The sequence below is a fragment of the Tunturiibacter lichenicola genome, assembly GCF_051013355.1.
Lineage (GTDB): Bacteria > Acidobacteriota > Terriglobia > Terriglobales > Acidobacteriaceae > Edaphobacter > Edaphobacter lichenicola_F.
On sequence record NZ_CP132944.1, the window covers coordinates 3,110,064 to 3,340,749 of the forward strand.

At 55.8% G+C, this 230,686-nt stretch carries 166 protein-coding genes, 2 tRNA genes, 1 other RNA gene and 4 pseudogenes (1 of these 173 running past the window's edge); 86 read left to right on the forward strand and 87 right to left on the reverse strand.

Annotation, left to right across the window (positions count from 1 at the left end):
- Positions 1 to 563 precede the first annotated feature (563 nt).
- From RBB82_RS13195 to RBB82_RS13215, 5 genes are all read left to right on the forward strand, one after another.
- The gene (locus tag RBB82_RS13195; protein WP_433971014.1) at positions 564 to 1,991 is read left to right on the forward strand and encodes an NTP/NDP exchange transporter; all 1,428 of its coding nucleotides are present in this window, start codon (positions 564 to 566) and stop codon (positions 1,989 to 1,991) included.
- A gap of 152 nt (positions 1,992 to 2,143) precedes the next feature.
- On the forward strand, positions 2,144 to 3,301 hold the full coding sequence (locus tag RBB82_RS13200) for a hypothetical protein (RefSeq protein ID WP_433971015.1): 1,158 nt from the start codon (positions 2,144 to 2,146) through the stop codon (positions 3,299 to 3,301).
- 127 nt (positions 3,302 to 3,428) lie between these two features.
- Positions 3,429 to 4,607 carry a BamA/TamA family outer membrane protein gene (locus tag RBB82_RS13205; RefSeq protein WP_433971017.1) on the forward strand — a complete coding sequence of 393 codons (1,179 nt, stop codon included), beginning with the start codon at positions 3,429 to 3,431 and terminating at the stop codon, positions 4,605 to 4,607.
- Positions 4,559 to 6,175 carry a hypothetical protein gene (locus RBB82_RS13210; protein ID WP_433971019.1) on the forward strand — a complete coding sequence of 539 codons (1,617 nt, stop codon included), beginning with the start codon at positions 4,559 to 4,561 and terminating at the stop codon, positions 6,173 to 6,175. The genes RBB82_RS13205 and RBB82_RS13210 overlap by 49 nt, the downstream gene beginning before the upstream one ends.
- A 37-nt stretch (positions 6,176 to 6,212) precedes the next feature.
- On the forward strand, positions 6,213 to 6,392 hold the full coding sequence (locus tag RBB82_RS13215) for a hypothetical protein (protein WP_433971020.1): 180 nt from the start codon (positions 6,213 to 6,215) through the stop codon (positions 6,390 to 6,392).
- 59 nt (positions 6,393 to 6,451) lie between these two features.
- Here the strand turns inward: RBB82_RS13215 and RBB82_RS13220 are convergent, their stop codons facing one another.
- Positions 6,452 to 7,264, reverse strand: coding sequence for a hypothetical protein (locus RBB82_RS13220; RefSeq protein ID WP_433971021.1), 813 nt, complete (start codon positions 7,262 to 7,264; stop codon positions 6,452 to 6,454).
- A gap of 512 nt (positions 7,265 to 7,776) precedes the next feature.
- Here RBB82_RS13220 and RBB82_RS13225 point away from each other — a divergent pair.
- Entirely contained in the window at positions 7,777 to 8,460 is a 684-nt protein-coding gene (locus RBB82_RS13225) for a recombinase family protein (protein WP_433971023.1), read from the forward strand.
- 8 nt (positions 8,461 to 8,468) lie between these two features.
- Here the strand turns inward: RBB82_RS13225 and RBB82_RS13230 are convergent, their stop codons facing one another.
- Positions 8,469 to 9,017, reverse strand: coding sequence for a hypothetical protein (locus RBB82_RS13230; protein ID WP_433971024.1), 549 nt, complete (start codon positions 9,015 to 9,017; stop codon positions 8,469 to 8,471).
- A 169-nt stretch (positions 9,018 to 9,186) separates the two neighbouring features.
- Here RBB82_RS13230 and RBB82_RS13235 point away from each other — a divergent pair.
- From RBB82_RS13235 to RBB82_RS13245, 3 genes and pseudogenes are all read left to right on the forward strand, one after another.
- Positions 9,187 to 9,801: pseudogene (locus tag RBB82_RS13235) on the forward strand (hypothetical protein); the annotation flags it as partial.
- Positions 9,802 to 9,940: 139 nt separating this feature from the next.
- Positions 9,941 to 10,309, forward strand: coding sequence for a hypothetical protein (locus tag RBB82_RS13240; protein ID WP_433971001.1), 369 nt, complete (start codon positions 9,941 to 9,943; stop codon positions 10,307 to 10,309).
- A gap of 197 nt (positions 10,310 to 10,506) precedes the next feature.
- Positions 10,507 to 10,624 (forward strand) — tRNA-OTHER (locus tag RBB82_RS13245).
- Between the two features lie 492 nt (positions 10,625 to 11,116).
- On the opposite strand, the gene RBB82_RS13250 is transcribed toward RBB82_RS13245, so the two are convergent.
- The 7 genes from RBB82_RS13250 to RBB82_RS13280 form a co-directional block, all read right to left on the reverse strand.
- On the reverse strand, positions 11,117 to 11,665 hold the full coding sequence (locus tag RBB82_RS13250) for a bifunctional DNA primase/polymerase (protein WP_433971026.1): 549 nt from the start codon (positions 11,663 to 11,665) through the stop codon (positions 11,117 to 11,119).
- A gap of 231 nt (positions 11,666 to 11,896) precedes the next feature.
- A complete protein-coding gene (locus RBB82_RS13255) occupies positions 11,897 to 12,313 on the reverse strand; it encodes an HNH endonuclease (RefSeq protein ID WP_433971028.1) in 417 nt (138 codons plus the stop codon).
- A gap of 908 nt (positions 12,314 to 13,221) precedes the next feature.
- Positions 13,222 to 14,640, reverse strand: coding sequence for a tyrosine-type recombinase/integrase (locus RBB82_RS13260; RefSeq protein WP_433971030.1), 1,419 nt, complete (start codon positions 14,638 to 14,640; stop codon positions 13,222 to 13,224).
- Positions 14,641 to 14,974: 334 nt separating this feature from the next.
- On the reverse strand, positions 14,975 to 15,208 hold the full coding sequence (locus RBB82_RS13265; protein ID WP_433971032.1) for a hypothetical protein: 234 nt from the start codon (positions 15,206 to 15,208) through the stop codon (positions 14,975 to 14,977).
- 580 nt (positions 15,209 to 15,788) lie between these two features.
- Entirely contained in the window at positions 15,789 to 17,060 is a 1,272-nt protein-coding gene (locus RBB82_RS13270; protein WP_433971033.1) for a hypothetical protein, read from the reverse strand.
- Between the two features lie 496 nt (positions 17,061 to 17,556).
- Positions 17,557 to 21,714, reverse strand: coding sequence for a DUF3857 domain-containing protein (locus RBB82_RS13275; protein WP_433971035.1), 4,158 nt, complete (start codon positions 21,712 to 21,714; stop codon positions 17,557 to 17,559).
- A gap of 257 nt (positions 21,715 to 21,971) precedes the next feature.
- Positions 21,972 to 23,888 (reverse strand): DUF262 domain-containing protein, encoded by a 1,917-nt coding sequence (locus RBB82_RS13280; protein WP_433971036.1) that lies wholly within the window; start codon positions 23,886 to 23,888, stop codon positions 21,972 to 21,974.
- On the opposite strand from RBB82_RS13280, the pseudogene RBB82_RS13285 reads away from it, so the two are divergent.
- Positions 23,794 to 24,138: pseudogene (locus RBB82_RS13285) on the forward strand (integrase core domain-containing protein); the annotation flags it as partial. The gene RBB82_RS13280 and the pseudogene RBB82_RS13285 sit on opposite strands and share 95 nt — an antisense overlap.
- Before the next feature lie 41 nt (positions 24,139 to 24,179).
- Here RBB82_RS13285 and RBB82_RS13290 read toward each other — a convergent pair.
- A complete protein-coding gene (locus RBB82_RS13290; RefSeq protein ID WP_433971037.1) occupies positions 24,180 to 25,616 on the reverse strand; it encodes a coniferyl aldehyde dehydrogenase in 1,437 nt (478 codons plus the stop codon).
- A gap of 460 nt (positions 25,617 to 26,076) precedes the next feature.
- Between RBB82_RS13290 and RBB82_RS13295 the strand changes: the two genes are divergently transcribed.
- The 4 genes from RBB82_RS13295 (at position 26,077) to RBB82_RS13310 (ending at position 33,508) form a co-directional block, all read left to right on the forward strand.
- Positions 26,077 to 28,044 carry a hypothetical protein gene (locus RBB82_RS13295; protein WP_433971038.1) on the forward strand — a complete coding sequence of 656 codons (1,968 nt, stop codon included), beginning with the start codon at positions 26,077 to 26,079 and terminating at the stop codon, positions 28,042 to 28,044.
- On the forward strand, positions 28,045 to 28,728 hold the full coding sequence (locus tag RBB82_RS13300; RefSeq protein WP_433971039.1) for an OmpA/MotB family protein: 684 nt from the start codon (positions 28,045 to 28,047) through the stop codon (positions 28,726 to 28,728).
- A complete protein-coding gene (locus RBB82_RS13305) occupies positions 28,725 to 30,062 on the forward strand; it encodes an EH signature domain-containing protein (protein WP_433971040.1) in 1,338 nt (445 codons plus the stop codon). The genes RBB82_RS13300 and RBB82_RS13305 overlap by 4 nt, the downstream gene beginning before the upstream one ends.
- 512 nt (positions 30,063 to 30,574) lie before the next feature.
- Entirely contained in the window at positions 30,575 to 33,508 is a 2,934-nt protein-coding gene (locus RBB82_RS13310) for an SNF2-related protein (protein WP_433971041.1), read from the forward strand.
- On the opposite strand, the gene RBB82_RS13315 is transcribed toward RBB82_RS13310, so the two are convergent.
- Positions 33,411 to 34,031 carry a tyrosine-type recombinase/integrase gene (locus RBB82_RS13315; RefSeq protein ID WP_433971042.1) on the reverse strand — a complete coding sequence of 207 codons (621 nt, stop codon included), beginning with the start codon at positions 34,029 to 34,031 and terminating at the stop codon, positions 33,411 to 33,413. The genes RBB82_RS13310 and RBB82_RS13315 overlap by 98 nt on opposite strands.
- Here RBB82_RS13315 and RBB82_RS13320 point away from each other — a divergent pair.
- Positions 34,018 to 34,251: a hypothetical protein gene (locus RBB82_RS13320; protein WP_433971043.1), complete on the forward strand. Its 234-nt coding sequence runs from the start codon at positions 34,018 to 34,020 to the stop codon at positions 34,249 to 34,251. The genes RBB82_RS13315 and RBB82_RS13320 overlap by 14 nt on opposite strands.
- 89 nt (positions 34,252 to 34,340) lie before the next feature.
- Here RBB82_RS13320 and RBB82_RS13325 read toward each other — a convergent pair whose 3' ends face one another.
- The 6 genes from RBB82_RS13325 to RBB82_RS13350 form a co-directional block, all read right to left on the reverse strand.
- Positions 34,341 to 34,637 carry a hypothetical protein gene (locus RBB82_RS13325; RefSeq protein WP_433971045.1) on the reverse strand — a complete coding sequence of 99 codons (297 nt, stop codon included), beginning with the start codon at positions 34,635 to 34,637 and terminating at the stop codon, positions 34,341 to 34,343.
- 873 nt (positions 34,638 to 35,510) lie between these two features.
- Positions 35,511 to 36,281, reverse strand: coding sequence for a hypothetical protein (locus RBB82_RS13330; protein ID WP_433971046.1), 771 nt, complete (start codon positions 36,279 to 36,281; stop codon positions 35,511 to 35,513).
- A gap of 431 nt (positions 36,282 to 36,712) precedes the next feature.
- A complete protein-coding gene (locus tag RBB82_RS13335) occupies positions 36,713 to 37,756 on the reverse strand; it encodes a hypothetical protein (protein ID WP_433971047.1) in 1,044 nt (347 codons plus the stop codon).
- 619 nt (positions 37,757 to 38,375) lie between these two features.
- The gene (locus tag RBB82_RS13340; RefSeq protein WP_433971049.1) at positions 38,376 to 39,266 is read right to left on the reverse strand and encodes a hypothetical protein; all 891 of its coding nucleotides are present in this window, start codon (positions 39,264 to 39,266) and stop codon (positions 38,376 to 38,378) included.
- A gap of 288 nt (positions 39,267 to 39,554) precedes the next feature.
- Positions 39,555 to 40,559, reverse strand: a complete 1,005-nt coding sequence (locus RBB82_RS13345) for a tyrosine-type recombinase/integrase (RefSeq protein ID WP_433971051.1) — start codon at positions 40,557 to 40,559, stop codon at positions 39,555 to 39,557.
- A gap of 328 nt (positions 40,560 to 40,887) precedes the next feature.
- Positions 40,888 to 40,962 (reverse strand) — tRNA-Phe (locus RBB82_RS13350).
- Positions 40,963 to 41,165: 203 nt separating this feature from the next.
- Here RBB82_RS13350 and RBB82_RS13355 point away from each other — a divergent pair.
- The 4 genes from RBB82_RS13355 to glgP all read left to right on the forward strand — a co-directional run bounded on the left by RBB82_RS13355 (position 41,166) and on the right by glgP (position 46,674).
- Positions 41,166 to 42,836, forward strand: coding sequence for an adenosine deaminase family protein (locus RBB82_RS13355; RefSeq protein WP_433971052.1), 1,671 nt, complete (start codon positions 41,166 to 41,168; stop codon positions 42,834 to 42,836).
- Positions 42,837 to 43,005: 169 nt separating this feature from the next.
- The gene (locus RBB82_RS13360; protein WP_433971054.1) at positions 43,006 to 43,305 is read left to right on the forward strand and encodes a hypothetical protein; all 300 of its coding nucleotides are present in this window, start codon (positions 43,006 to 43,008) and stop codon (positions 43,303 to 43,305) included.
- Positions 43,306 to 43,310: 5 nt separating this feature from the next.
- Positions 43,311 to 44,693, forward strand: coding sequence for a pyridoxal phosphate-dependent decarboxylase family protein (locus tag RBB82_RS13365; protein ID WP_433971056.1), 1,383 nt, complete (start codon positions 43,311 to 43,313; stop codon positions 44,691 to 44,693).
- A gap of 187 nt (positions 44,694 to 44,880) precedes the next feature.
- Entirely contained in the window at positions 44,881 to 46,674 is a 1,794-nt protein-coding gene (gene glgP / locus RBB82_RS13370; protein WP_433971058.1) for an alpha-glucan family phosphorylase, read from the forward strand.
- Positions 46,675 to 46,735: 61 nt separating this feature from the next.
- Here the strand turns inward: glgP and RBB82_RS13375 are convergent, their stop codons facing one another.
- From RBB82_RS13375 to RBB82_RS13390, 4 genes are all read right to left on the reverse strand, one after another.
- The gene (locus RBB82_RS13375; RefSeq protein WP_433971060.1) at positions 46,736 to 46,864 is read right to left on the reverse strand and encodes a hypothetical protein; all 129 of its coding nucleotides are present in this window, start codon (positions 46,862 to 46,864) and stop codon (positions 46,736 to 46,738) included.
- 49 nt (positions 46,865 to 46,913) lie between these two features.
- The gene (locus tag RBB82_RS13380) at positions 46,914 to 50,225 is read right to left on the reverse strand and encodes an efflux RND transporter permease subunit (protein WP_433971062.1); all 3,312 of its coding nucleotides are present in this window, start codon (positions 50,223 to 50,225) and stop codon (positions 46,914 to 46,916) included.
- Between the two features lie 278 nt (positions 50,226 to 50,503).
- Positions 50,504 to 53,662, reverse strand: a complete 3,159-nt coding sequence (locus tag RBB82_RS13385) for a multidrug efflux RND transporter permease subunit (RefSeq protein ID WP_433971064.1) — start codon at positions 53,660 to 53,662, stop codon at positions 50,504 to 50,506.
- Positions 53,659 to 55,047, reverse strand: a complete 1,389-nt coding sequence (locus RBB82_RS13390; RefSeq protein WP_433971065.1) for an efflux RND transporter periplasmic adaptor subunit — start codon at positions 55,045 to 55,047, stop codon at positions 53,659 to 53,661. The genes RBB82_RS13385 and RBB82_RS13390 overlap by 4 nt, the downstream gene beginning before the upstream one ends.
- A gap of 175 nt (positions 55,048 to 55,222) precedes the next feature.
- Between RBB82_RS13390 and RBB82_RS13395 the strand changes: the two genes are divergently transcribed.
- The 3 genes from RBB82_RS13395 to pheS all read left to right on the forward strand — a co-directional run bounded on the left by RBB82_RS13395 (position 55,223) and on the right by pheS (position 59,786).
- Positions 55,223 to 56,713 (forward strand): UbiA family prenyltransferase, encoded by a 1,491-nt coding sequence (locus RBB82_RS13395; RefSeq protein WP_433971067.1) that lies wholly within the window; start codon positions 55,223 to 55,225, stop codon positions 56,711 to 56,713.
- 168 nt (positions 56,714 to 56,881) lie between these two features.
- Entirely contained in the window at positions 56,882 to 58,135 is a 1,254-nt protein-coding gene (locus tag RBB82_RS13400; RefSeq protein WP_433971069.1) for an NAD(P)-binding domain-containing protein, read from the forward strand.
- Positions 58,136 to 58,670: 535 nt separating this feature from the next.
- The gene (pheS, locus tag RBB82_RS13405; RefSeq protein ID WP_433971071.1) at positions 58,671 to 59,786 is read left to right on the forward strand and encodes a phenylalanine--tRNA ligase subunit alpha; all 1,116 of its coding nucleotides are present in this window, start codon (positions 58,671 to 58,673) and stop codon (positions 59,784 to 59,786) included.
- Between the two features lie 133 nt (positions 59,787 to 59,919).
- Here pheS and RBB82_RS13410 read toward each other — a convergent pair whose 3' ends face one another.
- Positions 59,920 to 61,005, reverse strand: coding sequence for an MlaD family protein (locus RBB82_RS13410; RefSeq protein WP_433971072.1), 1,086 nt, complete (start codon positions 61,003 to 61,005; stop codon positions 59,920 to 59,922).
- 218 nt (positions 61,006 to 61,223) lie between these two features.
- Positions 61,224 to 61,601, reverse strand: coding sequence for a holo-ACP synthase (acpS, locus tag RBB82_RS13415; RefSeq protein ID WP_433971074.1), 378 nt, complete (start codon positions 61,599 to 61,601; stop codon positions 61,224 to 61,226).
- Positions 61,602 to 61,835: 234 nt separating this feature from the next.
- On the opposite strand from acpS, the gene RBB82_RS13420 reads away from it, so the two are divergent.
- Positions 61,836 to 62,201 carry a hypothetical protein gene (locus RBB82_RS13420; protein WP_433971075.1) on the forward strand — a complete coding sequence of 122 codons (366 nt, stop codon included), beginning with the start codon at positions 61,836 to 61,838 and terminating at the stop codon, positions 62,199 to 62,201.
- Positions 62,202 to 62,227: 26 nt separating this feature from the next.
- Here RBB82_RS13420 and RBB82_RS13425 read toward each other — a convergent pair whose 3' ends face one another.
- The 4 genes from RBB82_RS13425 to RBB82_RS13440 all read right to left on the reverse strand — a co-directional run bounded on the left by RBB82_RS13425 (position 62,228) and on the right by RBB82_RS13440 (position 64,905).
- On the reverse strand, positions 62,228 to 63,493 hold the full coding sequence (locus RBB82_RS13425; protein ID WP_433971076.1) for a transporter: 1,266 nt from the start codon (positions 63,491 to 63,493) through the stop codon (positions 62,228 to 62,230).
- Between the two features lie 17 nt (positions 63,494 to 63,510).
- Entirely contained in the window at positions 63,511 to 64,194 is a 684-nt protein-coding gene (locus tag RBB82_RS13430) for a C39 family peptidase (protein WP_433971077.1), read from the reverse strand.
- Positions 64,194 to 64,601: a hypothetical protein gene (locus tag RBB82_RS13435; protein WP_433971078.1), complete on the reverse strand. Its 408-nt coding sequence runs from the start codon at positions 64,599 to 64,601 to the stop codon at positions 64,194 to 64,196. Before RBB82_RS13435 ends, RBB82_RS13430 begins: the two co-directional genes overlap by 1 nt.
- Positions 64,602 to 64,677: 76 nt before the next feature.
- Positions 64,678 to 64,905, reverse strand: coding sequence for a hypothetical protein (locus RBB82_RS13440; RefSeq protein WP_433971079.1), 228 nt, complete (start codon positions 64,903 to 64,905; stop codon positions 64,678 to 64,680).
- Between RBB82_RS13440 and RBB82_RS13445 the strand changes: the two genes are divergently transcribed.
- Positions 64,880 to 65,326 (forward strand): hypothetical protein, encoded by a 447-nt coding sequence (locus tag RBB82_RS13445; RefSeq protein ID WP_433971080.1) that lies wholly within the window; start codon positions 64,880 to 64,882, stop codon positions 65,324 to 65,326. The two genes, RBB82_RS13440 and RBB82_RS13445, sit on opposite strands and share 26 nt — an antisense overlap.
- Before the next feature lie 3 nt (positions 65,327 to 65,329).
- The gene (locus tag RBB82_RS13450) at positions 65,330 to 65,743 is read left to right on the forward strand and encodes a hypothetical protein (RefSeq protein WP_433971082.1); all 414 of its coding nucleotides are present in this window, start codon (positions 65,330 to 65,332) and stop codon (positions 65,741 to 65,743) included.
- 1,048 nt (positions 65,744 to 66,791) lie between these two features.
- On the opposite strand, the gene RBB82_RS13455 is transcribed toward RBB82_RS13450, so the two are convergent.
- The gene (locus RBB82_RS13455; protein WP_433971083.1) at positions 66,792 to 67,385 is read right to left on the reverse strand and encodes a hypothetical protein; all 594 of its coding nucleotides are present in this window, start codon (positions 67,383 to 67,385) and stop codon (positions 66,792 to 66,794) included.
- Positions 67,386 to 67,420: 35 nt separating this feature from the next.
- On the opposite strand from RBB82_RS13455, the gene RBB82_RS13460 reads away from it, so the two are divergent.
- Entirely contained in the window at positions 67,421 to 68,218 is a 798-nt protein-coding gene (locus RBB82_RS13460) for an ABC transporter ATP-binding protein (protein ID WP_433971085.1), read from the forward strand.
- Between the two features lie 252 nt (positions 68,219 to 68,470).
- Positions 68,471 to 69,085: a DUF2007 domain-containing protein gene (locus tag RBB82_RS13465; protein WP_433971087.1), complete on the forward strand. Its 615-nt coding sequence runs from the start codon at positions 68,471 to 68,473 to the stop codon at positions 69,083 to 69,085.
- Positions 69,086 to 69,092: 7 nt separating this feature from the next.
- Here RBB82_RS13465 and RBB82_RS13470 read toward each other — a convergent pair whose 3' ends face one another.
- Positions 69,093 to 69,503, reverse strand: a complete 411-nt coding sequence (locus RBB82_RS13470) for an energy transducer TonB (protein WP_433971088.1) — start codon at positions 69,501 to 69,503, stop codon at positions 69,093 to 69,095.
- 204 nt (positions 69,504 to 69,707) lie between these two features.
- On the opposite strand from RBB82_RS13470, the gene RBB82_RS13475 reads away from it, so the two are divergent.
- Complete coding sequence (locus RBB82_RS13475; RefSeq protein ID WP_433971090.1) at positions 69,708 to 70,592, forward strand: magnesium transporter CorA family protein; 885 nt, start codon at positions 69,708 to 69,710, stop codon at positions 70,590 to 70,592.
- Positions 70,593 to 70,732: 140 nt separating this feature from the next.
- Positions 70,733 to 70,993, forward strand: coding sequence for a hypothetical protein (locus RBB82_RS13480; protein WP_433971091.1), 261 nt, complete (start codon positions 70,733 to 70,735; stop codon positions 70,991 to 70,993).
- Positions 70,994 to 71,051: 58 nt separating this feature from the next.
- Here the strand turns inward: RBB82_RS13480 and RBB82_RS13485 are convergent, their stop codons facing one another.
- The 3 genes from RBB82_RS13485 to RBB82_RS13495 form a co-directional block, all read right to left on the reverse strand.
- Positions 71,052 to 71,966: a bestrophin family protein gene (locus tag RBB82_RS13485; RefSeq protein ID WP_433971092.1), complete on the reverse strand. Its 915-nt coding sequence runs from the start codon at positions 71,964 to 71,966 to the stop codon at positions 71,052 to 71,054.
- On the reverse strand, positions 71,963 to 72,613 hold the full coding sequence (locus tag RBB82_RS13490) for a carbonic anhydrase (protein ID WP_433971094.1): 651 nt from the start codon (positions 72,611 to 72,613) through the stop codon (positions 71,963 to 71,965). The genes RBB82_RS13485 and RBB82_RS13490 overlap by 4 nt, the downstream gene beginning before the upstream one ends.
- A gap of 79 nt (positions 72,614 to 72,692) precedes the next feature.
- Positions 72,693 to 73,331 carry a thioredoxin family protein gene (locus RBB82_RS13495; protein WP_433971095.1) on the reverse strand — a complete coding sequence of 213 codons (639 nt, stop codon included), beginning with the start codon at positions 73,329 to 73,331 and terminating at the stop codon, positions 72,693 to 72,695.
- A gap of 128 nt (positions 73,332 to 73,459) precedes the next feature.
- On the opposite strand from RBB82_RS13495, the gene RBB82_RS13500 reads away from it, so the two are divergent.
- Positions 73,460 to 73,747, forward strand: coding sequence for a Dabb family protein (locus RBB82_RS13500; protein WP_433971097.1), 288 nt, complete (start codon positions 73,460 to 73,462; stop codon positions 73,745 to 73,747).
- Between the two features lie 116 nt (positions 73,748 to 73,863).
- Positions 73,864 to 74,349 carry an HNH endonuclease gene (locus RBB82_RS13505; protein WP_433971099.1) on the forward strand — a complete coding sequence of 162 codons (486 nt, stop codon included), beginning with the start codon at positions 73,864 to 73,866 and terminating at the stop codon, positions 74,347 to 74,349.
- 105 nt (positions 74,350 to 74,454) lie between these two features.
- On the opposite strand, the gene RBB82_RS13510 is transcribed toward RBB82_RS13505, so the two are convergent.
- Together RBB82_RS13510 and RBB82_RS13515 are read right to left on the reverse strand one after the other, a co-directional pair.
- Positions 74,455 to 75,984: a glycosyltransferase family 39 protein gene (locus RBB82_RS13510; RefSeq protein ID WP_433971100.1), complete on the reverse strand. Its 1,530-nt coding sequence runs from the start codon at positions 75,982 to 75,984 to the stop codon at positions 74,455 to 74,457.
- A gap of 101 nt (positions 75,985 to 76,085) precedes the next feature.
- Positions 76,086 to 79,361 carry a DUF3857 domain-containing protein gene (locus RBB82_RS13515; protein ID WP_433971102.1) on the reverse strand — a complete coding sequence of 1,092 codons (3,276 nt, stop codon included), beginning with the start codon at positions 79,359 to 79,361 and terminating at the stop codon, positions 76,086 to 76,088.
- 582 nt (positions 79,362 to 79,943) lie between these two features.
- Between RBB82_RS13515 and RBB82_RS13520 the strand changes: the two genes are divergently transcribed.
- On the forward strand, positions 79,944 to 83,252 hold the full coding sequence (locus RBB82_RS13520) for a vitamin B12-dependent ribonucleotide reductase (RefSeq protein WP_433971104.1): 3,309 nt from the start codon (positions 79,944 to 79,946) through the stop codon (positions 83,250 to 83,252).
- Positions 83,253 to 83,438: 186 nt separating this feature from the next.
- On the opposite strand, the gene RBB82_RS13525 is transcribed toward RBB82_RS13520, so the two are convergent.
- Positions 83,439 to 83,690, reverse strand: a complete 252-nt coding sequence (locus RBB82_RS13525; RefSeq protein WP_433971106.1) for a hypothetical protein — start codon at positions 83,688 to 83,690, stop codon at positions 83,439 to 83,441.
- A gap of 1,096 nt (positions 83,691 to 84,786) precedes the next feature.
- On the opposite strand from RBB82_RS13525, the gene RBB82_RS13530 reads away from it, so the two are divergent.
- From RBB82_RS13530 to RBB82_RS13560, 7 genes are all read left to right on the forward strand, one after another.
- The gene (locus tag RBB82_RS13530) at positions 84,787 to 88,014 is read left to right on the forward strand and encodes a carboxypeptidase regulatory-like domain-containing protein (RefSeq protein WP_433971108.1); all 3,228 of its coding nucleotides are present in this window, start codon (positions 84,787 to 84,789) and stop codon (positions 88,012 to 88,014) included.
- A gap of 100 nt (positions 88,015 to 88,114) precedes the next feature.
- Positions 88,115 to 89,176: a hypothetical protein gene (locus tag RBB82_RS13535; RefSeq protein ID WP_433971109.1), complete on the forward strand. Its 1,062-nt coding sequence runs from the start codon at positions 88,115 to 88,117 to the stop codon at positions 89,174 to 89,176.
- A gap of 89 nt (positions 89,177 to 89,265) precedes the next feature.
- Positions 89,266 to 90,621, forward strand: coding sequence for a histidine-type phosphatase (locus RBB82_RS13540; RefSeq protein WP_433971110.1), 1,356 nt, complete (start codon positions 89,266 to 89,268; stop codon positions 90,619 to 90,621).
- The gene (locus RBB82_RS13545) at positions 90,618 to 92,819 is read left to right on the forward strand and encodes a GH92 family glycosyl hydrolase (protein ID WP_433971112.1); all 2,202 of its coding nucleotides are present in this window, start codon (positions 90,618 to 90,620) and stop codon (positions 92,817 to 92,819) included. The genes RBB82_RS13540 and RBB82_RS13545 overlap by 4 nt, the downstream gene beginning before the upstream one ends.
- A gap of 57 nt (positions 92,820 to 92,876) precedes the next feature.
- Positions 92,877 to 93,398, forward strand: coding sequence for a hypothetical protein (locus tag RBB82_RS13550; protein ID WP_433971114.1), 522 nt, complete (start codon positions 92,877 to 92,879; stop codon positions 93,396 to 93,398).
- Between the two features lie 380 nt (positions 93,399 to 93,778).
- On the forward strand, positions 93,779 to 95,725 hold the full coding sequence (locus RBB82_RS13555) for a hypothetical protein (protein WP_433971116.1): 1,947 nt from the start codon (positions 93,779 to 93,781) through the stop codon (positions 95,723 to 95,725).
- 238 nt (positions 95,726 to 95,963) lie between these two features.
- Complete coding sequence (locus tag RBB82_RS13560; RefSeq protein ID WP_433971118.1) at positions 95,964 to 96,170, forward strand: hypothetical protein; 207 nt, start codon at positions 95,964 to 95,966, stop codon at positions 96,168 to 96,170.
- A gap of 312 nt (positions 96,171 to 96,482) precedes the next feature.
- Here the strand turns inward: RBB82_RS13560 and RBB82_RS13565 are convergent, their stop codons facing one another.
- The 8 genes from RBB82_RS13565 to RBB82_RS13600 form a co-directional block, all read right to left on the reverse strand.
- The gene (locus tag RBB82_RS13565; protein WP_433971120.1) at positions 96,483 to 96,881 is read right to left on the reverse strand and encodes an alpha/beta fold hydrolase; all 399 of its coding nucleotides are present in this window, start codon (positions 96,879 to 96,881) and stop codon (positions 96,483 to 96,485) included.
- A 207-nt stretch (positions 96,882 to 97,088) separates the two neighbouring features.
- Positions 97,089 to 98,372, reverse strand: a complete 1,284-nt coding sequence (locus RBB82_RS13570; RefSeq protein WP_433971122.1) for an MFS transporter — start codon at positions 98,370 to 98,372, stop codon at positions 97,089 to 97,091.
- Positions 98,373 to 98,430: 58 nt separating this feature from the next.
- A complete protein-coding gene (locus tag RBB82_RS13575) occupies positions 98,431 to 99,420 on the reverse strand; it encodes a 4Fe-4S dicluster domain-containing protein (protein ID WP_433971124.1) in 990 nt (329 codons plus the stop codon).
- A gap of 371 nt (positions 99,421 to 99,791) precedes the next feature.
- Positions 99,792 to 100,514: an SDR family NAD(P)-dependent oxidoreductase gene (locus RBB82_RS13580; RefSeq protein WP_433971126.1), complete on the reverse strand. Its 723-nt coding sequence runs from the start codon at positions 100,512 to 100,514 to the stop codon at positions 99,792 to 99,794.
- Positions 100,515 to 100,697: 183 nt separating this feature from the next.
- Positions 100,698 to 101,549 (reverse strand): LysR family transcriptional regulator, encoded by an 852-nt coding sequence (locus RBB82_RS13585; RefSeq protein ID WP_433971127.1) that lies wholly within the window; start codon positions 101,547 to 101,549, stop codon positions 100,698 to 100,700.
- A 374-nt stretch (positions 101,550 to 101,923) separates the two neighbouring features.
- Positions 101,924 to 103,489, reverse strand: a complete 1,566-nt coding sequence (locus RBB82_RS13590; RefSeq protein WP_433971129.1) for a histidine kinase N-terminal 7TM domain-containing diguanylate cyclase — start codon at positions 103,487 to 103,489, stop codon at positions 101,924 to 101,926.
- A gap of 638 nt (positions 103,490 to 104,127) precedes the next feature.
- Complete coding sequence (locus RBB82_RS13595; protein WP_433975379.1) at positions 104,128 to 104,658, reverse strand: substrate binding domain-containing protein; 531 nt, start codon at positions 104,656 to 104,658, stop codon at positions 104,128 to 104,130.
- Position 104,659: 1 nt separating this feature from the next.
- Positions 104,660 to 105,025, reverse strand: a complete 366-nt coding sequence (locus RBB82_RS13600) for a LysR family transcriptional regulator (RefSeq protein WP_433971131.1) — start codon at positions 105,023 to 105,025, stop codon at positions 104,660 to 104,662.
- 174 nt (positions 105,026 to 105,199) lie between these two features.
- Here RBB82_RS13600 and RBB82_RS13605 point away from each other — a divergent pair, with 174 nt between their 5' ends.
- The 4 genes from RBB82_RS13605 to RBB82_RS13620 all read left to right on the forward strand — a co-directional run bounded on the left by RBB82_RS13605 (position 105,200) and on the right by RBB82_RS13620 (position 115,143).
- Positions 105,200 to 105,796: an NmrA family NAD(P)-binding protein gene (locus RBB82_RS13605; protein ID WP_433971132.1), complete on the forward strand. Its 597-nt coding sequence runs from the start codon at positions 105,200 to 105,202 to the stop codon at positions 105,794 to 105,796.
- Positions 105,759 to 106,082: a hypothetical protein gene (locus tag RBB82_RS13610; RefSeq protein ID WP_433971133.1), complete on the forward strand. Its 324-nt coding sequence runs from the start codon at positions 105,759 to 105,761 to the stop codon at positions 106,080 to 106,082. The genes RBB82_RS13605 and RBB82_RS13610 overlap by 38 nt, the downstream gene beginning before the upstream one ends.
- A gap of 898 nt (positions 106,083 to 106,980) precedes the next feature.
- Complete coding sequence (locus RBB82_RS13615; RefSeq protein ID WP_433971134.1) at positions 106,981 to 113,340, forward strand: malectin domain-containing carbohydrate-binding protein; 6,360 nt, start codon at positions 106,981 to 106,983, stop codon at positions 113,338 to 113,340.
- A gap of 171 nt (positions 113,341 to 113,511) precedes the next feature.
- Entirely contained in the window at positions 113,512 to 115,143 is a 1,632-nt protein-coding gene (locus RBB82_RS13620) for a WD40 repeat domain-containing protein (protein ID WP_433975380.1), read from the forward strand.
- Positions 115,144 to 115,311: 168 nt separating this feature from the next.
- Here the strand turns inward: RBB82_RS13620 and RBB82_RS13625 are convergent, their stop codons facing one another.
- The 6 genes from RBB82_RS13625 to RBB82_RS13650 form a co-directional block, all read right to left on the reverse strand.
- On the reverse strand, positions 115,312 to 118,407 hold the full coding sequence (locus tag RBB82_RS13625; RefSeq protein WP_433971135.1) for a family 78 glycoside hydrolase catalytic domain: 3,096 nt from the start codon (positions 118,405 to 118,407) through the stop codon (positions 115,312 to 115,314).
- 439 nt (positions 118,408 to 118,846) lie between these two features.
- Positions 118,847 to 120,646, reverse strand: coding sequence for a hypothetical protein (locus RBB82_RS13630; RefSeq protein ID WP_433971136.1), 1,800 nt, complete (start codon positions 120,644 to 120,646; stop codon positions 118,847 to 118,849).
- Positions 120,624 to 125,078: a hypothetical protein gene (locus RBB82_RS13635; protein WP_433971138.1), complete on the reverse strand. Its 4,455-nt coding sequence runs from the start codon at positions 125,076 to 125,078 to the stop codon at positions 120,624 to 120,626. Before RBB82_RS13635 ends, RBB82_RS13630 begins: the two co-directional genes overlap by 23 nt.
- On the reverse strand, positions 125,075 to 128,263 hold the full coding sequence (locus RBB82_RS13640; RefSeq protein ID WP_433971139.1) for a hypothetical protein: 3,189 nt from the start codon (positions 128,261 to 128,263) through the stop codon (positions 125,075 to 125,077). Before RBB82_RS13640 ends, RBB82_RS13635 begins: the two co-directional genes overlap by 4 nt.
- Positions 128,260 to 131,706, reverse strand: coding sequence for a DUF6603 domain-containing protein (locus tag RBB82_RS13645; protein ID WP_433971140.1), 3,447 nt, complete (start codon positions 131,704 to 131,706; stop codon positions 128,260 to 128,262). The genes RBB82_RS13640 and RBB82_RS13645 overlap by 4 nt, the downstream gene beginning before the upstream one ends.
- Positions 131,707 to 131,708: 2 nt before the next feature.
- On the reverse strand, positions 131,709 to 134,069 hold the full coding sequence (locus RBB82_RS13650) for a hypothetical protein (protein ID WP_433971142.1): 2,361 nt from the start codon (positions 134,067 to 134,069) through the stop codon (positions 131,709 to 131,711).
- 506 nt (positions 134,070 to 134,575) lie between these two features.
- Here RBB82_RS13650 and RBB82_RS13655 point away from each other — a divergent pair.
- Positions 134,576 to 134,869 carry a DUF1330 domain-containing protein gene (locus RBB82_RS13655; protein ID WP_433971144.1) on the forward strand — a complete coding sequence of 98 codons (294 nt, stop codon included), beginning with the start codon at positions 134,576 to 134,578 and terminating at the stop codon, positions 134,867 to 134,869.
- 109 nt (positions 134,870 to 134,978) lie between these two features.
- Here RBB82_RS13655 and RBB82_RS13660 read toward each other — a convergent pair whose 3' ends face one another.
- Both RBB82_RS13660 and RBB82_RS13665 read right to left on the reverse strand, forming a co-directional pair.
- Complete coding sequence (locus RBB82_RS13660; RefSeq protein WP_433971146.1) at positions 134,979 to 135,827, reverse strand: hypothetical protein; 849 nt, start codon at positions 135,825 to 135,827, stop codon at positions 134,979 to 134,981.
- 168 nt (positions 135,828 to 135,995) lie between these two features.
- A complete protein-coding gene (locus RBB82_RS13665) occupies positions 135,996 to 136,436 on the reverse strand; it encodes a hypothetical protein (RefSeq protein WP_433971148.1) in 441 nt (146 codons plus the stop codon).
- A gap of 125 nt (positions 136,437 to 136,561) precedes the next feature.
- Here RBB82_RS13665 and RBB82_RS13670 point away from each other — a divergent pair, with 125 nt between their 5' ends.
- The 3 genes from RBB82_RS13670 (at position 136,562) to rbsK (ending at position 140,012) form a co-directional block, all read left to right on the forward strand.
- Positions 136,562 to 137,761, forward strand: a complete 1,200-nt coding sequence (locus RBB82_RS13670; RefSeq protein ID WP_433971150.1) for a serine hydrolase domain-containing protein — start codon at positions 136,562 to 136,564, stop codon at positions 137,759 to 137,761.
- 165 nt (positions 137,762 to 137,926) lie between these two features.
- A complete protein-coding gene (locus tag RBB82_RS13675; protein WP_433971152.1) occupies positions 137,927 to 139,000 on the forward strand; it encodes a nucleoside hydrolase in 1,074 nt (357 codons plus the stop codon).
- 61 nt (positions 139,001 to 139,061) lie between these two features.
- Positions 139,062 to 140,012, forward strand: coding sequence for a ribokinase (rbsK, locus tag RBB82_RS13680; protein WP_433971154.1), 951 nt, complete (start codon positions 139,062 to 139,064; stop codon positions 140,010 to 140,012).
- Positions 140,013 to 140,028: 16 nt separating this feature from the next.
- Here the strand turns inward: rbsK and RBB82_RS13685 are convergent, their stop codons facing one another.
- Positions 140,029 to 141,024 carry a GRP family sugar transporter gene (locus tag RBB82_RS13685; RefSeq protein ID WP_433971155.1) on the reverse strand — a complete coding sequence of 332 codons (996 nt, stop codon included), beginning with the start codon at positions 141,022 to 141,024 and terminating at the stop codon, positions 140,029 to 140,031.
- A 418-nt stretch (positions 141,025 to 141,442) separates the two neighbouring features.
- On the opposite strand from RBB82_RS13685, the gene RBB82_RS13690 reads away from it, so the two are divergent.
- A complete protein-coding gene (locus tag RBB82_RS13690) occupies positions 141,443 to 142,024 on the forward strand; it encodes a beta-class carbonic anhydrase (protein ID WP_433971156.1) in 582 nt (193 codons plus the stop codon).
- 50 nt (positions 142,025 to 142,074) lie between these two features.
- Here RBB82_RS13690 and RBB82_RS13695 read toward each other — a convergent pair whose 3' ends face one another.
- The 5 genes from RBB82_RS13695 to RBB82_RS13715 all read right to left on the reverse strand — a co-directional run bounded on the left by RBB82_RS13695 (position 142,075) and on the right by RBB82_RS13715 (position 149,222).
- Entirely contained in the window at positions 142,075 to 143,019 is a 945-nt protein-coding gene (locus RBB82_RS13695) for a hypothetical protein (protein ID WP_433971158.1), read from the reverse strand.
- A gap of 236 nt (positions 143,020 to 143,255) precedes the next feature.
- Positions 143,256 to 145,883, reverse strand: coding sequence for an ADOP family duplicated permease (locus RBB82_RS13700; RefSeq protein WP_433971159.1), 2,628 nt, complete (start codon positions 145,881 to 145,883; stop codon positions 143,256 to 143,258).
- 11 nt (positions 145,884 to 145,894) lie between these two features.
- The gene (locus RBB82_RS13705) at positions 145,895 to 146,245 is read right to left on the reverse strand and encodes a PadR family transcriptional regulator (protein WP_260735065.1); all 351 of its coding nucleotides are present in this window, start codon (positions 146,243 to 146,245) and stop codon (positions 145,895 to 145,897) included.
- A gap of 246 nt (positions 146,246 to 146,491) precedes the next feature.
- Positions 146,492 to 147,994 (reverse strand): DUF1254 domain-containing protein, encoded by a 1,503-nt coding sequence (locus tag RBB82_RS13710; protein ID WP_433971161.1) that lies wholly within the window; start codon positions 147,992 to 147,994, stop codon positions 146,492 to 146,494.
- A 766-nt stretch (positions 147,995 to 148,760) separates the two neighbouring features.
- Complete coding sequence (locus RBB82_RS13715) at positions 148,761 to 149,222, reverse strand: hypothetical protein (RefSeq protein WP_433971163.1); 462 nt, start codon at positions 149,220 to 149,222, stop codon at positions 148,761 to 148,763.
- A 189-nt stretch (positions 149,223 to 149,411) separates the two neighbouring features.
- Here RBB82_RS13715 and pyrH point away from each other — a divergent pair, with 189 nt between their 5' ends.
- Both pyrH and RBB82_RS13725 read left to right on the forward strand, forming a co-directional pair.
- Positions 149,412 to 150,116 carry a UMP kinase gene (gene pyrH / locus RBB82_RS13720; RefSeq protein ID WP_433971164.1) on the forward strand — a complete coding sequence of 235 codons (705 nt, stop codon included), beginning with the start codon at positions 149,412 to 149,414 and terminating at the stop codon, positions 150,114 to 150,116.
- A gap of 235 nt (positions 150,117 to 150,351) precedes the next feature.
- The gene (locus RBB82_RS13725) at positions 150,352 to 151,530 is read left to right on the forward strand and encodes an acyltransferase family protein (protein WP_433971165.1); all 1,179 of its coding nucleotides are present in this window, start codon (positions 150,352 to 150,354) and stop codon (positions 151,528 to 151,530) included.
- 293 nt (positions 151,531 to 151,823) lie between these two features.
- On the opposite strand, the gene RBB82_RS13730 is transcribed toward RBB82_RS13725, so the two are convergent.
- The 7 genes from RBB82_RS13730 to RBB82_RS13760 all read right to left on the reverse strand — a co-directional run bounded on the left by RBB82_RS13730 (position 151,824) and on the right by RBB82_RS13760 (position 158,209).
- The gene (locus RBB82_RS13730; RefSeq protein ID WP_433971166.1) at positions 151,824 to 153,125 is read right to left on the reverse strand and encodes a lactonase family protein; all 1,302 of its coding nucleotides are present in this window, start codon (positions 153,123 to 153,125) and stop codon (positions 151,824 to 151,826) included.
- Between the two features lie 106 nt (positions 153,126 to 153,231).
- Complete coding sequence (locus tag RBB82_RS13735; protein ID WP_433971167.1) at positions 153,232 to 154,464, reverse strand: beta-propeller fold lactonase family protein; 1,233 nt, start codon at positions 154,462 to 154,464, stop codon at positions 153,232 to 153,234.
- A 314-nt stretch (positions 154,465 to 154,778) separates the two neighbouring features.
- Complete coding sequence (locus RBB82_RS13740) at positions 154,779 to 155,594, reverse strand: hypothetical protein (protein WP_433971168.1); 816 nt, start codon at positions 155,592 to 155,594, stop codon at positions 154,779 to 154,781.
- 20 nt (positions 155,595 to 155,614) lie between these two features.
- Positions 155,615 to 155,971 carry a phage holin family protein gene (locus RBB82_RS13745; RefSeq protein ID WP_433971169.1) on the reverse strand — a complete coding sequence of 119 codons (357 nt, stop codon included), beginning with the start codon at positions 155,969 to 155,971 and terminating at the stop codon, positions 155,615 to 155,617.
- A gap of 112 nt (positions 155,972 to 156,083) precedes the next feature.
- On the reverse strand, positions 156,084 to 156,575 hold the full coding sequence (locus RBB82_RS13750; protein ID WP_433971170.1) for a nuclear transport factor 2 family protein: 492 nt from the start codon (positions 156,573 to 156,575) through the stop codon (positions 156,084 to 156,086).
- Between the two features lie 163 nt (positions 156,576 to 156,738).
- Complete coding sequence (locus RBB82_RS13755; protein WP_433971171.1) at positions 156,739 to 157,713, reverse strand: alpha/beta hydrolase; 975 nt, start codon at positions 157,711 to 157,713, stop codon at positions 156,739 to 156,741.
- Positions 157,714 to 157,990: 277 nt separating this feature from the next.
- Positions 157,991 to 158,209 carry a hypothetical protein gene (locus tag RBB82_RS13760; protein WP_433971173.1) on the reverse strand — a complete coding sequence of 73 codons (219 nt, stop codon included), beginning with the start codon at positions 158,207 to 158,209 and terminating at the stop codon, positions 157,991 to 157,993.
- A gap of 61 nt (positions 158,210 to 158,270) precedes the next feature.
- Here RBB82_RS13760 and RBB82_RS13765 point away from each other — a divergent pair, with 61 nt between their 5' ends.
- From RBB82_RS13765 to RBB82_RS13815, 11 genes are all read left to right on the forward strand, one after another.
- Entirely contained in the window at positions 158,271 to 160,706 is a 2,436-nt protein-coding gene (locus RBB82_RS13765) for a phenylalanine--tRNA ligase subunit beta (protein WP_433971174.1), read from the forward strand.
- Between the two features lie 416 nt (positions 160,707 to 161,122).
- Positions 161,123 to 161,392 (forward strand): hypothetical protein, encoded by a 270-nt coding sequence (locus tag RBB82_RS13770; protein ID WP_433971175.1) that lies wholly within the window; start codon positions 161,123 to 161,125, stop codon positions 161,390 to 161,392.
- Between the two features lie 22 nt (positions 161,393 to 161,414).
- Positions 161,415 to 161,774 carry a cell division protein ZapA gene (locus tag RBB82_RS13775; protein ID WP_433971177.1) on the forward strand — a complete coding sequence of 120 codons (360 nt, stop codon included), beginning with the start codon at positions 161,415 to 161,417 and terminating at the stop codon, positions 161,772 to 161,774.
- 97 nt (positions 161,775 to 161,871) lie between these two features.
- Entirely contained in the window at positions 161,872 to 162,915 is a 1,044-nt protein-coding gene (locus RBB82_RS13780; protein ID WP_433971178.1) for a redoxin family protein, read from the forward strand.
- A gap of 87 nt (positions 162,916 to 163,002) precedes the next feature.
- Positions 163,003 to 163,187, forward strand: a non-coding RNA gene (gene ssrS, locus RBB82_RS13785) — 6S RNA.
- A gap of 131 nt (positions 163,188 to 163,318) precedes the next feature.
- Positions 163,319 to 164,068 (forward strand): prolipoprotein diacylglyceryl transferase, encoded by a 750-nt coding sequence (locus tag RBB82_RS13790; RefSeq protein WP_433971179.1) that lies wholly within the window; start codon positions 163,319 to 163,321, stop codon positions 164,066 to 164,068.
- Entirely contained in the window at positions 164,058 to 165,179 is a 1,122-nt protein-coding gene (locus RBB82_RS13795) for an RluA family pseudouridine synthase (protein ID WP_433971180.1), read from the forward strand. Before RBB82_RS13790 ends, RBB82_RS13795 begins: the two co-directional genes overlap by 11 nt.
- 28 nt (positions 165,180 to 165,207) lie before the next feature.
- Positions 165,208 to 166,407: a VWA domain-containing protein gene (locus tag RBB82_RS13800; protein WP_433971181.1), complete on the forward strand. Its 1,200-nt coding sequence runs from the start codon at positions 165,208 to 165,210 to the stop codon at positions 166,405 to 166,407.
- 236 nt (positions 166,408 to 166,643) lie between these two features.
- Complete coding sequence (locus tag RBB82_RS13805; RefSeq protein WP_433971182.1) at positions 166,644 to 167,231, forward strand: hypothetical protein; 588 nt, start codon at positions 166,644 to 166,646, stop codon at positions 167,229 to 167,231.
- Between the two features lie 501 nt (positions 167,232 to 167,732).
- Positions 167,733 to 169,307, forward strand: a complete 1,575-nt coding sequence (locus RBB82_RS13810; RefSeq protein WP_433971183.1) for a DUF4082 domain-containing protein — start codon at positions 167,733 to 167,735, stop codon at positions 169,305 to 169,307.
- A 348-nt stretch (positions 169,308 to 169,655) separates the two neighbouring features.
- On the forward strand, positions 169,656 to 171,059 hold the full coding sequence (locus RBB82_RS13815) for a DUF4082 domain-containing protein (protein WP_433971185.1): 1,404 nt from the start codon (positions 169,656 to 169,658) through the stop codon (positions 171,057 to 171,059).
- A gap of 567 nt (positions 171,060 to 171,626) precedes the next feature.
- On the opposite strand, the gene add is transcribed toward RBB82_RS13815, so the two are convergent.
- The 4 genes from add to RBB82_RS13835 form a co-directional block, all read right to left on the reverse strand.
- Positions 171,627 to 172,667: an adenosine deaminase gene (gene add, locus RBB82_RS13820; RefSeq protein ID WP_433971187.1), complete on the reverse strand. Its 1,041-nt coding sequence runs from the start codon at positions 172,665 to 172,667 to the stop codon at positions 171,627 to 171,629.
- A gap of 9 nt (positions 172,668 to 172,676) precedes the next feature.
- Positions 172,677 to 174,158: an amino acid permease gene (locus RBB82_RS13825; protein ID WP_433971188.1), complete on the reverse strand. Its 1,482-nt coding sequence runs from the start codon at positions 174,156 to 174,158 to the stop codon at positions 172,677 to 172,679.
- 203 nt (positions 174,159 to 174,361) lie between these two features.
- Complete coding sequence (locus RBB82_RS13830; protein ID WP_433971189.1) at positions 174,362 to 174,517, reverse strand: hypothetical protein; 156 nt, start codon at positions 174,515 to 174,517, stop codon at positions 174,362 to 174,364.
- Positions 174,518 to 174,558: 41 nt separating this feature from the next.
- On the reverse strand, positions 174,559 to 177,354 hold the full coding sequence (locus RBB82_RS13835; RefSeq protein ID WP_433975381.1) for an ATP-dependent helicase: 2,796 nt from the start codon (positions 177,352 to 177,354) through the stop codon (positions 174,559 to 174,561).
- Positions 177,355 to 177,650: 296 nt separating this feature from the next.
- Between RBB82_RS13835 and RBB82_RS13840 the strand changes: the two genes are divergently transcribed.
- Together RBB82_RS13840 and RBB82_RS13845 are read left to right on the forward strand one after the other, a co-directional pair.
- Positions 177,651 to 177,995, forward strand: coding sequence for a hypothetical protein (locus RBB82_RS13840; RefSeq protein WP_433971190.1), 345 nt, complete (start codon positions 177,651 to 177,653; stop codon positions 177,993 to 177,995).
- Between the two features lie 149 nt (positions 177,996 to 178,144).
- Positions 178,145 to 178,723 carry a TIGR00730 family Rossman fold protein gene (locus RBB82_RS13845; protein WP_433971192.1) on the forward strand — a complete coding sequence of 193 codons (579 nt, stop codon included), beginning with the start codon at positions 178,145 to 178,147 and terminating at the stop codon, positions 178,721 to 178,723.
- A gap of 11 nt (positions 178,724 to 178,734) precedes the next feature.
- Here RBB82_RS13845 and RBB82_RS13850 read toward each other — a convergent pair whose 3' ends face one another.
- The 5 genes from RBB82_RS13850 to RBB82_RS13870 all read right to left on the reverse strand — a co-directional run bounded on the left by RBB82_RS13850 (position 178,735) and on the right by RBB82_RS13870 (position 183,300).
- A complete protein-coding gene (locus RBB82_RS13850; protein ID WP_433971194.1) occupies positions 178,735 to 179,541 on the reverse strand; it encodes a DUF3050 domain-containing protein in 807 nt (268 codons plus the stop codon).
- A 7-nt stretch (positions 179,542 to 179,548) separates the two neighbouring features.
- Positions 179,549 to 179,986: a gamma-butyrobetaine hydroxylase-like domain-containing protein gene (locus tag RBB82_RS13855; RefSeq protein WP_433971195.1), complete on the reverse strand. Its 438-nt coding sequence runs from the start codon at positions 179,984 to 179,986 to the stop codon at positions 179,549 to 179,551.
- Between the two features lie 81 nt (positions 179,987 to 180,067).
- Positions 180,068 to 180,847: a sulfite exporter TauE/SafE family protein gene (locus tag RBB82_RS13860; protein WP_433971197.1), complete on the reverse strand. Its 780-nt coding sequence runs from the start codon at positions 180,845 to 180,847 to the stop codon at positions 180,068 to 180,070.
- A 66-nt stretch (positions 180,848 to 180,913) separates the two neighbouring features.
- A complete protein-coding gene (locus tag RBB82_RS13865) occupies positions 180,914 to 181,693 on the reverse strand; it encodes an ATP-binding cassette domain-containing protein (protein WP_433971199.1) in 780 nt (259 codons plus the stop codon).
- A 164-nt stretch (positions 181,694 to 181,857) separates the two neighbouring features.
- On the reverse strand, positions 181,858 to 183,300 hold the full coding sequence (locus RBB82_RS13870; RefSeq protein WP_433971201.1) for a hypothetical protein: 1,443 nt from the start codon (positions 183,298 to 183,300) through the stop codon (positions 181,858 to 181,860).
- Positions 183,301 to 183,558: 258 nt separating this feature from the next.
- Between RBB82_RS13870 and RBB82_RS13875 the strand changes: the two genes are divergently transcribed.
- The 9 genes and pseudogenes from RBB82_RS13875 to RBB82_RS13915 all read left to right on the forward strand — a co-directional run.
- A complete protein-coding gene (locus RBB82_RS13875) occupies positions 183,559 to 187,062 on the forward strand; it encodes a carboxypeptidase regulatory-like domain-containing protein (protein WP_433971202.1) in 3,504 nt (1,167 codons plus the stop codon).
- A gap of 22 nt (positions 187,063 to 187,084) precedes the next feature.
- The gene (locus tag RBB82_RS13880) at positions 187,085 to 188,029 is read left to right on the forward strand and encodes a metallophosphoesterase family protein (RefSeq protein ID WP_433971204.1); all 945 of its coding nucleotides are present in this window, start codon (positions 187,085 to 187,087) and stop codon (positions 188,027 to 188,029) included.
- A gap of 236 nt (positions 188,030 to 188,265) precedes the next feature.
- On the forward strand, positions 188,266 to 188,757 hold the full coding sequence (locus RBB82_RS13885) for a c-type cytochrome (RefSeq protein ID WP_433971205.1): 492 nt from the start codon (positions 188,266 to 188,268) through the stop codon (positions 188,755 to 188,757).
- Positions 188,758 to 189,358: 601 nt separating this feature from the next.
- Complete coding sequence (locus RBB82_RS13890) at positions 189,359 to 189,667, forward strand: transposase (RefSeq protein ID WP_433971206.1); 309 nt, start codon at positions 189,359 to 189,361, stop codon at positions 189,665 to 189,667.
- A 337-nt stretch (positions 189,668 to 190,004) separates the two neighbouring features.
- On the forward strand, positions 190,005 to 191,144 hold the full coding sequence (locus RBB82_RS13895) for a pepsin-like aspartic protease (protein ID WP_433971208.1): 1,140 nt from the start codon (positions 190,005 to 190,007) through the stop codon (positions 191,142 to 191,144).
- 190 nt (positions 191,145 to 191,334) lie between these two features.
- Positions 191,335 to 191,979: a hypothetical protein gene (locus RBB82_RS13900; protein WP_433971210.1), complete on the forward strand. Its 645-nt coding sequence runs from the start codon at positions 191,335 to 191,337 to the stop codon at positions 191,977 to 191,979.
- A 142-nt stretch (positions 191,980 to 192,121) separates the two neighbouring features.
- Entirely contained in the window at positions 192,122 to 192,595 is a 474-nt protein-coding gene (locus RBB82_RS13905) for a hypothetical protein (protein WP_433971212.1), read from the forward strand.
- Between the two features lie 1,279 nt (positions 192,596 to 193,874).
- On the forward strand, positions 193,875 to 197,192 hold the full coding sequence (locus tag RBB82_RS13910) for a carboxypeptidase regulatory-like domain-containing protein (RefSeq protein WP_433971213.1): 3,318 nt from the start codon (positions 193,875 to 193,877) through the stop codon (positions 197,190 to 197,192).
- Between the two features lie 220 nt (positions 197,193 to 197,412).
- A pseudogene (locus RBB82_RS13915) lies at positions 197,413 to 197,694 on the forward strand (transposase); the annotation flags it as partial.
- 325 nt (positions 197,695 to 198,019) lie between these two features.
- On the opposite strand, the gene RBB82_RS13920 reads toward RBB82_RS13915, so the two are convergent.
- From RBB82_RS13920 to RBB82_RS13935, 4 genes are all read right to left on the reverse strand, one after another.
- A complete protein-coding gene (locus RBB82_RS13920) occupies positions 198,020 to 198,469 on the reverse strand; it encodes a transposase (protein ID WP_433975382.1) in 450 nt (149 codons plus the stop codon).
- A 30-nt stretch (positions 198,470 to 198,499) separates the two neighbouring features.
- Positions 198,500 to 199,027: an IS110 family transposase gene (locus RBB82_RS13925; RefSeq protein WP_433971214.1), complete on the reverse strand. Its 528-nt coding sequence runs from the start codon at positions 199,025 to 199,027 to the stop codon at positions 198,500 to 198,502.
- Positions 199,028 to 199,286: 259 nt separating this feature from the next.
- Positions 199,287 to 200,201, reverse strand: a complete 915-nt coding sequence (locus RBB82_RS13930) for an IS110 family transposase (RefSeq protein WP_433975383.1) — start codon at positions 200,199 to 200,201, stop codon at positions 199,287 to 199,289.
- The gene (locus RBB82_RS13935; protein ID WP_433971216.1) at positions 200,096 to 200,323 is read right to left on the reverse strand and encodes a hypothetical protein; all 228 of its coding nucleotides are present in this window, start codon (positions 200,321 to 200,323) and stop codon (positions 200,096 to 200,098) included. The genes RBB82_RS13930 and RBB82_RS13935 overlap by 106 nt, the downstream gene beginning before the upstream one ends.
- A gap of 69 nt (positions 200,324 to 200,392) precedes the next feature.
- On the opposite strand from RBB82_RS13935, the pseudogene RBB82_RS13940 reads away from it, so the two are divergent.
- From RBB82_RS13940 to RBB82_RS13950, 3 genes and pseudogenes are all read left to right on the forward strand, one after another.
- Positions 200,393 to 201,052: pseudogene (locus RBB82_RS13940) on the forward strand (DDE-type integrase/transposase/recombinase); the annotation flags it as partial.
- Positions 201,053 to 201,568: 516 nt separating this feature from the next.
- The gene (locus RBB82_RS13945; RefSeq protein WP_433971217.1) at positions 201,569 to 202,147 is read left to right on the forward strand and encodes a hypothetical protein; all 579 of its coding nucleotides are present in this window, start codon (positions 201,569 to 201,571) and stop codon (positions 202,145 to 202,147) included.
- A gap of 326 nt (positions 202,148 to 202,473) precedes the next feature.
- Entirely contained in the window at positions 202,474 to 203,064 is a 591-nt protein-coding gene (locus tag RBB82_RS13950) for a hypothetical protein (protein ID WP_433971219.1), read from the forward strand.
- A gap of 776 nt (positions 203,065 to 203,840) precedes the next feature.
- Here the strand turns inward: RBB82_RS13950 and gyrB are convergent.
- The 9 genes from gyrB to RBB82_RS13995 all read right to left on the reverse strand — a co-directional run bounded on the left by gyrB (position 203,841) and on the right by RBB82_RS13995 (position 215,561).
- On the reverse strand, positions 203,841 to 206,489 hold the full coding sequence (gene gyrB / locus RBB82_RS13955) for a DNA topoisomerase (ATP-hydrolyzing) subunit B (protein WP_433971221.1): 2,649 nt from the start codon (positions 206,487 to 206,489) through the stop codon (positions 203,841 to 203,843).
- A gap of 1,066 nt (positions 206,490 to 207,555) precedes the next feature.
- Positions 207,556 to 208,326, reverse strand: a complete 771-nt coding sequence (locus tag RBB82_RS13960; RefSeq protein WP_433971222.1) for an SDR family oxidoreductase — start codon at positions 208,324 to 208,326, stop codon at positions 207,556 to 207,558.
- 19 nt (positions 208,327 to 208,345) lie between these two features.
- A complete protein-coding gene (locus RBB82_RS13965) occupies positions 208,346 to 209,695 on the reverse strand; it encodes an FAD-binding oxidoreductase (protein ID WP_433971223.1) in 1,350 nt (449 codons plus the stop codon).
- Positions 209,696 to 209,795: 100 nt separating this feature from the next.
- Positions 209,796 to 210,197 (reverse strand): 50S ribosomal protein L20, encoded by a 402-nt coding sequence (gene rplT / locus RBB82_RS13970; RefSeq protein WP_433971225.1) that lies wholly within the window; start codon positions 210,195 to 210,197, stop codon positions 209,796 to 209,798.
- 239 nt (positions 210,198 to 210,436) lie between these two features.
- Complete coding sequence (gene rpmI, locus RBB82_RS13975) at positions 210,437 to 210,634, reverse strand: 50S ribosomal protein L35 (protein ID WP_260735028.1); 198 nt, start codon at positions 210,632 to 210,634, stop codon at positions 210,437 to 210,439.
- A gap of 494 nt (positions 210,635 to 211,128) precedes the next feature.
- Positions 211,129 to 212,124, reverse strand: coding sequence for a transglutaminase family protein (locus RBB82_RS13980; protein WP_433975384.1), 996 nt, complete (start codon positions 212,122 to 212,124; stop codon positions 211,129 to 211,131).
- Between the two features lie 96 nt (positions 212,125 to 212,220).
- A complete protein-coding gene (locus RBB82_RS13985; protein ID WP_433971227.1) occupies positions 212,221 to 213,207 on the reverse strand; it encodes an alpha-E domain-containing protein in 987 nt (328 codons plus the stop codon).
- 12 nt (positions 213,208 to 213,219) lie between these two features.
- Positions 213,220 to 214,686, reverse strand: coding sequence for a circularly permuted type 2 ATP-grasp protein (locus tag RBB82_RS13990; RefSeq protein WP_433971229.1), 1,467 nt, complete (start codon positions 214,684 to 214,686; stop codon positions 213,220 to 213,222).
- Between the two features lie 122 nt (positions 214,687 to 214,808).
- Positions 214,809 to 215,561: an SDR family NAD(P)-dependent oxidoreductase gene (locus RBB82_RS13995; RefSeq protein ID WP_433971231.1), complete on the reverse strand. Its 753-nt coding sequence runs from the start codon at positions 215,559 to 215,561 to the stop codon at positions 214,809 to 214,811.
- A 318-nt stretch (positions 215,562 to 215,879) separates the two neighbouring features.
- Here RBB82_RS13995 and typA point away from each other — a divergent pair, with 318 nt between their 5' ends.
- The 3 genes from typA to RBB82_RS14010 all read left to right on the forward strand — a co-directional run bounded on the left by typA (position 215,880) and on the right by RBB82_RS14010 (position 220,110).
- On the forward strand, positions 215,880 to 217,715 hold the full coding sequence (gene typA, locus RBB82_RS14000) for a translational GTPase TypA (RefSeq protein ID WP_433971233.1): 1,836 nt from the start codon (positions 215,880 to 215,882) through the stop codon (positions 217,713 to 217,715).
- A 471-nt stretch (positions 217,716 to 218,186) separates the two neighbouring features.
- On the forward strand, positions 218,187 to 218,432 hold the full coding sequence (locus RBB82_RS14005) for a hypothetical protein (protein ID WP_433971235.1): 246 nt from the start codon (positions 218,187 to 218,189) through the stop codon (positions 218,430 to 218,432).
- Entirely contained in the window at positions 218,365 to 220,110 is a 1,746-nt protein-coding gene (locus RBB82_RS14010) for a right-handed parallel beta-helix repeat-containing protein (RefSeq protein WP_433971236.1), read from the forward strand. Before RBB82_RS14005 ends, RBB82_RS14010 begins: the two co-directional genes overlap by 68 nt.
- 176 nt (positions 220,111 to 220,286) lie before the next feature.
- On the opposite strand, the gene RBB82_RS14015 is transcribed toward RBB82_RS14010, so the two are convergent.
- Positions 220,287 to 220,898: a superoxide dismutase gene (locus RBB82_RS14015; protein ID WP_433971238.1), complete on the reverse strand. Its 612-nt coding sequence runs from the start codon at positions 220,896 to 220,898 to the stop codon at positions 220,287 to 220,289.
- 320 nt (positions 220,899 to 221,218) lie between these two features.
- Here RBB82_RS14015 and RBB82_RS14020 point away from each other — a divergent pair, with 320 nt between their 5' ends.
- The 8 genes from RBB82_RS14020 to glk form a co-directional block, all read left to right on the forward strand.
- Positions 221,219 to 223,675 carry a glycoside hydrolase family 15 protein gene (locus tag RBB82_RS14020; protein ID WP_433971240.1) on the forward strand — a complete coding sequence of 819 codons (2,457 nt, stop codon included), beginning with the start codon at positions 221,219 to 221,221 and terminating at the stop codon, positions 223,673 to 223,675.
- Between the two features lie 107 nt (positions 223,676 to 223,782).
- On the forward strand, positions 223,783 to 225,780 hold the full coding sequence (gene tkt / locus RBB82_RS14025; RefSeq protein ID WP_433971242.1) for a transketolase: 1,998 nt from the start codon (positions 223,783 to 223,785) through the stop codon (positions 225,778 to 225,780).
- A gap of 122 nt (positions 225,781 to 225,902) precedes the next feature.
- Entirely contained in the window at positions 225,903 to 226,385 is a 483-nt protein-coding gene (gene rpiB, locus RBB82_RS14030; RefSeq protein ID WP_433971244.1) for a ribose 5-phosphate isomerase B, read from the forward strand.
- Between the two features lie 42 nt (positions 226,386 to 226,427).
- Positions 226,428 to 227,279, forward strand: a complete 852-nt coding sequence (locus RBB82_RS14035; RefSeq protein WP_433971246.1) for an oxidoreductase — start codon at positions 226,428 to 226,430, stop codon at positions 227,277 to 227,279.
- A 78-nt stretch (positions 227,280 to 227,357) separates the two neighbouring features.
- Entirely contained in the window at positions 227,358 to 228,263 is a 906-nt protein-coding gene (gene gnd / locus RBB82_RS14040) for a phosphogluconate dehydrogenase (NAD(+)-dependent, decarboxylating) (protein ID WP_433971248.1), read from the forward strand.
- A 51-nt stretch (positions 228,264 to 228,314) separates the two neighbouring features.
- On the forward strand, positions 228,315 to 229,856 hold the full coding sequence (zwf, locus tag RBB82_RS14045) for a glucose-6-phosphate dehydrogenase (RefSeq protein ID WP_433971250.1): 1,542 nt from the start codon (positions 228,315 to 228,317) through the stop codon (positions 229,854 to 229,856).
- 23 nt (positions 229,857 to 229,879) lie between these two features.
- The gene (gene pgl / locus RBB82_RS14050) at positions 229,880 to 230,677 is read left to right on the forward strand and encodes a 6-phosphogluconolactonase (protein ID WP_433971252.1); all 798 of its coding nucleotides are present in this window, start codon (positions 229,880 to 229,882) and stop codon (positions 230,675 to 230,677) included.
- On the forward strand, positions 230,678 to 230,686 hold the start of the coding sequence (glk, locus tag RBB82_RS14055) for a glucokinase (protein ID WP_433971254.1). It continues 1,029 nt past the right edge of the window; 9 of the gene's 1,038 nt are visible here — the first part of the coding sequence; its start codon is at positions 230,678 to 230,680; its stop codon lies off the right edge, out of view.

Consider the following 230,686-nt stretch of genomic DNA (forward strand, 5'->3'; position numbering starts at 1 on the left):
TCAAGAGATAGGTTCGAGAACCTCGGTCCCCTTCGGGGAGAAAGAGAACTTTCGAGGCGCCTTGCCTCGCGTTTCTGCTCGCGGGCCTCGTAGAGCGTCGTTATCTCTTGCTCGAAGGCCTCCGCCATCGGGTATGGGCCGTGAGCTTGATTTGATAGCAGGGTCCCGAGAGGCACTGGTCGCCATCGGTACGTCCGAAAAGAGGGAAGTGTTGTATCCGGCGCGTCGGGGGCAAGTGATGCAAGCTCCGGCTTCGGGGTTGAGGGCGGGGTCTTCGCGGTCGAATGGAGCATCCGCAAGTGAGAGATATGTGCGACAAGACTTCGAGGGAACAGCCTAGGCAATCAGGATGTGAGCCTAACGCTCATCGGCGACGGCTCTCTTTTTGTGCAAATGCTTCCAGTGTTCCTCTGAAAACCGATGCAGAATTGTCCGCGTTCTTGGCGCTATGTTGGTGGTGCTCTCCCGATTCGAGCCTCTTTCCATCGAAGGAAAGATGTGGAACTCGGCGGATTACTAGGAAGATGTAATGGAATCAACCCCATGGACCTCGTTAGGATGCATTGAGACGTGAAGTCGCGATGCTGCGGCGAGAGTTCATGGGAGTGTTTGATATAAAGCCGGACAGGGTTGAATTCGCCACGTCGCTAGGGAATGCGGCTTCAATTGGATCTAATCAGCAACCCCGGAAGAATCCTTTGGAGAAGCTTCTTTCGGTCATATGCGATGTTTGTCCGGGAGAAGGTCTGGGCGCGTTGATCCTTGCGATCAATCTCTTCATGCTGCTCGGGGCGTATTACCTTCTGAAGACGGTCAGAGAGTCGCTCATACTCGCCGAAGGGGGAGCAGAGGTCAAAGCGTACTCGTCCGCAGCGCAAGCGATTATCTTGCTCGGCGTCGTGCCTCTGTACGGCTGGATCGCAACTCGTCTGAATCGTAATCGGCTGCTGCGATGGACAACGCTGTTCTTCGCCTCGAACCTGTTCCTCTTCTACTTCGCTGGCCAGGCCGGTGTTCGAATCGGTGTCGTGTACTACATTTGGGTCGGGATCTTCAATGTCTTCACCGTGGCTCAACTTTGGGCTTTTGCGACAGACCTCTTTTCTCTGGAGCAAGGCAAAAGACTGTTCCCGTTACTCGGTTCCGGGGCGTCGGCTGGAGCGGTCGCAGGGGCCTGGATTGCAGGACGATTGATCAACCCACTTGGCCCTTACAAGATCATGCTCATCGCTGTCGGTGCATTGTGTATTTGCGCTGCTCTAACGCGGTGGGCGGGCTACATCATCACGAAGCGTGGCGGAGAACTCGAGAAGAAGAAAGACCAGGAGACCCTGAGTAGTGAAGGCGGTTTTCAGCTTCTCATGCAAGATCGCTACCTGATGTTGATCGCGATTCTCACGGTTCTGCTCAATATCGTGAGCCTTTCGGGTGACTTCATCTTCGGCAAACTGCTCGTGGAGCAGACAAACCATGTGGTCGGCACCGCGGCCTCGCTCATGAAGGCGCGCAAGACTTACATCGGAACCTACTATGCCTCGTACTACGAGTGGACGAATGCTGTCAGCTTAATCATCCAGTCATTCCTTGTGTCCCGCATCTACAAGAGGCTTGGCGTGAGAGGGTCTATGTTCGTCCTTCCAGTACTTTCACTTGCCACCTTCACGACGATTCTCGCGAACCCCATACTTCAGGTCGTGCGTGTTCTGAAGATCGCTGAAAACTCCACGAACTATTCGCTTCAGAACACTGTGCGGGCGGCCCTGTTGCTTCCTACATCAAGAGAAGCGAAATACAAAGCAAAGGCGGCGATTGAAACTTTCTGTGTCCGTTTAGGTGATGTGCTGCAGGCCGGGGTCATCTTTATCGGCACGTCACTCCATTTCGGGGTGCAGGCATTTGCGGGAACGACATTGGCGATCACACTGCTGTGGCTCTTCGTGGCATTCAAGCTTTACCAGGAACACAAGCGAAAGGTGCCGGAGTTCCACTAGCTCAGCGTTGTTGTCTATACATGATCAAAAGTTTCACAACTCGTCTTAGCGACAGCTCATTTCCTATTCTCGTCCTGTCGTACTCGATTCTCATGATGCACTACGTCTTCAGCAGGGCGTTCAGAGATTCGTTGCTCGGGTCTGGACTATCGGTGTCCGAACTTCCAGGCCTTACCTTCCTTGGCACATTGCTCGCAATCACCCTGAGCCTGATCTGCTCCTTGTTCCTGCGATCGGATGCCAGAATTCACGTGATTCGGTTTTTCTATGTGCTAAACGCCGTTGCAGAAATCATCATTGCTTTCCAGTACCAGACCCATAGCTGGATGCTGAGAGCGTATTACATCGAGGTGTCGGCTTCGACTGCGATCGGGCTGTCTTTGATATGGGTATTGATTGGAGATTGGACGAGTAACTGCAACCACGGCAATACGAACAAGGTCCCCTCTGTTCTGATCTCCGGTACAGCTGCGGGAATGTTCGCCGGCTTCGGGTTGGTGCACCTGCCTTCGTCAAGCAACCTTCGATCGTCGCTGGTGATGCTCGCCGTGATGGATGTTTGTGTCTCTTCGCTGCTTCTCTTTCACAAGGACGGAAGTTGCACCCCCGCCGGCAAGAAAAAGTTTGAAGAGTTGAACCAGGTACGGCGGAACTGGACGAGCGCAGTAGTTCGAATGCTCGTGATCGTCACGATTCTTGGAGCTTCCGGATCTACACTCCTTGATCTTGTGTTCCGGGTGAGAGTCGCGGAGCACTACACCTCCCAGGCCGAGCGGATCCACTTCATGGGATCACTGCAAGGTTTCCTATGCCTCGGAGCATTGCTCTCACAGTTTGCGGTCCGGAGGATTACGAGGGGTCCATGGGCGAAGCGTTGTCTAACCCTCTATCCCGGCATCCTGACTGCAGCCGCACTGGCAAGCGTGGCTATGCCTGTCTTCCAGGTGTTCGGGTTCCTCCGGATTGGGGAGTACTCACTGCGGAATTCGGCATCGCGTTGCGGTATCGAAATGGTTTATGCAGCGTTGCCGGACAGGTTGCGAGTCGAGGTGCGCCCGCTCGTCGATGTAGTCGGCGAGCGTCTGGGAGATGTGTCTGCAGCCGGCATGTTGCATCTGCTTCTCTCGGAGCACGCTGGCATAAATTTCAGATACACATTGCTCGTTGTTGCATCGCTCGGAACCGCTCTCTGGATCTCTAGTGAGTGGCTCTTGCGACGCGTGGATCACATGAAAGCTGCTGCCGAAAGGAATAACGAAATCCAACTGCCTCTTCAGAAGCTTGCTCGAGAGGGAGCTGTTCTTGCTTGAGGAAAGGCAGATTTGCTGCAGGAAGAAACCGACTATGACCAGAGATATTTTTCGAACGATTGCGGTATACACGACTCTCACACTAAGTTGCCTCAGCTGTGCGTCCAGCTTGGCACAGGAAACCCAGGTGCCGTCCCCAAGGGATACGGCTTCCGGAATCATCGACGCCGAGAAGGCCAAAGAGAAAGCCCTAAGCCCTGTTGCGCCATCGCACGGGGAACAGGAGTTCGATGGACTCGAAGAGAAGGTCGTTGACCCACTTGTCAAACCCAACAGGCTGACTTTTAAATCTGGTGGTTTGCCCTCAGGTGGAGGATTCTCCCTTGGTCCCCGGTACATCCGACGTGACTGGCTACACGAACATTTGATCAGCGACAGCTACCTCGTGGGCTCTACAAGGAAGTGGTACAAGGGGCAGTCAAATCTCGATTTCGTCGGCTTGATGAATAACCATCTGCAACTTACAGCAGCCGGTGCATACCAAAATGCGGCCTCGATGCCCTATTACGGTGAAGGCTCAAATTCGAGCAAGGACAACCAGAGCGACTACCGCAGCGAATTTACCAGTGCGCACTTCGGCGGCCAGTTCCATCTTCTCGATCAGAAGTTGTCAGCTGGTTACTCTGTCGGTGGTCTGCTCGTAAACGTCGGGCCTGGAGATCGCAACGACTGGCCGTCGACAGAGCAGATCTTCAACGAGGCCAACACACCGGGTCTGGAGAAGCAGTCGAATTTCATCACCGGAACGGCATCGATCACTGCCAATCTGACGACTCCGAGCTTCAGCAATCCGAAAGGTCTGATTCTTGAGGCTCAGGATACGCAGTTCTGGGATCAAAGCGGCAACAACTCGTCCTTTCATCTACTGCAAACCCAGGCTACGTACTACGTACCATTCATCAACGGAATGAGAACCCTTGCATTTCGTGCGCGCAACGAAACAACGTTTCACGCTGACGGGCAGCAGGTGCCGTTCTATCTCCAGCCGACACTTGGCGGTCCTAACGACCTCCGTGGTTACGAGCGTTACCGCTATTACGACAATGGCGCCTCTGTACTAAGCGGTGAATACAAGTGGTCGGTCGCAGGAAGCGTCGAGATGGCTTTGTTCGGTGACGGCGGGAATGTCTACAGCCGTCCGGGCCTGATCGGGCTTCGCGAGTTGCGTGGTGACGGCGGTTTCGGAGTCAGGTTCAAAAACAAGCAGCAAGAGATTATGCGGTTCGACGTCGGCTTTTCGCCAGAAGGAGTCAAAGTATGGTTCGTCTTCAACAATGCGTTCGGAAAACTCTATCGTTCGTTCTAGTGGGTGTGGCTTGCCAGGTCCCAGCAGTCATTGCTCAGCAGTATCGTCCGGACGACCCTATCCAGAAAGTACCCGAGGTCGGGTCTGCACAAAAGGCCGGCGTTCAGAGCATTAATGCGATGTACGACTTCATGTACCACTCCGCGAAATACAAGACGCCTCCAGCGACACCGAGCTTGGGCGTCAATACTCTTGGAGAGGTTCCTGACTCCAGCTGGTTCACGAACCGTCCGCCGTTGACGACAGAGGAACTCCGGAAAGGGGCAAGGGTTCATGGTGGCCCGCAGCCGCCGTTTACTGTCATTGCTGCGAAGACCGAAGGGGTCACCCCTGGTTTTCGCATCAAGGACGGTCGTGGACTCACATACTTTATAAAAGTTGATCCCCCGACAAATCCCGAGATGGCGACCTCGGCTGATGTTATGGGCGCGCTCTTCCTCTATGCCGCTGGTTATAACGTCCCCGAAAATTACATCCTGCTCGCGCACCGTGAAGACTTCCGCCTGTCGGAGAAGGCGACGATCACTGCGCTTTCTGGTAAGAAACATCCGATGAATCGTTCTCAACTCGAGAAGATTCTGGATGTGGTGCCGGGCGAGTCCGATGGCCGCATACGGCTGATGGCCAGTCTTTCGATGTCGGGCCGCATCATCGGACCTTTCCGATACGAGTTCGTGCGCGGCGATGATCCAAATGACTTGATTCCGCACGACCGCCGCCGCGATCTTCGCGGACTGGAAGTTCTGTTTGCATGGCTCAATCACACGGATGCAAAAGGAGACAACAGCCTCGATTCCGTTGACGGAAAGGGATCCGATGCCAGAATCGTTCACCATCTTCTCGACTTTGGAGACTCATTCGGAAGCGATAGCGATATCGCCAAGGATCCTCGGCATGGGCAGGAGTTCTGGCTTCCCACGAGCCGAGAACAAGCTAACCGCGCTATTACGCTTGGATTCGTCCCGGCTTCCTGGGAGAAAGCGAAGTATCCGCAACACCTAACGGCAGCGGGAAACTTCACAACGACAGGCTTCGACCCGCTGACCTGGAAGCCTAACTATCCGAACCCTGCGTTCCTAGAGATGACGCCGCAAGACGCATATTGGGGAGCTAAACGGGTGATGTCGTTCAGTAATGAAGACATTCGAGCCATCGCGGAACAGGGGCAGTTCTCCAATCCCGCGGTAACGGATTACCTTACGAAGGTTCTCATCGCTCGTCGTGATCTCGTTGGGAAGGCATGGTTTTCACAGGTGGCGCCACTTGAGGACTTCGTCGTCGCGGATGGTAAGCTGCGCTTCACCGACCTGGGACAGAAGTATGGAGTTCTTTCAGCCTCCATCTACAACTACTCCTGGTTTTCATTCGACAATCAGTCGGGCCGCAAGTCGCCGGTGGCAGGTGTTTCGTCCGATGCGGTGCCGGCAGCTTTGGCATCCTCAAACGAGGGCAGCTTTATAGGGTGCACGTTGACCGATACGAAACAAACGCATCGGACAGTAACCGTTGTTTTCAGAAGAAATGGTGATCAGTGGAAGCCTGTAGGGATCGAGAGAACTTCCTTATAACAAAGACCGAGAGGTAAGGTGCTGCGAAGGAGCCAGAATGGATGACTGGATGAAAGCGGGTGGAGGGGTTGAGTGGAGTCGAAGGCGATTTCTCCTCCAGACAGCGAAGTTTTCCGAGCTCGAACTACTCGGTTCTCCTCCGGCTCTGGCAGACCTGCCAGTCCCTGTAACAGTTCCAGATCCAAAGTCGAACCACATTCTGATGCACGGTGGCTGAGGAACAGACACCGTGCATCGGCAACAGATCCGGACGGATGCTGCTGTCTGTATCAGGAATTAGCTGTGGTGCGCCGGTATCGACACATCTTGCTGCAGCGTGAAGTCGATCAGGGTCTCACTCGGCACCCTTACCTGGTCACCTCCAGTGATGATTTCTGAGCCTGCGCCAGCAGTTGCGCCGACGCCCGCGCCGACCGCTGCTCCCTGGCCGCCGTCGGCAGCGGCACCGATGATCGCTCCAAGAACCGCTCCGCCGGCCGTTCTCTTCGCAGTGCTCGCGCCGCGCGACTTGCCGGTGACTTCATATTCTCCTGTCACCACGGGCACCATCTTTCCATTCACTACAATCCCGGTCAGCTCCAGACGCAGCTGCGATCTGCCGGTGAACGTTCCTGACTCCTTCGCTTGTGTCAGCCGGCCATAGACGGGGGTATCTCTCGCGACTACCACGTTGTCCTCCAACGTCAGGGGCTCTTCGAGTGCGGCCAGGAAGCGATCTCCCACGAGGCTAGAGGTGGAATCGATGGCATCAACGGTGCGCACAGAAATTAGCGTCCCGGCTGGAATAATTACATAGGCGGGCTTCATTTCGACATGCGCTAGCGTCCCCGGATCGTCGGGTAGCGAACTCTGTGGCTGCGGCGCCGGGGCACTTGCTCCGCCATCCGAATTGAACTTGAGCGAAACGATGTCAGCGACGTTATATTTCTGTACCGTCGAGCCGACCTGGAAGCTGATTTCAGTCTCCGTGCCACTCAGGAACTTGCCCTTAATCAGACTCCCGTTCTTCAACTCCAATGTATCGGCCCACGCGATCGACGCCGCCAAAGTCAGCGCGGTGAGAAATCCGTATTTCAGCTTGAGCGTCATGATCTCTTTCCCTTTGATGCCCCCGCTTACTCCCCTGAAACACACATCGAGTTTCCGTTACACGGGCGGACTTGCCCAACCGCTGTAATGGCGGGCGATTTCGTGACACCAAGTGCCTTCTAATTCAATCTTACCCCTAGGGGCGAAACGCGTTTTGTGGACAAAGAACAGCTAATCATTTTTCAATTCGCCCCTTGGGGGCTAATCGAAAAATGGTAAGCCATCGGCACCATAGCACTCCAGAAGGCCGCAATCGGGCATTCGACACTGTTGCTCCGTTGCCCATGCCAACGACGCACTGGCCTCTCTGACTCATGAGAAGGAAAAATACGAGTTTTGCCATACGATTTGCGATCCATCGGACACCGCTCGGTGTCCGGCTAGGGTATACCCATACCTGACAACCAGATCGTCACTGCTTTACGTCAGGATAGGGTCTATTATAGATTTTATTGACATTTTGCTAATAGCATCTTAAACTCTACCCTGACACTACAGAGGGAGTTGCCGGTATGGCGCCAGCGAAGCGAGGCGGGAAACGGGTCGGATACGTCAGGATATCCAGCGTTGGGCAAAATGCCGAGAGGCAATTGGACGGCGTAAACCTGGACAAGCGGTTCATAGACAAGGCAAGCGGCAAGGATACCAAGCGTCCTCAGCTCCAGGCCGCGCTCGACTACCTCCGTGATGGTGACGTGCTGGTCGTTCACTCGATGGATCGGCTTGCCCGAAACCTCGATGATCTGCGAAAGATCGTGATGGACCTCACCGGACGCGGCGTCACGGTCGAATTCGAGAAGGAGCGGCTTACATTCACAGGCGAAGACAACGCGATGAGCAAACTCCTTCTCAGCATGATGGGGGCGTTCGCCGAGTTCGAGCGGTCACTTATCAGAGAGCGCCAGCGTGAGGGCATCGCGCTGGCGAAGAAAGCGGGGGTATACAAAGGTCGTAGACCGTCGCTTACTCCGGACCGTTCGCAGGAACTCCGGGCACGTGTTGCATCCGGCGAGAAGAAGGCGGCGCTCGCCCGCGAGTTCGAGATCAGCCGCGAGACTTTGTACCAGTATGTACGAGTGAATGATGACAAAGAGTCCTGTCCTAGGTCTGTGGTGGGTAAATCGACAGACAGGGTAAATTCGCCTGGGCGAATGAGTCGGAAGGGTATGCTAGGTAGCGGGCGATCTCATATGTAGCTGCTCCTCTATATATCGAGACCTCGTCGGAGGGCGTCAACTTTTCGGAGCCGCTCGCCTAAGCCCATCCAGTCTGCATCTGTGCGACCATGCGTATTTGGGTGCGTCGTCATGACGAAGATCGTTGAACCTACTGTGTAAGGCTGTTCCGGTTCTAGCCCGGCTGCGGCGATCTGCTGCCAGCACTGCTTCTCGCCCTTGCCGTACATGACTACAAGCCTGGGCTGGTGTTCTCGAAGCTTGTCGCAAATAACTCCAATCCTCTCATTTCGGAACTGCTTTCGATCGATTGGCATTTGAAGCGTCTTAGCGGCCAGCCCCGACAGGTCGATGACACAAGTCTCACCTCCGTTTTGGCGTCCCCATGAGTCACGTTGGTAGGCCCGAAGGTCGTCTCGTCCAGCGGGTTCATTGAGCAAAGTCTTTAAGAGCAGCATCAAAGGTCGCCACGTTCGCTGAAGGCGCGGCTTACCTAGCAATCCTCTATGCCACTTCTCTTCGCCGATCTCGTCGTGGAACGCTTTGCAGTCGCAGAGTTCGCGCTTCTCAAGCTTCACCCATGCGTTCACGCGGGGGCATTGTCAGCAGCTTCCCCCGGTCCCTTCCCTTGCTCTGGACCAATAAACCAATATGGGGCACCCCAGCGGCCATATCCAAAGAATCTACGAGCCATCTCTACTTCATCGTTCACTCTTCTCGCCTCCGTAAGCTGCCGTCGCGGCAGGCTCCGGCAAGACCAACTCGATCGCCTGGTCCGCACACTTCCTAGCCGACCTGCACGACGCACAGCACAAGAAGATTTTCGATTCAGTGTTGGTGGTGTCCGACCGCAACGTGATCGACCAGCAGCTACAGGAGGCCATCTTCGACTTTGAACGCACCGCCGGAGTCGTCGCCACGATCAAGGGCGAAAGCTCGAGCAAAAGTGGCGAACTAGCGCAGGCACTCTCCGGCACGAAGAAGATCGTCGTCTGCACCATCCAGAACCTCCCCGCCGGTCCCGACAACCTGCCAGCCCCATTCCACGTGTACTCCATGCGCCAGGCCATCGAAGAGGGCTTCATCCTTGATGTGTTGCAGAACTACACGTCCTACAAGTTGGCGTTCAAGTTGGCGCACAACGGTAAGGAGTGGGACGACCGCGAGGTCGAGCGCAATGAGGCCATGAAGGGCATCATGCGATGGGTCCGGCTCCACCCATACAACATCTCGCAAAAGGTGCAGGTGGTCGTGGAGCACTTTCGCGAGAATGTACAGCCCCTACTGAGCGGCCACGCGAAGGCGATGGTGGTGGTCGGGAGTCGGTTGGAGGCCGTCCGCTGGCAGCCCGCTCGCGCGTAAAATCCTGCGAAGCCATTGGGATGTAAAACTCTTCCCCAATCAAGACATGGGATGCAAAAAATAACATCACTGTGGCATCGGGAACATCAGGCACGTCTGTAACCTAGCAGCACAGCCGCTTGCTGTCTTGGAGAGAAACATGCTTCGCCACTTCCCGAAACTCCTCGCCAGCTTCTTGCTCATCGCGGGTCTCACCGCCCCGGCCCAGATCATCCGGCTCGGCACGCCGAAGAAGAGCTCCGCCGGCGTCGGAGTTAACACCGTCGAGGCTCCCGTTCCAACCCCGCTGATCAACGGGAAGAAGGCCTTCATCTCCTACGAACTCGGCAACGGCGAAGGATCGGGAGATCGAACGGGGGCTGTTGACCATCTGCGCGACCTTCTCTTGGAGTTTGCCCGCGGCTTCTCCTTCGTCGGGAGTCAGGTAATGTGCCCGGTCACCAGCCAGTCGAAGAGCATCCGGATCGCGGCGAGATGTTGTTTGACGGTCGGCCTCGAGTGCGTATGACCGAGTTGCTCGACATACGCCGCGACGTGCATTGGAGTTAGCCCGGACAGCGGCTCCAGTCCCTTAGACGCGGCCTTGCTCGTGGACCCGGCGGTGTTTGGTTCGGGGTTCTTGCTCCCTTCGCTCCCACTGTTGTTGATCCCGTCGCACCTCACATAGAACCTCTTCACGAACGCTACTGGAGAGCGGCACAAAATCACCGGGTAGCTCAGACGGATAGAGCCCCACAAGCAGCAGCAGCCAGGTCTCCCCGCGAAGGAATAACCTGGCCACTGTCGAGTTGGGGGTCGGAGGTTCGAATCCTCCCCCCGGTGTCCTCCTTAATCATACCCTTTGCACCACTGCGCTACAGGTATCGCGAATGCGAGCCTGCGCTTGCCGGTTTGCAATACTTCTGTAGCTGGGTATGTTGGTCTGTGGTCAGAGCGAGAAAGACGCCGCCCCGTCCGGTTGCGATCGCCAGATCGAGCGCATGTCGGCCCGCCAGGTTCGACAATCCGCCACCCCGGTCCGCTAACGCTATCACCTCCTCAGCTGTCGCCAGGTTCAACGTTCGAGGTAATCGTGTTTGGAGATCCTTTTCTAAAAAATTGCACCGCCATCGGTCGCGGTGAAATTGAAAGGACATGTAAATAACAACACGATGCCGAGGGTCTGACGGACAAGCCTGGGCGACGAAGGGGAGAAGTTTGGCATAGGACAATCCCGGCGGGCGAGCCGTGGTTGAAGCCTCCTGCGAGAGGGAGTTCGGAAAAGCCAGTACCTTGCCTGATGATTGTTCCTCCAATCCTGTAAATGCGGAATCGATCAGCCACTGCGGTGCGGCTGCGATCGACCATCTGGATCCAGATAAGCGTGGGAGACCGAGGGCGGAACCAGCACACAATCCCTTTCCCCGCGTATTCTTAGCCCTGGCGCTGGGTCGGAGCGGCGCATGGCTCGGCCTGCCGGCCAGCGAAAGAATGCGTACCCTGCGTCTCCGGCACTCATCAGAAGCGTCTGGCGCCAATCCCAATCGTCCTCGCAAAGATTGCGGAGCGCGTTGCCGGCACTTCTGATATCCATTTCCAGGACGAAGACTCCAGATGTTGCGCCGGTGGCGAGACCCCAGTTGCAGCCTGGGAGTTCGCGCGCCCATTGCTCCAATTGGGCCGGGTCGGCGGTCGCGTCTTCGATTCTTACCTTTGCAGGCGTGAGCCTATTTCCTGGCTCAATCGGAAACAGGCGCCACAGATGGTCCACCTGGAGCACCTCAATGGGGAGATCCGTCGAACATGGAGGTGCGTTGAATGAGCGTGTGGGCAGCGCGACAACCTGCTGTCCGTATTTTGGCAAAAAAGCTGTTGGAATTTTCATTCTTCTCCTTGAGTTAAATGGTCAGCCGCAGCGCTACCCGTCGAAGACAACGAGTGCACTGATCGGTGCGATGTCTGTTGAGGAATTTAGAGCGTCCCCGCGTGGGCGGCGGCCCGGGAGAGATGGGTATCTCAACAGATCGGCCACGTTTGAAATCAGCAGGACATCGATTCGAGGTAACGCCCATCCCGCAATGAAACCGGCGTCATACGCTGCCTTGGGGCGGAGCGGTTAGCGACTGGCCGCCGACCGCTGGTTAAGGAATATCCGGAGGTCCGCAAGGTACCGCTGATTCCAAGCTCGTTGCTTTCTGAGCTGCAAGACGGCCGCGTCGCGCTGGATAGAAGTCTCATTCAGCGCAGCAACTAGGTCTTCGGCGGTGCTGACCTTTGGTGCCGGTCCCTTATGCCCAGGTGAAAGGATGTCCCAGCGATTACGATCGTCGTTACACTGCCGGCAAGCGCTGACGCAGTTTTCGATACTGTTGGGACCTCCGCGGCCGCGCGGGATACTGTGGTCGACGGTGGCCTGGTCGGGTGCAACATTGTCACAGAGAAGTGTGGCGCGTCCGCACCAGTGACACCTCTTGTCTGCCTGGAGCCACAGGATCTTACGTCGGGGAAGTTGGTTTCCAGTTGGGGTTTTCATATATGGGTTTCACTTTCAGTTAGGTGTTGCGTAGGTTTACGTAGAAATGCCCAGTCTTGGCGACTGGGCTGCGGGGGGTCTGGAGCCTTTCTCCTAAAGTGCCGATATTTTGAGTAAGCTAAGGCGGACGGATGCGAGTGCAGTGGAGAGGGGGTGCGGAATTAACTGGCTCCATTGAGATTCTGGACTTTCCTGGGCTGATCGCTGTCGGCGAGCCCCTTGATAACGGCGAAGGAACGCGCATCTTTATTGCCATACCCACAGAGGTTCAGAAGGCCTGCGATATTAGTGGAGCCGTGGGTAACCTGTACAAGGACGGCATCCGGGGGCGACACTACCGTGATAAGGACAGCATTGAGTCTTTCGATGTAAGACCTCCACTACACATGGGGCTCGAAGCGGCAGACCGTGCAGTCGGAGCTGGAGATTACGGGATACCCGGTCACCTCCTTTGGATCAGAGGGGGCTGCGAGTTTGTTAATAGTTTCGGAATACATGAACATCCTTTCTGGAATTCGTAACCGCGCCAGCGGCGATTACGAGGTTGTTGCAGACAAAAAAGGGCCGCTCGTTTGAGCGTCCCTTTTTGTCTGCAACATTGATGAGGGGTTGAATTCGTAAGAGTGAGGAGTCTTAAACCTCCCGTGAACGCGTGTTAGAGGCATAGCTTTTGCCGTCCGAAACCAAACCTGAAAGTCTATTGGGGCATTGGAAGAGTAGGGGCGGATCGGTACAAATTCGGTACAACTCAGGGGGAGTGATCCAAAGATCATATCCCACCTAAGTCGTTCATAACAAACAGCTAGTATCCGACAGGCGATGATACTAGCGAGGTATAAATACATACGGGAGGATGGCTTCGTCCATCCTCCCGCATATCGTTGATATGTAATGGTCTATAAGGTGAGTTACTCCATCTCGCCTAGATCCGTTTTCGGGACAATCGGGACACCTGAGGGCAGTTCGAAACCGAATCCGCATTTCTCCGCCCATTCCCTCCGAAGCGCCTCATCCCTCCTAACCAGATCGTAGAAGTCGTCCATAGTCTGTGGTGCGTGACCCATCCAGTACTGGACAAGTCCAGGAGGACATGGCTGGCGATTTCGCAGGTGGGTCGTTCGAAATCTGCGAAAGGCATGAAAACCTGCTCGAGTCGTTCCTGTTTGTTCATTGACGAATCCTAATTGTCGTAGAGCGGGCTGCAGGTGCATCGAGTATAGCGAGCTTGCCAAGAGGGGGCGGCCGTCCTTGGTTTGAAACAAAAAGCCATTCGTTCGGCAACCCACAAACCTGCTGAGCTCCTGGGCAATAGATGGATGCAGGTCGACTTGTCTCTCCGCATGGGCGGTTTTAACTCGCTCCTCGACCTTGCCTCTGCGGACTTTCTGCTCGATGGTTATCGTGCGAAAGTTCGCGGAAATATGTTTGTCGATCTCGAGCCCGAGAGCTTCACCTATTCTGACTCCTGATCCCGCGAGGAAAACAAACAGCATACGTTCCCGCTCGTGCGGCCATCTTGCCATGAACGTTATCTGCTCCGGGGTGTATGTGGGACGGTTCTGGTCTTTCGGAATGACCCGGGGAAGATCCATGAAATGATGGTTCCATTTTCTCGGATAGAGCGGCTGTCCCTCCTCATCGACCGCAGATGCCATAACCATTTTGGGTATTTGCGAATAATTGTGTATTGATCCGGGTTTCAATCCTTTGTCGACAAGTGCTCCGACTACTTGCTTCAGCACAGAGTTATTTACGTCGCAGAGTGGGATATCCCCAATCAGCGGGATCAGATGCTTGCGCAGAGTTGCTTCCCAAGTCTCGATGGTAGCGGGGGCTACTGGATCCCGCCTTCTCACGATTAAGTTTGCGAACCAAATTTTGGACTGCTCGCTAAAAGTCACGCATCCAGCTGGCTGCATTTTGACGACGCGGTCAAAATGTTCCTGTGTATCGGAGCCACTCGCCGCGATGATCTCACGCGCACGGCGTCTGCGGGCAGATTCTGAAAGCTTGCCAAGTCCCGTAACGGGGCAAATTTTTGCGCGCCGATGCACTCGCTTTGCCTGTCCTGGTACGTCCTCCCACCACCGAACGACCCACCAATTGCCGCTCTTCTCTACGTGTCCGTTCTGTCCTGTCCTACGAGACATACTCTTTCCTCTTCTTGGCACTTCTTTTTTGTCGATTTCGTTTTCTAAGCAGCGGGCCTCAAGCGTGGTGATGTAGTTAGCAACGATAGGGGGAATCACCCCACTGGCAATCAAGCTCCGCACAGACTCACATGAGGGTGCGAGCCCACCCGGAACGGCAGGTACATTCGTTTGCATTTATCGATCTCTTTCGATTGGTTGTGCGCAGCATGCTCAAACCGCCGACGAGTGGATGGTTGGCGCGGACCCGGACGATCCGTCGGGGCGACTCAATCGTCCTCGCGTCCCGGCCAGATTGCGAGTTAAGAAGAAAATGGCAAGGCTCCCGTAAAGGGAGCCCGGGGTAGTACGACGGGATATTTCTAGTGCTAGCTAGATTAGGGATGCACATAGCACCCCACGTAGCGTTCAGCTGGCCTGACAGGCTTCGGCCGCACTTGATGATCCTTCAAATTCCGAATTCGAAATCCTTCGATGTCATCACCGAAGACACTCAAGCTCGATTGCGGCCTCATTTGATCTCGAGTCTCTTGTGGACTCGCTCCGCGACGGCGATGGGGATGGTCAATGTCCTGTACCCGCGTTTGTTCCGCGCCTCGGGCCGATCCAGAACAAGCACTCCTGGCTCATTCTCGAAGACTCGAATTACGGTTTTGCGGCTCCATCCCCAGGACTCGGCGAGCTGGGGCACAGTAAGGTGGCCCCCCAAGAATCTGCGCCCCGAATCATTTGCCGTGTGCCCCATGGTCATGTCATCCATATTCGGTTGAGAAGATCGAAGGGGATACATCGTTTGGTCATGTCCGGTGGGATTGGACAACTCCCAATCGCTCAAAGTGCTGTGACAATCGGAGATTTAATGCTGCAGAGATTTTCTTGTCCGAGTGGAGATAAACGGACAAGGACAACTTCCGCTGCCGGACTTCAGGCTTCCCCGTAGGCCATCGAGCCGCCTTTGATTCAAGCGCGCGAACGAAGCATCGGGAGCCGCCGGACTCTCCAGCGCGATCTGAAGCAACAAGCCTTGTTCGATGGGCGCAGATTGCACAGAACGGGAGGCCAAAATCCAGATGGGATCGAACTAATTCATAGTGGTCATGGAGTCTGCAACGAGCGCTGTGTCACCGTGGATCCCAACGAGGGGATCGGCCTGATCGAATGTAGACTTCGTGAGGCTAAATTAGTGACAGTCAGGTTTCGTCCCATCGGCGAGGTTTGAGACTGGTGGTCATAAACCTGGCGATCGGCACGTCGACGTAAGGGCAGCCGGAAGTGCAATCACGGCTGATACTCACTTAGGAATTGCTAAACGGATAGATATTGCGCTAGTCGGATTCTTCGGGGTACTTTTTGCTTATCGCCGAGAATCGTTTTTGCAACGCTAAACGAAGTTCTGAGCCTGCATTGCGTGTAAGAAGGTCCGTCAGAGTCTGCCAATCGTGTATGGGTTTGAGGTCCGACAGCTTTCTTGTGGTCGCGACGCGTTCATTGATGGCCTTCGTGCGTAAGAGGGTCTTCACATCTATATCTTGCCAAACCATGAGTCGAGACAATTCGTCCCAATTCGACTTCAAGATTGCGGTGCCCGTATGATGAGGGAAACTCTGCCACCAACTTGCGATTATCCTTTCCATGGCGTCGATTTGCTTGTTGCGTCTTCTGTTTTTGGCCTGGTCGTTTCCTTTAAGACCAGACTTTGGGGGAATGGGAAGCGCCAGGTTTTGTCGCAAAATGCTGGTGCCCGGAGTATGAAACGAATTTAAGGCACTAAGAAAGTGTTCAGAGCGACCATTGATAGTGCGCCTGATCTCATTCATTTGCTTCCCAATTGGAATCCGCTCTGACCAGAGACGCAGATAAGCTTGGTCGATAAAATGGGGAGAGTTCGAAGCGGCCCTTTCTACTTCAAGCTCAGCCTCAAACGATGCAAGTTCTTTTGGTTTCGCAAGATCCCAGATCAGGACGCCCTTGAGGTATTCCAAATGCTGTACTCTGCTTGCATCGCCTGTGCGCAGTACGTTCAAACGCTCGTCAGCGGAGGCACTAAGCTCATAAAACTTGCGAGCCAACTCGCACTCTTGAGAAAGCAGACTGAGGTAGGCCGTAAGATCGTGTCGGTCAAGGCAATATTCGTCGGTCGGCACGATCAATTCGCGTGCGATGCAAATCTCGCTCTGCACAACGTCCAATTCCGACTCCGTCCACGCGAGGTTCTCGAGCCTGCTACTGGGTCGCAAGGGGTCGTTATTAGGAAAGTCCTCCGGAAATGTGTCCATCAACTTCTCGATTTCATCTCGATTCTCATATGCTTTATTCGACAGTTCCTTTATTCGACTTTCACACCGTTCTCGTAACGCGTTCTTGCTCCGAATTTTCTGGGTAAGTGAGATTTGCTCTGGATCAGGTTCGGCTGCATAGGAAGGACGCAGCCTGCGTTTGTTCAACTCCAGGATGAGGCTGGCAACTTCATCCTCCTGTTCAATTGCTGTCAGCGTTGCGTCGAGAAGGTTTAACTGGACGCGTAAATACGCGAATAGTCGTCCGTCACACCGGAAATTATGCCGGTGCCAGCTCTTAATTCTGAATATGTTCTCCAAGAGAGCAGATTTTGTTTCATGCCTCGTGACCACGACCTACCCCACAAATTCTCTCCTCGCCGATTCATTGCTAAGAATGAGTGGCAGGCAGAGTTAATATCGGCAGGCACAGGCGTCTCTTCAGGATTCCGCATTTAGTCCGAATTTTCTTTAGGAGGCTTTCGGGTCTCGGAGCGTTTTGGTGCAAGGATACTCCAAGACTACTTCACGCTGTGGATGATGCTCCGCCTGCAGCAAGATTCGGTGACGGGACTCAGTCGTACTCAAAGCGTAGGGGGAACGTCTAAACTGGTGAAGATAAGAGCCGCAACCGCCCTTTCGAACGCGCGACAGTGGATTGTGTCTCCGATTCTCCGGGCTCTGTCTCAGACAGTTAATGGCAAATGTTAGCCCGCTCGGAAAGAGAAATCTTCAGGGATTGCAGCGGTAGTAGCTGCCGAGTGACAGCATCGAATCACGGCTGATGGTTGCCTCAGATTCCCCATCTTCTTTCAGTTCAATTTGCGTGAAGTCCTCTAAGGTGGAATTGAGCTAGCGAATAAGTGTCGATTGGGCTCATTTCCCCGTCGGGCGGGGTAACCTTTTGGTATGCAGCGATGGCCGCTTCGTTTTCACCGAACTGCTCGTAGATACTGCCAAATCCGAACCATACGGCGGAGTTTGGCTCAGTCAGATTGGCTGAAGACATAGCGTCCAGGAGCAACTGGCGGCCTTCGGTCGTCTTTCCCTGCGCTGCATATAGGCAGGCGAGTGTATGCAGGTCGGCGAAGCTGGAGTTCTTGCTCAAGAGATTAGCCTGTTGTCCCGCCTGTATTGATTCTGGATCGAGATGGTTATCGAAGAGCGCCAGCCAGGCGAAACTGTTGTAGTCATTGCTGGTGGCTTTGCCTGAGTCAAGGACGGCTCGGAGGGATTTTCGCGCATCTACAAAATCAGATCGCGATTCCGCCTCCAAGGCAGATTGAGCGAGGAGATCTCTATCATTAGGCCGTTTTGTTAGACGATCATTCAGTAAACTTGACCAGGCGGCGAAGTCCTTGAGCTGGGCATAGGCGTGGCCCGCGAGGGTAATTGCTGTAACGGAATCGGGGTACTGACCGAGTAGCTCCGTGATGTAGGGTCTGGCTTCGGCAGCTTTCTCGTGATTGAGCCACGCGCAGGCGAGCAACAGGGCTAGATCAGAACGGGAAGTAGTGGGAGTCTTTTGATAAAGAGCGATTGCCGGGTCGAGGGGGATCTGGCTCGCGTGTTTTTGTATCGTAAGAGCGATGGCCGCAATCTGGATGGCCTCAGCCGTGGATTGAGAAGTGTTTGTAGAACCCTCTGTCCAGAACCGGGCAAAGAGATCACCTTCCAGAGGATCATCGCCTCCCCCACGATGAACCAAGCTACGTTTCCAGTCCAGAAGACTTCGCGCCTCGATTTCGCGACCATTCATGAGCAGGTAAATCGCATAGTTGCCGACCTCTGCATTGTCCGTCCCAGAAGCGACGATCTTATAGGTGCCGCCTTCGCGGGTTACGAAGAACGGTTGCGCTGCAGCTCCAATTGACTGCAACGTAACTCTGTATCCCTGCTTGTCATCGCCTGTTGAGGTGAACTTCATATTCCCAATGATGATGTCACGCATTACGGCTTCTGGAATCTGAGCCCTCTGCGCGATAGTAACCAGAAAACCCGATGAGTCATTGTGCTCGAGATTGTGATTCCACTCTGCATCCGTGGCGTAGGCGTGGTGAGTGAGAATGCTTGGTACGGTCTGGCGAAGCGTCCCCTTCATCATGGAAGTCATCATGAGTTGGACGGGGGCACGGGGATCGGATGACGGAAAGGCATCTGGGGTCCCGTGATGTAGATTGCGGTAGATATCAATCTGACGAGAAAGGTCAGCGGCGTTGTCCTGCCCCTGGATGCTTGCAGCGAGAATCTCCGCAGCTTGCGAATACAAACAGAGACGGACTAGTTGTTGACCAGCGAGACGCAAAGCGGTGTTTTTTTGCTGCGAATCTCCGGCACGGTCAGCTCTTTGAAGTGCAGAAGGGATAGATTGTGATGCGGCGACTGCGGTGATGGCGATCGCTTCCCGAGTGGGGTTTGAGGGCTGATTAGCAAGCTCCGTCAGTACGTCAGCGAACTGCCGGTTGTAAAGCATAGCGTATAGGAGGTTGTCCTCGTAGGGAGTTGCAGCAGCCTTGTCTACCTCTTTGAGCTCACGGTACTCGCGGACCGCATCAGACAGGCTGGAACCATCAGCATATCGATCACCTTGAGAGTTGTATTCATAAAGTACGGCGAAGCCGGTCCGAATCCCAACATCGTCAGGGTCAAGCAGCTTAGCCTTCCGATAGGCTTCGATAGAAGCCTGCCGATCAAAACCCTTCCCAACGAATACGCCTATCGCGTTGTATTCGAGGGCGGTTGCGAGCTGTGCAAAAGCGATACTCGAATGAGGATCTAGTGTGGTCGCCAGTCGAGCTTCTTTCTGAGCCTGTTCACCCAGACCCACCCTGAGAAGAGCCGCTGACATCTGCACATGATGTATGGCTTCCGAGGGATGAGCGGCGATCAGAGAGCGATCGGCAGTCAGAGCCTGCTTAACTTTTCCGTCGGCAAGAAGCTTCGCGCCGGACTGATCTCCGTAGATCAAAAGATAGTCTTTGCGATTTTCCTCAAGAACAGCTTTACGGAGGGCGAGGCCTTCATCGAGCGAGTAGCGTTGTTTCCCTGTATCGAAACGATAGATTGCAGTGATAACCGGTTGAGTCTGTTGATTCGATTCCGAAGCAAAATGGCGGGTCAGGATTGCTGGACCCATCTGTACAGTTTGATCTTCAGGAAGCGTTCGTGGAATGAAGCCGTCAGGAAAGGTAATGCGATAGTGCCACTCCGTTACGAATGGATGAATCAGGTATTCGCTGGACCGTGACCGCTCCTTTTTCTGACGGTCGCCTTCCTGCTCCGGAGTCAACTTCGCGCTATCGGTCTGAATATCTGTTGAGAACCATCCCGGAAGGCGGGACAGCACACCCGCTGGGGGTATCGCGACGGCTGTTTCGTTGAGGCCAGACGATCCTCTCGCCGCATCCGCCATGTCCAGACGCAAAACGAATGGCTTTGAGAAATCACTTCCATCGCCGTGATCGATCCGCGTCAATGACTTGGCGGCATAGGCCCGTTTGCTATATTGCTCGAGATCTTCCTTAACGGTCTTGCTATCACCCACGCCATATAGAGACCGGTAGTCGGCATCAATGTGGCCGGTGGTGCTGGACGACTCGACGATGTGAGCTGGTCCGAACGGGGCAAGTGTGATCTCGCGGGATTCAACGAGCACATTGTCGTTGGGTTTTGGCGCAGGTGTCAGGGTGAGTGCTGTTGTCCCGTCCGCAATGACGAGAGCGAGACGTCCTTGATCGCCGTAAGGAAGACTGCCGACACTCGTAAATTCAGCGGTCGCGTCGATCCATAGTTCTGATTCGCCGCTGACTGACGCGGGTACATGGACGATCGCATGATCAAACTGGTTCATGCCAGGAAGGTCGGGGTTCACATCTAATCCGGGGCCAACATTTAGAAGGGCCAGGTTCGCTGGGATACCGGAGGCACGAAGCATTGCAATCAGGAATACAGCCTTGTCCTTGCAGTCACCGTAGTGGCGTTTGACGATCTCTGCCGGCGTTTGGGGTTGGAGGCTGGACTCGCCAAATTCGATGCCGGTATACCGAATCTCATGATGCAACCTCGCAACCAAAGTCTGTATCGTGGCGAGGCGATCCTTGGATGTACTTGCGGGAAGTAACGCTTTGATGCCGTCAGGACCGATCTGTGGTTCCGCGATCTTCTGGTACGCAGTGGCCACGGCCGACCAGGAGGCTCCTGTAGAGAACTCGATGTACGGATATAGAGGCTTGTCAGTAGGCAAACCGATATCAGAGACGGGGGAAAGCGAGACGGGACTTTGATCGAAGGTACTGCGGCGAATATTGTCTAGCTGTTGAGTCTGAACGGTCGCGTCCGGAAGCGAGTAGACCTTGGAGTGAAAGGGAAAGTCGGCGGGAGTTTCAACGATTAGACGGGAACGGACGACCGGTACGTCTCGCGACAGGTAGACGCGATAAACGCAGCCACCAGAGAAAAACGGGAGTTTATCCGCGACAGTTGTCTCCTCCTCAACTATAGAGCCGACGGCAAGAGAAGGCAGGGGCCCCTTGTAGATCCGTGCGTCGGAGAAAGTGCCGTTGTCTTCGTTTCGAGCCGGAACATTGGTGAGGGTATGGGGATCGAGGTCAGAGGCTCGACCATCAGGCTGGAGTATGCGTGCACGAATTGAAGGTTGATTTTGATACCAAGGATCCCACTGGACCGATGTCTGACTCCACTCATCTACTCCCGCTTTATTTTCGATGCGGTAAAGAAGACTGTGAACCCGAGTGATTTTGCCGGATGCGTCGAAACGGTAGTGCTCCTGCTCGAAGAGCACAGTGACGTTGGCGAATGGCTCTGGTTTGATGTGTGCGGCTGCCGCTTTGATCTCCGCCGCAGACGCTGTAAATGCAGGTCCGTCGATAGGCCAGCTGGGAGTTTGAGCGTTGAGGAAAGGTGAGAAGGCGAGAGCAAGAAGGACAGCATGGCTGAAGCAACCGAGCTTGAACATGTACGAGGGAGCCTGGAATTTGACGTTGAGCACAGCATACTACGTGGACTAAAGCATCATAGGGATTCCTTGGAAACTCGCCGTACAACTTCCGTTTTTTTCTCCGGTCAGATGCGATCGAGCCGGAGAAAAAAACGTGTAGACGATCGAATCGTTCTGCCCTCGCGAACCTGTCTGGTGGTGCTCGCTTGCACCTCCGTAGTACAGCGAAGAACCCCAGCATTTGTTTTTTTGCTTTCAACGCGAAGGTTCGGCCGCTATCGTGCCCAGATCCTTACACACTCCTGGGCCAGGTTATTAGCTCGCTGAGTAATCTGCTCTTCGCCCCAAACCTCGCGATCTGCAATCCATTGGTTGAGTTCTATATGGCTATCCCGATAAATTTCCTTTTTGGCGGCGAATGACTGGTTACTGAGCTGTGGGTTATACCCCGTGAGCGTCAAATTTCCCAGTGTGTGTAGAAGTCGGTCTTTGATTTCTTCAGCTTCTGGTCCCAAAGTTGTTAGCCAGTCCGCCGAGAGAACTTGAGGCATCACATGTTCGATTTGCATCTGGTCCAGAACTGCCATTTCGCGATGATCTTGGACTTCCTCGAGTTTTCTCAGAACATGCGGAGTACTCTTTTTCCCATACTGTTGCTGAGTGAGTATGGCTTGCACGAATTCTGCATCCGTAGGCCATCTCATTCGGCCGGTGGCAGCTGCGAGCCTGTTGTTTGTCGAATTGACGATATCTGAGGGTTCGAGAAGCCCCGCAGCTTGTACAAACAGTTGGTCAATCGCGTTATTTGGTAAGCCAACCACAGCGCGTCGCACCAAATATGACTCCAGCAAATCTAGACACTTTGAAGTGTCGTCTGCAGAAGCCGCGCCTGCGTCCATCGCGCCGTATAGCTTAAGAAGCAATGGATAACAACTACTTACGTCAAGTGCTTCTAACGCTTTAAGCCTCGATCTCAATGCCGTCAGTTCTTCCCGTTCGGGATTGAGAAAGCGCTCATAATACTCAGAGTCGCGGTTGAGGCTCTTTATCTCTCCCTCTAACAAGGAAGTGTCTTGTAACCGCTCGATTCTCTCTTTGAAAGACGAATAGATCGTGTTTTTTCGTACCTCGGTACCGTCTTTACGTCCATAATGCATGAGAAAAGTTGTGAGTTTTTCTCCCAACCGCTGCTCCATCGGTACCCATTGCTCTCGATATACACGCTCCTGATCACTGTCACTATCGAGAGTGTTTTTGAATTTCATCAGGATATAGTTGCGCACAAGATCGGCATGAGTCAGTGGTTCACCTAAATAATTGAGACTCTCAAAGATGACGTATGGATCGTCTTGCTCATCGAGATTTATCATTACAACTCGTAGTTTCGTCTCCAGAGTTGCCATGACATCTGCAGGGGTCGGAGCGCCCTCCTCATCGTCCCTCAGCCTCTTTACAAAGTGCTTGTAGGCTCGGGCCATAAGATGATCGGAAGCTATGACCGGTTCATTGTTTACCAACCTCACAAATATGTCTCGATCTCCCTGCGTCGGTAGAATCTTTAGGTGGTCAGCACCCTCAAAATGACGATTCGTTAAAAAATCATCTATTCTCGCACTTCCACGCTCATCCAGAAATCCGCGGAGAGCACACAGGAGAATAGATATTGTCGTTAGACGCTGCTGGCCATCGATTATTAAACTCTTATTCACGCCTACTGGAACTGTGTTTGTAGGAACCGAAACTATAGCTCCCATGAAGTGAGTGTGCTGAGGCCCACTTTCGATCAATTCGACTATGTCATCCCAAAGCCGGTCCCAATTCTTCTTTGTCCAACTGTATCTTCTCTGAAATAGGGGGATTACGCTTTGCTTCGTACCATCAAAATAATCAATCAAACGCACCGGACTCGTCTGCAATTTAATGCGCTCCTTTTGTTCACTCCACGGTAACACTCTTTGTGACATTTCTCGGTAAAACCCATTTTCAGTCGTGGACGGGTGACCCGCGTCTACCCGCAGCACTACAAATGGGGTGCCCCATCTTCGCGACAGTCTCGTCGCGCCGCCCGTGAGACCGAGCAGTAGGAGCACCCATCCGAACCTGATCGACGAGCATGCGCGGGAGTGTCTAATGATCCGGGCGGATCGGCGCTGGAGCTCGGCCAGGGTCATTGGAGCACTGGCTGATGTCATGGTGTGGAAAGGGGTGCCAGAACACATACATTCAGACAACGGACCGGAGTTCGTCGCAAAGGATCTGCGTAAATGGCTTGCGAACACAGGAGCAAAGACGCTGAACATCGAACCGGGCTCTCCTTGGGAGAACGGATACTGCGAATCGTTCAACTCCAAACTCAGAGATGAGTTCCTCAACGGAGAGATCTTCTACTCCATCAAAGAGCTTAGCGTGCTGGCCGAACGCTGGCGCGTCCACCACAACACTGTCAGTGCAGGCCATTAAGACCTTAGGTTTCGAAGAAGATGCTACCGACGCTTCAATACACTGGCCACTCGCTTCGCGAGGGTGCCCCAGGGTGGCCCCAGCTGTTCAAAGACATTCAGCATTCCTACCTTGTAAACCGAACGCATGTGGCTGAACCGTCGGAACCCATCGCGCCCGTGATAGGCACCCATCCCGCTCGCGCCGACGCCACCGAACGGAAGCCCGTCTTGTGCGATATGGAGAAGAGTCCCGTTGATTGTGACGCCACCGGAACTGACTCGTTCGAGAACCCTATTCTGCGTAATTTTGTCGTTGCTGAAACAGTAGAGTGCCAGTGCTTTTGGCCGCTCATTGATGAAATCGAATGCTTCTTCGAGCGTTCCGTAAGAAACAATCGGCAGGACTGGCCCAAAGATCTCATCCTGCAACAACGAGCAGCCTGCGGGGGCACCGAGTACGACCGTAGGGGCAATCGCCGCCTGTTGGAGCTCTGACTTTGTCGTGAGCAACGTTGCTCCCCCCGCCTTCGCTTCGGCTAAAGCATCGAGGAGCCGCGCTCGATGACGTTCATTGATTATGGTGCTGTAATCAGGATTATCTTGGATGGTCGGATAAGCTCGTTGTGCTCGCTTGATGACCTCTTCGGCAAATTCGCGACACAGATCCGATGGAACAAGAACGTAGTCAGGCGCAATACACGTCTGTCCTGCGTTCAGGAACTTTCCGAAAGCGATGCTTCGGGCTGCTTTCTCCAGGGAGTAATCGGCGCAAACGATTGCTGGTGACTTTCCGCCAAGCTCGAGCGTTACAGGCGTAAGATTTTCCGCTGCCGCCTTCATCACCTCGCGTCCTATAGAGGTCGACCCAGTGAAAATAAGATGATCGAAGGGAAGGCGTGCGAACTCGCGGGCGATAGATGGGCCACCTGTAATTACCGTTACCTCTGTGGTATCGAAGTGGGATGAGATGAGCTTGTGGAGGAGTTCTGAGAAGCAGGGCGTGAGTTCAGAAGGTTTGATCATGACACGGTTCCCTGCGGCGATCGCGTCGACAAGCGGCGAGAGGCTCAGTAGTAGCGGGTAGTTCCAGGGCGCGATAATGCCTATGACTCCGAGTGGTTCATAACGGATCCAGGCACGACCAGGCTGGAACGCCAGGTCAACCGGTCGTGCCTCCGGACGCATCCAAGCGCCAAGATTTCGACGGGTATGGCGGATCGCATTCAAGACCGGGATCATTTCAAGCATCTCCGTTTCCGCAGTCGACCGATTCCCGAAATCATTGCAAATACTCTTTTTAATCTCCTCACCATTTTCGAGGATCAGGGCACGAATAGTCTTGAGGGACTCCGCACGTTGCTTGATCGTTAGTGTTGGCACAGTTCGAGACGCAAGGCGTTGCACTCGGAACAGATCACGTAGTGCATCTAGAGTCGTTTCGTCATTGATCCTCGTGCTCACGTCGGTGAGTTGCGGCATGGCCTCTAGCTCCGATCGTTAGTTTGCCGTCCGATGAATGTGATCATGCTGCTATACACGCCTAGAACTCTCCCAACAATAAGGTCGAAAATTGGGGTTGGCAAGACACCCTTGAGAAAAGGGAGCCCATAGGTTTGCCATGGGATACGCAATCGTGGCTGATTTTTTTCAATGGCATTGAAGACCGCCCGGGCTGCATCCTTCGGTTCCATCAGCGGCACCGGGGAGATGACTTGACGCCCGCGAACATACGCGTATCGTTTCTAGACCGCAAGCGCTGACATCCATTAGTCATTCATCATAGGTGTTGTGCACGCGTGGGGCCACCTACGGACGACTCGCCTTTTATGTTTCTCTCTACAGCCTATCCAGAGTAAAGTGGATGTGTTCCAAAAGTTGAGAAATTGACCGTGGATGGTTCCGAAAGCGGACCGGAGTAAGGGTTCGTTCGGGAGGGTCCATGGCTGAGGAATGCTTGCCAATCTTCCGACACATCGTCCAGTCGTTGTCACCTTTCCTGCGCGGCTTTGCTGCGTTTATAGTCGCGTTGTGGATAGCGTTTCTTGTCAGGATGATCTGGCAAGCAATGAAGGTTCATGCCGCCAATAGGGCAATCCTCGGTCTCCTCGCTTCCGTACCGGAGGCTAGCAGCGAGGAACGTATTGATGGCCTGCCGCTCGACCGAATTAACCAGTTGCGTTCAGCCTTTCAAAACTCAAATGATCATGCACGATACTGGTGGAACTCCATCGAAGCATCGCTGCTGCCGCTGGCTTCCTCCCTCTCGGAAGATCGTTGGTTCGTATCGAACGCTGCACGGGATTTGTTCAGCTCCGAGGAACTCTTCGAGGAGTATGCAGACGTTTCCCACCAAGCAGTCCCCGGAATCCTCACGGCACTAGGTCTTCTGGGCACATTCAGTGCACTGCTCTTAGGCTTGGCAGATCTCCGATACACGGATAAGGCAGTATTGGGGCTATCGGACCTAATAAACGCCCTCTCGGGGAAATTCTTCACATCGGTACTTGCCCTTGGTTCCAGTCTTATCTTCGTCCTTGCTGAGCGCTTTTTCTTTGCGACCAGATTCGAGACTTTGTACGCGAAGATTTGCGGACGGTTCGACAGGGTGTTTCCGCGCATTACCCAAGAGCGAGTTCTCATCGACATTCGAAAGGAAGCACTAAGCCAGTCTGTCTCCCTATCGAATATCAGTAGCGATCTCGTGGGCCAACTCACGGGAGCATTTCAGCAAACGATCCTTCCGAGCCTTTCGATTGACCTCGCGGAACAGCTGACTAAGCAGCTTCTCCCTGCCATTCAGAAAATGGAAGGCGCTTTGGAGCGTCTTGAATCGCAAAAGCAAGACTCCGTCGTTGGAGAGTTCCGATCCTTGGTCGCAACGTTGGAAACGTCGATCACCAAAGCTCTGTCTGATATGGGTTCGCGGTTCCATGAACAACTGACGGGATCTGCGCACTCCGAATTCGCGGGGGTTCAGGAGACTCTCTCCGGTACCTCGCAGATGCTGCTGCAAATGAATGCACAGTTCGAGCTTACCCGGTCTGCTCTTTCGAACCTAGTGGACGCAGCGAATACATCTTCTGACCATCAAGCCAAAGCGAGCCAAGAACAGGCAGACGCTTTGCGTCAACTCATGCACGGTCTCATCGAAGAGATGGGCAAGAATGCAAGTTCCAATTTGCAGAACATCGCGGGTGCTCTGACGAATGTGATTTCGGATCTGTCTAGAAAGGTAGAAGACGTATCTGAAACGATGATTCGTACTGTAAGTGACGCCGCGCAAGGAAGCCAGAGTTCCACGGATGCGCTGATTGCTAAGAGTGGGGCCTGGACAGAGGCCACGAGTCAACAATTGACGAGTCTTCTTGAATCTATCGAGGCTCGAAGCGCAGAGTTCAAAGCGGCTGGGCAAAGCCTGCTTGATGCAAAGGGTCTGCTCGCCGATGTATTAGACCGAAATGCGTCCGCTCTTCGGTCGATGGAAGCGGCAGCGAGGCAGGTCGAAGGCTACACTACAGCCTTGACCGTTGTCGCTCGTAGCACGGACGATACGCAGCGGCGCCAGGCTGAGGTTGTGGCCTTGAGCAGACAAGTCGTCGAGGAGCTGAAACAGACAAGCGCCGGCAACCAGAGCATTCTGGATCAGTACAACCGCAGTCTGAACGAAGCCAAGACAGTGTTTGGCTCTCTCGATACGCAGATTGAAACTCTCCTGACAAAAATAAACGCAGGAATGCGGGAATATGTACAGACGGTAGAAAACAACTTCGGCGTAATCGTCAAACACTCGAACGATTACTTGCCGGAAATCTCTCGTGTCCTTCAAAGTCAGATTCAAGAGCTCGAACGACAGCTTGAAGAGTTGACGTCGGTATTCAGCAATGCGCTTCAATCGGGAGCGAAGTAAATGCGACCCCGTGAGAAGCACGATCATCTGTCGAGCTCCTTTACAGATCTGATGTCCTCACTTGTTGTGATTTTCATTCTACTGTTCCTGGCCTTTGTACACGAACAGGAAGGACGTCAGGAAAGTATTAAGGACAAGCTGCTAGCGGAGTTGCAACAGCAACTCAAGGAAGCAAACCTTGATCAGCAGAACATCAAGAAGGACGGAGACGCGGTAGTCATAATCGTGCCGGAAGGACTCATGAATTTTGAGACAGGAAAGTCGGATTTGAAGGACGGGGGCAGGGCATTTCTGGAGAAGTACATCCCTCCCATCTCGAAAATGCTTGTGAATGACTTTCAGAACGATGTCGATTCCTTGATCGTGGAGGGTTACACCGATAGACAGCGAGCGGCTGGAAGTTCCGAAGAACAAGGCGAAGCGCAAAATCTCATTCTTAGCCAGGAGCGCTCTATGAAAGTCGTAGAGGAATCTCTAAACGATCTGACAGGCCCCGACAAAGTTCGCGAGAGAGAGTTCTTTCTGGATCGCTTATCAGCCAGCGGGCGCGGAGAGCAACAGGCCATCCATGAGGCCGGACCCGAGAATAATCCCAATCTCCGGCGCGTCATCTTCCGCATCCGAGTCCGGTCTACTGCGCTTCAGGATGCGGCACAGGAGATCAAGGCGGACCTCCATAAATGAGTCTCCTCGATGCACTCCAAGGCTTAGCGACCTTGCCCCGCGACATTAGCTTTACGAATCTGTCCAAGGCGTGCGACCCCGCGTTCGAATTGAAGCGTCTCGATGCTGCTGTGACTGTGCTGAAGGCCAAAGCAGCAGCGATTCGTGCGCCGGACCCAACTCGGATCGAGAGGTTGATCGCTCGTTTCAAGCAAGCCGACCAAAACCTAGATGGCTTCGACCCGGGCGAGGTTCGGCTGCTCGCATGGAACAATGAGATGCTTTTGAACCCGCACTTTAGATCCCAACTTGCGAAAAGGGTTCGGTCTGGCGTCGTCAAACCCAATCTCTTGGTCTTGAGCCAGGTCTATTTCGGCAATTGGGGGCAACATGCCGAACATGAGCTTTTTGAGCAAATGTTGAGGATTCTAGCGAATCAACAGGGCGGCTTTACTCCAATGCTCCAGCTTTATAAAGAGAAAGCGACCTCGATTTTCAATTCTACTGCCGATGTGTTTCTGAGTCGTTTAGTCGCTGCGGAAGATGGATCGCTGCCAGGGCTCCTTGAGAGATGGGGAGTATCGACAACCTCGCCTCTTGCGTCCGCCGTGCTAACCGCTTACATCAAGCAGGAATTGACTGAGATCGCTAATGGTCGCGTTGGCAATTTGGACGGATTGCTAGCGACTCTCCAACTCCCTCTTGTCATGCTGGCGACTTTCCAGCTCGCGATTGCGTCTCTGATTCTTTCTCCGCATACCGACCGTAACGATTTCTTCCGCAAGCGCGTTGAAGCGTTTGTTCTCGACCATCCTCGGCTCGGCGATCCGCGACTTCCACAGAATGTCCCTAAGTGGACCGGGATTGATCCCGCAGCCCAGCGCAAGTTCAGGACATGGCGTGCCACTAAGGATTTAGTGTTCTTCTTCAAGAGTGTGCTCCCAGACGGGAAAGATCCACACGGTCGTAAGGACTTTTGGCTTCGTTACGTTGATCAGGTAGTGGACTCAGTTGTAGCACTCTGCCCTTCAGATTTGCAGCGACTGCGCACCTCGCTGTCCTTGGAGCGAGTCCACCATTGCAGAATTCAGGAGAACCAAGCAATCAGTTGCTTCCTGATGCGTTTCAAAGGCGCAAGAGAGGATTTCATCGTGGCTGAGTTTAGTAACGTCGGTAAGGCCCGAATCTTCTATTACGATCGCTTCTTAGAGCGGATTGGTGATATCAATCGGCCCGAGTTCAGACTACGTGAGCTCAAGTCAGACGAGGGATTAGCGATCAGCTTCAGCCATCTGAGCAATTGGCAGAGTAAAGTACGAAGCACTCTGGCTCAGATAGGGATACGGGCGTCTTGAGCATAAGGTTGGCACAATTTGGTTCATTAGAGATGTTCGCGGAGCAGAATGGCCTCCGGTTAAAGGCCCCAGTCTCAGCCGACCTGAGCACGCGCCGTGGTTGGCCGTCTGACGCTTTGGCCATCCCCGATGTAGCCCGATTGGCTCTGGAAGTAGGACAGGCCTTGGAAATGGGCTTTGCAATCGCGTCTGAGAATGTGATTTTTGTTCCCAACGAGTTCTTTCCGCAAATAAGGCGACGCGGACTTCGTCTCACTGAGATGGCGACCGAATGGGCACCAATCTTGTTGAAGATCGAGCGGGCCAATGATATCGGGAGGCCGGAGTTCAAATATCGTTATTCATTCCTTTTTGAATCGAGGCCAATCGATTTCACACGTTTTGGGTATTTCGGAACGATCTCAGGAGACTCAAGGATTTACCGGCTCGACGATCAGACATTCGCTCTCGTGTCGGAGATGGACAGGTTTAACGCGCTTCCTCCCGCGGAAAAGGGGCGGTCGGAGAGTTGGTTGGCATTCAGCAAGGTAAAGGAGTGCGCCATTGATGTTGGGGCTCGCTTGGACAGCTACCTTTTATCTAACGACGTCGTCGTTCCTCAGCAATTGAATCTCGAGGTGCACACCTGGCCTGACGGCAGTATCAGCTTCGCTCCACAGGTGTCAGGGATCGAAGGTACTGGCTTGAAGAGGGCCTTCTTCAATAGCCCGCGGGCTCAGGATTTCTACTCGGTGGACGGTCCAAATCAATCCCGCGTCCGTGTTGTCTTTGACGAGCGGCAAACGGAAGCACTAGTGAGGATGAAGGATGTACATCACGCTAGGGGTAAGGAGAAAGAAAGGTTTCTTGAGAACCCCGAGGCCGTTTTTGAAGGACTTCTGGACGTAGTTGAGGTCAGGTATGGACGGAGAGTTACGGGAATTGGCAGCATATCGGCCCCCGCCCAAGTACCAATTGCTCGAAGTCGAAGTGTCTTGGAAACCGGACTTGCAGATCAGGGACGCAGGTCAGCTCAGAGCAGCGTTCGCCTGTCCGAAACGACAGGCGAAACTGTCGATGTCTCGCTGCCTACAACCGCGGAGAAACAAGATCTAATCGGTGCCGCTTTAGACGCGCTGGACACCGACGCATCGACTTTTACGTTTGGGGGCCGCGAATACAAGGTCGACGAAAATATCAAGTCCTATATCGCCGAGCAGACCACTCTCGCGACCAAGCCGGGAGGATTGCCCGAACCGCAGAAGACCGACGCGTACCTACTTCCCTACCAAGACGATGAGGATCTCAAGGCTTGGGACGTAAAAGACGCAGAGGAAGCTCGCCGCGCTTGTGAGCCGTCTATCGGATACGTTTTGCCTTCTACGCTACAGCCAAACGTGATCTTGAAGACCCATCAGCTCGAGGGTCTTGCCTGGTTGCAAACTTGCCATCGTCTGAGACCCTCCCGGAGAGGAAGCCTCTTGGCGGATGATATGGGGCTTGGTAAGACACTTCAAATCCTGTCGTATTTGGCTTGGTGCATCGAACATGATCGCGATCTCGGACTCTCGACTTCTGGACCGCCATGGAGACCGATTCTCGTTGTGCTACCTTTGATCCTCCTTGAGAGCAACACTTGGGAAAACGAGATCAGCGCACGCTTTCGAGCGGGTATATTCGACCCGATTCTCGTTTTGCATGGTGACAAGATAAAGGAATTGCGTAGAGGAAAGACCACGGGCAAAGAGACGAGCATCGGAAAGCCTTTGATCCCTCCGTCCGAGTTCGCAAAGTACAGGGTTGTCATAACAAACTATCAGACGCTTACGAACTATCAGCACAGCTTTGCTCAATTGATTCCTGACACACAGCGGTCGATTTGGTCCGTGCTGATCACTGATGAGGCACAGGAATACAAGTCACCGTCTACGAAAATCTCGCACGCGCTAAAAGCCCTCAACCCTGATGTCCACATCGCTTGTACTGGAACTCCAGTCGAGAATCGACTTCTTGATCTCTGGAATGTCATTGACACGGTACAGCCCGCGCTCCTTGGAACTTCGAAGGATTTCAGCACCAAGTATGAGCAGGCTGCCGGTGACTCGAGTGAACGCCTACTCGAACTGAAGCAGAGTCTTCTATTCAATACCGCCAACGCTTTCGTTCTTCGCCGAAACAAGTCCGAGGTTCTTAAGGATCTTCCGCCAAAGACATTTGAACCCCTCTACTCTGAGATGACGGAATGGGAAATCCGCATGCATCAGGAACTTTTGGATAGTGTAGACGGCGGATCACCGCTAAAAATCCTGCATAAGCTTGTTGCCTTATACCAGCATCCATCGCTACTTCGAGAGGACGGAGGAGCGCTCGACGCCAGAAAACTTCTCGACGAATCATCGAAGCTCCGAGCGGTGATCGAGCTCCTAAAGGATATTAAACTCCGCAGGGAAAAGTGTGTAATTTTCGCATACCGCATTTCGATGCAGCAGATCCTATCAACGGTGATAGAGCACGAATTTGGTCTACAGGTAGATATTGTCAACGGATCGACCGAGAAGAGCGGTGGCGTTGACGCCGGGAGTCTCGGAAGCCAGCAGGCGCGTCGAACACGAAACGCGATGCTCGAAAGATTTCGCAATACGCGTGGGTTCAACGTCATCATTCTCTCGCCATTTGTCGCCAGCATCGGTTTAACGATCACGGAGGCAAACCATGTGATTCACTACGGAAGATGGTGGAATCCAGCTGTGGAAGCGCAGGCCACCGACCGCGTTTACAGGATCGGACAGACGAATGCGGTTCACGTTCACTTGCCCATCCTTCGTGACACTCAGGGCAGATTACCTAAGAGCTTCGATCAGAATCTGCACGAACTCATACAAGAAAAGCAATTACAGGCAGAGAACTTTCTCAGCCCCCTGCCGGAAGAATCCCGAATCGGAGAGGAACTATTCGGGAAGTTGAAGGGTGAAGCGCCAACTCAGGACCTTACTGAGCCGATCACCGCAGAGACTGTCGACAAGCTTCCGCATCATCTGTTTGAGGCCCTGATCGCTCTTTTGCTTGAAAAGCAAAGTTACAAGACGATCCTTACGGCTAGATCCAATGACGGCGGAGCCGATGCGATAGCGTTTCGTGAGGGTGAACTGTGGCTCGTGCAGGCAAAGCACACGAAGAAAGATAGCCTAATCAACAGTGTTGCGATGGGCGATCTTATGGCTGCGGCACAGACGTATGCCAAGCCTCTTTCGTACTCGCTTCATCTCCTTGCCGTCACCAATGGCAGCTTCGCAGTGGACACGAGGAATGAAGCGGCACGCAATGGGATTCGTTTGCTTGATCGCCATAAGCTCATGGCCGACCTCCGCACTAACCCCGTGACCCTCGGTGCGGTCTATGCAAGGGAAGACGACCGGTGTTCGTCTTTTGCCGATGGAGTGAGAGCTGCCAACCGTTGGTTCGAGTAGATTTAGTGATCTTAATCGGTCTGATCGAGAGCCTACAGACTAACCGAAACGCCCATCTGGACGAGTGCCTCAGCCATTCGCCGCTCGAGTGCCCCTGCCTTTCGGGGACCCACGGAGAATAGTACCTTTCGGTAATCTTTACTGACTTGTGCGACAGCATTTTGGACAAATCCTGCATAGTGGTCCCGCTCAGAAGCTGAGTGACAGCAAAGGTGTCGCGCAATTGGTGCGAGTGAAATTTCATGGGTGTTCCATCGTCTTTCGTGATGGAGAGATGGTCGTTCAGGCGCTCCAGTTTACGCTGCCATCGACCGGTCAGGGACTTGTGCTTGGAGTTTCCGCTCCAGAAAAAATAGTCCGGATGAACATCTGCTCGTGGGGGAAGAGCGTTCAAGGCGGCGATGACGTGGTCCGGAATGAGTACGGTCAAGGCAGATTTGCCCTTCTGGGTTGTGAGACTGAAATTGTTTCCCTGAATGCGCGATTTGGCGCACATGAGAGCATCGCCAATGCGCAAATCCATTACTGGAGTCTACAGCGCCACATCGCATCACCACCTTGTAGAGAAAGTGCCCGGCTATCTCTGTGCCGCTACGAAGAGCGCCGCCTCAGCCTCCCGCCGCGCCCGCACCGGTGCGGAGAGGCACGGTGCGGAGGTACAGGCCGATTCCGGCACACTGGCAGGCGCAGCGGGAAACGCAGATACTGTGTTGCTGGAGCTTAAGCGCATCGCGGAAGTTTAGGGGATTAGATTAAAGCGGCCCTCAGTCGCGACTGAAAGCCGTTTTACCGTTTCGATTCGCCACTGCACCACAGCCGCTTTGATGAGCGATCAGCTCATCGCCGGTATCGAGGCTGCCGGAGAAGGGCCGCTTTGAGGTTCGGGGGCCGGAGTCGGAGGAAGGGGAACCTCGCCGAAATACGCCGCCACGGTGATCGCCGCTATGCCTGGATTTTGCGCAATCTCCGAGGGACTCTGCCCCTGTTGAGTCAGGAGTTGGACCTGCGCGTCCTGCGACAATTTGACGCTATCTGCTGAGTTCCCTGCAGGCTTCAGGGAGGCTGTATCGCGTGCTGATGGGGAAGCACTGGGTTGAGACGGGAGCGAGTCGGAGATGGAGATCGCCATAAGGTCTTCCTTTCATCTACCGAATGGAGATCGGCAGATCATCCCGGTTGATTAACCCTGTCTCAAAAAGGAACAGACCGGACACCTAGAAGGATTCTGCGGGTGATTCTATTTCGGCGGTCTGCTCGTAACAGATAGGAGCATTCAGGCCACATCGCGCCGCGTTGCTCATTGGACTGGATTGCCGTCCGCGCTGCATAGTGTGCAAGTGCGCGTTCCAGTAAATTTGCACTGTGTAAACACACAATAATGAAGCAATTCTGGTGCCCGAAGGGGGACTATGACCCTCGGTTTCGGGAAAACGCTGTGAATCAGGCTAAGTTGCTTCTGGAAGAACCACCCCTAAAAAACCGCCGTACTGCCTGGCAGGGGATTTTCCCCCACGAAAAGCTCTAAAAACAGTACGGCTTAGTACGGTCGCGAGATTAATCGTGACGCGAGGGAAGCCTCACGATATCCTCCGGCCCACCAGTCACCCGAATCGACAGGATGGTGATGTATTCCGTGAAGGAAATTGGAGCGGTTCATGGAAATGCAAACCGCTGGAAATCAGGCGCACTGAAAACACATAGGGAAGCTGAACTGCGTGGTGGAAGGGAGTTCCCGCCCAATTAGCTCACGCGGGGTCATGAAATCACCGAGGTTAAACTCTCAACGTTGACAGATTCAGTCTTCGACTCGCTTCTATTGGCAGCGTTGAAAAAGCTCACGTTCTGTCCATCAACATGAGCGTATACGACATCAGTAACCGACTTGTCATTCAGGGCTCCCGAAACCGCGCCTATACCGTCTTGCACTTCCCGACACTTTGAATCGAGCCTGAGCGACACCTCGCTCAACTGCTCTTTGCCGATTTGGATGAACTTGGACTCATCATTCAGGGACAAGCTTCTCGCCATCATTGTTGAGGCTGTGGAGTTTTTTGATGAATTCCGATTGAAGTTTTTTAAACGAATCCAAGTCGTCCTGAATGCGCGTAAGTCGGTTTGTGGCAATGTCCTTGTTCAGGGGCAGGGCAGCACGAACATATGTTGCCGAGCTTCTGACGGCAAGCGCAAGCAGACAGACGCGTGACGACTCAGAGAAGGCTTCGGTCTCTTGTTTGCTGTAGTCAATGCACTGCTTGAACGTTTTCTTTAATAAAGACTTTCCGTGCTTTGGCTTTATGCCCTCCAACCGACGATGCCCTGACTTCAGCATTACGTGCATTGTCCTGCTGGATTGCCTTTCGATGTCCTCCAATTGAGTTCCAATGACGATTACGTCCTCCGGCCCCAAATTCCCGTGCAGTGCTGATTGTGTGATCTGCACCAAATAGTGGTAATTCGCAATCAGTTCCGACTCCTCCGCGTCGATAAGGAAACTACGAATGTCATGAATCTCTCTCCCGATATGTGCGAGTTTACTGTCTATATCTGCTAAGAATTTCTTTGCCGTTACAACGGCAAGAATTTGCCACACAAACGCGGCTGCTGAATACGGATTGATAGAACTAACGATATTTCCGAGTTCCACGATTCGATACGCGTTGTTGGGGTCGATGGCGCATGGTTTGTGTGAGAGAGCAGACTTCATCAGTTCCAGTTGGCCGTTCTTCAACTGACGCGCCACCTCGGGCGAGAATCGAATGGCAAAGGTTTGCACCCCACTTGCCTCGCCAAATAGGTGGGCAGTATCGAGAACAAAGTCCGAAACGTTGTGCTTGGCCGTTTCTGGCAGTTTGAGCAGTCTAAGAGTGTCAATCTCAGGAAGAGCGCACGGAGACAAATCAACATTCGTGCCGGGGTTTCCATACCTAACGCAAAGCCACGAATCTAGTCGTCTTGGAAGGTGTCCGTCTCCCCCATCAAGAATACGCCGCAAGCATTTCCGCGCTCATAAACGGATGAGCAGGAGGCTATCTTCCGGGCCACCAGTCACACGAATTAGCGGGATGGTGATGTATTCAGTCACAGAGTTGGAGCAAGTCATGGAACAAAGAACGCTGGGAAGTTGCTGAACTACAGTCACGAAGCGTGCGATGCCACCTAGGTCATGGAGGCAACCCCCGCGCGGACTCAGCAATGAGTAATCGCTCAGTTCTCGTCAATGTCCAATGGGTCAACTTCAAACATGATCTCGCCGTCATCATTTTCCGCAGACGACACATCTTGCGGCCAGCCCATTACCCACCTTAGGAACTTCGACAGTTCGGTGCCGGTGAGCAAGCCTGCGCCGTGCAAGACCCTGTGGTCCTTGTCCGATAGACTTAGAATTTCCAATGCTAAGAGTCTTCCGAAAATCACCTTGTTGATGTTGATGGCAAATCTACTCTGAACAACCTTGACGAAGGGTCGGGGGTCTCGCAGCATCTCGGCAACCTCTTGTACTGAACACTGGGTCGGTTTGTCCGTGTGCTCCTTGAGATAGTCAGTCAACGTCGGTGATAACACAAAGGGTGGGAAGGCTGCTTCAAAGTCACGTTCGAAGCGGAAGACGCTGTTTATTGCGACCGTTTGTTGGAGTTTGGGAATGGTGACCTGAAGATTGGAATCGCCATCGTATGCGAGGTCAACTCTGACGCCCTTTTGGTTTTTGTCTTTTATGTACAAGACAAGATTTTGGTGTGCCCCTTTTCCGCCGTACACAAAGTAGTGATTATCCAACTGCGATATTCGGGTGGCGTAATGAAGGAGTTCGAGGAAGATGCGCTCTGAGTCGCCTTCCAGGCAGATAATCCGGCCGGTAAAGCCCTCACCTATCGCCGCGATTTGACTCTGGAGTTCATTGAGCGGCGGAATGAGCCCATGCAGCGAGGAAAAGAATAGGCCATGTTTTTCCCAATACCATGCGCCATCTTTGCGTCCGAGCATGCCCTCCCACTCTTTCATGCTGAAAGCCAGTTGTACTGTAATGCAAAGTGCCTTTACGAGATGAAAACGCTTCCTCAAGTCCAGCTTGTTGAGGAGCGTGACGTTTAGTTCAGAAAGGTTCGAGATGACTTGCTGGGTAAAGTCGGTGTAGTAGTCGGGATGAGCAGCCCAGTTTGTCAGGAATGCGACCAGTGCTGAGTCGGAAATCTCGGCTTGTGCAGCGAACTTCTCGATTGCATCGTCCAGCTCTAGGTCTTCTTCACGCATCTTTCACTTATACCTTGCGGCTAGTGTCGGCTTGCAGTACATAAGGAGATTTAGCACTTGCCGCGTCGGTCGTGGTGACCGTCCGACCGCTCCACCCACGATTATGCACCTGAGTTTTTCTGGTGCGTGTCGAAGTTCGCTATCATGGTGCCTGCGAGGAGACAGAGGGCGGGTAAGGGCTTCCAATCCGCCGTGGAAACCTCCACGAATCGAACAGGCAAGGCCTCCTCGATTCGAGAGTGCAGCCGACCCCGAGCTATTCGAGGATGGTTTGTAGAGGTTCTGGACGAATTCGGAAGTCCGGGAGCGACATCCGGAGAAGATGTGAGTTCAGGTCGACAATCCAGTCCGGGCTGCGTGACTCGTAGCTGCAACTTCGATTGTCGTTTCCGATTTCTCTTCCATTGTTTCCACTTTGCCACATTTCATCGCAATCACCTCGTTTTTCGCATCTGCTGTTGATTGGACTTTCATGTTGAAGGTTGTTGTCAAAGCAGCCACGAGGAGCCACACAGCGACGAACCGACGGGGAGTTGAACCCCGAACTGCCGACCGCGACCTGAACTCACAGCCTCATTCTACGACACGCAGTGACCGTGCGGGATTCTATGGCGACTGCCTAGTCGTTCGCCAGAGATATTGGATTGAAGCTTTGGCTGAACTGTTCAAACAAGGTCACTTCAGTTTGGAGGCCCGCCACTAAAGCGATTGCTGATAGGTCTCGGTGTTGGGCGAAGTCCTGAGTCAAGAACCTATCGCAGTACGGAAGGTAGGTAGCCATCATCAAATCATTACGTCCGGCCTTCGGGATTTTGACATGAGTAGGGCTGAGAGAAAAGTTGTACCAAGCCATCACCAACGCATAGCACGCTGCCCGAAAAGGTGGACAGACTCTGATGAACGCCTTGACTTCATCATCAGTAATTCCGGCATCTTTGTTACCCGTCGCGTGGTCGTAGAGACCTTTGCCAAATCCCCAAAGAACACCGCCGGGGTTGACACTTGCTTCCGCCGCATCGCTGAAACTGGCAAGATGTTGCTTCGGGTCTTTCACGATGATTTCAGCGAGTTTCGGGCGGAGGCTCTTCCAGCTTTTTGCCCACTGCGCTTCTAGTTCAAATTGAACCTTACGTTGCGCCAAGGAAATGTCATCAGGATACGCCCGCCTTGGAATCGCGCCTTCGTACTCTCGCGCTCTCACATCGACCCTATGCCAATCGTAGTGGCTCGGGTCATTCTGGTACGCGGTAACGTGCAACCGCACTACTTCGTTGGGAGGCCAGATGCATCTTGCGCTACTCAGTAGCCGTCCAAACCGATTGAGCAGTGCTTCCCTCCGCTGGGGGTTCTTGGTTATCGAAATGATTTCGTCGGCGCTCATTGCGGTGAGGCAGATAAGATAGCCAGTCTCAAGTCCACACATCAGAGGCTCAGAATCTGTGCCGCTGTCTTCAAGCCTATTGATTGCGGTGGTGTCAAGAATAACCTTCGGCTTTGATAACATTGCCATTCGCTTTCCTCGAAAGTCTCGATTGGGAGCCGGAGGAGTCTTATCATGCGCATTTTGCCTCCTAGCGGAGTTCACCATTTGTGGCTGCACCCGCCCCACAAGCACCACGCTTCCAAGGCATCGACTTGAGCGGCTCCACATCCGGAACCTTCACATCCGGCCCACAGACAATCTACCGTAAAGCGAAAAAAGCAAATATAGCCCACTCACGTACCTTTATTTGCTGTCTAGGAAACGCGTTTGAGTCGATCTAGCGTTTTTCCGATCTAGCCCCATACGACCGAGATGCTACAGACTGACCGAAACGCCCATCTGGACCAGTGCCTCTGCCATTCGTCGCTCGAGTGCAGCTTGTCTTTCAGGAACCCACGGCGAATAGTACCTTTCGGTAATCTTTACCGATTTGTGCGACAGCATCTTGGACAAATCCTGCATGCTGGTGCCACTTAGCAGTTGGGTGACCGCAAACGTGTCGCGTAATTGGTGTGAGTGGAATTTCATAGGCGTTCCATCGTCCTTCGTGATGGAGAGATAGTCGTTCAGGCGCTCTAGTTTGCGTTGCCATCGCCCGGTCAGAGACTTTGGCTTCGAGTTTCCGCTCCAGAAGAAATAGTCCGGATGAACATCTGCTCGAGTAGGAAGAGCGTGCAAAGCGCCAATGACGTGGTCAGGAATGAGCACCGTCAAGGCAGATTTGCCTTTCTGGGTTGTGAGACTGAAACGGTTTCCCTGAATCCGCGATTTCGCACACATGAGGGCATCGCCGATCCGCAGGCCTGTCCACCGCATTAACTCGATGATCGCTCTCATTTCGGCGCCGAACTGGTCGGAGGGACGACGCGCACGCTTGTCGTACTCAAACGTGGCGGCAATCACCTTTTCATATCGACCACTCAATAACGGCCACGTCACGCTCGGGTCAGGCTTGATGGCCTTCAACTCGGTGGCGGGGTTTCCCGCAAGCCAGTGCATCTTCACGCAGTAGCCAAGAAATCTCTTGACCTTCTCCAGCCGCCTACCCGCCGTCGTTTTGCCGATGCGATCATCAGGATTTTTCGCCTTCGGTGACCATGAGCTCTTCCAGTGGTCGAGGGCATCCGGCGTAATCTGGCTGAGGCGGATCAGATGGTTTGCGTGCGCCCAGGCACCGATATGTTTAGCGGCAGTCCGGTATTTGCTATGGGTATGCTCGTTGCCCGAATCGCTGTCTGCCTTAACTGACGCGAGCCACCGTTCCAAAGCATGGGTGATCGTCACCTCGCCAAGCTCGCGAGCCTGCTTGAGTTCATCCAACTCACGGAGTCTCTGCCTGACCGGATCCCAACTGTCCCGGATCTCCTGGGCCTGTTGTTCCGCCTTTTCCCAGGATCGCGTTTTCGCGGAGACAGTCTTGTTCTTCCCGTCTCGGAGCAGGTAGAGGTACTTCGCACACTTGCAACGTCTCCACTGCGGCTCCCCCTTTTTGGAGCAATCGGCAGAATGGCGCGTATACACGGAGACAGTTTGGGTCTTGGGCCGGAGGGAGACAGACTTCAACGGGTGCATTGCAAAAGAGTAGCATCACTCTCTTGCAATTCTCCTGCACTTTTCGAAGACTGGCGGTTAAGTCTTTTATTATGAGTGGTGGCCAGAGACGGGATCGAACCGCCGACGCCGGCCTTTTCAGGGCCGCGCTCTACCACTGAGCTATCTGGCCTTGGCATGCACGCCTGTTATCGGGGATCGCCAAGAACCACCGTGCGCTATTTCTACATCTGTTGCTCAAGCCTTTTCAAGGAGCCCACTGCTGATAGGGAATCAGCAACGCAACGCATTCTTAGTATAGCAATCTCGAGCCAGACCGCCAACTCACGCGTCTCGCGCTATCCTTTCTCATCTCTAAGATCCACAAGGACGACCATGCTCTTTCGCCTCCGCGGCAATACCCCTGCTTTTCTCCTACTCATCTTTTATTTCGTTGTCACCGCCCCCGAGCGAGTTTCAGCGCAGCTCTCAGCCTCGACCGCTCCCAAAGCAACAGTTCAGGTCCCGACAACTCGCGAGCAACGTGCTATTAAGGCATTTAACACCGCAAAGCAGAACCCACTCCTGCTGAACGCCTTCATCGCTCGAATGCCAAAGGGCGCAGACCTGCACATGCACCTCACTGGTGCCGTCTATGCTGAAACATTTATCAAGAACGGCGCTGCTGATCTTCTTTGTGTTGATCCTGCCACGCACAGCTTTTTTAAACCGACGGCGACCACCCGCAGTATTCCGCCGCAACCTGTCTGCGGCGACGGTAACGTCCGCGCCGAGAGCGCCTTCCACGATCAAAAGCTATACGACTCGTTAGTCGACTCGTTCTCCATGCGCGCCTTTGTTCCCAGCGCCGGCATCAGCGGACACGATCAGTTTTTTGCCACCTTCAGACGTTTTGACAGCGTCAGCAGCTCCCATATCGGTGAATGGCTCGACGAGGTCGCGTCACGCGCCGCGGCACAGAACGAGCAATACCTCGAGGTTATGGAGACCCCAATCTTTTCCGATGTTACGAAGATCGTCTCTCACATTGATTGGCCAAGTACGCCAGTCGATCCGGCGCAAAACCGTACAGGTGACGCTACCGGTACCAATCGCCAAGATCTCAGCCACCTCCGTGACACTCTCCTCTCTTCCGGCCTTCGCGACGAAGTCGCGGTCGACCGTAAAGAGTTGGATGACGCCCTCGACACTCGCAACAACATCGAAAACTGCGGCCAGCCCAGCGCCCGATCGGCCTGCTCAGTCAAAATTCGATTCCTCTACCAGGTTCTCCGTGCCTTCCCTCCACAACAAGTCTTTGCTCATATGCTTCTTGCCTTCGAGGTAGCCTCAGTTGATCCTCGTGTCGTCGGCATCAACCTGGTGCAGCCTGAAGACGGCTACTTATCTATGTCCGAATACCACCGCCAGATGCTGATGCTCGACTATCTTCACAGCGTCTATCCGCACGTACACATCGCCCTCCACGCTGGGGAGATCGCCCTTGGCCTCGTCCCGCCCGATGGCCTTCGCTTCCACATCCGCGAGGCCGTCGATCTTGGACACGCCGAACGCATCGGCCACGGCGTCGACGTCATGTACGAGAACGAACCCCAGGCATTGCTAACGGAGCTAGCCGACCGTCACATCATGGTCGAGATTAATCTCACTTCAAACGACGTAATCCTAGGTGTCTCCGCGCCCTGGCATCCTCTGCCAAACTACCGTGCCGCTGGCGTGCCGGTAGCGCTCTCTACTGACGACGAAGGCGTCTCCCGTATCGATCTCACCCACGAATACACTCGCGCTGCCCTCGAATTCGGCCTCTCCTACCTTGATCTCAAGAGCTCTGCCCGCACAGGTCTCGAGCACAGCTTCCTACCTGGGGCGAGCCTCTGGCAGCAACCGGATAAATTCACGCAAACTGTCTCTGCGTGTTCCGGCCAGCCTCTAGGCTCTGCCAACCCCAATCCAAAATGCTTGAGTTTTTTGCAATCCAGCGAAAAGGCCGCTCAACAGTGGGAGCTTGAACACCGCTACGATCTCTTCGAGTCGAGCCTGCAATGAACCATCAGCGGATATAGATCTCGAAGAGTTACGCTGCAGGCCGAGCGTTCTCTGATCCATCATCCAGTTATTGGATCGAGACAGATTAGCAACCTATAGCAGAGAACGCTCGCCGAAATTCCTACGCGCTCTCCATCACCCCACGCTAAACTCGTCACGAGAACTCATTATGAAGAATGTCTTTTCTACCATCCTGCAACTCATCCTCTTTCTGCTTGTCTTTTTCGTCGGTTCTCTCTTTCCGCCGCTCCATATCGAACACGTCCTCAACACCAGCCCCACCGGCACTCGCATCTTCGTTGCCGACGGCCTTCTCCTCATGCTTGCCCTCTTTATCGTTATCCTCTTTATCGAAACTCTCAGGAAGCGCCTCGCAACGTCTGGCCGTTGGACCGCACTTGGTTTCATCCTTGCAACTGCGCTGGGATTCGCAATGAAGTTTGGCTTCCTCACCCGGTCTACCTTCTAAAATATATGTCCGAAGAATTTCTAAAACTTCTCTCCGCATCGCAGCGCACATTGGATGAAGGGTTTTCCCATCTCCCTCCAAACCCCGCTCCCTCACTAGGGGAAGCCGCCTCGGCCATCCTCCAACGAGTGGCAGAGCGGCTCCACGACAACTACCCCTACGCGCATCCTCTCTACGCCGGCCAGATGTTGAAGCCGCCCCACCCCATCGCTCGCGCCGCCTACTCGCTGGCCATGTCGATCAACCCCAACAACCACGCCCTCGATGGTGGTCGTGCCAGCTCTGCCATGGAAGTCGAAGCCGTAGCAGCTGTCGCAAAGATGTTCGACTGGCCCCAGCATCTCGGCCACCTCTCAAGTGGGGGCACCTTCGCCAACCTCGAAGCCCTCTGGGTTGCCGGCCAACTCGTGCCGGGAAAGGCCATCGCCGCCTCAGACCAGGCCCACTACACTCACAGCCGCATATCAACTGTCCTCGGCCTGCCCTTCGTCACCGTCCCATCCGACGCCACTGGCCGAATGGATCTCACTGCCCTCGAGCATCTCCTGGCGACAGAAAACATAGGAACCGTCGTCGTCACCCTTGGCACGACTGCCATCGGTTCCGTAGATCCCCTCGACCAAATCCTCGCTCTCCGGAAGAAATTCAGCTTTCGCATTCACGTCGACGCAGCCTACGGCGGCTACTTCACTCTTGCCGCCAACCTCTCACCCAAAACCCGCTCTGCCTTCGACGCTATCCCTCACGCCGACTCCATCGTCATCGATCCGCACAAGCACGGCCTCCAACCCTACGGCTGCGGCTGCATCCTCTTCCGCGACCCAGCCGTCGGCCGTTTCTATAAACACGACTCCCCTTACACCTACTTCTCCTCCAAGGACCTTCACCTCGGCGAGATCTCCCTCGAGTGTTCCCGGGCAGGCGCCTCTGCCGTGGCACTTTGGGCGACCCAGCAGCTCCTGCCCTACACTCCTGGAGGAGCCTTCGCACAAGGACTCGAATCAGGCCGCAACGCTGCACTTAATCTCTATGAGCGCCTTACCAAATCCGCCCACTTCGTTACCCCATCCGCCCCACCCCAACTCGACATCGTCTTTTGGACCCCCAGCGCATCTACCCCCGATGCCTCCTCGGCTCTGGCCGAAGCAATTTTTGATGAAACCGCCAAAAATGACCTCCATCTTGCTCTTGCGCAACTTCCTACCCGTTTTTTTTCACGAGATAAATGGGAAAATTTAGCAATAAGTGACCAGAAATCCACAGTCACCTGTCTGCGTTCGGTCCTCATGAAGCCCGAACATCTCCTTTGGTTAGACCACATATGGCAGCGCCTCTACGCTGCCGCCGTCAAGGTCTCCACAGTCAATACCTCCATAGAACCAGCGTGAGTAACCGAGGTTCTATCAGTAACCAGAAAAGCGTTTGGTAGAATCAGCCCTAATTAGGCGTCCTAATGCACTCTTTATGGGTCTCGTGCGGTGCAATCTCCGCCGATAAGATAATGAGCACCATCGCAGAACCTCATGCCACCACCGACGAGATCGAAAATCGGATGAGAAAAGGATCAACCACCGCATGACTCTTCCCTCCGCTCCCATCCCCCCTTCTACAATCGATCTCTCCTCACGCACCATCGCTTACTTCTCCATGGAGATCGCCCTCTCCCCAGCCCTGCCGACTTACTCCGGCGGTCTGGGCATGCTCGCCGGCGACACCCTCCGTTCTGCCGCCGACACCGCCGCCCCCATGGTTGCGATCTCGCTCGTCCATCGCCGCGGCTACTTCCGTCAGAAGCTCTCCGACATCGGCCAACAGACCGAGGCAGACGTTCCCTGGTCCCCCGAGACCACCCTCCCCAGCGCCAACCAGATCATCGCCCTCACCCTGCAGGGCCGTCAGGTTCTCGTCCGCGCCTGGCGCTTCGACGTCGTCGGCGTCCTCGGCCACGTCATCCCCGTCTTCCTGCTCGACACCGACGTCGAAGGCAACGACCCCTGGGATCGCAAGCTCACCGACAGCCTCTATGGCGGCGACACCTACTACCGTCTTTGTCAGGAGACCGTTCTCGGTCTTGGCGGCGTTGCTCTCCTCCACGCCCTCGCCTGTCGACCCAAGGTCTATCACATGAACGAGGGCCACGCCGCCCTCCTGGCCATCGGGCTACTGGAAGAGCAACTCGCCGGCGCCCCCCTCAAAGACGCAACTGAAGCCGACATCGAAGCCGTCCGCCAGCAGTGCGTCTTCACCACCCACACCCCGGTTCCGGCCGGCCACGATCAGTTCGGCGTCGATCAGATGTATCAGGTCCTCGGCCACGACATCGGCGCCGCCATCGACCAGTTCGGCTGCCTCCACAACGGCCTCATGAACATGACCTACATCGCCCTGCGCTTCTCGCGCTTTGTCAACGGCGTCGCCATGCAGCACGGCAAGGTCTCCCAGCAGATGTTTCCCGACTACAAGGTCTACTCAATCACGAATGGAGTGCATGCTGCGACATGGCTCTCGAAACACCTCCAGGAGCTCCTCGACGAGGACGTTCCCCACTGGCGCACGGACAATCAATATCTCCGTTCGGTCTACGGCATTGACCCGGCCCGCATCGCCGCCGCCCACAACAAGGGTAAACTTCGTCTCTTCAGCACCATCGCCAAGCGCTCGGGCTACCACTTCAATCCCAACGTCCTCACTCTGGGATTCGCCCGCCGCGTCGCCACCTACAAGCGAGCCAGCCTCCTCCTACACGACCCAGCCCGCCTCGTCGCCATCGCCGAAAAGATCGGCGGCCTGCAGATCCTCTACGCCGGCAAAGCTCATCCCGCCGACACCGCTGGCAAGGGCCTCATCCGCGACGTCTTCGCCTCCGCCGCCAAGCTAAACTCCTCGGCCCTTAAGATCTACTACATCGAAAACTACGACTGGGAGCTCGGCGCTCTTCTCACTCAAGGCGTCGACGTCTGGGTCAACACGCCCCGCCGACCCTACGAGGCCTCCGGCACCTCTGGCATGAAGGCCGCCCTCAACGGCGTCCCCTCACTCTCCATCCTCGACGGCTGGTGGATCGAAGGCTGCGCCGAGAACGTGACCGGCTGGGCCATCGAAGACGGTGAAAACGAAGCCGCTGAAGCAACCAGCCTCTACGAAAAGCTCGAAAAGTCCATCGCTCCCATGTATGCCAACCCCGGAGCCTGGTCGCGCATGCAGCAGCACTGTATTGCCATCAACGGCAGCTTCTTCAACACCCACCGCATGCTGGCCCAATACTTCGAAAACTCATACTTCCCCCAGGCCGCACTCTCAACGGCAATCCCGACCCCACTCAAGCGCCGCCGTTCGAAGGAACTGGTCGCAGAGCCGGCTCTGGCCTAACCGAACCCGCAAACAACATCTCAGGCAACGGCAATCATCACAGCCGTTGCCTGTTCTCTTTTCAACCGTTGCAGTTGTTCTCGCCGCTGCTGTTGCGGTTGTTGTTGTTGTTGTTGTTGCAGTTGTTGCCGCTGCAGTTGTTGTTGTTGTTGCCGTTGCAGTTGTCGTTGCCCGTTTTTTTTGTTGTCATTCCGCAGCGCAGCGGAGGAATCTGCTGATGCGTTTAAAGACTTCCAACCCTAATCCCCAGCCACAACCTGCGCCACACCCCGCCCCGTTCGCCGCCTCTGCAGCCTCATCCGCGCAAACCTGGCCCTCACCCGATCAAAGAACAGATAAACCACCGGCGTAGTAAACAGCGTCAACGCCTGCGACACGATCAACCCACCCACAATCGTGATCCCCAGCGGCCGTCGCATCTCGCTCCCTGTACCCCGGCCCAGCGCCAGCGGCAAACCACCCAGCAGTGCGGCCATCGTCGTCATCATGATCGGCCGAAACCGCAGCATGCAAGCCTCAAAGATCGCCTCCTGCGGCGTCTTCCCATGTTGCCGCTCTGCCACCAGCGCGAAATCGATCATCATGATCGCGTTCTTCTTCACGATCCCGATCAGCAGAATGATCCCAATCATCGCGATCACGCTCAGATCCACCTTGAACAGCAGCAGCGCCACAATCGCACCCACACCCGCCGAAGGCAGAGTCGACAGAATCGTCAGCGGATGAATAAAGCTCTCATACAGGATCCCCAGGACGATATAAACAGCGATCAGCGCGAGTAAAATCAGCCACGGCTCACTCTTCAGCGAGTCTTTGAAAGCCTGCGCCGATCCCGCGAACCCGCCATGAATCGCAGACGGCATCCCAATTTCCACCCGAGCCTGTTGAATCGCCTGCGTCGCCTCACTCAGTGAAGCTCCCGGCGCCAGATTGAACGAAAGCGTCGTCGCCGGAGACTGTGCCTGGTGATTCACCGCGAGCGGAATCCGCTGCGTCTCAAAGTGCGTCACCGCTGACAGCGGAACCATCGCGCCAGTCGTGCTCTTCACATAAATATTCCGCAACGCACTTGGGTCTTCCTGGAACTGCGGCGCAACCTCCAGCACCACGTGATACTGGTTCAGCGGCATGTACGTCGTCGAAACCTGTGTCTGCGCAAACGCATCCGACAACGTCGAATCGATCGTCAGCGGCGAAACCCCCAGCCGGCTTGCGGTCGCGCGATCAATCACCAACTGTCCCCGCAACCCCGACTGTTGTTGATCCGTCGCGACGTCCTTGATCTGCTGCAGCTTATCCATCGCAGCTTCCAGCTTCGGACCCCACTCATTCAGCTCCTTCAGGTCATCCGCCGTCAGAGTGTACTGATACTCCGTCGCCGAATTACGCCCACCAATCCGCAGATCCTGAAACGCCTGCAGATACATAATCACGCCCGGCAAACTGCTGACCTTAGGCCGCAGACGGTTAACGATCACCTGCGCCGTGTCCCCGGTCTTCTGTCGCTCCGCATCCGGCTTCAGCGACATGAACATGAAACCACCATTCGAGTTGCCGCGACCGCCCGCAAACGCCGTGACATCCTCAACCCCCGGGTCCTGCCCTGCAATCGCCGCTAGCGCCAACACATTCTTCTTCATCTGCGGAAACGAGACATCCTGCTGCCCTTGTACCTGTCCGCCGATGCGCCCGGCATCCTGCTCCGGGAAGAAACCCTTCGGCACCAGGATGTACAGATAGACGTTCAGCACAAACGTCAGCACCGTAATCGTCAGCACCAGCTTCTGATGCTTCAATACCCATCGCAGCCCCAGCTCATACTCCGCCGCCATCCAAGCCAATACGCGCTCGCCCGAGCGATAAAACCACCCATGCTTCCGCGTGCCATGCGGCTCCAGAAACTTCGCGCTCAACATCGGCGTCGTCGTCAGCGACACCACCAGCGACACCAAAATCGCCACCGACAGCGTCACCGCAAACTCACGAAACAGCCTGCCGACAATCCCACCCATCAACAGAATCGGAATGAACACCGCAATCAGCGACGTGCTCATCGATACCACCGTGAATCCAATCTCCTTCGACCCGACCATCGCCGCCTTATACGGCGACATCCCAGCCTCAAGATGCCGGCTGATGTTCTCAATCACCACAATCGCATCATCGACCACAAACCCCGTCGAGATCGTCAAAGCCATCAGCGATAAGTTATCGAGCGTATATCCCAGCAGGTACATCACACAAAACGTACCCAACAGGCTCAACGGCACAGCCACCGTCGGAATCAGCGTCGACCGCACCTCTCGCAGGAACAAAAACACCACCAGGATCACGAGCAGAATCGAGATCACCAGCGTCCGCGTCACATCCTTCACCGACGCGCGAATCGTCGTCGTCCGGTCCATCGCAACATGCACTTGAATCGCGGGTGGTATCGACGCCTGCAGCATTGGCAGCATCTTTTTTACATTGTCCACTGTCTCGATCACGTTCGCGGTCGAGGTCTTGAACACAATCACCAGAATCGCCGGCTTGCCGTTGAACACGCCGGTAGAATGGACATCCTCAACGCCGTTGACGACATCAGCCACATCCTGAACTCGCACCACACCATGAGCCGTGTTCGGCCCTGCAGCTAACCCCGTAGACGTGGCAGCAACCGGAGCAACAGCAGCCGAAGCAACATTACCGCCGGCATTCGTCGTCCCATTCGCCGTCGAGCCAGTGTTCGCATTTGCCGTCAACGCGCTCGCTACCGAAGCCGGCAAGCCTGAACTTGCCGCCGCCGCACTCACCGGTCCACGATCCGTCGCAACAATCAACGGAGCATACGCATCCGCACCAAACAACTGGTCCGTCGCACTGACGCTCCACCGTCTGCTGTCATCCTGTAGATACCCCTTCGGCTGGTTCACGTTGACCGTGCCAATCGCCGCCCGCAACGCCTCAAGGCCAACACCGTAGTGCGCCAGTTGCATCGGATTCGCCTCAATCCGCACCGACGGCTTCGCGCTCCCACCGCAAAACGTCTGCCCCACTCCCGGAATCTGCGCAATCTTCTGCGCCAGAATACTGTCGCAGGCGTCGTACAGCTGCGGAATATTCATCGTGTCCGAAGTCAGCGCGATGATCATGATCGGCGAGTCAGCCGGGTTCACCTTGTAATACCCCGGATTGCTCGGCAGATTCGCCGGCAACTGACTCCTCGCGGCGTTAATCGCCGCCTGCACATCTCGCGCCGCGCCATTTACATCTCTGGTCAGATCAAACTGCAGCGTGATCCCAACCGTACCCGTCGAAGAGTACGAGGTCATCTCATTGATGCCCGCAATCTTCGCAAACTGCCGCTCCAGCGGCGTCGCCACCGACGAAGCCATCGTCTCCGGATCGGCTCCCGGCAAACTCGCCCCCACCGAGATCACCGGAAACTCCACCTGCGGCAAGCTGGCCACCGGTAGCAGCGTATAAGCCACTGCACCCGCCAGAATCACCGCTATCGACAACAAGAATGTCGCTACCGGCCGCCGAATAAATGGTGCTGAAAAATGCATAATCCTCTACTCGATCGTTCGTGCTTCTCTTCTAACCTGTAGCCTTTGCTTCCGCCCTGATGTAGCTTTACTTCCGTTGTGGACCTAGCCTTGTTCTGCACCTGCTGTAGTTTTGCTTCTGTTTCTTACTGCAGCTCTGCTTCCGTTTTGGTTCTAGGTAAGCCAAGGCTTTAGCCTTGGACTCTACCGCGTCAATAAGTCCGGGTTTTAGCCCCTGGGTACGTCTTCCTATCCCAGCGAACATGACTAAACCGCATTACAAAATTCACCAGCCACAATCAATCCGCTGACACCGCATGCGCGTGCAACTCTACATCTTTTGACCGCCGCGATCTGCTCGCAATCCGATCGAAGAACAAATACACGACCGGCGTCGTAAACAGCGTCAAAACCTGCGACACAATTAACCCGCCAACGATCGTGATCCCCAGCGGCCGTCGCAACTCACTCCCCGTACCCGTCCCCAGCGCCAACGGCAAACCGCCCAGCAGCGCCGCCATCGTCGTCATCATGATCGGCCGAAAACGCAGCAGACAAGCCTGATAGATCGCCTCCGTCGGCGTCATCCCCTGCTCGCGCTCAGCCTCCAGCGCAAAGTCGATCATCATAATTGCATTCTTCTTCACAATCCCGATCAGCAAAATAATTCCGATCAGCGCAATCACGCTCAAATCCACATGGAACAGCAGCAGCGCCAGAATCGCGCCTACACCCGCAGAAGGTAGCGTCGACAGAATCGTAATCGGGTGAATATAGCTCTCGTACAAAACACCCAGCACGATATAGACCACAATCAGCGCCGCCAGAATCAGCAACGGCTCATTCGCAATCGAAGCCTCAAACGCCTTCGCCGATCCCTGAAACTCGCCCTTCACGCTGGGAGGCATATTCAGCTCCGCCTTCGCCTTATTCACCGCATCCACCGCATCGCCGATCGACTTACCAGGCGCCAGATTGAACGAGATCGTCACAGCAGGGAACTGACCCTGGTGGTTAATCACCAGCGACGTCTGCTTCTCTTCAAAGTGCGTGAACGTAGACAACGGCACCTGCGTCCCGTTCGAACTCTTCACATAAATATTGTCGAGTGACGCAGGATTCCGCTGAAACTTCGGTGCCACCTCCAGCACCACGTGGTACTGATTCTGCTGCGTAAAGATCGTCGACACCTGCCTCTGCGCAAATGCATCATCCAGCGTATCGTCAATGTTCTGCGGCGTAATCCCCAGTCGTGACGCGGTATCGCGATCGATCACCAGACTGGCCTCGAGCCCGCTCCGCTGCTCATCGCTCGCCACATCGCTCAAAATCGGAATCTGCTTCAGCTTGGCGACCATCTTGTCGGTCCACATCGACAGCTCTTCCGTGTTCGCATCTTCGAGCGAGTACTGATACTGCGTGCGGCTCACGCGGTCTTCTACGGTCAGGTCCTGCAGCGGTTGCAGAAAGCACTGAATCCCATCTACCGTCGCAACCTTCGGCTCCAGCCTCTCAATCACCTCGAGCGCCGAAGACTTCCGCAGCTCTCGATCCTTCAAATTGATCTGGATGCGTCCACTGTTCAAAGTCGAGTTCGTACCATCGATCCCGATGAACGACGACACGCTCTCAACATCCTTATCTTGCAAAATAATCCGCGCGAGCGCCTGCTGCCGCGAACTCATCGCGCTAAAGCTGACCGTCTGCGGAGCCTCGGTAATCCCCAGTAGCACACCCGTGTCCTGCACCGGGAAGAACCCCTTCGGCACAATCAGAAACAGATAAACCGTCAGCGCAAACGTAGCAAGCGTCACCAACAGCGTGATCGTCTGGTGCCGCAGCACGAACCGCACGCCCACCCCATACTTCGCAATCACGTACTCAAAGAACTCTTCGCTCTTCTTGTAGAACGTGTTCTGCTCACTCTCTGGTGTATGCTTCAACAGCTTCGCGGACATCATCGGCGTCAACGTCAGCGACACCAATGCCGAGACGAGAATTGTAACCGCCAGGGTTACAGCAAACTCACGGAACAACCGCCCGACGATGTCGCCCATGAACAGCAGCGGAATCAACACCGCAATCAAGCTGACCGTCAGAGAAACGATTGTGAACCCAATCTGCTCCGAGCCCTTCAGCGCTGCCTCCAGCGGCGAATCGCCCTGCTCGAGATAGCGCGAGATATTCTCGATCATCACGATCGCGTCATCCACTACAAACCCGGTCGAGATGGTCAACGCCATCAGCGACAGGTTGTTCAAGCTGTACCCCAACAGGTACATCACACCAAACGTCCCCACAATCGAGAGCGGCACCGCCACCGAAGGAATAATCGTCGCCGCGATCGACCGCAGAAACAGGAAGATCACCATGACGACCAAGCCAATGGTCAGCACGAGCGAAAACTGCACGTCCTTCACCGACGCACGAATCGTATTCGTCCGGTCTGTCAGCACCTGCAGCGTCACCGTCGCAGGCATCGACGACCGCAGCTGCGGCAGAATCTTCTGCACCTCATCCACCACGCCGATGATGTTCGCCCCCGGCTGTCGCTGGATGTTCACAATCACCGCAGGCTTCAACACCGCCTCGCGCGCCTGCTGCCCATGAACCGGGGCCTGCGCCGCGGTCCCCATCCACGCCGCCTGGTACAGATTCTCCGCGCTATCCACCGCGTTCGCCACATCCGACAACCGCACCGGAGACCCATTGCGGTAAGCGACAATCACATTGTTATAAGCCGCGCTCGAGGGCAGCTGGTCGTTCGCGCCAATCGTGTATGACTGGCTCGGCCCGTTCAGATTTCCCTTAGCCTGGTCGACATTTGTCGTCCCCACCGCGGCGCGAATATCTTCCAGACTCAACCCATAGTTCGCGAGCGCCGTCGGGTTCGCCTGAATCCGCACCGCTGGCTTCTGCCCACCATTGATTGACACCAACCCCACGCCCGAGAGCTGTGAGATCTTCTGCGCGATCACCGTATCCGCCAGGTCTTCTACCTTCGCAAGCGGCAGCGTATCGCTCGTCAGCGCCAGCGTCATGATCGGCGCATCTGCCGGATTCACCTTGCTGTACACCGGAGGGTTCGGCAGATCCTTCGGCAGATAGCTGAACGCCGCATTAATCGCCGCCTGCACGTCCTGTTGCGCAATATCGATCGACTCCGACAGCGAAAACTGCAGCGTAATCACGCTGCCACCGCCCGAGCTCGAAGACGTCATCTGGCTCAGCCCCGGTATCTGTCCAAACTGCCGCTCCAGCGGTGCCGTTACCGAAGATGCCATCACCTCCGGACTCGCCCCTGGATAAAACGTCTGCACCTGAATCGTCGGATAGTCCACCTGCGGCAGCGCCGACACCGGCAGTTGTTGATAAGCGACGAACCCGGCAAGCAAAATGGCCACCATCAGAAGCGAGGTGGCCACCGGTCGAAGAATAAATGGCTTCGATGGACTCACGAGGGCTGCCCCGCAGCTTCAGTCGTACCCAACTCCGCCTTCGTCCCATCCGCAGCCTTCGCCGGAGCCGTCCGCGGAAACACCTTGCTTCCGTTCTTCAGCTTCTCCTGCCCGTCCACCACAATCTGGTCGCCTGGCTTCACGCCGCCGCTCAGGATCACCTGCGTCCCCTCGGTCAGCTCCACGTTCACCGTCTGCGCTTGAACGTAAAAGTTCGTCTGGTTCTGCGGCAGCTCAATCGTCGGCGGCCCATCTGTCTTCTTCTTCTCCACCAGATCCGCCGGCGGCTGCCCCTGCTTCAACAGATAAATAAAGCTCCCCTGCGTCCCCGTCTGCAGCGCCGAAGCGGGAATTACTATTGCATTCGGCTTCTCCTGCAAGATGAGACGAACATTCACAAACTGATTTGGAAACAGCGCTCCATCCTGATTCTCAAACACCGCCTTCGCCTTCACCGTTCCAGTCGTCGTATCGATCTGGTTATCGATGGTCAGCAAGCTTCCACTCGCCAGATGTGTCGCACCCGCGCGGTCATACGCTTCTACCACCAGCTTGTCCCCAGCACGCGTCCGCTTCAAAACCTGTGGCAGCTGATCTTCGGGCAACGTAAAGATCACAGCAATCGGTTGAAGCTGTGTAACCACCAGCAAACCATTTGTGTCCGAAGCATGAACAATATTGCCAGGATCAACCTGCCGCAACCCAACCACCCCATTGATCGGCGACAGAATCTTCGTATAGCCCAGGTTCACCTTCGCCGCTTCAATCGCTGCCTGGTCCGCGGCCACCGACCCCTCCGCCTGTCCCGCCGTCGAAATCTGCGCCTGCTGGCTCTCCTTCGACGTCACTCCCGCCTGCAACAGAGCTGTATACCGAGCAGCCTCTGCCCGCGCATTCACAGCGTTCGCCTGATCTTTCACAAGCTGCCCCTGTGCCTGCTCCAGCGCCGCCTGATAGGGCTTCGGATCAATCTCCGCAAGCATCTGTCCTTGACGCACTGCCTGGCCCTCACGTACAGGCACCTGCATCAACTGCCCATCCACCCGCGACTTGATCGTCACCGTGTTGTAAGCCGTCACCGTACCAAGCGCCGTCAAAAAGATCGGCATCGTCTTCTGCTGCACCGACGACACCTGCACCGGCGTCGGACGATCCGCCTGCGCAGCCATGATCATCTGGACGTTGTCCTGCTCTTTCCCGTTGCTGCGAATCTTCCAGACAGCAGCCCCCACCACCCCCACAATGATGAGCGCGACGATCCACTTCCGAGCCCCCGAACCCTTCGGCTCGGTCGGAGCTGGTTCGGTCGGGCGCAGATTCATCCTCGGTTCAACGGCCCGAACGTCATCGTGTGGCTCTTTTTCACTCGTCTGCGCTGACAACATGGAGGTGTCTCTGCTCTTTTCGGAATTCAGTTTTCGTTAAATCTGATTACTGTGTCAGATACTCAAGAATAAATGATAATGACCTTGGTCGCCTAAGCAGCCTCGTCGTCGTCATGACGGTTAAAACCAACGCTTTTTTGTACCTGTAAAGGTTTAGACGTAAGAAAGGACGCTTTTGCCTCCCACGGCCCCCGCACTCGACAACTCCACACTGCCGGTGCTCTGCGTCGACCTCGACGGCACCCTCGTCAAGTCGGACACCCTTCATGACTCAGCACTCGCTGTCGCCCGCCACCGCCCGTCCGCCCTCCTGAACCTCCCCGGCTGGCTCCTCCAGGGCAAAGCCGCCCTCAAACGCCACCTCGCCAACACCGTAAAGCTGGACGTCGCCCACCTCCCCTACAACCGCGAACTCCTTCAGTATCTTGAGCACCAGCACGCTATCGGCCGCCCCATCTACCTCGCCACCGCCGCCGACGCCGACACCGCCCACCGCATCGCTGACCACCTTGGCCTCTTCACGGGCGTCCTCGCCTCCGACGGCAAACTCAACCTCGCCGGCAAAAACAAACTCGCCGCCTTCCGCTCCCAGTTCGGCGACAACTTTTCCTACATCGGCAACGCAAGCCCTGACCTCACGCTCCTCCAGAACTGCAAGGAGCCCATGGTGGCCAATCCCACCCCGGGCCTCCGCGCCGCTCTCCGCAAGGCTCGCATCGCCCCGGTCCACACCTTCAACGAGACATCCTCCCCCCTCAAAGCCTGGCTCAAGGCCATCCGCCTCCACCAATGGGCGAAAAACGTCCTCATCTTTCTCCCCCTGCTTCTGGCTCATCTCCGAGCTCCTGGCCTCATCTTTGGATCGGCCGTAGCCTTCCTCAGCTTCGGCCTCTGCGCCTCCGCAACCTACATCGTCAACGACCTTCTCGACCTCGAAGCCGATCGCCAGCACCCCAGTAAACGCCGCCGCCCCTTTGCCTCGGGGGACCTCTCCGCCCTCTCCGGAATCGTCGTTGTCGCTGCCTTCCTACTAGCATCCTTGTCGCTGGCCCTCCTTGTTCCCTATGTCATCGCCGCAATCTCTCCCTCATCCAGCCTCCTCTTTCCGCACAAGTTCCTTCTCTGGCTTGGCATCTATTTCGTCACCACTCTCGCCTACTCGCTCCGCCTAAAACGCGCCGTTCTGGTCGACGTCATCGTCCTCTCCGGCCTCTACACCATCCGTATACTCGCCGGTTCAGCCGCTACCGGAGTCGCCGTCTCCACATGGCTCGCCGGCTTCAGCATCTTCTTCTTCCTCTCCCTGGCCTTCGTCAAACGCTTCGCCGAGCTGGAAAATCTACGCGAGCGCGGCGGCTCCTCAGCCGGTGGACGCGGCTACCACGTCGCCGACATCGAGCAGCTCCGAAGCTTTGGCTCAGCCAGCGGCTACGCCTCGGTTATCGTTCTCACCCTTTACATCTCAAACCTCGACGCAGCCCAGCTTTACCAGCACACCAACCGCCTCTGGCTCCTCGTTCCCGTGCTTCTTCTCTGGATCAGCCGTCTCTGGCTTACGGCCTCCCGCGGCGAACTCAACGAAGACCCCGTCGTCTATGCCATCACCGACCGCCGCAGCCTTCTCCTCGGTGCCGTGGTCATCGCTATAGTCCTGTCAGCTCTTTAGGATTCGGGGTCGCAAAGCTCTTTCGTATCAATAGCTCGAAAGTTTTTCTGGATCTTCGCTAAATTCTGTCAATAATAGAGTTACCGAACTACTTTTGTATCGAACGACGAAAGATCTAACTGGAATTCCGTTGCGTAGACATTAAAATCTCAATATTCCAGAGGGTACATGCCAGGGGAAGCAATTGATGTTGTCATAATTGGAGCTGGTCCCTACGGACTCTCCATCGCGGCCCACCTAAGCGCTCGTAAGGTAGCCTTTCGCATCTTCGGAACTCCCATGTCCAGTTGGCGCCATCACATGGCCGCTGGAACCTTCCTCAAATCCTTCGGCTTTGCCTCCTGCCTCTATGATCCCGGCTCCACCTTCACCTTCGCTCACTACTGTCAGGAGCGCGGCATCCACTACGACGAGGTCGTAACCCCGGTTGCCATTGAGAACTTCATCGCATACGGCATGGAGTTTCAGCGCCGCTTCGTCCCCAACCTCGAAGAGACCGACATCACCTCGCTGCGCCGTTCCCCCGAAGGCTTCGCCCTCACCACGCAAACCGGGGAGACCGTCCTCGCGCGCCGTGTCGTCGTGGCTGTCGGCATTACTCACTTCGGTCATGTCCCGCCCATCTTCGCAGACCTGCCGGAAGAGCTTGTCAGCCACAGCTCCCAGCACACCCACGTCGACCAATTCAAAGGCCGTACCGTCGCTGTCATCGGTGCCGGAGCCTCTGCCGCCGATATCGCCGGTCTCCTCCACGACGCGGGTGCCCAGACCCACCTCATCGCCCGCGGCGATACCGTTCACTTTCACGAGCCACCCGGCGTCGAGCCTCGCCCCTTCTCGGAGCGTGTCCTCAAACCACGCTCTGGACTCGGTCAAGGGTGGCGTTCGCGTCTCTGTTCCGACTTTCCCTTGGTCTTCCACGCTCTACCAGCCAAACTCCGCATTCGGTTCCTCGAAACCATCAACGGACCGGCTCCCGGCTGGTTTGCGAAGGACAAGGTCGTCGACCGCGTCACCATCCACCTCAGCACTGACACAAATCAGGTCAGCATCGCAGACAAACGCCTCAAACTCCACCTCAAACAGAGCGACGGCACCGCAAAAGAACTCATCGTCGATCACATCATCGCCGCCACCGGCTACAAAGTGAAGCTCGAACGGCTCAATTTCATCGACTCCAACCTACGCAGCCAGATGACCCAACTTAACGATGCCCCCGTCCTCTCGACCAACTTCGAATCCTCCATCCCTGGCCTCTACGTCGTCGGCCTCGCCTCAGCCACCAGTTTCGGCCCTCTCTGCCGCTTTGCCTTCGGGGCACAGTACACCTCCAACCGCATCGCCCAGCACTTGGCCGCCACTGCTCAAAGGTCTCCTCTGGGCACATCGACTACTCAAAAGGCAGACCTTATCGCCCAATAACTCTTCTTCCAAAGTTACATACCGCCTCATCTCTGTCGGTCTCACATAAGGCAGAACGCTGTCTGTCTATTCGTCGCTTCTATTTTGCAGGCTACGTCCACATACTCGCGGGAGTCGCTAAAATCCTGTCAACCCCAAAACCCGCTCAAACCCGCTCCCAGCAAGGCTTTTGGCGTGGCGTATCCTCCCATCTCAATGGCGTAAAATAGAAGTAGTCGAGTAAGTAAGTTGAACGCAACTAATCCTGACTCCTCCGTAGGGGCGTGCAACTGCAACAAAATAAGTATTTTAGGCGCAAGTCGTTCAAATAGAGTATTTTACAGATGCGGTACCACCGTAAACTGTTCATTCCAATGTACTTCCGCGCAAGATACCCGAGGCAGGGGAGGGGGGTACCTGACGCGTCCAAGATGAGCTATCTTTTGATAGATACCGTCCTCCCGTGTTCGAAATAACATACACGGGGCAATGTTTACCTTGCGCTTTATTTACAGACTCTGCGGTACCAATCCCTAACATGGACCCTTACGAACGAATGGACGACTCGATCCCCCAGCTCCTGACCTATGACGACGCGGCCCTCGACACCGAATTCACGAGGCTTACAAATCAGGTGCAGGTAGATGTCACCTTCCTCAACTCGTACGAGGATCGAGAGCGCTTCCGTCTCGACTGGCTCGGTCGAAAGCAAGGCCGCCTCAAGCTCATCAGCGAAGCCTGGCTCAAATCGGCCCCGCCCGAAGCGAAGAAGGCCCTTGGCATCCGTTTCAACCAGCTCAAACAGAAGATCGAAGCCGTGCTCGAAGCCCCAACCACCGCCTCACAAGAATCAGCAGTGCAGGGAATCGACATCACCCTCCCCGGCGCCCTCCGCACCCCCGGCATCCCCCATCCGCTCTTGAAGACTATGCACGAGATCGTCTCCGTCTTCCACCATCTCGGCTACAGCACCAATCTCGGTCCCCAGGTCGAGTCCGACTTCTACAACTTCGAAGCCCTCAACTTTCCCCCCAATCACCCCGCCCGCGACACGCAGGACACTCTCGTCATCGCGAACCAACAAACCCGCCCATCACGCGACCGCCTCCTCATGCGCACCCACACCAGCCCCGTGCAGATTCGCACCATGATCGCCCAGGTCCCACCCATCCGCATCGTCATCCCCGGAAAGGTTCACCGCAACGACGCCGCCGACGCCACCCACTCCCCCATCTTCCACCAGATCGAAGGCCTCTGCGTCGATACCAACATAACCTTCTCTGACCTAAAGGGAACCTTGGACCACGCCATGAAGGCCCTCTTCGGCTCCGACGTCAAAACCCGTTTCTTCCCATCGTTCTTCCCCTTTACCGAACCCAGTGCCGACGTCCAGATCTCCTGCATCTTCTGCGGCGGCAAAGGCTGCCGCAAGTGCAAACACTCTGGCTGGATCGAACTCCTCGGCTGCGGCATGGTGGATCCCGCCGTCTTCGCGGCGGTAACAGCGGAGCGCCGAAAAATAAACCCTGCAGACGACGCCTACAACCCCGAAAAGATTACCGGCTTTGCCTTCGGTATGGGCGTTGAGCGCATCGCCATGATGCTGCACGGCGTCTCCGATATCGGTCACTTCTACTCCGGCGACATGCGCTTTCTCGACCAATTCGCATAACGTACCAAGTCACCGCGACCGCGCAGATGTGTCTCGCCTCAAGATCCAAAATCGTGTCCGAAAGGCGCTCTTCCAGGCAGGGTCTTCCCTGAGACACCAAGTCAGCATTTATGGCGTCGTACCTGCCTAGATCCTAGAAAATCTTCAGATGAATCGTGAGATATTTCTTCGGATCGGTCCGGATTGCGGCAACCAGTTCGTTGCTACTAACCAGAAGTTTATTCACATTTGTGTAAGCTGCATCGTCGGTCACGAGTTTACCCAGCGTGCCCCGTCCTTCGTTCACACCAGAGACGAGCGTATTGATTTGGGCCAGCGTATTGCTTAGGTCCTGTCGAAACTTAGGATCTTTAAGCATCAACCCGATACCCCCTTTGCCTGCATCCGCGTCAGCCAATATTGAATTCGCGTGCGCAAGGCTAGAATTCAGATTCTTGTAAAGCGAATCATCCTTCAGCAGCATGCCTGCCGATCCGTGGCCTTTGTCCAGTCCGTTGGCGATGTTCTGCAACTTGGCAACGGTATCGTTCAGGTTGTTATACAGCGAATCGTCGGTCAACAATTTGCCGACCGAGCCGTGTCCCGCGTTCAGATTCTTTTCCAGTTTCAGCAGTTCGTCTACCGCGTTGTTGACCTTGATGGAAAGCTCGGGACTGTTGATCAACTGACCGATCGTACCTTTGCCAGACTCAATGTTGTCGACGATCACATTCGCCTTCGCCAGAATGACATTCAAGCTCTCGATCGTTCCCTGGCTGGCCTTCACAACGTCAGTGAGGCTAGGCGTCTCCAACGTCTTCAACACGTCGCCATCCTGTAGCGGCGGCCCCACGGCAAACTGACTGTTAATATCCACCACAGTATCGCCCAGTACGCCGACCGTCGACAGGGAAGCCTTAGAATCTTTCTTCAAATTAGTGGCGAACTTCTCGTTCATCTTCATCACCACCTTTACAGGCGTGAGTTTGCGCTCCGGCGAGTTATCGATCGTCACTGTCTTCACCGTGCCGATCGTCACACCTTCCAGGTTTACGGCAGCTCCCGTTTTCAACCCAGCAGAGTTTGCAAAATATGTCACCACCGTCAACTTGTGCGATAGAATTCCGAGCCCCGACGAGCTGGTCATCAAAAACAGTAGCGTGACCAGAATAATGGTCGAAATCAGTACGATCACGCCCACCTTTAGCTGTGACCATCGGACCTCCTGCTGGCTGGGCATAACTCTCCTTTAGACCTTGTTGCACAAAAATCCACTACGCGGCGTCTTGTCGCCGTCTACTATCCTCGACACAAAACATGGTGCCAGTAATTGAGAGAATACATTACCTCCCAACTCGCCCCATCACGAAATTCATCGCGCGCCGTATTGCGGTAAAGTGCTTTGTCTTCAATGGATGCCTAAACCGCTCCAATGGTTTCAACTTCCCATGCCATGGCTCAGTCTTCCGCGACAACCACAGCCATTGCCAACTCCCTGCTGTGAGTGAGACTCAATTGCAGCCTGCGTATGCCCATCGCCTTAGCAAGCTCCGCCGCCCGTCCGCTTAAGTGCAGCGTAGGTTTCCCGCTGACCTCCCGGCGCACCTCCAGCTCTTTCCAGTTCACTCCACGGCTGATCCCGGTTCCAAGAGCTTTTGCCCCGGCCTCTTTTGCAGCAAATCGTGCCGCAAAGCTCTCCGCTGCATTTTTTTTACGGCGGCAATAGGTAATCTCTCCCGCCGTGAATACCCGCTCAAGAAAGCGTTCGCCAAATCGGTCCATGCTCTCCTGAATCCGCTTTGTCTCGATTAAATCTGTTCCCAACCCCAGTACCATACAAACCTCCCCACTATCCTCTTACATCTGTTCGGTCCAACGACAAAAAAATCTGTTCCTCTCCCCTTCATGGATAAAATCTGTATTATGCAAGTCATTTATTTTCAATTCTTTTCTCCCTATTATGAGACACGTGACCACGGTACCGCTCCATCGGCTCACGCTTCGCCTCTCATCCTCCGATGAACAACCTACCGGCAAACTACACTCTCAGCCGCAGAGGCTTATTACCCCATGCAATCGCTCGATATACAGGGCTTTAGTTACGAAGAGCGCTACGGCCTTCTGCCTGCGCTTACATCCGCCTTCGCCGACTGCGGTGGCTGGATTCTCAACCGCAAGACACTTACGCCCACCACGATGGAGTTTCGTCTTGAAATTCAGCTTCGCGCTGTAGTCGATCTCTACGCTTCCATCATCTCTTCAGGTCTCGAGCTCACCCGTGCCGGCCATCTCGGCTTCACCCATCTCTGCACCTGCCGCAAGAATCTCAGAACACCAACTGACCTCGGTCAGATCGTTGCCATTCGTCTAGAGATCAGCTTTCTCGAGGACACCACTCTTCAATCTCTCTTTCTGACTGCCGGAGACCCCGCCTGACTCTTTCTCGATAAAAGTTGAGCCTCTCACCGCTCCAGCTTCTTTGGCTTCGGTCCCCATAGCCCCATCCGGAATGGCAGCCCCACTGAGAACTGCAGATTCGGCGTATCCGGCGTCAAGCCTACACCAAAGCTAAGGTCGATCGTTCTTCCTGGCGCATACAGATAGCTTGTACCCAACCTCAATGTGCCCTCAACGAGATAAGACGCCGGAATGTCGACTCCGTTCAACTGGGTTGAACGTGTAAACCGTTGGTCCCAGCTCACCGTCATCGAAGTTTCCGGATTCAACGCCAGTATCGATCCGATCTGGAAGCCTACAGACGACCCCGGGTTGAAGTGGCCAACCATAGTCGCTTGCGGATTCGTTGGATCGTTGGCAGGAATCGTGTGGCTCGCGGCTAGGTTGGCCGTGTAGTTGAGATTCCCGAAGAACACTACCGGGTCGCTCGACTTCGCCATCGTTAGATTCCCTTGAAGCCCCGGAAATCCTGTCCCCAGCGCGATCTGACTGCTCGCTAGGTTGTAAGGATCTTTTCCGGTCGTTGTCTTGAACCGAACATTGGCCAGCATGTCGGGCCACTTTCCATGCTCGGTTACAAGCTGCCGCGAAAGCCCGAATGAAATATCACCCAGTCCAAAGCTGCTCGAAGAGGTTTGGACATTCTCCGCGTCAACGGTTCGGATCAACTCATACCCATATGGGATTGTGAAATCACCCTGAAGTTTGTGCGGCAGCCCGAGTCTTGCCGTGAACGCAGGCAGAAGGTAGTCCTCACGCACTCGCTCGGAGGTAATATCGCCGACAACCAACACTGGTAACAACGCGAATCCGTCGACCGTAACGTGGTCGGCAGATGCGCTCAAATAAGAAGTCGTATTGTCGATCTCAAGCGTCCCTGAAGGCAGCAGCAGGCCTCCACGCACGATTAGCGCTTGATCCAGCGCCTCGGTCGCCTGTCGCTCCGTGTTGTCGTAGGTCGACGTTGACACCACGGAATTAATTACTCGGCTACTGGAAGCTGCAGTCAAAACCGGCTTCTCGTCGACCTTGGCGGGACTGGTAAATCCACCGTTCAATCGCCATTCCAGTTCGCTGACTCGTTCAAGAAGGTTGCGGATAATGGCGTCTCGTTCGCGGAGAGCTTCCTGCAACTTCACGTCGATCGGGTCTTTCGCCTGTGTGGTACCAGTAGTTGGTGCGGGCTTCGTTGTTGGTGCTGTCTGAGCTGCGACAGACCCAGCACAAGTCAACACAATCAGAAGATTTGGTAGAAGTCTCTGCCGCAACATCGAGCCCGCCTTTCGCCTCAATATAAAAACATGCTCGGCGCAGTGACCCCGATCTTGCGAGTGATCACTGTCTCGTCAGGCACCAGCCGCGACGCCACCGAAAGATTTTTTTCTCCGATCATCCGTTCGTCCGGTGGATGAACAACAAACACCACGCCGTTTTTCCACAACGTCTCAAACCGGTCGACCCGCATCGTCATGTTGCCGAAGCCTGGATCGGCCAAGATCACATGCCCAGCGAAGATGCCTTTCACAACGACAAAATGATCGAAGCCTTTCACACGAATCGGGACGATGACCGAAGTCTTCTCCAGCGCAAGATCTTCAATTGACATTCCGCTGAATGCCTCCGCATGGTATCCGCGCGCCTCCGAGAAGTGCTTTAGGTCGAGAAGTGAAAAGCCGCCACGACTGCGTACGCGATTTGCGTCAACGCGATGCAGAATCCAGACCACGATCGACGTCTCCGGCGTGTTGTCTTTGAAGTCGTAGGTCAATAGAGTGCTCAATGCAGCCGCGCCACAACTCATGTCCCAGCGTTGTCGCACCACGCCTTCGTCACGAATCTCTTTCAGGCTGCGAATGTTTTTGCTCTCCCGCACCCCCGACGACGCTGCGGTGTTCTGAGCGGGCGCGGGGGCGGCGGGGAAGAGAACAACACTCACTAATCCAACAGCAAGTATTGACTTGAGCCAATTCATCAGTGTTTTCCGTTCAAATTGGACTGCACAATCGTCCCAACCGTCGAATTCATATTGACGTTCAGGTTCAGCAGTACGTTGATGTTCGAATTCACCGCGTTGATGTTGACCAGCGAACTCAGATTTTGTTGTGCGTTACCGTTCAACGTGAGCGTGCTCAGGTTAGTGCCGGTTAGTGGGCCCGTCAGCACAGACAGTGTGCCCGCGCCCGTAACCAGCCCGTTCGGAGTCAGCGTCGATCCCTGAAAGTTCACGACCCCGTTCGACGTACTCGCTGAAACGCCTGCTGCCGTGATTCGATCCATGGCAGCATCGTTCAGCGGTTGGCCTTTATGCCTGGTTGGGCTTTGGGCCAGTCCTGCTTGTGTTAGCAATGCAAGACTCGCAATCACTAAAAGACGACTCATAAATCCTCCTTGAAGCCGTAAACAGGCGCAGTTCGGAGCTTCGTCTACTCGGCGAAGCTCCTCTCCACTCCTGCTCTTAGTGAAGCTGGGTGATCGAGTTGGTCTGGTTCAGGGTCGGTATGGCGTTCATATTTGCGGAGTGGGCAACGTTGACTCCATTCGCAACCATGCCGCCAGCTGCATTCACGATGTTCAGTGCCTTAGCGTTAGCCTCGGCCGAACCGGCAAGCGTTACGCTGTAGTCGGTGGTCGAATTGATCTTGGATCCATCAACCGCGATGTTGGTCGCAGCAGCATCAGCCAAGGTAACTGCACCCTCGATGTTGTTCGTGATAGCAGTGTGCTTAACCGAGCTGCTGGAAGATACGTCCGACTCTTTAGCAGCAAGACTTGCAACTGTGCTGGTAGCAAACTTGTCGGATGAACTTACATCGTGTCTCGAAGACGAATTTTCAGATGCAGTGATTTTTGTGGCGCTCGCTTCGTTCGATGCTTCTGCAGCCGAAGAAGCATCAGTGGTAGCAAGTGATGCAGCCTCCTTCGATGCGTTAGAGGATGCTGATTGGGTAGCGAACTTGTCCGAATTGGAAGTGCTTGCGGACAACTTCTTGTTCGAAGCAAGGTTCAAGCTGGCAGCCAATGAAGCAGCGCTGTTTGAGGCACTGGTATCGGTTGCGGCCGCATTTGTGGTGGCATTCGTCGCCGATCCTCCATTGGCAGCATGAGTATTGTTAGCTGCGTTTCCGGCTGTTCCCGAAGTGCTTCCACCGCTCGACGCTTTGTTGTTCGACGCTGAATTGCCGCTCGTTCCCGCGTTGCCTCCTGTAGCAGCTGTCGCAGTGTTTGCGGTCGAGCCGAAGCCCACCGTGCTGTTGTCGCTGTTTGCCTTATGCGCCGAAGCATCCAACGTCGCGGCAGCCGACTTGGTGTCACTTGCCGATAGTGCATCGCTTGCAGCAAAGGAATTGCTTGTCGAACTCGACTTGCTCCTGTTGTTGGAAGCAGAAGCCGACGTATCAAGGGTGGAGCGCTTGCTGGCGTTTGCCTGCTGTGCGCTGTTCTCGCTTGTGCTGAAACTGGCCGAGTCGCTATTAGTTCTCGCACTGTCGTCTGTGAAGGACTTACTGTTCGTTGTACTGTGATTGAGGCTTGTCGTCAGACTCGCTGAAGAGTTATCCGATGCAGTTACATCTGAGCTCTTGTTGACGGTTAACTGACTGTCCTGACCACGGTGATAGCCACTCAACGTTCCCGTTGTGGTTGTCCCCTGGCCGATGGCGTTTACTTGGTTTACAGCAGCGCCTTTGGTCGAGGCGTCGCCAGTCAAGCTACTGTCATGCACGTTCACACCATTTGCAACCACAGCGTCTGCTGAACTGACAATGTTGATACCACTGGCACCACTCAAGGTGGATCCGCTCAGATTTACGGCTCCGGTAGCAGAGCTTGTGACACTAGAGTTATTCGCCGCAATGGAAGGATCCCCGGCTGCAGTGAGGTTGTCCATCTGGTTGTCACGCAGAGCCTGCTTTCCTTGCTTGTCCTGCGTTGTTTTGGGCTTGTTCTGACCGTAAGCGGAGCCGGCCACTAGAACCGATGCGGTAACGAGACTGCAAATGATCTTATTCACTTCTGCCTCCTGGGCATTGTTGGACGAGCACGACCGTATACGCAGACGGGAGGCGCTGCATAGCGGACAGTCAGACGCGCCATCATGGCGCTTCTCCAGCTATTGGAGAGCGCGACGGTGCATCGCACGTATGTTCGATTTAGGGCTTCAACTCAGGCGAAAATGAAAACTGAGCCTTGAAACGTAAGTGCAGGTGACGCATGCGAGGAGGCGGTTGCCCACGCCAGTCGCGTTCATAAATCCGTTCGTTCGTGAAGCCCAGCAATATTTATTGAAGTCATCCCCACTTTGCATAATTACCGCGCAGTAGGTTGGAGCCCATGCAGAAGCTTTCTCAGACTTCCGACGACGTATTACGTGCAATCTGTGTTCCAAATTGCGACCCAGCATTCAATAGGGGATTTCTCATTCTCCTGTTTCGCACCATGCACCAATTTGCAAATATTTGTGGAAAACGGTGTCCCGAACATGCTCCCACACCGGTAACTAAATAATGGATCTGCGGTAACTTAGACCTAATTTTCTCAGTTTTCACAGCCACAGGTTCTCGCGGGCATCTGTCACCGTCCCAGATTTATCTTCGTCCTACGGTGCATCACGCTGTCCGAATCTCCAATCACAAGGACTCCTGGTTGCCGCCATCCCTGCGTCAGTATCAATCCAAGCTGCGTAGCGTCTCCGGCAATCTCGAAGACCGGCTCACTTGTCACCGAAGAGCCCCCGGCGACCTTCGCGGTCAAATTAACTCCATTCACGCCGGATGATTCCTTCCACCGTCTCTCCTGCCCATCCACCAGGTAGGCCTTCATCAAACTGTTGCTCGTTGCCGACCGTCCACGGTTTGTAACCCTAATGGATACACGAACGAGGCGCCGCACATCCCGGGGCACAAATCTGGGCACTTCTTCGATCCCCGTCACTGTAAAACACATGTTGTTGAAGCACTGTATCTCGCCGATCGCCACCACTTTTTGCTTTTGTACCAGGGAGACCCCCGCCAAGACGCCCAGATACACCACCCACACCCCGATCAACCACTGAAGCCCGCGCTTTACGCGCAGCTTCTCTCCCCGCAGCCACGCCACCAAAACCCCTAGTACACCTAATCCTGTCCAGCCCACTGTTCCCAGCAGTAAAACCTCAGTGGCCCTCATTCCCACCCCATTCACGATAGACTTTAGAGAAGTACATGCCTCATTCTTCCACGTTGCCCCCCCAGCCCGACCGCAGCTCCGCCACAACGCTTCTTCAAACGACGCCTGACGGTACCCTGAATTCGACGTCTGCGCCTATCATCCTCGCTCGTGATCTGGGCAAGACCTATCGTTCTGGCAAGCTTGAAGTTCCTGCGCTCCGCAAGGTCAACTTCGCCATCACTCCCGGCGAGTTTGTCGCTATCGTCGGCCCTTCCGGCTCAGGTAAGTCCACGCTTTTCTACATCCTGGGCGGTCTTACGGGCGCCACTACCGGTTCGGTTCTGATCGATGGCATTGACTTCGCCACACTCACTGACGCCGAGCGCACTAAGACCCGTCGCGCCAAGATCGGCTTTATCTTTCAGCGTTTTAACTTGCTGCCGACGCTCTCTGCCATGGGGAACATCGAGATTGCGCACGATATCGCCAATCTTGGCGCGTCTACGAAGCGAGAGTTGGACCGCCCGCTCCTGCAGCACCTCACGGAGATGCTTGGCATTCAAGGGCGGCTCGATCACCGGCCCAATGAGCTGTCTGGTGGCGAGCAACAGCGCGTCGCTATTGCCCGCGCGCTCATTAACCGGCCCGCCATTGTTCTGGCCGATGAACCCACGGGCAATCTCGACACGAAGAACTCTGATGCGGTTTTGAAGATGCTTCGCCAGTCCAGCCGTGAACTGAAGCAGACCGTTTTGATGATTACTCACAATCCCGAGGCGGCTCAGATTGCTGACCGAATTCTCTACATGCGCGATGGCGAGATGACCAACGTCGAAGACGGTAACGGCTAAATTTTAGAGCGGATTTTTTTTCTGCGGTCGGATGGCGTTTTTGCAGGGGTTTTTGCGAAAACAAGCATGCAAAACGTGGTTTTTTGATGGTCAAATCGTGGTGGAATGCGTGGTAAACGTGGTGATTCGACACCACGTTTTTCGGCTCCAGAAAAAGTGCCAAATTTTTAACATATTTTTTCGTGGCTTTAAAGTTTTTTGGCCTGCGTCCCAAATTTGAGCCACCGATGTGCTCTGTTACGATCACGAGGCGTGTTGAACCCCTTCCATCGCGAACCTGAACTCACCTTTGCTGACGTCTACCGTCCCATGTCCGATCTGGAGTTGCAGAGTCTGCTCGCCGAATGGCACTCGCTGATGCCTGAAGCCCGCCTGGCCCTTGAGGCTGAGTTCTCTGCGCGCAAGCTCGACTACGCCGAACCCCCTGTGCCTGTCGAAGATGCTCCGCCTGAGTTCCGTGAGCTTGTCACTATCCGCCGCTATCGCGATCTCTCCGAGGCTATCGTCGCTCGTGCCGTCATCGAGTCTGCGGGAATCTTCTGTTTTCTCAAAGACGAGAACCTCGTTCGTCTCGACTGGCAGGTCTCTAACTTCATCGGCGGCATCCGTCTTCAGGTCGCATCCAGTGATGTCGAAGCGGCTGAGGCGATCCTCTCGCAGCCTGTTCCCAGCGAGTTCTCCATTCCCGACCAGCCTGGATTCCAGCAACCCCGCTGTCCCCGGTGCACCTCCACCGACATCATGTGGGAGCGTCAGGGGCGCAAGGCTGCACTAGCGTCGCTTTACCTCTTCGCGCTGCCGTTGCCTCGTGGTTCGGAGTCCTGGCACTGCAACAGTTGTGATCTGCGCTGGCAGGACGACGACTAGAGTCGCGCTATCGTGTACGCGGAAAGACGACTGTCACCATCGTCGACACAAAGACCGGCGCCCCGTTCAACAGATATGGCTTGAATGTCCATTGACGCAGGGCGGCGAGTGCGGCGCCATGCAGGACCTCCGGCCCGGAGACAGCGGTCATCTGTGCCACCCCGCCGTGATCGTCGATCGTAGCGGCTATGACGACCGCGCCGGACATGTTGGCTGTCGGATTGACAGGATCGACCTTGTGGACGACGAGTCCTGCCATCACGCCTGAGGACACTCGCACGGGGCGGTCTTTGCTGCCCACCGGAGAGCTGCTCACTTCAGGGGCGTTTGCCGGCTCCTGCGCCAAAGCTACTGCGCTTGCCGAACTCATTGTCATCAACATCGCCAGTGACAGGGAGATTGAGAGATGTGACCGCATGGAATTTCCTCCTCCGAGAGTCTACTTCATCTTTTTTCGTTGTTATCACAATCGCCACCCGGTCGGCATATGATGCGGACGAATGATGTTTCTTATCAGAGTCTCTGGAATTTGCGCGGGTTCCTGGGATCAGGTATGTTCGTCGCGGTACGATGGACGCAAACGGTCTCAGCTGTCGAATAACGAAATAGAGTAGGAGCGCTCATGCCCTGGTATCAACTCGACGACGCCAACGACCCCAAACTTGACCAGCTTGCAAAGCAGTACAACCTCCACCCTCTCCACATCGAAGATGCACGCAATCAGGACGAGAGCGTCAAAGTCGACACGACGTCCATCTACACCTTCGCCGTCTTCAAGCCTGTACGCCTCGTCCCGGATCCCGATAACCCCGGCGAACAGATGCCGACCTTTTCTCCTATCGACATCTTTGCGGGGAAAGACTTCCTCATTACGATCTCTGATCCAACTTGCCCGACCAGCGAACAAGCGCTCGCTCGCGCGCGTCGAGATGGCGATGACGAACATCCCGGTAAGCTTCTCTCTCTCATCCTCGATACCATCGTCGATCTCTACTTTCCTGCCATCGATCACTTCGACGACCGTATCGACCAACTCGAAGACAAGGTCTTTGACGATCCTTCGCCTGAGATCCTGCAGTCTGTCTTCGCGATCAAGCGTGAGCTCATCGATCTACGTCGCGTTCTCGTTAACACCCGCGACGCTTCGCTCCACCTTCAGCGCGACCCCGACACCATCATCGACGCCGAGCATCAGCCCTACATGCGCGACACCTACGACCATGTCGCACGGTTGCTCGACTCTGTTGAAACTCAGCGCGATCTTCTGAACAACACGCTCGACATCTACCTGTCTTCGGTCTCGAACCGCACGAACGAAGTAATGAAGGTCCTGACCGTTCTCGGCACGATTGTTCTTCCTGTGCTCGCCATCTCCGGCATCTATGGGATGAATCTCAAGGGCCTTCCATTCGAAGACTCGCCGCATGGGGCCGAGTGGGTTGCCCTCGTGACCGTCATCGCTACCGCAATTCTTCTCTACGCCCTCCGCAAGATGAAGTGGCTTTAGCACGCACGCTCACGTCACCGGATCAAAGCAATTTCGACGTCTGTTGACCCCGCGAAACTTCTTAAAATTCGAGACAGCATGCGGCTGCCCGTTCCTGCATCAACTATCTACAGGACGGCAATGCCGCCAAGGAGATTCGAATGACCGACTATCGTGTAAGCCAGGGAGAAGTTCAGGAAGATCAGATAACCGCAGCCATCGAGAAGGTCACAGCACAGGTTCCCTCCAGCGCTTATCTCGCGCTTGCAATTGGTTCCATGGCCGTCTCTGTCGGCTTTCAGGCTGCAAAGAAGCCGCATTCGGCTCTCTTCGTTGGCCAATGGGCTGCACCGTTTCTCATCCTTGGCATCTACAACAAGCTCGTAAAGCTTCATGGGTCCGACGGCACTACCCATGCTTAGCTCGCAATGAAAAGCCCCGGCGCGCATGGCCGGGGCTCTTTCAATATTGACTCGACTTCTACCAGAGCACCCCTTCTATCGGCACCATAGCGGGTGGCAGCTCTGTCTCTCCCAGCAGCTGTCGCAGATTCACTTCGATAGTTGTCGTGATGGAAGTAAGTGGGACATCATAGATCGTGTTTTCGAACGGATCTTCCAAATCCTTCCCAATCCTATTTAGTGCAAGAAAGATAAAACCCACCAGCGTCGATCCGAGCGGCGTAAACCATCCCATGGCGGTTACCAGCGCCAGCGGCAGCAAGAAGCAATAGATGTGTACGAATAATTCCGGAAAGTAGTCATACTGCTTCGGCATTGGTGTGTTCTTGATCCGCTCCGCTCCACCTTGCGCATCTGTAAGGTCGTTTAAGCTCTCGTCCATCGCTTGCCACTGCATGCGATCGATCCAGCCGCGTACCTGGCACTCGCGCAACAGATTGCCCATGATCTCCTGGATCGAGAGCGGAACGTTCTTCTCGTTTCGTAACCCATTCAATTCGCGTTCACTCATCAGCGGGGCTAACTCAGCCCACGGTTCGAGCTTTCTCAGGTGTTGTCGCAGCGCGTGTACGTATGCGATTTGCAGATGCACCATTCGCTGCTGCATTTGCTTGACCTCTTCGGCTTCATCGCTCTTTGAGGGCAACATTGAGGTCGTGACCTGACGCCCCCAACTGCGGGAGTTGTTCACGATCGCGCCCCACAGCGTTCTCGCCTCCCACCAGCGCGCGTACGCCGACTGGTTTCGGAAGCCAAGGATGATGCCGATCGCTGATCCGAAGAGCGCCAGCGGAATATGCGGCAGCGCAATCCAGTTCAGATGCATCACCTGGTAGGCGACGACCACACCTAAGTCGTAGAGGACGAGCAGCAGCAACGGCTTGCCGACGTAGATCAACATCTGCTTTAGCTGCGGCCCGCGGGGGACGATCACTTCGTCTCGCCTCCTATAGTTACTGGCACAAAGACTCGTCCGCCGTCTTCCGAGATTCGGACTTCGCCTGTGCCGATGTCGTAGACCCATCCTGAGATCGTCAGTTCGCCTTTCGCCATCGCGCCGGCGACCGAAGGATGCGTGCGCAGATGCTGCAGTTGCAGGAGCACATTTTCCTCTGTTAACTGCCGCAACGAATCACTTGGCCTGTCGTCTTTGTGAGCCAGTGAGCTGGCAACGCTCAACGCTGCCTGCGCATTCGTCAGCCAGCTTTTCACGGTGGGTAACTTCTCCAGGCTTGCAGGATTCAGTAAGGCTTTCATCGCGCCGCAGTCCGAATGGCCGCAGATTACGACGTGCTGAACCTTGAGCGCCGAGACGGCATATTCGATGACCGCGCTGACGCCGCCAAGCATCTCGCCATAGGCGGGCACCAGGTTGCCGACGTTTCGCGTGACAAAGATATCGCCTGGTTGGGACTGCGTAATCAACTCAGGATCGATCCGCGAGTCCGCACAGGTCACAATCAAAGCATGCGGTTGCTGCGGCACACTTGCCGCCTTGACGTAGGCATCTTTGTTGTCCGGATAGATGTCCGTCCGAAACCGCCGAATTCCTGCCTTCAGTTCTTCTAATGCAGCATCCATAGTTCTTCCTTTCGCGATACGCAGAGCTAGATAGAGTTCGACCCCATACATGATGCCGTCTTACTCGACGACTGCCAATCTATTCTTTCCACTTGATGTTGCATCCAATGCTTGTTCGCTGATTTGGATCGGGCCGCTCGCCTGCGATCACTGCGTCCATCGCGGCGCGCAGATCTTTTCCGGTTACTGGGATATCATTTCCGGCGTCTCCGCGTCGAGGCCGACTGTCATCGAGCTGACCGCGATAGACCAGCGTCATCTGCGCGTCGAAGAGGAAAAAATCCGGAGTGCAGGCCGCATCGTAGGCGCGCGCTACCTCCTGCGTCTCGTCGAAGAGGTACGGGAAGCTGAATCCGAGTCGCTGTGCCTGTTTCTTCATCTCCTCGGGGCCGTCCTGCGGATATGCCTCCACGTCATTCGACGAGATTGCGGCAATGGCGATTCTGCCTTCGTAGTCTCGCCCGATACGTGCCAGTTCTTCCTCGACGTGTTTGACGTAAGGGCAATGCACGCAGATGAACATCACGAGCAGGCCGTGGCGACCCTTCGGAGATGTTCCTCCTCCGGGGGTCTGGTTCTCTGCATCGGACTGGCCGTCATCCCAACTAGTGGCAAAGACGTCGTCTCGCCCCCTGGCTTTGCCACTGACGACGTCCATCAGCTCAAAGGCCGGAGCTGTGCTTCCCAGCGCTACCATCGTCGATTGTGTCTTCGACATTGCATCCCTCCACCACTACCTCTCCGATAATAGCCAAATCCGGGCGTTGGCATGAAGAACGTGCGGTCAAACGGTACGATTCAATCAGTGTGGTCAGGCTGGCCAGGGCAGTCTACTAGAATAGCCGCATGGTCATCCACACCTTCTTCTTCCGATGGAAAGCCGGTGTCACGGACGCGGAGAAGCTACGCGCTCAAGCTGAGATTCGTGCTTTGCAAGCCCAGATCCCCGGGATTCTTGAGACGAATGTGGGGGTGAATTTTTCCCCGCGCTCGCTGGGGTACGAGTTCGCCGGCGTCATGAAGTTTACGGATCGCGCGGCGTTGGAGGCCTACTCGACTCATCCCGTTCATCTTCAGCTTCTCTCGTGGCTGGTTCCGCTGATTGATGCGATTGAGGTGGACTTCGAGGCTTGATCGTTTCGGAGTGCGTCCTGCTGCCGTTTTGCTGCATTCGAATCTACTTCGGACAGGGATCGGAATCAATCTCAACAATTCCGCACACGGTCGCCGCACCCTATGCTGGAGAGACCATGCTCGTGCCTCGTACCCTCCCCGGCGGCCGCGCCACGCGCGAGGATCTTCCAGTCGGCCCTAACAACCTGCCCCTCTGCCGGTGGTGCGACCTCGAGATTATCGCCAGGCGTCGGCGCACTTTCTGCAGTGACTACTGCGTTCACCAGTGGCGTCTGCGCACCGACCCCGGTTATCTTCGCGACCAGGTCCTCACGCGCGATCGCGGCATCTGTGCTGTCTGCGCGATCGACACTCTCGCAGCCTATAACGCACTGAAGAGAGCCCGTGGCGCTGCTCGTGCCGCCGGCCTGCGGCTCTATGGCATGAAGACCATCACCACGCGCCGCAGCCTGTGGGATGCCGACCACATTCGGCCGGTGGCTGAAGGCGGTGGTCAGTGCGACCTCGACAACCTCCGTACGCTCTGCCTTTTGTGCCATCGCGAGGCAACCGCGGAACTCCGCAAGCGCCTCCGCCTCACCCGCGCCGTCCAGCCTCATTAATAACAAGGGGGCCACAACAAAGCCATCATCCTGACCCTGAGCGAAGTCGAAGGGGAAGGATATCTGTATTTCGTTTTGCACCTCAAACGCCCTGAACGCATCCCTTCACCCATAATTCTGATACTCCTTCCAGAACTCCGGCCACGGCAGGCGAGGAGAACCGCAGACGAAGATGTCCGGATGCGACTGGCTCTCTTCGTTTTTGACTCCCTCCGAGTTTCCGTTATGCCCTGCCAGCCTGCATGACGTGAATGCCTTCTCTGCAGCCTCGCGGGAAAAGCCAACAACCATCAGCGTGGAAGGAGGCACTGCAGGATACCCACGCAGCCAGGCCGAGTTCGTCATGCTGATGGGCATGGGCAAGTGATACGCAGCCCCAAGAATCTCCACTGCGCCCTGCTCGCCGTAGTTTCCCACCAACACCGCGACACTCTCGCGCTGCTCTGGCGGCAGGGAATCGCGGATCCCCGCGACGGTTCGCACTAACTCGTCCCAACCAATCTCCTCTCGCAGATCGCCGTTGTACTTGAGCGCAAATTGCCTGAGCGGGCCGCTCGACGCGAGTGGAACGATGATGGCGAAGACGAGCACTCCCCACGCTATTAACGCGGTGAAGAACAGACCCTGAACGGCAAGCCGCCACGGACGCGTCCTCGATGCTACCCAACGTTCGCGCGCCACCGAGCCCATCGCCATCAGCATTGGATATGCCGCTGCGAGGTAGTACCCTCGCCCTTTGCCGAACGCAAACAAAGCCAAAGGCACGAGGTACATCCATGCCAACAGGCGATATCTACGATCTCGCAGAAAACATACCAGCCCGACGATCCACAACGGGGCCGCGACTGGATTTGTGCAGATGATGAACTGATCCTTTATGAATCCATTCGCTCGCCCCTGCCGAACGTCGCGTATATGGATGTGCTGCAGGAAGTGCTCTGAGATAAATCCGTGGCGCACCTGCCAGACGAAGTTCGGCGCAAAGATTACCAGCGCTATCGTTACACCAATCCAGAACCAGATGCTGCCGAGAAACCGCCGCGCCGGTGTTAGTACAAGTCCGCTGAAAATACCTGCGATGAAGAACAGGATGGTGTACTTCGTCATCAGTCCAAGGCCAACGAATACGCCAATCGCGACCCACCACTTTGGGTTCTCGGTTTTGAGCAGCCGAATTACGAAGTAGGCGATCAACACCCACCACAGATAGTCGAACGAGGAGTACTGGAACTCTGTCCCTTCGAAGACCGGCAGCGCTGATGTCGCCACGACCAGCGCCGCCTCGATCTGCGCCAGCCGTCCACCGCCAAGCTGTCGCGCCATCAACCCTGTGACCACAATCGCCATTGCCTGAGCGATGACCGAAAACATCCTCAGCCCCACCATAGAGACTCCAAAGAGCTGCAGCCCCACTCGCTCCAGAAATGGTGTCACCGGCGGGTAGGCTACGAATCCCCAGTCGAGGTGCCGGGCATCGCTCAAAAACTGGAACTCGTCGCGATGAAACCCGTACCGCCCATTGGTCAACAGATGAATCACTGCGACCGCGAGAGCTATTCCTGCCACCTCCCACACGCCACTTCGCGAAGCCGTTCCGGCAGTCGCGGAACTGTCTTCCAGGACCACACTTTCCATGCATCACCTCGCTGTCTCACGACGCTACGCAACACATTACATGCAGGTTCCAAAGTTAAACCAGCACTGTTTAGAGTTTCACCGCAAGGAAAGGAGCAGAACTAGGGTTCCAGCATCAATTCGCAGACACCTGAGTGGCAGTTCAGCTGCCCCGTCATTACAAGGTTTGCCTCAGAGTTTGGCGGTGTGAAGCCGGTGAGGCGTGCCACCTTTAACTTGCTATCGCCGCCCGGCAATTCTTTTCCCCAAGCCGGTGCAGTTCCCACAATTTTCCCTTTGTTAACCAGCAGGCGGTACTCCGCAATATCGACCATCCCCTTCGATGGACCGAGAGAAAACGTTCGCATTGCCTGCAAAGCATTCGATGTATTTGTAGAAGCAGATTTAGCTCCTTTTTTACGTAATGCGTCGACATAGCTTTGTATCTCTTTTTCTTCAGTCCCGGGAACTTTTTTCATGGTTGAGCTGTTACGCCGCGGGATAGTTGCGAGACCAAGTTCGAATACTGTCAGGGCTTCATCTTCCTTGCCTCTGGCTTCGCACACCTGACCCAAATGCTTCGCAAATGTCTCGGATTGTCGGTTCATCCAGGCTGCTCTCAAATATGGTTCCGCTTCATCACTCTTGCCTTCTTGGTAGAGAATCCATCCCAGAGTGTCCCAAGTTTTTACTATCAAACGGCTATTTGTTATCAATATCTGGGGTCCTCGGTCCAGCGTCCATTTCCTACTTTCGTCAGCGAATTTATCGAGTGCAGTTCGCGCCGCAGATTCCGCCAGGGCCAGTTCCAGCTTTGCATCGGCCAATTCATAGGCACTGTCATTCATCATCTCTGGACTCTTCGTTGTCTGCATTAGCACAAGTAAGGTCGCTCGGCCTTGATCCGTCTTCCCGGCAATCAACTGTGCTCGGCCTAAGAGCAATTCGAGGACTTCACCTTGTTTTCCTTCGGGAAGTCCTTGGATCCCTGCCTCTGCAACGGCGGCGGCGCCTTCTGCATCACTCTCTTTCAACAATAATCTAGCTAGTCGCGCATGAGGCGTCGGATTGTGTGGTTCCGCTGCCGCCCACTTCCTCAAAGTTTGTTGCACATCGTTGTCTAGACCTGCTTTTGTCTGGGCTATCAAAAGCCGCTCATAGATTCCATAATGATCGGGATAAAGTGAGAGTTCCTCATTGTAGCTGTCGATAGCAGCCGAGGTCTTACCTTGTTCGATCTCCAGATCTCCGTAGCTTGCCCAAAGGAACGATCGTTTCGAATCTAATTGTTTCGCTTGATCAAGCAGGGATTGCGCTCGATCGAAGGTACGCAATTGCAACGCAAGGCGAGCGTCTTCGATCAGTTTGGCAGCATTGGGAGTTTCGTCGGCTAAGGGGGGTGGGGTCGTAGTATCTACTTTGCCTTCGTTTTTGTCGGCGGGTCGCACCAACTGGATCCACTGGTCGTGCGCCAGATCCGCGTCATCGGCCCACTTTTTGTAACTCTTCGAGTCCGATACCGGCACCTTTTGCTTCAAGACCTCGATGCGGCGCTCTGTGTAGATCGTTCCCTTCTCGAAGCGGTAGGTCTCATCGTATGTCGCGTAGGCTGAACTTTTGTGAATTGCCTCCGGCAACTCGACTCCCCATCCGTCTGGCAGTTTCATCGCTGCTGTGGACGTCTCGACGCGTGGAATGCCCAGCAAAATCGTCTGCACCGGAGGATTCTTCTCATCGACCTGCGGCAGGAAGACTGGCGCGAGCTGAGGGACGATCTTCAAGTTGTCCCAGTCGCCGCCCTTCTCCCGCTTGTAGTCATAGCTGATCGTCAATGGATCGGCTGTATCTTCCAGCCGGCTCACTTCGCCTTCGCTCGTCGTTCCCTGATATCCCATTCCCTGCGAGAGCTGTTGCACAAACTGCGCATACTGGGCGGGCGAGATCTGCCGCAGCGCCCCGCGCACCGCAATCTCCTCGTCTCCACGCAATGTCAGCACAAGCTTCGACTGTGAAGTCCCGTCTTTATCGAGCGTTCCTACCGCAGTCATCTTTTGTGTCGACGGAAAGGGAAGTGTAGTGGGTGTCCGTTCTATCTCGGCAACACCAGTCTCTGGAACGACCAGCGCTTGCTTGTCTCGAATCACATAAGCCAGCGCTCGGTAGGGTGCTACTTCGGCTGTTGCATCCAACCAGATCTGCTGGCCATTGACCGATACTGTCGTAATGAGGTGGTTGAACGAGGCCGGCGAGGGAACGGCCTCGTTGAATCTGATGCCCGCGCCGATCAACACCGCATCCGGATGCAGTCCAAGGGTGTTCAGCATCGCCGCCAGCAGCGTGTGTTTGTCTTTACAATCTCCGTACTGGTTCTGCAAAACATCGGAGGCCTGATGCGGCTGGTATCGCCCGATGCCAAAGGCAACCCCGATGTAGTGGATCTGCGTTGAAACGTACGCGTATACGGCGCGGACTTTTTCCTCCTCCGTCGTCTTTCCGGCCACCAGCTCCGCGACCTTCGCCTTGACGTCTGCATCGGCGGTCATCCGGTCGCCCTCAAGTCCTTGGTACCAGGCTCCCACCGCCTCCCAGCTCTTGAAGGTTGTCCAGGCCACGTCGGGGAGCTTTCCGTCCGTAGCGTCCAACTCCTGCTCTGCCGTCAGGACCTGCTTCTTCTTGAGCTCCTTCTCCGCGTCCGCCTCCTTTCCAATTGTCAGCTTCTTCTGGGAGGAGACCCATCGATAGACTCGATCCCCGCCATCGACTGTCTCCGTGGGTTTGTTGGCCGGGCTCCACACACGGACGTAGACATCCTTCGGGACGCGAAGTTCGAGTGTCTGCGAGAGGACGACTTCGTCAACGGAGAAGTTCTCCTGGCCCCAGAACTGGCCCACAGCCTCAGCCTTCTTCAAGACGACCTTTGCCTGCCATTCCAGGGTGTCGCCAACCCGAAGATTGCGAACGGGGAGCTGCAGGATCTTGAGGTCGCTGTAAAACGGAGCCGCCTGGGTTACCGGACTCGGCATCTCGATCGCCTGATCTACCGGCGTCGCGACGACGGTACCGTCTGCATGCCGTACGCGAACGTAGACAATCTCTGGAGTCTGGGTATTTGACGTAAATGGCAGGTTGAGAACGCTGACCTGCTTGAGAGTCGCCTCCGACTGGACTCGGGCGCTGACGGTCGTTAGTTTTACTCCGGTGCCGTCTGCCCCCATCGTGTAAACAGAGTCCAGGTGTTCGACGACGGTCGGCTCCCTCGAGTAGTCCGTAGAGGGCACCGATCCGTTTGGAAGAGCCGCGTTCGCGTTCGTAGGGGATGTTGGAGAGGCTGGATTCTGTCCGAAGACACTAGTAGAGAACCAAACAAAGAAGGCCCAGTGAAGCGATCTAACTTTCATAACGTATTAGCTGTATAGCAGAAGCCACCTAACGGCAGCTATTGAAATTGCTTAGCTTACGGGAGGGTATGCAGTTTCGGGACAAAACGTCTCGATTTCGCATTAAATTGATTTGAGCGCGTGGGTTCGTGCGCCGCTTTCCACATTTCCACGCCATTCCACAGCGTTTTTGGAGCAATTCGGTACTTGTGGTTTGGCACCATCGCGCCTACCCTCAAAACAGCACTGTTACTGAGTGGTAAATCCGCTATGGACGGGCAAATTCCGCAAAATCCACAGCAAAAACCAAGTTTTTCATCTATCCGTCACATTAATCCCGCGTTAACAGGGGTATTCGCACAGCTAACACAACATGTTGTGCTTTATACTTGACACACCCCATAAGGGGCGTTACTTTCACGACTGCAGCCAAGCAAGACAAGGCTAAGTTCTCCACAATTTTCAGGTACGTCCGACCCCCGCTGGCTCCCCGAGCCTGATAAATAACCAGCGACTTCGGCGTCAGTTTTACCCCTCAGAGCGAGAGCATTCGGGGCATCGAAACACCAGATTAATCATCAAATTAGAAGGAGTTACTCCCCCATGGCGACCATCCCCAATCAGACCCAGAAGCAGAGCCAGACGCCCACCAGCGCCGCCCACCAGACGACCTCGCGTGCCCCGGGGCTGACCTTTGATCGCCACTTCACCAAACCGGGTGTCTCCCCCTATGACGAGATCGTCTGGGAGCTCCGCGACGCCATCATCCAAGACTTCAAGGGCAAGACCATCTTCGAGCAGAAGAACGTCGAGGTTCCCGCCGACTGGTCCATGACCGCGACCAACATCGTCGCCAGCAAGTACCTCCACGGCCTGAACGGCACCGCCGAGCGTGAGTCCGGCGTTCGCGCCCTCATCACCCGCGTCGCTGAGTCCATTCGCGACTGGGGGATGGCCGATGGCTACTTCGCCAGCCAGCAGGACGCCGACACGTTCTATGCCGAGCTCGCCCACCTTCTTCTGAACCAGAAGGTCGCCTTCAACTCGCCTGTCTGGTTCAACGTCGGGTGCGATCGTCTTGAGCCCAACTCCGACGCCCAGAACTGGCACTGGAACGCCACCACCGGCAAGGTCGAGTTCTCTGTCACCGGCTACACCAAGCCCCAGTGCTCCGCCTGCTTCATCAACTCGGTGCAGGACTCGCTCGACTCCATCCTCACCCTCGCGAAGACCGAGGGCATGCTCTTCAAGTGGGGATCGGGTGCAGGCTCCAACCTCTCAGGCATTCGCGGCTCTATGGAAACCCTCTCGGGCGGCGGCACCGCATCCGGTCCGCTGAGCTTCATGCGTGGCTTCGATGCCTTTGCTGGCGTGATCAAGTCCGGCGGCAAGACCCGTCGTGCCGCCAAAATGGTCATCCTCAACGTCGACCATCCGGATATCGACGACTTCATTCAGTGCAAGGTGAAGGAAGAGCAGAAGGCCTGGCACCTCATGCAGGCGGGCTACGACGGCAGCGGCCCAGACTCCGAGGCTTACAGCTCCATCTTCTTCCAGAACGCCAACAACTCCGTCCGCGTCACTGACGAGTTCATGCGCGCTGTCGAGACCGACGGCACCTTCACGACTCGCACCGTAAAAGACCGCAAGCCGGTGAAGGAGTACCGCGCCCGCGACCTGATGCATCAGATCGCCGAAGCAACATGGCAGTGCGGCGATCCCGGCATGCAGTACGACACGACCATCAACCGCTGGCACACCAGCAAAAATACGGCACGCATCAACGCGTCCAATCCTTGCTCGGAGTATATGTTCCTCGATGACTCCGCTTGCAACCTTGCTTCCTTCAATCTCCTGAAGTTCCTCACTCCGGGAGGCCAGTTCGACATCCCCAGCTATCGTCACGCCATCGAGATCGTCACCACCGCGATGGAGATCATCGTTGACTCCGCCGGTTATCCGACGGAGATGATCTCGAAGAACTCGCACGACTACCGCCCGCTGGGACTTGGGTACGCAAATCTCGGTGCGCTGCTGATGGCCTTCGGCCTTCCGTATGACTCCGACGCTGGCCGAGACTTCGCCGCTACGCTCACCTCGATCCTCTGCGGCGATGCCTACTGGCAGTCGTCGCGGATCGCCGAGACGTGCCCTCCGCTTGGTGCTGCGACTCCGCTTACGCAGAGCGCGCACATTGAAGGCGGAGCCTGCCCCGGCTTCTACGTCAACCGCGAGCCCTTCCTCGACGTCGTTCGCATGCACCGCGCTGAGGTCAACCACATCGGCAAGTCGAAGAACTCCGCTGAGCCTTTCTTCGTGCCTCAGCTCGACCAGCTCATCGAAGCCAGCCGCCACGCCTGGGACGGCGCTCTTGCTCACGGTGAAAAGCACGGCTATCGCAACTCGCAGGTCACTGTTCTCGCTCCCACCGGCACCATCGGCTTCATGATGGACTGCGACACCACCGGCATCGAGCCTGACCTCGCCCTCGTCAAGTACAAAAAGCTCGTTGGCGGCGGCATGATCAAGATCGTCAACAACACCGTTCCCTCGGCGCTGATCAAGCTTGGATACTCCGAGTCTGAGGTCAATGCCATCGTCAGCTACATCGACGCCACCGGCACGATCGAGGGCGCTCCCTCCATCAAGGCGGAGCACCTCGCAGTGTTTGACTGCAGCTTCAAGCCCTCCAAGGGAACTCGCAGCATCTCCTACATGGGCCACATCAAGATGATGGGCGCCACGCAGCCTTTCCTCTCGGGAGCCATCTCGAAGACCGTCAATCTGCCGCAGGACTGCTCCGTCGACGACATCGCCGAAGCCTACATGGAGAGCTGGCGTCAGGGCCTCAAGGCCGTCGCCATCTATCGCGACAACTCCAAGGGTACGCAGCCCCTCAACGTCACCGCGCAGACCGATGCCGACAAGAAGGGCACTCGTTCCACCGAAGCCGTCGCCGCCAAGCCCAGCGAGTCCGAGCTCGCCGCACGCCAGCAGCTCGTCGAGGCCATGGAGACTGCGACCTCGGCTCACGCCCGCATCCACGCTCTCGAAACTCAGCTCAAGGCCATCGCCGAAGCTGCTCTGCAGAACTCTGACTCCGTCGACGCGCAGTCCCCACCGCGCGCCGTTCGCCACCGCCTCCCTGCCGAGCGCGCCAGCGTTACACATAAGTTCGGCCTCGCTGGACACGAGGGCTACATCACCGTCGGGCTCTACCCCAACGGCCAGCCCGGCGAGATCTTCATCCGCATGGCCAAGGAAGGCTCCACCGTCTCCGGACTCATGGACTCCTTCGCCACCGCCGTCTCCCTCGCGCTCCAGCACGGCGTGCCTCTCCGCGTCCTCTGCGAGAAGTTCGCCCACACCCGCTTCGAGCCCTCCGGCTGGACGGGCAACGAGCAGATCGGCTACGCCAAGTCGATCATGGACTACATCTTCCGCTGGATCCAGATCCGCTTCCTCTCTGGCCACCAGTTCGACCTCTTCGCTGGCCTCAGCCCGCAGAACCAGGGAACCGATCAGGGGCAGACCAGCATCCCGATCGAAGGCACCGTCAACGCGCCCGGCAACGTTGTTATCCCCAACCTCTCCGCAGCGTCGCAATCTTCGTTGTTGTCATCCCGCGAAGTGGAGGGATCTAGTATTAGCAACTACGACAGCCACGAGCACACACACACCACGACTCCACCCCAGCAGGGAATCGCACCCGACCTCAGCGCTCGCAGCGGACTCGAATCGTCCGATCCTTCCTCGTTCGAAGACCGCGGCATCTACCACGCCTCCGACGCCATGAAGTCCATGTACGAGATGGGCGATTCACCCTCCTGCGCCACCTGCGGAGCCATCATGACCCGCAGCGGCTCGTGCTACCGCTGCATGTCCTGCGGCAGCACCTCGGGATGTAGCTAGAAACTTTTCTGTACTTTTAGTGGAGTTTTTGTGGGGTGACGCATAAGGCTAAAGTTTTACCCCATAAGGCTAAATTCGACACCCCATAAGGCTAAAGTCCTTATGGGGTGTGTATTTCTAGCGGCTCCAATGTGCGACGTTATACGATCAAGGGTCTCTCGTTAGTCGAAGTTGATGAGCTACGCATCAAGAATGAAATCGCTGTTTGAATTCCTCATCGATCAAGTATTTCTGCGCACGAGCAAGCACTGCGGCGATATCGGGTTCCTGAGTCTCTATTGGATAGCGGCGTACAAGGTCGAACGCAGGCAGCGTGAGGCCTTCGTAGAAGCTGGATCCGGTTACATCGAGAGAGTTGGTCGAGAGCAAAGCACCTCGATCGAAGATCTTCGTGGAGCCCGTCGCCGGGGTACTGACAGCAGTAGCCGGCTCACGCACTCCGGTGACCTGCAGATCAACGATGAAGATGGTGCCATATGGGGATTACAAATCCAACGTCCCCCGGAACGACGAATGTATCCCGATCGGAGCGAAAGAGCTGGGCCCACAGTGGATGGAGCATACTCCGATGCTCTGTGGTCATCTGAGAGTGCAGAGACCAGGAGTGCAGAGACCAGCGACCTGCCCAAAATAATGTAGCTGAATATACTGCAAGCAGGATGGCTGCAGCCCACGGCATCCAGACCCGCCACCAATGTGGCCGACTTCTTGGAAAGCTTGTCTCTGAATCGCTTTTTTCCAGCAGGGAGTCTGCCACGGGCGCCGCAAACATTGCATGGGGTTCCACGGTCCGAAAGACCGGAACATACGTTCCCTTCGGAATCTCCACTCGGATCACATCGTTCTCACCATCAGTCTCGTAGTACTCCTGCAGCCGTTTTCGCAGGTGTCTTGCGTAGGTGCGAACAATATTGTCCTCCCTCGGATCGAAGCTATCGCTCCGCTGGAAGACGTTCAATCCAATCTCATACTCCGAGATGCGCACCATGCCGTCTTCACGAGCACGGCGAGAGGCATAGGTCAGAAATGACGATAGGAGTGGAGATCTTGCAAAATGCCGGCTGCTCACGATGCGCTCTACTGCCGCATATTCCTCGTTCGTTTGGGACCCGGCGACACTAGTCATGTAAGACGTTGAGACGAAGATTTCTGCCATCGAGATGCGATGGCTACAACATTGCGTAGCCTGATCCTAGAACGCGCTTGTGAATGCTGCGTGAATGAATTCACCGTCCTGCATCAATCGAGAAGGTGTATACACCGGTTTCTGCATGAATACACATCCGTGTAACCGAGGAATGCAGCGCAATTCAGTCTCTAGGTAACGAGATTTTCATACAGGGGCAAACTCCTGAAATGATCGCCCCTCCCGCTTCAAATCTGCTGCGCGAAGGAGGTGTTTACACATAGCCATCACTTGTACGCCCTCCGCCTGTTCAATACTCTCCTTCCTATACCCGGCAGTGCAACAGATTCTGCGTTGCGGTCCGCGTTTCAAGAACGGTTTCGATCCCATTTTTTTAGGCTGGCCTTTATGAACTCTCTCCGTCTCCGCCTCATTGCGCTTGCGTCGTTCTCTCTCCTTCTACCGCCGGCTCTTTTCTCACAGGCAGGCGTCGCATCGCTCTCAGGGCTTGTCACTGACCCTTCGGGGGCTGTTATTCCCGGCGCTCCGGTCACGGAGACCAACATAGACACACAGGTCTCCCGCACTACAGTGACAGACCACTCCGGCTACTACACCTTCGTCGGTCTGCCGGTCGGCCACTATCGTGTTGCCATCATCCAGACAGGTTTTCAAACTCAGGAGACCGACCTCGTCCTCGACCCCTCCGAGCAGGCGCGCCAGGACTTTCATCTCGCTATCCAGGGAGCGACCACTCGGATCGATATCACCGAGGCCAGCCCCCAACTCTCCCGTGACGATGCCTCCATCGGCACGGTCATCGACAACCAGACCATCGTGGGAACGCCACTCTACCAGCGCAACTGGGACGATCTTATCCGACTTGTTCCCGGTGTCCAGGCACAGCGCTTTACCCAGCAGAGCGGAAGCAGTGTCTCGGGCAGCACAGGCCTCTTTGTCGTTCACGGCGTCGGCAACGAGCAGAACGACTACATCCTCGACGGTGTCGATAACAACACCTTCTCTGAGAATCTGCAGGAGCTCTCCGCTTCGGCATCTCGTCCCTCCGTCGACGTAATCAGCGAATTCAAGGTCATCAGCAGTGCCTACACTGCCATGTATGGCCGCAGCCCCGGCGCACAGGTCGACGTCACAACCAAAGGCGGCACAAACAATATCCACGGCCTGCTCTTCGAATATCTCCGCAACCGCGTCTTCGACTCGAACGACTACATCACCAAGTCGCAGGGTTTTCAGAAGCCAGAGGAGATCCAGAACCAGTTTGGCGGCAACCTCGGCGGTCCTATCTTGCGTGACCGCCTCTTTGCTTTCTTTAACTATGAAGGCACGCGCATCCGTCAGGGCGTCACTCGTATATCAACCGTTCCTCTACCGAACGAGCGAATTGGAGACTACAGTCCCGCCACCTCCGCGGCGGTAGGAGTCAAATATCCGACCCTCCGTAACCCGGCGACAGGCCTTCCGTTTGCGAATAATATGGTCCCGCAGTCTATGTGGGATCCGTTTGGCGCGAAAATTCTCAATGCCTTCCCACTGCCCAATCAGCCAGGCGACTTCAACAACTATGCACGAACCGCTTCTGTAATCGACGACAATAACAGCTACAACGGACGCATCGACTGGAACGCCAGTAACAAAGACGCCGTCTTCGCCCGGTACACCACGTCGAATCGTACCCGCGATGTCCCCGGCAACTTCGGTGGCATCGCCGACGGCAGCAGTACCTCCTCCTGGGGCAACTCTACCCTCAAGTCATGGGCCGTTGCTCTCGGCTGGAGCCACATCTTCGGTCCTAGCCTCACCAACGACTTTCGTTTCGGTTTCGTTCGCAACTTCTCCTACGATCAGCAGCAACCCTTTGGTCTCAATGATCCCTCCGAGTTCATTCCCGGCGTCCCCTCCAACCCCGCCACGAGCGGAGGCATCGGCATCACGGAATACATCAGTCACGCCGTGATCGGTTCGCCGGCATTCCTTCCCAAGCAACAGGTGCCGCAACAGTTTCAGTACACCGACACCGTTTCATGGATCAAAGGCGCGCACTTCCTGCGCTTTGGAACAGACGTCCGCGCTCCTATGCGCAACCTCTATCAGGATGAGGACTACACGAACGGTGGCCTCGCCTTCGCTGGTGTCTTCTCAGGGGACTCCTACATCGATGGTCTCCTGGGTGATGTCTACCAGGCCGCGCTCTCCAACGTCTTCTTTGTCGACCAGCGCATCTGGATGGCCTCCGGCTTCGCTCAGGATGATTGGAAGGTCACTCCCAAGCTGACGCTGAACCTGGGTCTGCGCTACGACTTTGCGACACCACCCTACTCGGCGAAGAACCAGCTCGCAAACTTCAATCCCGCCGGCACGGGATCTCTGGTCACGGCTACAGCCGGTTCGCTCTCCGACCGCAGCCTCGTCCAGTTGAATAAGACCGACTTCGCTCCCCGCATCGGCGCCGCGTACTCGCTTGACGACAAGACCGTGATCCGCGGCGGCTACGGTATCTACTATCTCCTGTTCAAGCGTGCCGGCAGCGAGGATCAGCTTGCCCTCAATCCACCAGACCTGCTCGAGGTCACGCTCAACCCCAACGGAAACAAGCCGGCCTTATTCCTCCAGAACGGCTTCCCCGCGAACACCCTGAATCCAGCTAACGTTAGTTTGTCCACCCTTCACATTCACGCCATGCAGGCCAACTCGCCCACGCCGTACACCCAGGAGTGGAGCGTCGGCTTCCAGCGTGAGCTACCCGCGCGAATGGTACTCACGATGGATTATGTCGGCACCAAATCCTCAAATCTCGACATCATCCGCGATCTGAACCAGTTCGTCCCCGGCACCACAACCTTCCCCTATCCTCACTTCGGCTATCTCGAGTATTCGGAGGCAAACGGAGTGGGCAACTACAGTGGTCTTGAGACCTCGATGCAACGTCGCTTCAGTGGCGGGCTGTCGTTCGAGGCCGCCTACACCTGGTCCAAGAACACCGGCACCACCTACGAGCAGACCTCCAGCAATGCCCTCAGCGGATCCGACATTCCCCAACGCGTGGTGCTGTCCTATCTGTACGAGCTGCCCTTCGGTCACAACAAGGCGTTCCTTCACTCTGGACCTGCTGCAGCACTACTGGGTGGCTGGCGCACCTCGGGCGTCTACACCTACTCGTCGGGATCGCCGTTTACTGTAACCTCGGGCGGCAACTTAAGCAACGACATCGATATCTACGGAAACGCGACGTCGCTCCCTAACGTCACAGGCCCGCAGAAGATCGTTGGCAACGTCAAGTGCTGGTTCTACACCTCTCTGAATAAGAGCTGTCCGGCACTTTCGCTCAACACCACGGATCCCTATGTCATCCCGACGGCGGCCAATCCCTACGGCAACGGTGGCATCAACAACCTGCGCGGACCGCACACCAACGTCTTCGACTTCGCTCTCATACGCGACTTCGATCTCCAGGAGAAGACGAAACTCCAGTTCCGCTGGGAGGTCTTCAATCTCACCAACAGCGTGCTCTTCGCGCAACCTGACTCAGGTCTTCTGGACAGTGGCGTCGGCCAGATCACTACGCTCGCAGGCGATCCGCGCATCATGCAGTTCGCGCTTCGCCTATCCTTCTAACCTCGCCACATGCTAGACCTCGAAAAAACGACGAGGTCCAGCATGTGGGCTACGCATAGCGACACCACGTAGCAGAAAATAGTACAAAGGAAAATTCAGCATGCGTCCCAAGTCCGACTCGGTCTTCACTCTTTTACTCCTCGGCCTCTCCGTTCTGGCTGCCCGTGCCCAGGGCCCGGATTTGGACTTCCTCAATCACAATCAGCCGCTTCTGGATGCGCACAACTGCTATCCCTACGAAGGGCATTGGAACGACCGTATTCAGCGGGCACTCGCCTCGGGCTATCCGGTCTCGATCGAGCAGGACCTCGCATGGTATGTCGATCCCGCTACCGGCAAGGGTCGCGTCGTCGTCTCGCATACGTCGCACACAACCGGCAATGAGCCTACGCTTGAAGATTATTTCTTCAAGCAGGTTCGCCCTGTCGTTGAAAAAGCTATCGCTGAAAACAAGCGGAGCCAGTGGCCGGTCATCGTCCTGCACTTCGACTTCAAGGATAATCAGGCCCCGCTCCTCCAGGCTGTCTGGCAGATCCTCGGCGAGCATCAGGATTGGCTTTCGACTGCCGTAAAGACAAGCGATCCAGCCACACTCTCGCCGATCGACAGGAAACCCATCCTCGTCGTTACCGAAGAGTCCGATGAACAGCAGAAGGTCTTCTACGACGACCTCGCCATTGGTGAGCGCCTGCGTCTGTTTGGCTCGGCGCACGAGCACGCCATGCCCAAAGGCATGCCGATAGAGCAACTCATGCACCTTGCCGTCAGCGTCACACCCGAGGAACTCCTCAGCGAGGCGCCAACAAACTACCGTCGCTGGTGGAATAGCTCCTGGTACACCGTGGAGGAGGGTGGTGAGCCACGCGCAGGCGACTGGACTCCAGCGGATAACATGCGGCTTCACGCGCTCGTCGACCACGCCCACAAGATGGGCTACTGGGTCCGCTTCTACGCACTCGACGGCTTCGCGCCCGCCGACGACCAGGGCTGGGGATCCGCCTATAACTTCGGCTCGCGCGAAGCAGTTGTTCTACGCTGGAAGGCCGCGATTGCAGCCGGCGTCAACTTCATTGCGACGAATCAGTACGAAGCGCTTGCTCCTTATCTGAAGCAGGAGGCGAAAGAGCTTCGCCCCGCAGCGTCCGCGAAGTCTGACAAGTAATCACTTCGACAACCCTGCCGCCGGAGCCTGCGTCCAATCCACGACGCAGGCTCCGGTACTTCCTTCAAGAACAATCCCTGGGAGAGTGGATGATCTTCGTAGCTCGTCAACGATATAGGCTCCTCGGCCTTCTGCTTACCGCGCTCTGCGGCAGCATGGCCACAGGCCAAACCTCTCCGCCACAAGACGAAGGCGATCTTCGAGCCGTCATTGTGATCATGCGCCACGGCGTCCGAGCTCCAATCGAGAGTGAGACCCGCTCCAGCGCCTACAACGCGCAGCCGTGGCCCGCATGGCCAACCGAGCCCGGCGTCCTCACACCCCACGGAGCCCAGGCCCTGCGCCTCCTCGCCGACTTCTACCGCATGCGTTATCTGACACTCCTGCAGTCGAACTCCTGCGAACATCCAGGCATCTACGTAGAGGCCAACACGACGCAACGCACCATCGCCTCTGCCAAGGCACTGCTTCCCGGCCTCTCGCCGCAATGCACCGTCCAGGCGCACTACTTCACCGACCGGCCGAACCCGCTCTTCTCTCCGTCGAGCAATAGCGCCGTTGATCACCAGCGCGTCACTGACGCCACCCTCGGCAGAATGGCCAACCAGCCCGACTGGTTCACAGGCGCATTCGCCCGTCCGCTCGAAAAGATGCACAGTGCTCTTACAGCCTGCGCCGGCTCCGGCTGCGACAGATCCACACCGGACTTCCGCACCATCCGCGTTCAGAACGGTGCCGCCGCGCCCCGCGATTCGCGCGTCGAAGGCGCCGTCACCCTCGCCGCCGACTTCGCCGAGAACTTCCTGCTCGAATACACCGAGGGCATGCCAATGTCGCAGGTCGGATGGGGCCGCATCTCCCGCGCAGACCTCGACGACCTCATGCAGATGAACACGCAGTATCACGACTTCATGCTCCGCACTCCCTACGGAGCCCAGGTCGCTGCCTCCAACCTTGCCGCGCATCTTCGCGACACCATTCTCAGCGCTGCGTCCGGCAATGCTACGCCATACCAACTCGGCACCACAGCCGACCGCTTCATCCTCCTCGACGGGCACGACTCGAACCTCTCCTGGCTCGGCGGACTACTCCATCTCGACTGGCTGTTGCCCGATCAGACCTTCAACGCCACCCCACCCGGCAGCGCACTCGTCTTCGAGGTACACCGCAGCCGAGCCAGTGGTGGCGCGACCGTTCAGGTTCTCTTCATAAGCCAAACCCTCGATCAGATTCGAGATCTCCGTCCGTTGACAGGAACTGAACGTCCGTCCATCGCGCCCATCTTCGTTCCTGGCTGCAGTGGCGTTGCGCCCGCCTACGAATGCACCGTGGAAGAGTTCACCAGGGTCGTCAACTCCGCCATTGACAACCGCTTCGTCGGTGACTCAACCAAAGTTGACTCACCGAAATTGGACTTACCCAAAAAAGCTGACCCTCGTAAATGATCAAAAAATACCGCAGCCTAATCACTTCGTTCGTTGTTCTCGCCGCTCTGGCGCAACCCACACTCGCCGATCCAGTCGATTGGGTAAACCTCTACATCGGCACTGGCAGCGGCCCCGTCGGCTACGGTCGCACCATGCCCTTCGTCACGCCTCCCTTCGGCATGACCAGTTGGACCGCGCAAACCAGGCAGAACCATCAGCCCGGCCTCTCTTACAAATATCAAGACAACACCATCTCAGGTTTTATGGGCACCCACCAGCCCGCCCTCTGGATGGGCGACTACGGCTACGTAACCCTCATGCCCGAGGTCGATTCCCTCAAGCCCGCTCCCGCCGAACGCAAACTGCCCTTCACTCACGCCGACGAGACCGTACGACCCGACTACTACTCCGTCACCATGGACGCCGGGCACTCCCGCACAATCCGCACCGAGCTCACTGCTACCTCCCGTTGTGCCTATCTGCGTTTCACATTTCCCGCAAACGACTCATCTCTCGTTCTCATCGAAACCTCTCGGCCAGGTATCGCCGGCTACGCCCACGTCAACACAGCCGACCACGAGATCACCGGCTATAACCCCGACCGCATCGACTCCGGCCTCGGCCCGCTGCGGCTTCCAAACTTCAAGGGCTACTTTGTCGTTCAATTCCGCAAGCCCTTCGCCGACGCAGGAACCTACCCCACCCAGCCGCAGCCAGACCTAGCCACAGGAGCCTTCGTCAGATTTCACACCACACACGGAGAGGTCATCGAAGCGCGCGTCGGCACTTCTTTCATCAGCCTGGAGCAGGCGCGAAAGAACCTTCAGTCCGAGATTCCCACGTGGAGCTTCACCGCTGTCCAACAGTCTCTACGCCGCCAATGGAACGCGAAGCTTGGCGAGATCTCCATCGATGGAGCCACCGAAGATCAACGCCGCATCTTCTACACTGCGCTCTACCACTCCATGCTCTATCCGCGCACATTCTCCGAGCACGGCCGCTACTACAGCGCATTCGACGACCACATCCACAACGGCGAATCCTACACCGACTACTCCATGTGGGACATCTTTCGCGCCGAGTTCAGCCTGCTCACCCTCGTCGCGCCCGAGCGCATCGGCGGCATGACCCAGGCCCTCCTCCAGGACTATCAAGAAGGCGGCTGGATGCCCAAGTGGCCCAACCCCTCCTACACCAACATTATGATCTCCACCCACGCAGACTCGCTCGTTGCCGAGGCCGCTGGCAAAGGCTTCACCGGCTTCTCTCCACGCGTGGCCTGGGACGCCGTCTACAAAGACGCCATGACGCCACCCGACGGAGACACCACGCGCTCATGGCGCGACCGCGAGCCGAATACGCCATACGAGGCGCGAGCCGGGCTCACCTATCTCAAAACCCTCGGCTACATCCCCGCCGATAAAACATCCGAAGCCGCCTCGAGCACCCTCGAAGACGCCTACGACGACTGGTGCGTAGCCCAGGTCGCGAAGTCGCTTGGCCGCACCGCCGACTACAACTTCTTCCTCCAGCGTTCGCTCAACTACAAGCACCTCTTCAATCCGCAGACCGGCTTCATGCAAGCCCGGAACTCCGACGGATCGTGGGCCAGCCCTGCCGCCGGCTGGACCGAAGGCGGACCCTGGGTCTACACCTGGGATGTGCTGCACGACATTCCCGGCCTCATTCAACTCATGGGCGGCAACGACAAATTCAACGCCCGTCTCGACGCCTACTTCGAAGGCGACTACAACTGGCACAGCAACGAGCCCAGCCACCACGTCGGCTATCTCTATGACTTCGGCGGCCAGCCCTGGAAGACCCAGAAGACGGTGCGCGAGATCGCGGAGAACGAATACGCAAACCAGCCGTCTGGCCTCGATGGCGACGACGACTGCGGCCAGATGTCCGCGTGGTACATCTTCACCGCACTCGGCTTCTACCCCGTCAACCCGGCATCGGGCGACTACATGATCGGCAGCCCTCTCTTCACCCGCGCCACCCTCCAGCTCAGCCATGGCCGCCACTTCACTGTCATCGCGCAGAACAACTCGGCAAGCAACCTCTACATCCAGTCCGCCACCCTAAACGGCAAGCCGCTAACATCCCCCGTCCTCCGCTACCGCGACATCGCCCAGGGAGCAACGCTACGCTTCGTCATGGGAGCGAAGCCATCCTCCTGGGCCTCTTCCTGGAAGCCTTCGCCTATCCAATGAACCTGCCGCCCTATGTTCCGCCGATTAAAAAAGGGAAGCCCCATGCTCGGAAGCACAATGTCCCGAAGATCTCTCTCCAAGAAACTCTTGCTAAGACGATTCTCGCTCGCGACCACTTTCATCTTCGCCACCGCCACCACCATGCGTGCCCAGGAACACCCCAACCTCAGCGGAACCTGGAAGCTCAATCTCGCAACCAGCGACTACGGCGATTTGCAGGGACCGGACACCCGAACCGACGTCATCAAACAACGCGACGGACGCATCAGCGAGTCTGTAACCGCTGAAGGTCGTCATCGCAGGCAACAATACACCCTGGACTTCGCCACCGACGGCACCCAGACCACTCTGCCCCCCGGGATCAAGATGGGCCCCGTCACCATCCTCAGCGTCTCGGCCCGCTGGCAAGGCGCCTCCCTGGTAGTCACACAGAACCTTCGATTTCAGGGCGCCACTCTTGTCGCCACCAACACCTATGCGTTATCCGCAGACGGCCACACCCTCACCATCGCCCTGGCGTTCGGCGGCGACAGCAAAGCCGCCGCGACATTCGCCTTCGATCGCGTCGATGCGCTCTGATCAGAGTGGGTATTCGAGATAACGCAACCGCTTTTCATTGGGACAATCACGACCGAAAGCGCATATAGAGGCGATCCAGGATCTGAACGCTATCTCGCAAAAGCTGTACTGACTTGGTCGACTTAGCATACTTCTAAATGATTGGCCCGGGCATCAATACTGAGATCTTGCGCACCAGTCAAGCGAATGACAAATGGGTATGGAGACTGCGGTTGGGTTTATCGATGAAACTCTCACTTTAGTCGTAAATGGGCGTCGAAACTTTCATCGTATACTTTCATCGATCTGCCAATAGGAAATCGCAAGTTGTTCAAACAGCTGTAAAGAAACTTTCACTATATGTATTCGCACATTTGTTGTCGGCGGCTGCCGCAGAGTCTATGAAAAAAGATGTTGGATCGGAAACTTGGCAGGCACAAAAATCGATTTTGTTGAAGCACTTGAGACATGGCAACTTGGACGATTTTGTCCAAGTCGTTTGTTCGTTCATCAAGCAGGATTTCGATTCAACTCTGGCGCTTCTAAGTACTCAAAGGCTTCTCACAGCTTCGCGTGACGTAAAGACAACCGCGTATCTCTGCAGGAATCTTCTCGATCAAATCGATTTGCTGTCCTTATCAGGTAAACAAAAATCTAAACTAAAAACTCATTTAAAAATAAGTACAGAATTTCAGACAATCATGGCGATTCTCGCTAAGAGATCGAGCCAGCTAAAAATTTGGAATCATTCATTCACAACCCTAGTAGTCCAAGTTGCGAGGAACATAGACTTCGTTGCGCTTCGAGTTCATCACGACGATGCTTTGACGATGGCCGAGATTGCGCCATTTGATGGGAAAGAGGTGTCGGAGAGCTTCCGAAATGGTTATGTTCGAGATGTTTCAGACGACGCGAACGTCATCATAAACGAAGCACGAAGACTGTTCAGAAAGGGGCAGCTTGGCTCCGACGACAGTCCGGTCGATGTTGATGACTTGGTGGAAGCATTTGAAGTAGCTAGTGACACCCTGAAAGTGGGTCAGTCTTGGGACTTCTATTCCTACAAAAGCGCTCACGCCGCAGTCACCGATGAATCGATAACGATTAGAATCCAGCAGACAAACCAGCAGAGAGCTTGGGACTGGTCCAAAACTCGTCATAGTTCCGCCGACTCAGTTGATAAGACTCTTTTCGGAAAAGTTTATCTGCCTGCACAGCAGAAGCACCTCAAAGCTTTATCCGGATTGCAGCCTCAGAAATTAGAAGTATTTTTGGAGAGCCCCAAAGGGGAAGAGTTGCGAAAGGATCTTCGCAGCGTTAAGGAAATCATTTCCTCTAATATCTTGAAGCACGTCGGGCGAGACCTTGATTTAGATGCAAAATTCACCCTTGAGGGGGGTATCTTCTCAGCGCGAGAGTTGGCTAAAGTATGGGGCATCTTAATGTTCTATATGGCGTGCGGAAGGATATGGCAAAGAGCTATTTACGACGCAACAAATTCAGTCATTGTAGCCACTCTTAGGAGAGGGACTCTCGTGCTCGCTATTCGAGAGTCATTAGAAGTAGACGAGACGAAGGCTCGATCACTTATCGATCAATTCGAACTCGTCATAAGCCAATCAAATCGCTGGGACTTATTTTATCGTCCTCTAATTCACTTCAACGACTCCGAAGTAATGCTTGCCTTGACGGTCATCGAAACATCGAGATTTTACAGAAATCTACTGACGATCATAGTCACTGAAAGTGGCGGAGATCTCTCAATGAAAGGTAAAAAACATCTAGACCTTCTTGAAAAAGATTTCACGAGAGCCGGATTCCGTATCCTGCGAGATAAGAAAATATTCGATGCGGGGGGAAAGCCGCTCACCGATGTCGACCTCGCCGTATCAAAAGACGGCGAAGTCATATTATTTCAGAGCAAAATACTTATACAGTCCGACACCAGCTACGATGAATGGAAAATCGACAATATATTGAAGGAAGCGGCGGAGCAAATGAACAGCTCAATTCCTGAACTTCAAAGGTTTTTAGCAAGGCACGCAAAGGGACTCGCGATCGATCCAAAAAAGTGCAACGTGACACTAGCTTTAGTTACAAACGTATGGAATCACACAGGTGCGGAAGTTGGAAAATACTTGGTCGTGGACACTAGCTACCTATCAATGATTTTGGATGGGGCGACTGTTTCCACTATTCGAAGCGACACAAATGAAAGACTTGCCCGCCGCAAATTCATTGCGGGCGATTTTCCGACAGGGCAAGAATTCGTTTTCCTGATGAAGAATCCGATTCATCAACAGGTGTTTGAAAAAGACGAACCGGCGTGGGCAGAAATCACGATTTGAGATCGGAAGTTCAGATTCCACGCTCTGGGAATCTACGAGGTGAAGCAGAAGGAGGGGGTGGCGGGCGGCCCATACACGAATTCAAGCCCATAATTGGGTGCCCCATCCTTCGCGCTTCTGCGAAGGGTGGGATACAGAACTCTGAAAGTTGAGATCTGGGCATTCGAGCGAAGCACGGTTCTCCAGGACGATCAATGAAAAAAGCAGTACCCTGAATGGGAACAAAGCGGAGGAGACCATGCCTCTATCACCGCGTGAGTTACTGGAAAAAGAGTTGGAGTCCGTCGTGCGAGATATCGATGCGATCGAGTACCAGATCGCCAGCGATCCTCCCGACACCACTGGCGAACTGCTCCGCCTGCGAGAGATTCAGCGCACCTATCGCGGTATGGCTGCAAGCCTCAAGCAGGCCATTGCGTTGGAAGACTCACATTTCATCGCATGAGTGGGCATTCGCGTGTCAGCCGGGTACCCCATATCTTGATTCTAAGATTTGGGAATTCGAGCGAAGCTTCCAGACCTGAGCTATCGCCACTGAGGCACCACTCCCGTCACCAACGCTCATTCCATGAGGCGGGTTGCGCGCCGGGATCGAAGAGCGGCACCATCCGTGGGGGGATCATTTCTAACGTATAGCCACCGCTATTGGTCCCGCGAATCGGCGTAGATGAAGCTCAAAAAGGGTTTATCGCGTTGTGTCACTCGACGAAGCTGTTTTGAAAACGGAAGCAGCCTCGCTCGGCAGATCAGACTGGGACTATAAAACGACTGGCAAGGGCAACGGTTCAGCAGGCACGGTGTGAAGGCCCCGCGCACTGCGATTGGTCGCTTGGATGGGGATGTCGATCATACCGCTATTCTCCGCAAAGAAGCTGCGCAGGCAGGCCGCGACATCCTTCGGTCTGTCGAGAGGAATAAAGTGTCCTGTGTCGAGCGTAACCACTCTTGAGTGCGGGATGAGCGAAGCGGCTCGCTCTACGAACGAGGCCGGCAAAACATCGCGTGATCCCTGGAAGATCAGCGTGGGCATCAGCAATGCTGTGAGTTTGGCTGGGATTTCACCCAACATATCTTCAGGTTTGCCCCAACGTACGAGTCGCATGAGCTGCCAGGAGCCGGTGAGGCCAGAGAATGGTTCATAAAACGCGCGCAGCAAAGCTCCGTTGAGGCGGCTCCCATGCCTACGCTTTGGATTGCGAGAGAAAAATTACGGGCATCACGCGGAGCAATGTGCAGTAGTTTCGTGAAAATTGGGAATGCGATGGCGCCCGCGCCTTCGCTGGCGCCGCCGCCTACCAGAGAGCCGAAGACCATGGTGAGCGCGACTCTCCAATCCGCAAACAGGTGGTGGATCGCTACCCAACTAGTCTTCGAGGGAGATCGGGACAGCGGAAGTCATGACGCCCGGATCATATGAGTTCCGTTCGCGGCCGCGCCGCAAGAACACGCTGATCACCACGGCCGCAAAGGCCACGCAGGCCAGATACACAATAAAACGAGGCTGATAAGACCCTGCGCGATCGTACCAGTGTCCGATCGCCATGGGACCTGTTGCGCCGCCGATGGCATATGCTGTCCAGGTCAATCCGTACAGTACCGAAAAATGCCGACGACCAAAGTAGTGCGCTAAGAGATATGGTGCGACATCGGCTTCGCTACCCAGACCCACCCCTAAGATCGCGGCTCCTATGAGTGCGACGGGCGATGTACCCGCGTAAGAAAGGATGAGAGCGCCCATCGCCGAAAGCAGAAGGACGAATGTTTGAATACGCTGCGGCGAGAAGCGGTCGATGAGAAATCCGACACATAGGCGTCCAATGATACCGGCGCCACCGCGAACAGAAAGCGCAAGCGCAGCGCTCTGCGCCGTGATCCTGTGCTCCGTAAGAATCGCTGCCAGGTTCGTCACCAGCCCATTTTCGCTGAACGCCGAGAGCATGATGATGCAGGCCAAAATCCAAAAGGATCCAGTACGAAGTGCGGCGGCGACAGTCATACCATCAGCAGACGAAAGGTTTTCATGCGCTACGCCCGTATCGGGCCGGTTGCGCACCAGTAACGCAGTCAGAGGCAAGCCCAGCAAAGCGATGCCGCCCAGCAGCACATAGGCGCTTCGCCACCCATGATTCGCGATCATCCATTGGGTAAGTGGCGGGATGACGATCGAACCAACTCCACTGCCCGTGAGAACCATCGCAAGCGCGAATCCTCTGTGCTTGTGAAACCACGAGAGCACAGTGCGTGCATACGCAAACTGCGCGTTTCCATTGGCGACCAGTCCCAGCACAAAAAATGTGAAATAGAACTGCCTGATGTTTGGTCCAAGCCTGCTGAGCGAGGCGAGCGCCAACGCAAAGATCAGGATCGACGGCAGGATGATGCGTCGAGGTGGGAAGCGATCAAGTAGAAGTCCAATGAAGGGAGATACCAGAGCGACGGTGATCGCCGCCAGTGCGAACGTGCCGCCGATCGCTTCCCGCTTCCATCCAAACGCAGCATGGAGCGGATTCAGGAAGAGGCTGAAGGTGTACGGGACGATGGGAGCGAAGCTCACCATCACTCCTGTAAATGCGGCCGCCACCACGCCCCAGCCAATGTAGTGACGAGAGCTCTCGTTCACTGCCTGCGGGGTAATTGTCTCGTTCATCGTTCGGCCGTGTCCTCCAGCTAGCTGACTAAATTTCGTCTCGCTCAAAAACCGTGGCTTACTGGCTCAGTCGACGTGCCATCGTAGCAAGCAGCTTAGGGCGCACGTCAGGCCGCGTCCATGGGCATTCCGCGATGCAGATTCCGCAGGAGGCCGCCTCCGTGAAATACGGAATGCACTTATCGAAGTCGACATACCACCGCTCAACGCCGCGTACCATCTGCTTTTGCGGCCCAATCGCGCCGGGTGGACACGCAGCCGTGCAGATCTGGCAGGTAGCACAGAATTCATCTGCTCCGAAGCGGTCGGGACTGGTGGCGACGAGTGGCATGTCCGTCGTAATTCCAGCGAGACGCACCCCGGATCCGAAGTGTCGGCTAATCAGCGATCCGTGCTTGCCGAGCTCTCCGAGCCCCGCAGCAATCGCCGGCGGAATTAACGCCAGAGCATTCGCAGACGGGCCCGGATGTGGTTTGGCGTTGTAACCCTGCGAGCGAATCCAGTTCACTAACGCATACGAAGAGCGCGTCCCCTTAGCGTACTGGTCGCCAACATCGCAGACACCCACTCCGTTTGTCTCATCGGATGGGACTTCCTTAAGCCGTTCGTAGTTGTGAGCGAGGGCGAGCACGACAACCCACGGATCTTCGATCGCATAGCCCTCGAAGACATACAGAGGATCCACGGCTGTGACACCTACACCATCCGCCTCGTGGGCAAGCGCAAACCTGGTCAACTCTGCAGTGAGTTGCTCGGCTGCAGCTTCGTTGCGAGTGTCGGCGATAGGAATCAACTCCGGATAGGTGTAGGCCGCTTGAAATGCCTCGGCTGAGCCAGGACATTTACGCGAGTTTGCGCGCGCTACGACCTGCAATGCACCCCAGGGGTGTTGATCCGGCGGATGCCAGAAGAACGGGGAGGGCCGGCGAGGTGTGGTCTCGCCCAGACCGTTGATTGGGTTGCCGGAGGCCGTGAGCAGCGCCAGAGTCTCCGGCTTGGGTCTGTAGCTGCCACGTTTCGGTCGCCGTGGATTGGCTTGATTGTTCACTCGTCTCCTCGAAGAAAAGACTTCAACCGCCCGAGTATAAGTCCGATGGTTGCTGAACGGTATCGATCAAAAGGTGGAGACGGCCCGCTCGATTACCTCACAATGTTGGCGTTTCGCCCGCCGACACACGTCCGCGTGCAAGTGTCTTGCGTCATTTGCTGCTATCGATGTTGGCGTCCTCTGTTGTTCGGCGTCCGTATAGGCTCTTTGCAGCCGTTCTTGGTAGTGAGACGGGACTTCCGCAAAACAAATTCTCGCTGTCAGCGGCAGCTTAGGTTCGGAGCGAAAATATAGCTGGATACCGGCTCGCATATCTGGAACCGGCCCCGCCTGATTCGTTGAGCCCACCGCGCCGCTGCTTCAATAGAGGCTTACCACTTACCGAAGTGAGCGCCTCCATCCACATGAAGCACTTCGCCGGTGACATTCACCGCTTCAGCGAGATAGAGTACTGCATCTGCGATGTCTTTAGCATCGGAGATCGTGCCCATCGGAGAGAGCGTCTTCAGAAAATCCTTGGGATTATCTTTGTGCATCGGTGTATCGACAATTCCCGGTGCCACTGCATTGAAGCGGATGTGATTCTTCGCGTATTCACTGGCAAGGCTACGCGTCACTGCGTCCAGGCCGCCCTTAGTGATCATAGCGAAGGACACAGGCAGAGCCGCGTTTGGATTTTCGACGGCGGACGCCGTTATGTTCGTCACGCTGCCACCAGTGCCTTGAACCAGCATCTGCTTCACCGCCAACTGCGTGATGTGGACGAAGCCTTCTATGTTGGTGGACAGCAGCGCGCGGAGATCGTCAGCTGTGTAGTCGACGAAGGGCTTCGAGATGAAGATGCCTGCGTTGTTGACGACGTGATTGATCGAACCGAATCTTGAGATCGCAGTCTGCGCCACCTTCTTTGCGGTGGATGCCAGCCCGATGTCCCCGTCGATGAGCGCGAGCTTCGGAGACGCGGCTAAACTCGATTCGGTAATCTTTCGCGATGTAGCAACGACAGAATATCCGCGGTCCAGAAAACTTTCAACAATCGCTGCCCCAATGCCCTGCGATCCGCCTGTGACGATAACTGTTCCCTTATTTGCCATACTGCTCCCGTCTAATCATTGCTGTGGACACCGCAAAGTTCTCGAGGAGAAACTCTCATCTGCGGCATTCACGCTGCTATATAGATGTGAGCATGGGCGCACGGGAGGCGCGATTTGTTCTGATGGGACCTATCACTTTAGCCAATAATGCCGGTCACCTATGAGGAAGCCAAGGCTGTAGATCTATCGGACCATCTTCAGAAATGCGTTGAGCGTGCTCGACGGATGACGATCAAGTCTCCGAACAAAAACGATCTCTACCTGTGCACGATCCGGTGGGAGCGTGTGGACGGCCACATGATCCTTCCAGGGACCATCGACGAGCGCATCTGGCAGAATTGTGACACCGACCCCTGCAGTGATACATGTGACGAGCGCGTCCAGAGAATCAAACTCAAGCGTCTGATACCGAAGTCCCATGCCATCAAGGACGGCTTCGAGCATCTGACGATAGGAGCAGTCTTTCGCAAACACGATCGCCCTCAGATTCTCAACCTGAGAAAGCTCATCAAGACTTTTCATGGACACAGGGCTGATAAGAACGAGACGTTCAAAGCCTATCGGTTGCACATCCAGTTCGTGATGGAGCACTGGCCCCGAGACGAACGCGCCATCAATTCGGTTCTCCAGCACTTGGTCGATCAGAGATGTTGTTGTACCGTTGATGATGGACAGTTCGACGCGAGGGTAGCCCTTGGCATACGTCACGGCAAGCATCGGCAGCTTTGGCCGAACGCTGTTCACTGTCGTTCCTATGCGGAGTGTACCTTTGGGGACCCCATCTTCTTTGACCGCCTCAACGGCTTCACGGAAGAGCGCACCTATCTGTTGCGAATAGGAAAGAAGCCTCAGTCCCGCATCGCTCGCCTGAACACCACGGCTGTGTCGTGTGAACAGTTGCACACCAAGTTCATCTTCAAGGAGACGAATCCGAGCTGTGACGTTGGACTGAACCATATTGAGTGCGGCAGCCGCCCGACTCATGCTTCCGCTCCTCGCTACGGCATCCACGATCCTTAAGTCATCAATGTCCATCGACCGATAGCCCTCTCAATAAGTCTAGAGCCAACTTGTTGACCAGAATTATCTAAGATAGCGGCGTGGGTCAGATCGACATCCGAGGGGTAAGGGCGGACGCTGCAAGTGTGCTCATCGTGCTATCTCCTCATTTGATTTGACATCAACGGGCGAACTACCTGTTCTCACTTCAGAACTGTACCTTAAGCGCGAGGGTCGAACGCGACCAACGATCTGGTATAAGGGACTGAGGCCACCAAGTTTCTGCGACAGGCTTGAGCGGACCTGCTTACCGGACACCTGCAGCTTTTTGCGGGTGCACATGATTGAGGATCGGAACAAATCGCCAATTCGCCAGTCTAGCTGGCTAAAACGCACCGACTCAAGCGGTTCTAAAGTGGCGAGTTCGCGTGGGTAGAGAGGCTTCCCCACATTCCGACGCGGTTGCGTCCATCGGATTTGGCCGAATAAAGGGCCTGATCTGCCTGCTCCAGTAGTTCTGTGGGGTCAGCAGGATCTTCGGGCATATATACCGTGAGTCCTACGCTGAGGGTTACCCGCATCCCTTGTTTCCCAAGGTCAGCCGTCGCGAGGCCCACGTCATCTCGAATACGATCCGCCAGTTGCGAGGCTTGTTGCAGTGTAGTGTCGGGCAGCAGAATTGCGAATTCATCTCCTCCGTAGCGCCCAGGCAGGTCAGTGGATCGGAGGCATTGGGCGATGCGTCGGGCTACTACCTGCAAGACTCGATCTCCCATAGCGTGACCCGCAACGTCGTTGATCATCTTGAAATGGTCCACATCAATGAGCAGGAGGGCAAAGTGTGAGCGGTAGCGTGACGCGCGCATAAATTCTCGTTCCAGAGCGGCATCGAAGGCGCGGCGGTTTGAGATTTCAGTGAGGGAATCGGTTACGGCATGATGATGCAACTGCTGCACCAGCTCAATCTGGGCCGTAATATTCGACACAATCACAGCCCAACCTAAGTGTTGCGTCCCGCGATGCAGCGGGAGAATACGCATCTCGAAGTGCTGTTCTTCGCCATTCACCCGCAGACTTAGATCTTGCACACTCTCCGAAGTGTTGAACGCTTTCAGGAAGCCTGAGCTCTCGGGAAATACGCTGGATAATTCCTTCCCAAGGCAGGGCTCCGACAGCCATGGAAAGAGCACGCTTGCGGCCGGGTTGAAATCCACCAGACGATGTCGCAGATCAATCGCAAGCACTGAATCGCGGATGCTCTTGAACACGAGCGACCGTACCGTCGGGACAAGATGGAACCACTCCAGTCGGAATACCGCAACGTACACGAGCGCGACCGTAAGGCAGAGGGAAAGCGGCGCCAGGTCGAGTCCCCACGGGCTCCAACCAAAGAAATAAATCAGGTAGCCGATGAGTGGCGGCATGCAGGACAACGCAAAAAAAATAGATTGCAACCTGGCCAGCCCCGAACACCCGCGAATGCGCGATAGGCAAAGTACCGTCCCATAAGAAAGGGAGCCATACAGAAATGCCAGATTCAGCCACGCAATGGGGCCTCTGTGGACCTCGACCACCCAGAAAGGACCGCGCGGCACAAGTACCATAGAGCGGTCATACAGACCGTGCATGCCGTTGGTCCATTCGGCAATGGCCACGATCACTGGAATGATCGATAAAAGAACTGCGCGGCCTCGCAGGCCGAAGTGCCGCCGTCCAATCAGGACCCAAAGCGCGGGGATCCACGGAATACCGATGTACTCCACTCGGAGCCAGAAGATTGCTCCGGCAAGCGTGGTTTGCGCCATCTCTTGCGCATAACCGAGGCAGTAGAAAGCTTCGGCGCACATCGCCATAGCCAACAAGCGCGACTGCGGCGCTTGGCGCCGACGCGTGGCTGTCAGGGCGGCCATAACGAACAGGCCAAGAGACACTGCGAGGAGAAAGAGCTCTAAAGAAGTGACAATATTCGCCGGCATGAAAGAGAGGCCACAGATGGCTAGACACTTCACATTATCGGCGCCGCTCTCAAATTCCTCAAACTCTCGCTAATAAGACAGTTCTTCGGGCAATGCGACTGCGGCGAGTGAAGTTGCCAGTGACCGCATGGCCCGGATTGGTGGAAAGATGGCTGAGGACGATTGGGATGGTTTCGGAACCTCTTTTCCGCCTCTATGGTCCCGAAAACTCGTCTTCGACAAATCCTGTGCGCTGCCCGATATCGAGAAACGAGATAGGCAGCGGTGTTAGCGCCCGTTCTCAGTTGTTGCGAACAGGCCAAGCGCTCGATGAGCGCATTGGTCCGATATGGAGTGACCGTATCAACCTGCGCAATCCATGGGTTTGTTGTTGTCGTTGGTTTCGTCGTTTTTCGAGGACAGTGCCAGCAGCAGTCGGGGCAGTTTTTAGCGACGATGATCAGCCTGATATTCGCGGTCCGAAACCGCATAATCAAGAATGCATACCTCTTCTCACTGAAGTGGTTGAGAACTCGTCGCAGTACAACGATTGCAGTCCCGCGGATCTGCGATCGCCATCCACGTTAGCAAACGCAGATGGCGTGCACGATCATTTGGGTTCTCTTCTGGCCGCTTTTGTCATATCGGAATATTGAAGATCAGGTTGGGGACTTTATGGTCGCGATGACGAAGTCGAGAAACGCGCGCGTCTTCGGTGGAAGATAATGACGAGAGGGATGCAGCGCATAGAGAAGAAACTGTTCATCAACCCAATCAGGAAAGACGACCTCCAGGCGTCCACTCGCGATCGACGATTCGATCCCAAGCTCCAGGAGTTGTGCAATACCGTAGCCAGCGAGGCAGACCGCGTGAATGGTCGCAACATCGCTGAGCAGCAGCTGCGCGTTCGAATTGATCTCTACTTCCTTACGGCCCTGACGGAAAGCCCATTCGTAGGCACGCCCGGTTTCAGGGTTTCTAAAATCAATCAGACGATGATTGCCCTCCCCGAGCTCGGAGGGGTGAATTGGGCGGCCCGCCTTTTTCAGATAGGCCGGCGAAGCTACGGTAACGACCCTCGTGTCGAGGAGTTTTCGGGCTACAAGCGTGGATGGACGAGGCTCACCGAAACGGATGGCAAGATCAAAGCCTTCAGCAACTAGATCGCCCAGTCGGTCACGGGCAATCAGTTCAACCTTGAGCCCTTGAAAAACGTTTTAGAAAGCGACTCAGCTGCGCCCCAAGCATAAGCTGCGCAATGAACGGGTCCATATTAACCCGCAGAGTTCCGCGAACGGCATCTCTAGAGGTTGCCACCGAAGCCGCTGCTTCTTCCAATCCCGAGAGTAGCGGAACGATCTGTTCATAGAGCCTGCGCCCCTCCTCACTCAATGTGACAGTACGGGTCGTGCGCTCGAGCAGACGTGTGCCGAGACGCGCCTCTAAGCGTGCGATTGCACGGCTCACTCCCGACTGCGACATGTTCAACGATCTTCCGGCTACACCGAAGCTTCCGCTTCTTACGACGGCAGCCAGTACACCTAGCCCGTTAAGCAAGCGATCATCAAATGAATCATTGATTCATGATAATTAGTCATGAGCAAAATGCGTAGAGTTCTGACGCTTTCGTCATTGCTGGCCGCGTCAGATGTACAGGTCGTAACGGAACGGAGATCACAGCCCACATTCCAAGGGGTTCTCCGTGATCGGAAGGAATAAAGGAGAGATCGAATGTACGCAATTATGGGCATCACTGGAAAAGTTGGCGGCGCTATTGCCGAGAACCTATTGGCGCAGGGCAAGAAAGTGCGCGCGATTGTTCGAAATCCTGAAAAGGCCGCGCAATGGAGAGACCGCGGAGTAGAGGTTGCGGCTGCTGACTTCGACGATTCGGAGGCACTGGCATCCGCGTTCGAAGGAACAGAAGGTGTGTTTCTCATGGTCCCACCGAACTTTGCGCCAGCTCTCGGCTTTCCGGAAACGCGCAAGACTCTAGCGTCCTACCGTGCGGCTCTCTCAAAGGCTCTGCCGAAGAAAGCCGTATACCTTTCCTCGATTGGAGCCGAACAAACCAGTGGGTTGGGACTTATTACAAGTTCGCATCTCTTGGAGCAAACGCTTGGAGATCTGCCTATCGCCCACGCATTCCTGAGGGCTGGCTGGTTCATGGAAAATCATGCCTGGGACGTTACCGCCGCACAGTTAGAGGGAAAGATCTTCTCCAACCTTTATCCTTTGGATCGCAAGTTCTCACTGGTTGCTACGGCTGATATTGGCAAGGTCGGGGCGGATGTCCTGTCAGGAGTGGGTTGGCACTCGCTATATTGAGGTTGCCGGTCCTCAGCAGTATTCCCCTAACGATGTCGCACGGGCACTGAGCAGTTCACTAGGACGCACCATCGAAGCTGTTGCCGTACCGCGTGAGAAGTGGGCGGAATTCTTCGTCGGGCAAGGCATGCCGGAAGGTCGGACCGAACCTCGCGCCGAGATGGTCGATGGCTTCAACTCGAGATGGATTCATTTCGGCGTTCCCGGCACGGAACACATCACAGGAGCCGTAAGCCTAACGTCGGTGATTGCAAAGCTTGTCGCAGACGGGAGCCAGGAGGCGTAAGCGTTCGTTCATTAAGTAAACGCTCCTACCGAAAAAATACCGCACACGAACGCACCCAGGTAACCTAAGCGGGTGCGGATATAAATTTGATTGATCTTTAAGTTTTTGCCTTTCATGTGGAACGAACCGAACCAGTGAAGAGCACCATCACCTTCTGACAAACTGCATTAGTCTCTTATGGGGGCCGGTCAACCGGCTCCCCTTTTTCTTGCCTGACAGCCAAAGTGGCTTTTGGAAGAAAGCGCTTACTCGCGTGTCCCGGAGTCGTGTGTCTATCGCACTCTGAGCTCTCGAACGCGATCCATTTTGATTCCCCAGATCACGCAACGCAGCCCGCAGATATAGCACTCCAGATCAGTCACGCTTATTCAGATTCAAAACAAAACTAAAGTATTGTGATAATTTTAGTTACAAATAAATTTGAGAACATAAGAAGTTACATTTTTGAAAGAGTTTTCCGCAGCCGAATTGACAAAAATTTGACATCTCGTAAGGCAACTCTGATGATCTAACATGCTAGATTACATTTGCAATCAGCCGTAAGTACTAAGCTGAAACGCGTTTTGAAAGAATCAGAGAACTGAAGGAGGCAATGAAGAGCATGTACGACAGACTCCCATCATTGCTGGTCTAAGAGCAAAGGCGACGCTTCGTTCGCCAAGGACTCTCCCCAAAGCTTCCTCCTCCCTGTAGGTCTTCATCGCGGTCTTATATCGGCGTTTTAATGTATCTGTGCATGCATTAGCCGCTTTGCGTCCTTTTTTCGCCACTCACTTGAAGCCGCCGGTAGCGCATCTTCCTGGTGGCTTTCCTCGTCCTTCGCCAGAAACTTCTGAGCAAAGGCGGCATCTGGTCTTAGCTCAACCTGAGACCGTCACAGCTTTACTCGGAGATAATCTTGCGAATTCCATCGCATGCACGCGCTCTCATTCTCGGTCTTACTGGTCTACTCTATGCTTCTAAGGGGCTTGCCCAGACTGACATCACCACCTGGCAAGTCGACACGAAGCACACGGGAGTGAACGCAAATGAGACGACTCTCACCCCTGCGTTCGTTCACGCCAGTGGCAACCTCATCCCTCTTTTTTCCGAGAAAGTGGACGGACAAGTCTTCGCGCAGCCGCTTTATCTAAGCGGTACGACCAGCAGCAAGCTTCCTGGGGGTTGGGCGGATGGTCAGACACACAATAATGTCGTCTTCGTTGTCACGGAGAATGCGACCCTGTATGCCTTCGACGCTGATCAAGATCCAAAGTACGTGAAAGGCCATGGTACCTCCAACCCAATCTGGAGCTTGCATCTTGTCCCGACGGGTAACACGACGGCCGTGCCCATTCCGCAGATAGACACCGACGCCGCGCCGGACATTAGGCCTCTCTTTGGCAATACGGCAACACCGGTAATCGATCCAACGCTGGGAATCATTTATGTGGTGTCGGCACTAAAAGACACCGCAACTCTTGCAGCTTTGCATCCCTACGAGCAACTTCTTTGGGCTATCGATGTGAAGTCTGGGCTACCGGTAAACGGCAGCCCTGTCCTGATCAACCCTCAGTTCAACGGTGTCTTTGCCGGAGATAATGCCACACCTTGCAGTCAGACGAGCCAAATTCCCAATACGCCGCTGACTAACCCCGTTTGCGAAAACGATAGTGAACCGGCCGTTCCAGCTGGAACTATCCCTTTTTATCCTCTTCATTCGCATCTACGATCGGCGTTAACGCTGGACAATTTCAACGGCCATAACACCCTATATCTGGCCTACGCATCGCATAGCGATGGACATCCATACTCCGGCTTCGTCGTGGGATACAACGCGACCACTTTGCAGCAAACGACTGCGTTTACGACAACCCCGGATAAGACCTTTGAAGCGGGAATCTGGATGGGGGGCGCCAGTCCTGCTATCGATCCTTCGTTGAATAAGATGTATGTCATCACCGGCAATGGCAACAACTGGGACAACAAAGATCCCAATAATAACCCCTTGCCCCCCATGGGTACGGATGGTCAAGGCAATGTGTTTTCGCAGGGAACCAATTGGCCAATGAGTGTACTCGCCTTCGATACAACCCCGGCTGGCACGGTAGCGTACCGCGGTCAAAATGAGTTGCGAGTTCCCTTTGCTGATACCAGTGTATGGTTTACTCCCGCGCAGTGGGACTCATTCAATAATGGAGATCAGGACCTCGGTGCGGGCGGCCCGTTGCTCTTCGACACACCCGCTCCGGATGGCAGTACAAAGCAGTTACTGATCGGTGGTGGTAAAGCCGGCGTCATGTACGTTCTGGATCGTACGAATCTCGGCGGTATAGACACATCGCAAGGCAGCACGTTCAGCAGGAATCTTGGGGTCGACTTTCAGGATGACAATGTTGTGCAGGAGATTGTCTTCCCAAGCGGAACAGGCTTCTTCAATACGCCCTCCTACTTCAACAACCGCATCTACTTTTCGGGAGGCAACTCAGGCGCTCGATCCCGTGTAGTTGGCTTTAACCAAACCACGAATACTTATGTTTCCAGCACCGAGGACGCCTCGCCAGAGGGTCCAGTCGACAAGAATGCCGGAGTATTTATCTCTGCAAACGGCACCAGCAATGGCTTGGTATGGCAGACCACCAACGGCATACGTGCCTGGGATGCAACCAACTTAGCCCAGGGTGCCATCTTCTCGCAAACTAACATCAACACAGATGATGGATCAGAAAATACCTGCGTCACCCCAACATTTGGGCTCCCGATTGTGTCGGGCGGAAAGGTGTATTTCTCCTGCTACCAAAATCCCACCACGACCGGATCTGTCACTATCGCCGGAGTTACTACATCGTTCGTGCAGGCATCAGACAATAAGCCAGGCTATCTCTTCGTTTACGGCCCTGCCCCTGTCGCCCCGGGTGCTCCCACACAGGTGCCGGTGAATGTCTCTGCGCAGGCCGATTCTGAATCGCAGATTACGGTAACCTGGACTGACCCGGATAATGGTCAGCCGACTGCGCACACCGGTTTCAATGTTTTTCGTGCAACGTGTGCCAACTGCACTCCTATTCAGATCGCCAATAACACAGCCAACTTAGATTTTATAGATACCGGTCTTGAGACCGGTGCAAACGGCCAATCGTTTACTGCGAACTTGAGCCCGAATACGACTTATTTCTACTCTGTCGTTGCAACCAACACGGCTGGTTCTTCAAACGCAAGCAACGTTGCTTTTGCGACCACCTTCCAGCAATACTCCGAACCCGGACTGGTTGCATACTGGCCGATGGACGAAGGACTTCAGCAGGCACAAAACGCGACTGGCTCGGTGGATCTCACCGGAAACGGCCATACTGCCGTGAAGGACCTTAGCCGGGGATCGAATGAGATTGAATCTACTCCCAGCGGCTATATCGGAGGATCCTGGCAGTATCACGGGACCACAGTTATCGACCGGCTCGTCGTAACAAATAAATCTGATCTGCAGTTCACTGCGAACCAGAGCTATAGCCTCGTCGCCTGGGTCAACCCAACGACGGTGCAGGGCTTCGGCGGGCCCTCAGGCGTAGGTCTTGATGGTGCTTCGATCATCGTGAAGTCAAGAGACCAGGGTAACGAATACGGCCTTTGGATCAACCTCAACGGACAGTGGGAGGCACGCAGTGGTACTCCGGGTGCCACTGGGACTATTATCACTGGCCCAGCGGCAACAGCCGGAGTTTGGACACAGTTGGCGCTCGTACAAGACGGCCCCAGCAACAAGCGGTACCTCTATGTAAACGGCCAGCTTGCCGGGCAAGGAACTGCGCAGGATGCTAGTGGAGGCGGAGACCTATGGATCGGCCAACAAAATTTCTTCCCGAATGGCGCCTCTGACGGGACTTCCGCGGACGGATTCCAAGGCTTCATCGACGAGGTTCGCATTTACAACACCGCCGTTACTCCTGCACAACTCTCGAACGAGTTTTCGGATCCCGTCTACCAGGCTACTTCTATTCAGACTCATGCGGGGACCCCGGTAGGCATTCCGCTCTACCCGTTTGGACCAGCTGGATCACCTTCTACTGAGGCGCGTGTCGCTCCAAGCCAGATCTACACGCTCCAACTGAACTTTGCCCAGCAACTTTCAGCGACTCCCTCAGCTGTGCTCAACGCTCAGCCTGGCTCGACGCAGCCGGTGCAGGGAAGCGTAAGTTCAGTCACACTCGACTCAACCGGAACTATCGTTACCGTCACACTTGCAAACGTAGCAAACGCTCAGTCGCTACAGTTGCATTTGACCGCTCTCACGAGTGAGGCATCGCATAATGCAACCTATGATCTTCCTTTCAATGTTCTTGAGGGAGACGTCACCGGCGATCACGTAGTCGACTCAGCCGATGCGAACGCGATCACAACTTTGATCGCAAACAATAACAACAATCCGATCAACACGATCACCTCGGCCAACGCGGTGTTCGATCTAAACCTCGACGGCGTTATAAATGCAGCCGACGCAGCCAAGGCAAACAGTCTGATCGGACCAAGCCTGCCGCTGCAAACGGATGCAAATCTAGCGCAGTTCAAACTTACTAGTGCCTCCAGCTCCAATGGGGGCAACATCGCCGCAAACGCGGTAGACAGCAACTTGACGACTCGATGGGAGACTCAGCAGGGTGTGGATCCTCAATCACTCGTCATCGACCTGAATAACACTGCGAATATCCACTCCATCGTGCTCGATTGGGAAAATGCTGCTGGAGCCAACTATGTGCTGCAGACAAGCAATGATCCCACTGTTATCCCGGAAGCGGCAACCCCAGACTGCAGCGCGGCCAACACCAAGTGGACGACCGTCGTGAACGTTACGGGTAATACAAACGGCGGCATCAAAACGTACAGTGGCTTGAATGGGAATGGTCGCTTTGTACGTATGTGCGGCACGAAGCGGACGACAAACTTTGGTTATTCGTTGTTTGACTTCGAGGTCATCGGCTCCTTTGGCGCTGCAACCCCAACACCGCCGGTCATCACGAGTGCTCCGACTGCAACGGCGACGGAAGGACAGGCTTTCAGCTACACCATCACCTCGAACGAGGCGGGTACGACCTTCAGTACCAGCCCTCTGCCCACCGGCCTCAACTTCACCGGCGCAGTCATATCGGGCACGCCAACGGTCACCGGAAGCTTCCCCATCACGCTAACCGCAACCAACTCCACTGGCCAGACAGGCACGGCAACAGTGACGCTGACCATTAACGCTCCCGCGCCAATCATCACGAGTGCTTTGACTGCAACGGCAACGGAAGGACAGGCTTTCAGCTACACCATCACCTCGAACGAGGCGGGTACGACCTTCAGTACCAGCCCTCTGCCCACCGGCCTCAACTTCACCGGCGCAGTCATATCGGGCACGCCAACGGTCACCGGAAGCTTCCCCATCACGCTAAGCGCAACCAACTCCACCGGCCAGACAGGCACGGCAACACTGACGCTGACGATTAACGCTCCTGCACCAATCATCACGAGTGCTCTGACTGCAACGGCGACGGAAGGACAGGCTTTCAGCTATACCATCACCTCGAACGAGGCGGGTACCACCTTCAGTACCAGCCCTCTGCCTACCGGCCTAAACTTCGCCGGCGCAGCCATCTCGGGCACGCCAACGGTAACCGGAAGCTTCCCCATCACCCTGACTGCAACCAACTCTACTGGCCAGACGGGCTCAGCGACGTTGAGTCTGACCATTAGCAACGCTGGGCCGGTCATGCCGGTTGCACCTACCAATCTGACACCGACAGCAGTATCGTCAAGCCAGATCAATCTCAGTTGGACGGCAAGCACCACGCAAGGAGTTACGTACTCCGTCTTCCGGAGTACCACCTCTGGCTTTACTCCCACGGCGGCCAATCAGATCGCACAAAATCTGACGACCACCACTGACTCAGACACGGGCCTCACAGCCTCTACGACCTACTTCTATGTGGTAGAAGCAGTCAACGGTGCCGGGTCCACAACATCGCTGCAGGCCTCAACACAGACGCTAGCCGCTTCAGGGGTGACCGAAGTCATTGCAATCAATGCGGGCAGTGCCACAGCGGTGCCCGACTCCACCAACAACGCAACCTTCGTCGCTGACACGGACTTCGCCGGCGGCAACGATGATGTTACAAACCATGCCATCACCATACCTACTGCGATCGCAAGTATCGCTGCGCCCGCTGCGGTGTATGCAGATGCTCATCAAGGTGGCGTTACTTACACCATCCCCAATCTGTCAGCAGGCAGCACCTACACCGTGGTCTTGCACTTTGCTGAACTGTTCTTCACCACGCCAAACTCTCGTCTGTTCAACGTGTCTATCAACGGAGCACAGGTACTGACGAACTTTGATATCTTTGCGGCCGCCGGAAATGCTAGCTTCACGGCGGCTGTCGAGACCATTCCAAACATCACTCCTGTGAACGGTCAGATTGTCATTGCATTCTCCAATGGCACGAACGACCAGCCGATGGTGAACGCCATTGAGATTCAGACAGGAGGGGCAGCCATACCGTCCGCGCCAACAGCCCCGACAGCATCAACGGGCTCGGCAAACATAGTCAATCTGCGCTGGACAGCAAGCGTCAGTTCGGGTGTCACATACACGGTCTTCAGGAGCACCACCGCGGGCTTCGTACCGTCCGCGGCTACCCAGATCGCAAATAACCTTACAACGACTAGCTTCTCCGATACGGGTCTCACTCCTTCGACCATGTACTACTACGTAGTCGAAGCGGTCAACGGGGCCGGAGTCCTTTCCCCACCTTCGCAGCAGGTTTCCACATCAACGGCAGCTGCATCTTCGGATGTGATTGCAATCAATGCTGGCAGCTCGACGGTAGTAGGCAGCTTCATCGGCGATACCGACTTTGTCGGTGGTAACAATGATGCTCCCAATAAAGCCATCACCATACCCGCAGCGATCGCAAGTATAGCTGCGCCAGCTGCGGTGTATGCGGATGCTCACCAGGGCGGCGTCACTTACACTATCCCCAACGTGTCGGCCACAAGAACCTACACGGTGATCCTTCACTTCGCCGAGCTCTTCTTCTCAACGGCGAACTCTAGACAGTTCAACGTATCGATCAATGGAACACAGGTGCTGACGAACTTTGATATCTTTGCGGCTGCCGGAAATGCCAACTTCACGGCGACCGTTCAGAGCTTCGCCAACATCACACCCGTCAACGGTCAGATTGTCATTGCTTTCTCCAATGGTGCGCACGACCAGCCTATGGTGAACGGCATTGAGATCAAATAACCACTGACCCGGGATAGGCGAGATTTCCGCCTGTCGTCTTCCGAGGGCCTGCCGGAGCACTCCCTGCAGGCCCTCTTAACTTCGTAGAAAAGCTCAACATTCGAAAAGGAATCGATGTTCTCTCTCTATCATTGGTCGTGGTATCGGGGGCTTTTACCAGCCTCTGCCTTGATGCTCTTCCTATCTTTGGCAAACGGTAGTCTGGTGGCCCAGACGATCTCTAGCAGTAAAGAAGGAACTGGGGCATCCGTTGGAGTCACTAAAGCTTCAGCGGCTGTGACCGATTCGTATGTAGATTATTTGAAAGCGTTCGAACTTGCAGAGACTGGTAGTAAATTGGCGGCGTTTCAGTTATTGGCGGATAGTCTGCGCCAACAACCTCGTAACTTAGAGGCTTCGCGTTTCGCTTTTCGCCTGCTCACGGAACAGCGCGCCAATACTACGTTAAGGCTTCAAGGCCATACAGGAGTGATGACGTCAGCTAGTTACAGTCACGATGGGACCAGGATCCTGACCACATCGACGGACCAGACAGCCCGAGTTTGGGATTCTCATACTGGACTCCAGCTGATTCCACCGCTGGATCACAACGATGAGGTGGTTGCAGGAGTCTTCAGTCGTGACGGAAAAAAGATCGCGACAGGTACTGAAGATGGCAAGATCGTGATTTGGGATGCCAGCACTGGTAAAAGACTAGTGTCATCCATGGAACTGCCCGGTTCTGCATGGTCTGTGAGTTTCAGCCCAGATGGAAAGATTATTGCAGCGGCATCAGAAGCGGGGAAAGCCCGTACGTGGGACGCCGCAACCGGTAAGCCTCTGTCTCCTCTTATCGAGTACCACGAGTCTGCCTATCAGGTCAGCTTCAGCAGTGATGGAAAATTGATCTTGATAGCAAACGGAGACAACTACGCTGATCTCCGCGATCCGCGCACAGGAGTTCGCACCTCGAGACTGCGTCGTAACAACGATATTTACAGCGCTCAATTCAGCCCCGATGACAAAAAGATTGTTACGGCGTGTGCAGACTCTACGGCAGAGATATGGGACGCCCAGAGTGGGACTCCAACCGGAGTTGTCATCAGTCATGGATTCGGAGTAGCATCCGCGGAATTTAATAGCGATGCTTCGCTCATTGTCACTGCGTCGAAAGACCACACTGCACGAATATGGAACGCGAACACTGGAAAGTTGATGGTCGCTCCTCTGCAGCATCCAGCTCCCGTTGGTCGGGCGTCATTCAGTCTCGACAGCCGGCTAGTTGCAACAGTTGCTGGAGATAAGGCAGTCAGACTCTGGGATACCCTTTCGGGCGATCAAATCCTGCTTCCAATCGTTACACCAACCGGGTCTCCCTACTTCTCATTTAGCCCGGACGGATTATCTCTGTTGATCGCTGGCGGCTCGTCTGGCTGGGTCCTCGATCTGCCTCCAAACGACGAGGCTCCCTCCTGGCTTGCTGACCTTCTTGACTTCGCATCTACATTGAATAACTTTGATCAAGCACGGAAACCAGATCTTGCCAGGATGGAAGCTATTCGAGTTCAACTAAACAGCTCGAAGGCCAACGATCCGTGGACGCTCTTTGGCAAATGGTACTTCGCTGATATCACTCAGCGGCCCATTTCGCCATGGAGTCATGTAACTCTTGAGAGTTATGTCAACTTACTAATCGCAAAGGGAGACCGTCCCTCGCTCGAGTACGCTAAAGCTCTCTCGCGTCCCTTTCCGAGTTGGTTAGCTAAAGTGAATTCGTCGCTTGCAAAGCTTCCACCCGAACAGCCTTTGGAAAAAAAACAGTAAGAAACTTTCTCGCTGTCAATCGATCGCGGAAATCATCATAGCGGTCAAACTCTCTCGCTAGTAGTGCAGAGCAGCAGTCTCAGACTAGACCGATCGCTTGCTTAGGACAGAGTCTCGGAACGAGCAATAAAAATAGATCCGTCCACTCAAGTGGTGGGGTCGCTTCTGTCAGGGAATGCTGTACGTGTGATGCCCACTCCCGATCGTTTCAGTGTGTTTTCCGGGGAGAATAACTGTCGCGGTGGTGTTGGGAGGAATGTCGATCATGAAGCGGTGATCACGCTGCTGCCAATCAGAGATGACGGTCCCATACGCCGAGTCGTACTCGACGTGCAGTTGAGGGAGAGCAGCATCAAAGTGTGGATGGATGACGAGGTGGTGATAGCCAGGACCAACTGCGTCGGTATCGATACCCGCGACACGTCGATACACCCAGGCCATGACTGATCCAAAGGCGTAGTGGTTATAGGAGTTCATGGAAGGATCGCCTGTGTCGCCGTTCCACCGTTCCCACCAGGTTGTTGCGCCTTTCTTCACCATGTAACCCCACGAGGGATAGGTGTCGGAGAGTAGGAGTTTGAAGGCGAGATCCTGACGGCCGTTCTCATCGAAAACGAACATTAGAAATGGAGTTCCGAGAAAGCCGGTTGTGAGATGGTTTCCGTGTGCTTCTACGTCTTTGGCTATACGATCGACCATATTGCTGACAAGTGTTGGCGGAGCGATCCCGGTAAAGACAGTAGCAAGATATGCTGCTTGTGTATTTCCTTCAACGCTGCCGTCCGGCTTCACGAAGGCCGCGCGGTATGCGTCGACAATCTGCTCGTACTGCTGCTGATATTTGGTTACATCTTCTGGATGATGAAGTGCTTTCGCCATTTCGACCATCTCTCTCGCGATGAGCGCCCAGTAAGCGGTGCCAATAAGAGTGCGGGGCGTATTCTGGTCGGGTGCAAGCCAATCGGCATAGTTGTTGCCGAGCGCATTTTGTCGAATGTATGTCGGATTGTTCGTGAGGATGAAGTTCATCCAACGCTCCATGGCAGGCCACGAGCGCTCCACAACGCTTACATCGCCATACTGCATCCACGCAGCGTATGGAATGAAGACGCCTGCATCGCCCCAGCCGGGCGCGCCTGGGGTTGGTCCCAGGATGTTTGGTGAAACGTCGGTAAAGGCACCCTCTGGCTCCTGCGCATCGGTGACGTCGAGCATAAATTTGTGGGTGAAGGCGTCGATGTCAAAGTTGTAGGAGCCTGTACGCCAAAATACACCTGCATCGCCCATCCATCCGAGGCGCTCATCGCGTTGTGGACAGTCAGTAGGGATAGAGACGAAGTTGCCGCGTTGTCCCCAAACACCAAGTTCGTTCATCTTGTTTAAAAGATCGCTCGAGCTATTCAGGCGAACACTGGGCGCGGGCGGAAGGCTGTTGAAGACGAGCCCGTCGATGGTTTGCAGTGTTGGCGGGGCACTGGCCCCGCTTCCGAGATAGGTCAACTCCACATAGCGGAAGCCATGAAAGGTGAAGGCGGGAGTCCATGTTTCGTCGCCTTCGCCTGATAAGACGTATGTGTCAGTCGCGTCGGCGTTGCGAAGGTTTTCGGTGTAAATGCTTCCATCCGGATTGAGCCGCTCCGCATACCGTAGCCGCACGATAGTTCCTCGTGCTCCGCGAACATGAATGCGAATGTTGCCAACCATGTTTTGCCCCATGTCGAAGACTGCGGGATGAGTCGAATTTGCCGCATCAAGGCCGGTGGGGTGCAACGTCTGAACCGTGCTGATCATGAGATCCGATTGCGGCGTAAGCACCATCTCGCTGTCTGGCGGTGTTGCTGGTTCGGCCTGAGACCAATCGGATGCATTGAAGTGAGGGGCACTCCAGCCGTGCTGCTGCAGACGTGCGTCGTAGGACTCGCCGCCGTAGATCTCCGAAAATCTTATCGGTGCGGATGCAGTCTGCCAGCTGGAGTCGGTCGAGATCACCTGATGCTTGCCGTTGTCGAGAGTGATATCGAGTTGTGCACGCAGTAGATTTGGACCGGGGGTATAGCGGAAGCCAGACCACGTCAGCGGCGAGCTGTACCACCCGCCGCCAAGAATCATTCCTAGAGTGTGGCTGCCTGCACCGAGCATCGACGTTACATCGTAAGTCTGATAGAGAACACGCTTATGGAAGTCCGTCCAACCGGGCGCAAGCAACGTAGTAGGCGCGACGGGCTGGCCATCAACCTCGGCTTGATACGCGCCCAGAGCAGTGACGGTGAGCCGCGCGGCGCGGACAGGAGAGTCGACTGTAAAATCCTTGCGAAAGAGCGAAGCCGCAGTCGTGACTCGATCTGGTCCTGCGATCGCCTCGTGGCGATCCGTGCCGATGCCGAAGTGCATGGAGAGCGGACCCACCACCTGAACCTGTTGCCAAGGACCTTCGCTGGACGAGCGCCCCTGCCATTCGTCGTCGGTTACAATTCGCTGCTGAGTGCCATCAGCGAGAGTGAGATGGATTGCAGCAGCAACGGCTGCAGGCGCTTTACCATTCGCTTGATCGGTACGATGAGAGACGAAATCTATTTCGACTTCGTTGTCGCCGGGATGTAGCAAGTGTGCGATCTCTTCACGGTCGAAGGCTCCCCACTCGTCGTGATGCCCCGCGACATTTCCGTTGACCCGCGCAATAAATCTCCCGCGAGCCATCACATGAAGACTTCCGGCAGCGGGCTGGACAGCTAGCTTTAAGTGATAGACAAATCGAGCGGAAGTAGCCGATTTCACCTGCATCGCGTCTGAACCTGTCAGCCAGATCCAGCGAACTTCTCCCAGTTCCTTGTCGGCGATCGGATCTTTGTGTGTGATCCACTCTGCCTTCCAACTGTTGGCGTCGAGGAGACCGGTCTCAAACCAGGTTGCTGCGGACATCGTTTGCTTTTCGTGGTTGTCCCAGGTGAGTACCTTCCAGACATAGTGCTGCTGCGGCTTCAGGGGCGTTCCAGCGTAAACGATATTGAGTGACTCTGAAGATGAAGTTTTTCCTGAATCCCATGCGTCCGTATGCCCCGGTTCAAGTAGCTTCGTGTCGGTTGCGACCAGGACTTCATAGGCAGATTGAGCCCAGTTCGGGGTCTTCGCATCGCTTTGCCAAGAGAAGATAGGAGGCTTCGCGTCGATGGCGAGTGGAGTTTCTAAAGCATTGGTGCGGAGGTGCACCGGCATTGCCACGGCAGATGCCGCCATCAAAAGTAAAACAGGGGCTACTCGAAGCATGCGGCAAACCTCCAAGTTAGTAACTTGAACATGATATCCACTGAACGATATCGATGAGATGTCTTCTGAGGAGAATATATGCCAAGGTTGGTTCGCGGCAGGTCGATGTATTTTTGTTGCGCGATTTCAGCGAAGGGTCGGAGCAGAGACAGAGGGAGTAGGACTGTCAGCGCAGACCAATCAGGTCCGGCCGAATGCTCCTCGCACCGCTAACACCGCGAGTGCTGCAATTACGAGCACACCCATCGTTACGAATACGGCAGTTCCGAGAGTAAATCCGATTACGAATATTATGGAAATCAAAATGAGAGCAGCAAATCCATACATGAGGGCTTTGATTCGGCTGCCCGCGCCAACATTTGTAGCGGGACCTTCAAGGTGCGGCCGCGGTTTCGAAGAGATGCTGATCTCAAACTGTCTGCGCATCGTCGGTCTCTCTCTAACCTGCTCCTAGTTTTTGGACGAGGTCGAAGCGCAGACCGGACCAGCCGGAGCCGTGGCCCTGCCCGGATCTTCGTGCCAGCCAAACGAAGATCGTTCCGTCCGAGGATCGCGTGTAACGGAAGTAGCGATCAACCTGTGTGCCTGATCGTGGGACGGCACGATCAGTGACGAAGAACGGATGTTGCGGCTCGAGGATCGCTCCGCGCGCCTGTAGCTTCATGAAGCCATCTTTTGTGGGAACTTCCATCGTTCCGCGTCGCAGGTAGAGTTCGTTCGCGGGAGACAGAACGGGCACCATGGGAATCCAGTTGTCGGGTGGCGGCGTCTCCAGCGTGTACGTGATGGCCGGGCCTCCCGCAACGATAGGTAGTGGCGTGGGTGGGGGATTGTCTTTGAGGCGTTGTTGGTAGAGCGCATAGGCGTCTGTGGCCGAGTCCAACTCTGACGGAAGCCGATGCTCGATGGCCCACGCCATTGCGGCCATGTCGTCGCGGAGAAAGAGAACCTCCTCCAGCGGGTCGGCGTCGTCCGTAACGCCGAGGGTCGGGGCCATGAGGATGAAGTCGGAGCGAGTGTTTTCGCCGGAGACTTTGAACATCGACCAGGGGGATTCGTTGGCATTGACCTGAGTCTGCTCGGAGGGTCGGATGAGGGTACGGACGCCGAAGGTATCGGTGATTACGAGGTTGGTGATGCGACTCAGTGTGCCGCGGGGCGTGGGATCCGAGCCGGAGATTCCTACTTGGATGGGGATTGGCACCCAGAACCAGTCGTTGCCGTAGACAAGTGCGAACTCCATGACCAAGAGCTTGGCGAGATCAACGTGTTCGACGTCGAGTTGTCCGAAGTCCGTGACGGCATCTTCGAAGTTCCACCAGCGCGAGTCAGGCATGCCACGAAAGACGACTTGATTGGGGAGGAAGTCGAACGTGGTAGTTGAGACTTGTGCAGGAGGTGTCTGGGTAGCGGACGGTGCTTGCGTTGCGGTAGGAACTGTCTCGTTCAGAGAGAAGGAGTACCAGTCGAGATGTCCGCCGGGGAACTCGGGCGCTTCAAGAGTAATGGTTTCTTCAGAGGCAGGTGAGCCAAGAGCGAACTCGTAATCCAGGTTCTGAGACTGCCATGGGTTATCGGTGGTGGGCTCACTGAAGAGCGAGCCGCGGAAGGCGAGGAAGGACGTGATGACGGCAGGCATTCCTGGATCGGAGGCTGCGGCGGGTAGAGGGATGGTCGGAGTTTGCCCTGCAGCGACTGCGCGAGCAGAGGCGTATAGCGCTTCTCCGTCTGTGACGCGGCCCGCAACGATGGAGCGGAAGCGCAGTGCATCAGGTGGTGCGTACGTGGGATCGGGCGAAGCGACTGCTATCGGAAAGGTGGCGCGGAAAGCCGCGATAACCGTCTCCGGTGTGGCGACGGAGGATTGGCGAATAAGATTTTCGAAGTAGAGACCTTGTTGTGCGGATCCACGCATCTCAAGGGTGACGGGTTCGCGTTCGACGTGGACTTCGATTGGAAGAGTGGGGTCGATTGGGACCGTTGATGCGGGATTAAAGCCGGGACGGTAGGTAGTGATGGTGCGCATCTCGGCAGCAATAGTAGCGTGAATGGGTGAGCCTGCATCGTCGCCAAGAAATTCTCCGACCTGCCATTGGCGGGCGAGCAACCAAAGGGGATCGCGGACCTGAGCTTGCAGGCTACGCTCCATGGAGGCGTCTCGAGGCTGAGGCTCGATCCGAGTCCACGTGGTGAGCGACGGTGTGAACTTTACCTTATCAACGAAGGATTGAAGTGACATGTAGGCTCGTTTCATCGAAGCGAGTGAAGTTGGTGGAGACTGTAGCGCCTTGGAGGTTGAGGGCGAAGTAAAGAGCGGGAAGGATCTGGCCTACGCGGAGAACGCTGTCGAGATCGACCGTGCGAATCCTGGCTAATTCAAGGGCTTCCTGAATGGTGCCAGCGACGAGATCGTCGTCCCAGGTGGCGCGGTCGTCGGGGCACACCGCGAGCAGCAGAGTTTGAGGAGCACGGGCTTTGGGCCGTTCATAGTGGAACGCTACTGCGGCACGCTCGTCGGTGCTGGGGATGCGCTCAGGCCACTCATCAAGGAGAAGGCCTGCGTACGGAGTTTGTGTTGTTGGATCGCCTTGTGTGATGCAGGCGAAAGCGACGCGCCCCTTGTTCGGCGGATTGCTGGGATCGATAGGAAGACCTAGCCAGTGATCGCCGGCCTGCAACGGGAGTTGGCCCAAAAGAAGCTGAGGAGTAGATGTGTTGCCGCTAAGAATTTGCGCGAGTGAGAGAACGGTATCGAGCTTGGAGATGGCCGGACGAATGTGAGTAAGTTGGTTGAGCCAGCGTGATGGAGCAACTGGATCCGACGCAACGAGAGAGGCGGATTGTGTGAACGCACCCTGCAGACTCGCGGCGTCGGGTGGAGTGAATCGCGGAAGGATGGTGAAGTTTGCGCCGAAGACGGAACTGAAGACAGTGAGAATATCGGCCTGTGAGGCCGTGGGAATGTTGACGGACGAGGCTTGAGTGGAGCGGGGCTGCAGAGTCTTTAGGACTGCGGCCGCCTGGTCGGGAAGGGCCGAGTCTACGATCGAGGATGGAACGGAACTTGGCACGCCAAAGAAGCTACAGGCTTGGAGTGCTGTACGAATAACGGATGCGGAGCCTCCACCAATAGCTGTTATTAGTGCGGCTACGGCGTTGCTGAGCTGCAAAGCCGCGGCAGAGGCTCGTGTTTGCAGATTTGTCAGGTCGACAGCACCGCCTAGGTCTTCGGCTTTTTTCTCCGGGACAGTGAGATCTTGCGGAGTGAGTGCGCGGGAGGAGCCAATGAGAGACTGGAGCGAAGCGACGAGGAAGAAGAAGTCGGGGAAGGCGATGCTGGTGGGTGCGGTGTAGTCAATTTGTTGTTTGCTGGCACCAGCGGGCAGCGCGAATTGGAGGATGCGCGATTCGAGTTCGGATTGTTGCGGGACTTCAGCGCTGTTGGCCATCGAAAGACAGTCGAGTGGACCTATGTTGAGGTCGGACAGGTGAACTGTGGAAGTGTGGGTGACGCCAGCGAGTTCGTATTTAACAGTGCATGCGACCTGAGTCGGATTCGGAAGGATCTGACTCAGCCAGGAATCGAGTGCAGGTTCTGCGAGGGCTCTCGGATGCTTGGTAATGGCGTTCCACGAAGCGGCGTAGGTAGGCGTGCCCGCAAAGAGAAGATTCACGCGATGAGTGAGGTCGAGCCCTCCACGGGGAGTGGTGAGGATATCGGGATCAGGCGGCCGATCACCTTTGGAGATAGCGTCCATAAGGCCGCCAGCGCGACCGTAGTTTCCGCGAACGATCTGGAAGACTGCTTCGGCAATGGATATGTCGCCCAGTGCGTCGGAGTAGTCGTCGATAGTCTTGAGCAGCGTGAGAACTGAGGTTTGGTCGGGGCCTGCGGACGGAAGGCCCGTGCCCCAATTTCCACCAGCAGCAAATGTTCCTTTCTCAAAGGCGGCGGCGAGAGCGACACCATCGACGACGTTGGAGGCGGCAACAGATTCGCTGGGATTACTCGACGGTGTGAGTTGGTTGGCGACGACAGGGAAGAGATCGCGGAAGGGCTGAGTGTACTTGTCGAGATTGAGATCGTGAAGGCCGTTCTCGAAGAGGTAGCCGAGGAGTGCGCTGAGATTCTGACCTTGACGAACACCATCCAAAAGGTAGAGAGCTTTGCGAACGCGGTCGGAGGAGATGTCCAGCGAGAGGAGGCCTTCGTCGGCAGTGCCCTTGTGAGTCATGTAGCCGTTGCGAAGGATTGCGGCTGTGCGCGCCTGTTCGAACGAGGGCGCAAAGATGAACCCGCCATTGTCGACTGAGGGCTGTACGGGTGTTGGCAGAACTGACGTCGCGTTAATGCGTTGGGAGCGAAGGCGATCTGTGGTTTGAACGCTGGCTAGTTCGGGCCCCTGAATAGGAACGCCGACCGCTGAAGCGTGAACTTGCTCGACCCAGCCGAATGCTCCAAGGTGGATGTCGTTAATTTGATTATGACGAGTACGAGCTAGCAACGCGTTTGCGACTGCCGAAGCCCACACGTCGAGGCGATGACTGCAGGAGTCGAGGAACTCAGTGAGGAGTCTATCGAGTTCTGCGGTTGGAAGCTTTGCGAGTCGGTCGAGACTATTTCGCAAATCAGTGAGACGAGCGTATGGAGATTCAGGCGTGGGATCGGCAGTAACCAGATATTGCGCCCACGTGAGCGCAGGGTTGGGCTCGGAGGGGCGGGCAAGAATCTCCCACGGGCTGACAGGTGGTTGAGGTGCTGGCTGCGCTGGAGGGATGCCTGCGATCTCAATCTCGCGAAGCTGCGATGCGACAACGCGACCGGTTAGAAGCTCTGTGTTGGTCGCGAGCGTAACGTAGTCGAGAAGTACGGATTGGCGCAAAATCTTATAGAGAAGAGAGGTGGGTTTGGGGCCGGGATAGTTCTCCGCGCGGATGTCATCGATGGTAGCTTGCCGGAGCCACTCGATGTAGTTGGCTTTTACACCGCCACCAAGATCAGCATCGTTCGCAAGAGGAACTGTCTCTGACAGTGGTGGTGTTTGTACGGTGGGAAATGGGATGGGAAAGTTAGTGGGGGCCATGCCGAGGTGAATAAGGCGTGGATCCCATGTGTTGTATTGGAAATAGTCCAGTGCCTGGCGTCCCGCAACAAGGTGTGAGGTCCACCACGATTGCTGGCTGTTGGATGGAGTGCGAAGAAAATTAAGATAGTTCCAGAGGAAATCATCTCCCAGGACATTGCGACCGCGGAAGGCCATGGAACTGGCATCCATGCCGAGGACACTAGTGAGCTGTTGATCTGGATCGCCGCTGTTTTGCATGTGTGGAGCGGTCGCGGAGCTTTGCAGCCAGACCGGCCAGAGGCGTTGGATGAAGTCGACGAGAGGCGCTTCAATGGAGGGGGCAGCGGTGCGAGTTTGGGTTGGCTTGTACCGTTTGAGCGAGGTGACAGGGAGCACACCGTAGGGAGTTTGGCCGGTCCGAAACGCGGGGATCGCCCCACGTGGAGATGTATTGGCGAGAACATACTGACGCGCATCTTCGATCTGATCGACGCTGAAGACGCTAGACATCATCTGTGAGAGAAAGTAGCCCAGGGTGGATGGCCACAGCGCAGTGACAGAGTCTGCGGAGCTCTGCTGATCGATACCGTCTGCGTACTGAACGTGAGCGAGGGTCTTTGGATCGAGGCCGAGCAGTGAGGCAAAGATGTTGCCGTCGGAGTTTGAGGCTGCGTCGAGTGCGTTTTGCCGCTCGACCGCAAAACTAATGTCAAAGGTCGGGTCCTTGCGGGAGAATGCAGAGCTCGCATCAGTGGTGTTGTTCGTCGGCGAGCCTTGAGGAACCAGCGCGAAGCCGTCAGTGTAGTGATGGGCATCGATCAGATCGGCGAACTCGACGGCATTGCCCTTACTGCGCAATCCATAGACAAAAACTTGCTCGAAGCCGGTGCTACGTTGCTCGGGTGTAAGCGGGATCTTCAGGGCCATGCCGGCGGCCACCGCTAGATTGAAGTCGACGAGCCACTGAAGGTTTGCGTCGACGGGCGAGCCAGGAGGGAAGGAACCGGCTCCTGGCGTTAGACCCACTGCAAGATCGGGAGTAACTGGACCACTGCGGAAGGTGGAGTTAGTGGTTTCGGAGACTAGAACTACAGTCCATGCGTCGGGGAGAACGGCGGCGAAAGCAGTCTTCTGCCATGAACTGTCGCGAGTGGGTGGCGTCGGAAAGACCGGCGCGGGAGTTGGTGTAGAGCCGGCGGGCGTGCTCGCAGTTGGCTGTAATGACAGATTAGTAGGCGTCATCTGCAAAGCGATCCAGGCCGCTCGGGGTGCGCCATAGAGAGAGGCAAGGCCACGCCAAGGAGCTTGAACTGCATCGAGGCTGGGCGATGGTAGACCAGCGCCCCACACTGTGTTCCAGTAGCTTTGGCCGTCAGCTATCTCTTGTGTGGTGAGCTCGGGCTCGTGCGAGTTGATGGCGATTTGATCTGGGTAGATGCGGACCCAGAGCTCGTTAGCGTCGCTGCTGTGCATGAAGCGCGTCTCGATGTTGACGGGCAACATCAGCAAGGGTGTCTGTGCGTCGAGCCCCTGAGGCAAACCTATGTTGCTGACATCTGTGACGTCAGTGATTGCGCTCTGCGGCGATTTGAAGGTTGTATTCATTGTGTTGGCAACATAAGGTCCGCGTGAATGAGAACTCTAAAGGGAAGGCGCAGGAGAATGTATGCGGTCTGCGCGCTGTTGACGCCCCACTTGTTATTGGGGTCGTTGGGATTATTCGCATCGGCGGCGATCGCGGTGCGAGCTGGAGAGATGGATGGTGAAAGGATGTCCGGGACAGCATTATTAGAGACGACGAAGTTGAATACCTGGGAGGAGAGACGCCATGGATTCTTTTTGATGATCATGGCGCGAGTGCTCAATCCAAGGTCAGGAAGCTGGTAGATGCCGCCCCCCGCGGGTGCCGGACCGAAGTTCGTCCAGGCGAGATCTGCCCAAAGTGTGGTGGGGTTAGTGGCTTCAGTAGGCTCAAGGCCGAAACGAGGCTCCGACGGTTGTTGCTGAAAGACGAAGAAGTAGCCGTACGGCGCGTCTGTAGTCCCACCGCGTGCGTCTTCCTTGCTGAGGTTGAAGCCCAGGAAGGTGATGTCGTCAGAGAGTTCTCCACGGAAGATGTGGTACTTGTAGGCGCTATCGTCAGATTCGTCTATGTCGAGTGTGTTGCCAGTGCGGATGGCTTTGGCAGCAAAGACGACTGCATTGGGATAACGTTTGAAGATCTCGCCACGAACCAGCAGCACGACGTTGTCGAGCGGGACGTCAGTACGGTTGGGATGATCTCCCAGTGGGACGGTGAGCGGCCAGGTATTAATGGGCGGAATGTCTTTGAGGAGTTCGCTCAGCGCGGTGGGGTCAGTTGGGTCGCCGGGTTCCGGAACGTAAGAGCTCACGTCCCAGAACTGTCGGAAGTAGCTGCCGCGTTGATCTGTGGGGTAATCGTTCCAGAGTAGTTGGCGAGCCATCTCGTGATTAAGGCCAACCATGTATGCCTCGATGAAAGCATGATTCGAGATGACGAGCCCAACTGAATTTTGAGGAACGAGGTCGACGCCGGGAAGAACGTACTGCTGATCAAGGTCGCGGAGAGGAGCATACATGGGTTGCGTGAACGACGGAGCAGCCATGATAGGAGCTATCGGATCAAGAGGCTTCCAGGGAACTAGCGTCGAGAGATTGATAAGAGAGTTGATTCTTTGCGGTACGGTGATAGCCGGATTAAGACGAAGCATCAGAGTGGTCTTGAGTGAGACGAGATCGAGCGGAGGGGCTTGCGGAGCGTCGATGGGGAGAGCCTGCACGTAGGTGAATAGGTCAGAGGTGACAGAGCGGAATTGAGCGGCGGCCGCAGTGTCTGCCGTGCCCGTGGATGTAATGGGCGGCGCAACTCCGGCTGCGACGACTTGAAAGGATGTGTTCTGTGGAATGGAGACGATCATCTGCGGAGTGAAGCCGGAGACGTGAAGCTCGTTCGAGAGCGCTACGTTTGCAATGGCCGCCTTCGCTTTATTCCACAATGCGACGGCTGCTACTGCGCCAGCGGCAGCGACCGCTACTGCTGCAGCAAGTCCGATCGTGAAGCCGGCAATGATGGCCAGCACAATGGCGGCAATGATGATCAAGATGAGCCAAAGCTTCCAGTTCTTTGCAAGAGACTGATCGGAAGTAGAAGCGATCTGGTCAGAGATTTGATCGATGGAAACCATCCCGTCGGGCGGCTTGGGTGCTGGAACGATGGTTAGCTCGCCGGAGTTTACTCGAGACAGAATGGATGGTTTTGCAGCGATGCTTGGTGTGGCGCTGGAAGATACTGCAGGTGTAAGTCTTCTGACAGGTCGTGTGACTCGACGGAAGACGGGAGAGAGCATACGCTCGGGAACGCGACTAGCTCGAATTGTGGCGCGGATAGTGATGGGACTTGCCATGAGACGAGAGTGCAGTGGCGCAGTTAACAAGAGCGCAGTGTCGGGCTGCATAATCTGAAAATGTTGGGCGTATATCTGCTGCAGAGCAGCGCGTGCGAGTTGTGCCTGGCGAAGTTTTTGGTTTGCAGCAAGTACGCCGTCGACTTGTTGCCAGGCAGACGCCAGCACTTGCGTGAGCTCTTTTTGGATGACCTGTGTGCCCATACCACCGGCGGCACGGTTGCGCGGGTCGAGATTGAGATCATTGACCCATCCCGCCGCAGTGCGATCAACACTCTGCACCGCCGCATGCCACCGGCCGTAGATTGGTGGGGCGATGACTGGATCGTCAGGAATAGGATTGGCCGGATCATCGACGAGGGCAGAGGGCTGATTGATGAACGTTTGTACAGATGTCTGAAAAGCCGTCTTGTCGGGGTCTTTCCAATCGGTCGATGTAGTGCTGACACTGCGCAGAGCACCCTCAAGTCCAAGCGGCGGGCCAGCTGAAGGGATTCCTTCCTCCGCATGCGCCACGTCCATCAGACGGCTTCCCACACCATCTGTCAGCACAGTTGGTGTCAGAGCGCGCACCAGCGATTCGAAGTCTCCAGCATCGCTGGTGTGGAATTGAAACTGATAGTAGTAAGGGAGCGTGAGCGGAACCGCAGTCTGGTTGGGGCCTTTGGCGATAGTCCATGCGGGATCGGAGTGTGTAACGGTGGAGATATCCTGGCCGAGTCCAGCTTGACGACCTATCTCGAATGCGGGAACGAGAAAGGCGGTGTAACCTGTCTCGGGATCGAGCCGACGTGGGCACAGGAGACGTGAGATAACCGTGCCAGGCGCGGAGGACATGGCATCGGCGATGGGAGTGTCGCCGCTAATCTGCGCGTGAGCCCAGTTCCATGAGTCGGTAAGCTCATTGAGTGGCGTGAGGGTGGTGATCTGAATGGCGGGCAGCGGATTCGGTGGAGTCGTAACGAAGGTGAACTCGTCAGACTTGAGTGCGATGAGAGCAACCCAGGGGCGAAGACGATCACCAACAGGAGTCGCCGGAGTAAAGAGCCAGGGCAGGTCGGACGAGTCAAACTCGATGCCGCAGAGATAGTTCGGTTCGTAGTTGGTGGTGAAGTTTCGTGGCTCGGTGCGGATGATGTGACGCGGGTCAATGCCGATCACATCGCCAGGGCCGAATATCTCAACGGTCTTCGGGTCAGCGTTGGTAATAGTGGTGGTTGTACCTTGAAGCGAAGAGATAGCAAGCTGAACGCTGAGGCTGGCGCGAGACGGCAGTTCACCTTGATCGGGCTGGTTGATGCTGGTCGCGACACCGCGTCGCGTCCATGCGAGGAAGTGGTAGCGGGCGAGGGCAGTATTGCTCATACGGCCACCTCATGGAGCGGAACGATCTGCAGGTTGCCGGAGTCTTCAGGGTGAAGAGCCAGGTGAGTTGCCAGGGTCGCACGTGCGGCAAAGTAGGAGGTGCCAGACGCATTCGCTATGTCGGCGCGAATCACCATATCATCCACACCCGTAATGACGAAGACAGGATCGGTAGTGGTAATTGGTGTTGGCGCAGAGGGTTGTTTGTACTTCGCGAAACCCGTATGCTTCACGGCTGACATGTAACCGGAGCCCTGCTGCACAAGAGATGCGTGGACGTCAGCGCTCATAGAATAAAAGCGCTTGAATGTGGAGAAGGTGGTTGGGTCGATCTGTATCTCTTCGTAGACGATTGTGCGGGGCGAATCTGCACCAGTGAGAATTGGTGAAGAGCCAATGTTTACGCCCGCATCGTAGTACTCGAAGCTAGGGAGGCTGAGCTTATCGGCGTCGCTGAGTGTCTGGAACTGGCCGGTGGCGAAGTAGTCCTTATATGGAGTGTATGGAGTGGGCGGGTCTACCTGAGCGTTGATTTGAACATCGCTGATGGAGAAGAAAGTACCATCCGAGGGAGTCGCGTTGCCGTATTTTGTAATGGCGATATCGAGAGGAACAACATTCTCTTTGACGCTTAGGATACCCAGAGGATGGACTCGGAGCGTGGTGTCGTCGGGCTTTGGCGTAGAGAGAGAGACGGCCTGCACGGTGTTGTCCGGAAGAATCGCGCTCCAATTGCTCAGAGCGTCGAAGGCGGCGAGGAGGTCTGGGAGAACAGGTTTCGACGGGAGTGTAACTGGTGTGGAGTCACCCCACGAAAGGTCGACCGATGCGCTGACGCTGAAGAAGAGGATGTCGATACTGGCGTCGCCGTGGAGGTGCCACGGACGCGGACCAGAAAAAAGTCCATCGACGTTGAGGCCTAAGAGAGAGTGCCCATCGTAGGAGACGTCGAAGCCCGCGGAGAAGTCGAACTCGAAGGAGAAAGGAGAGTAGATGATGAGAACGTCGTAGCCGAGGTAGCCATGAATGGCGAAGCCGCCTGCCGAAGCATAGGCTTCGACGTTAGCGCCGAACTGGAGAGAGTTCGAAGTGATAGCAAAGTAGCTGTTGGCGCTGATGCGTGGGTTATCTCCATCACCGATGCTGACAGACATCCTGACCAGTTTAGGTATGTCGAGTCCGGCGGTATTGAAGTGCGGGTTGAAACCGCCGAGAGAGAAGATAAAGATCGGGTTGTCTCCCCAGCAGAGGCGGAAGAAGAGGTCGCCTGCAAGAGAGAAGATGAGGACGCGCGAGTCATATAAGGAACCGGCAAGCTCGAACGTCTTGGTGCCGAAGTCAAGAGTCCCGAGTACATCGATGTGAAGTTCGATGAGCGGGGCATCTTCCGTGGGAAGACCTGCGTCAATCAGGCCAAGAATCGCAATGCGGATCGGATCTGGAACTTCCAGAATTATTCCGATAGCCAGCGTGATAAGCGTTGGTGTTCCCCACCCAAGCTCAAACATTGGACCAAAAACATAGCGTCCGGGAGCAACTGGAAAAAACGATCGAATGTTGCTGATGATCTGCGGTGCATTGGCCACCGGGTCAGGCGGGAACAGAATCGTATCAAGTGTATGAGCACGGAAACCTGCGTGCAACGCGTCGATCGACATTGTGCGATTCACACCGCCCAGACCGCCGACTCCGTTCAACGTAAAACCGAACCCGAGTTGGATTGGGGGAAAATCGAAGGTGATGATGAGCAGAAACGCGAAGCCCGTCGATCCGTCGGGCATGATCGTGTCGATAACCCCAATCACCTTCACCTGAACCATGTCGAGAATCGAGACGTCGAGTACCCCGGCATACTCTCCCTTGGCCGGATCCAGCGATATGTAACCTCCACCGGCCGCTACTCCTGCATCGATCTCCAAACCCAGGCCGTTCGGCGGCTTGAAGCTGATAGCGAGATTTGCAGCACCGAGATTCCCGCCATGGTCGGGAAATGAGAGCAACCCGTTCACGCCAATACGATCAACAGAGGCCTGTATCGGCCCCAGAATCAAACCCAACGCCACAGATACTTCGAGGGGGATGCCGGCATCACTGACTCCGGCAATCAGGTAAAGCGTCTGCACAGTAACAGGACCAAGGCTCACATGCAGCGGGAGATCGATTTCGAGTTGCGCACCTCCCGTGATGTGAAGGCCGACGCCGGGCCCCCATGTTGCTGCCACGTCAAACGCAGCCTCGACGTTCACTCCCGAAAGCACCGTCGCGATAAACCCATCGGAATCCGACGTGTCGATGACAACTTTGCCTCCAGTGATCGCCGCCTGCACCTGCGGTTCAGCGATAGCTTGCCCAACACTGGAGTTCCAATTGATGGTGAGTCCCGCGCCCACCGAGAACGAATCGGTTTGTATTCTGCTCCCACCCGTTTGCCCGATAACAATGATTGGATGCGAAGAATCTGCACCTTTAGCCACCAGGTCAATCTGCAGCAAGCCATCTAACGTGCCTGTAGGAGGCAGCAGCGAAACGTTCGCGGGTGGAGTGATCGTTGCAGCCAGCCCAGCATCGATCGCCGCTTGTGCCTGCACCCGCACCGACCAAATCTCGCTCAGCGGCAACGTAAGGTCGAGCCCGGAAGAGATCGGATACTGCACTGACGCCAATAAGCCCGGCGGATTCGTCGTCGGATTTGCCTGAACCGTGAGAAGCGAGCAGCTAAGAATGGCGGTAGGCCCGGTACCGATGATCTCCGATACAAATCCGAGAAGGTCGAGAGTTGCACTCAACCGTGGCAGAAGCTGCTGACCATCAAAGGTCGGACTACCCCATCCATAGAGTGTGTTGAGCAGATCTGCTGGTGAGGTAAATAGCTTTCCTAGGTTGCCGAGTTGAAGATGTTCCGCAACGAACGCAGGATGCGTAACATCGCCCGCGACGCCCGGATTGGGCAGATAATCCAACACGCCCAGAGCGTTGAAAACCCCCACAGCTCCCGCCGCCACCGTTCGTAGATATGAGATCAGAAGATAGCTGAGAAGATTCTTAGCGAGATTCGTGGCAAAGGTCCCCACCTCGGCGGGATTCATGCCCGGCAAGCTGCTCGCGAGGGTGTTTAGTTCCGTGCCAATCTGCTCCAACGCAGAGATGGTCTTTCCCACTTGCTGAATCAGCTGCAGCCCGTCTTGCAGAATGCCCGACTCGTTGTCCCCTTCGATGTCAGTCGCGAGTTGCGTCAACAACGGCGGAAGCCCACCCGCTGCGGTAGCGCCTGCACCGACAGCTGTCATGAAGCCGCCTGATCCGGTAAGTGCAGGAGGAAACTGCAAACCGAGCTGCGAGAGAAAAGGGATAATATTTTCGGCTGTAAGCTGGTTCTCCAGCGGCTGCAGGGCTATGCCCACCTGCTGCGCGAGTACCTCCAGCGTTCCAGCTTTTCCTGCCATGCCTATTCCCCATTCCTAAGTCGTAACGTGGCTAACATCTGCGGATAAGTAAGGCCAGCGAAACTCTTCATCCATTCTGCAAACCGTGGAAGATCGGCCGCCAGCGCAGGGCTCGCGTAGCGTGCGAATACTCGCCTCATCCGCTCCAGACAATCAGCGAACGGTCTGCCGTTGATGCTCTCTGGCATCGGCTCGTCATGACGCTGCAACATGCGCAACATCGCATTCAGAATTTCAGGACCGCCATTGCGATGCCACGCAGTCGCCACGCGGCGGTTGGAGTTGACCAGCCGTTGTGTCTCCGCAATGTGCGTCTTCACGAGCTCCGCATACTCTGATCCCTCAACCGTCGCCGAGATATCTTTCTCGGCCTGCACCAGCCGCTTCTCGAGAAACGGCTGAGGAGAAGGAACTTGCTTTTGTTCGCCTGCCACCATCGCCATCGCTGGGCTCGGAACTGTACGGACATCGCCGGGGGCGTGTCCTGCTTCGGGAGCCGGTGCCGGGTTCAATTGAAGGTATGCGAAGGCGTCGTTAATCGCGTCAATTGGAGTGGCGTATCCATCGAGATCCACTCCGCCGAACACAATTCCGACAATCGCGCGTGCGTTATCCAAAACCGCCGCTCCGGAGTCTCCAGGTAAAACAAAGGGCCCATTATTGGGCGCCAGCGAGGCAATCTGAATTGCATTCGTATAGTGGCGATCAAAGGTAGTGCTTTCAATATCACCGCTCACATTAAGGAAGTCGACCCTCCCTGTAGTCGATACGGGAAGTGTGCGGCCCCGTTTGATTACGTTCAAAGAGATGTCAGCCGGAGTAAGAGTGCGGACTCCGGTAACCAGGCCGAGATCCTGGATCTCCGGAACCCACTTTTGTCCGGCGTCCAATTGAACCACGGCAACGTCGAGGTCGGTTCGGGAATCGATCACCCGTCCTATCCGATGACTGCAGCAGTGAGAACACGTCGAGCCGAAGCTATTATCCGGCTGCCCTACCTGTGAGTCGCTCTTGACAATGCACGACACCGTCTGCGTCTGAGTGAAGTTCACGGTACTGGCAGTTGACGATACGGTAATCGGGGCCAGCACACCGGTAAGGTCATTAAACGCCTTGGCAATCGCAGTCGCGACGGAGCTCAGCGTGTCCCCCTTTGCGGGGTGAACAAACGCGCCGCAGGTAGGGTGCCCACCTCCCGCACTCGCAGACGTATAGATGCCATAGTTATCACCGTCGACGCTACCCGTCAGGGTGAGCGCTGACCCCGCTACCCTTGCTGTCAGAGCAGAGTCCGGGTCAACCCTGAGCGGTCCGTACGTATTGCAACTCATGGTCATTCCTGCAGGCAAAACAGCGGCCACCACAGCGCCGCTAGAGGCCGCACTGACGCCCGTAATACCTGCAGTCGTTATGGCGGCCGCCACGCTGGTCGCAATCCCGATAGGCATGTCACCCGCAACGGTTGCGTAGAAAGCATCCTGGATGATCGTAAGACTTCCCGACTGCGTATCGAACTCAACTTTCACCACGCAGTTCAGTGGAATAGGGGCCGCACTGTTGGTGCTGAACGTGATCTGATTCGTGTTCACCGTCGCTACCAGATTCGTGGTCAGGTCGTGGGACTCGGCAACCACATGTTGGCAGGTGATAGCGACGACAGTACCTTGCGGATCTGAGACCGTGTCGGCCGTCGTTGCCAGAAAGCCGATCGTTCCGAATCCTGCGTGAGCGCTGCCAGGCTGAATCTGAATTCCGCCGCGAATGTGATCGTCGAAGTACTTCTTATCGTCGATGGCAGTGATGTCGCAATGCGTGATGGCGCAGGTCGAGCCGGCTACAGGCATAAGCGTGACTTGCGCCCCTGAAGCGGTCGCTGAAACACCAGTCGCTCCTTTTGAAACTTCGGTGGCAAGAGCCGCCGCAATGGTGGCTTGATTATCCTGGGCATTTGTCCGTTTGAAGGCAACATATGGGACAGGCGCAGACGCGCCGCTCGTCACGGAGTAGTCCAGCACAATCACAATGCCGGCCCCAGGTGGGTTCTTTCCAGAAAAGGTAATGCTAAGCTGGTTGGCGCTCACGGCAAACTGAAGGTTGGCCGGATTCGCAGCCATCATCAAACGCGGTTTTGCTCGTTCTACAACATCGGTTTTAATCCCGTTGATCTGCGAAGGAACAACCTCGTGCGGCGCCAACTCGCTCAGTGGCTTCTTCTTGCTAACGAAGACCGCGATGGCCAACTCATCTGTGAACGCCCCATTCACAGATTTCTTGCCGATCCCGACAGCGTGTACGCCCGGAATCGCGCGCAGGCTTCCCTCCGCATCTTCCTTGGTCTTAACGAGTTGTGTACGGTCAGGCATGACTCCTACGCTGTCTCCTTGCGAGAAGAACGATCGTCAACTGCCGTAGATCGAAGGCAGGCCCGGGACAATCCTAAAAAGTCGCCGAATCGGCGAGGGATATCGACATCACTGGGAAGCGCCTGAGGTTTTGAATCACAACATACCCAAGGAGTTCTCTGTGCTTTCCGCATGGCTGCGAATCAGAGAGGGGCCCACGTGCTGAGTTCCCGCGTACTGCTACCTGGAACGGTTCTCGCAGCGTACCCGCTGGCCAATTTGGTGTCAAGCTCATCCAGCCTGAATTTTGTCTTCGCCGTTAAAAGTGAGTCGGAAGAAAGCCATACCTAAGGCCGTCGTTCCCGCGCGTTGTTACTCAGCAGAGGCGAACTGAGCTGAAGGCTCCACCTCAAAAGTCCAGATGGTGAGCAGCAAATATGCCGCTCGCCATCAGCTCATTCGTGTGGAAGATGAGTCGCGTAATCGTGCGCCGCATCTAAGTTGCAACAGGTTCGAGAGAGGACGATATGAAGAAGGGTTATTGGGTGGTTGCCTACCGGACGGTCGGTGACGAGGCTACGATGAACAACTATAGTGCGCTGGCTAGAGCGGCGCTTGGGCAGTTTGGTGCGCGTATTCTGGTGGCGCCGGGAAGCGCCGTCACGGCTCTTGAAGCTGGGTTGAAACAGATGACGGTCGTGGTGGAATTCGACAGCTACGAGATCGCTTTGGCTGCGTATCAGAGCGCGGATTACAAGAAAGCGCTTGATGCGCTTGGTTCGGGTGTAGAAAGAGACTTTCGGATCGTTGAGGGAGCCTAGGCGCAAACGCGCAATAGGAGCAAGCGATCTCGAGCAGGCGTGAATGTCCAAGCCTAATAATCAAGCTACATCGGAGCACCCCGCAAAAGCTGCGCCGCGAGATGTCGGCTCAATCTGGAATCCTGAAATCGTAGACCCTTCCCGCCGCGGCGCCTCCCGACCTGGCTCCTCCTGAGGAACCTCCTGCCATAGTTGCCTGCTGGCCTGTGCCCATGAAGAAGGCGTACTCTCCTGGCTTCATGGCTGCATCCAGCTTCACCTTGTAGGTCCTGATTCCTGCGTGCTCAGCGGTGAATGCGATCTCCTTGTCCCGCTTTACGCCTGATTTGCCGCCAGTGATACCGCCGAAGCTTCCTATCTGAAACTCCCTGCGATCACCCTTCTTCTCAAGGATGATCAGGGCGAAGTCGGACGCGCTGGCACCATCAGGAACGTAGAAGTAGAAGACCGGCTGACGGTCGTTGATGATGTTCTTCGATTGCGGGCCGTTCAGATAGGCGTCCCAGTGTTCGTTTCGCAGTCCGTAGGTGAACATGCTGCCTGCCTTGCCGCCGACCTTGGCCTGGCTGATCGCCTGCCCCTCAATAAGGACGAACGCATTGACGTTCTTCCAATAAACGCCAACCTCTGGTGGTGGGAGGCTGGGGTCGTTCGAGATGGGTGTGGCGGCGACTACAACCGGGGCTGCAGGAGGGGTCGGACTAATCATCACCTTGATGACGTCGTCCGAAACCTTGGCGGCCTTGAGTTCCTTGAGGCTGTCGACGCCGGTGTCGAACTGTAGCGTTCCTCCGGCTGCAGCGGCACGGATTTTAGCGATAATGACGTCGTCGGAGAGGCCAAGGCCCACCATATCGATGACGTCTTTATCGGTCATCCTTTTGCCGAGTTGTTGGCTCCACGTCGCTGAGGAAATTAGAAGAAAGAGAGCTGCAAGTAAAAAGGTGCGTCGTTTCATGGGACCTCCTGACAAAACTTCAGGTCGTTACCCCGGAGCCCCTTGTGTGTAAGTCTAGAAATTTAGCACAGTCGTAGCGAGTGAGAACTATCGAGCGATCAGCGACGAACTTCGCGAACCCTCGGAGGCTGTCGGAAAGTTCATCGGAACCGGATTCATGCATCGGCCTTAATTCGATCGAACCCCTTGAAACGAACCCGTCCCTCCTCGATCGTGGAAGGTCCCATTGAACGTATTTCCCTGAACCACACCGTCAACACGCGGCCCATCAACTCGCCCGCGAAACGTTAGAACGTCACGCGTCTTCGTATGCACCACGAGATGTTGGTTATCGATTGTGCCCTCTACTCCCCCCGACTGATTCGGTCCTTTGAAGTGTCCCGAGATCACGCTTCCTTTCTGCTGAAGCTCAAGAAACTTCGAAGAGGTTGATCCATTCGGATCTTTGCAGTACAAAGTCCAGTTGCCCGCGGCATTAGCTGGCTGTTGTTGCGCTGGCGGTTGCTGCGCGAACGCAAAGCTACCGGCGAAGATTACCAAAGCAAAACAAAACACGAAGACTCTCAACCCATATCTCTTCACTACATCCTCCAGGGCAACCTGATGCATAGCAAAATCTACCGCAATTCCGAACCTCTTTCATCTTTTAAAACGCCGAAGACAGTAGCAGGATAAAATCCTCGTCAAATCACAAGGCTGTAGCAGAACGGTTCATCGAAAGGACACTTGCGGCAATGCCGACCCCACCAACACGTAGTCCCTTCCGCCCAACCCTCACCCGCAGAACCCTCCTCCAAAATCTAGCCGTCACCGCAGCCGCTGCAGCCGCGCCGTTTCCCAAAGCCTTCGCCCAGGCACAGTACGGAGGCTCCAACGGCCAGGAGCGCGGCGAGATGGGGCGCATCGCCGGAGCCTTCCGTCAGCAGTTCTCCGTCCCCGCCACCTCAATCGCCATCTCTCGCAACGGCCAGTTCGCCTACGATCAATCCGTAGGCATGGCCGACCGCCAGCATCTCACGCAAGTCCAGCAGGACAGCCTCTTCCGCGTCGCTTCCCTTAGCAAACCCATCACCTCCGTCACCATCTTCACCCTCCTCGAACAGGGCAAGCTCAACCTTACCGACAAGGTCTTCGGCCCCTCCGCCATTCTCGGCATCAAGTACGGCAAGCCGCCCTACAAGCAATGGGTCGCCGACATCACCGTCGACCAACTCCTCACCCACACCTGCGGCGGTTGGCCCAACGACGCCAACGATCCCATGATGCACAACGACGGTTGGGACCACACCAAACTCATCACCGAAACAATTGCGAACCAGCCCCTCACTAACCAGCCCGGCACCCACTGGGCCTACTCCAACTTCGGCTACTGCATCCTCGGTCGCGTCATCGAACAGCTCTCCGGTCAGCCCTACGACGCCTACGTCAAAGCCAACATCCTCGCTCCTTGCGGCATCTCCACCATGCAGATCGCCGCCAACAAAGAGAGCCAGCGCGCCCCGAACGAGGTCGTCTACTACGGCCAATACTCCGAAGACCCCTACAAGCTCAACGTCACCCGCATGGACTCGCACGGCGGATGGATCGCCTCATCAACCGAACTCGTCCAGTTCCTCAACCACGTCGCCGGCGCGCCCAACATCCCAGCTCTCCTCAAGCCCGCGACCATCAAAATCATGACCACCCCAGCTCCAGCCTACCCACCCGGTGACGCACGCTACGCCCGCGGATGGATGGTGCGCGACAACGGTGCAGGGAACTGGTGGCATAGCGGCAGCCTCCCCGGAACCACTACCATCATGGTTCGCACCTCCACCGGCTTCTGCTGGGCGGCTCTCGCGAACACCCGCACACAGCCCTCCAACGAAATCGACACCGCCATCGATCAGATGATGTGGAACATGGTCGGTACCGTCCCGTCCTGGAACGCCTGACGAATCAGATCTCAACTCACGTAAGTTCGAGCAAGTTTTATCCACTGGCCGAGTGCATCACGAGCAACAAAGAAACAACGGGCAATCTTCAGGAGGACAGTTTTGAAACAGCCACGGAAACGTCATCGTTGGTGTGTGCCGCTCTTACTCATTCTCTTTGGTGCTATGTCTTCTCGCTTTTCCTTCGCCCAAGACAGACAGGACAGTCGCTACATCATTATCGATCAGGATGCGGTAGGTCCCGCAGGCACGGACATGAACTCGATGCTGGTCTTCCTGCAAGCCCCGCACGTGAATATCCTCGGAATCACTGTGCTGACCGGCGACGGATGGCGCGATGAAGAGGTCGCGCACACCTTGCGCTTGCTGGAGCTGATTGGCCGTACTGACATTCCAGTTATGGCAGGAGCAGTTACTCCCCTCGTAAGGACACAGGACTGGACTCATGCCTGGGAGCAGATCTACGGAAAGGTGCTCTACCAGGGAGCGTGGAGTAGCTTTCGTCCGAAACATGGAATCGATGAGGTTCCTCCGCTAAGCGAAGGAAATCCCACGACGAAGGTGTCCGATGAAGATGCCGCCCATTTTCTAATCCGGATGGTGCACAAATATCCTCACAAAGTAACTATCTATGCTGCCGGACCAATGACAAATATTGCTCAGGCTATCAGCCTCGACCCGCACTTTGCCGAGCTAGCCGCCGAGCTTGTCATCATGGGAGGCAGCCTCAATCCACACACGGATGATAAGGAGTACGTCGACAGCCCGCGCCACGAGTTCAACCTGTGGTTCGATCCTGAAGCATCGAGCATCGTCTTCCACGCCCATTGGCCGAAGATCACAGTCACCACCGTCGACGTCTCAATCGAAACACATCTTACAAAGGAGATGGTCGAACAACTGAAGGGCATCAACACTCCGGCGGCCCAGTACATCGCTCACTACACGACTAAGCCCGGCGATTATCTTTGGGATGAGCTGGCCGCAGCCGCATGGCTCGATCCTGGCCTTATCACAAGGGAGCGTTTTGTTTACATCGACGTCAGCCTTGATAAAGGCATCAGCTACGGAGACACAATCGTCTGGTCGGACGACGACAAGCCTGCGCTCGATCTGCAGAAGGCTCATGTGCAAATGGACGTAGACTGGCCGAAGTTCCAAAAGTTCTTCATACAACTAATGTCTTCTCCGACTCCGGGAGCAAGCAACCCTCAAATGGCGGCACAACCAAAGCGATAAAACGAACTTCAGCAAAATAGCAATAAGAGACCGACAGTCTAAGACTGCCGCGGAGCGCGACATGAATAGTAAACCCATTGCCATCATGGGAGTCTTTGCCGTTGATCTTGCCTTTCGGGTGAAACGCCTGCCAGTATGGGGAGAGACCGTTCTGGGATCCGAGTTTCGCCTTGGCCCCGGAGGCAAAGGATCAAACCAATCGGTCGCGGTCGCACGTCTGGGCGCGAAGGTCTACTTCATCAGCAAGGTAGGCGCCGATAACTTCTCCGACATCGCCCGCAAGACCTATGAGACCGAAGGCGTCGATACACAATTTCTTATCTCCTCAAACGACGACACGACTGGCGCCGCAGCAATCATCATCGACGAGGCTTCCGGCGAGAACGCTATAGTCATCACTCCAGGAGCCGCGAACGCTCTCACTCCGCAGGAGATCGATCTGGCTCGTGAACAGATTCGCAAATCAGCAGTCTTCATGACGCAGCTCGAACTACCCGTCCCAATCGTTGTGCATGGTCTGAAGACCGCACGCGGACTTGGTGTTCCTACCATCCTCAACCCCGCCCCTGCCTGCGCCCTCGACGACTCCACGCTTGCTCTCTGCGACTATCTCACACCGAACGAGAGCGAAGCCGCAGCGCTTACAGGCTGTTCCGTCGAGTCTCTGGAAGATGCCGAAAAGGCAGCCGAACAACTACTCGCACGAGGAGTTCGTAACGTCATCATGACGCTAGGTGCACGCGGCGCCCTAATCAAGACACCAACGCTAACGAAATACGTCGCGGCGTTTAACGCAGGTCCAGTGATCGACACGACCGGAGCAGGTGACGCCTTCAACGGGGGCCTCGCCGTAGGGCTCTCTGAAGGAATGAGCCTCGAAGAGGCAATTCGCTTCGGGTGCGTCGTCGCAGGAATCTCGGTGACACGCAACGGTACGGCTACTTCCATGCCGAAGAGATTCGAGCTGGACAAGTACATGCAGCAATCTCCCGCTACAAACCGACAGAGTTAACCCGCACTCGTTATGCTCACAAGATCGCAGTGCCAATCAGGACGAGCCCCGCCGCATAACCGATCAGCATCAGTGCTACAACCGATCGCGTCCCGACAGAGGCTCCATGAAACTCTTTCCAGACAAACACGCCCCACAGTGCAGCCACCAGCGTCGCCCCTTGGCCCAGTGCGTACGAAACCGCAGGCCCCGCAACCCCCGATGCGATGACATTCAGACACAGCGCGATCATCCAGATCGCACCCCCAAGCAAGCCGAGCCAATGCAACTTGAACTTCGCATCGCGATACTCTTGAAACGTCGATCCCTGGAAGCGCATAAACAGGGTGTTGATCACGAAGTTGCTCGCAAGCAAGCCGGCACCAAATAGCAGCAGCGCAGTATAAGGAGTCAGAAAGCCCGCTTGAATTGGCTCGCTGTTGAAGTTTGGCGAAATAGACGAAGCCAGTTGCGGATAGAAGAACCCCATCAGACAACCTGCGGCGCAGGCAAACAGTAATCCCCGGCTGGTATTGACCGTCCGCTGCTTCTGCACTTGCCGCGTCGCTACAGCCGACATGATCATCGCAAAGACAATCAACACAACCCCTGCGCCTAACAGCGTCGGGTTGCCCTTGGGAGCGTGGTAGTAGCTCGCCACGGTCCCGATCACCAGAGCGAGGCCCACGCCCACCGGGAAGGCAAGTGAGATTCCCGCAGCGTCGATTGCGATCACCAGCAGAATATTTGCGAGATTGAACAACGCACCGCTGGCGAGCGCTCGCAGCATCGAGTCCGCCGACGCTGTATGAAGATTCGCAACCGCGCTGCTTCCAGCCGAGCCGAAACTACCAAGTGTGAAACAGAAGAGCACTCCCAGCAGAGCCACTCCAAACGCATAGTCCCAGTAGTAGAGAGCGAATGGCCAGCGCTCTTTTCCAGCAAGCTTCTGCGTATTCGCCCAGGAGCCCCACCCCATCATGGTCAAGGCGCAAAATAAAAATGCAACCGCTGAATTAGTTACGATGAACATCCCACCGTCCTTACCGGAATAAGAAACCCCTCCGCCACACCTGCGCTGGCAAAATGAGGTCTCCTCAACCCAGTCTTCTAATAAGAAGATTCAGTCCCGCAAAAGTTTGAACTGATTCAACCCGCGCCATTCTATGCTCTCCCGATCAATCGCTGTCAACGACTGTCTTCAGTAACCTAACTTCTCAAGCTTGACGCCCGATTCTTCCTCCTCTACTCTCCAACCATGCACTCTGTCGTCGCAGCCCGTTATTGTTGTCCGTCCAGCCTCTAGCCGACGAGACACATTCAGGTTCCGCAGAGCTTCCTCCTCAACCGCATCAGGTCAGCTCATTCCGTCTCTCTTCCAGGAGACCAGCTCACCATCGTCTGACCAACAGTCACCACACCACACCAATCATCTTCAGGAGTTACAAACCATGAGCAAGATCCTCACCGACGTCCTCTCCGCCAACGAAAACTACGCCGCCACCTTCGGCGCAAAGACCAACCTTGCCCTTCCCCCAGCTCGCGGGTTCGCCATTCTCACCTGCATGGACGCGCGTCTTGACCCAGCCAAATACGCTGGCCTCGCCGAAGGCGACGCCCACGTCATCCGCAACGCCGGCGGCCGCGCCAGCGACGACGCCATCCGTTCTCTCGTCATCAGCTACAAACTCCTCGGCACCAAAGAGTTCTTCGTCATCCACCACACCGACTGCGGCATGCAGTTCTTCACCAGCGAAGTCATCCGCGGCCTCCTCGCCAACAGCCTCGAAACCGCGGCTCTCACTGCAGAAGGCTTCAAAGACGTAGGCAAAGGCCCCGGTTCAACCGCAGCCGAGTTTGTCGAGTTCCTCACCATCAAGGACCAGGCCGAATCGGTCCTCGCCGATGTCACCCGCATCCGCACCAGCCCACTCGTGCCGAAGTCGATCCCCATTTACGGCTACATCTACGACGTAAAATCCGGCAGGCTGATCGAGGTCCCAGCTGCCACAGAAGCTGGCCGCGCTCATTAGCCGTCACCCTCTCACGAAAGAAAAGCGGATCACCAAAGTCGCACCAAACTTCAGTACGAAGACAGCTGATACTGCACCAGCACGCCATTCACAAAGTCGGCCTGCACACTCGCATCTTTACCTCGAAACACGCACGATGTGACTGTCATTCCATTCACCGCATGGTCATGCGACTCGACCGCCTTCCCATACAGCGCCTCCACCTGTTCTCTGCTCATCCCCTTCTTCAGTCCCTGCGCCGAATCAGCCGGCGGATCCGCAGGTCGAGCCACCAGCGTCGAAGGCGCGCTCGGTGGAGCAGTCACAGTTTGATGACCATCCCCCGGAAATTCGACATACTGCGCCAGCGCGTCTTCAACGACCTGCGGCGTCAGCGAGTCACCCATCTTCTTCGCATCCAAACGAATGTTGAACCTTGACCCACCCTGCTGGCGACCGATACCAACCTGCTGCTGTCTTCTCGCCGCATCGTCTTCGGCACGCGCACGATCGATCCGGTCACGCCTCTCTCGTTCCGCTCTCACATAGTCCAGCTCTCGCTGCAGCGACCTTCTCCGATCCGGATCCGTCTCATCGCGCAGTTGATCCTCCAGCTCCTTCTCTCTGTCACTCTTATTAGCCGGCGTAAAGTGAACAGTCGTATCCGTGTTGTCCCTCGCTGTCCCAAACCCTCCGCCACCAAGCTGAAACTCAATGTTGTCCTTGTTTACCTTTACCTTCGTGACCATCACCGAATCGCCCTTCTGCACGGAGATACCGAAGTCCTTCAATCGATCCGAGTAGCTCTTCACATCCAACGGCTGCGGCCTGCCCGGATAGATGTCCACACCCTTCTGCGTCCCCGGCATGTCCATCTTCACAACCACCTGTTTGCCCTCGAAAAATGGCGAAAGCGCGTCCGGGTTCTGCGCGGCAGCATCGCATAAACCGCCAAACACAAAGACAACCCACATCAGCAATTTAAAATGTTCCAATGACCAACGGGATCGGGGCATATTCTTCCTCCTGGCACATCCGGGGGAACAAAAAATATGAGTTCGCGCATCAAGCACTGACTCGCACTGGGGCCGTTGAAGTAGCTGAGTAGGAATATACCTTGCCGACAGTTCAAAACAGGTGGGGTAATTCCAACTTACCTAAATCTCACAGTCGCCATATTCACTCTTTGGGCACAGGTTGTCGTGTACTTCGAACGGGGGCGTGAAAATGCATGGGCGCTGGGGATGGCCGTCTACTCTTCTCGCAGCAGCGACAAGGGATCGACCGACACTGCACGTTGCGCGGGAATCCACGTCGCCACTAATCCAAGCAGAAGCATCGCCAGAACGACGCCGCCGAGCACGAGTGGATCCCGTGGAGTGGCTTGGGAGACGATGAAAGCCAGCACGCGGCTGCCGAGAACTCCCAACAGCAAACCCGCCGCTGAACCGAACGCAAGAAACTTCAAAGGTCGCGCCAGAGCGGCTCGCAACACCTCCCGTCGCTGCGCCCCCAGCGCAATACGAATCCCCAACTCCCGCAGCCGCTTGCTCACTGTGTACGCGGCCATGCCGAAGATTCCTGTGATCGATAGCATCGCGCCCATCAGCCCCAGCACCCCCAGCGACAGCGTCGCCATCCGCGGCCCAAACAGCATTGCATCCAGCTCTTTGAAGCGCGTTTGGATGAAGACCGGCAGCCCTCGATCGAGCTCGCGCAGCTTCAAGCGAATCGCAGCATCCAACTCCCGCGGATCACGCCCCGAACGCACGATCATCGACGTCGCACTCGAGGGGGACTGCTGCAGCGGGATGAAGATCGCCGGCTTCGGATCTTCGGTCAGACTTGCATACTTTCCGGTCTCGACGATCCCTACCACCTGCGTTCGCACGCCATCTTTCGTCTTGAAGAACCCGCCCATTGCTTTTTCTGTCGACCCGAAGATCTTTCGCGCAAACACCGGATTTACAATCGCAACGTTCGGCGAACCCTCATCGTCCTGCGTCGTAAAACTTCTCCCCGACAGCAGCGTTGTGCCCGATGCGCGGAAGTAGTCCGGAGAGATACGGTAGAGCAATGGAGTTGCTGCTGCATTCGATATCTTAAGATCCGATGTGCTCTCGGTGAAGACGGGCGTCTCGTTTGAGCTATCGCCCAGAGGCACCTGGTCCGCAAGGGCCACAGACTCAACCCCCGAAATAGCCCCCACCCCTTCGATCATCCGCTTCTGCATTGCAGTGACCTTGTCACCAACGTAGCCTGCCATGCTGACGTCGGTATCGACCATCATCGTATTCTCCACCTGGAAGCCAAAGTTGCCGTGCAGCGAACGCGCCAGTCCACGAAGCGCCACCATCGAAGAGGTCACCAGCACCGCACACAACGCAATTTGCACAATCAGCAGCACGTCGCGGAACGTCATGCTCCGTCCAAGCCTTGCACTTGAGCCGGCCTTCACCACCTCGTACGGGCTTGTCTGCAACACCTGGCGCACGGGAACCGAGCCAAACAAAAGTCCACTCGTCAAAGCCAGCAGCAGAGCGAAACCATAGACTCGCCAATCCGGATTCACGGCCAGTTGTATCGGCCAGCGTGGAATCGGCTGCCACACGCTTAGGCCGTGCAGCAACACGACACTGCCCGCAAGCCCCAGCGCGCCTCCGGCCAGTGCGATCAACACTGCCTCCGTGAATAGCCCACGCAGGATTCGTCTCCGGCTTGCTCCTAGCGCCAACCGCAACGCAATCTCACGAGACCGGTCTGCTGCCCGTGCGGCGAAGAGGCTTCCGAGATTCGCACACGCCGCCAACAGAATCAACCCCGAGAGTAGCGTTAGCCCTGTCATGAACTCGCGCACAGGCTTGCCGAGGTAGTCGCCATAAAGGCTCGGACGCCCAAGCTTAAACTGCATCTTGCTCTCATCCTTCGAGTAGTTCTTCTCAAGGTAAGCGCCCGTTGCGTTCAGATCGGTAATTGCCTGCGCCTGGGTTACGCCGGGCTTCAGATGCCCCATGACCATGAAAATCCAGCGATTGCCGCGCGTGGTCAAATCCTCACCAGCCAGCGCCGGATGGTTCACAATCGGCGTGAAGAAATCGGGATGGAAGAACATCATCGTCCCGTGAAAGTCCTTCGGGCCCACGCCAATCACCGTAAAGGGATGCTTATTCAACCGAACGACTCGCCCCACTACGCTTGGGTCCGACTGAAACTGGCTGTGCCAGTACGCGTAGGTCAGCACGATATACGGCGCGCTGTCAGGGCCATTCTCATCCGAGGCATGAAAGAAACGGCCAAGAGATGGCTGAAGCCCCATTGCGTCAAAGTAATTTCCAGTCGCCTCTTCCGCCCACGCCCGCGATGGGTTCGAGCCTGTATCTAACCCCACCGTGAGCTGGTCATACGCAATCAGGCCGTCGAAGCTGTGCGTCCGATCCCGCAGATCAAGATAGTCGGGGTACGACTCGGACGAGTCGCCATTCGGTCGAAATACCGCAAACAAACTCTCCGGATGAGGCACATTCAACGGCCGCAGCAGAAACGCATTCATGATGCTGAACACCACTGCATTCGCACCGATCGCCAGTGCCAGCGTCACCACGGCTGCAACGGTAAATCCAGGCGAACGCCGCAGCTGCCGCATCGCAAACCGTACATCGCCGCAAATCGACTCGATCCACGGCCATCGCCACACTTCGCGGCTGCGCTCCTCAACCAGCGTGCGGTTTCCAAAGGCTCGACGCGCCTCGCGTTCCGCCTCCTTCCGGCTCATGCCGTCAGCTACGAACTGCTCCTTGCGCTCTTCTAAATGCAGACGAATCTCCTCGGAGAGGTCGCCGTACAGCATGTCGCGATGGAAGATACGATCGAACCAGTTCATGGCAGTTCCTCCTAAGTGGATGGAGACTTGCTCGGCTTGAGGACCAGCGTAATGCCCTCGAACATTCTTTCGAAGCTGGAGATCTGTTGCTCGAGATGGCGAAGACCGGAGGCTGTGATCTCGTACGTCCTCACCCGGCGATTCGTCGACGAGACGCCCCACTCGGCTTTCACGAGTTTGGCCTTGAGCAGCCGTTGCAGCGCCGGATAGAGCGAACCCTCTTCCACCTGCAGCAGATTCTTCGACCGCTGATGAATATGCTGCACCAGCGCATACCCGTGTGCCGGCTGACGGCGAAGCGACTCAAGAATCATCATCTCGAGTGCGCCGGGAAAAAGATCGCGTGCAGCAGACTCCGTCATAGGCCTATCTCCAACAGGCATAGACTAAACAGGTATCAAGGTTTGAGTCAACCAAATTCGACACGCCCACTACGCAATGTGGATGAAGCCCAAACTCAGCGAACAAACGAAGAGTTGCCAAGCCACTTCCCAGCAGTAAATCAGAGCAATGCGCACTTGATCTATCTAGAGCCGCTTTCGCTCTTTTGTTTGTCATTCCCGAAGGGAATCTGCGTTTGCACTCTCTACACCATAAGAAAAATTGCATCAATGGGAAGATTTTACGAGCGGCGGAACCCACTTCCCGCTGGTGATCTCTTCCTTGGGCCAATAAGCGCGAATGTAAAGAGAGAAGTCGTCTTTCGGTGCGGGAAGCCAGTTGTCCTGCTTATCAGCGCCGGGCGAGCTGTTTTGCACGTAAATCGTCAGCGAGCCGTCAGGGTTCTGCTTCATCGACTTGCTCTTCGTTCCGAGCGAGAAGCGGTTGAGCGAGTTCGCCGAGAAGAGGTGCTCTTTGTTGTACAGAGTCAGTGACCAGAAGCCGTCAACAGGCGGTGTTTGTCCTGCGGGGAAGGTGACGGTGTAGCCATGCGCGCCGTTGAGCCGCTGACCGCTGGAGTCGAAGTCAGTGTAGATGTAGCGGGTCTCGTTAGGGGAGTTATCGTACATGTTGGATTTTGCGGTCGCGGCGCGCGAGAGATAGTCATAGCCCCAGTTGGCTCCGTTGGGCGGGGAGTTCCAGCCGTTGCCAATAGGGCGTCCGTTCATGTGGAAGTCGAAGAGCGGGCTGATCAGGTCTTTTTCAGCTGCTACCGCAGTCTGCGTCAGTGTCTGCTTCAGCTTTGGATCCTTAGCCGCTGCATCGAGGACAGACTGGAAGTTGGCGTAGAGGGCCTCTTCGCCGGGCATCGGAGGAACTTGTTTAAGGATGATGGCTAGTTCATCGAAGAACTTTTCAGGAATAACCCACTTGGTCTCGCCGCCAGTGGATGGAGGAGCAGGATAGGACGGAGTGCTCTTCCAGTCCATCGTCTTCATCTTGCCGTCAAACTCAGAGAGCGGGTAGACGACGACTTGGTTGAGAAGCGGTTGGATCGCAGCTTTGTCTTCTGGAGTGTCGTCCTGGAAAACGCGGGGGAAGACAGCGACGAGATCAGTCGACGAGCGGAGAACTCCAGTAAGGCCCAAAGGAAGCGTTCCCTTCCAGTTGGGACCGACGATGAGATAGAAGCCGGGTTTTGTTCCATACTGCTTTCCGATATTGCCGAAGGAGTTGGTGCGGGCGTCCGCAATCTGATAGGTGAAGAATCGACTGCCGAAGTCGGGCACCTGAACCACAACCGGCTGCGTGTCGACATGCTGGAAGCCGGCGCCGTAGACCGTGTCTTGGTTGGGGCAGGTCACGTAGCGCTCGTCGGCGCTGATGTAGTCGCTAAGCATGGAGATATGGCCGGGAGGCGATACGGGAACTACTCCGCCGAGGCGGCCGGGAGCTGGGATGTCTTTGGTACCGAGCGCGCGGTTCAGGTTATTTACGAGCGGCCAACCCCAGATGTAAGCAAATCGACCTACAGCAGCGACATACTCCGGCGTCATCACTGCACCGGAGGGCGTACCTGCGATCTGGGCAGCCGCTGGAGCTGCTGGTGGTTTGCTAGTCTGTTGCGGCATGCGAGTCTCCTCAGGAGCTTTCTGCTGCTGGCAACCGGTTGAGAGTGCAGAGAGGAAGACTGTGGCTGCGGCGGTAAGACAAATGCTGGAACGCTGCATGACTTCTCCTCAGAAGAAAATCCGATGGCGTTGCACTGTGTACAGAAGCACTTAGGGGAGGCAGGTCTACCCTCGTTGCATGCGTCCGCGATTCTACATGACTTCTTCGCGTTTCATCGAAACTCATGCCAACGACACGGATCTCCCATTCCAACAGCCGACATTGCTCCTCATAAGAAAGTTTGAGTTTAGTCGTCAGTTGGTAGAGTGCGCTTTCGCTTTTGTTTGTCATTCCCGACGGGAGTCTGGGTTTGAAGTCTCTTCACCATAAGAACAATCGCCATAAACTCACCAGTTCACCTTTAATAGGCCACTCGGACAAGCGTCTGTGAATTGAGATAGAAAGTCGTTTTGAGCGATCGTCAGTAAAGAAACGAGAAGCTTGCAATTAAAATGATCAGGCCCTGAGATTTTAGGCGGAAAACACATGTCAAGCCCTCGTATTGACTAAACCTTTACCATCCATCAACATCCGCGTGGCGTATAAGTTTCGTTCCAGATGATATAGTTGGAAAGAGATCAAAGAACCCCGCCTGAGTGGCGGGGTTTTCCATTCTTAGCCCGTCTTCGCAACTAACTCGTTATGCTGCACATATTTGGACGTAAACCATTTGGAATGAAATATTTGCGAGGGGTTCTCGCGGGTAACTCATTAAAAATAAAAGACTTACGCGAAGGTATCAGGGGGGGGGGTGTGTTGATGGGGCAGCGGTACAAAAGAAGGGCGCGGCCGAAGCCGCGCCCTTTCTGGGACCTTACAACTCTGCTACTCCCAGTGAGCCGTCTGTTGCGCCTTGTCGACGATATCGTGTGCCCGGTCGATATGGTAGGTTGCCCGGTTACGTAGGTCACGCGCCGCCGGTACATCTTCGGCTCTTGAGATGTCATTGTGCGCTGACCAAAGCAGCTCATTCGCCTTCTTGAACCGATCATGCGCGCTCAGGTGCGCATCGATATGGAAGGAGTCATTGAGTCCTTTGCCGTCGTCGATCGAAGCCTGCTTCAGCTCATTGATTGCCGCATCGATCTCACGGATGGCCGCATCGTCGTCGTGCTTCACGGGAGCCCATGCCCAGCCATCGTTCAGATAATGCCTCGCAGCACGCAGATCGCTCAGCGCGTGCAGATAGGCCGGGTGTGGCCCCGGAACATCGGCCTGCATCGTCACTGGCGCTGCTGCCGCCACAAAACCTGCCGTCAAAACCACCAAACGAACCTTCGCAAACATGTTTCTTTCTCCTTTGGGCTACATCCTGTCGTGCCCGCATCCTGCAATACCCACCTTACCCTGCAAAGTTGTGCGTAAATTTTGCTCCTCCCCCCAAAGTTGCAGACGCAATCGGCCAGGACTCCTTGACCACATTCAAACCCACTGCTGACAACCCTCCCGGCTCACCATGCGATACTTAGTCCTGACATGTACAAAAGAGTCCTTCTCAAGATCTCAGGCGAAGCCTTGGCCGCTGGCAAGGGCTTCGGCATCGATGCTGTCTTCATTCACAAAATCGCCGCTGAAATTGCCGCCGTTCACGCCCTCGGCTGCGAGATCGGCATCGTCGTCGGAGGTGGCAACTTCTTCCGCGGAGTCGCCCAGCAGGCCATCGACATGGACCGCGTCGCCGCCGACCACATGGGCATGCTCTCCACCGTCATCAACGCCATCGCGCTCCAGGACGCCATCGAGAAGCTCGGCCTCTTCTGCCGCGTCATGTCCGCCATCGAGATGCACGAAGTAGCCGAGCCCTACATCCGCCGCCGCGCCATGCGCCACCTCGAGAAGAATCGCATCGTCATCTTCGCCGCCGGCACCGGTAACCCATTCTTCTCCACCGATACCGCCGCCAGCCTCCGCGCCATGGAAATAAAGGCCGACATCCTGCTCAAGGCCACCTCCGTCGACGGCATCTACACCGCCGACCCCAAGCTCGACGCAACCGCGACGAAGTTCGACCAGATCACCTACAACGACATCCTCCGCCTCAACCTCCGCGTCATGGATACCACCGCGGTCTCCCTCTGTAAGGACAACAACATGCCCATGATGGTCTTCAGTATGCGCGAGCCCGGCAACATCGTCCGTGTCGTAAGCGGAGAAAAGATCGGATCCCTCGTCACTGCCTGAGCAATGGGGTTAGCACCAGCGTCGACGGTCACTTCGAGCGTGCAGGACCTTTTGTCGTCGTATCCTTACTGCCTGAACGGCGCATATTCTCAGGCAACCTTGAAGGCCTTGGAAGGTTCCCACCGCAATCGCGCGAAATATGTCATCTTGCCTCCCTTTCCTAGCGTCAAATCTCCAGAAACCGCGTTAAATAAAGTTAGATCCAGACATCCCCGAGCAAGCAGGACAAACCTGAGTGAATACCTCCCTCCTGGAATCACAGATCGAGCGACCGCCTACGTCACCAGTCCCGGCAGTCACGGCCCGCAAGCCGCCTCTCCCTGCGCTCACTGGCATTCGTACTTTACTCGCCATCTTCATCATCCTCTTCCACTTCACGCCGCCTCACCTCGGACTCCTTTATCCCATCATCGATAACGGTTACGTCTTCGTCGGCGTCTTCTTCCTTATCTCCGGATACGTTCTCACCTACAACTACGCCGATCGCGCCAAAACTCTCGTCAAGCGGGAGTTCTGGCTGGCCCGCTTCTCCCGTCTCTACCCCGTCTATCTCCTGGTCCTGATCATCTCGTTCCGCATGGTGCAGGAAGAGTGGCACGTGCGCTCCCACTTCGAGTTCTGGCAGGGAATCATCCTCACTCCACTGGTCCTCCAGGGTTGGAGCCCATCGGTCGCCACCTTCTGGAACACCGTCGCCTGGACCCTCTCCAGCGAGGTCGTCCTCTACGCCGCCTTCCCCTGGCTCATCCGCGCACCCTGGCCCAGGCGGCCTCTACACCTTGTCCTTCTCTTACTCGCGCTGTGGGTTATCGGCCTTATCCCTCATTCACTCTACCTATTGCTGAACCCCGACCACATCGTCGGCCCTGTTGACCGTTACAGCTCTACCCAACTCATCCGTTTCCTCAAGTACACACCGCTCCCCTACATCTGCACCTTCCTCACCGGCGTTACCCTCGGCAAACTCCAGCTCGCATTGACTCTCACCCCACGCCAGCGTCTTCTTCTCTCGGCGGTCAGCCTTACTGCGATAGGACTCTTCTTCTACACTCTTGTCCTTCACACCCCCTACCTTCTCATGCACGGTGGTCTCATGACTCCCGTATTCGCTGCCCTGGTTCTAGGCCTCAGCGGCCCTCATCCGATCTCAGCCCTCTTCTCCTGGCGTCCCCTCTTACTCATAGGCGAGAGCAGCTATTGCCTCTACCTGCTCCACTTCAACGTCTTCCAGCTTCTGCACATCTATCATGTGCCGGAGCGGCTCCACCTGGCAGCTCTGGATCCCTGGCTCTCTTACGCAATACTTATCCTGCTCGCTCTGGCAGCCTTTCACTTCGTCGAGGCGCCCGCTCGCAGAGCCATTCTTACCCGCTTCTCCCGCAAAGCCCGTCCCTCCCTGTCCACCGCGCGCTAGGGCAACGGCCGCAGTTGGTGTAGAGTCGCTTTCGCTTTTGTTTCTCCATTTCCGAAGGGAATCTGCGTTTGCAGTCTCTACACCGTAAGGGAAATTGCGCTGGAAGATTACTTACGCGTCATCGATTCGATGTTTGTTAAGCCATTATTTCCTGGTGGTGTGGTCCATCTGTTCCTTAGGACCCGAACCCAGTTGCCTTGAGCAAATCAGCCGGACAAAGCACTCTTACGTTCGTTGGACAGCAAAAAGCCCCGCAATCGCGGGGCTTTCTTACAACTCGAACAACGAGCGATTTAGTTGACGATGATCTGTGTCGGGTGCGATCCATTTGCCACCGTTACCGCACATGTTGGCAATGCACTCGAGGGGAACGGAGTATTCTGCACCTGCTTCAGCGTGCCGTTTTGCGGCGCAAGCTGCATTGCTGAGACGTCGCCCTCCAGATTATTCGGTGTATACAAGTAAATACCCAACGCTGGCTCGATCGTTACGCACATAGGTCCGGTACCTGTCGCCGTAGAGGCAGAGCCGATAGCTCCAGTCGGTGTCCCGGCATTTACGTCAAGCGCATAGGCTCCCACCGTGCCCGAGCTGAAGTTCGCAACATACAGGAACTTGCCCCGCGGATCGATCGTCAGGCCGACTGGAAAAATACCCGTCGGAAAGGGGCTGTTCACCATTGCAGTAAGCGAGCCATCGTTCTGGAGGTTATAGCCGTACAACTGATTGGTGGCTTCATCTGTGATGTAAGCCCACCGCGATGACGGGTCGACAGCGATCGCACTCGGCGTGGTTCCCGCGCCGTAACCGGTCGCCACTGTCCTGCCAGTGCTATCGGTCGTAATCGTGGTACCTGGAGTCGGCGTTAGACCACCAGACGTCGCATTCTGGGAAAATCCAAGTACCGTAGCCTTCGGCGTCGTCGTGGTCTCTTGATCGATAACATAAACGAATCGACCCACATTGCCGCTCGGCGGAATATTGCTTACGACAATGCCGGCTGGATTATTGCCGACAGGGAAGTAGTTCAGCGGATTGGCTGCAGTCGTTCCCACCGTCGTATTGGACACTGGTGTACCAAGGCTGCCGTCTTTATTGATCGGAAACACCGTGACACCGCCCGGCCCAGGCGAACCGGGGGAATAAAGCTGCTGTCCCTGCGGTCCAAGCTGGTACGTGAACGTCACATACAGAAACGCACCCGCTTGATCGATTGCGATCGCGGTCGGCTTGCTTCCCGTTACATTCACGGTGTTCTGCAGATAGATCTTCCCGTCGGTCCCGATCGCATACTGGCCAACCGTCGCGTCGTCCTGGTTCAGGACATACAGCGATAATCCATTCGGCGCCGCAACCAGCGTTATCGGCTGTCGGCCCGCGGGTATCGGCGAATCCGCAAGCGGCGTCAGCGAGCCAATCTGGAAGTCCACCGCATAGGCGCTAACGCCGCCATTCGGAGAAGTACTGGTCAGGGGTTTCGACGTCGTCACATACACATACGCCAGCACGTAGTCGCGGCTGCACGCCGTTACGCTTACCAACGCCAAAGACAAAATCGAGGCCAAAGTTCCGCGGCCCATCTTATTCCACTTCATGCTTGCCTAACTCCGGGGCAAATCGTTTCCGCCCACTACTGCTGTCGCGATACTCAGGATGCCATCACAACATCCTGTCCTGGTTCTCCAGCTGCCTTGCTGCCAGCTAGTCTACGTTGCCGCTTACCGCAAGGCATGTCGCCTGGCCTGTCGCGTTAAAGGTCGTCGCTCGTTTCAAGGGTGAGAGCTGACCGATAGTAGAGATACTCTTGCCGGACACCGTCCCATCTCCATTCGAGGTATAGATGTACTGGTTCGATGGGTCCTCGACCATGCAGACCGGCCCCGCTCCGACGGGATAAGGATTGTTCCCTAAGTCAGGCAGCTCCTGCAACTGACCGTTCGCCTGAATGTTGAACGCCGAAATGGAGCTGTTTGGTACCGTCGTGTTTGTCGTGGACTGATTCGCCACATACAAATGAAGATTCTTGCTGTCTACCAGCGTGTACACCGGGTTGGACGCCGGAGACAGGTTCGCGGTAGCGCCACCGGTGATCGTATTCAACGCGCACGATGTCGCTGCGACGGTGAACGGAAGGATCTGTCCCGGAGAGTTTGGTGCCCCCGCATCTGTTATATAGATCGCGCTTCCGCCGGCAATAATCGAGGTCGCCTTTGTCGCTCCGGTCGTGATCAGCGAGTTCGTCGTCTGCGTCAGCTGCCCACTGGCGCCTGCAGCGTAGGGAAACACCGTATTGTCCTGGGAGTTCAGTGTAAAGACGCATCCCCCGGAGATCGCCAACATCGAAGGCTGATTGCCAACCGGGAAGTAGGTCAACTGCAGCCCCGTAGCAGGGTCCTTGATCTGCTGGTTCAGTACCAAAGTCAACCGTCCCGTGCTCGGATCAGCCGAGAACACAGTGATCGCGCCATTTGCAGGAGGGACCGGCATCGGGTCGGACGGAGTCGCGCTCGGAGCCGGCGCAGTTTGGGACAGCACATACAAGAAATTACCGGTGCTGTCGTGTGCCGCCCATACCGGAGTAAATCCTTGTGCCTGGAAGCACTGCTGGAAGGTCAAGACACCCTGGCCACCCACGCTGAACTCGCTGATGCTCCCCGCCGTTCCGCAAAGGGGGTTGACGCCGGTAGTATTCGTGCCACCCTTGTTGACCACATACAGGAACCGGCCACCTGGCTTCACCACGAGCGAAACCGGATCCGCCCCGCCCGAGCTGAACGGAGAGTGCGGGATCTGCGTCAGATTACCCGAGAAGTCATCAATCTTAAAGCCTGCAATCTGGTTATACTGCGTTCCCAGAACCCACATGAACCCGATCGTGCCGCCACCGCACGCCGTCATGCCCAGACCCATCGCTACGGACGCTACCAAGGCCATTGATACCCGGCCAATCCTACTCAACTTCATGCGCTTCCTTAATCCTCGCCAGTGGACGATCTTCGCCCACCTTCTGCCGCGAGCAACTCTGTAGGGTACGATTCCTTCGCTTATTGTAGAAGCTGTCGAGACTTTGTGCCACTTATCCCACACATTCCAGTCAATCGATGACCAGAATCCACGCCATAGTTACCAACTCGCTAGCATCGAAAACAAAAAGATCACGTCCTCTTTTCAACTTCGTTTTCTGATAGACGCAACACAACATCATCGGTTGGCCTGCCGCGTCGCACAACTATTCGCCGGACTCTCGACTACTCCCCCAAACTCGCTGCCAGGCTCTCCAGATTCTGCGGATGCACCCGAATCACCCCACCCCGCGGACTGTCGATATCCGCAATCAGGAAAAACGAAACCGCAACCACAAGCGGCAGCACCATCAACACTCTCCCATCGATCTTCCGAGATCCAAACCCCAGCATCACATTGCAGAACAGCGCAATCCCAAACATCAGACACCACGCCCCCACAGGTATTCGATTCCACCACGCCGCCTGCGTGTACCCCTGCGAGTTGATCACGTCGTTCATCCCCGCAACCGCCAGCGCAATCACCGGTGTCGGCTGAGCCATCGCTGGTTTCGAGACCGCAGCCCAAAGCTCATCCTGCACCTTCCCCCTCGTCTGTATCAGCTGAGCCCGGTCATCCCAGGTACGTGCGTTGTAAAACTGGATTCTCAGGTCCGTGTACTGCCGCAGCAGACTTCGCACCTGCGTCCTATCCGGCTCCGGCAGCAGATCGGCCCGGACGTACTCAGTCCCAATCGCATTCGCCTCTTCCTCTTCGTAGTGCTTGCGCAGGTCGTAGCGCGACGTCGCCATCGAAAAGCTGAATCCGATAATCAGACCCAGCAACGTCAACGTAGCCGCGAGAACGGTTCCATAGTCCGGGCGTACCTCTTCCTCCAGGCCATGTATCCGCTGGCTGATGCGGCCGCCCAGCCACGCTGCAAACCACATCAGAAAAAACGTTAAGAAAAAAATAAATATTGGATAGTTCAAAGGATTCAACACCCTTCCCGCCTCTCTGGTCTCGAAGTGCCAGACTTCTCGCCGAAAGTCAGCGGCCACTCAAGCCCTTCGAGACTCCTCTATGAATTTTTCTTCGCCGCGGCCCCGAAAAACCCAAACAGCATATGCAAAACAGCCAGAGCCAGCGCCCCAAGAAACGCCGCCTTGAACGTCGTCACCGCAAACCCCGGCACAAACTTACTCGAGAACCAGAGAACCACCGCATTCACCACCAGGAAGAAGATCCCAAACGTCAGAATTCCCAGCGGCAGCGTGATGATCTTCAAAAACAGTCCCAACGTCGCATTGAGCAACCCAATCACAACCACCGCAATAAACGCCGAAACTACATTAGTCACAATGAATCCATCGACGAAGTGCGAAACAACCAACAGGGCCAGGGCATTCAAAATCCAGTGCAAGAGCAAGCGAAGCATAGTCCGTCCTTATGCAGCAAAATTGAAATCTCGATTTGCGACCAGCATATCCGACGCCGGTATTTTTCGGCACAAATTCTGCGGAGCCCTCAACGTCCCTCGAAAGCCACCATCACTTCGCCGTCTCATGGTCATAGCTGATCACCCGCGAGACCTTCCACGCGCCATCCTTGTACTGCCACAAATGAACGAACTTCGCCTCTCCCACCGCCCCATGGTCTTGCATCCTCGGATGGTAAAACCGGTGCGTCCCAATCTCCACCGCGCCATAGTCGTGTATCGGATACACCTCCAGCGACCCCGGCACCAGCTGCCGCGTCACCTTCCCGCAGATGTTGTTCTTGATCGCATCCAGAAACACCTGCTTGCCCACCGCGAGCCCAGTCTTGTCGTGATAAAACTCCAGGTCGTCCACCACCAGCATCCCAAGCTTCTCCAGATTGCACGTGTTGTACGCATCGAACAGCTCTTTATCCAGCGTCTTAATCGCCTTCGTCAACTCCGCATCATTCTTGATCTCACCCAGCGAAGGAACCGTCTGCGCCTGCGCACCAGTCACTACGCCACCCAACACAACCAACAACAAAACACAAAACTTCCTCATAGCCGCTCTCCTCGCTCGCATCCAGATTTGAATTCGGAACACTTACGGCAGTACGCAGCCACAACGCACAATGTTCGCGTCACTCGGGAAGGGAATCGCTCAAAATCTCTCGCAGCATCGAAGGTCCTCACCAGACGAAGCAGAATAAGGAAGAACCCAAGCCTCACCGCGCGCTCGGACTCACTCCAATCGTCTTCATCCAAACATCCACCAGATCCGGCCACCCCGTCACCGGCAACTTGGTCCGCCGAAGGCCATACCCATGCCCACCCTCGGCATAAATATGCAATTCGGTCGGCACGCCGGCATTCTTCAGTGCGAGAAAATAAGCCGTAGCATTCTCCACATGTGCCGTGTCGTCATCCTCTGCCTGCAGTAGAAACGTCGGCGGCGTCTCCTTCGTCACCGGAATATCCGGATTGAACATCATCCCCTTCTCCGCCAGCACCAGATATCCCGGATAAAGCACCACGGCAAAGTCCGGCCTGCAACTCAAATCATCCGCAGCATCCACCTTCGGATACAGCCGCGCCGTAAAGTGCGTACTCAACGCTGCCGCAAGATGCCCACCGGCAGAGAATCCCAGCACCCCAACCCGCTTCGGATCGATCTTCCACTCCGTCGCATGCGCCCTCACCAACCCGACGGCTCTCTGCGCATCCTGCAACGCCTCATCCGACTTCGGATACGGCCCCGTCTCCGGCACTCTGTACTTCAGCAGCACGCACGTCACTCCGCGCGAGGTCAGCCAGTCGCACACCTCGGTCCCCTCAAGATCCATCGCCAGGATGTGGTACCCACCCCCAGGAAACACGACCACCGCCGCACCACTGCTCCCACCCTTCGGCTCAAACAGCGTCAACGTCGGCGCAGACACATTCCCCAGCCGAACCACGGCCTTACCCGCAATCTGCTTATCAGCCGCCGTCGAAGTATCCGCCTCCGGTCCCGTCGTCGTATTCGCCCCCGGTCCCGTCGTCGTATTCGCCCCCGGTCCCGTCGTCGTATTCGCCCCCGGCGCACCCTTCGGCCACAGCGTTACCACCGCATGTCCCGCCGCCACCGGCCACCCCGAAGACTGCGCCCCCGCTACCCCACCAAAACACACCATCACCAAACCAAACAAAACACGTCGCATCCAAAACCCTCCACGAAACCCGCAGCCATCATCACAACAAACCCTACCGCACGCAAGGCTGCCACTCGAACACGACACCAAAGCGGCACGAGAACAACGCAAACAAGAAACAGCGCAAACAAGAAACAACGCAAAACAAGGAACAGCGCAAACAAGGACGACGCAAACAAGGACGATGCGGTTTCGGTTGTTTTTGTTTTTTGGTTGTCATCCCGTAGGGATCTGCTGTTGCTCTTGTTCTTGCAGTTGTCCTTGCTGTTGCCTGTTCTTTTTGTTGTCATCCCCGCAGGGGATCTGCGTTTGCTGTTGCCGTTGCCTGTTTCTTTTGTTGTTGTCGTCGCCTGTTCTTTGTTGTTGCCTTTGCTTGTTCTTTTGTTGTTGCCGTTGCTTGTTCTTTTGTTGTTGCCGTTGCTTGTTCTTTTGTTGTTGCCGTTGCTTGTTCTTTTGTTGTCATCCCGTAGGGATCTGCTGTTGTTTTCGTTTTGTCTTCTCCCACTTATTTCTTCTATCCAAAAAGATCCAACCCCACGAAACATTTAGACTAAAAGCCGTCCATCATGAATATCCTCACCGCTTGGCTCCGCTCTCACGTCCCCAACATCCCGGCCGATGACCACCAACTCGCCGAAGACCTCACCCTCCGCGGAATCGCTGTAGAAGGAGTCCACAATCTCGGCCCAAACAACGGCCACCTATTCGAGATGGACATCACCACCAACCGCGTCGACGCGATGAACCACTACGGCATCGCCCGCGAGGCCGCGACCATCTACAACCTGCCTCTCGCACCCTTCAACACCAAACTCCCCATCGGCACCCTAGTCGACGAGCCATTCCCCGTCCGCATCTCCCCCGAAGCCAAAGGCCTCTGCGGACGTTTCACCGCCCAGGTCCTACGCGGCGTCACCATCGCCACCAGCACCGGCGAAATCAAAACCTACTTCGAAGCACTCGGCCAAAAACAAATCTCCAACGTCGTCGACGCCTCCAACTTCGTCCTCCTCGGCATGGGCCATCCCACCCACGCCTTCGACCTCGACAAGATCTCAGGCGGCATCGTCGTCCGCCTCGCCCACAAGGGAGAAAAATTAAAACTCCTCGACGGCACCGACCGCACCCTCGAAGCCGACGACCTGGTAGTAGCCGACGAAAAGAAGGCCCTGGCGCTAGCCGGAGTCATGGGCGGCTGGGACTCCATGATCACCCCTGAAACAAAAAACATCCTCGTCGAAGCTGCATGGTTCGATCAGGCCACCGTCCGCCGCAGCTCCCGCCGACACGGCCTCCACACCGACGCATCCCACCGCTTTGAGCGCGGCGCCGACTTCAACGCCGCCCCCGTCGCCAACGCCCTCGTCACCCAGCTCATCCTTCAGGCCGGAGGCAAGCTCGAAGGCGAACTCATCGACCTTATCGATCCCGAAGTCGCCGCCCGCACCGCCTCGCGCCCACCCATCGAACTCTCCGTCAAACAAGTTCAGCGCCACCTCGGCACCACCATCGACCCGCAAGGCATCACCTCCGACGTCGTCTCCCAGTACCTCACCTCGCTAGGCTGCGAACTCCTCCTCCACGGCCTGCGCGACGATCAAGCCGTCTACTCCACGAAGCTCCCAAGCTGGCGTCTCGACCTCGAACGCGAGATCGACCTCATCGAAGAGGTCGCCCGCGTCTACGGCTACAACCGCTTCGCCAACACCCTCCCCACCCCCGGCATCGTCATCGACCATCCCACCGCGGCCAAAGAAGCAGCCGTCCGCACGCGCCTCCTCGCCCTCGGCTTCAGCGAGTCCGTCTCCAGCAGCTTCGCCGGCCAACCCGACGCCGACCTCTTTTATTCGTCAGCGATAAAGGCACAGGGACCACAACATCCGGGTGGCCCATCCTTTGCAGCTTCACCGCATAGGGTGGGTTATTCGCAAAGCGAACCGTCTTCTTCCAACGTGGCAACCACAACGGTCCCCATGGAGAACCCACTCTCCGAAGAGGCATCGCTTCTCCGTCCCTCACTCGTCCCGGGCATGGTCACGATGCTCGCCCACAACCTCAACCGCGACGTCAAAGAAGTCCGCCTCTTCGAACAAGGCCAGATCTTCACCGCCACCATCCCCGCCGACGGCACCTTCATCTCCGAAGTCCACGAAGCCCCGCAGCTCTCCCTCGGCCTCACCACCGCCTCTCCGCAACCAACGGCCCCGCTCCAAATCGCAGCCGACGCCCCCTTCTTCGAGCTCAAGGGCGCAATCGAATCTCTCCTCTCCCTCTTCGATCTGAACGCGGCAAACGACACATTACCCCGAGTTGTCGCGTCAGAGGTTCTAGCATCAGAGAAGGAGTCGTCATCTCGATCGGAGGCGGCAAGAAATGCCTCTCCTTCCGACCTTCCAGCGTCGTCAAAAGAGTCGTCATCTCGACCGGAGGCGGCGCTTTTGCCGCCGGAGCGGAGAGACCCCCGCATTTCTTCCGCACAGCCGCTAACCTTCTCAGCAGAAGCCCCAGCGTGGCTCCAACCCGGCCGTGGCGCCACCGCCCTCCTCAACAACCAACCCATCGCCCACTTCGGCGAACTAGCCCACGCGCAACGCGAAGCCCGCAAGCTCCGCCAGCCCATCTACCTCGCGCAGCTCGACCTCGCCGCTCTCTACCAGCTCCCCCTCAAAAAGATCACCGCCCACGATCTCTCCCGCTATCAGGCCGTCGAGCGCGACTTCTCCTTCGTCTTCTCCGACACCATCCAGTGGCAAGCCGTAGCGTCCGCCATCCACGCGCTAGCCATCCCCGAGCTGCAAAGCCTCAAGCCCATCGAAGTCTGGCGCGACGCAAAGAAATATCCCGGTGTCTACTCACTCCTCCTCCGCACTGTCTTTCAATCAAACGACCGCACCCTCCGCGACGAGGAACTAACCGACTGGTGGACAAAGATCATCGCCGCCCTCACCGCGCTAGGCGGCACCATCCGCGACGGCGCAGCCACCTCCGCCAACAAAATCTGACCTGACCTACGGCTACTTCTGCGGCTGCAGTTGTTTTTGCGGCTGCAGTTGCATGCATTTGCCTTAGCTGTTGCCTGTTCTATTTGTTGTCATTCCGCAGCGAAGCGGAGGAATCTGCTGTTGCCTAGCTCCTCAACGGCCGCCAGGACCGAACCAGCAAAAAATAAATCTCAAAACCGTGTCACATTTTTCCCCACCAAAAATCCACCACGCAAAACACCACATCCACCACACCAAACACCACAATCGCACCACAAATTCACCATCCAATCACCACCAAAATCGCACAACCCCCTTGAATTACGCCTACTTCACCACAAACCGAATTTAATCCGCACAAACTCGCACCCAAATAGATTCCACCCGCGTTTTCCCCAGCGAAAATCCACCTCTTCGCCGTCTATACTGAGAACAATATGAGCACTTCCACCATCAGCCCGAACATCAGCGCAGACGAGTTCCAGGCCCTCGAGCAAAAAGTTCTCCGTGCCGTCGAAATCGTAAAGCGTGAGCGTGAAGCCCGCGCCGCAGCCGAAGCCGAAGTCGCCACTCTCCGCGAGCAGCTCGCCGAGCAGCAAAGCCTCGCAGCCATGACCGAAACCGAGCTCACCACACTTACCAAAGAGCGCGAAACCGTCCGCCACCGCGTCGAAAAGATGCTCCAGCAGATGGACGAACTCCTCTAAAACCTCACGTAAAGGAGACCCGATGGACCAGACCCTCGAAGCCGCAAAGGCCCCCGCCGAGCCGACGCAAAACCAGTCCATCGCCGTCGACATCTACGACCAGGTCTACAATCTCCGCGGCACCGATCCCGCCTACATCGAACGCCTCGCCGCCATCGTCGACGCCAAGATGCGCGCCGTCTCCGCCCACGGCAACACCGTCGACTCCCTGCGTGTCGCCGTCCTAGCCGCGCTCAACATCGCCGACGAGCTCTGCTGCGCCCGCGATCGCAACGACAACCTCGCCGGCAGCCTCCAGAACTCGCAGCAATCCCTCCGCTCCCGCGCCGGCACCATCGCCCACATGCTCGACGAGGTCCTCGAAGAGCGCAAAGTCGGCTAACCCTCCGAATCCATCGAACCCGCGATTTTGCTTGAGTTTCTCCGCTCCTGCTGCAATGATCGACAGCGCCGATCATCATCACCACCGGAGCTCTTCGATGCGTCGTCCCACCCTGCTCGCTGTTCTTATTCTCTACGCTACCTTCTGCCTTTCTCCCGCCATTGCACAGACCGCTCCAGACTACAAATCCGACCCAAAGTTTCAGGCCGCCATCGCAGAAGGGAAGAAGCTCAAGCACGACCGCCAGATCTTCTTCGCCATCGATGCCTACAAAAAGGCCAGCAAGATCGCCAACGGTAAAGACCTCGACGTCCTGAACGAGATCCTTGCGCTTCAACTCAGCACTGGCAACTACAAAGACGCCGTCACAACTGCATCCTCACTCGAAGCCGCATCCACCACGCCTATTCTCAAATCCCGCGCCGAAGCCAACCGCGGGTACGCTCTCTTCCTGCAGGCTGGCGAGAAGAACAAGCCCGATCTGATGAACGCCGCTGATGCCGCCTTCAAAGCCGCCATCGTCGACGATCCAAAAAACGCCACCGCGCTCTATCTCGACGGCACAGTCCTCGCTCACATGGGCAAGATGGACGCAGCCCGCGAGCAATTCAAATCCTGTGTCAGCTGCGTCAACCCCGAAGACCCCAGCTATCTTCGCGCCAAGCATTTCGCTGAAGATCCCTCGCTCTCCGTGCACAAGATGGCTCCGGCCATCGACGTCGTTGCTCTCGACGGATCCAAGTTCAACCTAGACGCCATGGGCGGTCGCGTCGTCCTCATCGACTTCTGGGCCACCTGGTGCGGTCCCTGCAACGAAGAGCTCCCGCACATGAAGAAGATCGCCAAAGAGTTCGCTGGCCAGCCTCTGGTCATCATCAGCATCAGTTGGGACTCGGACGAGACAAAATGGAAGAACTTCATCGAAAAGAACGAGATGACCTGGGTCCAATATCGCGACCCCGACCACTCCCTCAGCAAAAAATTCGGCGTCGAAGCCATCCCGCACTACTTCACCATCGACTCCGATGGTGTCCTCACCGCCGAGATGCTCGGCTCCGGCTCCGACGTCGAAGGCAAACTAAAAAAACTGATCGCCCGCGCCAAAACCTCAGCGCCACCAACAAATCAGGTCGGCAATTAGCTTGAAGGCTTCGCAGTTGGAGCCAAAGCCGCGCAGCTCCATAACTTGCCAATCCCTCGCCGCACGTTTAGCATCCAATCTTAAGAAACCGGCCTGCAAAGCAGGTACGCGACCCACGCTGGTTGAACCAATATTCATTGAACAGGGGCCTGGCTCGTATACATGGTTCGGTGTGCTGTCCTCCAGTCAGGAATGCCTAAAGAACCACGGCAGGGTCCCGCCGTCTTAGACGGGTTCACCAGCGACTCGACGTACGGCCCAGTGGGTCGGTCTTCTTACCTAAAACCTCGGAACGGTTGAAGTTCACTCCGTTGCCCTCGCAGTTGTTCTTGCTTTAGTCGTTGCTTGTTTTTTGGTTGTCATCCCGTAGGGATCTGCTGTTGCTGTTGTTCTGCCCCCGAACGTGCACCCCTACCTCATCCACTCCGGCCATCTCCTAATACCCACATTCGGCGTCCTCGCTGCCGTTGGCCTCATGGCCGCACTCACCCTCAGCCTCCGCACAGCCGCAACCGTCGGCATCAATCCCAACAAGCTCTGGGACGCAGGGCTCTTCACCCTCCTCTTAGCCTTCGCGCTCTCCCGCGTTCTCCTCGTCCTCTCGAACTTCCACGACTTCCTCGCCTATCCCATTCTCCTGCTGATGGTGCCCTCCCTCACCACCGGCGGCATCCTCCTAACCATCCTCGCAACGGTGATCTACCTCCGCTTACGCAGCTTCCCCATCCTCGACACCCTCGATGCATGGAGCCCCTGCGCCACCATCATCTGGGCCTTCCTTGCACTGGGACACTTCTCCGAAGGCAGCGACGCGGGCCTGCCCACCGCGCTCCCTTGGGCCACACATATCCCACCCGATCCCACTCGCCTGCACCCGGTCCCGCTCTACGCTGCCATCGCGGCGGCTCTCCTCACTCTGGCTCTTATTCGCCAACTCCGCCGCCGTCAACATCCAGGCGATACCCTAGCGTTCGCACTCACAGCAGCCGGAGTAATCCAGTTCCTCCTCACCTTCTTCCGCCAGCCTTACCCCTACACCAACGCGCCGTACGGCATCCTCGACCCCATCCAATGGATCGCCATCGGTATGATCGTTACAGCAGGCCTCATCGTTCTGCTGCCAAGAAAGCTGGTCACCACCAATGCCGTCTAAGAACATGCTCCCCAAGGGCCAGCGCCGTCGCACCGTACGTCCCGAATACGTCGCAACTCGCGGCATCGAAGAAGCCGCCCCACTCCCAGTCCCGGTCATCGAGTTCGACGAAGTCGAAGAAGACTCCGACGCAGCATCCATTCGTACCTTCACCGCCGACCCCGCCGCCGCCAACCTCCGCCTCGACCAGTACCTCGCCCAGGCCATCCCCGACATCAGCCGCGCCCGCGTCCAACTCCTCATCGAAGCCGGTCAGGTCCGTGTCGACGGCAACCCCGCCAAGCCCAAACAGAAGCTCCACGGTGGCGAATCCATCGAGATCGAAGGCTCCCCCCAGCCCGAACCACTCCACGCCATCCCCGAGGACATCCCCCTCGACATCCTCCATGAAGACAAGCACCTGGCCGTCATCAACAAGCCAGCAGGCATGATGGTGCACGCGGGAGCCGGAAGCACAGACGACGTCCGCAACCGCGGCACGCTCGTCAACGCTCTCCTCTTTCACTTCGCAAAGCTCTCGGACGTAGCCGGCGACCTCCGCCCCGGCATCGTCCACCGCCTCGACAAGCTCACCAGCGGCCTCATCCTCGTCGCCAAAGACGACAGCACCCACCGCAAGCTCGGTGAGATGTTCTCCCGCCGCCAGGTAACGAAAACTTACGTAGCCCTGCTCCACGGCCACCTCAAAAAAGACGACACCACCGTCAACCTTCCCATCGCCCGCGACGTCATCCGCCGCACCCGTATGACCACCCGCCGCGCCGATGGCCGCACTGCCGTCTCCCACTTCCACGTCCTCGAACGTCTAACCACTCCCTATGCCCCCTTCACCCTCGTCGAGGTCCGCATCGAGACTGGCCGCACCCATCAGATCCGCGTCCACGCCCAATCCCTCGGCCACCCCGTCGTCGGCGACACACTCTATGGCGCTCCGCACGCCGTCCCTGGCCTTTCTCCTGAGAAAAACCTCAACCGCAACTTCCTCCACGCCGCGCATCTCTCCTTCACCCACCCCCAAACCCACAAGCCCATGGACCTCGCTGCCCCCCTCCCCATTGAGCTCGAGACGTTTTTGCAAGCAATTCGCACGAATTCGTCCACAATTGAGTAGAATCATCCGAGTGATCGTCCCCAACCGAATGAACCGCATCTTTAGGCTCAAAGTCCCCGTTTTAGTGCTTTCTCTGGCAGTTGTCGCCCCGCTCGCCCAAGCTCAGACCACTCTGACTCAGCGCCCAAGCTGGCTGCACCGTCTCTTCGCCGCCCCAAGCGGGCCATCCGGGTCATCTGCTGAAGCTGCTCAGACCGCGACGCCGACCACGAATCTCCCATCCACGCCCTCGGCACAGTCCAACACTCCGCCGCCCGCGCCGCAGCCCCCAGCCGCGTCACCGCCAGCCCAGCCCGCAGCGCAGCAAACACCCGCGACACCGCAGGATCAAACTCAGGCACCGTCCACAGACCAGCCCCTGCCCGGTCCACAAGCCCCGCCCTCCGGCGGTGCTGACATCGTCGTCCGCGTCAACGAAGTCAATCTCATCTTCACCGTCACCGACAAGCACGGCAAATTCATCACCGGCCTCAAGCGCGAGAACTTCGGCCTCCTCGACGACGGCCGCCCTCCCACCGCTGTCCTCCGCTTCACCCAGCAGACCAACCTCCCTCTCCGCGTCGGCATCATGCTCGACACATCGAGCTCCATCCGCCAGCGCTTCCAGTTCGAGCAGGACTCCGCCATCGAGTTCCTCCTCCAGATCCTCCACCGCGACGACCGCGCCTTCGTCGAGGGCTTCGACATAGAAACTGACGTAGCCCAGGACTTCACTAACAACGTCGACCTCCTCAACCAGGGAATCCGCAAACTCCGTCCCGGCGGCGGTACCGCCCTCTTCGACGCACTCTACAAGACCTGCAAAGATCAGATGCTCACCCTGCAGGAGACCAGCGCCGTCCGTCGCGCTCTCATCCTCGTCTCCGACGGTGACGACAACTACTCCCGCGTTCAGGAGTCCGACGCCATCAAGATGTGCCAGCGCGCCGACACCATCGTCTACACCATCAGCACCAACATCAGCCCCAGCAAAGACAAAGGTGATGACGTCCTCAAGGCGATCTCAGACGCCACTGGCGGCCAGGCCTTCTACCCCACCAAGCTCGAAGATGTAGCCATCGGCTTCCGCAACATCGAAGAGGAGCTCCGCAGCCAGTACCACCTCGTCTACCGCCCCGCAAATCTCCGAATGGACGGCTCCTTCCGCACCATCTATCTCCAGGCCAACGATCCTCGTTTCAAGGTCCGCGCCCAAAAAGGCTACTTCTCTCCGCGCCCAGCCCAGTAAACTCCTCCGCGCTGCTTTTTTTGTTGTCATTCCGCAGCGCAGCGGAGGAATCTGCTTTTGCCGTTTTTGTTGCATGTCCTTTTTGTTGTCATTCCGGAGCGCAGCGGAGCAACCCGCGTTCGCATGCAGCACGGCCACAACGATCAACTTGCAACACATCCCCAACAGGCAAATAATGGACGCACCCGGCGTAACTCCCCATCAAAACCCGGGTCTAAGCAAGCAGGGAGACAATCATGAAACTGCGTCCCGTCCTCTTCGTTCTTGCTCTCTTCGCCGCGACAGCACTCGCGCAACCGCCCGTTGGTCCTCCGCCGCCCCCGACGTTCGACATGCACGGCGCTCTGATGAATCTCGCCGATCAGCCCGCCACCCACACCTCTTTCAGCTTCGATCGCTCCGAGCTCCAGATCGCCCAGAATCTCCTCGCCTCAGGCGGCCTCGACGCCAACCACGCCGCCGCGGCCCTCACCGGCATCTCCGTCGACAACTACCGCTATCCCCGCCCGGCCTTTTACACCCCTGAGACCATGGACGCCATCGTCGCCTCCTACAATGCAGCCGGTTGGAAACACCTCGTCAACGCGAACCAAAACTCAGCCAACACCGCCCAGCCCCGCAACACCGTCACCGACCTCTGGCTGCACTTCGCCGGCGCCGACATCACCGGCGTAACGGTTCTCAGCCGTTCCCCGCAAAACATGAGTGTCATCCAGATCACCTGCGAACTCCGGCCACTCGACCTCGTGCACCTCAGCGGACACTTCGGCATCCCAAAAGTGGATCCCAACGCCGTCATGGTTCCGGCCCCCAACGGCCGCTAACGCGATCGGCTAGCCGAAAAACACTACTTTCAAGGGTTGCAAAGGCGCGCGCACTCTGCTAAAAATTGCAACATTGAGCCGGCTTGCACTCAACGTATCTATGCTGTAAACTGAGTAAGAACTTTAGATAGCAATCAATTTGAACCAAAGTAACGAAAAAGTAACACTCCTTGGTTAAATTCTCAAGAATTGCACCTCTAATTTAAGGAAGCTGCCTGAACTCAATAGAGTCGGGGCATGGGCCTTCGCTTTTTTTGCGAACCTTTGTTAGCGTTGCCAAATATAACGTGTAAGCTGAAACCCACCCGTATGAAGCTGGGGAATTAGAATCGGCGACCTGGTAGCGTCATGGCAGCTGCTAGGTTAGACAAAATCCCAATGTGCCCACAGATCCTTCCGAATCAGGACCGCGCACAAGCATACGAGTTTGAACCACACTTTTCTCTTTTCCTCTTTATCTGCTCAAGATCCATGTAATTTGCGCAACTAAAGAGGTAATGAGTGCCCTATCGCAATTCTTTTTCTAAACCCGGTCTCCTCGTAGCAACACCAGCTCTCAACTCCACCATCTCGTCGCCAAAACGAGGTGAGCAGCGCCTCGGGCCCACAAAGAGACGCTCCCTGCTCGGCCGAGCGCTTAGTACCCTTTTTTTGATGCTGGCTTGCGGCGTGACGTTTTCCGCCTTCGCCAATGCACAGACCACACTTTTCTCAGCAACTTCGAAACCTGTGACGATCGACCACGGCAATCCAGCTCCAACTGAGCTTGGCGTGAAGTTCAAGTCCGACACCACCGGCTACATCACTGGACTGCGCTTCTATAAAGCGAGCACAAACAAAGGCACCCACGTTGCACATATCTGGACTACGTCCGGAGTACTCCTGCGAAGCGCGACCTTTACCAATGAAACTGCGTCGGGTTGGCAGCAGGTGAACTTCGCCACACCCGTTCAGGTGACTGCAAACACCGTCTATGTCGCCTCCTATTGGGCACCCGCGGGGCATTTTTCCATGGACATGAACTACTTCGCGAAGGCGGGGGTAAATAAGGCTCCGCTCCACGCGCTACAGAATGGTGTCAACGGCGGAAACGGCGTCTATGTTCACTCCTCAAAGAGCAACTTCCCGAATGCCAACTACGAGTCGTCAAACTTCTGGGTCGATGTCGTCTACTCGGGACAAGCTACCCCAGCGACTCCTAAGCTCTCAGTGAGCGCCTCGTCGCTGAACTTCGGCACCGTCGCTGTCAACTCCGCGACAACAGCTTCCGTGACGCTTACCTCCTCGGGCGGCTCTCCTTTGACGGTAAGCTCGGCAGCAGTCAGCGGTACGGGCTTCAGCCTCACAGCGGGCACCTTCCCGACAACGTTGAACCCGAATTCATCGATGACCCTGCAGCTTCAGTTCAAGCCCACCGCCTCCGGAACGGCGACCGGCAAGCTCACCATCGGCAGCAACTCCACCACAGGCACCTCAACAGCCGTGACTCTCAGCGGTACCGGCGGTGCCGCCAACCCGCAGCTCAAAGTAAGTGCGACAACTCTCGCCTTCGGTAGCGTTGCCGTCAACTCTGCGACAACCGGTTCAGTCACCCTTACCTCTTCAGGTACCACCGCGGTCACAGTAAGTTCGGCTTCTGTCAGTGGGACGGGCTTCTCCATCGTCGGCGGAACCTTCCCTGTCACGTTGAACCCAAATCAAACGCTGGCTGTGAAGCTTCAGTTCAAACCCGCCGCATCAGGATCCGCGACTGGAAAACTCACCTTAAACAGCAACTCCACAACGGGAAGCTCTACGGCTGTGACTCTCAGTGGTACGGGCACATCAACAGCCGAGCAGGTCGATCTCAGTTGGCATGCACCAGCTAGCTCATCCGATCCGGTTGCCGGCTATAACATCTACCGGGCCACTGGCAGTGGGGCTTTCCAATTGGTGAATTCGGGGATCGACAAGAGCACGACCTACGTCGATAGCTCGGTCACATCCGGTAAAACCTATAACTACCTCGTAAAGAGCGTCGACGAGAGCGGTGTAGAAAGCACCGGCTCAAACGAGATCTCAGTGGCGGTGCCGTAGCCCACCTGGTTAATTTCTCAAGACCTGCATAGCCAATCAAAGGAAGCCAACCCGGACTCAATAGAGTCCGGGCATGGCGAACCTTTGCCTGGTCTTGCCGACTATAACGTTTCAGCTGAACCCGTATGAATCCATTGAACCATGCAATTTTTGTTCAAATCCAAGAGGTAATGAGTGTCCTACAGCAAGCCCTTTTCCCCATTCGCTGATCGTTTTGTATCAACTTCAACTCTTAACCTCACCAATTCGTCCCCTATACGAGATCCACAACGCCTCTGGCCTGCAAAGAAACGCTCCCTGCTTGGCAGAGGGATTAGTGCTCTTCTTCTGATTCTGGCTTGTGGCGTTATGTTCTCCACCTCTGCCGATGCGCAGGTCACAATCTTCCCGGCATCATCCACGCCTGGGACGATCGACCACGGTAACCCCGCGCCAACCGAGCTTGGCGTGCAGTTCAAGTCCGACACAACCGGCTACATCACTGGATTGCGTTTCTATAAAGCAACTACAAACACAGGCACCCACGTTGCGCATCTATGGACTACATCCGGGGTACTCTTGCAAAGCGCGACCTTTACCAACGAAACCGCATCAGGCTGGCAACAGGTAAACTTCGCCACACCCGTCCAGGTGACCGCAAACACGGTCTACATCGCCTCCTATTGGGCACCCGTAGGGCACTATTCCATAGACTTTAACTACTTCAAAACGAAGGGGGTAGATAATGCTCCCCTGCACGCGCTCCAGAATGGTGTCAACGGCGGAAATGGCGTCTATTTTCACGCCTCAAAGAGCAAATTCCCGAGTGCCAACTACGAATCGTCGAACTTCTGGGTCGATGTCGTGTACTCGGCACAAGCCACCGCCGCAAATCCTCAGCTCTCGGTCAGTGCCTCAACCCTGAGCTTTGGCAGCATCGCTGTCAATTCATCGACGACAGCTTCAGTGACGCTTACCTCCTCCGGCACCTCTCCTTTGACGGTGAACTCGGCTGCAGTCAGCGGCACCGGCTTCAGCCTCGCCGCAGGCACCTTCCCGACAACTCTGAATCCAAACTCATCGATGACCCTGCAGGTTCAGTTCAAGCCCACCGCATCCGGGGCGGCGACCGGCCAGCTTACCATTGGCAGCAACTCGACCACCGGCAGTTCAACGGTCGTGTCTCTGAGCGGTACCGGCGCTGCCGCCAATCCGCAACTGAATGTTAATACCTCGACACTCGGCTTCGGCAGCGTTGCAGTCAACACGGCAGCGGCCGGTTCGGTGACCCTTACCTCCACCGGTAGTTCCCCTGTGACCGTAAACTCGGCTTCGATTAGCGGCACAGGTTTCAGCATCACTGGGGGCTCTTTCCCGGCGACCTTGAACCCAAATCAAACGATGGCCGTTCAGCTTCAATTCAAGCCGACCGCATCTGGATCAGCCACCGGGCAGCTAACCATCAGCAGCAACTCGACCACAGGCAGCTCAGCGGCTGTGGCTCTCAGCGGCACGGGCACGGCAACAGCCGAGCAGGTTAACCTCAGTTGGATTGCACCAAGCAACTCTACCGATCCGGTTGCGGGCTATAACATCTACCGGGCGTTGGGGAGTGGAGCCTTCCAACTGGTCAACTCGGGAATCGACACGAAGACGACCTACGTCGATAGCTCGGTCTCATCCGGTAATACCTATAACTACCTCGTAAAGAGCGTCGACCAGAGTGGTGTAGAAAGCACTGGCTCGAACGAGATCTCGGTGGCGGTCCCTTAACCCATCGCAAATCTTCCACCTTTCGGTACGCTGGCCTTCGCAATCGACTTGCGAATGGCCGGCGTACCGATTTTGTCTTCAGCCCTTGGTTGCTCAACCCCGGCGAGAACAAGCTGGAGCAATGCGGCAGTGGGTGTAGAGCCACTTTCGCTTTTGTTTGTCATCCCCGACGGGAATCACAGTCACGCCATTAAGAAAGTTGCCAAAGCCAGGCGAGGAAAACGTCATGGCGAACCGAAACATGCAGGACCGACAAATAATAGGTAGGTGTTTTAGCGGGAAGATCCTCTGTCAAGCCCCAAAGACGCAGATCCCCCCGTCAATCCAGCACATCTGCGTGGCGTATGAGTTACCAGCCGCCAGCTATACTAGAGATAGAACATTTGGAAAGCCCCGGGCGATCGGGGCTTTTTTACGTTCAGAAGGGACAAGGTGAGTGATAACCCGTTTGATTGGACATATTTAGCTGTAAGCCATTTAGAATGACATATTTGGGAGCCTATGTCAGCATTAAGTTGCTCATTCAAAATGGTTTAGGTGCAGCAATGGGGGGGGTACCCCCCAGGGTTAGTTTCCGTACTGCTCCACACGTCGCAGCAGGTCCAGCTTTCGCTCAGGCGGCAGAAAACTTGCCTCCACAGCATTGGCGGCAAGCTCACGCATCTGCTCTAGTGAAAACTCGAACTGCTTCTGGACCAGTACGTACTCCTCCAGCAGATTGCTCCCGAACATCGGTGGATCGTCGGAGTTAATCGTCACCATCAGCCCTGATTCGAAGTAATGCTTCGCCGGATGCTCATCAATGCTTCTACAGCATCCTGTCCTGATGTTGCTGGTAACGTTCAGCTCCAGCGGAATCTGCCGCTCCGCCAGTATCTCCAGCAGCTCCGCATCATGCTGCGCCGAGAGGGCGTGGCCAATGCGCTCCGCTCCGATATTGAGCGCCGCCCAAATGCTCTCTGGACCGATCGTCTCGCCCGCATGAGCCGTCAGCCGCAGTCCGGCAGCCTTCGCCTCCGCATACGACTCCCGAAACAGATCTGCACTCCCGCGCGCCTCATCCCCACCGATCCCGATCCCGATAATGCTCGGATAAAGCTCCCGCATCACCGCCGCCTTCCGGAACACCTTCACAGCCTCCTCCGCCCCGAAGTGCCGCACCGCGTCGATCAACCAATAGATGGTGGTCCCGAAATCCCTCTCGCCCCGCACCCGGCCGCGCTCGATCGCCTCGACGTACGGCTCTACCTCCTCATTCTTCCAGAAATAGATAATCCCGAACGAGATATACACCTCGGCATGCAACACACCCTGCGCCGCCAGTTCTCGAATCATGTTGTAAGTAATCAATTCATAGTCGTCCGGCCCCTTCAAACGTGCCGAAACCGCCTTGAACGAGTCCATGAATCCAAGAAAATTCTCGTAAATATACAGTTTCTTGGCCGCTGCAACAGTCAGCGGCTCAGGATCGTGCCGTTTGCTCAACTCCATCAAAGTGTCGAGTTGAATCGTTCCTTCAAGATGCAGATGCAACTCAACCTTCGGCAGCTTTCGCAGCCACTCAACGACGTCGATCTCAACCTCTTGCTTCGTCTGCTTTCGAGCCATCTGTCTATCCTAGGCTTTCGGCGTGTAAAACTCACTACGCTTCCGGCTGTAGAGCACATACACAAACAACCCGATGATCAGCCACACGAAGAACCTCAGCCATGTCTTCGTCGGCAATCCAGCCATCAGCAGCACGCAGAACATTACGCTGAGCACCGGAATCACTGGTCCAAACGGCACGCGAAACCCGCGATGCCGTTCGGGCTCTTTGTACCGCAGCACGATCACGCCAATCGACACCAGAACGAACGCGAAGAGAGTCCCGATGTTGGACATCTCCGCAAACGTCCCGACGTCAAACAGCCCTGCAGGAATCGCCACCAGAAAGCCAGCAACCCACGTCGCAAACGCCGGCGTCCGAAACCGTGGATGCACTCTGCTAAAGACATCGGGCAACAAGCGGTCCCGCGACATGGCATACCACACTCGAGCCTGTCCGAGCTGGAACACCAGGATCGACGAGATCATCCCTACAAGCGCGCCGATGAGCACCGCGAGCTGCACCCAATGCAGCTTGTGTCCATCGGGCGTAAGTGCGACCCGCTTCAACGCGTTGACGACCGGAGCAGCATCGCCTGCAACCGACTGCCAGGGAACGATCCCGGTCAGCACGATCGCAACGCCGATATAGAGCAATGTGCAGACAATTAGAGTCGCCAGAATCCCGATCGGGACGTCGCGCCGAGGTCGCCTGCACTCTTCGCTAGCGGTAGAGACCGAGTCGAATCCGATATAGGTGAAGAAGATGATCGATCCGCCGGCCAGCACACCGCTCCAACCGTTCGGAGAGAAGGGGTGATAGTTTGCCGGATGTATGAAGCTGAGACCGAAGAACACGAACAACAGGATCGCAGCGATCTTCACCAGAACCATGATGTTGTTGGTCCGTGCCGACTCACGTATACCTCGCACTAGCACGACCGTAAGCAGCAGCACGATCAAGAATGCTGGGATATTGAATCCCGCGTGCCAGCCTGTGGCGTAGATATCCTTACCCTGGAGATCTTGCAATCCGAGTGGCAGATAAGCCGGCGAGAGCCACTTCGGCGAGAGCGGCACCCCGATCCAGTCCAGCAACGCTACCACATGGGCCGCAAAGCCAACACTGACGCTCATGTTGCTGAACGCATACTCAAGGATGAGATCCCACCCGATCACCCAGGCAATCAACTCCCCGAGCGTGGCATAGGTGTACGTGTACGCCGAGCCCGCGATGGGGATCATCGAAGCCAGCTCCGCATAACAGAGGCCAGTCAGCGCACATACGATGGCGACCAGCACCAGCGAGATGGCGAGCGCCGGCCCGGCACCTGGACGTCCAGCAATCGCACCGTGGTGCAGCAGAAGATCGATGACCGGTGAATCCCCAAACGAGGCCATCGTCGCCGGATTGCCGCCGATCGCCACGCCAATGACCGTAAAGATCCCTGAACCGATGACCGCGCCGATGCCCAGCGCAGTCAGCGAGACCGGGCCAAGCGTCTTTTTCAACGCGTTCTCCGGCAGCTCCGATTCAGAGATCAGCTTGTCGATCGACTTAGTTGCAAAGATTTGCCTGGCCAGCGCGCTCGCTCCTGCTTTCAAAGAATTGGTGCGGGGGCGTTTCCGACACACAATGCGATTTCACAAGACATCATCTCCCAGCAAAAGCCGCGCGGCAACAAAATCCGAGCAGCCTTGCTGAAGAGAATCAGTTACCGCTTGCTCTGGCCGCGTGATGCTTTCTTAACCTTCTGCTTGTTCTCGCCACGAGCGCCCGTACGTGGACCCTTTGGCGCCGCTGCTTTACGTGCTGCGCGTTTAACCTTCTTGCGCTCCTGTGTGTCGGTGATGCTCTTTGTATTTGCCATGTATCTTGCCAATCTTTCTATAAGCTGCGATTTTCAGAACTTTAGAGGCGCTCCAGCTGGGCAAACTTCTCCACCAGCTTCTTCACACCGTGCTGTTGAAATTGTACTGTAATCTTCGCGTCATCCCCATCGCCTTCGCGACGAAACACGGTTCCTTCACCATACTTCGGGTGTCTGACTCGGGAACCCTGCCTCAGCCCTGTTTTTCCAGTCTGTTCCGAGACCTCCAGCTTCGGACGCGAGATCTTCTGCCCTCTCGCAGCAAAAAAGCTGGCAATATTGTCCATAGACTGCCCGGGAGCTGCCGTCTTACCCGCGTATCCCGCTCGATTATTAACTCCGGGCATCCCTGAAGGCCTTTTCGGGCCACGCTCTCCACTTTGGTCCTCGTCCTCGTAGCTATAGTGCCGTTCGCCCTCCTCGGCGTTCGTGCGACCAAACCGGTTCGCCTTGGGATAAGGTGTCGCGTAGGCGCCACTGTAGCCTGAACTATACTCCGAGCCGGCAAACCGAGGTTGTGCCGGAGGGCTTCCAAGGTCCTCCACCAATCGACTGGGCACCTCTTCCAAAAACCGCGAAGCGATGCTCGACTCCGGCATATCGCTACCATACCTTCGCCGGTACCTGGCCCGCGTCATGACCAGTGTGTCCATCGCTCGCGTCATTCCGACATAACAGAGTCTCCGTTCTTCTTCGAGCCCAATAGGATCGGTCAACGTGCGCGAATGCGGAAACAACCCCTCTTCCATGCCTGTCAGAAACACCAGTGGGAACTCCAGCCCCTTGGCTGCGTGGAGTGTCATCAGCGTCACCCGGGCTTCTTCGCTATAGCTGTCAGCGTCGCTCACCAACGCCGCGTGGTCAAGAAACTCATGCAGTGTCTCCCCTCGCTCTTGGGCATCTTGAGCCGCATTGGCCAGTTCTTTCAGGTTTTCGATGCGCGAGAAGGACTCCGGCGTAGCTTCCTCTTCGAGCGCCCGAATATAACCGCTTCGATCATTCAAAAATTTGATCAGCTCCGGCAATGTAGCCGCATCTCCTGGCTTGCGAAACGCGGGCTTCTCGTCTGTCATTTTGATCTCGGCAGCCCTCTCCATCGTCGTACCGGCAGATCGCTTCAACACAACGGGAGCAAATGGATTGAAATTTAACGCGTCAATTCCGTGAGCCTCATCCGAGTCCGACGCGTTTTCAGCCGCGATTGTGGAGATCTCCTCGCTTGGGCCGAAGTCGAAACCAAAGTTGAAGGTCGTATCGAACGAAGTATCTACGCTGTCCACTTCTTCTGGAGCAGCAACACTCTCCTCACCAAATCCGAACGAAACATCTACTTCTGCGTCTTCCGCAAAGTCGGACGAGAGGGCATCGTCTTCGGGGCCAGTAAGATCACTCGTCAGCTTCTCTGCGAACCCGGGTCCCAACATCGCACGGGCATCCTCTATCAATCGTTTGAAGCCGACCAACGCCTGTAGCGCCCGCGGTGGCAACAGCTTATCTTCAATCGCGCGACCAATCGCATCCCACGTGCTCATGCCACTCGACAGCGCCATTCGTTCCAGCGTTTCCATCGTCGTCTTACCAATTCCACGAGGTGGGGAATTCACGACTCGGCTGAGTGCAACAGAGTCGTGAACATTTTGCACCAGCTTTAGATAACTCAGAATGTCTTTGACCTCAGCACGATCATAGAAACTGAAGCCTCCCACCATGTGGTATTGAATCTGATATCGTCGTAGCGCCTCTTCCACCAACCGAGACTGCGAGTTGGTGCGATACAACACAGCACAGCGAGGCAGATCCGTCTGTCCGCCAGCCTCGCGAAGGTATCGCTTCACCCGATCTGCGATAAACAAAGCCTCATTCTCGCCATCGGGAGCTTCGTAATATCCGATCAGGCTTCCGCCTTCCCGCGTCGTAAAAAGATTTTTTCCCTTGCGCTGCGTATTTTGCGACACTACCGCGCCAGCGCCCTCCAGAATGATCTGCGTCGAGCGATAGTTCTGTTCCAGGCGAATCGTCTTCGTCTCGGGAAAGTCTTTTTCGAACTCAAGGATGTTCTTTATGTCCGCGCCGCGCCAACTATAGATCGATTGATCTTCATCACCTACGACGCAAACGTTGGCATCAGGTCCTGCCAACAGCTTCATCAATTCGTATTGCGGTCGGTTGGTATCTTGGTACTCATCGATCAGCAGATATCTGTAGCGTTTGTTGTATCTTTCTCTGGTTTCGCCAGAGGACTTCAGCAATCGCACCGTCTCCAGTAGCAGATCATCAAAGTCCAACGCATTGGCCTTGAACAGCTCCTTCTTGTAGATCTCGAAGATGTGCGCAATCTTCTCTTCCATGGGGTTGGTGCTCGCAAGAAAATACTCCTGCGGATCGATCATGTGATTTTTCGCCCACGAGATTCTTCCCAATGCCACTCTCGGCTTCAGCGACTTGTCATCGATTCCCAGTCGCTTCAGTGCTTGCTTCACTACGGCCTGCTGATCGGTCTCATCGTAGATGGCGAACGTACGCGTCAGCCCAACTCCACCCACGCGCATGGCTTCGATATCTCGCCGCAACACACGCACGCAAAAGCTGTGAAACGTCGCCAACATCGGCTTCGCCAGGCTACTATGCCCGAGAATCTTATCGACTCGTTCGGCCATCTCCTTGGCTGCTTTATTCGTGAAAGTCACTGCAAGGATCGAATCCGCCGCTACGCCTCGCTCCTGTATCAGATAAGCGATGCGATGAGTAATCACACGCGTCTTTCCTGATCCGGCACCTGCAAGCAGAAGCACGGGACCGTCCACGGATTGGATCCCCTGTTGCTGCTGCGGATTCATATTTTCTAAAAGTCGACTCAACTCCACACGCTCCAATCTCTATTTTAAGCTCTTTGCGCCAACGCTCCTGGGTGCCTCTTGAAAACTGGCTCAAACCCGCTTATTTATGTCCATTTGCGAACAAGCTGTCCGCGCGTGGACAAGAACCAAATCGATTAAGACGAAACGATTAATTGAAAAATCAAATCGAGTTTTTGGGAACCAACTTCGTCCAACCTGCGTAACTCAATTCACGACGGGCTCCCTGATCCATGGCAGAGAACTTCAGTCGGAATTTTGAAGTACTGGAGCTAACAATGAAACGTCACAATCTCGTCACCGTCGCAGTCGTCGCTACCTCACTCCTTGCAGCTCCGGCCGTCTACGCTGCACCTTCCAGTATCTCGTCTCCTGTTCACGCGATGTTCAGCAAGACAAAGGTCAGCTCTGTTAAATTCAACCTTCGCAACGAAACCGGAACACCCTTGGAGGTTTTGGCAGGCGACAAGTCGATAACACTTGAGCCCGGCAAACTCGTCGCACTCGATCTTCCTGTCGGAACTAAGATTGTTGCCAATAGTGCCACTCCGAACCACGCGGTAGGATCGGTCATTGAGCAAGTTACAAAAGATCACGCTGGCGCAACCATCACCATTCACTAATTCTCTTGCAGCGAGAAAGCCGTTTCAAGCAAGCTTTTCTTTAGACCGACCGCTCTTTTCTCCCTAATCGGTCGGTCTACATCCCTTCTTAAACACGCAACACGTCTGTAGTCGAGACCGACGTTACTCAGTCTTGATATCCTCGACGAATGATTCGTAACGTCGCCGTCTTCTGCTCCTCCTCTAACGGATTGCGTTCTTCCTATCGAGATGCGGCAGAGCAACTAGGCAGTGCTTTAGCCGCTCTCAACATCGGAATCATCTACGGCGGAGCCAACGTCGGACTTATGAAAGCAGTCGCCGAGTCGTCGCTATCTGCTGGAGGTACAGTAGTCGGGGTCATTCCCGAAGTGCTGGTCGATCTCGAGGTCGCACACCACGGCATCACAGAACTCCATGTTACTAGCACGATGCATACCCGTAAGGCGCTCATCGGGGAGAAGGCAGATGCATTCATCGCGTTACCAGGAGGCTTCGGCACGCTCGAGGAACTGTTTGAGGTCCTGGCATGGCACACACTTAAACTCCATGCAAAGCCTATCCTTTTGCTCAATATCAACGGTTTCTACAACCAACTACTCGCCTTCTTGGATCATTGTGTCGCAGAGGGTATGCTCAAGCAGAATAACCGCGAAATTATTCTCATCGCAGACACCATAGAAGAAGCTCTTATCAAATTACAGCTTGGTTTACCGTCGACGAATCTCTCGGTGCTCAAACTCGATTGATCCGCAAACAGTCACGAAACAAACGTTTCTACCCGCTCGGTCTTCAGGCTCGCAGCGATTCCATCCCAAAGAGCAATACGAGCACGCAACGCCATCTCTGCTGCGTTTGTCGCTTCCTGCCACTTCGTTGCATCGTCCCCGCACAGCTCGCCGACCATCCGTAGCGCCATCGGACCGTGCTCTTCACTATCCACTTCGATATGCCGCTCCATATACCAGCGCATCAGTTCAAGACGCCCATGCAGCTTCTCATTTTGATCACGAATAAATCCACGGAACATATCTGGAATAAGATCCTCGCGCCCGAAAGTAAATGCTGCCGCTGTTGCATGTAGCTTATCGCTATCAATCACAGCGAAAGTTGTGCGTACAAACCGTTGCGCCGCTTCTGGCGCGCCACTCATCGCCAAAGCTTGTTCCCAGCCTGCCCCGTCATACAGGCCTTTCAACAATGTTTCGATAGCAGTCGTCGACGCCCCACACACTCTCATCGCTCGCAGGTACAGTTCAAAGTGGCTCACCGTCTCGGTCCCGTACACGTCGCTCTCTTCGCCCAGCACGATCTCATTTATTAGCCGCCGGCTTAGGGCGAACCTGCTTGGCAACCACGGAACATCTATGGATGTGAGCCCACGTTGCAGAGTCTTCAGGAGCGACATAAAATCCCATACTGCAAACACATGCGCTTCCATGAAAACATGCAGGTCCTCCACCGTCTTAAATGATTTGTACAAAGGGTGACCCGCTAATCTGTTGTATAAGGGCCGCAACTGCTCCGCCAACGCCTGCAACTTCTCCGTCTGCTTTGAAGTACTCATACTCTCCCTACAACTTTTGCTTCGTCATACAGGCATCACAGCGGCACACCCGCCGCAGATACTCCCAGGAATAAATTCCACTGTCGTGGCCATCGTTCCACTTAAACTTCAGCGCATACTTACCCACCGGAGTTACTTCAAGGGGCTTTACTGGCGCTTCGTACATCATCAACGGTGTCTGCTCCTTCGGCTTCGCAACACCGGGCAACCGACCGGACTTCTCCCGGTCATCGTGGCAAGTAGCGCAGGGACAGGCATTCCGCATCCAAGCAAAGTTCCAAGCGCTCCGGTGTCCGTCTTTCCAGTCGATTTCTACCCCCGTTCCCTCGGTTTTTTTTACGCGCACCTTCTGCGGAGTTACCGCATCGGACGGCATCCGCTCGTGTTCTTCATCTTCTTGATGCGCCTGTTCCGCACTAACAATGCGAATTCCTTCATGGCTCATACGCTTCCCTCCACTTCCACATCTTTTAAGGCTTTGCCGCATCATCAATAGAAATGCATGCACCATCGCCACCATCGATCATTAGCCAAGTTTCCAGAAGAAGTAAGTGGCCATCAGGCACCCTGTAATTACAACGATCGTTCGCAACACATCTGCGTTTATCTTTCGAGCATACTGTGCTCCCACATAGCCACCAACGGCAGCAAAGATCATTGAGATCAGGCAGTAGTGCCAGATCACCGCTCCGCGGAACACAAACGTCACCACGGCGCAAAAGTTGGACAGGCAGGCCGCTAGCACCTTCATTGAGTTCAGCGCATGCATCTCCTCCACGCCAAACAACGCGAGTGCGGTCATGATCAAAAAACCGGCACCAGCCCCGAAATAACCGATATAAAAACAGACCGGAAGCAGCACGAAGAACAACGGAATCACCGCCGGCGCTTTTTGTATATGGGGTGTCTCCGATCGCCTCCGCAGCCATCGTGACACCGATCCACTGATGCCGAAGAGCAGGGAAGCAACTAATAAAAGCCAGGGCACCATATGCAGAAACGTAATCTGCCGCGTATGCAACAGAACCACTGCACCACTCACGCCGCCCAAAACTGATGCGGCACAGACCGAAGGCAGAAGGTCCCGTCTTAGGTCTTCGCGTAGAGCAGCCACTGAAGTCAGCTGACCCGGCCAGAGTGCGACCGTATTCGTAGCGTTTGCTTGAACGGGAGCCACACCCATCGCCAACATGGCTGGAAACGAGATAAACGACCCGCCCCCCGCCATCGCATTCATCACCCCGGCAACCGAAGAGGCCAAGACGAGCCAGATGTAATGCCAATGCGAACTAAAACTCGAGATCATCCATCTTCCATTGTATCGACTTCTGGAAGAACGATGTTCGCTTAGCGAAAAAGCAAGCCCACGAGCTCAACCTGCAGTGGGCATCTCTGGAGTTGCCGCAATCAGACGCTGCGTGTACACATCCCGTGAAGCGCCACAGACCTGTTCACTGTCGCCCAACTCCACCAGCCGCCCACGCTGCATCACGGCTACGCGGTCGCACAGATATCTCACTAGTGGCATAGAGTGAGAGATAAACAAATAGGTCAGTCCATATGTCTGCTGCAAATCTCGGAGCAGATTCACAACCTGCGCTCCTACACTGACATCCAACGCGCTCACCGGCTCATCCAACACCACAAATTCGGGTTTCAGCGCCAACGCGCGAGCAATATTGATTCTCTGCCGTTGTCCTCCGCTAAACTCATGCGGAAAGCGGTCCAGAGCTGAGCTATCCAGCCCGACTGTGAGCAGCATCTCCGCTAGCCGCGTTGCCAGTCCTTCCATCGGCCTTTCGTCATGAATCATGAACGGCTCTGCCAGAATATCTCGCACACGCATGCGAGGATTCAGCGCCGAATATGGGTCTTGAAAGACGATCTGCATACGTCGCCGCATCTCTCGCGTCTCTCGCAGGCTCATCGCCAGCAGATCCTGTTCCCCATACAGAACTTCACCCGATGTTGGCTCCACGAGTCGCAAGAGCATTCGCGCCACAGTGCTCTTGCCCGAACCCGATTCCCCAACTAACCCCAGCGTCTCTCCCCGTCGAATGGTAAACGAAACATTCTCCACAACGCGTCGCCGCCCAGAGTCGTACTCCTTCACTAGTCCCCGGGCTTCCACCAGTCCCTCATTCGTTGCCATGCTGGGATACTAGCATTCGCCGAAACATTCGCAACGAGACGCCCGCACGTGATTGCGCCGCTGCTTAGCTACCTCAGCAAACGCCTTCGGCTTAGCCGCGATCGCCGATGTGCCTCAACACGCCTAGTCTTTAGGAGACGTGGAAAGACAGTTTTTAGTACACATCATTCTGAATGAAAGCGGGTTGCGATGATCTGCGCACGTGGCGCGGTAGCGCCAATGCTGCTGGTTTCCACCAGTAGTTCGAACGATTGAAGCGAGCCGTTCGATGAGGCTTCCTGAAGTATGGGCTTCATGGCATCTGAGTTGAATAGTGTGTCGGCCGCGGCTTGGGTGCCTGCCATGTTCAGTCCCTGGATGATGAGGACATGGCCAACTCCGTCAAGACTTGGAACGTAGTCGATCACACCGTAGGTGCTATTGGCGGTTTTATCGGTTCCGTTGCGGTATATGGTTTGCTCTGTAGAAGCGGGGTGCATATTGAAGACGAAAGATTGGTTGATCTCCGGTGTGTATTCGAGCTTGAAATTCAGCCTGCTATCGAACAGGGAGACCCAGGGGTTAGTGTGGCTTGAGCCGATGAGGATGGCGTCTGAGCTTTTCAGATCTTCGGCGGTAATGCTGCGGGCATACCGGATCTCAGGCCGTCCCGCGGAGAACTCAGGAAGCTGAGCAAGCATCGACGTTATGTTGAGAGAGACGAGGCTGGTGTAACGTTGACGCCGCAGATCGTTAAGGTTGTCGACTCCGATATCGTGCAGAGGCTGTTTGTCGATAGGGTAGTTTCCGTTTGCATATTCTTCGAGCGGAACTAGATGTCCAGTGAGGTTTTGCAGGATGCCCAACCCGCTGTCGGGTGGAACGATAAGCGTATTGCGATTTAGCTGAAAGAGCTGCGCCCAGATGGCGTGCGCTCCGCTTCGCTCTTTTTGCTCCTGGATGTAATGCGCTACGAACCACGCAACGAATGTGAGGACGATTCCTAGTGCTGTTCCAAACCAAAGCGAACGCCATGACATCTGCCGATGTGGTTTGAAGGGAGGATTGTGTGGGCGGAGTGGCTCCAATACAGACTCGTGCCGCTCCGCATTGGGAGAACCTTCAATGGCGACCCGGAATTCGGTGGTATGAGGATTTGCGTCGGCGTAGCCTACGAATACAGGGACATATCCGCCGCGAGGGATGATGATGCGCATGGGTTCTCCGGACCCTTCGCCCTCGAAATATTCGTCAAGACGCTTTCTCAGCATGCGAGCGTAGCTTCGAACGATGTTATCTTCACCAGGGTTGTAACCTGTGTCGCGGTTGAAGATTTGCGTGCCGATCCGCTGCTCGGTAATCTCGTGATCGTTTCCCGCAAGGTGCTGTTCGCAGACATAGAGGAGAAATCGCGGAAGTAGGTCGGATTTACAGAGTCTCTTGCTCGCCGCGACGCGACAAGCCAATTGCCACTCCGGACGCAAACGCAACTGTTCCAGATCGAGGGGTGCTTCCTCCACGAGCACGCCGATGGTACCAACAAAACGGGAAGTAGAGGCGACCCGGCCAATTGCCTTCATGGAAGGCTGGCCAGATCCCCCGAGCGATGGGTCGCGCCTTTTCAGCATGCCTTCAGCCTAAATGTAATATATGAAATTTCAATGAACCCAACGAAAGGAAATTACGAAAAACCCTGCAAAATGCAGGGGTGAGGTAGGTGTAGCCACAGGGCAAGCCGATTTTCCACGGGCTTGCACCCTTTTGCGACTGCCGCGAGGGAGCCATCATCAACCAACTGCACCTTCTGATTCCCGTCCCAGTCTGCTTAAAGCGTAGTGCAATCCGATCCGTGTCAGTAACCGAATTACAGAAACTCTGGAGCTATTGTGAAACGTGTTTTATGGTTGGCAGCAATCGTCTGTATCCTGATCGTTAATTCCGCGCCCTTGTTCGCGCAGTTCGAAACCGCCTCCGTTCTGGGGTATGTGCGGGATAGCTCCGGGGCAGCGTTAGCGAACGCAACGGTTTCTCTCGTCAACCAGGATACGAAGGCGATTGTGACGGCGAAGTCGAACGACCAGGGCGGTTACGAGTTTACCGACGTGAAGGTTGGCGAATATAAAGTTACAGCGCAGGCTGATGGATTCGACCTCAGCGCCACGCAAACGTTCCAGGTTACAGTCAATGCACGCCAACGTGTCGATGTGGCACTGAAGATTGGCTCAGCGAACCAAACCGTAACAGTTACCGACGCCGCCGAGCTCCTTGAGACGGAATCCAGCGAGCGCGGACAGGTGATCGGCACTCGAGAAGTGGAGAATCTTCCTCTCAACGGCCGCGCCTATGCGGATCTTGCGGCCCTCGTCCCAGGTGTTCGCCGGAACGTCTTGGAGAACACGACCGACAGCAGCCGGGATGCCAGCTTCAACGTCAACGGTCAGCGTAGCGAATTCAACAACTTCCTGCTCGATGGGCTGGACAACAACGCATACGGTACATCGAACCAGGGCTTTTCTAACCAGGCCATTCCTCCTTCTCCTGACGCCATCTCCGAGTTCCGTGTCGAGACAGACAACTACAGTGCAGAGTATGGGCGCTCGGCCGGCGCGGTCATCAACGTCAGCATCCGTAGCGGTACCAACCAGTTCCACGGCAAGGCCTACGACTACATTCGTAATACTGTCTTCAACGCCATCGGGCCATTCACTGCACCCTCCAATCCGATTACCAAAGCTCCCGAGAAGCCGGTCCTTCTACGCAACCAGTTCGGTGGAACCTTCGGTGGCCCCATCTGGAAAGATCACACCTTCTTCTTTGGCGACTATGAAGGAACGCGTCAGGTCGCCCACGCCATCCTGCAAGCCACCGTTCCGACCGTAGACCAGAACGGAACCAGTACACTTGCGCTTGCCAATGGTGGCTATACGTTCCTTAGTACTTCAAACACCCCTGTCCCTCTCATCAATCCGCTCACAGGACAGAACTATGCGAACGGTGTGATCCCTTTCAACGATCCCTCGGTTTCCACATTCGCCAAAGGTGTCCTCGGTGCGCTACCCGAGCCGAACGTTCCCGGTTCTCCCTTCAGCAATAACTATTCGTCTCAGCCCTCCGATACGATCAACAATGATAAATTTGACGTCCGCGTCGATCAGACGTTCAACCAGCGCACCACTGCCTTCGTCCGCTATAGCCAAAACCGAGGCAAGATCGTCTCGCCACCGAACATTCAGGGACCTGCCGGCGGCAACAGTAACGGCAACGTCAACATCTTCAATCAGCAGGTCGCCGGCGGTGTGACACACATCTTCAATCAGAACTCGATCCTCGACGCCCGCTTCGCCTTCACCCGCACGGATGGTGGCAAAAGTCCCTATGGCGCAAACCTGCCAAGCCTGATGGCAGGCATACCCGGTCTTCCGACCGATCCGCAGGTCGTTCGCAGTCTAAACGTCCAAAGCGTCAACCAGTTCTCTCAGTTCGGCAACCAGGGTAGCAACCCTCAGTTTCAGAATCCCTACATCTTCAATCCCAAGGTCAACTACACCTTTATCCGCGGACGCAGCACCTACAAGGTGGGATACGAGTATCAGGCAATTTTTACCACCATCGACGACTTCAACCCCGTCTATGGGCAGGACACCTACAATGGCAGCTTCAGCTTTTCCGCAATCGGGGTACTTAAGACCTCGAACGATTTGAATAAGGCCGATGCCGGGACCAAAGAGGCTGTCTCGCTGGCCGACTTCATCTTTGGCGCACGCGACACCTACCAGCTCAACAACTTCGTCAACGTCCATCTCAACCAGCGCATGCATAACCTCTACTTCCAGGACGATATCCGGGTAAACTCCCGGCTTACCGTCAATGCAGGTCTGCGCTATGAACTCGTAACACCGCAGTGGGAGTCGAACAACCTGCTCGCCAACTATGATCCGGCAACGCAGTCTCTCATCAAAGCAAGCCCCGGCTCTATCTACAACCGCGCGCTGGTCAACATGCCCAAGCTCGACTTCGCCCCGCGCTTCGGATTTGCTTACTCGCTTGATTCGAAGACCGTCGTCCGCGCTGGTTACGGCCTCGGCTATGCTCAGTTCAACCGTGAAGGCGGAGAAAATCTGCTCTCTTATAACCTTCCGGCTATCGTAAACACCAACATCGTTCAGGCCCCGCAGTTCGCGCTGGCCAGTATTCGTACGCAACCCGCCCAGGCCACGTGCACTACAGCCCAGGTAGGTGCTTCTTTCAACTCGGCAAACCCCAACCCATGCTTCCGGACCACATCGCAGGGCTATCCAACAGGCTTTACCAGCCCCGCCAACGTGACTGCAGCCAGTAACCTCAGCACCCAGGCCCGCTACATTCCCAAGAATCTGCCAACGGGCTATGTCCAGAGCTATCACCTCACTCTTCAGCGTCAGTTCGGCAACGCCACTACCTTTGAGGCCTCTTACGTTGGAGAGCACGGCGTCAAGATTCAGGTGCTCGCTGACCTCAACCAGTCCGAAGCCAACCCTGTCACAGCCACCTGCAATGTAAGCAACACATCAGGCTGCCTCAGTGTGGCAGCACGTCGTCCTATCCCAACCTTCACCACCATCGAAGAGACTCTCCCTGCCGGTTTCCTCAGCTATAACGGCCTTCAGACTAAGCTTGAGCACCGCGCCGGCCATGGTCTCTATCTCCTGAACTCCTTCACCTGGTCCCGTGCGATAGATAACGCCGAAGGCCACCTCGAAGAGGCGTCGGGAGATAGCGGACGCATCAATTTGGCCAATCCGCTGGGCGACCGTGGCCCATCCGGCTACAATCAGCCGCTGAACGAAGTGCTTTCGCTGGTCTACGATCTGCCTTACGGCAAGGGACGTTTGTTCGGCGGCGACGCCCCGCGCGTCATGCAGCAGGTCTTAGGAGGATGGCAGATCACAGCCATCAACAGCGCCAGCAGCGGCCTCCCGGTCAACATAACCTACTCTCCAAACAGCGCTCAGTCGGTTAGCACCATTCTGGTTCAGCGTCCCAACCAGATATCAAACAATGTAGTCATTCCCAAGAAGCAGCGCATGAAGGTAGGGGGCAACCAGGATAGTATCGCCCTCAACAGCGCGGCGTTCGCCATTCCGGATGATAACCACCCCTACGGCAACGTCGGCCGTAACTCCGTCCGCTTCGACCCCTTCTACCAGCTCGATATGGGCCTGCACAAACAATTTTCCCTTCGCCCCGAGGGCACATCGTTCGACTTCCGGGCCGAGGCCTTCAACGTTCTCAACCAGACCAACTACGCCTTTCCGCAAAGTGGCGTCGGTTCCAGCAGCTTTGGTGTTGTTGCCGCCGCATCTACCTTCCCGGCGCGTATCCTGCAGTTCGCCGGAAAGATCATCTTCTAACTTAGTTGTAGAGGCCGACCTTATGATGAATCGGAGACAGTTTGGAGCCCTCGCTGGCGCATCACTCGGCAACCTGCTCACCCAGAGACTCTGGGCTGAGCAGGCCCGGGCGACCGCTTCACCCGACAAGTTCTACTTTGCACTCGTTGCTGATACGCACATCATCGACAACTTCTATGTCAAAGGTGGCGAGAACAGCGTCGAAGACAACGAGAGTATCCTACTGACAACACCTCGGTTGACCTCGGCTCGCGACCTCATCAACTCCCTCAGTCCAGCCATCGAACAGGTCTTTCTCGTCGGCGACTACTTTCATAACTATCCCTCCACCGATTACGACTTCTACTTTCAGAACACAACTCGTCTCGACAACGCCAAAGCAGTTACGGACGGCTTCAAAATGCCGGTGCACCTCGGATTCGGGAACCACGACTATGATGTCCATCGCGTCTCCCGCGAGATGAGCCACCAGCTCTTCGAAGCCAAGTTCAATACCAAGCCCTACTCCGTCCTGGACTATAAGGGTTATAAATTTATTCACCTGAACAACTTTCTCGGCAGCACTCAGGACCGCACCTCACCCGACTTCAATCCTGGTATCGGCTCTCTTGGTGAAGAGCAGTTGCACTGGTTTGAGGCGCAACTGCAGCAACACAAACCCACGTTTGTCTTCATCCACTATCCCCTCACGCAGGAGAAGGCGGCTGAGTTTGCTGATTATGGACTCTTGCCGCTTCTTCGCAAGTATCAGGACACGATTCAACTTGTCGTGTCCGGCCACGTCCACAAGTGGATCGACTACGCGCACAACTATGGGCCACAGCACTACACGATGGCTTCTACACGGTACGACCCCAACGCCTACATGCTGATGGAAGTTGACACCAAACGTGCCACATGGCGCTTCATGAACATCGACCTCGTTGAGTGGTCCACACACTACAGCAAGCCCTACCACTCAATCTGATTGATCGATCCAGCATCGCCGCATTCTCTTGCGAGGAAAAAGCTATAGCTTCTTCCTCCTTCGCCCTTCTTGCCACGGCAGACGGGTCGTGAGAGTGCGGCCACGCACGTTCGATTAAAATTCTAGTGCTCTTTGTCGGCCGACATGGAGACCACTCAGAAGCAACCTGCGAAACTCTTCTGCGGCGGTGGCCATGAGATCACAATACGACCGCTCCTGTGGTCCAATAAACGAGAATGAGACATGCGGCCAACACCTCGCGACTAATCTTGCTCTCTCTCTTGTCGAGCGTGCTGTCGGGTTGCAGCGCCAGGCCGCCCTCGCGCGCTGAAACCCGGATCGCCTACTGGACCAAACGTCACATCACGGTTCACGGCAAGAGCGACATCAACCCCGTTCCTGCAACCGTGGAGAATATCGAAGACGGCAAGCAGGCCTTCACCTCGTATTGCATGGTGTGCCATGGCCTCGACGGTCAGAACACCGGCGTACCCTTCGCCGCGTCGGTCTCGCCACCGGTTCCTTCGCTTGCCAGCATCGAGGTGCAGACCTATACCGACGGTCAACTGAAGTGGATTATCAAAAATGGGATCTATCCCTCGGGCATGCCTCCTTCGGCTGGCGATTTCTCCGATTACGATATGTGGCGCATGGTTCTCTACATCCGTCATCTTCCGAAAGCGGGCAGTTTGGGGGAGCCTACCGTCTATGGTGGCACCTCAAAATAGCGCTTATCGAGTTTGTGCTAGCCTATGCTGCCATCCTTTGACCTACAGGGAGATCATTGACGGCCACAACACCGACCAACAGACCGATCCGACACGTTCCTCGACGCCGACACTAAAAAACAGTGCCGGTTGACACATAACCAGGGACATCGCGCATTGACAGCAAAAGAGTTCAGCGGTCAACACGTTCAGTGTCACTTGGATTTAATGACTCAGTATCTGAGAAGAACCTACATTTTGATACATAAAGTGGGATATTCACCTTAGGGGTATGAGATTGAGGTCGCGAAAAATACAATGAGAGTGTCTGGATCGAAGATTGCATCGGCAATCCACCTGGCCGCCACCATCCAGTGTGCGATCTCCGATTATGAGAAGCTGAACGGCCTTCGAGCTGCTTTTCATTGTCGGAATGATAGCGGTTGATTCAAGGATCCGAACAATCACTCCTACAGCTTTCGCGCGATGGGATCATCGGACGTTATTTGAACCGCGAACGCCTTGTATCTCGGCATTGAGGCCAAGTGTATGCTCGTCTTCCTATGTATCCTGTCTGACCAATCTGCTCCGGGCGGTCGTTTGGAGATCGCTGGCGCCAGAGATGACTCTGACCTTGCACGGTCGCAACGAAGTACATCCACGAGTCATCGGGAGGCCTGACGCTACGCATGCGCAACCTCGTCAGCCTGCTCTGGAGCGAGTGGAAGGATCTGGAGCAACAGATCGTTGCGAGGAACGCGGAGGGTTGAACAGATCGCCTCTTCCGATTCCAGCCTGCCAGCGGCTCAGGCACATCCCGGGTAACGGGCCTCTGGTTGCAACCGCGATCGTAGCGGCGATCGGCAATGAAGCGGCCTTTCATAAGGGCCGGGAGTTCTCCTCCTGGCTGAACGCTCTTGAGCGCCGGTAGGTAGTGATCACGGCCGCAACCAACAAGTTTGCCCGTATCGCATGGGCGGTGCTCTCGAGCGGACAGGACTGTCGAGCGGTTCCGGACGCAATAACTGCCTAAGCAAGATTGGCCATCACCGGCATCAAGTTCTCCAATCAAGGTCTGCACTGGATAACCCCAAGATGACGCGCAAAACGCAAAGATTCGGCTAGCAAAATGAGGGGATTTCCGTCAGGTTGTGACACCTTTTGGAGGTCTGCTCCGCTTTACTTAGTAGAGCAGGCGGCAACAACCTTTGAATCGGCTGATGCCATTTGCTTCGAGTTATCTTCAAATCGTCGCTGGAGGTATTTCAATGTCTACAATTGCTCGTATTCCAATCACTAATATCTATGCAGACGGTGATTACACCGGTCGTATCCTCGTTGGCCCAAAGCAGAAGCCAATGAACGTGTTGCTCGACACAGGTAGTAGCGCTCTCGCGCTCGATGCCAAAAAGTACAAGCCAAACCTGACTGGGGGAGATAAGTCCACAGACTTGGCCCAGACCGATTCTTACGGCGACGGAAGCTACTGGACCGGCGCAGTCGTTACAACTGAGTTGTCGATCGGCGAGGGCGACTCAACGGTTAGCCTTCCGGGGGGAAACGCGGCGATCGCCTATTCTGCCTCAGTTGATATGTTCGGAGAGACCGACGGCATTCTGGGTCTTGCCTATGCTCCGCTCGACGACGCCTTTGCCATGCCGCAGAACACTTGGACGAATAAATACACTGAGGTCCAGGTTCGAACCGGTAAACACGGCGAGATCAAGCCGTACCTCACCCAGCTCTCCGATGCCGGCATTGTCTCAGACATTATCTCTTTTATAACGCGACGTTCGTTCGTCCACGTTGGCAGTGGTGGTGAAAACGATCCTCTCAACCAAGGGGTGATGGTCGTTGGCGGCGGGGAAGAGAGCACTGACCTCTACACTGGCGCTTTCCAGACAGTCAAAGTACTTGCCGACGAGTGGTACAACACAAACCTAAAAGCTGTGATTGTCGGCACAAAAGACCCGATCATCGGGCGCTGGAATGGTCCTAAAGGAATGCCCTCGAATTCGATCGTCGATAGCGGCACTAATAGCTTGGATTTGCCTCCGCAACTACTGAAGGCTGTGATGTCAAAGTTCAGCTCTGCACAACAGCAACTGCTGACACAGTCCGTGCTCGACGAGAAATTGGCCTCCAACGCGGATCTCAAGCTAGGTAGTTGGCCTACATTGACCTTCGTTCTACAGGGCGATACCGCGGACGTTTCGCTCCAGGTGGCGCCGTCCGACTACTGGCAGCTAAACACGCAAAAAGAAGGTTGGGCTATGTCGGCCATAACTAAGGGAAGTCCCGGGCTGTCCATTCTCGGTCTTCCCCTGATGAACGGATATTTCACCATCTTCGATGGTGAAGCGGATGGCGGTCGTGGAGTCATAAAGTTTGCCACGAGAGCTGCTTAGGATTTGGCTTACATTGCGTTGCTTCATTTTTATATCTGACAGCGACGGAACTAAGGAGATCTCAAATGAGCAACACTAACTTCTAGACGCTGGACGACAACGAAGCCACCGCAGCAGTAACAAACATGGGAGCGACCTCTGAACCCGACCCTTTCAATTGGTTGTAAGCAGCGGTTCCAATCCTGTTCCAATGTATCGGGTGCGTCAGACAACGAACGGAAGCCATTTGTTCACGACGTTTCTCGACGAGCGAGATGTAGCGGTCAACGAAGATGGTTTCATCCGTGAGGGGATTGGTTTCTGGTGCCCTAACCCGGACGCCATGCAGCAGGTAAACTGGCGAAAACTTTTTCGTCTTTATAACACTCGAACCGGCGATTTCTTCTACACGATCGACCCGAATGAGTCTGCGGCCAATTACATCTGGCAAGGCATCACTGGCTTCACCTCGATTGTCAACGCTCCGAATACCTCTCCTCTCTATCGTCTCCTGAGCCCGGACGGATTGTGGCACTTTCACACCGCCAGTCACATCGAGATGCTCGATCTGAAGAATCTGATTCCGAAATGGACTTCAGAATCGACTTGCGGTTACGTGTATGCAACAGCTCCCGTCGGCCCCCAGCCCTTCTATCGGTCATATAACCCTTCGACGGGTGGCCACCTCTACACGCTGAGTATCGCCGAGCACGATAGCGCAACGATCGTTGCTGGATATCGGGCTGACGGAATGAGCGGTTATATTTGGCCCACCGGTGCGCAGTCAGCGACGGCAAGAGAGTTGGTTCGCCGCTACGCGCCGGATCGAATGACCACTTTTACACGGCTAATATAATTCCGGGAATTCCAGGTTACAACAGGGAAGGAACTGCGGGTTGGGTTCGCCTGCTCCGATTGGAGCGTCCACGACCCCGATGCACCGACTGGTCGGTATTTTGCCAACAACTTCTTACTGTTAGCTCCCGCGCTTTGGACTTTTGGGCAATTCCAACTTCGTGATGATGAGCCAACTCAAGGAGGGTCTTGCCCATCCGATCCTCGGGTTGGATGTGGAGCTGGACATCACCAAGGTCTTCACGGTAGCCAGCGTCGATACCGGAGATCCCGGCTGCTCGTTGCAACTTAATGGCTATTCGCCGCAGGGGTTCAATTCAGCGTGGCAACAATATGCGATCTATTTGGACAACAAAAGCTCAATTGGGAAATCCAAAACTGGATTGTTGGCACAGATGCCAACCCTTATTCGCCGAGCTTTGTCAGAGCAGGGGGGCGCTTGCTGTCTTAGGTGTAAACGCATTATCGGCAGGAATTCGATTGCGCACAGCTTTGTAGGCTTCGACGGTACCGGAACGGGGCAGAATTCCAACATCACTTATGGACAAGTGTCGGCGACGCTTCGTGCGCAATTGAGAGTGTGCTGGACTAAGTGTCGTAGTCGCGACGTATGCTAGCGCTCTCATTGTGCACACCATAGGGTGGATCTTCCAAGGTAGCCAAAGAACCCACACACTGGGAGACCACGTGTTTGTTGCCAAGCACGTGGTCTGTGACTCCGCCCTCTGCGACTTGCAATCAGAAATCGCTAGTCCATCACAAGAATATTCTGTTGCATATTCCGGCGAACACCTGTAAGTCGCAGAGCTCTGATTATTAATGTATGCAAGGCCAGTTAGACAAACGCCAGACACGAAGACGATTACCGCGGCAGCCAAATTTGCGCGAACAGCGGCACCCTTTGCGATTCACGATGTTAATCTGACCTCAATGAGTGCATTGACCTGTACACGACAACTGAGAGCAAGGAACACGTGGCTCAAGACGTGGCCGTTCATGGATTAAAATCCAGAGCCACCTCGCAGTCGAGGCGAATGCCGAAGGCAAACCCACAAGCGTGCACACCTCGAAGACTCTCCGCCCCGACTATGCCCAAGCTCCGTAGATGCCGTGACCGAGTGGAGCTTCAAGACTGCTTTGGATACTGGGAAATCTCCACCTGCAAACCAGCATCGAGATCACCTAGTCTATTCATCCGTAAAAATAAGGCGAGGCCACTGATTATCAGTCACCTCGCAACATCTAAATCGCCAGCTGTGGAACTGCTCCGCGCTTCCTGAGATTCGTAGATCCTTAACGCTTTTCCGTTCCATTGCAACTCAGACCCCATACTCAGGCAGCGCAGTAGTGCGATCCGGCAGTAATCACAACAAAGAGATTCGCGAGTGGAAGTGACCGGCAACTTGAGACTGGAACGACGAAGGCCCCGCCCCCGCGATGTAGGATGGGGCTTTTCTAATGTTCGAGCTAGAAGAGGATCTTCAAGGCTAATTCAGCATTGAGAGGTTCGCCGGGCCCGACTTGCTCTTATCCGGAGCCGCCGGCAATGCTGTCTCTGTCGCTCAGGCGAGTCGCGCAGTGTTACGCAAAATGCATTGGCCGATTGCGGTGAAGGGTCCACCCAATGGTTGAGAAAAATGTCCATCGTCTAGGCGAAGACATTGCAACGACTTAACTAGTACCGTTCATCGTGCAGTCCGCCAAGCGATTTCTTTCCCTTGAACATAGGTGCTCCGCCACTGGTATTTCCGCCAGGGCTCTCTAACTTACGGAACTTTTGACCATACGGTACGTTCCTGGCGCACGGTGTAACGACGATACATGTAACGGGTTTCATGCGAAGCACCGGCGTCACTCTGTTTGTAGTTTCAAGTCTTTTGGAGGCTCGAAAGCAACATGAAAATCGTTTGCAATGTACTGGCATTTGTAGTGCTTGCTTGTCTCAGTTTGTCTGCTCAGCAAATCACGGGAAACATTCGCGGAACAGTTACAGATCCAACCGGCGCTGTCATTCAGGGCTCTGCTGTTACAGCACGACAGGCGGAAACGGGCCTTTCGCGCAGCACGATTACTGATCGCAACGGTAATTACGTTCTTCTGGAACTCCCGGTCGGACACTACCGCCTGCAGGTCGCAGCGAAGGGTTTCCAGCAATACGTGCAGGAAGGCATCACGCTCAACGTGAACGAGACGGCTGCAGTCTCGCCACGTCTCGCGGTCGGATCGGAAAAGGCGCAGGTGGTGGTGAACGCCGATGCCGAGCTGATTGAGCCAACCGTCACCAGCATGGGCAAGGTAGTCCAACAGCGCGAATTGGAGGATTTGCCGCTGAATGGGCGCAACTTCTCGCAACTTGGCCTGTTGCAGCCTGGAGTCGTTCCCTTGACGCCCGGGATAGCCGAAGCTGGTGGATCGCTGCGCGCCGGACAGGTATATGCGGTCAATGGCCAGCGACCTGAATCGAACAACTTTCTCATCGACGGCGCGAACAACTTTAACGGGGTCGACGGCGGATTCGTCCTCAAGCCTCCGGTGGATGCGATCAGCGAGTTCCGCATCATTACGCATAGCGCGAATGCAGAGTTCGGAAACGCGCTAGGATCGACGACAAACATCATCACGCGGTCGGGTACAAACCACGTCCACGGGGCGCTGTGGGAGTTCCTGCGCAACGACGCAGTCGACGCCAACAATTACTTTTACTCGGGGGCGGCGAAGGAGCCACTGAAGCAAAACCAGTTTGGCGCGACGATCGGCGGGCCGATCAAAAAGGAAAAGATCTTTATCTTCGGGTTCTATGAAGGCTTCCGCAATCGCCAGGGCGAAACAGGGCTTACCCCAGTGCCGTCGGTGAAGCAGCGTACAGGCGACTTCTCTGAACTCTGCCCGGAGGGCTTCTCGCAAGGCTTCTGCAATAACCCTCAGAACCAGCTTTTCAACGTCTTCGCCAATGCCCCCTACCTGAATAACCAGGTGCCGGAACCCGAGTTCGACCCGATTTCAAAAAATCTGCTGCAGTTCTTCCCGCTTCCGAACGACGGCACGAATCTGTTCTCCACCACCCAAGTTTTAACCAACAATACCGATCAGTTCGGAATCAAAGTTGATGACTATATCACTCAAAAGGACATGCTGAACTTCAATTACATGTTCAACCAGCTCTCCCAGGTGGATCCGCTATCGCCGGGAGGCGCCAGCGTGCCGGGCTACCCAATAGGAGAAAATCAGCGGGCGCAGATCTTTGTCGCACAAGAGACGCACACCTTTACGCCGAACCTTATCGCTATAGCCCGATTCTCGTTTCTCCGGAACAAATTCCTCTACGGCGAGCACGAGGATCATCAGCCGCCATCAGACTTTGGATTCCAATACCAACCGAGTCTCGCTATCGCCACTGGCCCCCCATTCATCCAAGTGAATGGCTATTCCACAATTGGTGATCCAATCACGGGCCCACGCAACACCTACGAAAACGTCTTCGATTACTCTGGGTCCGTGAGTTGGGTGCACGGCAAGCACACCTTGAAATTCGGAGGAGGATATCAGCATCAGCAAATCAACACGCTGCAAGGGATTGCCACTAACGGCTTCTTCGTATTTGCGCCATTCCCGGTTACAGATGCGTTCGCTAGCTTCCTCACTGGGCAGGCGGTCGTCTTCCTGCAAGGCATCGGCGATTTTTCGCGCGGTATTCGCGGCAATAATGCAAACCTGTACGTGCAGGATACGTATAAGGTTGCGCCGCGACTCACGATCAACGCAGGACTGCGTTACGAGTTGCCCATCCCCTACACCGAAATTCATAACCGGGTATCGTTGTTTGAGCCAGGGAAGCAATCTACTGTCATGCCGAATGCGCCGCTGGGACTGTTATATCCGGGCGATCCCGGTGTGCCCGATGGCTTGATCCAAACCGATTTCAAGGCGTTCGCGCCGCGGTTTGGTATCGCGTGGGACCCGAACGGTGATGGCAAGTTGCTGATCACTTCGACATATGGAATTTTCTACGAACCTTATTACACCGGACAGGGCGGTCCTTTGCAGGCGCCGATCAGTGCACCTCCGTTCCTCGGAACGCCGCAGGTGAGCCTGCCGGACTTCGCTGATCCGTTCAATGGCCATCCTCCTGCCGTAGGAACGTTTTCCACGCCACTCACGAACCTGACTCTATCGCCGACGTTGACGCTCCCTTACGCGCAGGATTGGGACTTGAATCTGCAGCAGTCGTTCGGATCCGATTTGCTGTTCGAGATCGGATATGTTGGCACAAAGGGCACGCGCCTGCCGCGCTTTATAGAAGCGAACCCGGCGGTGTTCGTCCCCGGAACCGTGAACGGCCAGCCGATCTCGAATTCCAGCAATGCCGACCAACGGCGGCTCTATTCAGGCTGCACACTCGCGGATTCGCCGAGCAGTTGCAAGATTTCATCGACCGGCGAGATCACGAGCATTGCCAATTCGTCGTACAACGCGTTGGAAGCGTCGTTGCGCAAGCGGTTCAGTCATGGGTTGTCATTTCTCGTGTCCTACACGTGGTCGAAGACGATCGACGATGTGTCGTCGTTCAACATAACCGGGTCGGCAGCGAAGCCAGTCGCGGGCGAAAACGATCTCGCTCAGGATCCCTTCAACCTCGCAGCAGAGCGTGGGCTCTCGTTGTTCGACGCGCGCAACCGATTCGTTGGGAGCTATGTATGGGCGCTTCCGTTCTGGAACCATCCGCAGAACTGGTACCAGTGGGGATTAGGCGGTTGGCAGTTGGATGGGATAGGAACACTGATGAGCGGCACGCCGTTCACAGTGTTCGACTCGAACGACGTCGCAGCGCAAGGTACAGCGCCGGAGATCACCGGCTTTTCCGCGCAGCGGCCCAATCTTGTCGGCAATCCCAATAACGGGCCGCGCTCAGTTAATGCATGGCTTAATGCCAGTGCTTTCCAGCGACTCGATCCCACAGCCAACGCGGGGCAGTTTGGCACAGAAGGTCGCAACGTGAATGTCGGCCCCGCTTTTGCCGATTGGGACTTCGGTGCGCTTAGAAATTTCAATGTGACAGAATCAAAGCATATACAATTCCGCGCGGAGCTGTTTAACATCCTGAACCGCACGAACTTCCGGTTGCCCGACAGCGACATCAGTTCGCCGACATTCAACTATATCCTTGCGGCGGGTACTCCGCGCCAAGTGCAATTTGCGTTGAAGTTTATCTATTAGCAGGTCCGAAGGAACAGACGCAAGAATGCTGGCGCAAAACCGATGCTGTGGCGAACATGCTCCAGTGCGAGATCACGTCGGAGACCGTTGAGAGAATTGCGCTGGCTCGCGTGTGTTCCACTTCGCCGAACTAATAGAGTTCTGAGATATGAATCTTGGTCTGCCCGGCCCCTTTTGTGCCAGTTGAGAAGCGATAGAACTGGAACAAGAGGAGCTATGTATGACGCGAGGCAAAAAGCATACAGCGGAGCAGATCGTGGACCTGCTGCGGCAGGTTGAGGTGTGGGAGTAGCGAATGGCAGGACGTTGCAGCAAGCGTGCAAGGAAGCCGAGATCGTAGAGCAGACGCACTACGGTTGGCGCAAGGAGTACGGTGGATTGAAAGGTGGATCAGGCTCGGCGTCTGAAAGAGCTTGAGCAGGAGAACGCGAAGCTGAAGCGGTTGGTCTCCGAGTTGAGCCTGGAGAAGCTGGTGTTGAAGGACATCGCCTCGGGAAATGTATGGTCCGCTCCGTTTTTGCAAGCGCAGGTTTGCTTCTGACACATAGCGGTTTGCGTAAATGTATTCGTCAATAAGGGCGAAGGCTCTGTCAAGGGCAAAGGTTTCCTGCCCGCTGCTTGAAGCAACGCTCGGAGTCAGAGCTTAGAGACCAGAGTCCGAGCGGATCCCTTTATCGAATCATCTTGGGTGGAACGTTCTCCACCAACCATCAATTCGATCACGACTGCGACCATGATTGCTTATTCGGACACCCAATCTTTATTGGGTGCGAGGGCGCCTACTCAGCCTGTCGGTCTGGCTTGCGCTGACCAGAATACATTTCAGGCTACCCTCGATGAAAGAACCTGTGGATACAGTGTCTGTGTACGAAGCATCCAATACATCCGTATCGCAAGCTTACGAGCCGTCGCCACCTTGGCGACGGTGAAGTGTTTGTGATGGCAGCGGTGCAGATATTCTTTCGCAATTCAGGATCAAAGCGCACCGCGATGTTGGCAGCTTCCACGAGAAGGAATCGCAAGAGCCGGTTGCCTTGTTTGCTGATCCCACCCATCCGTTGCTTTCCTCCGGAGGAGTGCTCGGAAGGGACCAATCCCAGATAGCTGGCGACCTGCTTGCCTCGTGGAAAGCGATGCACATCTCCCAGGGTCAGCACAAAGGCAAGTGCTGTAACGGCACCTATTCCTGGCTGAGTCATCAGTAGAGGAACATTTGGATATTCTTGAGCCACTCGCGTCACCGCATCGTTCAGGCTCTCGAGTTGAGCATCCAGCATCGCCAAGAGGTTCAGTAAATCCTTCCTGCGTCAATCTGTCCATGGCTCCAGCGGTAGTGACGCGAGCGCTGCCCGGCCCTCCGTGCTCCACAGTTTATGCTTTTTCTGCATTCCCTGGTTCAGCATGAGATGTTGCAATTCATTCTTGACCCGGGTCCGTATCTGCACCAGTTTGTGACGGTGCATCAGCAGTTGGCGATGATCCCGCACCCCGGCGTCTGGTATCCAGATGCGTGGAAACCTCCCTTCGATCAGCAACTGCAGTATGGGTTTTGCATCTCGTCGATCTGTTTTCTGCTTCCGTACATAGCTGGCCCGGATTTGTGCCGCGTCCCCAACCCATACCTCGTGCCCCAGCTTCTGCAACAGCTGCACGAGCCACTGATCGTTTCCTACAGTCTCGATGCCAACGATCGCTGGCGCAGTCAGTTTTCGATAGAAGTTTTCGGCTTCTCCGCTCGCGTGCGTCAGCTTGTGTTCTTCGGTCGCTTCAGTCTCGGTATCGAACATAGCGATCTGCTGAAAACTAGGGTGAAAATCACAACCTATTATGATCATCCCGACTCCTTCCTCACGCTGGCCCTGGTCTCTAAACCAGATACAGTCTACGAGCTTCGCTAGAGCCTTCGCCCTTATCTAATCAGCCTCTCGCGAGTCGGTCGCTTTTGACGACCAGGCCATAATGAGATCCGCGCATGCCGTTCCCAATAACTTGTTTCGGTCTTAGTGAAGACCGGTTTCCCGCTCGGGTTTACACCATGCCGATCGACCGTTGTGTCATCAGTTCTCTGCGCAGCAAACTTAGGAAGAGCTTGTGTCAGACGTCAGCCCAGCGATAAATTTCCTCGGGCCTGGTAAGGATCTTCCAGGCGACTCGAGCGATCTTGTTCGCCAGTGCGACGATCACCTTATTGCGATGCATGCGTTGTTCGAGCTTAGTAATCCATGCTCCCAGCGGATGACGCTGCCTGTCGCAGGTCTGCACGCAGGATCGGGCTCCATGGATCAGAATCCTTCGAAGATAGGTGTTCCCTCGTTTACTGATGCCAAGCAGTGTGGTCTTGCCGCCAGTGGAATACTCTCGCGGCGTAAGTCCAAGGCAGGCGGCAAAGAACCTCCCGTTGACGAACTGGTAACCGTTGCCGGCTGAGGCTTCAAGAGCACTGGCCGCAAGCGGTCCGATGCCGGGCACGGTCATGAGTCGTCGGTCAGTGTCGCTGTACTGCACGCTGCGTTGAATCTGCTTCGAGAGTTCTTCGATCCTTACTTCCAGGAGCTTGAAATCGTTCCACAGGTCTGCAAGCAGCGTGCGCATGGATGGCGGAAGTTCATTCTCCTCGTCACCAAGGACCCGTGGAACATCTAGTCTGAAGACGCCGGCACCTTGCCGAATGGCGATGCCGAACTCCAACAGAAAGCCTCGCATTTGGTTGATGAGTCCGGTTCGCTGGCTCATATATCGATCGCGCACGCGATGAAGCGCCTGACGAGCGTTCTGCTCCGGTTGCCTGATCTGCGCGAAGCGCATCGTGGGTCGGGTTACTGCCTCCGCGATAGCTGCTGCATCGACCATGTCGTTCTTGTTGGACTTGACATAGGGTTTTACGAACTGAGCAGGGATGATCTTTACCGTGTGGCCCGATGCCTGGAGCTTGCGTGCCAGCCACTGCGATCCTGGACGCTCTCCATGCCGATAAGTGCTGCAGGCGTGTTCGCGAAGTGGACGAGCAATCGATCGCGACGGAACTTGCTGTGTAACACCGGCTTCCCCGAACTGTCGATGCCGACGACGTGGAAGGTGTTCTTCCCAATATCGATGCTATACACCCTAACTCCTTCAATGCGCTTCTTCATAGCGGTCTCCTTCCGCAGTTGCCTGGTTATAGTGTGCTCTCGTTGGAATCGGAGCGGACCATCCCATTACTTCTAAGCCCTGAACGACGGCGCTGTGCGGTGATCCATGCGTGTGCTGCGCATGGCATGAGCGAGCGGCAGGCCTGTCGTGTGGCGAAGCAGCCACGCGGCACCCAGCGCTACCGGCCGACAAGCGGGAAGACGAAGACACGCTTACTCAGGCCATCATCACGTTGGCCAGTCAGTATGGCCGTTATGGATACCGCCGGATCAGGCGTTGCTCAAGCGGACAGGCTGGCAGGTTGGCAAGGACCGGGTAGAGCGGATCTGGCGTCGTGAGGGCTGAAGGTTCCACAGAGACAGAAGCCAAGAGGGCGGTTGTGGCTCAACGACGGGTCGTGCGTGCGGCTGCGCCCGCAGCACCCCAACCATGTCTGGAGCTATGACTTCGTGAGTGCTAAGACGCATGACGGGAGGACGGTGCGGATGTTGAACCTGATCGATGAGCATACCAGGGATAGTCTGCTCGTGCGTCCCGAACGGCGATGGAGCAGCGCCAAAGTGATCGAGGCGCTGGCGGATGTGATGGTGATGAAGGGCGTTCCAGAACATATCCGTTCCGACAACGGCCCTGAGTTCGTCGCCAAAGACCTTCGCAAATGGCTGGCTGATACCGGTGCAAAGACGCTTTACATCGAACCCGGAAGTCCTTGGGAGAACGGTTACTGCAGTGAGACGCGCCGGCTTTCGCGCCCACTTAGCAGATGAAGAGGTCGTTAGACAGTATGGAAGTGGGCTTCAATACCAAGATCCACCTTTCTTCTGCTGCGATCCTCGCGGCAATCCGGAATGGCTCCACATTTTCGAAACGCCTGCAGAAGACGCTACCTATCCTTGGCCAGCTACTATCAAGGGTGCGTGAAGGAACGTTCAAGTGCTTTTCTCTAGCGATATTGCTGGACAGTCAGCGTTATGTTTCGGGCCAAGTGAGCCTTGATGTGAAGCTCGAACTTGCAAAGACTGGATGGGACACGGGTATCTATTACTTGCGTCTCGCGGGCACTGATCTGATTCACTCTATGCACCGTGAGGCAGAGGTAGAAGGAACTCAACGTTTGGACCAAATACGTGAGGTTCTCGAAAGCTCGACACGAACAATCTATTCGTCAATAGCCTGCGTATGGAAGTGCTCGCCACGTATGAGGGCTTCGAACTCCCGTTTCTACAGGAGCAGCTCTGGAGGAGATGAAATCAATCATCGACACAGAGCGGCCACCCAGTACGGAAGATCTTGAGTTGCTGAAACTCCAAGAACAAAGCTGGGAGCAATTTCAGAGAGACAAAGCTTACGGTGCGTTAGGAAAGATATTTGAGGACATCTTCCAGGGATCATACTCGGACGCATATTGGCAGCTATCAGCCCCGGACAAAACGAAAATCCTTTCTTTGGCTGCCATAGCAAGCAGACCGGGGTTCCACACTGACTGGATTCTGATAGAGCTCCTGAAAAACGGCGACGCAAATGCATTGCCGGTCTTTCGTCATTTCGCGTCTCGACTCGACCCAGATACTTCCGTTCCACAAGACATGATTGGTGCTTTTCCTGCTGGTGTCCGCGGATGCGCGCGCTGGTGTGGAGCTGCGCCTGTCTATTCTGATACGACCTCAAAGGACCACCTGGCCTGGGGTGCTGTCGGGGAGATATTGTTCTGGACTCTACGCTTATCCGGATCTCAGGATTACAGGAGGAGAGTTGAAGACCTTTGGCACCTTATTCAAAAGGAGTGTGCGATGGCTCTGCCAGACATTCTTTACAATCTGTAGCATTCACAATGGCGTTTTGACAAAGATTCACCACCAGTCGATTTGGTCGAGATTTTCCCGGATAAAGTCCGGCCAATCCTGCACGAGGCAATCCCAAATCGTCGCGACTTGACCTCGCTCTTCCGCCATGGAGGTTCATTCGATTCCCGTGTCTTCCCGAATGTCATTTCTGATCTTGGCCGCATTGGAGATGCGGCCTCCATTGCTGCGCTCAATGACATACTTGAAGATTCAGAATGGGGCAGGTTTTCGGTGGCTGCCGTTCATGCAATTCGAGCTAAGAAATAGATTCACACATTTCCGTCTGGTGGGGAACACACGGTTACATGCCGCCTGAATTCCAGCAGGGCGGTTTCAAGCATGCAGATGCGAGCGGAGACATCTACATGCTTAATAAGACTTTTTATGTCTTGCTGACAAGCCGCGAACCTGCCTATTTGATGCATGACGGCGTTCCACCACCGCTCTTTCACATCATTAATCGGTGCTGCAGCTTGGCAAAAGAGGCACGCTACCAAACGCTTGCTGAACTGAAGCAAGCTCTGGTCACGTCGTATGACGTGCTACAGAACCGAGCGGGCGGTGTGTTGCAGGAGCTCTTCTCTGCAATTACGGATCGTCTAGCTACGAGCAGCCAATATGATGCAGCCGAGCTTGCGCGCTTTGTTGAACAATTGGCGATCGCCGATCAAGATGAGCAACGTCAAGTAGTCAGCGAATTGCCGGAGATGTTCTTTTCTGCCATATCGCAGCCTCCTCTTGCAGCTCAAGTGGAGACGTTTCTTACAGTTTATGAGGCTTACGTCGAAGCCCAGCTTTATTCTTGGGGTCACGCGGAGACGATTGCGAAGAGAATGAACTGGATTGTCAGAACTCCCACAGCCCCTCCCGGAGCCCGGCTAAAGCCTTTGATCTAGCAGTGCGTGCGGCTTATTACATGAATCGCTTCGCAGCCGTGGACACATGCCGTGCAATGATCAAGTTGATTTCCGAACAGGAGCTGGCACTTCATATTGTGCCGGTGATCTTCAAGCCGGAGGCATCGTTCCTTAGGGATATCGAGCCGAGTTCCTGTTCAAACGAAGCGATCCGCAATGCTATTCGCACAATTCACAATCGGGAACGGGAGTCGGAGCGATAAGAGCCAACCTCATACCTCGATTGACCTCTGCCCAGCGTAGGCAGAGGTCAACGGGTTTGCCAGAGTCAAACTGCGAGGGTGCTGGCGAGGGTGCCGAATTCTGAACTGTGTTTTTCCCAGTGTTCCTGAGTGCTTTAAGGTGCTGTCGTTAGCCATCAACGCCCATGAAATCATTTAGATACAACCAGTTAGCGTAACTGTAATTGACCGACTGATTGGAAACGGTATATGGGCTTCCCAACCAGGGGCGGGTTCGTGACCACAATTGCAATTGATAATTCCACTCGCCAATCGTGATGCAAATTGCATTTACTGTGACGCCTCACAACAAAATCAAACCTCGTAGCGGCGCGAAATCATGCAGCCGAGTCCAAACTTGACCGGTGAGGAAATGCGCAGAGGTTTGTAGTGGGGTGCAGCCAGAGACGGCACCAACCCGCCGACTCCGGCCATTTTTAGACGGATGTAGGTTTATCTCACTTAATCGGTCAAGGAATCCCACTTTATGTGTCAATAATCCCAAGTCATGTGTCAACCTACAGCAGCAACCGTTTAGATATCTAGATTTTTCACATCCAGCGCATTCTCTTCGATGAACTTCCTTCGGCTCTCGACGTCCTCACCCATCAGTGTTGTAAAAATCTCTTCACAGGCCGCAATGTCCTCGAGCTTCACCTGAAGCAGCGTGCGCCGCTCCGGATCCATCGTTGTCTCCCAGAGCTGCGGTGCTGTCATCTCGCCTAGCCCCTTGTACCGCTGTACTTGATACTCTTTCTTGCCCTGTTCGATTACATACTCGAACACATCACGTGCGGTCTTCTTCTCCACCGGGTCTTGTGAAGCTTTGCTCGCTCTCTTGCTAGCCTTGACCTCCGCGACCGTCCCAGGGGCTGAGGCAATCTCGGCAACTCCCTCTTCTGAGGCGATCTCCTCGGCCTCTTCTGCGGCCTCAGCTTTGGTCTTTGCCGCATATTCGATGAAGAACGGCGCAACAAGCTGCTCTTTGATCTGCGCATGCTTGGCCAGCATCTGACGACTCTCCGGAGCCGAAGCCAGCGCCCAGTCGATCGTCCTCACTGCACCCTGAGCGTCGGTATAGCTCACCGAGTAGCTCCTGTGCTCTTCATCCATCACGACATCGCCAACATTCTTGAACTGGTAGGTCTTCTGCATCGCCACAAGGCGCTGACGCATCGCCTCGACTTTCGTGGGCGTCTCAAAGTCAACGCGGCGCACCGAGTCCTTACCTTCGTGCGCAAACAGCTCCGCAAACGCCTGCGTCACATCGTCATTTCGCAATCGCTTCTGCACCTTATCGAAGAAGCCAAGATAGTCGTTCAACTGACCCATGTACTTGGTCAGCGCAGCACCTTCAAGCCTCCCGCCGTCCTTGCCGTAACGAATCACCATGCCATCCGAAGCGCGCTTCACCATGACACTTACATACTCGCGATCGTCCTTGATGTACTGTTCGAACTTGCCCTTCTTGATGCGATAGAGCGGCGGCTGAGCAATATACACATGTCCACGCTTGATCAACTCCGTCATATGCCGGAAGAAGAACGTCAGCAGCAGTGTGCGAATATGCGATCCGTCGACGTCAGCGTCGGTCATCAGAATCAACTTTCCATAGCGCAGCTTGCTTGCGTCGAAGTCGTCCTTGCCAATCCCGCAGCCCAGCGCCGTAATCATGGCGCGGATCTCTTCGTGCCCCAGCATCTTGTCGTAGCGAGCCTTTTCGACGTTGAGAATCTTTCCCTTCAACGGCAGAATCGCCTGGAACTTCCGGTCGCGTCCTTGCTTCGCCGTTCCGCCTGCGCTCTCTCCCTCTACGAGATAAAGTTCGCAACGATCTGGCTGCCGCTCCGAGCAGTCCGCAAGCTTACCAGGCAGACCACCGCCATCCAGTGCTCCTTTACGCCGTGTCAGGTCGCGTGCTTTACGTGCAGCCTCTCGCGCGCGAGCAGCGTCAATCGCCTTATTGATGATCTTCTTCGCAACCGAGGGATTTTGCTCCAGAAACGCGCCCAGACGCTCGTTCACAAACGCCTGCACCGTCCCGGCAATATCCGAGTTCAGTTTGCCCTTCGTTTGTCCTTCAAACTGCGGCTGACTCAGCTTCACGCTGATCACAACCACGAGACCTTCGCGAACATCGTCGCCGCTAAGGTTCTCCTTCACATCCTTGAACAAGCCCAGCGACTGCCCCGCCGCATTGATCGTTCTGGTCAATGCTGTCTTGAAACCCGAAAGATGCGTTCCACCGTCAATCGTGTTGATGTTGTTCGCAAACGTAAACACGGTCTCGGAGTAGGCATCGTTGTACTGGAGTGCAATCTCCATGGCCACGTTATCCCGCTCGGCCTCCATGTAGATCGGCTTGTCATGCAGCACAGCTTTGCCCTTGTTCAAGTGTTTGATGAACTCCGCAATTCCGCCAATGTACTTAAACTCCTGATGCTTGTACTCGCCCGTCTTCGAGTCGGTCGTGCGCTGGTCCGTCAGATGAATCTCCAGCCCCTTATTTAAAAAGGCAAGCTCACGCAGTCGTTGCGCTAGCGTGTCGTAGTTGAACTCCGTCACTGTAAAGATCGACTTGTCCGGCAGGAAGTGAACCTTCGTACCCTTGCGCGTGGAAGAGCCCATCTTCCTCAACTTGCTGATCGGCGCTCCCTTGGAGTAGTCCTGCTCCCAGGCATGACCGTCGCGCCAGATTTCGACATCAAACTCTTCACTCAGCGCATTGACGCAGCTCACACCGACGCCATGTAGACCACCCGAGACCTTGTAGTTCGAGGCGTCGAACTTACCGCCCGCATGCAGCATGGTCAGCACAACCTGCACCGCTGGCATCTTCTCACCGTTGATCACCTTGTCGTCAACCGGAATACCGCGACCGTCGTCGACCACAGTGATGGAGTTGTCGACATGGATGGTGACATCGATCTTGGTCGCATGGCCACCCAGCGCTTCGTCGACAGAGTTGTCTACGACCTCGTAGACGAGGTGGTGCAGGCCCTGCTCACCGGTTGAGCCGATATACATCGCCGGCCTCAGTCGTACCGCCGCCAGGCCTTCCAGAACAGTAATGTTCTCGGCCGAGTAGCCGCCACCCTCTTTTCCCTTGGTGGAGACATCCTTAATTGCGCCAGCTTCAAGCTCTAAAAGAGCACCTTCGGTGGGGATTGCAGTAGATGCCATGTATCTCCGTTCAGCGGTTGCTGAAGTTGCAGGATTTTCAGCCCGTCCCGTGTTCGCGCAATCCGCGAAAACCCGCGCCATTACAGCGCTTTACACAGGTTCCAGCCTGACTCTCAGTGCCTTAAGTATAGCACGTTGTAGGACGTCTGGAGGCTGCCAGGGACCAGGGTAGAGGCTCCCTTTAGAGCAATCGCTGGCCCATCGGTAACCACCGCCGGTGCTCCGAAAGTTGTACTCCACTAACACCTGTGGCTTGTTATGCTTCGGCTCGTAACTCCCCGAGGTGAACCAATGAAATTGAACCGTTTGATAGCTGTATCGATTGTTGGATTCTCACTGCTTACAACCTCCAGCTCAGCCTTCGCCTGTGATCACGATCACGATAACGGTGGCAGTTCGTGGTCCTGGTTTGGCTGGTGTCATCATGACCATGACCACGATTGCGACCACAACAAGGATAAAGGCGGTAACGACTGTCCCGGCCGCGGCGGTAGTGGTGGCGGCACAACCACTCCACCCTCAACAGGTCCTAAGGGATAACAGCGGATTTGATCGAAAAGCTATGCTCGTGAGAGCCCAACGATGACCCTTTGCGGAGGGTCATTTTATTTGCTCTAAAGTAAAGCCATGGTCCATGGCGGCTCATGGGGACATATCTTCCAAACAAAGATTTTAGCCTCTCGCCGTTTGGAGACCACATAGAAAATCGTGATAATCACGGCAATGATCTTCGTTCTGGCAATATCTACTAACAGCGATGAACTGGTTCTTTTCGTCAATGGCGCCTACCGCGGCAAAACTGCCAAGCTTGTTCGTCATGCTTGCCAATAACCATCACAAAGATGGTCATGTGGCAGTCTGGCTGCCGATGTTGCCTGGTGTGCAAGCCAGCTTGATCGCGGCTTTCCCCCGGTACTTATTTTCGGCCGCCGTCTGTAGGGAACTGGCCGCGCACATCCTTGAGGCTTGGAAGACGGTTGCATCGAGGCTTGGTGAAGTGAGTTCCTTGCGCAGGCGCGCTTCGGCGAAGATCTTCGGTTGCGTGTGGTGCCAGATGAGCGAAGGTTTAGAGGTTGAGTTTTTTGAAGATCCGCTCTGGGATGTTGCGGATGATGAACATGATGGGCTGCCACTGGAATGGCACGTAGAGGATGTCTTTGCGCTTGTCGATGGCGCTGACGATGGATTCGGCGACCGATTCGGGGTCGGCAAACTTTTCGCTCTTTGGCATGTTCGCCGTCATGGCGGTCTTGGTGGGGCCGGGCTTGATGGTGAGGACGGTGACGCCTTCGCGGTCGACGCGGTTGCGCAGACCTCCGAGGAAGGCAGAGAGGCCGGCCTTCGAGGAACCGTAGAGGTAGTTGGACTTGCGGCCGCGGTCCCCAGCTACCGATGAGATGACAGCAAGTGTTCCTGAGTGGCGCTGGACGCAGAAGTTGGCCAGCCAGGTGAGGAGCGAGACCGGAGCCATGTAGTTGGTGTGAATAATCTGAGCGGCGGTGTTGAAGTCACGCTCGGCTTCGGTCTGGTCGCCGAGGATGCCATGGGCGAGGTAGGCGATGTCCATGCCGGTGAGGGAGTTGATGGCATGGGCGAGGAGCTCGGGATGCTTGTCGGTGTCGTCGAGGTCGGCGACGGCAGTGTCGATGAAGCTGGCGCCGCGAGTTTTGAGATCGGCTGCTACGGCTGCCAATTTTTCCGCGTTGCGAGCGATGAGGAAGAGGCTAGCGCCTTGCGAGGCCCAGATGCGGCAAGTGGCTTCGGCGATGCCGGAGGTGGCTCCTAGGACGAGGATCTTGCGCGGAGTCGCTGTGGTCGGTTGTGCAGTCGTGCTCATATTCCTGTTTTGTCCGGTCTTATGAATTTTCAGTGACGCGCTCCCAGAAGCTGGAGGTGAGCATCGGGTCACGGTATTGGGCGAAGTGCTGCCATTGTGGATAGAAGGCCTGGAACTGAGAAGCCGTCATGGCAGCGTCTTTCGCGGGGTAGAGGCGGCCACCGAACTCAAGAGTCATGTCGGCGAGACGCTGAAAGAGTGGGAAGCTCTTGTCGGGCTTGATTGGGAAGTCGAGGGCGAGGGTGATGCCGGGCTTGGGGAAGCTCATCATGCCGGGAGAGGGTACGTCGCCGAAGGCTTTGAGGACGGCGAGGAAGCTGGCAAGGCCGGACTTCGCGACCGCTTGCAGGATGGCGATGGTCCCCTCTTTGGCGTGCTCCCAGGGGAGGACGTACTGGAACTGAAGGAGGCCGCGCTTACCGTACATGCGGTTCCAGTGAAGGACCTTGTCGAGAGGATAGAAGAAGGGCTCGTAGTCCTGAAGGGCGACGACGCGCTTGTGGATCTGCTTATGGAAAAAGGCGGTGTTGAAGAGGCTGACGGAGAGAGAGTTGAGGGCAAAGCCGGGGGCTTCGAAGGGGAAGAAGAGCTTTGGCTTTGCGGATCTGGTGAGATCATCTTTTCTAGCTGAGTGATCGCCCTGCATGAAGACGCCCCGGGCGAAGTTTCGGCCGGTGGAGGTGACGTCGACCCAGCTGACGGTGTACTCGATGTCCTTCGCCTGGTTGGTGAGGTCGAGGAACTCGTCGATGCCGTGGAATTGAATACCTTCGTAGTCGATCTTGCGGGAGACGATGGGCTTGAGGCGGAGCGTAGCCCAGCTGACGAGGCCTGTCAGGCCAAGGCCGCCGATTGTAGCCGCGAAAAATTCCGGATTTTCCGTCGGAGTACAGAGCATGCGGGAGCCGTCGGAACGGACGAGCTCGAATTGCGTAACATGACGGCCGAAGGTTCCAGCGACGTGGTGGTTTTTGCCGTGGATGTCGTTGGCAATTGCTCCGCCGAGGGTTACATATTTTGTTCCGGGCGTGACGGGGAGAAAAAACCCGCGGGGGACTGCGAAGTCGAGGATCTGCGCGAGGGTTACACCGGCTTCGGCGGTGAGGAGGCCGGTCTCGGGATCGAATGCGATGAGGCGGTTCATCGCGGTGGTTACGAGAAGGTTGCCGTCCTTGAGGAGGCATACATCGCCATAGCTGCGGCCCATTCCGACGGGAAGCGCACCGTTGTGCAGGCCTGCGGTAACTGCAGGAAAGTCGCTCTGCCAATGCAATGGCAGAAGCTTCGCGCCGTAGGTTGGGTAGCGGCCCCAGGATTCGAAGGGAGCTTGGACCTGTGTAGCTTCCTCTGTTGCGATAGGGTCGGGCATAGAGACAGGATACTTGGTTCGTCGTGATTTACGACGGGTTCAGGTTAAAAAGGAAGAGGCACAGCGTGGGCCGTGCCTCTTTCTGGTATGCAACTCTGCTTTAGGCAGCAGCGGGGGCGCGCTTTGCGGCGTGCTTGTCTGCTGCAATCTTCAGCGCGGACTTGGCCTGGACGGTCAGCGCGGCGAAGCCTGCGGCGTCGTTCGCGGCGATGTCGGCGAGGACCTTGCGATCCAACTGATTGCCGGCAAGCTTGAGGCCGTTGATGAAGGTGGAGTAGCTCATACCGTTGTTGCGGCAGGCCGCGTTGATACGGACGATCCAGAGAGCGCGAAATTGACGCTTCTTCTGTTTACGGCCGGTATAGGCGAACTTGAGCCCGCGCTCGACAGCTTCCTGAGCGGCCTGGTAGAGCTTGGACTTGGTGAGGAAGTAACCACTCGCGCGCTTGAGGATCTTTTTGCGGCGATCGTTGCGTTTTGTACTCCGTTTTACACGGGGCATCTTGCTTCTCCTTTTGCGTACATCGTTTAAGCGGCTGGAGGTAAGGGTCGCATTCTCGTCTCAATCAGCTCATGTTCTGAAAGCGACTCGTGCGAACGACGATTTGGCCTCTTCACTCGCTATGCAACTTCAAGTCTCGGTGGAGCCGCTACCGCGGTTCCAGGGGCCGGAACGCTTTTACTGGCCCTTTGTTTTTCAGACGGCTCGACTTGAACAACTGATGATTTCCTGCCTGATAATCAGGCGTAAGGAAGCATCCGGGCAACCTTATGCTGATCCGCCTCAGAGATGAGCGCCGACCCGCCGAGCTTGCGCTTGGTCTTGGTGGCCTTCGAGGTGAGGATGTGGCGCATCTTGGACTGGCCGCGCTTGAACTTGCCGGTGCCGGTCTTATGAAAGCGCTTGGCTGCGCCGCTGTGTGTCTTCAACTTTGGCATGGTGTTCCTGACGAAAACTGTGTTCTGGACAACTTACTGAGTATATACGAGTTTGGTTCTCTGAGTTGTCTTGATTTGTCGGCAAATACAGACGGCTCGTACCGCTTCTCTTTAGGTGACTATAAACAGGGCACTTAGCGGGTTGGCTGCCGCAGGCGAGGGCTCTACTCCGAGGATTTCTCAAGCTCCACAAAGTAGAGGTCGTCACCGAGAGGCGCACCGATGCGTTCATTTCCATATGGAAATGATTCAGTTTGACCGGTGCGTTGATACCCGCGGCGCTCATTACCACTCGAGGAGGGCTTGACGCACCCAGAGGACTGAAATCTTGACTGCTTAGGACAATAGGGTGCGGCCACCCTCTTATGCACAAACCGCGTTGGCTCGCCGTGCGACAGCTTCTCCTCGCACCCCGGCATGCCCATACAGATTAGCCGCACGCGTATGATCTTCGACTGCTGTAACTTTTGCCTTAACGACCATCTTTGCTTGCCTTAAGGCTTCTCCTGTTGCTGTTGTGCCATCTGCTGCTGCCGCGTCGGCGGCGGTGGCTGTTCGGGTAACTGCGTCGCCTTCTCCACCAGGATTGACCAGTCCTCAGGTACTGGCAACTCCTGATCAAGCGAAGGTGCACCTAAACTCGGAGTCACTCGCACCGCCACGGTTAGCTGACTGTTCGCCCGGCCACGAAAGATTCCATGCGTCGGCGGAACATCGGCGTAGTCCCTGCCAATCGCCGCACGAATGTGACGATCCCCCACCACCAGCCAGTTCGTCGGATCGAAGCCCACCCAGCCAAGTTGCGGAAGGAGCACTTCGACCCATGCATGCGTCGCCGAACTAATCGACCGGTCCATATCGCTCTCGCCATGAAACAGATATCCGCTTACATACCGGCAGGGAATTCGCAACTTCGACCGCACCAGAGTAGTCATGACATGCGCAAAGTCTTGGCAAACTCCGGCCCTGGTGCTCAATGGAAGATCGATTAGCGAATCGACATGAGTCGACTTCGGCTTGTAGTCGAAGTACTCATAGATCTGTTGATTCAACTGGTGCAGAACCATCAACGGATCGTCTCTGCGTCGCACGTTCAGCTCTGCGGCAAGAGCATCCAGCGCCGCGGTCGGCGTAGTAAACTCGCTCGGCAGCAGCATCTCCCAATAGTCGCCTTGCTCGACCATAGCATCGAGGTCGTTCCAGGCGTCGGGCGCAAGAAATGCCGGAATCGGAGCCGCCGGCTGTACTTCCACCAGAGATTCAGCAACGATCACCAACTGCCCATGCATTCCCGGAATATCAAAGTGGTGGACATGGTTCGCCAGATGATCGCGATAGCTGAATACCCGGCATCGTGGGCTGACAGAAAGATGAAACGTCAGGCAGCGCTGATTCTGGTCGCTCCGCGGATGCATCCGCGTCTCCATCATGCTTTCGCTGACCTCGCTGCCGTACAGGAACTTCGTCAGATGGCGAATTGAAAAATACATAGCCTGTCCTTTCAGTTCCATAGGGGCGGTCTTCTAGTCATCGACAACTACTCGTGAGTGTTGCCGGCATCTCCGGTACTTGCCTCATTGCGACCATCATCCTGCCAGAGCTGTCTGAATCGAATAATCCACGTACAACTCATAGATCGTCTCGTGAATGGCACGGCACTGCTCCTGAATACCACCGAGATAACCCAACACATCCTGATTCAAAATCTCATCGGCGCTGCTGTAGTTCAGTGAGGCGTGCAACCGTCCACTCAGTCGCCGCAACGTCTCGGCGCGGCTCCTGCCGCTATCTCCCTGGATCTTCTCCAGAGCACACTGCACACTATCGATCGAGAATCGCACCGAGTGCGGAAACTCCTCATCCAGCAACAGAAACTCAAAGATCTGATCCGGCGTCAGGTCCGCGGTATACACCTTGCAATACGCCTCGAACGCCGTCGCAGAGCGCAGCAATCCCATCCAGTCCAAATACTCATTCCCTTCAGCGATTCTCCCTGGCTGTCCCCACAGGTCGACGTGGTAAGCCTGCAGCAGAAGCGCAGTCGCCGAAGCTCGCTCGAGGTATCGCCCCACCTGGATGAACTGCCATCCTTCGCCATGATTCATTGTCGAGTCCGTGACACCTTGAAACTGATGCACCGCCTCCATCACCGATTGCAGAAACTCACTCGGCTGCGCCATCCCACTCGCCAGCGCCTCGGACTGTTTCTGTTGTTGCATCTCTGGCCGCGTCACCTGCAGGTATAGGCTGTTCAACCGATGCCACTGCTCCGTCGAAATCTGCTCACGCACATGTCGCGAGTTCTCTCGCGCTGAGATGATGCACGACAGAATCGAAGCCTTGTTCTCCGTATCGAATATCAGTGCCTGAGTCAGTGCATACGGCTCGCCTGTCCACTCGATATCCTTCGGCTTACCCAGAGCCTGCAGCGCCCGCTGCCATCGCCGCTCCGCGCTGATCGGGCTCTCATCCAGCATCAGGTTCAAATTCACATCGAGCAGCCGCGTTGTATGCTCCGCGCGCTCAAGATACCGGCTCATCCAGTACAAACTATCCGCAACGCGAGACAGCATCGGCATCTCCCTTCACTGGCTTAGCACCCACGTATCTTTGCTTCCGCCACCTTGCGACGAGTTCACCACCAACGAACCCTGATTCAGCGCCACTCGCGTCAACCCACCCGGCACAATCGTCACCTTGTCGCCATACAAAACATAAGGCCGCAGATCCACATGCCGCGGCTGCAACTCATCACCAATCAAACAAGGCGCGCGCGAAAAAGAAATCGTCGGCTGTGCAATATAGTTCCTTGGATCGGCCTGAATCTTCTGTGCAAACTCCTCCTGCTGCGCTTTGCTCGACTGCGGTCCGATCAACATCCCATAGCCGCCACTCTCACCCACTGCCTTCACAACCAGCTTGTCCAAATTCGCGAGCACATGCTGCCGCTCCTTCGGTCTTGTCATCAGATACGTCTCAACATTCTTCAGCACTGGCTCTTCGCTCAGGTAGTACTTGATGATCTCCGGAACATACGCATACAGCGCCTTATCATCTGCGACGCCCGTCCCAAACGCATTCGCCAGTGTCACATTTCCTGCGCGATACGCATTGAACAGCCCTGCAACCCCAAGTATCGAGTCCCTGCGAAACGCCAGCGGATCGATGAAGTCATCATCCACCCGTCGATAGATCACATCCACCCGTCTCAGCCCGATCGTCGTCCGCATATAGACAACGTTGTCATGTGTCACCAGGTCGCGGCCTTCAACCAGCTCGATCCCCATCTGTCGTGCAAGATAAGCATGCTCGTAGTAGGCCGAGTTAAACACCCCCGGCGACAGCAACACGATGTTGGGCTCTGGCCGGCCCTCCGGCGCCAGCGACCGCAGCGTCCCCAGCAGCAGCTGCGTGTACTGCTCAATCGGCCTCACGTTGTAACTACGAAACAGCTGGGGAAAGATCCGCTTCATTACCCTGCGATTGGTCAGCATATAGCTAACGCCACTCGGCACCCGCAGATTATCTTCGAGCACGACAAACTCGCCGTTCTCAAGCCGTATCAAATCCGTCCCACAGACGGCGATATAGACATTCCGCGGCACCTGCAACCCCGCCATCTGCCGTCTGTAGTGCTTGCAGCTATACACCACCTCACGCGGCACGATCCCGTCGTCCAGAATCCGTCCCTCGTTATAGATGTCCTTTAAAAACAGATTCAGCGCCGTAATCCGCTGCGTCAGCCCATGCTCCACGGTCGCCCACTCAGCGGCCGTAATGATCCGCGGAATCAGGTCATACGGAAAGATCTTCTCCGTCCCCTCTTCGCGCCCATACACCGTAAACGTAATGCCCTGATTCAAAAAGCTGAGATCCGCTGCCTGTTTCCGTCGCTGCAACTCCTCCGACGGCAGCGACGCAAAGTGGTCCAGCAACAGCTCACAGTGTTGATGCAGGTCGCCAGGCCCTCTGAACATCTCGTCATAGGCGTGATCCAGCAGATAGTTTTTCAGGGCCGCATGCTCGAACTGGGGTGACTGAGTTGGAAGCATTGGGAGCCTTGAGTATAGCGGCACATCCCGAACCATCCAAACTCAATCTCGCCGCTCCTTCGACACCAAAAGGAGAAGGCCGCCACAAAAGGCAGCCTTCTCCTATGCAATTTTCATGAAACTTACAGCCGTTTGCCGCCAGCCAACATCAGCGTCTGGCCCGTAACCCAGCCAGCATCGTCGGAGGCAAAGAACACAGCCGCCGTAGCGATATCCTCTGGCTGCGCAATGCGTCCCAGCGGAGTCGTCGCCTCTGTCTGCTTGCGGAAGTCGCTATCTGCAAAGCCAACGGCATGCAGACCCTCCGTCTCAACCATGCCGGGATTCAGCGAGTTCACGCGAATCTTCTTCGGTCCAAGCTCCTGCGATAGCGAAACCGCCAACGAATCAACAGCAGCCTTCGTCGCGCTATAAACCGACCCGGTCGGAGCCGGCATCTGCCCCACAATCGAGCTGATGTTGATGATCGACCCGCCCTCCGGCCCAATCAACTTCACTGCTTCCTGTGTCGTCAACAGCAACCCAAGCACATTCAAATTGAACTGTTTATGGAAGTGCTCCGGCGTAATCTCTCCCAGAGGCTTGAAGTCGTAGATACCCGCATTGTTGACCAGTACATCGAGCTTTCCGTAGGCCTTTTTAGTCTCTGCAAACAGGCGGGTAATATCTTCCGGCTTGGAGACATCGCCTTGCACGGCGATCGCCTTACCGCCCCTATCGGTGATCTTTTTGACCACAGCATCTGCCCCAGACTTGCTGGTGCTGTAATTGACCACAACCGACGCTCCTTCGGCGCCAAAATGCTCGGCGATCGACGCTCCAATACCCTTCGACGCCCCTGTTACCACTGCAACTTTTCCTGTGAGCTTGCTCATGTCTGACATTCTCCTTGGTTTCAGTCAATGGTTCGATAATTCGATAACCATCTAATTGATGAGACCATCTGGAGGAAAGGTGCAAACGTTCTTCAAACCTTTACAAAATGAAATCGATCAACCTTTCACCAAGGTTTCTTATGTCGATGACACATAAGGCGCGAGCACCCGTTCACCCACCGAAGCGACGCATTCACCGTATCTTCTCCGAAAGCGCGCATTTAGGAGGCCAATCGACGGCCAAGTAGGCTAAACTAGTGAGGACGCGCACTTTCCCAAAATCATCACCTCTAAGCGCCCAGACAGGACATAAACGCAGTGAGCAACTCAACCGCAGTAGCCGTAAAGCCCATCTTTAATATCGCCATCATCGCCCACGTCGACCATGGCAAGACCACCCTCGTCGACGCCATGCTACGCCAGTCCGGCACCTTCCGCTCCAACGAAGCCGTCGCCGACCGCGTCATGGACTCCAACGATCTTGAAAAAGAGCGCGGCATCACCATTCTCGCCAAGAACACCGCCCTCTACTACCACGACAACAAGATCAACATTGTTGACACCCCGGGCCACGCTGACTTCGGCGGCGAAGTTGAACGCGCCCTCAAGATGGTCGACGGTGTCGTCCTGCTGGTCGATGCTTCTGAAGGGCCACTGCCTCAGACCCGCTACGTTCTCTCCAAGGCTCTCGAAGCTGGCCTCACCCCGATGGTCGTCATCAACAAGATCGACCGTCCCGACGCCCGTCCCCAGGAGGTCCTCAATGAGGTCTACGACCTCTTCATCGACCTCGATGCTGACGAGTCCGTGCTCGACTTCCCCGTTCTCTACACCAACGGCAAGCTGGGCACAGCCACCAAGGACCTTACCGTCACCGGCACCGACCTCCAGCCTCTGTTCGAGCAGATCATCCAGACCATCCCCGTCGCCAAAGGCGAACCCGAGGGCGCCGTCCAGATTCTGGTCACCAACCTCGACTATTCTGACTACCTCGGTCGTCTGGCCATCGGCCGCGTCTTCAACGGCACTATGCGCACTGGTCAGGAGTACAACGTCGCCAAGATCGACGGTACCTTCACCAAGCACAAGATCACCAAGCTCTTCAGCTTCTCAGGCCTCAAGCGCACCGACATCGAAGAGACCCAGATCGGTGACATCGTCGCCATCGCAGGCATCCCCGGCATCACCATCGGCGAGAGCTTCTGCGATGTCGAAGACCCCAAGCCGTTGCCGCCCATCATCATCGACGATCCCACCATCGCCATCCAGTTCAACGTCAACAACTCTCCCTTCGCCGGCCGCGAAGGAAAGTTCGTCACCTCGCGCAACCTACGCGACCGTCTCGACAAAGAGCTTCTCACCAACGTCTCGCTCAAGATGCAGGAGACAGGCTCGCCCGACTCCTTCAAGGTTCTTGGCCGTGGTGAACTTCAGCTTGGTATCCTCATCGAGATGATGCGTCGTGAGGGCTTTGAGATGATGGTCAGCCGTCCAGAGATCGTCACCAAGAAGATCGACGACGCCGTAATGGAGCCGGTCGAACACCTCTCCATCGACGTGCCCGAAAACTTCGTTGGCACGGTCATCGAGCGCCTCGGACCGAGAAAAGGCGAGATGACCAAGATGGTCAACCACGGCTCAGGCCGCGTCCGTATGGAGTTCCGCATCCCGTCGCGTGGTCTCATCGGCCTGCGCTCCGAGATGCTCACTGAAACCCGTGGCACCATCATCATGAACTCGATTCTTGATGGCTACGTTGCCTACCAGGGTGAGATTCCGCAGCGTCTCTCGGGTGCTTTGATCTCCGACCGCCAGGGAACCACCACCGCTTATGCGCTCGAAGGTCTGCAGGATCGTGGCGTTCTGTTTGTTTCAGATGGCGTGGAAGTGTATGAAGGCATGGTGGTTGGCGAGCATTCACGAGATAACGATCTGGACGTCAACTGCGTTCGGGAGAAGAAGCTCTCGAATATGCGTGCTTCAGGCTCGGATGATGCTGTGCGGCTGGTTCCTTACAAGCAGCTGACGCTTGAGCAGTGCATTGAGTTCATCGCGGATGATGAACTGGTTGAGGTTACGCCTAAGTCGTTGCGTCTGCGTAAGAAGGTGCTTCAGGCGAACCGTCGTCCCCGCAAGGGCTCGGGTAACGAGTAGTCGAAGCGCTGTTTTGTCTCTCGACGGCCGGACCCTGATGGGGTTCGGCCGTTACCTTTTGGGGGGGTGGAGGAGGCTGTTTGGGGAAAGACTGGTGCGAAAAATTGGTTTGTGGTGGAGTGGTGTTTTTGCAGGGGTTTTTGGGAAAAATGGGGTGCAGAACGTGGTGTTTTTGTGGTGAGTTTGTGGTGTTATGCGTGGTGAACGTGGACACTTGGAGGACATATTTTCAGGTCTGAAAAATGTGACAGGTTTTCGAGATTTATTTTCAGGCAAGTTCCCGGTGCCGCTGAGGCCAGGGGATGATGCCTGTTCTCGTCTGCAACAATCTGGCTGCTGAAATTAGGCTTGGGTGGCAGATCCGGTACGAAGGGCGTGGCCGGTGCGAAGGGTTCGGTGGCTGCGTAATTTGCGTTTAGGGATAGGCTCACGGACAATGCTGGTATGAAGTCTCGGGCCCTTGCAGGTTCTTTGTATATTGTTTTAACCATTGGACTTATATCGGTTTTCTCCTCTCACCCGCTATGGGCTCAGCGCACGATTCATGTGCCGGGAGATGCGTCCACGATTCAGGCCGGCATCAATACGGCGAATGCTGGCGATACGGTCAGCATCGGCCCCGGAACATATTTTGGCCCGATCAACTTCAATGGCAAGGCGATTATTCAATGGCAAGGCGATTACGGTGAGCGGAAGTGGTGCCGGGGTGATCCTTGATGGGCAGTTGGCAAATGGCCCCGTGGTGACGTTCAACACTGGAGAGACCCGCAGTTCGATTCTGCAAAACGTTACTGTCCAGAACGGTGTCTCTGCTCCTATTCCTACGGCTGGAGGCATCTACATCTTTCAGGCCTCTCCGACAATTCTCAATTCAACTATCCAGAACAATCAAGGGTGCGGAGTTGGAGTCATTAGCGGAGCACCGCTGATTCAGGGAAACACGATTGTGAATAACCATTCCGACCTCGTTGGCACAAGCCTCCCTCTGTGCACACCAGAAAGCAGTGATGACTCAGGTGGAGGAGGAGGAATAGTGCTCTATGGCGCGCCGGGTGGCGCACTCTATGCCCAGATTCTGGGTAATATTATCGAAAGCAACACAGATGAACATGGTGGTGGCATATCCGCAGTGGATGCTGGCAGACCATTCATCGAAGACAACACCATTACACAAAATAGTGGCAAGGCTGAGGGGAGTGGAATAACCATTCGGGGAAACACCTCACCGGTTATCGTCCAGAATCTTGTGTATGACAATACTGTAGACAGTAATAACGTGGAATACCCAAACCAGTCTGGGGCAGGTCTGAATCTGCTTCTTACAAGCGGAAGCTTCCATGCGTTCCCTATATATGTCGTCAATAATACGTTTGTCGATAACACTCTTATTGGACCGGGGCCGCAGCAAGGTACTCAGTTGGACGTTCAAGGGTCGTACGACAACGTTTATTTTTTCAACAACCTGATCGTTGGCGCAGACGGGCTCACACCTGTCTCCTGCGAATCATTAGTCACAGTTGGAACTCCTCCCACCGTACTTCCAACATTCCGCAACAATGATGTGTTGAACCTGCGTCTGGGACCTGGATTGTACGGGGGGTCCTGCACGGACCAGACGGGGCAGAACGGGAACATATCGGCTGATCCGCTTTTTGCATCGGGTGCTGGTGGCACGCACCCGTTTGAGTTAATGCTGGCTTCGCCAGCCGTTGACGCGGGCGACAATCTGGCACCTGAGCTTCCTGCGCTGGCCTTCCTCGGTCATCCACGGATTGAGAATGCGAAGGGGTTGAGCAGCGCAGTTATTGACATGGGGGTGTATGAGTATCCGGGCGTCCCTGCTCCGGTTCCGCCTCCACCTGACTTTGCCCTAACTGTGAACCCATCTTCGATTGCGGTTCAACAAGGGATGAGCGGAATATTTACGGTGACTGTGACTCCGACAGCGGCGAACCTGGGCACCGTGCTGCTGACTTGTAGCGGTCTGCCAGCGAGTACATCGTGTAGCTTCACCTCTCCGGCGTTGAGCATTGCCGATACCAGTCCGCAATCTTCCACCGTGACGATCAGTTCTGAGAAGGCTCAAGCCGGTCTGTCGCGAACCTCGTCGACCAGCGGTCTTTCGATCGTGTTCGTTGGACTGTTTCTTTTTCCGTCTCTGCTTTTGTGTCGACGAGGGTCTTTGAAGCGGAGGGTGCCCTGGGGGGTGATGCTTCGTCTTGGGGCGATCTGGGTTATCTCTTCCTGTGCGGCGTTGTCGGGCTGCGGACCGGACCGATTCAGCATCGTCGTCCCGCCAGAGACGTACCAGTTGGCGGTGCAGGGGGCCGCTGTGGACTCGAGTTCGTTCGCACCAGGCGACTGTGACTCTGGTCGTCAGTCAATGAGAGGGTGACTCAGGTTTCGTCCAAGATCGTTCTTCGCGATATGGCGTTTTGATGGTGGGATTTTCTTTATGGTGCGAGACTGCAAACGCAGATTCCCTTCGGGAATGACAAACAAAAGAGTGGCAGATTGGAATGAAGATGGGGCCGCATGAGTAGCGGCCCCATTTCGTGATTTGGAGCGGAGTTACTTTTTGGCGGTAGCGAAGCGCTTGTTGACCTCGTCCCAGTTGACTGTGTTCCACCAGGCAGCGAGGTAGTCTGGGCGCTTGTTCTGATATTTGAGGTAGTAGGCGTGCTCCCAGACGTCGTTGCCGAGGATGGGGTAGTGACCCTGTGAGAGGGGGTTGTCCTGGTTCGCGGTGGTGACGACCTTGAGCTTGCCGCCCTCGAAGATGAGCCAGCCCCAGCCGGAGCCGAACTGCTTCGCGGTGGTCTCGTTGAAGAGCTTTTTGAAGTCTTCGAAGGAGCCGAAGTCTGCCTTGATCTGCTGGGCGATCTCGCCGGTGGGTTCTCCGCCGCCCTTAGGCTTCATGATCTGCCAGAACATGGTGTGGTTGACGTGGCCGCCACCGTTGTTCTGTACTACCTTGCGGACATCCTCGGGGATGCTGGCGAGGTCTTTGACCAGTTCTTCAGGAGTTTTTTTGCCAATCTCGGGGTGTTTTTCTGCCGCGCCGTTCAGATTGGTGACATAGGTCTGGTGGTGCTTGTCGTGGTGAAGCTTCATGGTCGCTTCGTCGATGAAAGGCTCAAGCGCCGCGTAATCGTAGGGCAAAGGAGGTAGTTCGTAGGCCACAGTAGTTCTCCTGTCGTCGTTCGTTGGTGTCAGTCAGGAGGATCCTGACCGCCTGAGTGTGTTCGATGCCGTCCGGAGGGTGCGCGATGCACTTGAGGGGACGGCACAACCATCAAAATCATAGACTATTCGGGATGACGACGCGTGCTGACGATAAATGCCCGCTGCGCGCGGGGCGGTCACTTCGTGACTTGCGTACCCCTTCGGTTTGCGCTTCCGTTGGTCGCGATGAGATTCTGTTGCCTCGATTCATGGGTCTTTGACAAAGCAATCAAACCGGATTCGGAATTTTGCGCTCTAATAGGAACCAATAGGAACCAATGAACGATCTAACTTCTTCTTACCGCTGGCTTGATGACGACGGCCCCGCATTTGGGGCTCCTGGAATAGAACCGCGCTGGACTTCGAGCGAGAAGGACGCGGTTGCCACTGCATATGCGGCTTCGAGCCGGGTGTGGTTTACGGTTTCGCATGGCACTTTGAATGAGATCTACTATCCAACGATCGACCGTCCGCAGACTCGCGATATGGAGCTGCTGTTCAGCGATGGAGAGACGTTCTTCCACGAAGAGAAGCGGAACTTTGAGTACGACTTTCACTACATCGATGAGGCGGCGCCCGCGGTTCGGGTGGTTGCGAGCGATCTGGATGGCCGGTATACGGTGACGAAGGAGTTCATCAGCGATCCTCACCATCCTGTGGTGCTGATGCATGTGAAGATCACCGGGGAGGCGGATCTTCTGTCGCGGCTGAAGTGCTATGCGCTGCTGGCTCCGCACTTGAACGGTGGTGGTGCGGGGAATTCTGCGCGGTCGATCGATGTGGCAGGACAGCGTTGTCTGCTGGCGTGGAAGGGTGAGACCTCGCTGGCGTTTGGCGCGAATTGCGGCTTTGTTCGTTCTTCGTGTGGCTATGCAGGGACGAGCGATGGGTATCAAAATCTGGCTCAGGATATGCGGATGAGCTGGCAGTTCGGGCAGGCTCTGGATGGCAACCTCGCAATTATGGGTGAGGTTAATATTGCGGAGAATCCCGAGTTCACGATTGCGATCTCGTTTGGGGATGGCCATCATTCGGCGATCGCGCAGATGATGCAGACGCTAGCCGCGCCGTATGAAGATTTGCAGGAGCGGTTTTTGGACCAGTGGCGTCGTGTGAATTCGCCGGTTGGTCTCGCCGCTGCGTCTACAGATGGCGGCAAGCTGATGCGGATCAGCCAGAACGTGCTGCTGACGCACGAGGACAAGACCTTCTCTGGCGCGTTTATTGCGTCGGCTTCCGTGCCGTGGGGGGCTTCGAAGGGCGACTCGGATTTAGGTGGATACCACCTGGTCTGGACGCGGGATATGGTGCAGACGGCGAGCGCCTTGCTGGCGTGCGGACGAAAGGATACGGCGCTTCGGGCGCTGGTCTATCTGGCTTGCACGCAGAAGCCCGACGGCAGCTTTGCGCAGAACTTCTGGATTGACGGAACACCGTATTGGACGGGGATTCAGCTGGATGAGGTGGCGTTTCCGATCATTCTGGCGTGGCGGCTTTGGAAGCAGGATGGGTTGGGGAACTTCGACGTGTTTCCCTTTGTCGAGCGCGCTGCATCGTTTCTGGTGCGTTACGCTCCGGTGACGCAGCAGGAGCGCTGGGAGGAGGCGGCTGGGTACTCGCCTTCGACGCTGGCGGCGGTTATCTCGGGGCTGATTTGTGCAGCGGACATTGCGCGGGATCGCGAGTCGGTGGAGTTGGCGGACTATCTGGAGACTTACGCGGACTGGATTGAGTCGCATCTGGATGAGTGGACGACAACGAAGGAAGGGGTTCTGCATCCGGATGTTAAGTATCACTACATGCGGATTCGTCCGCCGGCCAAGGGCGAGCCGTTTCATGATGACTCGCTGCCTCCGGGGATGATTCGGATTAATAATCGCGAGCCTGGGGAGAAGTATGAGTTCGAGGCGCGTGAGGTGATCGATGGCGGGTTCCTGGAGCTGGTGAGGTATGGGATTCGGCGTGCAGATGATCCGCTGATTGTCGACTCGCTGAAGGTTGTGGATCACGTCCTGAAGATTGAGACGCCGTATGGAGTTTCGTGGCGTCGGTATAACCATGACGGCTACGGGCAGAAGAAAGATGGTGGCCCGTATGACGGTTCGGGGCAGGGACGGGCGTGGCCGATTCTGACTGGCGAACGCGGCCACTATGAGCTTTGCGCAGGGAGCGATTTCACGAAGTACATCAAGGCGATTGAGCAGTTTAGTTCGGTGGGGGGAATGCTTCCGGAGCAGGTCTGGGACTATGACGATATGCCTTCGAAGGGGATGTATCGGGGGCGGTCGGCGGGGTCGGCGCAGCCGCTGGTGTGGGCGCATGCGGAGTATCTGAAGTTCTTGCGTTCGGCCGCGGATGGGAGGGTGTTTGACCGGATTCAGGCGGTCGAGGATCGATATGCGGTGCCGAAGGACAAGCGGACGTTTAGTAACCACACTGAAATATTTGAGCCTACGCGGCCGATTGCTTCGATCTTATCCGGGCATACGCTTCGCATTGTGGACCGAGATCATTTTCACATTGTTTATACATACGACAATTGGGCGACGACGCTTAAACTGGATTCGCAGTCGGTTGGGTATTCGGGGTCATTTGTGGATATTCCTACGGGCGGAGGGCAAGCAGGCAAGATCACCTTTACGCTTGCGTGGCCCGTTGAGGGCCAGAAGGATCGTTGGCTGGGGCGAAATATTGATGTTGCCATTCATGCTGTTCCGGCATCTACCAAGGTGTGAAGATGCAGGGAGTCGGGCCACGCTAGTACACTGTTAGAGATTGTCGAAATCATCCAGATTCAGCGTCGCCAAACGCGTCGCGTCTCTTGAAAGAGCAAAGGAAAAGAATGAGCGAACAGCAGGATTCGAAACAGCACGAAATTGACCAGATCTCCATCAACGCCCTCCGCTTTCTCGCTGTCGATGCCGTGGAGAAGGCGAAGTCGGGCCATCCCGGCGCTCCTCTTGGATGCGCTCCGATCGCTTATCTGCTCTACCACAAGCTGATGAAGCACGATCCTTCTGATCCGAAGTGGATCGACCGGGACCGGTTCGTGCTCTCGAATGGGCACGCGTCGGCGCTGCTGTATGGCGCGCTGCATCTTTCGGGATACGACTTGCCGATCTCGCAGCTGGAGCAGTTCCGGCAGTGGGGTTCGCACACTCCGGGTCACCCGGAGTACGGTGAGGCTCCTGGCGTTGAAGTGACGACCGGGCCACTTGGCCAGGGTTTTGCGATGGCGGTGGGTATGGCGACGGCGGAGCGGCATCAGGCTGCGGTCTATAACCGCGATACGTACAACATCGTCGATCACCACACGTATGTGCTCTGCGGCGATGGCGACCTGATGGAAGGGATCTCGCATGAGGCGGCTTCGCTGGCGGGAACGCTGGCTTTAGGCAAGCTGATTGTGCTGTATGACGACAACCTGATCTCGCTCGATGGACCGACGGAGCTTTCGTTCACGGAGGATGTGACGAAGCGTTTTGAGGGTTACCACTGGCACGTGCAGTATGTGGCCGATGGAAATGATCTCGTGGCGATTGAGAAGGCGATTCTCGCGGCCAAGGCCGAGACAACGAAGCCGTCGCTGATTCGTGTGCGGACGGTGATTGGTTACGGCAGCCCGAAGGCTGGCACAAACAAGGTGCACGGCGAGGCTTTGGGGCCGGACGCGACGAAGGAGACGAAGAAGAACCTTGGTTGGCCTGAGGATAAAAGCTTTTATGTTCCTGATGAGGCTCGCAAGAACTGGGACACGATCAAGCTGAAGGGTAAGGATCTGCACGCTTCGTGGACAGCGGAGTTTGAGGAGTACGCGAAGGCGTATCCGGAGCCCGCGGCGCAGTTCGACCGGACGATCAAGGCCAAGCTTGCCGACGGGTGGGAGACAAAGATTCCGACCTTCCCCGTAGAAAAGCCGATGGCAACGAGAAACGCCGGGCAGGCTGTGATGCAGGCGATTGAGAATGTGGTGCCGGAGTTGTTTGGTGGTGCGGCCGATCTGACCGCCTCGACCAAGACAATCTTCAAGGATTCACCAAGTTTTCATGTGGACCCCGCAGGACGCAATGTGTTCTTCGGCGTGCGCGAGTTTGGCATGTGCGCGATGGTGAATGGCATGGCTGCACACGGTGGCTTGATTCCGTTTGGGTCGACGTTCTTCACGTTCTCGGACTATTGCCGCAATGCACTGCGTCTGGCTGCTCTGATGAACATTCACTCGTTGTTTATCTTCACCCATGATTCGATTGGTTTGGGTGAGGATGGACCGACGCACCAGCCGGTTGAGCAGCTGATGAGTCTTCGTCTTATCCCGCACCTCACCGACTTCCATCCTGCGGATGCGAATGAGACGGCGGCTTGCTGGCAACTCGCTCTGGAGCGGAAGAGTGCGAGCTTTATGGCTCTGTCGCGTCAAGACTTGCCTACCATCGACCCAGCGACTGCGCGTGCAGGAGCACGTAAGGGTGCGTATGAAGTGGTTTCGCATGGCAAGGATTTGATTCTCATCGCGACTGGCTCTGAGGTTGGGCTTGTCACAAAGGCGGCGGAGGAGTTGAAGGCTGCAGGTATCAACGCGACCGTTGTCTCTATGCCGAGCTTCCACATCTATGAAGAGCAGAGCGATGAGTACAAAGCGAAGTTGTTGCCGGAGGCTACGCCAAAGCTGGCGGTTGAAGCCGGTGCGACGCTTGGTTGGTACAAGTACGTCGGCCATAACGGCGGCGTGATTGGTTTGGATCGCTTTGGTGCTTCGGCTCCGGGGCCGATCGCTTTGGATAAGCTGGGCTTCAATGTTGCGAACGTTGTGGCACATGCCAAGAAGCTGGTAAAGAAGTAAATCGATGGGCGGGGCAAGGTTGCCCCGCCCATTTGTATCTTTGTTGCAGCTTGGGCAGTGGATGTTTCCATGACTCATTTGCGCCCTATCGCGACTCCAGAACATCCAACGCAGAGGCCCCAATGAAGATCGCCATTGCTTCCGACCACGCTGGTTTTCCTTTGAAGGAAGAGGTGCGTGAGTACGTCGCAAAGTTGGGCCACGAAATCAATGATCTTGGCGCTTACAACACCGAACCATCAGACTATTCCGACTTTGCATTGCTTGTTGGTAAAGCCCTGATGGCAGGGAACGTTGAGCGCGGCATTCTTATTTGTGGCTCGGGCGTGGGCGTCTGCGTTGCAGCGAACAAGATGCCGGGGGTTCGTGCGGGAATGTGCCATGACACCTACTCCGCACATCAGGGTGTCGAACATGACCAGATGAATGTGTTGGTGATGGGCGCGCGCATCATTGGGGCCGCCCTTGCCTTCGAGTGCGTGGATGCCTATTTGAAGGCTAGATTTATCGCAAACGAGCCCCGCTTCGTGCGCCGTCTCAATAAGGTCATGGCGATTGAGCAGCAATACATGCCAGAGGCAGCGGGGGCGGCTTTCAAGTCATAAATACATGAAGTTCGGTTCACTATTTCAGAGTATGTGGAGAGTATGACTCAATCAAACCAACGTGTCTGGTTCATCACGGGAGCATCGACTGGCTTTGGCCGGATGCTGGCAGAAGAGGTTCTGAAGACCGGCGGGAAGGTTGTTGCGACGGCTCGGAATATTGATAAGGTCGCGGATCTAGAAGCGAAGTACCCAAAGGCCGCAAAGGCGCTCGCTTTGGATGTGACTGATGCCGGCCAGGTGGATTCGGTAGCAACGCAGGCGTTTGCCCAGTTCGGCCAGGTGGATGTGTTGGTCAACAATGCAGGTTATGGCGTTGCGGGTGCTATTGAAGAAGTCTCTGAAGCAGAGTTCATGCCGATGTTTGAGACGAATGTCTTTGGCTTATTGAAAGTGACTCGGGCTTTTCTTCCTCATCTTCGCAAGCAGCGCAGCGGGCACATTCTGAATATTTCGTCGATTGGCGGCTTGATCGGTGGGCAGGGCATCGGCATGTATAACGCGACGAAGTTTGCTGTCGAGGGGCTGTCGGAGGCGTTGGCGGCGGAGCTTGCTCCGCTGGGTATTCATGTCACCGTGATCGAGCCTGGTCCATTCCGCACGGACTTCCTAGGCCGCTCCGGGGTGATCGCGAAGACTCGCATCAAAGACTACGACAATACCGCGGGCAATATGCGTAAGTACTTCTCTGAAAATGACGGAAAGCAAAAGGGCGATCCGCTTCGCGCCGTGCAGGCGATGATTCAGGTGGTCGAGTCTCCGAATCCTCCGCTCCACCTTCTGCTTGGCGGCAGCGCACTGCAACGGATGCGGGCCAAACTGGATGCATGGCATAAAGAGATTTCGGCGTGGGAACAGGTAACAGCAGGAGCAGATTTTCCGGAGGGCAAATAAGCTTATCGCCCTTTATCAATACAGCTCAGAGATGAGCTTGCACAACTCGGCTTTCAAGCCGCATAAGAAAGGAAGTACATGGAACTCGGAATAATTGGCCTTGGCAAGATGGGCTTCAACATGGCAGAACGTCTCCGTCTTGCAGGTCACAAGGTTGTCGGCTTCGATTTTAATAAAGATGCAACAGCGAAGCTGACAGCGGCTGGCTCGCTTGGAGTGAACTCGCTTGAAGATCTGATAAAGAATCTGGCTGCACCGCGCGCTGTGTGGATCATGGTTCCGTCGGGCGATCCTGTTGACCAGACGATCGCTAAGCTTGAGCCGCTGATGCAGAAGGGCGACACCTTCATCGATGGAGGTAACTCGAACTATAAGGACACGCAGCGCCGACATGCGGAGTTGACGAACAAAGGATTCGAGTATGTGGATTGCGGCACGTCGGGCGGCGTGTGGGGCTTGAAAGAGGGCTACAGCATGATGATCGGCGGCGATAAAGCGCCGGTCGAGCGGTTGAGGCCAATCTTCGAGACGTTAGCGCCAGCGAAGAACGAGGGTTGGGGACATGTTGGTCCTTCGGGCTCGGGGCACTTCGTCAAGATGGTTCACAACGGTATTGAATACGGCTTGATGCAGGCGTATGCCGAAGGCTTCTCGATCATGAAGGCGAAGACTCCGTTGAACCTTGATCTTCCGCAGATTTCGAAGATATGGCAGAAGGGTTCGGTGGTACGCTCGTGGCTACTTGACCTCACCTCGGACGCGTTGGCCAAGAATCCTACGCTTGACGGGTTGGAAGCGTTCGTTCCGGATTCGGGCGAAGGCCGTTGGACTGTGACCGAAGCTATCGATCTAAACATCTCCGCGCCGGTGATCACTGAGTCTCTTATTCGTCGCCTGCGCTCGCGCGAGGAGAACAACTTTACCGATCGCATGATCTCGATTATGCGCGGCGCCTTTGGTGGCCACGACGTTAAGAAGTCGTAGTCTCACAACTTTCAGAAACCAGGTTCTAACAAAAAGTACGAGGTAAATCGAATGTCGATCAAAGTAAGTGATACAGCAGCAGTCCCGCAGCCGGAGCGTACGCCCGATCCGTGCATCGTCGTAATCTTTGGCGCCTCGGGCGACCTGACCAAGCGCAAACTTCTCCCGGCGCTCTACCATCTTGAGCAGTCCGGACTTTTGCCGAAGGACTTCGCGGTTGTCGGCGTGGCACGGCGTCCGCTTGAGAAGAGTTTTGCGCCGGACATGAAGGAAGGCATCATCAGCGGCGGCGGCGTCGAGAAGGATGAAGCCAAGCTCGACCCGTTTGTAGGTCGTATTCAGTATCACGCGATGAACTTCGACGACGCGGCTGGTTATGACGCGTTGAAGAAGGTGCTCGCCGATATCGATAAGAAGTTCGGCACCAAGGGGAACCGTCTGTTCTACCTTGCGACCGCACCGGAGTACTTCTCGGACATCGTCAAGTATCTCGGCGATCATGGGATGGCCAAGCCGGAGGTCAAGGATGGTGAGGCGAAGAACTGGGTTCGCACCATCGTCGAGAAGCCGTTTGGCCACGATCTGGAGTCGGCCAAGGCGTTGAACAACGAGGTCAACAAGGTCTTCAGTGAAGACCAGATCTTCCGCATCGATCACTATCTCGGTAAGGAGACGGTGCAGAACATTTTGGTGTTCCGATTTGGCAACGGAATCTTCGAGAATGTCTGGAACCGCAATTACATCGACCACGTTGAGATTACGGCGGCGGAGAGCATCGGTATCGAAGGCCGCGGACCGTTTTATGAGACGGCCGGCGCGCTTCGCGACGTGGTGCAGAACCACGTGATGGAGCTGCTCAGCTTTGTTGCGATGGAGCCACCGGTCTCGTTTGAAGCCTCTGCTGTACGCGCTGAGAAGGTGAAGGTGTGGAAGGCGATTCCTCCCATTCATCCTGCCGATACAGTGCGTGGCCAGTACGGGCCGGGTACGGTTGACGGTAAGGCGGTTGTTGGTTATCGGCAGGAGGAGCGCGTTCATCCACGCTCGCAGACCGAGACCTACGCTGCGCTGCGGCTGGAGATCGATAACTGGCGCTGGGCCGGTGTACCGTTCTATATCCGCGCGGGCAAACGGCTGGGCAAGCGCGTGACCGAGATTACGATCCAGTTCAAGCTGCCGCCACAGATGCTCTTCAAGGACGCGCAAGGCAAGGGCGCCGAGGGTATTCAGCCGAACGTTCTCTCGATGCGTATCCAGCCGGACGAGGGCATTACGCTTCAGTTTGGTGCGAAGGTGCCGGGCCCGACCATGACCATCAGCAAGGTCGATATGGACTTCAGCTATGCTGAGGCGTTCGGCAAGTCGTCTGCGAACGGTTATGAGCGTCTATTGCTGGATGCGATGCTTGGCGACGCGACGTTGTTTGCTCATCGTGACGGCGTCGAAGCAACCTGGTCGCTGATTACTCCCATCCTTGAGGCTTGGGCGAAGGATCCGATCAACAGTCTTCCGAACTACGCGGCAGGAACGTGGGGCCCGGCAACTGCGGATGCGATGCTGAAGACCGACGGTCGCAAATGGCGCAAACTCTAACTCTCTGAACGGATAGGAATTCTATGCCCCGTGCAGTTAGCATCACCTATCGTGTACTTCCTACGCCGGCGGCCACAGCTCGGGCCGCCGCGCAGCTCTTCACGGACTCCGCGGTGAAGGCCGCGGAGTCTCGCGGTCTCGCTCGCATCGCTATCTCGGGGGGAACGACTCCGAAGACGATGTTCGGCCTGCTGGCAGACCCTACAGAACCATTCCTCAAGCAGGTTCCCTGGGACAAGCTTGAGCTCTACTGGGTCGATGAACGCTGCGTGCCACCTGACAACGTCGAGTCGAACTATCGCATGACGAAAGAGGCGCTGCTATCAAAGGTTCCGCTGGCTGGCGAGCGCGTTCATCGCATGGAGGGTGAGCTTGACCCGGAGGTTGCGGCGGCTCGGTATGAGTCTGCGATTCGCAATACGTTCAAGCTTGAGGGAGCAGAGACGCCGACCTTTGACCTTGTGCTGCTTGGAATGGGCGATGACGGCCATACTGCGTCGCTGTTTCCTCATACCGAGGCGCTGAACGAGATGAATCACATCGTCGTTCCAAACCATGTTCCGCAGAAGGATACCTGGCGCATCACGCTGACCTGGCCTGTGATCAATCAGGGCAGGGAGGTGGCCTTTTTGATCGAGGGTGCGGCCAAGACGCAGGTGCTGCACGATGTCTTTCTTGGCACGTATCAGCCTGAGACCTATCCTTCGCAGCTGATTCGTCCGGCGAGTGGGAAGCTTACCCTCTTGCTCGATGCGGCTGCAGCGGCTAAGCTGCCTGCACCGGCGAATTCCGATTCGACCGGAACTTTGGAGCTCAAATAGATGATTCTT

Excerpts from the sequence above, each read along its gene's own strand:
- RBB82_RS13210 (WP_433971019.1), top strand. The coding sequence starts at position 4,559 with ATGGTTCGTCTTCAACAATGCGTTCGGAAAACTCTATCGTTCGTTCTA.
- RBB82_RS13835 (WP_433975381.1), bottom strand. The coding sequence starts at position 177,354 with ATGAATCCGCAGCAGCAACAGGGGATCCAATCCGTGGACGGTCCCGTG.
- RBB82_RS13625 (WP_433971135.1), bottom strand. The coding sequence starts at position 118,407 with ATGCTTCGAGTAGCCCCTGTTTTACTTTTGATGGCGGCATCTGCCGTG.
- RBB82_RS13705 (WP_260735065.1), bottom strand. The coding sequence starts at position 146,245 with ATGACGGAGTCTGCTGCACGCGATCTTTTTCCCGGCGCACTCGAGATG.
- RBB82_RS13935 (WP_433971216.1), bottom strand. The coding sequence starts at position 200,323 with ATGAAGAAGCGCATTGAAGGAGTTAGGGTGTATAGCATCGATATTGGG.
- RBB82_RS13900 (WP_433971210.1), top strand. The coding sequence starts at position 191,335 with ATGTATCGGGTGCGTCAGACAACGAACGGAAGCCATTTGTTCACGACG.
- RBB82_RS13800 (WP_433971181.1), top strand. The coding sequence starts at position 165,208 with ATGAACCGCATCTTTAGGCTCAAAGTCCCCGTTTTAGTGCTTTCTCTG.
- gyrB (WP_433971221.1), bottom strand. The coding sequence starts at position 206,489 with ATGGCATCTACTGCAATCCCCACCGAAGGTGCTCTTTTAGAGCTTGAA.
- RBB82_RS13650 (WP_433971142.1), bottom strand. The coding sequence starts at position 134,069 with ATGCCTGACCGTACACAACTCGTTAAGACCAAGGAAGATGCGGAGGGA.
- RBB82_RS13490 (WP_433971094.1), bottom strand. The coding sequence starts at position 72,613 with ATGGATGCTGCATTAGAAGAACTGAAGGCAGGAATTCGGCGGTTTCGG.
- RBB82_RS13580 (WP_433971126.1), bottom strand. The coding sequence starts at position 100,514 with ATGGCAAATAAGGGAACAGTTATCGTCACAGGCGGATCGCAGGGCATT.
- RBB82_RS13500 (WP_433971097.1), top strand. The coding sequence starts at position 73,460 with ATGGTCATCCACACCTTCTTCTTCCGATGGAAAGCCGGTGTCACGGAC.
- RBB82_RS14035 (WP_433971246.1), top strand. The coding sequence starts at position 226,428 with ATGACTCAATCAAACCAACGTGTCTGGTTCATCACGGGAGCATCGACT.
- RBB82_RS13670 (WP_433971150.1), top strand. The coding sequence starts at position 136,562 with ATGCCGACCCCACCAACACGTAGTCCCTTCCGCCCAACCCTCACCCGC.
- RBB82_RS13545 (WP_433971112.1), top strand. The coding sequence starts at position 90,618 with ATGATCAAAAAATACCGCAGCCTAATCACTTCGTTCGTTGTTCTCGCC.
- RBB82_RS13685 (WP_433971155.1), bottom strand. The coding sequence starts at position 141,024 with ATGTTCATCGTAACTAATTCAGCGGTTGCATTTTTATTTTGCGCCTTG.
- RBB82_RS13340 (WP_433971049.1), bottom strand. The coding sequence starts at position 39,266 with ATGGCAATGTTATCAAAGCCGAAGGTTATTCTTGACACCACCGCAATC.
- RBB82_RS13520 (WP_433971104.1), top strand. The coding sequence starts at position 79,944 with ATGGCGACCATCCCCAATCAGACCCAGAAGCAGAGCCAGACGCCCACC.
- RBB82_RS13290 (WP_433971037.1), bottom strand. The coding sequence starts at position 25,616 with ATGCCGCAACTCACCGACGTGAGCACGAGGATCAATGACGAAACGACT.
- RBB82_RS13870 (WP_433971201.1), bottom strand. The coding sequence starts at position 183,300 with ATGCTGAAAAGGCGCGACCCATCGCTCGGGGGATCTGGCCAGCCTTCC.
- RBB82_RS13980 (WP_433975384.1), bottom strand. The coding sequence starts at position 212,124 with ATGTATTTTTCAATTCGCCATCTGACGAAGTTCCTGTACGGCAGCGAG.
- zwf (WP_433971250.1), top strand. The coding sequence starts at position 228,315 with ATGTCGATCAAAGTAAGTGATACAGCAGCAGTCCCGCAGCCGGAGCGT.
- RBB82_RS13620 (WP_433975380.1), top strand. The coding sequence starts at position 113,512 with ATGCTCTTCCTATCTTTGGCAAACGGTAGTCTGGTGGCCCAGACGATC.
- RBB82_RS13885 (WP_433971205.1), top strand. The coding sequence starts at position 188,266 with ATGAGACATGCGGCCAACACCTCGCGACTAATCTTGCTCTCTCTCTTG.
- RBB82_RS13510 (WP_433971100.1), bottom strand. The coding sequence starts at position 75,984 with ATGGAAAGTGTGGTCCTGGAAGACAGTTCCGCGACTGCCGGAACGGCT.
- RBB82_RS13550 (WP_433971114.1), top strand. The coding sequence starts at position 92,877 with ATGTCCCGAAGATCTCTCTCCAAGAAACTCTTGCTAAGACGATTCTCG.
- glgP (WP_433971058.1), top strand. The coding sequence starts at position 44,881 with ATGACTCTTCCCTCCGCTCCCATCCCCCCTTCTACAATCGATCTCTCC.
- RBB82_RS13745 (WP_433971169.1), bottom strand. The coding sequence starts at position 155,971 with ATGCTTCGCTTGCTCTTGCACTGGATTTTGAATGCCCTGGCCCTGTTG.
- RBB82_RS13420 (WP_433971075.1), top strand. The coding sequence starts at position 61,836 with ATGCAATCGCTCGATATACAGGGCTTTAGTTACGAAGAGCGCTACGGC.
- RBB82_RS13505 (WP_433971099.1), top strand. The coding sequence starts at position 73,864 with ATGCTCGTGCCTCGTACCCTCCCCGGCGGCCGCGCCACGCGCGAGGAT.
- RBB82_RS13590 (WP_433971129.1), bottom strand. The coding sequence starts at position 103,489 with ATGCCGGCGAATATTGTCACTTCTTTAGAGCTCTTTCTCCTCGCAGTG.
- RBB82_RS13845 (WP_433971192.1), top strand. The coding sequence starts at position 178,145 with ATGATTCGTAACGTCGCCGTCTTCTGCTCCTCCTCTAACGGATTGCGT.
- rpmI (WP_260735028.1), bottom strand. The coding sequence starts at position 210,634 with ATGCCAAAGTTGAAGACACACAGCGGCGCAGCCAAGCGCTTTCATAAG.
- RBB82_RS13425 (WP_433971076.1), bottom strand. The coding sequence starts at position 63,493 with ATGTTGCGGCAGAGACTTCTACCAAATCTTCTGATTGTGTTGACTTGT.
- RBB82_RS13645 (WP_433971140.1), bottom strand. The coding sequence starts at position 131,706 with ATGGCAGGAAAAGCTGGAACGCTGGAGGTACTCGCGCAGCAGGTGGGC.
- RBB82_RS13325 (WP_433971045.1), bottom strand. The coding sequence starts at position 34,637 with ATGGCGATCTCCATCTCCGACTCGCTCCCGTCTCAACCCAGTGCTTCC.
- RBB82_RS13390 (WP_433971065.1), bottom strand. The coding sequence starts at position 55,047 with ATGTTGTCAGCGCAGACGAGTGAAAAAGAGCCACACGATGACGTTCGG.
- RBB82_RS13610 (WP_433971133.1), top strand. The coding sequence starts at position 105,759 with ATGTCCTGTCAGGAGTGGGTTGGCACTCGCTATATTGAGGTTGCCGGT.
- RBB82_RS13880 (WP_433971204.1), top strand. The coding sequence starts at position 187,085 with ATGATGAATCGGAGACAGTTTGGAGCCCTCGCTGGCGCATCACTCGGC.
- RBB82_RS13995 (WP_433971231.1), bottom strand. The coding sequence starts at position 215,561 with ATGAGCAAGCTCACAGGAAAAGTTGCAGTGGTAACAGGGGCGTCGAAG.
- RBB82_RS13470 (WP_433971088.1), bottom strand. The coding sequence starts at position 69,503 with ATGCGGTCACATCTCTCAATCTCCCTGTCACTGGCGATGTTGATGACA.
- RBB82_RS13220 (WP_433971021.1), bottom strand. The coding sequence starts at position 7,264 with ATGACGCTCAAGCTGAAATACGGATTTCTCACCGCGCTGACTTTGGCG.
- RBB82_RS13460 (WP_433971085.1), top strand. The coding sequence starts at position 67,421 with ATGCCTCATTCTTCCACGTTGCCCCCCCAGCCCGACCGCAGCTCCGCC.
- RBB82_RS13445 (WP_433971080.1), top strand. The coding sequence starts at position 64,880 with ATGTTGGTCGCAGCAGCATCAGCCAAGGTAACTGCACCCTCGATGTTG.
- RBB82_RS13455 (WP_433971083.1), bottom strand. The coding sequence starts at position 67,385 with ATGAGGGCCACTGAGGTTTTACTGCTGGGAACAGTGGGCTGGACAGGA.
- RBB82_RS13300 (WP_433971039.1), top strand. The coding sequence starts at position 28,045 with ATGCGACCCCGTGAGAAGCACGATCATCTGTCGAGCTCCTTTACAGAT.
- RBB82_RS13430 (WP_433971077.1), bottom strand. The coding sequence starts at position 64,194 with ATGAATTGGCTCAAGTCAATACTTGCTGTTGGATTAGTGAGTGTTGTT.
- RBB82_RS13365 (WP_433971056.1), top strand. The coding sequence starts at position 43,311 with ATGTCCGAAGAATTTCTAAAACTTCTCTCCGCATCGCAGCGCACATTG.
- RBB82_RS13945 (WP_433971217.1), top strand. The coding sequence starts at position 201,569 with ATGAAATCAATCATCGACACAGAGCGGCCACCCAGTACGGAAGATCTT.
- RBB82_RS13665 (WP_433971148.1), bottom strand. The coding sequence starts at position 136,436 with ATGCATCAGGTTGCCCTGGAGGATGTAGTGAAGAGATATGGGTTGAGA.
- RBB82_RS13255 (WP_433971028.1), bottom strand. The coding sequence starts at position 12,313 with ATGAAAACCCCAACTGGAAACCAACTTCCCCGACGTAAGATCCTGTGG.
- RBB82_RS13890 (WP_433971206.1), top strand. The coding sequence starts at position 189,359 with ATGACTCTGACCTTGCACGGTCGCAACGAAGTACATCCACGAGTCATC.
- RBB82_RS13895 (WP_433971208.1), top strand. The coding sequence starts at position 190,005 with ATGTCTACAATTGCTCGTATTCCAATCACTAATATCTATGCAGACGGT.
- RBB82_RS13295 (WP_433971038.1), top strand. The coding sequence starts at position 26,077 with ATGGCTGAGGAATGCTTGCCAATCTTCCGACACATCGTCCAGTCGTTG.
- RBB82_RS13215 (WP_433971020.1), top strand. The coding sequence starts at position 6,213 with ATGGATGACTGGATGAAAGCGGGTGGAGGGGTTGAGTGGAGTCGAAGG.
- RBB82_RS13265 (WP_433971032.1), bottom strand. The coding sequence starts at position 15,208 with ATGGGGCACACGGCAAATGATTCGGGGCGCAGATTCTTGGGGGGCCAC.
- RBB82_RS13925 (WP_433971214.1), bottom strand. The coding sequence starts at position 199,027 with ATGATCATAATAGGTTGTGATTTTCACCCTAGTTTTCAGCAGATCGCT.
- RBB82_RS13560 (WP_433971118.1), top strand. The coding sequence starts at position 95,964 with ATGCCTCTATCACCGCGTGAGTTACTGGAAAAAGAGTTGGAGTCCGTC.
- RBB82_RS13250 (WP_433971026.1), bottom strand. The coding sequence starts at position 11,665 with ATGAAAATTCCAACAGCTTTTTTGCCAAAATACGGACAGCAGGTTGTC.
- RBB82_RS13735 (WP_433971167.1), bottom strand. The coding sequence starts at position 154,464 with ATGGCCTTGGTAGCGTCCGTAGCGATGGGTCTGGGCATGACGGCGTGC.
- RBB82_RS13690 (WP_433971156.1), top strand. The coding sequence starts at position 141,443 with ATGAGCAAGATCCTCACCGACGTCCTCTCCGCCAACGAAAACTACGCC.
- RBB82_RS14020 (WP_433971240.1), top strand. The coding sequence starts at position 221,219 with ATGAACGATCTAACTTCTTCTTACCGCTGGCTTGATGACGACGGCCCC.
- RBB82_RS13770 (WP_433971175.1), top strand. The coding sequence starts at position 161,123 with ATGAGCACTTCCACCATCAGCCCGAACATCAGCGCAGACGAGTTCCAG.
- RBB82_RS13830 (WP_433971189.1), bottom strand. The coding sequence starts at position 174,517 with ATGGCAAATACAAAGAGCATCACCGACACACAGGAGCGCAAGAAGGTT.
- RBB82_RS13715 (WP_433971163.1), bottom strand. The coding sequence starts at position 149,222 with ATGTTTGCGAAGGTTCGTTTGGTGGTTTTGACGGCAGGTTTTGTGGCG.
- RBB82_RS13990 (WP_433971229.1), bottom strand. The coding sequence starts at position 214,686 with ATGCTTCCAACTCAGTCACCCCAGTTCGAGCATGCGGCCCTGAAAAAC.
- RBB82_RS13950 (WP_433971219.1), top strand. The coding sequence starts at position 202,474 with ATGCCGCCTGAATTCCAGCAGGGCGGTTTCAAGCATGCAGATGCGAGC.
- RBB82_RS13410 (WP_433971072.1), bottom strand. The coding sequence starts at position 61,005 with ATGCCCAGCCAGCAGGAGGTCCGATGGTCACAGCTAAAGGTGGGCGTG.
- RBB82_RS13555 (WP_433971116.1), top strand. The coding sequence starts at position 93,779 with ATGAAAAAAGATGTTGGATCGGAAACTTGGCAGGCACAAAAATCGATT.
- RBB82_RS13240 (WP_433971001.1), top strand. The coding sequence starts at position 9,941 with ATGCTTCGCCACTTCCCGAAACTCCTCGCCAGCTTCTTGCTCATCGCG.
- rplT (WP_433971225.1), bottom strand. The coding sequence starts at position 210,197 with ATGCCCCGTGTAAAACGGAGTACAAAACGCAACGATCGCCGCAAAAAG.
- RBB82_RS13275 (WP_433971035.1), bottom strand. The coding sequence starts at position 21,714 with ATGTTCAAGCTCGGTTGCTTCAGCCATGCTGTCCTTCTTGCTCTCGCC.
- RBB82_RS13280 (WP_433971036.1), bottom strand. The coding sequence starts at position 23,888 with ATGACATCAGCCAGTGCTCCAATGACCCTGGCCGAGCTCCAGCGCCGA.
- RBB82_RS13755 (WP_433971171.1), bottom strand. The coding sequence starts at position 157,713 with ATGCGACGTGTTTTGTTTGGTTTGGTGATGGTGTGTTTTGGTGGGGTA.
- RBB82_RS13480 (WP_433971091.1), top strand. The coding sequence starts at position 70,733 with ATGACCGACTATCGTGTAAGCCAGGGAGAAGTTCAGGAAGATCAGATA.
- RBB82_RS13530 (WP_433971108.1), top strand. The coding sequence starts at position 84,787 with ATGAACTCTCTCCGTCTCCGCCTCATTGCGCTTGCGTCGTTCTCTCTC.
- pgl (WP_433971252.1), top strand. The coding sequence starts at position 229,880 with ATGCCCCGTGCAGTTAGCATCACCTATCGTGTACTTCCTACGCCGGCG.
- RBB82_RS13675 (WP_433971152.1), top strand. The coding sequence starts at position 137,927 with ATGTCTTCTCGCTTTTCCTTCGCCCAAGACAGACAGGACAGTCGCTAC.
- RBB82_RS13815 (WP_433971185.1), top strand. The coding sequence starts at position 169,656 with ATGTTCTCCACCTCTGCCGATGCGCAGGTCACAATCTTCCCGGCATCA.
- RBB82_RS13360 (WP_433971054.1), top strand. The coding sequence starts at position 43,006 with ATGAAGAATGTCTTTTCTACCATCCTGCAACTCATCCTCTTTCTGCTT.
- RBB82_RS13655 (WP_433971144.1), top strand. The coding sequence starts at position 134,576 with ATGAAGAAGGGTTATTGGGTGGTTGCCTACCGGACGGTCGGTGACGAG.
- rpiB (WP_433971244.1), top strand. The coding sequence starts at position 225,903 with ATGAAGATCGCCATTGCTTCCGACCACGCTGGTTTTCCTTTGAAGGAA.
- RBB82_RS13710 (WP_433971161.1), bottom strand. The coding sequence starts at position 147,994 with ATGCAGCGTTCCAGCATTTGTCTTACCGCCGCAGCCACAGTCTTCCTC.
- RBB82_RS13635 (WP_433971138.1), bottom strand. The coding sequence starts at position 125,078 with ATGAATACAACCTTCAAATCGCCGCAGAGCGCAATCACTGACGTCACA.
- RBB82_RS13965 (WP_433971223.1), bottom strand. The coding sequence starts at position 209,695 with ATGCCCGACCCTATCGCAACAGAGGAAGCTACACAGGTCCAAGCTCCC.
- pyrH (WP_433971164.1), top strand. The coding sequence starts at position 149,412 with ATGTACAAAAGAGTCCTTCTCAAGATCTCAGGCGAAGCCTTGGCCGCT.
- pheS (WP_433971071.1), top strand. The coding sequence starts at position 58,671 with ATGGACGACTCGATCCCCCAGCTCCTGACCTATGACGACGCGGCCCTC.
- RBB82_RS13400 (WP_433971069.1), top strand. The coding sequence starts at position 56,882 with ATGCCAGGGGAAGCAATTGATGTTGTCATAATTGGAGCTGGTCCCTAC.
- RBB82_RS13960 (WP_433971222.1), bottom strand. The coding sequence starts at position 208,326 with ATGAGCACGACTGCACAACCGACCACAGCGACTCCGCGCAAGATCCTC.
- RBB82_RS13515 (WP_433971102.1), bottom strand. The coding sequence starts at position 79,361 with ATGAAAGTTAGATCGCTTCACTGGGCCTTCTTTGTTTGGTTCTCTACT.
- RBB82_RS13335 (WP_433971047.1), bottom strand. The coding sequence starts at position 37,756 with ATGCGTGAAGAAGACCTAGAGCTGGACGATGCAATCGAGAAGTTCGCT.
- RBB82_RS13630 (WP_433971136.1), bottom strand. The coding sequence starts at position 120,646 with ATGTCACTTCAATCCTTCGTTGATAAGGTAAAGTTCACACCGTCGCTC.
- tkt (WP_433971242.1), top strand. The coding sequence starts at position 223,783 with ATGAGCGAACAGCAGGATTCGAAACAGCACGAAATTGACCAGATCTCC.
- rbsK (WP_433971154.1), top strand. The coding sequence starts at position 139,062 with ATGAATAGTAAACCCATTGCCATCATGGGAGTCTTTGCCGTTGATCTT.
- gnd (WP_433971248.1), top strand. The coding sequence starts at position 227,358 with ATGGAACTCGGAATAATTGGCCTTGGCAAGATGGGCTTCAACATGGCA.
- RBB82_RS13765 (WP_433971174.1), top strand. The coding sequence starts at position 158,271 with ATGAATATCCTCACCGCTTGGCTCCGCTCTCACGTCCCCAACATCCCG.
- RBB82_RS13435 (WP_433971078.1), bottom strand. The coding sequence starts at position 64,601 with ATGAGTCGTCTTTTAGTGATTGCGAGTCTTGCATTGCTAACACAAGCA.
- RBB82_RS13260 (WP_433971030.1), bottom strand. The coding sequence starts at position 14,640 with ATGCAAACGAATGTACCTGCCGTTCCGGGTGGGCTCGCACCCTCATGT.
- RBB82_RS13305 (WP_433971040.1), top strand. The coding sequence starts at position 28,725 with ATGAGTCTCCTCGATGCACTCCAAGGCTTAGCGACCTTGCCCCGCGAC.
- RBB82_RS13700 (WP_433971159.1), bottom strand. The coding sequence starts at position 145,883 with ATGAACTGGTTCGATCGTATCTTCCATCGCGACATGCTGTACGGCGAC.
- RBB82_RS13225 (WP_433971023.1), top strand. The coding sequence starts at position 7,777 with ATGGCGCCAGCGAAGCGAGGCGGGAAACGGGTCGGATACGTCAGGATA.
- RBB82_RS13855 (WP_433971195.1), bottom strand. The coding sequence starts at position 179,986 with ATGAGCCATGAAGGAATTCGCATTGTTAGTGCGGAACAGGCGCATCAA.
- RBB82_RS13840 (WP_433971190.1), top strand. The coding sequence starts at position 177,651 with ATGAAACGTCACAATCTCGTCACCGTCGCAGTCGTCGCTACCTCACTC.
- RBB82_RS13805 (WP_433971182.1), top strand. The coding sequence starts at position 166,644 with ATGAAACTGCGTCCCGTCCTCTTCGTTCTTGCTCTCTTCGCCGCGACA.
- RBB82_RS13660 (WP_433971146.1), bottom strand. The coding sequence starts at position 135,827 with ATGAAACGACGCACCTTTTTACTTGCAGCTCTCTTTCTTCTAATTTCC.
- RBB82_RS13605 (WP_433971132.1), top strand. The coding sequence starts at position 105,200 with ATGTACGCAATTATGGGCATCACTGGAAAAGTTGGCGGCGCTATTGCC.
- RBB82_RS13920 (WP_433975382.1), bottom strand. The coding sequence starts at position 198,469 with ATGCTGGATGCTCAACTCGAGAGCCTGAACGATGCGGTGACGCGAGTG.
- add (WP_433971187.1), bottom strand. The coding sequence starts at position 172,667 with ATGGCTCGAAAGCAGACGAAGCAAGAGGTTGAGATCGACGTCGTTGAG.
- acpS (WP_433971074.1), bottom strand. The coding sequence starts at position 61,601 with ATGGTACTGGGGTTGGGAACAGATTTAATCGAGACAAAGCGGATTCAG.
- RBB82_RS13495 (WP_433971095.1), bottom strand. The coding sequence starts at position 73,331 with ATGTCGAAGACACAATCGACGATGGTAGCGCTGGGAAGCACAGCTCCG.
- RBB82_RS13795 (WP_433971180.1), top strand. The coding sequence starts at position 164,058 with ATGCCGTCTAAGAACATGCTCCCCAAGGGCCAGCGCCGTCGCACCGTA.
- RBB82_RS13315 (WP_433971042.1), bottom strand. The coding sequence starts at position 34,031 with ATGGATTTGCGCATTGGCGATGCTCTCATGTGCGCCAAATCGCGCATT.
- RBB82_RS13780 (WP_433971178.1), top strand. The coding sequence starts at position 161,872 with ATGCGTCGTCCCACCCTGCTCGCTGTTCTTATTCTCTACGCTACCTTC.
- RBB82_RS13865 (WP_433971199.1), bottom strand. The coding sequence starts at position 181,693 with ATGGCAACGAATGAGGGACTGGTGGAAGCCCGGGGACTAGTGAAGGAG.
- RBB82_RS13730 (WP_433971166.1), bottom strand. The coding sequence starts at position 153,125 with ATGAAGTGGAATAAGATGGGCCGCGGAACTTTGGCCTCGATTTTGTCT.
- RBB82_RS13475 (WP_433971090.1), top strand. The coding sequence starts at position 69,708 with ATGCCCTGGTATCAACTCGACGACGCCAACGACCCCAAACTTGACCAG.
- RBB82_RS13585 (WP_433971127.1), bottom strand. The coding sequence starts at position 101,549 with ATGGACATTGATGACTTAAGGATCGTGGATGCCGTAGCGAGGAGCGGA.
- RBB82_RS13540 (WP_433971110.1), top strand. The coding sequence starts at position 89,266 with ATGATCTTCGTAGCTCGTCAACGATATAGGCTCCTCGGCCTTCTGCTT.
- RBB82_RS13775 (WP_433971177.1), top strand. The coding sequence starts at position 161,415 with ATGGACCAGACCCTCGAAGCCGCAAAGGCCCCCGCCGAGCCGACGCAA.
- RBB82_RS13695 (WP_433971158.1), bottom strand. The coding sequence starts at position 143,019 with ATGCCCCGATCCCGTTGGTCATTGGAACATTTTAAATTGCTGATGTGG.
- RBB82_RS13380 (WP_433971062.1), bottom strand. The coding sequence starts at position 50,225 with ATGCATTTTTCAGCACCATTTATTCGGCGGCCGGTAGCGACATTCTTG.
- RBB82_RS13985 (WP_433971227.1), bottom strand. The coding sequence starts at position 213,207 with ATGCTGTCTCGCGTTGCGGATAGTTTGTACTGGATGAGCCGGTATCTT.
- RBB82_RS13850 (WP_433971194.1), bottom strand. The coding sequence starts at position 179,541 with ATGAGTACTTCAAAGCAGACGGAGAAGTTGCAGGCGTTGGCGGAGCAG.
- RBB82_RS13570 (WP_433971122.1), bottom strand. The coding sequence starts at position 98,372 with ATGAACGAGACAATTACCCCGCAGGCAGTGAACGAGAGCTCTCGTCAC.
- RBB82_RS13355 (WP_433971052.1), top strand. The coding sequence starts at position 41,166 with ATGCTCTTTCGCCTCCGCGGCAATACCCCTGCTTTTCTCCTACTCATC.
- RBB82_RS13640 (WP_433971139.1), bottom strand. The coding sequence starts at position 128,263 with ATGAGCAATACTGCCCTCGCCCGCTACCACTTCCTCGCATGGACGCGA.
- RBB82_RS13320 (WP_433971043.1), top strand. The coding sequence starts at position 34,018 with ATGCGCAAATCCATTACTGGAGTCTACAGCGCCACATCGCATCACCAC.
- RBB82_RS13750 (WP_433971170.1), bottom strand. The coding sequence starts at position 156,575 with ATGAGGAAGTTTTGTGTTTTGTTGTTGGTTGTGTTGGGTGGCGTAGTG.
- RBB82_RS13860 (WP_433971197.1), bottom strand. The coding sequence starts at position 180,847 with ATGATCTCGAGTTTTAGTTCGCATTGGCATTACATCTGGCTCGTCTTG.
- RBB82_RS14010 (WP_433971236.1), top strand. The coding sequence starts at position 218,365 with ATGGCAAGGCGATTATTCAATGGCAAGGCGATTACGGTGAGCGGAAGT.
- RBB82_RS13910 (WP_433971213.1), top strand. The coding sequence starts at position 193,875 with ATGAAAATCGTTTGCAATGTACTGGCATTTGTAGTGCTTGCTTGTCTC.
- RBB82_RS13535 (WP_433971109.1), top strand. The coding sequence starts at position 88,115 with ATGCGTCCCAAGTCCGACTCGGTCTTCACTCTTTTACTCCTCGGCCTC.
- RBB82_RS13375 (WP_433971060.1), bottom strand. The coding sequence starts at position 46,864 with ATGACAACAAAAAAAACGGGCAACGACAACTGCAACGGCAACAACAAC.